Below are 230,686 nucleotides of genomic sequence, written 5' to 3'. Positions count from 1 at the left end.
CGAGCACCCCGGGGCGTTTCTGCCAGGGGAGGGGGCCGCCGGGCGGGCGGTAGCCGACGCCGAGGGCATCGAGGCGGGTGTAGTGGGCAGCCATCCGCCGGGTGAAGTCCTGGTAGTCGCGGTCGGCCGGGGCGAGCAGCCGCGACCAGGCGACCTCGGCGAAGGCGGCCAGCCGGGGAAAGACCTGGTAGTCGAGGCGCTGCTGACTGTCCATGGCCTCGGTCCAGGCGTTGGCCTGGGTGCCCAGGACATGCGCGGCCTGATCGGCCGTGAGCTCCGGTGGTACCGGCTCGAAGCGGTAGACGTCCTCCAGGGTCCGTACGAAGCCGATCGGCACCGGCTCGTCCGGGGAGGGGTGCTGACGGTGATCCAAATACACCTGCTGTTCGGGGCACATGACGACGTCATGGCCGGATTTCGCCGCTGCGATACCGCCCGCGTAGCCGCGCCAGGAGGAGACGGCGGCCCCCGGGGCCAGTCCGCCTTCCAGGATTTCGTCCCAGCCGATCAGCCGCCGGCCGCGGTCGGCGAGCCAGCGGTCGAAGTGCCGGATGAACCAGCTCTGCAGCTCGTCCTCGCCGGCCAGCGACAGTTCGGCGATCCGCGCCTGGGCGGTGGCGGAGGCCCGCCACTGGTCCTTGGGGCACTCGTCGCCGCCGATGTGCACGAACGGCGAGGGGAAGAGGCCGAGGACCTCCTCGAGCACGTGCTCGTAGAACCGCAGGGTGTTGTCGGTGGGGGCCAGTACGTTGGGGTTGACGCCCCAGGTGTCCCAGACCTTCAGGGAGGTGGTGTCGATGACGTCGGTGTTGCCGAGCTCGGGGTACGCGGCGATGGCGGCCTGCGAGTGTCCGGGGACGTCGATCTCGGGCACGACGGTGATATGCCGCTGGGCGGCGTAGGCGACGATCTCGCGGATGTCGTCCTGGGTGTAGTAGCCGCCGTGCGGGCGCTCGTCCCACAACGGGGAGGCCCGGTGCCCGAGTTTGGTGCGCTCCCGCCAGGCGCCGACCTCGGTCAGCTTCGGATAGCGCCTGATCTCGATCCGCCAGCCCTGGTCGTCGGTGAGGTGGAGGTGCAGGACGTTCAGCTTGTGGGCGGCGAGCAGGTCGAGATACCGCAGCACCCCCTCCTTGGGCAGGAAGTGCCGGGCGACGTCGAGCAGCATGCCGCGCCAGGCGAAGCGGGGGCCGTCCTGGATGGTCTGCTGCGGCAGGACGGCCGCGCGCTCCGGTGCGAGCGGCGCCCGGCGGAAGGCGTGCGGGCCGAGCAGCTGCCGCAGCGTCTGCGCTCCCCAGAAGACACCGGCCGGGCCGCCGCCGGTGATCCGTACGCCCCAACGGGCGTCGGCCGCCAGCTGGTAGCCCTCCGGGGGCAGGGCGGGGTCGAGGGCCAGGGCGAGGGCGTCCGTCGCCCTGCCGGAGCCGGGCGGCAGCGGCAGGCCGAAGGCCGCGCCCAGGGTGGCGCGCAGCCAGCGCGCGGTGTCCTCGGTGCCGGGTTCGGCCGCCAACGCGGTGTCCTCGCCCAGGCGGACGGCGCTGCGGTAGGGCCCGTCGATGCTCAGCGGCGCCGGGACCAGGCCGCCACCCGGTGCCGTGGGGGTGGGTTCCGTCTCGGGCATGCCGTCCGTCCTTCACCGCCGGGGACCGCCCAGGACCGGTCCGGCCTGTACGAGTACGCAGATACGCATACGCAGTGACGAGCGCGCAGATACAGGTGCGCAGATTGCAGATACGGGTGCGCGGAAGCGAAGACCAGCACGGGGGTGGTGGTCACGGGCGATGCTGCCATGTTCCCGCGCCGTTCGTCCCGTCCGGCGTGCGGAAGACCGGCCGCGCCGTTGCGGGGCGGAGTGCTCGGTGGCGCCGGTGCGGCAGACCGGGCGCACGGGAGTGCCGTGGTGGCGGGGCGGAGTCGACCGGCGCACGGAGGGGCAGGCGGTTCACAGTGGCGGTAACGGTGGCGGTGGCCGTGACGCGGGCAGCGCAATTCCGGGACGCTCATGGGTGGCTGTGCGCCCGGGGCGCCGGAACCTCGGCCGCGCGTCCGACCCGGGAAGCGGCTGCGGGCCGTGCGGCCCCCGTTCACCCAGGAGCCCGGCCGGGCACGCGGACGGGAACCGGCCCGGACGTCGGCGCGGGCGTCGGCGACCGAGCCCCGGACGGCAACGCAGGCAGGCACGCGGAAGGGCCCGGTCCACGAAGGACCCGGGCCCGTACCCGAGGCGGGGTGCCGTCACCGCAGGACGACGGCTGTGTCCTGCGGCTCTTCGGCTCTGCTGTGCTCATACGGCTGCGCTTGCGCGACTGCGCTCGTGCGGCCGTGCCCGTGCGCTGACGGACGGGCAGGACCGGCCCGGTGGGACGGTCCGCGGCGGTTACTTCTTGCCGCCGTCCTTGCCGCCCTTGTCCTTGTCGCCACCGGCGCCCATGGACTCGAAGATCTCCTTGCACATGGGGCAGACCGGGTACTTCTTCGGGTCACGACCCGGGACCCAGACCTTGCCGCACAGCGCCACGACGGGGGTGCCGTCGAGCGCGCTGGCCATGATCTTGTCTTTCTGGACATAGTGGGCGAAGCGCTCGTGGTCGCCGTCGCCGTGCGACACCTGTGGTGTCGGCTCTACGAGGGTCCCCGTACCTGCCCCGCGCTCGGGCTCAAGAGTGCTCATAACAGCCAAGGGTACTCACGCGCGCCACAACCCGGGAGCCTCGGCCCACCGCCAGGTGGAGCGTCAGACCCGCCGCCGCCACCCCGGCGGCCCCCCAGGGCAGCGCGGACGGTGCCAACCCGGCCCCGAGCGCCAGCCCGCCGAGTGCCGAGCCGACCGCGCTGTCCAGGTAGCGGCACACCCACCCCGGCCTCCGCTACCTCCGCCTGAAGAACGCGCCGGCCGTGCCCGTCCATCTGGCACTGCCCGCCCGCGACGCCCATCCGCCGGCCGAGCGCTTCTCCGCCCTGGGCACCACGGACGCACCCGGCGGCCGGTGACCGGCCCCGCCCCGGGGCCGCCGGGAAGCCACCGTCCTCAGGAAGCGACCGCCATCCCGCCCCGGTCCCCGGCCGTCAGCCCCAGCTCCGTGGCGAAGGCCAGCGCGGCGTCCGGCCGGACCTCGTACCAGGTGTCCTGGCCGCAGACCGTGTCGAGGAGGGTGGCGATGTCCTGTGCGCCGACCGTGCGGGCCTCGGCGGCGGCGAGGAAGGCGCGCACCGCCGTCATCGCGTCGACCTCGGTCTCCGTGCGGGCCGCCAGGTCCTCGGCGATCTCCCGGATCGCGTCGTCACCGGGCGCGACCCAGCTCATGGCCGTCTCCAGGCCGTCGTCCGGCATCTTCTCGGGGTACGGCGCGCGGGCCCAGGCGCCGTCCTGCCACCAGTAGACGAAGCCGAAGAGATTGCCGGCGGCGTCCTCCCGCAGCTCCTCCCAGGGCAGCCACTCGGGGCCGCCGTCCAGGAAGTCGATCTGCCGGCCTCCGCTGTGCGTGTGACTCCCGTCGGAGTCCTGGCCGCACAGCAGGGCCCGGCCGTCCTCGAACATCTTCAGCCGCCACCAGTAGCTTCCACCGACGTTCCAGCACTGCAATCCCTGGTCGCTCCAGGAGAATTCGTCCCCGTCGTCCACGGCGGCCGCCACTACCGCCAGCGTCGCGGCGCGCGCCCACAGGCGCTCCGGGTGGTCCAGATCCTCGGGCACGCTCGGCCGGTGCATGGCCTCTCCCCGTTTGTCCAGCGCGGCCCCGCCGACGCGGCCGCGCACCGTCCCCTGTCATCCCGCACCATAGCGACGGGCACTGACATTTCCCCATGACGAAGCCGTCACAATAATCAAGTCGTCAACAAAATCCGGCCCGTGGCACCCGCCGCAGAATCCGGCCCGCGGCACACCCCGCCGCCTCCACCCCCGGCACCGGCCGCGCAGCGCGGCGCCACCCGGGTTCAGTTCAGCGACGGATCGTCCGGATAGGTGGCCACCATCGCCAGCTCGTTGCGCTGCCGGCGCAGCACCGCGCGCCACAGCTGCTCCGGGTCGGGCGAGGAGACATCGCCGGGCTCGGACTCGACCACGTACCAGGCGCCCTCGACCAGTTCGTCCTCCAGCTGGCCCGGCCCCCAGCCCGCGTACCCGGCGAAGATCCGCAGACTGCCCAGCACCGCCGCGAGCAGCTCCGGAGGGGCCTCCAGATCGACCAGACCGATTGCGCCGTGCACCCTGCGCCAGCCCAGCGGCTCGTCACCCGACTGCACGTCCGCCCGGTCCGCGGCCGGCACACCGGCCATCTCCGCGCCGTCATCCCGGGGGCGGGCGCCGCTGTCCACCGACGGGACCCCGCCCTCACCGGACAGCCCGCCCGGCACCACGGCCACCCCGAGCGCCGAGTCCAGCGACACCGGTCCGCCCTGGAAGACCACTCCTGGCTCACCGGCCAGCGAGGCCCAGGGTGCGAGGATGTCCGCGACGCCGACGGGGGTGGGACGGTTCAGGACCACGCCGAGGGAGCCCTCCTCGTCGTGGTCGAGGAGCAGCACCACCGCGCGGTCGAAGTTCGGATCGGCGAGCGCGGGGGTCGCGACAAGAAGCCGGCCTGTGAGCGAGGACACCTCGGTCATGGCCACATGATCCCGCACTTCTGCCCGGAGCGGGGAGTCAACGCCCGGACCCGTGCGAGAGCAGGGCAGGGCGTACGGCGGCAGCACCGGCGCACACCCTCCGCGCCGGACAGCCCTTTGGGGACATTCCCCTGCAATTCCCCCAAAGGGCGATTACAGAGCAAAGACTGATCGTAGCGGAGCGTGTTGTGACAAAGCCATTACATGCTCAAAGCGTGCACGGGCCTACGGGCACACCCTCCGCCGCCCTTACCATTTTGGCTTGGCCCCTGCCCGTCTCCAGGAACGCGAGATCCATGACCGTCTCTACTGACGACGTACTGCTTGTCCACGGCGGCACCCCGCTCGAGGGCGAGATCCGGGTTCGCGGCGCGAAGAACCTTGTGCCCAAGGCCATGGTCGCCGCCCTCCTCGGGAGCGGCCCCAGCCGACTGCGCAACGTGCCCGACATCCGCGACGTACGCGTGGTGCGCGGGCTGCTGCAGCTGCACGGCGTCACGGTGCGCCCGGGTGACGAGCCGGGCGAGCTGGTCCTCGACCCGTCCCACGTGGAGAGCGCCAACGTCGCGGACATCGATGCCCACGCGGGCTCCTCCCGGATCCCGATCCTGTTCTGCGGTCCGCTGCTGCACCGCCTCGGCCACGCCTTCATCCCCGGTCTGGGCGGCTGCGACATCGGCGGCCGGCCCGTGGACTTCCACTTCGACGTGCTGCGCCAGTTCGGCGCGACGATCGAGAAGCGCGCCGACGGGCAGTACCTGGAGGCCCCGCAGCGGCTGCGCGGCACCAAGATCCGGCTGCCGTACCCGTCGGTCGGCTCGACTGAGCAGGTGCTGCTGACCGCCGTCCTGGCCGAGGGCGTCACCGAGCTGTCGAACGCCGCCGTGGAGCCGGAGATCGAGGACCTCATCTGCGTACTGCAGAAGATGGGCGCGATCATCTCCATGGACACCGACCGGACGATCCGGATCACCGGTGTCGACAAACTCGACGGCTACACCCACCGCGCCCTCCCGGACCGCCTGGAGGCGGCCTCCTGGGCGTCCGCGGCGCTGGCCACCGAGGGCAACATCTACGTCCGCGGCGCGCAGCAGCGGTCGATGATGACCTTCCTCAACACCTTCCGCAAGGTCGGCGGTGCCTTCGAGATCGAGGACGAGGGCATCCGCTTCTGGCACCCGGGCGGTCTGCTCAACGCCATCGCCCTGGAGACCGACGTCCACCCCGGCTTCCAGACCGACTGGCAGCAGCCGCTGGTCGTCGCGCTGACCCAGGCGTCGGGCCTGTCGATCGTGCACGAGACGGTCTACGAGTCCCGGCTGGGCTTCACCTCCGCGCTCAACCAGATGGGCGCGCACATCCAGCTCTACCGCGAGTGCCTGGGCGGTTCCGCCTGCCGCTTCGGCCAGCGCAACTTCCTGCACTCCGCGGTCGTCTCCGGGCCCACCAAGCTGCAGGGCTCCGACCTGGTCATCCCCGACCTGCGCGGCGGCTTCTCGTACCTGATCGCGGCACTGGCGGCGCAGGGCACCTCCCGGGTGCACGGCATCGATCTGATCAACCGCGGCTACGAGAACTTCATGGAGAAGCTCGTGGAACTCGGCGCCGATGTCGAGCTGCCGAACGGCGCACTGCCCAACTGAGCGCGGACGGGGCGGCTTTGCGGCTCCGGGGCGGCGGCCCCGGAGCCGGCCATGACCACGCCGGCTCCCCCGGGCCGCCGGGGCCGCGCGCCGACAACTGGCGTACGGGCACGGGCCGGTGGAGAACCCGACGGCAGAACCGGACGCAGGCCGGATGGTCTCCGCACCTGCCCGCTCCTACCGTTGCCCCATGTCGATCACCACACACCTGAGGGCACGCCGGACAGCGGCCGTCCTTTCCGTCGCGCTCCTCACCACGCTTCTCCCCGCAGGCACCGCGGCGGCGGCCACCGTCCGGCCCTCCCGTCTCCAACAGGACGCCGACGCACTGCGGGACGCCGGCGTCACCGGCTTATCGGCCAGACTGGAAACCCCCCACGGGTTCCGCACCGTCCGCAGCGGAGTCGGCGATATCCACACCGGGCGGCCCGTCCCCGCTGACGGGTACCTGAGGATCGGCAGCACCACGAAGACGTTCGTCGCGACCGTGCTGCTCCAGCTCGCCGGCGAGGGACGGCTGTCGCTCACCGACACGGTGGACACCTGGCTGCCGGGCGTGGTCCGTGGCCACGGCAATGACGGCCGCCGGATCACCCTGCGGCAACTGCTCCGGCACACCAGCGGACTGCCCGACTACATCAAGGACGTCGTCCCGGAACCGGGCGCAGCGGGATACCGCCACCACCGCCGGACCGCCTACACCCCCGAGCAGCGCGTCGCCCTTGCCCTACGACACCCGCCCGCCTCTCCTCCCGGTACACGCTGGGAGTACTCCAACACCAACTACGTGCTCGCCGGCATGGTCATCAAGGCGGTCACGGGCCACTCCTGGGAGCAGGAGGTGCGGGACCGGATTCTGCGTCCCCTGCGGCTGGCACACACCCTCACGCCCGGAAACCGGCCGTTCCTGCCGGGCCCCCATGCCCGCAACTACCAGCAGTTCGAGCCGGACGGGCCGATGACCGACACCACGATCGCCTACCTCCCCTTCGACGGGGACGCCGACGGATCGATGATCAGTACGGCGGCGGACACCGGCAGGTTCTTCAGCGCGCTGGTGCGAGGAAAGCTCCTGGCACCCGCTCAGCTCGCCGAGATGCAACGGACGGTCGACATCCCCGACAGCCACGGCGGTCCCCCGGGTACCCGCGCCGGACTCGGCCTCGTCTGGACACCGCTGTCCTGCGGCGGCGGGTACTGGGGGCACGCCGGCACCGGGTTCGGCTACGTGATGTGGCCCGCCGTGACCCCGGACGGGCGGACCACCCTCACCGTCTCCACGCACAGCCGCCCCGGGGACAACGACACCGCCGTGCGCCAGATCCGGGGCGTCACCGACCTGGCCGACCACGCCCTGTGCGCCGCGCAGGACGGCCGTGACGGCCCCTTTGGCGGACGTGGACCCGGCGGACCTCCCGTTCGGCCGGGCCGTTGATCCGGGGCGGGCACAGGCCACCTCACGGGCACCGGAAGGCCAACGCGGGCCCAGGCCGTGCCCGTACGGCTCCGGCGCTCCCCCGCCGAACGCAGAAAGGCGGCCACCCCTGGAAGGGATGGCCGCCCTGTCATGCCGTGCTGAGGGTGTTACTTACCCTTGGCGGCTTCCTTGAGCTTGGAGCCCGCGGAGACCTTCACGCTGTAGCCGGCCGGGATCTGGATCGGGTCGCCGGTCTGCGGGTTGCGCGCGGTGCGAGCGGCACGGTGGGTGCGCTCGAAGGTCAGAAAGCCGGGGATGGTGACCTTCTCGTCGCCCTTGGCGACGACCTCGCCGGTCACCTCGGCGAGGGCGGCCAGAACGGCGTCGGCGTCCTTGCGGGTCACCTCGGCGCGATCGGCCAGAGCGGCCACCAGCTCACTGCGGTTCATGTTTGTACTCCCGTGTTCTTCTTGCCAATGAGGCGTGAGATCGAAGCCGATGCTGCCAGGGTCCTCGGACAGTCCCCGGACCCGGGTCTGGTGCCAGACCCTCGCGCCCGATTACGCATCCTGCCCCCACCTGCGGCGGTAAAGCCAATCCGGCACCCAGGAGGGTCACACGAAAAGCGCCACTGCCTCGTTAGTGGTGACGCTCCGTGTTATTCCCGCTCCGGGCCGGCCCCACAGGGCGGCGGTCGCTTGCTGCCCGCCACCCTATGGGGGCCCCAACGACGGCGTGTCCAGCGACGCGCCGTACTCAGACCGCCGTGGTGGCCGTCACAGCCGGGTCGCCGCTCTTCGCGGCCTCCCGGACCGCACCGGCCACCGCGCCCGCGACCTTCTCGTTGAAGACGCTGGGGATGATGTAGTTCGGGTTGACCTCGTCCTCCAGGACGACGTCCGCGAGCGCTCCGGCCGCGGCCAGCATCATCTCGGTGTTCACCGTACGGGAGTGGGCGTCCAGGAGGCCGCGGAAGACTCCGGGGAACACCAGGACGTTGTTGATCTGGTTCGGGAAGTCGGAGCGGCCGGTGGCCACGACGGCGGCGGTCTGCCGGGCGAGGGCCGGGTCGACCTCCGGGTCGGGGTTGGCGAGTGCGAACACGATCGCGCCTTCGGCCATCCTCGCGACATCGTCGCCGTCCAGGACGTTGGGGGCGGAGACGCCGATGAAGACGTCCGCGCCGACCACGGCCTCCTTGAGGGTGCCGGTGACGCCCTCGGGGTTGGTGTTGTCGGCGATCCAGCGCAGCGGCGAGTCCGGGTCGGCGTCGACCAGGTCCGTACGTCCGGCGTGCACCACGCCGTGGATGTCGGCGACGACGGCGTGCCGGACACCGGCGGCGATCAGCAGCTTGAGGATGGCGGTGCCGGCCGCACCGGCGCCGGACATCACGACCCGGACGTCGTCGATCTTCTTGCCGACGACGCGCAGCGCGTTGGTGAGCGCGGCGAGCACCACGATGGCGGTGCCGTGCTGGTCGTCGTGGAAGACGGGGATGTCCAGGGCCTCGCGCAGCCGTGCCTCGATCTCGAAGCAGCGGGGGGCGGAGATGTCCTCCAGGTTGATGCCGGCAAAGCCGGGGGCAATGGCCTTGACGATCTCCACGATCGCGTCGGTGTCCTGGGTGTCCAGGCACAGCGGCCAGGCGTCGATGCCGGCGAAGCGCTTGAAGAGGGCCGCCTTGCCCTCCATGACGGGCAGTGCGGCCTTGGGACCGATGTTGCCGAGGCCGAGGACGGCGGAGCCGTCGGTGACGACCGCGACGCTGTTGCGTTTGATGGTCAGCCGGCGGGCGTCCTCGGGGTTGTCGGCGATGGCCTGGCACACGCGGGCGACGCCCGGGGTGTAGATCATCGACAGGTCGTCACGGTTGCGGATGGGGTGCTTCGACGACATCTCGATCTTGCCGCCGAGGTGCATCAGGAACGTACGGTCGGAGACCTTGCCGAGCGAGACGCCCTCGATCGTGCGCAGCTGCTGGACGATCTCGTCGGCGTGGGCCGTGGAGGTCGCCGCGATAGTGACGTCGATGCGGAGCTTTTCGTGTCCGGACGCAGTGACGTCGAGGCCGGTCACCGAGCCTCCGTGGGACTCGACGGCCGTGGTGAGCTGGGAGACCGCGGTTCCGCTCGCGGGCACCTCCAGCCGGACCGTCATCGAGTAGGAGACGCTGGGCGCCGTTGCCATGGCCGACTTCCTCTGCTTTCACCGTGTGGCTGGATTTGCCGTCCGATCGTCGCACCTACCGCGGAGTACGCGGTAGCCGCCCGGCATTGAGAACGTTTTGTTCGCGGGCGGTGGCTACTTCGGAAAACGACTTCCACCATACGAGATATTGCGCCCACAGTAAAAGACCACACAAAGAGGCCCACGTCACGGGGTGACGTGGGCCTCTCCTGCGTTCAGCGGCACCGACCCGCCATGCTCGCCTCGCGGCAAGTGGTCGCTCGTAGCGACGATGGTTGGGCCCGGGGGCTTGGATCGAGCCGGTGCCGTCACCCAGGCTAACAAACCATCCCCGGAAGCGAATCCCGTCCCGGGGGGCCGATTTCAAGACCCCTCGGACGGCGGCGCGCACGCCCGGCGCGGGCCGCCGTACGGGTGTCGGCAGGGGCCTGCGGGACGGTTCAGTCCCGCAGCAGGTCGGGTACTCCGGCCGCGTCCGGCTCGTCCCGTTCGGCCGACAGCACGGTCAGCTGCTGGGTGGCCCGGGTCAGCGCCACGTACAGGACCCGCAGGCCGGCCGGGGACTCGTCGGCGATCTCGGCCGGTGAGACCACCAGCGTCGCGTCGTACTCCAGCCCCTTGGCCTCCAGGGAGCCCAGCGCCACCACCCGGTCGCCGAGGGGGGCCAGCCAACGGCGGGCCTGCCCACGGCGGTTCATGGCCACCACGACGCCGACCGTGCCGTCCACCTCGCCCAGCAGCCGCTCGGCCTCGGCCACCGTGGCCTGCGCCAGCGCCGTGTCGTCGCCGGACCGGGCCCGCCCGTTCCCGTTCCCGTTGCCGTTCCCGTTGCCGTTCCCGTCCGCGACGAGTGCGAAGCGGGGCTCCAGGCCCGTGGAGCGGACCGCCTTCGGGGACGCCATACCGGGCATCGCCAGCGCCAGCACCCGGGCGGCCAGTTCGGCGATCTCCGCGGGGTTGCGGTAGTTCACGGTGAGCGTGAAGCGGCGGCGCGGGCGGGTGCCGAGCGCCTCGTCGCGGGCGACGGCGGCCTCGTCCGGGTCGGACCAGGAGGACTGCGCGGGGTCGCCGACGACCGTCCAGGTCGCGTGCCGGCCGCGGCGGCCGACCATCCGCCACTGCATGGGCGTCAGGTCCTGCGCCTCGTCGACGATGACATGGGCGTAGTCGGTGCGCTCCTCCTCCAGCCGTTCGCGCCGGCTGCGGCCGCCGCCCATACGGTCCGCGTGGGTGGTCAGCTCCTCCAGGCCGGTCAGGTGGTCCAGCGGATCGGCCTCGCGCGGGCGGGCCGGGCGCATCGGGGCGCCGAGGACCATCTGCAGCTCGTCCAGCAGCGCGACATCGTGCACCGACATCGGTCCGTGTCCGGAGCTGTCCAACCGCTGCAGCGAGCGGGCCAGTTGGCGTACCTCGCGCGGGTTGAGGAGACGGCGTGCCCAGCGGCCGAGCAGGCGCTCGTCGGCCATGGCGGCCAGCACCCCGCGCGGGGTCAGCTCGGGCCACCAGGCGTCCAGGAACTCCTGGAAGTCGTGCTCGGTGGTGATGTCCTCGTCGAAGCCCTCGCGGGCCTCGGCGGCGAGTTCGGGGTCGGTGTAGCGGCGCGCGGCGCCCGACTTGGTCCACAGGGCGTCCAGGATCAGCCGGCGGGCCCGCGGGCGCAGCAGGTTGACCGGTGCGGTGCCGCCGAGCGCGGAATGCCGGATGGCGCGCAGCTCGTCGGCGTCCAGCTCGATCCGGCCGCCGAACGCGACGATCCGCAGACGGGCGGGCGGGCCCGCGGCGGGCTCGGCCGGGCGCGGGGCTCTGTGGCGTCTTCTGCGACTGCCGTTGGCGGCCGCGTCCCGGTCGGTGGCTTCCCCGGACGCCCCGAAGAGGTCCTCCAGGGACAGCTGGGCGTCCCCGTCCGGGGCCCCTCCCCCGTTCGACCCGTTCGCCGCGGCCGTGGCGGCTTCCCGGCCGGTGTGCGGTGCGCCCGGCGCGGCCAGCTCCAGCGCGCCGCGGGCCGCCTTGCGCAGCAGCTTCTGCATCCGCGACGAGCCCTTGAGACGGGCCACCGCCGGCGGGTCGTACGCCCCCCCGTCACCCGACCGCCGCCCCTCATCGAGGCCCTCCGGGCCACCCCCGCTCGATGCCTCGGCGCCGTCCACGAGCGAGCCGAGTGCCCGGATGGCGACCTGGCCCTCCTCGCCCAGCGACGGCAGCACACCTTCGGTGTACGCGACCAGCAGCGGGGTCGGGGAGACGATCAGGATGCCGCCCGCGTAGCGGCGGCGGTCCTGGTAGAGGAGGTAGGCGGCGCGGTGCAGGGCGACCGCGGTCTTGCCCGTGCCGGGCCCGCCCTCGACCTCGGTGACGGAGGCGGCGGGCGCCCGGATCACCTTGTCCTGCTCGGCCTGGATGGAGGCGACGATGTCCCGCATGGTGTGGCTGCGGGCCCGGCCCAGCGCGGCCATCAGCGCGCCGTCACCGATCGCCGGCAGTTCCTCGCCGTCCAGCGTCGCGGTGACCTCCGGACGCATCAGATCGTCCTCGACGCCGAGGACCTTACGGCCCTTGGAGCGGATCACCCGCCGGCGGACGACCCGGCCGGGAGCGACCGGGGTGGCCCGGTAGAAGGGGGCGGCGGCCGGCGCCCGCCAGTCGATGACCAGCGGGGAGTAGTCCGCGTCGAGGACCCCGAGCCGCCCGATGTGCAGCGTCTCGGCGATCGTGGCGCGGCCGTCCTCGATCGCGCCGTCGGCGGGTTCGACGGAGGTGAAGGCGCCGTCCGGGCCCTTCTTGCCGTCCTTGCCGAGGAGCAGGTCGATCCGGCCGAAGAGGAAGTCCTCGTACTCGGAATTCAGGCGGTGGAGATGGACGCCGGCCTGGAAGACCTGGGCGTCACGCTCGGCGAGCGCGCCGGGCGTGCCGACCTGGCCGCGCTTGGCGGCGTCGTCCATCAGGAACTCTGCCTCGTGGATCTTCTCCTCAAGGCGCCGGTAGACACGGTCCAGATGCGTCTGCTCGGCCTCGATCTCGCGGTCGCGTACGGAATCCGAAGCGTGATCCGGTGCGTGCGTGGCGTTGTGCGCGGCCACCCAGGCCCCCTTCTGCTGTGCGTAGGGCAGCCGTCAACCGTACGCGAACCAGGCACCGCGCGCACCTGGTGAAAGGGACAAAGACGGGCGAGTTTGGTCGGATGTTGACTCAAGGCGCTACGTCGGGTGTGCCCGGCCGGAGGTTTGGCCGGTCGGAGCCGGGGCGGTCCTTGACCGGCGCCCGCACCGTATCGGGCCGGGCGCCGGTCCGGGCGCCCCGGATTCAGGCCTTCACCGTGGCCAGCCGCTTGCCGTCCAGCGTGTTGATCTCGAAGTGGTCGATGTCTCCGCGGTTGAGGGCCGCACCGCCCGTCGCGTAGAGGGGCTCGCGGTTCCACTTCGCGGCGCTGCCCGGGATGCCGTAGCCACCCTTGGGGACCGCCCAGGTGGTGATGGTCTGCCGCTTGCCGTCCTTGCCGACGGCGACCAGGTCGCAGCTCAGCGGCCCCTTGACGTTGGCGAGTTCGAGGACGACCTGGGTGCCCCAGGTCCGGGCGGCCATGGAGACGCCCGCCGAGACCTTGGTGTCCGGGTCGGTGGAGGTCACCTTCTCCCCCGCGGCGTACTGGGCCCGCACGGCGTTCGCCAGCGGCGGCGTCGGGGCCTCGTCCCCTTCCCCCTTGAGGGAGAAGACGGCGAGCGGCCCGCCGATGATCATCACCACGGCCGCGGCGACCAGGAACAGCCGGCGCCGGCTGCGGCCGCGGCGGGTGGCATGGACCTCGTCGAGCAGCCCGTCCAGCACCCGGGGTCCGGGGACGGCCGTGATCGTCTGCGGGGTGGGGGCGGACTGTTTGAACTCGGCGAGCACCGGCGTCAGCGCCATCAGCTCCTCGAGTTCGGCCGCGCACCGGTCACAGCCGACGAGATGCGCCTCGAACCGTTGCGCGTCGGCGGCGTCCAGGACGCCCAGCGCATAGGCGCCGACGTCGCTGTGCCGGTCCGGCTGCGTGGGCGGGATCACTCCGTCACTCCTCGTTCCTCGAGTGAGAGCTTCAGGGAGCGCAGCGCGTAGAACACCCGGGACCGCACGGTTCCGGCCGGCACGCGCAGCACCTCCGCTGCCTCGCTGACCGTACGTTCCTTGAAGTAGGTCTCGACGAGGGCCTCTCGGTGGGCCTGGCTCAGGTCGCTCAGCGCCTCGGAGATCGTCATCAGGCGCAGCGCCCGGTCGATCACATCGGCGGCGGGCATGGTCTCCAGCGGGGTCGCGTCGACCTCTTGGGGCCGGGCCTTTCGGCTGCGGTGCCCGTCGATCACGATCCGCCGGGCAACCGTAACCAGCCAGGGCCGGATCGAGCCGGTCGCCCGTTGCAACTGGTCGGCGTTGCGCCAGGCGCGCACCAGCGTCTCCTGCACCACGTCCTCCGCGCGATGCCGGTCGCCCGCCACCAATCGCAGGACGAAGGCGAGAAGCGGGCCCGCATGATCGTCGTAGAGGGCTCGCATGAGCTCCTCTTCAGGTGTCGTCCTGTCTGCCACGACGGCATCCTTACGCACTCCAACTCCCGGGTCGATAGCCCAGATCGCCCAAGATCGACGGGGACCCTGCCATGAATCGGACTTGCGGTGAGGAGTACGGACGGGACGGACGGGGCGTTCAGCGTCCGGCGGAAAAGTTTTCCGCCCTGGTGACGGGCTCCGCGACGGCGCCGCCGGACTGCTCCCGGCGCACCGTCGTCCGCCTCCGGTGCCGCGCCACCCGCTCCCGGTTGCCGCACACTTCGCTGGAGCACCAACGACGGCGGCGGCCCCGCGAGGTGTCCAGGTAGACCAGGGTGCAGCTCTCGCCCTCGCACTGCCGCAACTGTGCGCGCGCCGCCGTGTCGGTCAGCAGCCCGATCGCGTCCCGGGCGACCGCGGCCAGCAGTCCGGCGCACTCGGGCGGGCCGGGGAGGGCGCGGGCCAGGCTGCCGTCGGCGGCCCGTACGGCGCGGACGGCGGGCGGCTGCCCGGCGGCGGCCGCGGAGTTGAGCAGCGCCAGATCGGCCTCGGCCGCCCCGCCCCGCAGCTCGTCGTGCACCACCCGGAGCAGCAGCTCCCGCAGCCCGCGGAAGCGGCCGACCCAGCGCCCGTCGACGCCGTCCAGCGGGGTGCCGTGCGGCACCAGGCCCGCGCCGGTCAGCCAGGCCCGCAACGGGTCCGGGCCGGTGAGGCGTTCGGCGGCGGCGCCGTCCGCGGTGGCCGCCAGGTCCAGGCAGATCCGCCCGCAGTCGAACCGCAGCTCACAAGGCGCCGCCATGTGCCTGTCACTCCTTAGGGACCAAACGTGTGTGCTCCCAGAGTGCCCGGCCCACGGTCCGGCCGGAACCCTCCGGAGGCGGCCACTCCGCGCACCCGCGCCACGTGGACACACACCCCCATGCCACGTAAACACCGCGAGTAGACGCTGCACGTATACATCTGATGTATAGTCCGCCGCGCGGCGCTCCGCGGGCCTTCCGCACCGGTCCGCCGCATGCTTGGAGCGTGTCCCGACCCACCGGATAGGCCCCGAGCGCCTCAGCCCCTCCAGGACGAAGGTCTCCATGTCGCGCAAGTCTTTGCTCACGAACCGCGCCAGCCTCACCCACAAGCTCGGCTACGCGCTCCGCCACCCGGACCGGATCACCCCGTACGTCAGGCGCACCGCCCGCGACACCTGGCTGCGCCTCAAGCACCCCGGCCATGTGGCCTACTACCGGGCGGTGATGGCCTCCGACACCGGCCGCAACCCGGAGGCCGCGGTCGGCAGCCGCAGCCATGAGCGCTGGCTGGCACTGGGCGAGATGCAGTTCGACTACCTGGCCGAGCACGGTCTGAAGCCCAGCCACCGGATGCTGGACATCGGCTGCGGCAACCTGCGCGCCGGCTGGCGCTTCATCGCCTACCTGGACACCGGCAACTACTACGGCATCGACATCTCACCGGACATCCTGATCTCCGCGAAGCAGACCCTGACCACCTACGAACTCCAGGACAAACTGCCGCACCTGACGATCACGCAGGACCTGAAGCTGGACTTCCTGCCGTCCGCCCACTTCGACGTCGTCCATGCGCACAGCGTCTTCTCGCACTCACCGCTCGACGTCATCGACGAGTGCCTCGCCCATGTCGGCCGGATCCTGGCCCCCGGCGGCTTCTTCGACTTCACCTTCGACCGCACCGAGGGCGCCGAACACCAGGTGCTGCGCGAGGACTTCTACTACCGGACCGAGACCCTGCTCCAGCTGGCCCGCAAGCACGGCCTGGAGGCGCGCTTCATGGACGACTGGGAGGCGCGCCGGCACGGCCAGTCGAAGATCCGCGTCAACAACCCTCAGTAGGGCGCGCCTTGGGGATTTTCCCCGCCAATACGGCCCAGCCCTTCGCCCTACTCCCCGCCGTACTTGTCCGTGTCCGCATGCGGGTCCAACGACAGCCGGTAGCCGCGCTTGACGACCGTCTGGATCAGCTTGGGCGCGCCCAGCGCCACCCGCAGCCGGGCCATCGCGGTCTCCACCGCATGCTCGTCCCGGCCCGCGCCGGGCAGGGCGCGCAGCAGGTCCGCACGGGAGACCACCCAGCCGGGGCGCCGGGCCAGCGCGCGCAGCAGCGCCATCCCGGCCGGCGGCACCGGCCGCAGCGCCCCGTCCAGCACGACGGCGTGCCCACGGATCTCCAGCCGCCGCCCGGCCACCGGCAGCATCTCCACCCGGCCCGGCAGCTCATGGCACAGCAGCTGCACCAGCGGCCCGAGCCGGAAACGCTCCGGCTGGAGCGTGGGCACGTCCTCCGCCTGCAGCGGCAGCGCGGTCACCGGCCCCACGCACACCGGCAGCACGTCCTGCCGCAGCGCCGCCAGCACCTCTTCGCGGATACCGCGCTCCCCGGCCCGGCGCAGCAGGGACGCCGCGGCCGGCGCGCTGGTGAAGGTCACCGCGTCCAGCCCGCGCCCGGTCACCGCGTCCAGCAGCCGGTCGACCGGACCGATGTCCTCCGGCGGCATCCAGCGGTACACCGGGACGCCCACGACCTCCGCACCGTCGGCCCGCAGCGCCTCGACGAACCCCGGCAGCGGCTCCCCGTGCAGCTGGAGGGCCACCCGCCGCCCGGCGACACCCTCCGCCAGCAGCCGGTCCAGCACCTCGGCCATCGACTCGGAGGCCGGTGACCACTTCTCGGTCAGCCCGGCGGCCCGGATGGCGCCCCGCACCTTGGGCCCGCGCGCCAGCAGCTCCACCCCGGTCAGCCGGTCCAGCAGCGCCTCGCCCAGGCCCCAGCCCTCCGCGGCCTCGATCCAGCCGCGGAAACCGATCGCGGTGGTGGCCACGACGATGTCCGGCGCATGCTCGATCAGGTCCCGGGTCACCGCGAGCAGCTCGGTGTCGTCCGGCAGCGGGACGATACGCAGGGCGGGCGCATGCAGCACCTGCGCGCCGCGCCGTTCCAGCAGCGCGCCCAGCTCCTCCGCCCGCCGGGCCGCGGTCACCCCGACGGTGAACCCGTCCAGCGGCCGGACGGCCGGCTTCGGGTCCGGCTTCGGTTCCGGCCCCGCGTCCGGTCCCGGCCCGGGTGCCGTCCGCTCCTGCTCGCTGTGCTCCTGCTGTTGTTCGTGCATGGTCGTCCCGCTCCGCCCAGAGTGGTGTGGTGCCCTGTGCTTCCGTACCGCCGCGGCTCGGGCGGCACGGAGTGCCAAGTCGCCAGCGTGCCAACGGCACGTGACAACCCCGGTCCTCCCATATTTCCCCGTGGTTACGACGCTCCGCACGCCGCCCCGTCCGACCGGCCGGGTGCGGGCCAGGTGCGGACCGGCGCGGACGGGCGCGGTGGCGGGCGCCGGGCGAGCGCGGGTGAGCGCGCCGGGCGGGCGCCGGCCGCGGTACGGCGGCCCGGAGACGGGCCGCCGCCCATACCGCCCCGCCCGCTCACACCTCCGCGTACACCGGGCGCCGCCCCTCGTCCGCCGGTGCCGCCTCCGCCACATCCGCCGTACGCCGCGCACGGGCCGCGGGACGCAGGTATACGGTCCAGGTCACCGCGCCGCACACCACGTAGCAGCCGAGGAACGACACAAAGGCCGGCGTGCCCGACCCCGCCACCAGGAACGACTGGCGAAAGGCGAGGTTGATGGCCAGCCCGCCGAGCGCGCCCACCGCCCCGATCAGCCCCATCGCCGCCCCCGACAGCCGCCGCCCGTAGGCCGCGGCCTCCTCGCCCGCCAGCCCCCGCCGCAGCGCCTGGGCCTGGAAGATCCCCGGGATCATCTTGTACGTGGAGCCGTTGCCCAGCCCCGTCAGCACGAACAGCGCGATGAACCCGACGAGGAACACCGGCAGCGACCGCTCCGCCGAGGCATAGATGACGACCCCGGTGGCCAGCCCCATCGCCCCGAAGTTGCCCAGCGTGATCCGGGCACCCCCGAACCGGTCCGCCAGCCGCCCCCCGACCGGCCGGATCAGCGACCCCAGCAGCGGGCCGATGAAGGTCAGCGACGCCGCCTGGAGAGGCGTGCGCGCGAACTGGTTCTGCAGCACCAGCCCGAAGGCGAAGCTGTAGCCGATGAACGACCCGAAGGTGCCGACGTACAGCAGCGACATCACCCAGGTGTGCGGCTCCCGAGCGGCGTCGAGGGCCGCCCCGGTGTCGTTCGTCACCGGCGCGAGGTTGTCCATGAACAGCGCCGCACACACCGCCGCGACCACGATCAGCGGCACATAGACGGCCAGCACGATCCGCGGATGCGCGGCCCCCGCGGTCCCGATCACCAGCAGCCCCAGCAGCTGGATCACCGGCACCCCGATGTTCCCGCCACCGGCGTTCATCCCCAGCGCCCACCCCTTCTTCCGCAGCGGATAGAAGGAGTTGATGTTGGTCATCGACGAGGCGAAGTTCCCGCCGCCGACCCCCGCCAGCGCCGCGACCAGCATGAACGTCGTGTACGAGGTGCCCGGCTCCATCACCACCGCCGCCGCAGCGGTCGGCACCAGCAGCATCGCGGCGCTGATCACCGTCCAGTTGCGCCCGCCGAACCGCGCCACCGCGAAGGTGTACGGCACCCGCAGCACCGCGCCCACCACCGTCGGCATCGCCACCAGGAAGAACTTGCTGGCCGGATCGATCCCGTACTCGGGCCCCATGAACAGCACCATCACCGACCACAGGCTCCAGATGGAGAACCCGATGTGCTCGGAGAGCACGGAGAACACCAGGTTCCGCCGCGCGACCCGCTCCCCCGACTCCCGCCAGAAGCCCTCGTCCTCCGGGTCCCAGTGCTCGATCCACCGGCCGCCCCTCCTCGGCCGGCTCTCGCCACGACCGCCGGCAGGGGTCTCGTCAGGGCTCTCGCTACGGGTCTCTTCTGCCGCGGCCGTCATCGCGCCTCCCAGGGTTCAGGTCCTGCCCACTGACGCTAGGGATGGCGGGTTTCCGTACCGTGCCGCCCGGTGACACGGACGAAACCTTGCACTCACGGGGTGTGGCGACGGGTGGTGAGGCGGCCCGGACGCCCGTGCGGGTGCGATCTGCACATTTCCGCGGCGACGGTCGCGCTGCGTAACTATGCTGCCGCGCCAGGCGACCCGTACTCCCGGTGAGTACGGGCGCACACACGGTCACTGGCACCCAACTACGGGGAGTGGAAGGCCATGCAGCCGCGAAAGAAGCCCAGGAACCGGCACTCCGCAGCCATGGAAGTCATCGGCGCCCAACTGGCGATGTTCCGCATCAACGCCGGACTCACCCAGCGCGCCCTCGGGGAACGCACCACCGCCTCCGAGGAGACCATCGCCTCCATCGAACAGGGCAGGCGGGCCCTGATGCCGCATCTGGCGAGCGAGTTCGATCAACTCCTGCGTACGGGCGGGGCGTTGGCGACGGGGGTGGAGAAGCTGCCGCCGAAGGACAAGTATCCGATCTGGGCGGAGGAGTTCATCGGCTATGAGCAGTTGGCCATCGCGCTCTCCTGGTACGAGTACGGGGTACTCCCCGGCCTGCTCCAGACCGAGGACTACGCCCGTGCCACCTTCCGCAGCAAAATCCCGCTCCTCGACGAGGAGACAGTGGAGCGGCGGGTCGCGGGGCGGCTGGAGCGCCAGCAGATCCTGCACAGGGACAAGCCCGTCATCGCCAGCTTCGTCATCTCGGAGGCCATCGTGGCCAGCAATCTCGGGGGCCGGGAGGTCATGCGGGCCCAGATTTCCCACCTGCGGAGCTGCGCGGACCTCAATGGTGTCTCGATTCAGATCCTGCCGCTGAACCGCGAGCATCACGCCGGTCTCAACGGTCCGTTCGTGGTTCTGGAAACCCCCGATCATCAGCACCTGGCCTACACCGAGGCGCAGCGCAGCAGTGAGCTGATTTCGGACCCGGACGAGGTCAGCATCCTCGCTCAGAAGTATGGAATGCTGCGAATGCAGGCCCTCAACGCCGAAGAGACCGTGGGTCTGCTGGACCGGCTGCTAGGAGAGCGATGACCCACCTGACATGGTTCAAGTCGAGCTACAGCGGCAGCGAGGGCGGCGCCTGCCTCGAAGTGGCTTACGACTGGCGCAAGTCCAGTTACAGCGGCGACGAGGGCGGCGCCTGCCTCGAAGTCGCCTACGACTGGCACAAGTCCAGCCACAGCAGCGACGAGGGCGGCAACTGCGTAGAGGTGGCCGCTCACCCCGCCACCGTCCACGTCCGCGACTCCAAGGACCCCCAGGGCCCGCACCTCGACGTCTCGCCGCGTGCCTGGGCCGCATTCACCTCGTTCGCGGCACGTACTACTACCACCACCGCCCCAACCGCCCCGTAAACAGAGCTACTCGGCCGCTTCCCGCGGCGGGCCCATCCAGATCGTGTCCGCGCAGATGTTCATCTGCAGGCGCTTGCCCTTCTCGTCCCGGGCCACGACCGCGTGCCCGTCCGTGGAGTCGCGGGGCGCGGACACCACGGCGATGTCGTTGGTGACGGCTATGGGTTCGCTCAGCAGTGCGTCCTTGGGGCAGTCCCGGTAGCGCAGGCCGGTGGTGACCGTGGCGCCGCGCCGCAGGTCTATCGGCAGGGCCCGGCCATGCCCCTGGGCATCGGACTGGGGCCCCTTGCCGAGATGCACTGCGACGGCCGGGAAGCCGCGGAACACACACGGGTCCGTCCCCTTGTTGACGACGGACAGCCGGGCTTCGCGGTGCTGGGCGTGCGGCTTCTTCTTCAGGACGGTGAGCTTCCACCCCAGGCCCTTGGTCGTGCAGTTGGCGTGCAGCGCCGCCATCCGCGGGGAGCCGCAGCCCGTCAGGGCCAGGCCCGCCGTGACGGTCAAGGTCAGCGCGGCCGCCACCGCCGCGAGAAGTGAACGCCTTCGCACGGCTGCTCCCCTTATTCGTTCCACATACGTTCCCTGCCGTTTAGGAAAGGTTTTCGCGCGTCCGCGGTTGCCTGTGCGTGGCCACTTTCTGCGGTGTGTCGCGCGGCGCCGGTCCGTCACCCGTGCACGCCCGCCACCCGTGCACGCCCATCGCCCGCGCATCCGCCTCCGGGAGCCACCATGCGCTCCCGGGCAGCGCCAGCCAGGCGTGCCGCTCGGCCCGTTCCCGTGCGGCGGCCCGCAAGGCGTCCAGCCCCGGATGCCGCAGTCCGCGCCGCCACACCAGGGACACCGGCGAGAGCGGTACGGGGTCGACGAGCGGCCGCAGCACCATCCCCGGTACGTCCATGAACTCCACGCTCGCCAATACCGACCACCCCCGCTTGCGCACCACCCGTATGAACTCCTGCGAGCCCTCGATCTCCGGGAACGGCTCGGCCGTCGCGATTCCGCGGCCCGCGAAGAGCCGCTCGGCCAGGTCGGTCCACTCCACGGTCTGCGGATTGCCGGCGGCCGCGTAGAGCGTCTCGCCGGCCAGCTCCGCGAGCGGGACGGCGGGCCGTGCCGCCAGCGGATGATCGTCGCGCAGCAGGACCGCCATCGGCTCCAGGCGGACCGGCTGATGGTCGAGACCGGCGCGGACGTCGGCCGGCAGCGCCGCGATCCGGCCGAAGGAGACATCGAGCCGTCCGGCCGCGATCTCGGCCGCCGCACCGGTCAGCCCGCTGTGGAAGCGGGCGACCAGCTCACAGCTCTCCGGCACCCGGTCCCTGGCCGCCTCCAGCACCGCGTGAGCCGTGCCGATCGGGACGCTCACATCGACCAGCAGCGGCCGCTCCGGCGCGGCCCGGAACGCGGCGGCCAGCTCGTCCTGCGCGGCCAACACCCGCTGTGCGTACGGCAGCAGGCGCTCCCCGTCCGCCGTCAGCGCGACCCGGCGGGTGCTCCGTACGAACAGTGTGGCGCCCAACTCCCGCTCCAGCCGCCGGATATCGCGGCTCAGCGCCTGCTGGGCGACGTACAGCCGGGCGGCGGCCCGGGTGAAGTGCAGCTCCTCGGCGACGGCGGTGAACGCGCGCAGCAGTCGCGGATCGATGTCGTACGGCATCGGGCCATCCTGGCAGCACCCGCGGCGACGGCAGCCCTCAGCCCATTGACAACCCAGCTGTGTAAATGGGCGCTGAGCAGGTGTTGGACGGGCGAGGGGCCCGGCGACGACCGTAGAAGGCATGATCCTCTTCCTCGCCGCCCGCCCTGTGACGTCCCCCACTCTCGGCTCCGCTCGACCGGGGGGACCCCCATCTCCCGTACGCCCGGCCCCGCGCCGCCGCCGCGCACGCTTCCGCCCCTTCGCGCCCTACCGGCGGATCTTCGCCGTCCCCGGCACCCGCGCCTTCACGGCCGCCAATCTGCTGGCCCGGCTGCCCATGGGGATGCTCAGCATCAGCGCGGTCCTGATGATCGCCGGCTCGCGCGGCTCCTATGCGCTGGCCGGGGCGGTCACCGCGACCGGGCTGGCGGCAACGGCGCTGGCCGGACCGTGGACCGCCCGGCTGGTCGACCGCTACGGCCAGGCCCGTACCGCGGTCCCCGCCACCGCGCTCGCCACCCTCGGCTCGCTCTCACTCCTGCTCTGTGTCCACTACAGAGCACCCGACTGGACGCTCTTCGCCTCGTACGCCGCCACCGCGACCACCCCGAACACCGGCGGGATGTCCCGCGCCCGCTGGGCGCACCTGTTCCGCGACGACCCGGCCGCCCGGCACACCGCCAACTCCTTCGAACAGGCCGCGGACGAGCTGTGCTTCATGCTCGGCCCGGTGCTCGCCACACTGCTGTGCACCACCCTCTTCCCGGAGGCGGGTACGGCAGTGGGCGCGGCACTCCTGCTGACCGGGGTGCTGCTCTTCGCGGCCCAGCGCCGCACCGAACCCCCGGTCGCCGCCCGCACCGCGGACCGTCCCCCTGCCCGCTCCCCGCTACGCCTCCCCGGCCTCCCGCCCCTCCTCCTCACCTTCCTCTGCACCGGCGCGATCTTCGGCTCACTGGAAGTGGTCACCCTCGCCCACGCCGACGCCCAGGGCATCCGCTCCGCCGGGGGCGCCATGCTGGCCCTCCAGGCGGCGGGCTCCTGCGCCGCGGGACTGCTCTACGGCCTGCTGCGGCCGGCGGGCCGGCCCGGCCTCCGCTTCCTCGGCTGCACCGCGGCGATGGCGGCCCTGATGCTGCTCCCGCTGCTCGCGGCCGGGACGGGGAGCCCGGCGACACTGGCCGTCGCGCTCCTCCTGGCCGGTATGGCGACCGCACCGACCATGGTCACCGGCATGGGCCTCGTCCAGTCGCGGACGCCGCCCGGCCAGCTGAACGAGGGCATGACGCTCGCCGTGACCGCGCTGCTGGGCGGTATCGCAGCCGGTTCGGCGAGCGGCGGCTGGGCCGTCGACCACTTGGCCTTGGGAAGCGCGGCCTACGGCGTGCCCGTGGCGGCGGCCGCCCTCGCGCTGACCGTCACCCTGCTCACCGCCCGCCGGCGACCGGGCGTCCCGGCGGCGGTCAGCTGACCGGGTCCGTGAACGACTCAGGCCCCGCTGTCCTCTCGGACATGCGGGGCCTGGGCCTTACATGGGATGACGGGGTCTGGGGGGCCTTGCCCCCAGCTCTCCGTGTCGTGGAGATGGCGGGAATCGAACCCGCGTCCAACGGTGCGGAATCAGGGCTTCTCCGAGTGCAGTTCGCTGCGATTTTCTCGGCCCCGGAGATCACGCGAACAAGTCTCCGACGGGCCCAGTCACTGTTTGATTTCCTTCTATACCCCGTGACCGGGTCTAGAAGTTTAGTTCCCTAGCTGATGCCAGGATCCGGGTCGGGAACAGCCCCGGGCTGACACTTCGCAAGTCGCTACTTAGGCAGCGAGGGCGAAGGAATCGCGCTTGGTGTTGGCGATTATTGGTTGCGACATATGGTTAACGAGATCATTGCCGCTTCCTCGACTCGCTTCCCCTGCTTCGACATCCGCTGTCGAAACCGATCATCCCCATGTTGATTTATCAAGGTGGTACCTACGCCCCTCGTGGGGTGTGGAGCCATCGTACGGGAACAACGCCCGCGGTTGCCAGCGTATTCCCGGGAGCCCGGCCGGACCGGGCTCCGTCGGGCCTGATCAGGCCCGCTGCCGGCGCCGGGCCGCCGAGATCGCCCGGTCCGTCTCACGGCGGTCCTGCTGCTCGCGGAGCGTCTGCCGCTTGTCGTACTCCTTCTTGCCCTTGGCCAGCGCGATCTCGACCTTGGCCCGGCCACCCTTGAAATAGAGGGCCAGCGGCACGATCGTGTGACCCGACTCCTGGCTCTTGGACTCCAGCTTGTCGATCTCGGCCCGGTGCATCAGCAGCTTCCGCTTGCGCCGCGCACTGTGATTCGTCCAGGTGCCCTGGGCGTATTCCGGAATATGTACGTTGTGCAGCCAGGCCTCGTTGTTGTCGATCTGGACGAAACCGTCCACCAGCGACGCCCGGCCCTGCCGCAGCGACTTCACCTCGGTGCCGGACAGCACCAGACCACACTCATAGGTGTCCAGAATGTGGTAGTCGTGCCGCGCCTTCTTGTGCTGCGCCACGAGCTTGCGCCCGGGATCCTTGTCCTTGCCCTTGTCCTTAGCCATAGTGCGGCCATTTTCGCACTAAGACCCGCCCCCGAGGCCACTCAATACTGTGCGGGCCCGTTTCTCGGCACCGTTGCCCACCACCAGGTCGGGGGTGAGGCCGGTGTCGTCGACGGTCCGGCCGGAGGGGGTGCGGTAGTGGCCGACGGTCAGCTCGGCGACCGAGCCGTCCGGCAGCTCGCTGGGCATCTGCACCGCACCCTTGCCGAAGGTCGGGGAGCCCACCACGACCGCCCGGCCACGGTCCTGGAGCGCACCGGCCAGCAGCTCGGCGGCGCTCATCGTGCCCCCGTCGACAAGGACGACCAGCGGGACATGCGTATTCCCGCCGCGCTCCGCATACAGGGCGCGCTGACTGCCGCGGACGTCGTACGTGGCGACCAGGCCGCCGTCCAGGAAGGCGGAGGCGGTGGCGACGGCCTCGGTGACCAGGCCGCCGGTGTTGCCCCGCAGGTCGAGCAGCATGCCCTCGTCCGGGGAGGCCTGGCGCACCGCGCGGCGGACCGCGTCGCCGGTGCCCTTGGTGAACGCGGCGATCTTGACGCGGGTCGGGCCGCGGTCACCGGACGGCCGGTCGACGACGACGTTGCGGGCCTTCACCCGGGTGCGGTGCAGGGTCTCGGTCCAGCGGCGGTCGCCGCGCTGGAGATCCAGGGTCACGGGGGTCCCGGCCGCGGCGGCGGGGCCACGCGAGCCGCCGGGGGCGTCACCGCGCAGCCGGGCGACGACCTCGGTGACCGGGACGCCCCGGGTGGTGCGGCCGTCGACGGCGCGCAGCCGGTCGCCCGCCGTGATGCCGGCCCGTTCGGCGGGGCCGCCGGGCTGGACCCGGGACACCACGATCCGGCCGCCGGCCGCCTGCCGCACCCAGAGCCCGACGCCGACATAACCGCCGCCCAACTGCTCCTGGAAATCCTCGTACTCGCCCGGTGTGTAGATCGTCGACCAGCGGTCGCCGCTGCGGCTGACGACGTCGGCGGCGGCCTGCGCACCGGACTTGCCGTCCTCGACGGCCTCGGAAGCGGCCCGCTCGACGGCGGCGCGGTCCGCGAGGGACTCGCGGGTGTGCGCTCCGGAGGATCTGTGGTCCGGGGCGGTGCGCCCCACGGCACCCTCCGCCTCATCGCTCCAGGTGCCGGTCACCACGCCGGTGGCGAGCACGCTCGCGAGGAACAACGTCAGGGCCGCCCCGCGGCGAATGCGGCGGGGCCGGTCGTACGAACACGGGCCCGACATGCCGGTGAGTCTAGGGGACAAAAGGGCGCCGTACGGCAAGTTGACCGTACGGCGCCCCTTGGCAAAGCTCACACCTTGAGGTACTTGCGCAACGCGAAGAACGCGGCGAGCGCGGGCATCAGCAGCCCGATCAGGAGGACCAGCGGGAGGACCGCGACCACCGAGTCCCAGCCGATGAAGTTGATCACCTGGATCCTCTCCGCCAGCCAGTTGTTGACGAGGATGTACTTGCCGCCGACGATCAGCACACAGGCGAAGGCGGCGCCGAGCAGGCCCGCGATGGCGGCTTCGAGGATGAACGGCATCTGGATGTAGAAGCTGGACGCTCCCACCAGCCGCATGATCCCGGTCTCCCGCCGCCTGCTGAACGCCGACACCCGCACGGTGTTGACGATCAGCATCAGCGCAACGACCAGCATCAGCCCCATCACGACCAGCGCGGCGATGTTCATGCCGTTGAGGAGGTTGAACAGCGGCTCAACGGTGTCCCGTTGGTCCTGCACCTCCATGACGCCGGGCCGCTCGGAGAACGCCGACTTGATGACCGTGAACTTCGTGGGGTCCTTGAGCTTGACGCGGTAGGACTCCGGAAGCTGGTCGGGAGTCACCAGCCCGGCGACGGGCGTGTCACCGAACTGCTCCTTGTAGTGCTTGTAGGCCTGGTCGCTGGACTCGTACGTCACCTTCTGCACGATCGGCAGCCGGTCCAGCTCCGCCTTGATGTCATTCTTCTGCTGCTGGGTGGCCGCGCCCTTGGCGCAGTTGGCACCGGATTCGGCGTCGTTCTTGTTGCAGAAGAAGATGGAGACGTTGACCTTGTCGTACCAGTAGCCCTTCATGGTGCTGACCTGGTCGCGCATCAGCAGCGAGGCGCCGAACAGGCCGAGCGAAAGGGCTACGGAGACGATGACGGCGAAAGTCATCGTGAGGTTTCGGCGGAGACCGACGCCGATCTCCGACAGGACGAACTGGGCGCGCATGGCGTCCTTTCAGTACTGGGGGCCGTACACGCTTAGTGCTGGTAGCCGTACACGCCGCGCGACTGGTCGCGTACGAGCCGGCCCTTCTCTAGTTCCATGACCCGCTTGCGCATCTGGTCGACGATCTGCTGGTCGTGGGTGGCCATGACCACCGTCGTACCGGTCCGGTTGATCCGGTCCAGCAGCTTCATGATGCCGACCGAGGTCTGCGGGTCGAGGTTGCCGGTGGGCTCGTCCGCGATGAGCAGCATCGGGCGGTTGACGAACGCCCGCGCGATGGCGACGCGCTGCTGCTCACCACCGGAGAGTTCACCCGGCATACGGTCCTCTTTGCCGCCGAGGCCGACGAGTTCGAGGACCTCGGGAACGGTCTTGCGGATCTGGCCCCGCGGCTTGCCGATGACCTCCAGGGCGAAGGCGACGTTCTCCCCCACGGTCTTGTTGGGGAGCAGCCGGAAGTCCTGGAAGACCGTCCCCACCTGGCGCCGCATCTGCGGAACCTTCCAGTTGGAGAGCTTGCCGAGGTCCTTGCCCAGAACGTGCACGTGGCCATGGCTCGCCCGCTCCTCGCGCAGCAGCAGCCGCAGGAAGGTGGACTTGCCGGAGCCCGAGGAGCCCACCAGGAAGACGAACTCGCCACGCTCGATCTCGAGCGAGACGTCCCTGAGTGCAGGGCGGTTCTGCTTCGGGTAGGTCTTGGAGACGTTGTCGAATCGGATCACTGATGCACCACGGTCGACCTGGATAGGGGCACGGGTTGCCGAGTTGCGGCTCCCGTCGGTGTGCGTGACCATACGCGAACCTCGCAGGACGGCGCAGTCGCCGTAGGCGGTTGGTGCGTTTATTCACGGCACCTACGGGACAAAAGGCGCACAATCCCGCGGGGCGCGCCGTTCCGGTGAGGAGCTGGCACAGTGGAGGAGGGAACCAATGCGCCTTCCGGTGCGTTGGTGCAGTGGAGAAGGAGGTCGCATGACGTACGACCGACTGGTGTGCGCCAACTGCGCGGCCCCTGTGAACGAGGGCCGCTGCCCCGTGTGCCGGGCAAGCAGAGAACGGCTTCAGCAACAAGCGGGCGGTATCTTCGCCCAGCTCAGCCCCGCCATGCTGGTGGCGCTGATGGTCCTGCTGATCGCGGTGGGTCTGCTCCTCCACCAGGCCGTCTGACCCCGGTACGAGGCTTCCTCGGCGGTCGCGGGAGCGCGGACGCCGAGGGGCCCGGAACGCAGTCGCGTCCCGGGCCCCTCCAGCTGTGGCACGTCGGCGTCAGGCCGCCGCGGCGCCGCCGCCGTTCTTGTTGATCAGGCGGGGCAGCATACGGAAGCCCACACCGCCCGCGATCATCGTCGCCGCACCGATGAGCAGGAAGGTGGTACCGGAGGAACCGGTCTCCGCCAGCTCGCCGCCCTTGGCCTGCTGCTTGGCCTGGCCGGGGGTGTCAGCGATCTGCTCCTTGCCCTGGCCCGGCTGCTCGATCGGCTTGGAGCCCTCGTTGTCGGGGCCGGTGCCGTCGGTGTCACCGATGGAGCTGCCACCGTCGCTGGTGCCGCCGGAGTTGCCGGTGCTGCCGGAGTTGCCGGTGCCACCGGTGTTCTCGTCGCCGCCGGTGGTGCTGCCGGTGCCGCCGGTGGACTCGTCACCGCCGGTGGTGCTGCCCGTACCGCCGGTGGACTCGTCACCGCCGGTGGTGCTGCCGGTGCCGCCGGTGGACTCGTCACCGCCGGTGGTGCTGCCCGTACCGCCGGTGGACTCGTCGCCACCGATGCCGCCGGTGCTGTCGTCGCCGCCGATGCCGCCGGTGGACTCGTCACCACCGATGCCGCCGGTGCTGTCGTCACCGCCGATCTCGCCGCCGGTGCTGTCGTCGCCGCCGACCTGGCCGGTGGATTCGCCGCCGTCGGTGCTGCCGGTGGACTCGCCACCCGAGTCGCCGCCGCCGATGATCCCGCCGATAATGCCGCCGATGATGCCGCCGTCCTGGCCCGCGGTGTCACCCGGGCTGGCCGCGGAAGCAGCGCCGGCGGCGGTGAGCGACGCACCCGCCGCAATCACTGCACCGGCCGCAATGCGCGCTACGCGCAGCCGCGTCTTCTTCGTCATGTACTGCTACCCCCAGTAGCTGAACTCGTCATGGGAGCACCGCTGTGCGGGGCGACGAGCCGGTGCCGGGGTACGCGAGCCTCAGCTCCGCACAGCGGCCAGGCCGCTCAATTCCCCGTTACTGCACGCGCCCCAGACATACGCATGCCGCGCTCAGCCTTCCCAGTTCCGCCCCTATCGTCAAGGTCGATTAAAGGCCGGATGCCCGAATTACCAAGAGTTGCGCGGTACATGGACATACGACTGTGACCAAACCCCCACAGCAAAAACAACTGCCTCCGCGAGGGAGGCAGTTGTTTCACCTTCGGACGGGACCGGCCCGTTACTTCTCCTGCTGCTTGCGCCAGCGGATTCCGGCCTCCAGGAAGCCGTCGATGTCGCCGTCCAGAACACCGGTCGGGTTGCCTACCTCGAACTCGGTCCGCAGGTCCTTGACCATCTGGTACGGGTGCAGGACGTACGAACGCATCTGGTTGCCCCAGGAATTGCCGCCGTCGCCCTTGAGCGCGTCCATCTTGGCCTGCTCCTCCTGGCGGCGGCGCTCAAGGAGCTTGGCCTGGAGGACGTTCATCGCGGTCGCCTTGTTCTGGATCTGCGAGCGCTCGTTCTGGCAGGAGACCACGATGCCGGTGGGGATGTGCGTCAGCCGGACCGCGGAGTCGGTGGTGTTGACGCCCTGGCCGCCGGGGCCGGACGAACGGTAGACGTCCACCCGCAGCTCGGACTCGTCGATCTCGATGTGGTCGGTCTGCTCGACGACGGGCAGCACCTCGACACCGGCGAACGAGGTCTGGCGGCGGCCCTGGTTGTCGAACGGCGAGATGCGCACCAGGCGGTGCGTGCCCTGCTCGACGGAGAGGGTGCCGTAGGCGTACGGCACCTGCACGGCGAAGGTGGTCGACTTGATGCCGGCCTCTTCCGCGTACGAGGTCTCGTAGAGCTCGGTCTTGTAGCCGTGCCGCTCGGCCCAGCGCAGATACATGCGCTGCAGCTTCTCGGCGAAGTCGGCGGCGTCGACGCCACCGGCCTCGGCGCGGATGTTGACGACCGCCTCACGGGAGTCGTACTCGCCGGACAGGAGGGTGCGGACCTCCAGCTCGTCGACCGCCTTGCGGACGGCGGACAGCTCGTCCTCGGCCTCGGCCCTGGCGTCCTCGTCGTCCTCGGCCTCGGCGAGCTCGAAGAGCACCTCGAGGTCGTCGACCCGGCCACGCAGGTCCTCGGCCTTGCGCAGCTGCCCCTGGAGGTAGGACAGCCGGCTGGTGATCTTCTGTGCGTTCTCCGGGTCGTCCCACAGGGACGGCGCCGCGGCCTGCTCCTCGAGCACGGCGACATCGGCCCTCATCTTGTCGAGGTCCAGGACGGCCTCGATCGACCCCATGGTCGAGGAGAGGGACTTCAGCTCTTCGGATACATCGACGACTGCCACGCACCCAGCCTAACGGCTGCCACCGTCAGCGTGACCCGGCCCCGGCAGGCCGGACCCGCCGGGAGCCGTACGCACCCGGTCCACGGCGGCCCGTACACCGGTCACCGCGCCGGTCATCGCGCCGGTCATCGCCGGGCCCGGCGCGCGGCCACCGCGCGCCCGGGGAGCGTCACGGCGTGTCCGGTTCCGACTGATGGACGCCCGGTGTGGCGTCGCCCGGCTCGTCGTCACCCGAGGCCAGCCAGCCGCCCAGGCCGGCCGCCACGAGCGCCGCGGCGGCGGCCGCCCCCAGCTTGATCCGGCGGCGGCGCACCGCCTCAGGGGACGCACGGTGCCGGGCCGAGCCCGCCCGGCGCTCACCGGCGGCGCGCGGGGCCCGAGCGGTGCCGTGGGCGCCGCCCGCCAGCTCGTCCGGGCCCGGGACGCGCATGCTGGTGTGCGTCTCCCGGTTGGAGTCGGGGACCGCGCCCTGGACCAGCGGGACCGCGCCGCGCGGCGGCGTGGCCTCGGCCGGTGCCGCCGACGGGTAGAACGCCTCGTCGCGGGAGCCGGCGGCGCCCTCCTGCTCGCCCTCCGGGTCCTCGTCGTCCGGCTCGTCGATGTCCAGCGGCGGGATGCCCGCCAGACCGGGCAGCAGCTCCCGCAGCCGGGCGGCGAGCTCCGGGGCGCGCAGCCGGGAGGCCGGCGCCTTGGCCAGGCACTGCAGCAGCAGCTGCCACAGCTCGTCGGGGATACCGGGCAGCGGCGCCACGCTCTCGGTCACATGGCGGCGCAGCACCGCCCCGGGGTGTCCGCCCCCGAAGGGCGTGAATCCGGCGAGCAGCTCGTACAGGACGGTCGCCAGCGCATAGACGTCCACGGAGGCGCGCGGCGGCAGCCCCTCGATGATCTCCGGGGCGAGGTAGTCGGGGGTGCCGATGACCTTGGTCGAGCGAAGCGAGGTGGGGGTCCCCCCGGACGGAGTCTGGGGGAGGGTCCGGCGCGGGGAGTCGACGAGCCGGGCGATGCCGAAGTCGGTGAGCAGCGCGGGGTGCGCGCCACCGGGGCCGAGCGGGCCCTGCATGTCCAGCAGGACGTTCTCGGGCTTGACGTCGCGGTGCACGATCCGGGCGGCGTGCGCGGCGGCGAGCCCGTCGGCCACATCGGCGGCGATCGCGACGGCGGCCTCCGGGGCCAGCCGGCGTTCGCGCTCCAGACGGGTGCGCAGGTCGGTGCCCCGTACGAGCTCCATGACCAGCGCCAGGTCATTGCCGTCGACGACGAGATCGCGGACGCCGACGACATGGGGATGGTCCAGGCCCAGCAGGGCCGCCCGCTCCTGTACGAAGCGGCCGACGAGCTCCTGGTCGGCCGCGAGCTCCTCACGCAACAGCTTGATGGCCACGGCCCCTTCGGGACCCTCGCCCAGCCATACCGTGCCGGCACTGCCGCGCCCCAGGATCTGGTGGGCGGTGTACCGGCTGCCGATCTTCCGTGCCAAGACTGCTCCGACGTGTCGGGCCCCCGAGCGTCCTGCGGGGGCTGAGGTTGGCGTCAAAGCTACGCGGATGCCAGGGGGTTCAATGCCCCGGACGGTGGCAACCTTCACTTCTGTGAGCGAAATTCTCCGCCGGAAGTCGACAAATCCACTGAGTGGGTCTTAGGGCCCGTCCGGCGGATGACGGCCGGACAGGCCCGGGGCCGCCCGCGGCTGCACGGAGCGCGCGGACGGCCGGCGTCACCTGCCGAGTTTCTGCACGAAGTTCTGCACGCTCTGGTAGATCTCCCCGAGCTGTGCGAAGAAGCCCCTCGTCGTGCCGATCCACTCCTGGAGCGGGGTCAGCTCCCAGATCAGCCAGGCCGCCACGAACAGGAGTATCAGCGTGAACAGACAGCCCTTGAGGCAGCCCAGTCCGGGGATCTTCATCGGGTTGGCGCTGCGCTGACGGGGCTCGCGCCGGGGCCGGGGCTCCGGGGCGGGCGGCCGCTGCGGCTCGTAGCGCTGCGGCGGCGGCTCCTGGCGCCGCTGGGGCGCCTGCGGCTGCCGCTGCTGTTGCGGCGGCTGCTGCTGGGCGTACGGCACCGGAGCGGGCTGCTGGCGGTACTGCTGCTGCGGGCGCTGCGGCGGCTGCTGCTGGGGGGCCTGGCGCTGCGGACGGCGGCGCAGCGGATCCTCGCTGGGGTCCAGGTACTGCACCTGGGTCTGCTCGTTGCGGTCGCGGGCGGCCCTCATCTGGGACTCCCACGGGTGGGGACCGTCGGGCCCCTGCGGGCCGCCGGCCGGTGCGCCCATGGGCATCGGGGGCATGGCCCGCGTCGGGTCGCCCTGCCCGGCGGGGCCGTTCGGTCCGCCCGGTCCGCCCGTGGACGGCAGCACGCTGGTCGCCGCGGCCGGGTCGTACGAACCGGCGCCCGACGGAAGCACCTGGGTGGGATCGGCGTCGCCTCCGGGGCCCTGGCCGCCGTCGGCGCCCGTACCGGGGACCGTGGCGGGCGCGGGGTCGGGGGCGAGCAGCGCGGCCACACCGAGCGCGGCCTCGGCCTCGGCGGGACGGGCGTGCACCCCGATGCCGGCCGCGACGGTGCGCAGCGCACGGGCGAGGCTCTCGGCGCTGGGCCGCTCCTCCGGCCGCTTGCGCAGACAGCGCTCTATGACCGTCCACAGCGGCTCGGGCAGCGTGCTGGGGCGCTGCGGCTCCTCGCTGAGGTGCCGGTGCAGCACCTCCAGGGCGGTCGACCCGGCGAACGGCGGACGGCCGGTGACCAGCTCGTACAGCAGGATGCCGGCGCCGTAGATGTCCACGGCGGAGGTCTGCGGGCGGCCCTCGGCGGACTCCGGCGCCACATAGGCGGGGGTGCCGACGAACTCGTGGGTGCGGGTCAGGCCCGGGGAGTCGGCCAGCCGGGCGATGCCGAAGTCGGTCAGCATCGGGTGCATCTCGCTGCTGCCGTCCGACCCGGCGAGCAGGACGTTGGCGGGCTTGAGGTCGCGGTGGACCACACCGTCGGCATGGCTGGCGGCCAGCGCGTCGGCGATCTGGGCCGTGAGCAGCGCGGCGGCCACCGGGCTGAAGGGGCCGCTGTCGCGCAGATAGCGGTGCAGGTCGGGGCCGTCGACCAGGTCCATGACCAGGGCGAGCAGATCGCCCTCGACGACGAGGTCGCGGGTACGGACGATGTTCGGGTGGGTCAGCCGCAACAGGACGGAGCGCTCCCGCAGGAAGCGCATCACCACGTCCGCGTCGTGCGCCAGCTCCTCCTTGAGGACCTTGATCGCGACCGTCTCACCGGGCTCTCCGGCCACGGCGGCCTCGGCGCCCGCCGTCTCCCGCTGGCGGGCACGCCAGACGGTGCCCGTGGCACCGCGTCCCAGCGGCTCCTCGAGCAGGTACTTGCTGCCTACCGGCCGCACGTCATGCGCTCCCTGGTCGTGGTGGATCTCTTGCCCGGCCCGCTGGGTCAGCTGATCAACTCCGCGCGGACCGTCCGACCCACTGTAGTGCCGTCGCACAATCTTTTCGGTCCGGCGGCCCAGCGCGGGCTTGTGGAAAAGACGCGGGTTCGGGGCGGATGGTTGCCTGCCGGCGTCCGGGCGGTGCGGACGGGGCCCGCGGGGTCCGGTCCGGAGACCTTCCGAGCTGACCACGGCGGTCGAAATCCGGCCGGGCACGGCGCGCAAGCAGGCACTTTTTCGCCCTTAGAAGACCAATCAAGATCACTGAACGGCGGTCGGCGGGCGCGTTGTCAGTGGCAGGTGCGAGGATGCACCCAGCACGATGCGGTGGGGGCGCGCGGTCCTTGTCGCAACGTGCACTTGGGACTTGTACGTGCCGACGTGCTCGGGTGTGGTGGGGGGAGCGAGCGGGCCCCCTGCCGGATCCCGGCAGAAGGGACCGTTGACGGCGATGCAGATCCGGCTGACCGTCCTCGGGCCGCGCAGCGGCCACACCACACGGGCCTGCGATGTGCTGGTGACGGCCCCTGCCGGGACCGCGCTGGCGGCGGTGGCCGGCTCGCTCGCCGCCTCCGTGGCGGGCTCGGGTGCGGATGTCGGCGGTGCGGGCGGCGGCAGCGGCCCCGTCGTGCTGTATGCCGGGTCCGAGCGGCTCGATCCCCAGCGCGCGGCGATCGGCGAGCCCCCGCTGATCGACGGCGCGGTGCTCTCCCTGCAGAGCCCGGGACCCGCTCCGGCCCACGGCCTGCCGCACGGCTCCGCGCGGCTCCGCATCATCTCCGGGCCCGATGCCGGCGGGGTGCATCTGCTGCACGGCGGCCAGATCCGTATCGGCCGCTCCGCCGACGCGGACGTCCCCCTCGACGACCCCGATGTCTCGCGGCTGCACTGCGCCGTGACGGTCGAACCGGACGGCTCGGTGTCCGTCGCCGACCTGCACTCCACGAACGGCACCGCCGTGGACGGCACCGACCTCGACGAACGGCCCGCGCCCCTGCGGCCCGGCGCCCTTCTCCGTATCGGCGAGTCCGCCCTGCGTCTGCAGTCCGCGCCCGGCGCCCCGGACCCCGCCCTGCCGACCGCACCGGACGGCGAGGGCCATCTGCGGATCACCCCGGGCACCGCGGACAGCGTCGCGGCGGGACGGGCCGAGGGGTACCGGGCAGACGGGGCGGCGGGTCCGCACGGGGCCACCGTCGCCGCCGCCGGTGCCTATGCCGGAGCCAGTGCGTACGCCCAGACCGGCGCATCCGCTCCCGTGACGGCTCCCCCGCCCGCGCAGGCACCGGCCGCACCGGGACGACGGGACACCCCCTTGCGCGGCACCCCGACCGGGTACGGAGCAACGGCCCCCGGCGCAACGGCCCCCGGCCCCGGCTCGCCGCGCGCCGCCGGTACGCCCTACCCGGACGCCTCCACCGGCCATGTCTACGACCGCACCACCGACGACGGCACCCCGACGGCCGGTTGGGGGCCCGGCGTCCGGGAGCCGGCCGACGGTTTCGCGGACGCCGCACAGCAGCGGACACACGGCGGACAGCAGGCGCTGGCCCCTGCCGACGAGATGCCCCGTAAGGGCGGGCGGCGGGGCGGCATCGGGGCCTGGGCGCGACGGCTGGCCGGCGGGCGGCCCGCCGTGGAGCGGCCGGACGAGGCCTTCACGACGGAGTACGCACCGGCCGCTGACCCCGCGGCGGCCCTCGCGGACGCCCCAGACGGCGCCCGGAGCGCCGAAGGGCCCTCCGGGCCCGCCGCCGAGGAACGATGGCCGGATGCCGCCGCGATCCTGCTCACCGCGCTGGGCCCGGGGCCGCGGCTCTGGGAGCGCGGCCCGGACCACCCCGACGCGCTGACCGTCCGGCTGGGGACCGCCGCCCGCAGCGGCGGCCGAGCCGCGATGCCGGTCACCGTCGAACTGCGCAGGGCGGGCTCGCTCGGCCTCGCCGGGCCGCGGGCGCGACTGACCGGACTGGCCCGCTGCGCCCTCGCCCAGCTCGCCGCCCTGCACTCCCCCGCCACCCTCGACATCGTGCTGATCAGCACGGACCGGGCACGCCCGGCCGAGGAACGGGTGGCGGACTGGTCCTGGCTCGGCTGGCTGCCGCAGGTCCGTCCGGACCGCGGCCAGGACTGCCGGCTGCTGCTCGCGTACGACAAGGATCAGGCCCAGGCGCGGACCACCGAGCTGGTGCGCCGGCTCGACGACGGCCCGCTGGGCCCCGGCTGGGCCGACGCCGAGCGCGCGGAGATCGCCGCCGCCGCGGCCCGCCACCAGGGCCCGTACACCCTCGTGATCGTGGACGGCGACCCCGGCACCTCCGCGCTGCGCGAGACCACCGCCCGGCTGGCCGCGGCCGGTCCGGCGGCCGGTATCCATCTGCTGTGCCTGGCCGAGACCCCGGCCGCCTCCCCCGCCTTCCCACTGGCCGCCACCTACGAGGCGGCCCGGAAGGCCTCGCCCGCTTTCGGGGAGTGCGGAGCGGTCGCGGTGCTCAGCGGCGATGTCGCCACGGCGCTGCGCGTCGTCCAGCCGGGCTCGGGCCCCAACGGCACGGTCGCCACGGTGGACGCGGTCTCCGGCGCCTGGGCCGAGCGGTTCGCCCGGGCACTGGCGCCGCTGCGCGAAACCGACCCGACGGCCACGGCCGGCGGTGGCACGGCGATGCGGACGGCCGTCCCGCTGCCCGATACGGCGCGGCTGCTGGACGAGTTGGGGCTGGCCCGCGCCACCCCGGCGTCCCTGATGGCCCGTTGGGCCGCCGCCCTGGACACCGACAGGCCCGGCGCCGCCGCGGTGCTCGGTGCCGGACCGCACGGCCCGCTGTGCGCCGATCTCGCCGCCGACGGCTCGCATCTCCTCCTGGAGGGCGGCGCGGCCACCGGCAAGACCGAGCTGCTGCGTTCACTGGCCGCCTCGCTCGCCGCCGCCGACCGCCCGGATCTGCTGTCGCTGGTGCTGGTGGACGGCGGGGGCAGCGAGCGCGGCGAGGGGCTGCGGGTGTGCACGGACCTGCCGCATGTGACGACGTATCTCGCCGCGTCGGACCCGGTCCGGATGCGGGAGTTCGCCCAGGCGCTGTCCTCGGAGCTGAAGCGCCGGGCGGAGATACTCGCCGGCACCCCGTTCGCCGAGTGGCGCAGCAAGCATCTGCCGGCACCGCGGATCGCCGCACCGCGACGTTCGACCGAGGGTGGTGACGGAGAGCAGGAACCAATCACTCTCCGTAATCGTTGCCGGAACAAGGAGGAAGGAGGCGCCACACCGGCAGACCCGTCAACGACCGGCACCCTGCGCCTCCGCGCCCGCAGCGGAGCCCCCGCCGAGGACACCGCACAGCAGCCCGCGGTGCCGATGCCGCGACTGTTCGTACTGGTCGACGACTTCGACGCACTGGTGGCCCCGGCACTGGGCAGCACGGGCCGCCCGGCCGCCGGGTCCGTGGTGCGCGCCCTGGAGGCGGTGGCCCGGGACGGGGCGGAGCTCGGGGTGCATCTGATAGCCGCCACCGGCCATCCGGACCGTACGGCGGAGACCGCGACCAGCGAACGGGCCGGTCTGCGCGTCCAGTTGGGCGCCGCCACCGATCCGTCCGAGCCGGTACCCACGGGCCGTGGACGGCTCCACCGCGCGGCGGACGGCTCCTCGACACCGTTCCAGGCCGGCCGCGTCACGGGCCGGATACCCCGGACGTCCACCCTCCGGCCGACGGTCGTCCCGCTGGAGTGGCAGCGGATGGGCGACCCGCCGGCCCGGCGCCCGCTGCGCGAGCTGGGCAACGGCCCGACGGACCTGGCCCTGCTCGCCAGCGCGCTGCAGCGGGCCGCACAGTCCTCAGGGGCGTCGGCCGCCCCGCCCCTGCTGTGAAGCGCGGGCGCCCACCCATCGCCGGCAGCACCGTCACGCCACCCGTAACCAGCTCCGTCGCGCCACCCATAGCCGGCCCCGTCACGTCACCCATAACAGCCCTGTCACGAAAGGCCGGTTGACGCGGAAGGCGGTATTGCGGACCCCGTGGCCAGGGCGTAGGACTGTCGCACACGGCGCTGCAGGGCGCAGCGCAGCGCAGCGCACCGGACACCGCATACCGCATACCGCATACGACAGCCGCACCGCTTCCGCACCGTGCGACGCAGCGCAGCGCGCGACGCGGCTGCAGCGCGACGTAGCACTCGCATCGTGTGACACACCGGCACCACGCGACACACCGGCACCACAAACGACGCACGCGCACCACGCGACGCACCTGCACCACGCGACGCCCGCGCTGCGCGACGCTGCGGCAGCGCGCGGGGCGGCGCCGCTCGGCGCGGAAGCAGGGCGCGGCGCAGTGCACCGCAGCGCCGCATCGGCACGACCGCACCACACGACCGCTCGGCACCACCGCACCGCACCGCCGCTCGGCACCACCGCAGCGCCGCACCGCAGCGCCGCATCGGCACGACCGCACCACACGACCGCTCGGCACCACCGCACCGCACCGCACCGCCGCTCGGCGCGACCGCGCGGCTCAGCACCAACGCACCACAGCTCGGCACCACCGCACCGCACCCCACAAACGGCACGGCAGGGGGACGCCGCGGTAGGGCGTGAGGTGGGTTTCTTTGTACCCGGCATGGCAGGCGCAGCGATAAGGGGCTACGGGGATGCGCAGACGACTCGACCGGATGGCTGGACGCGCCACGACCGTGGTGGCGGCGACCGCGGTACTCGCCCTGGCGTTGGGCGCATGCGGCAGCGGCGGCAGCGGCGGTGGCACGAAGGACGAGGGGAGCGGCGGCGGTAAGGGCGGAAGCACCGCCCCCACGGTGCAGCTCCCCTCGCTCAAGGGCCAGAAGTTGCAGGTCACCGCGGTGTGGACGGGGCCCGAGCGGGAGAACTTCGGCAAGGTGCTGGACGAGTTCGAGAAGCGCACCGGCGCCACGGTCGACTTCGTGCCCAGTGGTGACGACATGGCGGGCTTCATCGGGTCCAAGGTCGCCGGTGGCGGTCCGCCGGACATCGCGATGCTCCAACAGGTCGGTGTGCTCAATGAGTTCGCGCAGAAGGGCTGGCTCAAGCCGCTGGGCGCGAGCGCCAAGGCGCAGCTCGCCAAGAACTATGCGAAGGGCTGGCAGGATCTCGGCGCCCACAAGGGCACCCCGTACGGCGTGTACTTCAAGGCCAGCAACAAGTCGTTGGTCTGGTACAACGCCCAGGCGTTCGACAACGCGGGTGCCCACGAACCGAAGACCTGGCCGGACTTCGTCAAGGCGGCGGAGGTCATCGCCGAGTCGGGTGTGGAGCCCGTCTCGGTGGGGGGTTCGGACGGCTGGACGCTGACGGACTGGTTCGAGAACATCTACCTCTCGCAGGCGGGCCCGGAGAAGTACGACCAGCTGGCGCGGCACCGGATCAAGTGGACCGATCCGACGGTCAAGCAGGCGCTGACCACGCTCGGGCAGCTCTTCGGCCGTAAGGATCTGCTGGCGGGCGGCAACTCCGGTGCGCTGCAGACGGACTTCCCGACGTCGGTGACCCAGACCTTCAGCGGCGGTGACACCCCCAAGGCCGCGATGGTCTCCTCGGCCGACTTCGCCGCCGCCAACATCGCCCAGACCAAGGCCAAGGTCGGTACGGACGCCAAGGTCTTCCCGTTCCCGGCGGTGGGCGCGAAGTCCCCGGTGGTGACCGGCGGCGATGTGGCGGTGGCCCTCAAGGACACCAGGGCCGCGCAGGCGCTGCTGACGTTCCTGGCGTCGACGGACGCCGCCAAGATCTGGGCGCAGGCCGGCGGGTTCATCTCGCCCAACAAGGAGCTCGACCGGGCGGCGTACGCCGACGAGGTGATGCGCGAGATCGCCAAGGCGCTGGTCGCGGCGGGCGACGGCTTCCGCTTCGACATGTCCGACCAGGCGCCCGCCTCGTTCGGCGGCAAGCCGGGCCAGGGCGAGTGGAAGGACCTGCAGGACTTCCTGAAGAACCCCAAGGACATCGCGGGTACGCAGGCGCAGCTGGAGAAGGACGCCGCCGCGTCGTTCGGGCGCTGACGCCGACCGACTCGACCGGGACCGGGGGACCGTCACCATGAGCGACGCAGAGGTCAGCAGGGCGGGCGAGCGGAGCCGCGGGAGGGGCGGAGGCGGCGGGGCGGGCCGCAGGAGGCGCGGAGGCGCGGGCCGCGGGAGGGCCGGAGGTGGCGGGACGGGCCGCGGGCGTGTTCTGGGTGCCCGCCCGTGGCTCGCCGCGGTGTTCCTGCTGCCGGCGCTGCTGCTGCTCGGTGCGCTGGTCGTCTATCCGATCGTGTTCTCCGTCCAGCGCAGTCTGTTCGACGCGTCCGGTGACGGTTTCGTGGGGCTGGACAACTACGGCGCGATGTTCTCGGACGAGGGCATCCGCACGGCGCTGCGGAACAACGTCGTCTGGGTGGTGGTGGCGCCGACGGTTTCGACCGCGCTGGGGCTGATCTTCGCGGTGCTGACCGAGCGGATCCGCTGGGGCACCGCCTTCAAGCTGATCGTGTTCATGCCGATGGCGATCTCGATGCTGGCGGCCGGGATCGTCTTCCGGCTGGTCTACGACCAGGCGCCGGAGCGCGGGGTCGCCAACGCGGTGTGGGTCGGCGTCCATGACACCTTCGCCGATCCGGCGCCGTTCCCCGGCGCCAAGCCGCGGCCGCGTGCCGATCTGAAGCCGTCCGGGGGCGGCGCCTTCACCACCGGGTCGGCGGTCCGGGCGGGCTCCCCCGTGCTGCTGCCGCTGGTCGCCGGCCGGCCGGGCGATCTGCGCGGGGCGCAGCGGGCGGCCGCCGCCCTGCCGCAGCCGGGCAGGATCACCGGCACTGCCTGGCTGGACTTCACCCGGGGCGGTGGCGGCCGGCCCAATGCCGTCGACGGCGGTGAGAAGGCGCTGGCCGGTCTCCGCGTCGAGGCGGTCCGGGGCGGGAGGGTGGTCGCCTCGGCCACGACGGCGGCCGACGGCACCTTTGCGCTGCCCGTCGGCAAGGCCGAGGGTGCCCGGCTGCGGCTGCCCGCGGCGAACTTTGCGGAGGCCTATCGCGGTGTCGACTGGCTCGGCCCGGCGCTGGTCACCCCGGCCATCATCGGCTCGTACGTCTGGATGTGGGCGGGTTTCGCGATGGTGCTGATCGCGGCGGGTCTGGCGGCCGTGCCGCGGGAGCTGCTGGAGGCCGCGCGGGTGGACGGTGCGGGCGAGTGGCAGGTCTTCCGCCGGATCACGGTGCCGCTGCTGGCGCCGGTGCTGGTGGTCGTGCTGGTCACCCTCATGATCAATGTGCTGAAGATCTTCGATCTGGTCTACATCATCGCGCCGGGCTCCAGCGTCCGGTCCGCGAATGTGCTGGCGCTCCAGCTCTTCCAGTCGTCGTTCGGCACGGATGTCGACGAGGGCCTGGGCAGCGCGATCGCCATCTTCCTGCTGCTGCTCGTGCTGCCGGTGATGTACGTCAATCTCCGGCGCCTACGGAAGGAGCGTCGCCGATGACGACCGTGGAGGGTGTCGTACCGGCCGGGCGCCCCGATGCCGCCGGTGGTGTACGGGCCCGGCGGTCGCCGGCCGCGCGGATCGCGGCGCGGACCGGTGGCGGCGCGGTGCGGGTCTTCCTGGTCCTCGTCGCGCTGTTCTGGCTGATGCCGTCGGTGGGGCTGCTGCTGTCCTCGCTGCGCAGTCCGCAGCAGATCGCCGAGTCCGGCTGGTGGCAGGTCTTCAGTGAGCCGGCCCAGATCACCTGGGACAACTACAGCGGGCTGCTGTCCAACGACAAGGTGATGGGGTCGCTGCTGACCACGGCGGCGATCACGGTGCCGGCGACAGTGCTGGTCGTCGTCATCGGCTCGCTGGCCGGCTATGCGTTCGCCTGGATGGACTTCCCCGGCCGGGACGGGTGGTTCCTGGCCGTGGTCGGGCTGCTGGTGGTGCCCGTGCAGGTGGCGCTGATCCCGGTGGCCAAGCTGTTCGGGGCGGTGGGGCTGTTCGAGACGACGGCCGGGGTGGTCCTGTTCCATACGGCCTTCGGGCTGCCGTTCGCGGTGTTCCTGCTGCGGAACTTCTTCGCCGAGATCCCGCGCGAGCTGCTGGAGGCGGCCCGGCTGGACGGGGCGGGTGAGCTGCGGCTGTTCACCCGGGTGGTGCTGCCGCTGGGCGGTCCGGCGATCGCCTCGCTGGGGATCTTCCAGTTCCTGTGGGTGTGGAACGACATGCTGATCGCGCTGATCTTCGCGGACAGCGGCAATCCGCCGGTCACGGTCGCCCTGCAGCAGGAGGTGCGGCAGTTCGGCAACAACATCGATGTGCTGGCGCCCGGCGCCTTTCTGTCGATGGTGGTGCCGTTGATCGTCTTCTTCGCCTTCCAGCGGCAGTTCGTCTCCGGTGTGATGGCCGGTGCGGTGAAGTGATCTCCCCGCGGGGGTCCGGTGCCGCCGGGCTGCGCGCCATCTCCCGTTCACTTTCCTCCGCCTACGATGCCGTCGGTGCCGTGCCGCGCAGGGTGCGACAGGGCTCCGCCATGGAGACCGCCTGAGCGGCGCCCGCATGTCTCGTGGAACGAGGCGTGGCGCCCTGGCCCTGCCGGGCCGCCCCTGCGCGGCGGTCGTGGCACCGGGCACGCCCATAACTGCAGAGATGCACAACAGCAGACAGCAGACAGCAGCAATCTCCACGGAGTCCATGGAGTCCGCGGTGTCCATGGAGTTCATGGACGCCCCGCATTCCCCGCTCCCCGTATATCCACGGCAGACAGCGCCGGCACATACCGCACCTTCCTCCCCCCACGCACGTGTCGTCTTACGCCCTAACGTTCCCGACCGTCTGGAGACGGACCGCACATGACTGCCCCCATCGCAGACCAGAGTGCCGAACAACTCCCGCGCCCCACCCGGCTGTCCGAGGTCAAGGGCTGGTTCTTCACCGCGGACCAGCTGCTCTTCGACTGGTTCCTGAAGCGCCAGCAGGAGCGTTCGGAGCCGGGTGATCTGCTCGAACTGGGCGCGTACATGGGCAAGAGCGCCATCTTCCTCGGTGCGCGGCGGCGGGCCGGCGAGCGCTTCACGGTCTGCGATCTCTTCGACTCCCCCGCCGAGGACACCTCCAACTCCCAGGAGATGAAGAAGTCCTATGCGACCCTGACGCGCCGCGCGTTCGAGGCGAACTACCTTGCCTTCCATGAGGAGTTGCCGACCATCGTGCAGGGTCTCAGCTCGATCGTGGGCGACCATGTCGAGGAGGGCTCGGTGCGCTTCGCCCATATCGACGCCTCGCATCTGTACGAGCATGTGCACGGCGACATCCTCGCGGTGCGCGAGCTGCTCACCGGCAACGGTGTCGTGGTGATGGACGACTACCGTGCCGAGCACTGCCCGGGGGTGGCCGCCGCGACCTGGCAGGCCGTCGCGAACGAGGGGCTGCGCCCCATCTGCATCACCGGCACCAAGTTCTACGGGACCTGGGGCGATCCGGAGCCGTTCCAGCAGGCGCTGGTGGACTGGATCAAGGCCCGCGGCGACATCTGGCACGAGGTGCAGTACATCAACGATGCCCCGCTGGTCCGGCTGAGCGCCAAGGGCGCCGAGGAGCCCGCCCATCCGGTGTCCCGGTACACGTCTGCGGGCGCCCGTACCCTGCCGCGGCCTTCGGCCCGGGCGCCGAAGGCCTCCGCGGCCCGTCCGGGCCCGCGCGCGCCGCTCCCGGCCCGCAGCGCCCTGCGCCGGATCGCCCTGGACGTGCTGCCGCCGGTCGTCACCCGGGCGGTCGTGAACGCCCGTCGGCGCGCCCGCACCCACTGACGGCACCGGGCGGGGCGGGGCGGGGCCGGGCGACCCGGATCCGCCCCGTCCCGGGCACAGGGTCCGGGCACCGGCTCCGGGCACAGAGGCCGGTCACAGGTACCGGGCACCCGCAGGTCTACCGCGGCACCTGCCCCACCAGGACGAACACATTGGAGCGCAGCAGCATCCCGGCCGGGCGCGGCAGCGGATGGGAGTACGTCCGCCGTACCGTCAGCCCGGCGGATTCGGCGAAGGCGCGCAGCAGCGGGAAGTCGGTGAAGCGCACCGGGGCGGGGCCGGCCCGGTGCGCGGCCTCCTGCGCGGTGATCAGCAGGACTCCGCCGCCGGGCCGGACGTACGGCACATACGCCCGCAGCAGGTCTTCGACCTGCTCGTCGTCCAGGTGTTCCAGGACGTGCGCGGTCAGCAGTGCGTCGAAGGCGCCGGGACGGGAGTGCGGGCTCGCGAGGAAGGTGTCGGCCGTGTAGGCGGTCAGTCCGCGCTGCCGGCAGTGCGCCACGGACTGCGGGTCGTGGTCGACCCCGACGCTGCCGGGCGCGCAGTCGGCGAGGGTGTCGCCGGTCCCGCAGCCGATCTCCAGCACCCGCCCGGTGCCGATCCGCCGCAGCTGGCTGCGGAACGGGGACCGGGCGGGCAGCAGCCGCGCCGGTCCGCCGCGCCGCCGCTCGGCCGGCAGCCGCGCGGTGGAGGCGGACGGGGCGGTGCCCGCGGCGGGCGCGGGCCGGGCGGTCCGGATGTCGCCGCCGGGCGGTCCGGCGTCGGGGCTGTCGGTGGCGGCGGAGCTGTCGGTTCGGCCGGGCATCGGGACGCGGTCACCTTCCCTGGGGGAACACGGCGCGCGGGGCGCCGTAAAGCTGTGCAACGGGTCTACGGCATCGGACGCGGCCCGGCGCTACGGCGCGCCGATTTCGCACACTGAGCGTAATCAGGTGACCACGCAGTGTCGATGAGGCGTCTCACCCTTTCAGCGCAGATCCGGTGACCGTGCCGCCGTGGGCGAGTTGAACGGACCGGTCTTGTGCATCGCCAGTCCGGAAAGGCTTGGTCCGCGTATGAAGCCACGGCTCACCGTCGTCGTCCCGGTCCATCGCATCGAGGGGTCCGAGCGGAATGTGGAGGAGTGCCTGGAGTCGGTCGCGGCCCAGACGCTGACCGCGCTGGATGTGGTGCTGGTGGACCGTCCACCCGCGGCGGGGCGCGACGACGCCGGCGCCGCGGAGTCCGCCCCCGCCGCCCTCGCCCGGCGTTTCGCCGCCCGCGACCCGCGGTTCCGGATCGTCCACCACTCGGGGGACGGTCCGGCCCCCGGCTGTGGCGCGGTCCGCAACACCGGGGCCCGGCACGCCTATCCGCACACCGACTACCTCGCGTTCCTCGACGCGGGCGAGGATGTGCTGCTGCCGCGCGCGTACGAGGATCTCGTCGGTCTGCTGGACCGGTCCGGGTCGGACCTCGCGACCGGCAACGTCTACCGGCTCGGCGCGGCCGGCCGCAGCCAGTCCGCCCACCATCCGGCTGGCCGCGAGACCGTGCTGCGCACCCGCGTCGGCGACGACCTCACGCTGCTGTCCGACCATGTGGCCCGCAACAAGGTGTTCCGCCGGACCTTCTGGGACCGGCACGGCTTCGCCTTCCCCGAGGGCGAGTGGTGCCATGACGCGGCGGTGACGCTGCCCGCGTTCTTCCTCGCCGAGGCGGTCGATGTGCTGCACGAGCACGTCTGTTACCGGCGGCTGCCGGAGGGGCCCGACCGGCACCGGCGGCTGGATGCCCGGGGCGTACGGGACCGGTTCGCGGCGGTGGCCGGTATCCGGCGCTTCCTCGCCGACCCGGCCCGCGACGGCCTGAGCGGCCACCGGCGCGACTACGACCACGCGCAGCTCACCGAGGGGCTGCTCGACCTGGTCGAGTCGCTGCCGGGGGCGGCGCCGGAGTGCCGGACCGCGTTCCTGGACTGTGCCCGCGACTTCCTGTCCGGGGTGGATCCGCGGCTGTTCCCCACGCTCCCCGTGGAGCTGCGGATGCGCTGGTATCTGATCCGCGCCGGGCGGCTGGCGGATCTGCTGGCCCTGCTGACCCACGAGGCCCGCAATCCGGCCGGGTTCACCGTTGCCGGGCCGCCGCTGCGCAAGCGGGCGGTGCTGCCGCTGACGCCGCCGCTGGAGCTGCCGCCGGGCGTGACCCGGCTGGACCGTGCGGACTTCCCCGTCGTGGCCCGGGTCAGGGAAGCGGTGTGGCGGGACGGGGTGCTGGTGCTGCGCGGTTACGCCTATCTCCGCAACCTGGACGCCGCGGCCCGGCACCGCTACCTCAGGACGGCGGTGCTGTCGTGCGGGCGGCGGCGCATCCTGCTGCCGCTGCGCTCGGTGGCGATGCCGGAGGCGACCGCCGAGTCCGGTCAGGAGCTGCACTGTTACGACTGGTCGGGCTTCGAGCTGCGGCTCGATCCGGCCCGGCTGCGCAGGGGCGGGCGCTGGGAGGAGGGCGACTGGACCGTCGGGGTGCTGCTGGCGTCGGCGGGCGTGGTGCGGGCCGGGGCGCTGGAGGCACCGGACACCGGCTCGGGGGCCGCGCCGCGCGCTCATGACGTGGCCGGTGGCGGCGCGGACGACGGGGTGCGGATCACGCCCTGGTACGCGGGCGGGCGGCTGCGGCTGTCGGTGCACCGCCGCACCCGGCGGCTGGCCGGCCATGGTGCCGCGCCCGCCGGCGACCTGGATCTGACCGTCACCGTGCCCGGTCCGCCGCCGGCCGCGCTGCGGCTGACCCACCAGGGGACCGGCACGGTGGTGTCGTTCCCGGTGGAGACGGCGCCGGCCGGGGAGGCGGGCCCCGGGGAGGCGGTCTCCGGGGAGGCGGGCGAGGTGTCCGAGGGTGCGTACGGCGCCCCGTCGTCGACGCACACCTTCCGCATCCGGCTCGACGCGCTCGACGCGGCGCGCCCCACCCGGGACGGCGCGCCGCGGGCCATCCCGCCCGCGCACACCGTGAGCTGGGCGGCGGAACTGGTACTGCCCGGCGGCGGCACCGATCCGGTCGCCTGCGCCCCCGGGCTGACGCCGGTCCCGTATCCGCTGCCGCACGGCCGTGAGCTGGTCGTGGCCGCCACTCCGGCGGGGCACCTCGTGCTGCACGACCGCATCCCGCAGCCGTATCTGGACCGGCTGTTGTGGCGCACGGACGGCACGCTGCTCCTGTCGGGCGGGCTGCCGGCCGCCGCGCCGCACGCCACCGAACTGGTCCTCAAGCACGGGGCGCACGCCGCCGAGCTGGCCTTTCCCACCACGCACGACGAGGGCCGGTTCCACGGCACGCTGCCGCTGGGCGCGCTGCCGTCGCTGGCGGGGACGCTGCCGCTGCGCGAGGGCCGCTGGACGCTGCATCTGCGGGAACGGGGCGCGGTGGGCTCCCCGTTGGACGCCCCGGTCCGCTGTGCGCCGTCCGTGCTCGACGGGCTGCCGGCCTCCCGTACGGTCCGCGGCAAGCCGCTCGCCCTCGACCGGCACCGGCAGGACGAGGCGCTGGTGGTGGCGGGGCCCGCGCTGCCCGCCACCGACCGGGGCCCGTACCGCCGCCGGATGCTGCGCGAACAGCACTACTCGCTGCACCGTTCCCGCCCGCTGCGCGACACCGTGCTCTACAGCAGCTTCGGCGGCCGCGCGTACGGGGATTCACCGCGCGCGGTGCACGAGGAGCTGGTCCGCCGGGGCATGGAGGTGGAGCATCTGTGGGCGGTGCGCGATGCGCAGACCGCGGTCCCGGAGACGGCCCGGGCGGTGCTGGTGGGCAGCGCCGAGTGGCACGGCGCGCTGGCGCACAGCCGCTGGGTGGTCACCAACACGCATCTGCCCCGGTGGTTCACCCGCCGCGGCGGCCAGCGGATCATCCAGACCTGGCACGGCACCCCGCTCAAGCGGATCGGCGCCGACCTGGCCGGCACGCTGTGTGCCGGCCTGGCGCATCTGGCGCCGCGGCCGCGGGTCAGCCGGCAGTGGAGCGTGCTGCTGTCGCCCAATGCGCACAGCACACCGGTGCTGCGCTCCGCGCTGGGCTACTCGGGGCGGCTGCTGGAGACGGGACTGCCGCGTACCGACGCCCTGTTCGCCCCCGACCGCGAGCTGACCGCGGCGGCGGTACGGGAGCGCCTGGGGATCGAGCCGGGCAGGAAGGTCGTGCTGTACGCGCCGACACCGCGCGATGATCTGGCCTACGACGCGGGCCACCACCGGCTGCATCTGCCGCTCGATTTGGAGCTGGCGCGGCGGGAGCTGGCCGAGGACCATGTGCTGCTGGTCCGCAGCCATCCGCTGGTGGCCGACCGGCTGCCGGCCCACCATGCGCCGTTCGCGGTCGATGTGTCCGCCCACCCGGACGCGACCGAGCTGCTGCTGGCGGCGGATGTGCTGGTCACCGACTACTCGTCGCTGGCCGCCGACTTCGCCAACACGGGCCGCCCGATGCTCTTTCTGACCCCCGATCTGCCGCACTACCGTGACACCCTGCGGGGCTTCACCCTCGACTTCGAGGCCCGGGTGCCGGGACCCCTGCTCAGCTCGACCGGTGAACTGGTCGACGCGCTGGGGGACTTGACGGCGATCGCCGCGGCGGGGGCGGAGGCGTACGCGGATTTCCGGGAGACGTTCTGCCACCGGGACGACGGCGGTGCGGCGGGCCGGGTCGCGGATCTGATGGAGCGGTGACCGGAGCCGGTCCGCCGCAAGATGATGGTGTGCGGATCGGCATCCTGCGGCGCTCGCGTCGTTACAGCATGTGCAGGCGTCCTTACGGGCCCGGCACACCCCAAGCCCGGCTCCCGCCCGGCACGAAGACGGCAAGAGGGCGGAAAAGCGGAGCGGCGGGTGCAACCGCGCGACGGATTTCACCCTCTGAATCATCGGAAATGGGTTCGGAATTCCCGCTCGCGCCAAGAGATGCTGTCGACACGAAATGTAGATTTCAGTGACTGTGAAAGAAGCCCTTGAGCCACTGCCGGGGCCCACCATCACGCCATCCGCGCAGGTCAGCATCGTCGTGATCGCCTTCAACGATGCCGGCCACGTCGGCGACGCGGTGCGCTCCGCACTCGCGCAGGGGGCTCCCGGCGAAACGGTCACCGAAGTGATCGCGGTGAACGACGCCTCCACCGACGGCACCGGCGCCGCCCTGGACGCCCTCGCCCACAACGAACCGCGGCTGCGGGTCATCCACCGCGACACGAACAGCGGCGGCTGCGGCACCCCGCGCAATGACGGGCTGCGCGCCGCCACCGGGCGGTTCGTGATGTTCCTCGACAGCGACGATGTGCTGCCCCCGGGTGCGGCCCGGGCGCTGCTGGCCGCCGCTCTGGAGCATGACGCCCCGGTCGTGGCCGGCTCCTGTGTCCGCCGCGAGCTGCCCGCGCACCGCGACGTCCCCTGGCAGCCCGGCCTCTACCGCGAGCCGGCGCTGTACAGCTCCCCCGAGGCCGGCCCCCAGCTGGTCCGGGACACCCTGTGCGTCAACAAGCTCTACGAGCGGGCGTTCCTCGACAAGCACGCCATCACCTTCCCCGAGGGCCGCTTCACCTATGAGGACTTCGTCTTCACCGCGCGGGTGCTGGCCGCCGCCCCGCGGATCGCCACGATCCCCGACCACGTCTACATCTGGCATGTGCGGCGCTCGGCCGCCCGGCAGTCGATCTCGCTGGACCGCAAGGACGTCGCCAACTGGCAGGCGCGGATCGCGGCGCACCGGGCCAGCGTGCAGATCTTCCAGGAGGCCGGGCACAAGGCGCTGGCGCATGCCGCGAGCACCAAGTTCCTGGACCACGATCTGCGGATGTACGTCCGTGAGCTGCACACCCGGGGCGCCGACTACCGCGGCGAGTGGTGGCGGCTGACCCGTGACTATCTGGCCGGTTTCGACGAGGCCGATCTGCGGGCGGCCCGGGCCCCGGCCCGCTGGCTGGCCCGGGTGGTGCTGGCGTCGCCGGCGCCGCGGGACCTGGGGCGGCTGACCCAGCTGGCGGCCCGGCCCGGCCGGCTGCTGCCGCCGTACGCGGAGGCCGGGGGCCGCGCGGTGTGGTCCCAGGACCTGCCCGAGGTGGAGCTGGACGCGATCGGCACCAAGCCGATGCACCGGCTGCCGGTGACCATAGACGCGGAACCGGCCCTCAGCAGCCCCGGTGTGCTGCGGCTGCGGGTGCACGATCTGTACGGGCGGCTGGCCGCGGCCGGGCCGGAGAGCATCGACATCGAGCTGCGGCGGCGCCGGGACGACCGGCGCGGCCCGGTGCACACCGCCGCCCTGACCCCGGCCCCGGCCGCCGGCGGTTCGGAGGCCTGCTGGACCGCCGAGGTCGTGCTGGATCTCGGCGCGCTGGTCGAACGGGGCGGCCAGCACCGTGCCGACCCCGAGCCTTGGGATCTGATGGCGCAGGTCAGCTGCGCGGACGGGGCCGGTTTCCGGGCCGCGCTGCGGGCCATCGGGCCGGGGCTGCGCCGCCGGGTGCTGCCCAGCCGCCGCCATCTCCTGCTGCTGGTGCAGCCGTATGCGACGACCGGTGGGGCCCTGTCACTCCGGGTCGCCTCGGGGCTGCGCAGCGTATGGCGGATCGGCGCCCGGCGGCTGCGCCGCTGATCCCCACGGACCACTTCCCCGCACTCTTCGTCCCCGAGCCTAGGATTGACGCCATGTCTTACTTGATCACGGGTGGTGCCGGCTACATCGGCTCCCATGTCGTACGGGCGCTGCGCCAGGCGGGCGAGACGGTCGTCGTGCTCGACGATCTGACGACGGGCGTGGCCGCCCGGGTCCCCGAGGACGTCCCGCTGGTGGTCGGCTCCACGCTGAACCGCGCGCTGCTCGATGCCACCTTCACCGAGCACGGCATCACCGATGTCATCCACCTGGCGGCGAAGAAGCAGGTCGGCGAGTCCGTCGAGATGCCGCTGCTGTACTACCGGGAGAATGTGCACGGTCTCCAGACGCTGCTGGAGGCGATGGCCGCGGGCGGGGTCGGCCGGCTGGTCTTCTCCTCGTCGGCCGCGGTCTACGGCATGCCGGACGTGGAGCTGGTCACCGAGGACACCCCGTGCAGCCCGATCAACCCGTACGGCGAGACCAAGCTCGTCGGCGAGTGGATGGTCCGTGCGGCCGGCCGGGCGCACGGCATCAGCACCGCCTGCCTGCGCTACTTCAACGTCGCCGGGACGGCCACCCCCGAGCTGGCCGACACCGGTGTCTTCAACATCGTCCCGATGGTCTTCGAGCGGCTCACGGCGGGCGCCGCGCCGCGCATCTTCGGTGATGACTACGACACCCCGGACGGCACCTGCATCCGCGACTACATTCATGTCGCCGACCTCGCCGAGGCGCATGTGGCGGCCGCCCGCAAGCTCGCCGGGCCGGGTCCGGTGCGCGATGTGACGCTGAACATCGGGCGCGGTGAGGGGGTGTCGGTGCGCGAGATGATCGATCTGATCGCCGGGGTCACCGGGCATCAGGGCGTCACCGCCGAGGTCACCCCGCGCCGGGCGGGCGACCCGGCCCGGGTGGTCGCGGCCGCCGACCGGATCACCGACGAGCTGGGCTGGAAGGCCCGCCGCGACGTCCGCGACATGATCACCTCGGCTTGGGCGGGCTGGCAGCACCACCACCCGCAGGGCTGACCGCGGGCCGCGTATCGCGCATACGGCCGCCGGGCACCGTGTTTCAGCGGTGCCCGGCGGCCGTACGTGGTACGGGGGCCGTCAGGCGTGACGGTCAGCGGGCCCGGCGGGTTTGCGGGCGATGAGGCAGGCCTGCCGGGTCGACTCCCCCAGCCCCTCGTCCGGCTCGTGCAGCAGCCGGGTGCGCACCTCCAGGCCGGCCCCGGCCAGCAGACCGGCGATCCGGTCCGGCCGGCGCCGCCGGAAGTCGAGCGACACGGGGTGGCCGAACGGCTCCGCCACGTGCAGGGGCTCGTCCCCGACCTGGAAGGCGACCAGCAGGTGGCCGCCCGTGGCCAGCAGCCGGTGGAACTCGGCGAACAGCTCCGGCAGCCGCTCCTGCGGGGTGTGGATGATCGAGTAATAGGCCACGATGCCGCCGAGGGCCCCGTCCGGCAGGTCCAGGTCCGTCATCGCCCCCACCTCGTACCGGACGTCCGGGTGCGTCCGCCGGGCCAGCGCCACCATCTGCGGGGACAGATCGACGCCGAAGACGGGCAGCCCCAAGCCGGCCAGGTGGGCCGTCACTTGACCGGGCCCGCATCCGAGGTCGGCCACCGGTCCGGCGTCCGCGGCCCGTACGAGTTCGGCGAACCCGGCGAGTACCGCCCGGTCCATCGGCCTCGCGGCGAGGGCGTCGCGGAAGTGCTCGGCGTAGTCGTCGGCCACGGCGTCGTAGAACGTCCGGGTGGTCCGCAGGAAGTCCGGTTCGGTCATGGGCGCCGACCCTACTCCGCGGGCGCCGGGGCCGGTTGTGGGGTGCGGGGGCGCCGGTCAGGTCAGCGGATGCGAGGTCCGGCCGGACGCCTCGTCGATCTCGTCGTGTGCCTTGGTCAGCAACTTCATCGCCAGTTCGTTGAGCGCTCTGGCTCCCGCCACTTCTTCGCCGACCCTCGGCTGGTTGGAGTCGACGGGGTGACGGCTGGCGTATCCGTGGGACCGGACCTCGGTCCCGTCGGCGAGCCGTACCAGGGCGGCGGCGCGAGTGCGGTGGTTGTCCTCCTCGAATTCCAGCTCGACATGCCATCCGACAGCGGTCTGCAACATGACGATCACCTCCGGAGCCGCTGCTACCAGGGTGCGCCCGCTTGCCGTCCGCCGCACGATGTGCGGGGGCCGGGCCTCCCGGCAGGAGGCCCGGCCCCGGCGCTGTCGGCGGTGCCGCGCGCCTACCGCTGGAGGGTGATCGAGTTGATCGGCGTCATGTCCTTGTCGATGTAGTTGTTGGCCGGCAGGTAGCCCTGGCAGCCCGTGCCGTTGTAACCGGTGCAGGTCCGCATGGTCGCGCCCCCGGACTGGTTGTTGTAGATGCGGTGCACCCCGACCATGTTGCTGAGGTTGTGGGCCCCGTAGCTGTAGTAGAAGTGCGAAGGGTGGCCGCCGTTCCAGCCGGCGTTCTGCGGGTAGATGCAGACCGCGCCGTAAGGGCATCCCTGGGTGGTGGCGGCCTTCGCCGCGGCGGGTCCGGCGGTTCCGACGACCACGCCGGCCGGGACGACCAGCGCCGCGACGGCCATGGCCGTCATGCCGACTCGCTTCAGTACGGACATCTGTGTTCCCCCTGTCATACGGCCCCGCGGGGTCCTCTCCCGCGGGTGCACCGCTGCCGGTGCCTGACTGTGGGTCAGCCTGATTCAGCGGGGGCGGGCCGGGCAACGGCATTCGGCTATTGCCGAAAGGGGCTCGCCGGGCCGGGCGCCGCGGGCCCCGGGCGGGCCGGGGCCCGGGGGCGTACGGACGGGGTCAGCGGCGCGCCCGGCGCAGCAGGCCCGCCGCCGGGGAGCCGCCCGGCACGGTGAGGGTCAGCGGTGTCCGCCCGTCGGCGCCGCGGCCGGCCGGCCGGACCGGCAGCTCGCGGCGGAGCGGGCCCGCGGTCACCCGCAGGGCCACCCGCCAGGTGCCCGGGGGGCCGCCGCGCAGCAGGGAGCGCACGGTGTAGCGGTCGCCGGCGGCCCGCTCGACGGTGGTGCGCAGCGCCACCGTGCGGGTCGCGTCGTAGAGGATCAGCCGCAGTTCGGCGTCCACGGGGCAGCCGGGCAGGGTGAGCCGCGCGGTGAGGGTGGCCCGCCCGGAGCGGGTGCGGTGCGCCGTGCCGCGCAGATCGCCGCCGAGCGGGCGGCGCAGTCCGTCCCGGTCCAGGTCGAGGTGGAGGTGGCCGTGCGGGCGGGAGCGGAAGAGCGCGGCGACGGCCGGGCCGGCCGGGCCGCGGCCGACGATCCGGGGCGCGAAGCCGGTGTCGTCCTCGTCGTCCATGTCGTCCTCGGGGACCAGCCAGGCCTCGCGGCGGACGGCGGGCCCCTCGGCGCCGCCCGTGCCGTGCGCGGTGACCGCGATCTTGAAGCCCCAGACGCCGTCGGCCAGCGGTGCGCCGTCCGCCGCGGTCGCGGGGTCGACGGCGGCCCGCCAGGCGCCGTCCGCGGTGCGGGCCGGGATCCGGTGGGTGGTGCCGCCGCGGCGCAGCAGGATCTCGACGGTGTCGCCGCCGAGCCAGGGGAGGGCGGCGGTGCCCCGCAGGTGCAGTACGCCGCCCGCCCAGCGCTGCCGGATCAGCCGCTGGCGCAGCACCACGCGGTCGGTGAGGTCGTAGCAGGTGTCGGGGAGGGCGCGCCGCGGGTCGCGGAAGTACGGGTAGCCGGCGTAGACCCGGCCGTCGTCGTCGAGGTGCGGCGGGTCCGGGAGGGTCTCGGTGTCGGCGCGGACGACGGCGGTCAGCTCGTCGTCGAGCCCGGCGCGTATGCAGTGGGCGCGCAGCCGGAGCCGGGGCGGCAGGGCGGCCAGCACCCGGTCGGTGAGGTAGCGCTCCACGAGGGGGCGGGCGGCGGCCGCCATGGCTTTGCGGCCGGCCGGGTCGCGGGCGAGGTAGGGGGCCCCGAAGGGCATGAGTATCTCGCCGTGGAAGTGCCGGACCATCAGTTTGTCGCGGTTCCCGCCGGGCGGGACGGCGGCCGCGACCGGGTCGAGGACGGTGCCGATGTAGCCGAGGTACTCGCACCAGTCGGTGTCCTGGCGGCTGGCGTTGCTGTTGTCGTCGCGTCCGTGCAGGTAGTAGCAGGTGCGTTCGGCGAAGACGGAGACGACCTCGGCGCGCAGCAGGGCGGTGCTGCCGAACGGCAGGTCCTCGCCCAGCAGTCGGCCCTCGACGAAGCGCAGTTGGTGGCGTGCGAGGAAGGAGCGGCGGAAGAGCTTGTAGGCGGCCAGGGACCAGTAGACCGGGGAGTCGAAGACCGAGACGTGTGCGCTGGTGGTGCGCAGGTCGACGGGGGCCGCGCGGCCGTCGGCGCCGGCGATCCGGCCGTAGACGATGTCCGAGCCGTACCGCTGGGCCGTCCGGGTGAGCCAGAACAGCGCCTCGGGGTCGAGGCGGTCGTCGGAGTCGAGGAAGAAGACGTAGTCGCCGGTGGCGTGGGCGAGCCCGGCGTTGCGCGGCTTGCCCGGCCCGCCGGAGGCCTCCTGGCGCAGCACCGTCAGCTGGGGGTGGCGGCGGGCCTGTCCGGCCAGCCACTCGGCGCTGCCGTCGGTCGAGCCGTCGTCGACCGCGATCACCTCGATGCGGCGGCGGTCCAGCGTCTGGGCGAAGACGGAGCCGAGGCTGCGGTCGAGGTAGCGCCGGGTGTTGTGCACCGGCACGATCACGGAGACGGTCGGCGCCGGGGCATCCGGTCCGGTGGGAGCCGCGGCCGCGAGGTCGTCAGGGACGGACACCGTGCCCTCCGTTCTTTCGGCAGTCCCCCGGAATGCCCGGCATCCCAGCAGGGCAAAGGGGACCATCAAGACATATAACGCGGGGTGAACGTTCGCCGATCGTGGAGGACCGCCGGTGACCCCGGCGCCCGCCACCCCACAAGAGGCGGTCCGGCCCCTGAAGGTTGCCCACCCCCTTCCCGGGACCGGCCCCCCACGCCCGCCGTCGCGGCGAACATGGCGCCGCCGGTGGCCTGAAGCAGCCGCCGGCGGGAGGCACCAGGCGGGCACCGAGCTGACATACCCTCAGCATCGACGGGGGCCCGGACCGCCCCGCCGCCCAAGATGTCCCCATTTAGCGAGATTCGTGATGAGCAGCACAGAACTTTCAGGTTAAGGACAACAACCTTTTCGGGTGAACAGCAGTCAGAAGACTGACACCGCAAGAGATCCCTTTGGGCCTTTTTTGTGTTCTGTACTCAGCTCGCCACGAGGAGTAGCACCGCATGTCCGAGATAGGCCTCGACGCCGGACCCCGCTTCAGCATCATCGTGCCCGTGTTCAGAGTGCAGGGCTTCCTGCGCGAGTGCATGGACTCGGTGCTGACGCAGGAGTTCACCGACTTCGAGCTCATCGCCATCGACGACTGCTCGCCCGACCGCAGCGGCGCCATCCTCGACGAGTACGCCGCGCACGACGACCGGGTCCAGGTCCTGCACCTCCCGGAGAACGCCGGTCTGGGCCCCGCCCGCAACGCCGGCCTGGCACAGGCCCGCGGCGACTACCTCCTCTTCCTCGACAGCGACGACACCCTCGTGCCCGGCGCGCTCGGTGCCCTCGCCGAACGGCTGGCCGCCACCGGGACCCCCGAGATCCTGATCTTCGATTACGCGCGGACGTACTGGGACGGGTCCACCCGGCGCAATGCCCTCTCCGCGCTGCTCGACGAGTCCGGCGCGCCCTCCTTCCCGCTCGCCGAGCGGCCCCGGCTCCTCGATCTGCTGCAGATCGTCTGGAACAAGGCCTACCGCCGCGACTTCGTCGAAGAGCACGGTTTCGCCTTCCCCGAGGGCTACTACGAGGACGCCCCCTGGACGTTCTGCACGCTGATCACCGCGCAGCGGATCGCGGTCCTCGACCGGGTCTGCCTGCACTACCGCCAGCGCCGGCAGGGCGGCAACATCCTGCGCACCACCAGCCGCAAGCACTTCGACGTCTTCGACCAGTACGCCCGGGTCTTCGCGCACCTCGACGCGCACCCCGAACTGTCGCACTGGCGCCCGCACATGTTCCGCAAGATGGTCGACCACTATCTGACCGTCCTGGACAAGCCCGGCCGGCTGCCGCGGCACGCCCAGGCCGAGTTCTTCCACCGCGCCGCCCGCGACTACCGCCTACGGCTGCCGGCCGGCTTCGTCCGCCCCTCCGGTGTGGCCGGCGGCAAGTACGCACTGCTCGCCAGGGACGCCTACCCGGCGCTGGCCGGTCTGAAGGTCGCCGGCAAGGTGCAGCGCACGGTGCGCAAGCACGCCGGCAAGCGGGTCAGGCAGGCCAAGCGCAAGGCCATGGACCTGCGCTACCAGGCGCTGCTGCGGCAGCCGCTGGACGAGAATCTCGCGGTCTACTCCGCGTACTGGAACCGGCTGCCGTCCTGCAACCCGCTGGCGGTCTACGAGAAGGCCAAGGAGCTGGCGCCGGACGTGCACGGCGTCTGGGTCGTCAAGAAGCAGCTCGCCGACTCGGTCCCGGCCGGCATCGATCACGTCGTGCTGAACTCCCCGCGCTACTGGGAGGTGGTGGCCCGCGCCAAGTACCTCGTCAACAACGTCAACTTCGCCGACAACGTGATCAAGCGCGAGGGCCAGATCCACCTCCAGACCCACCACGGCACCCCGCTGAAGTCGATGGGCACCGACCAGAAGCGCTACCCGGCCGCCGCCAAGGGCATGAGCTTCCGCAAGCTGCTGGCCCGCGCCGACCGCTGGGACTTCTCCCTCTCCGCCAACCGGCACACCACCGAGCAGTGGGAGCGCGTCTACCCCTGCGACTTCGCGTCGGTGGACGCCGGTTACCCCCGTAACGACGTCTACTACCGGGCCACCGCCCAGGACGTCCTCGACATCCGCGAGCGCCTCGGCATCGCCCCCGGCAAGACGGCCGTTCTGTACGCGCCGACGATGCGCGACTACCAGGTCGGCTATGTCCCGCGGCTCGACCTGGAGAAGCTCTCCCGCGAACTGGGCGAGAACGTCGTCCTGCTGGTGCGCACCCACTACTTCTACGACCGTGACCCCGGCCTCCAGAAGCTCCAGGAGCGCGGTGCGCTGATCGACGTGTCCGGCCACCCGGTCGTCGAGGAGCTGTGTCTGGCCGCCGACGCCCTGGTCACCGACTATTCGTCGATCATGTTCGACTACGCCAACCTCGACCGGCCGGTCATCACCTACGCCGACGACTGGGACACCTACGTCCGCTCCCGCGGTGTCACCTTCGACCTGCTCTCGGGCCTGCCGGGCGACACCCCGGGCGTGATCGCCACCACCGAGGACGAGCTGATCGAGGCGTTCCGCAGCGGCCGCTGGGACGACGAGCGGGCCGCCGGGCTGCGCGCCGCGTTCCGCGCGCGGTTCTGCCAGTGGGACGACGGCCACGCCGCCGAGCGCGTGGTACGCCGGGTCTTCCTCGGCCAGGAGGCGGTCCCGGAGCCGCTGCCGCAGAGCGAGCGCACCGTCGCCCCCTCCCCCCGCGCCGCAGCCGCGGCAGCCGGCCTGCTCAAACTGCCGGCCCCACGAACCGCGGCACACGACGACGCGGCCCCCTCGGGCACCTCGGACGTCGAGATGGCGGGCTGACACACGGTTCCGCCCCTCCCGCGTACGCGACTGCCCCCGGACCGGGTCCCGCCGGGGGCAGTGGTGTGTCGGGGCGGGGATGCCCGCGCCGCCGCGGGCTGTGGGAACCCTCCCGTGGCCGGAATCCCTCTCCCCCCGGAATACCCGCCCCACCCCTCCCCGTTGTGGACCCGCAGGGGGCTCCCGCGCCCCCTACGGGATCCGTTCGCCCCCGCCCTAGGTGACCTCACTCCGGCCCGAGCGCCGCCCCGAGCGCCGCCACCACCGAGCCCGACAGCGCGTCGAGGTACCCCTTGGGCAGCTCGTCGCGGACGACCAGCAGCCGCCAGTACAGCGGCCCGGTCAGCAGATCCAGCGCCAGGCGGGCATCCACGTCCTGCGGCAGCTCGCCGCGCTCCACCGCCCGCGCCACCACCGCGGCCGCGACGCCCTCCTGACTGTCGTGCAGCGCCGCCTTCAGCGCCTGCGCCAGCTCGGGGCTGCGGGCCGCCTCCGCCAGCAGGTCCGGGATGATCTGCGAGGCCATCGGGTGCCGCAGCGCACGGGCCGCGACCTCCAGCAGCATCCGTACGTCTCCGGACAGCGACCCGGTGTCCGGCGTCGGCATACCCGCCACGGCCACCGCGGAGACCACGTCCAGGACGAGGTGCAGCTTGGAGCGCCACCGCCGGTAGACGGCGGTCTTGCCGACGCCCGCCCGCCGGGCGATGCCCTCGATCGACATCCGGGCGAAGCCCGCCGCGGCCAGCTCCTCGAAGACCGCGGCGCGGATCGCCTCGGTCTTGTCCTCGCGCAGTACGGCGGCGCCTGCCGGGGCCCGGCGCGCTGCCACGGGTTCGCTCCCACTGCCGTCTTTTGCCATGGCGTGAGCCTACCGTCACGACGCTACGGTTGCGTTTCGACGCGAGCTCCCTTTAGTGTCAGCGTCGCGACGATACGGACCCGTCCCGTCGCTGCACTCCGTTCCGCTTCCCCCGTACGCAAGCGAAAGCGGCCCCATGCCCCAGACCCTTGCTCCCCCTGCCCCGGCGCCCGCCCGGGCGTCCGCCCCCGGCGCATCCGGCGACCCCGAGCTGCGCGCACTGGCCGAGCGCCATGGCCTCACGGTGAGCGGCGCCCGCCCCTCACTGTCCGAGTACATCCGGCAGCTGTGGCACCGGCGGCACTTCATCTCCGCTTTTGCCGGCGCCAAGATGACGGCGCAGTACAGCCAGGCCAAGCTGGGCCAGGTGTGGCAGGTGGCGACGCCACTGCTGAACGCGCTCGTCTACTACTTGATCTTCGGTCTGCTGATCGGCACGAAGAAGGGCGTCCCCGACTTCGTCCCGTTCCTGGTGACCGGCGTCTTCATCTTCACCTTCACCCAGAGCTCGGTGATGGCCGGTACGCGGGCGATCTCGGGCAACCTGGGCCTGGTGCGCGCGCTGCACTTCCCGCGGGCCTGCCTGCCGATCTCGTTCTGCCTGATGCAGCTGCAGCAGCTGCTCTTCTCGATGGGTGTGCTGCTGGTCATCCTGCTGGGCTTCGGGCAGCTGCCGACCTGGTCGTGGCTGCTGGTCATCCCGGCGCTGGCGCTGCAGTTCGTGTTCAACACGGGCCTGGCGATGGTGATGGCCCGGCTGGGTTCCAAGACCCCGGACCTGGCGCAGCTGATGCCGTTCATCATGCGGACGTGGATGTATGCGTCCGGCGTGATGTTCAGCATCGACCTGATCCTCAAGGACAAGCATGTCCCCGCGTTCGTGGAGTGGCTGCTCAACGCCAACCCGGCCGCCGTCTACATCGACCTGATGCGCTTCGCGCTGATCGACAGCTTCACGCACGAAAAGCTGCCGCACCATGTGTGGGCGCTCGCCGGGGGCTGGGCGCTACTGATGGGCGTCGTGGGCTTTGTGTACTTCTGGAAGGCCGAGGAGCGGTACGGACGTGGCTGAGGTCAGGACGGAAGAGAAGAACGGCAGCCGGCCGGCCGGGGCGCGGATCCCGACCGTGATCGCGGACGATCTGCACATCGTCTACCGGGTGTACGGCACGGGCGCGGGCAAGGGCAGTGCCACCGCGGCGCTCAACCGCATCGTGCGCCGCAAGCCCTCCTCCGGGGTGCGCGAGGTGCATGCGGTCAAGGGGGTCTCCTTCACCGCTTACCGGGGTGAGTCGATCGGGCTGATCGGTTCCAACGGTTCGGGCAAGTCGACGCTGCTCAAGGCGGTCGCCGGGCTGTTGCCCGCGGAGCGCGGCAAGGTCTACACGCACGGTCAGCCCTCGCTGCTGGGCGTCAACGCGGCCCTGATGAACGATCTGACCGGCGAGCGGAACGTGATTCTCGGTGGTCTGGCGATGGGGATGAGCCGCGAGCAGGTCCGTGAGCGTTATGAGGGCATCGTCGACTTCTCCGGTATCAACGAGAAGGGCGACTTCATCTCGCTGCCGATGCGCACCTACTCCTCCGGTATGGCGGCCCGGCTGCGGTTCTCCATCGCCGCGGCCAAGGACCACGATGTGCTGATGATCGACGAGGCGCTGGCCACCGGCGACCGCAGCTTCCAGAAGCGCTCCCAGGCCCGCATCCGCGAGCTGCGCAAGGAAGCCGGCACGGTCTTCCTCGTCAGCCACAACAACAAGTCGATCCGCGACACCTGCGACCGGGTCCTGTGGCTGGAGCGCGGTGAGCTGCTGATGGACGGCCCGACGGACGAAGTCATCAAGGCGTACGAGGCGCACCGCTGACGCTGCGTCCGACACGGACACGGACACGGACAGAGCTGCGGCGCAGACGGACACGGCAGAGGGGCGCACCCGCGACGGGTGCGCCCCTCTGCCGTACCGGAGTCCGGGCCGCGCGGCGGCCCGGCTCCGTCAGCTACGCGTGCGCAGCAGCGTACGCATCGTCCGCATGGCCACGGACAGGTTCGCCAGATCGAAGCCCTCCGACCCGTGGATCTCCTCCAGCGTCGCGCGGGCGCGGCCGAGGATCGCCGCATTGGCCTGCTCCCAGGCCTTGAACCGCTGCTCCGGCGTCGAGGAGCCGTTGCCCACCGACAGCACGTCGGAGGTCAGCGCCGCATGGGCCGCGAAGAGGTCCTCACGGATCGAGGCACGGGCCATCGACTGCCAGCGGTCGTTGCGCGGCAGCTCCAGGATGCGGTCGAGGAGCTGGTTGATCCGCAGCCGGTCGCCCAGGTCGTAGTAGACCTCGGCGACATCCAGCGGTTCCTTGTCCAGCCGGTCCGCGACGGCGACGATGTCCAGCGCCGGGAAGACCGAGGAGAAGCCGGACACCTGGACGGCCAGTTGCTCGGGCACGCCCGCGTCGGTCAGCTCCTCCAGGATCGCCTGGAACCATTCCAGGTCGCTGCCCTGCAGCAGCTTCGGCAGCTCCGACCACACCTGGGAGACCCGGTCCGCGAAGAAGCCGATGGTCTCCGACAGCTCCAGCGGCTGCGGGCGGTTGTTGAGCAGCCAGCGGGTGCCGCGCTCGACCAGCCGGCGCGAGTGCAGCCGGATCCGGGTCTGGACATCGGCCGCGACGACATTGTCGAGCGCCTCGACGTCGTCCCAGACCTGGCCCAGCCGGAAGATGGCGCGGGCCGCGGTGTGCGCCCGGACGACCTCTTCGAGGGAGGCGCCGGTCTCCTCCCGCATGCGGTGCAGGAAGCTCGTACCGCCGGTGTTGACGGTGTCGTTGACCAGCACCGTCGTGACGATCTCGCGGCGCAGCGCATGCCCGTCGACCTGCTCGGGGAACCGGTCGTGCAGCGCCGAGGGGAAGTAGGCGTGCAGCAGCCGCTGGAGGTACGCGTCGTCCGGCAGCCCGGTCTGGATCAGCGCCTCGGCGACCGTGATCTTGGTGTACGCCAGGAGCACCGCGGTCTCGGGCTGGGTCAGTCCGCGTCCGGCGTTCAGCCGCTCACGGATCTGCCGGTCGGTGGGCAGGAACTCCAGCGCCCGGTCGAGATCACCGTCGCGCACCAGACGGCGCATGAAGCGCTGCTGGGCGTTGAGCATGCTGGAGGACTGGGCGAGGGCCAGCGCCAGCGCGGTGTTCTGCGCGTAGTTGTTGCGCAGCACCAGCGCGCCGACCTCGTCGGTCATCTCGGCCAGCAGCTTGTTGCGCTGCTTGACCGTCATATCGCCCTCCCCGACCACGGAGTTGAGCAGGATCTTGATGTTCACCTCGTGGTCGGAGGTGTCCACACCGGCGCTGTTGTCGATCGCGTCGTTGTTGATCTTCCCGCCGGCCACGGCGAACTCGATCCGGCCCAGCTGGGTCAGGCCCAGGTTGCCGCCCTCTCCGACGACCTTGACCCGCAGGTCCTCGCCGTTGACCCGGATGGCGTCGTTGGACTTGTCGCCCACATCGGCGTTGGACTCCGCCGAGGACTTCACATACGTCCCGATGCCGCCGTTCCACAGCAGGTCGACCGGCGCCTTGAGGATGGCCCGCATCAGATCGGCGGGCGTCATCTTCTTCACCCCGGCCTCGATGCCGAGGGCGGCCCGCACCTGCGCGTTGATCTGGATGGACTTGGCCGAGCGCGGGTGGATGCCGCCGCCCTGCGAGAGCAGCTCGGTGTTGTAGTCCCCCCAGGACGAGCGGGGCAGCTCGAAGAGCCGGCGGCGCTCGGCGTACGAGGTTGCCGCGTCCGGGTTCGGGTCGAGGAAGATGTGCCGGTGGTCGAATGCGGCGACCAGCCGGATGTGCTCGCTGAGCAGCATGCCGTTGCCGAAGACGTCACCGGACATGTCGCCGACACCGACGACGGTGAAGTCCTCGGACTGGGTGTCCACGCCCAGTTCACGGAAGTGGCGCTTGACCGACTCCCAGGCGCCGCGGGCGGTGATGCCCATGCCCTTGTGGTCGTAGCCGGCGCTGCCGCCGGAGGCGAAGGCGTCGCCCAGCCAGAAGCCGTAGGACTCGGCCACCTCGTTGGCGATGTCGGAGAAGGTCGCGGTGCCCTTGTCGGCGGCGACGACGAGGTAGGTGTCGTCCTCGTCGTGCCGGACGACGTTCTTGGGGTGCTCGACCTCGCCGCCGACCAGGTTGTCGGTGATGTCCAGCAGACCGGAGATGAAGGTCTTGTAGCAGGCGATGCCCTCGGCCAGCCAGGCGTCCCGGTCCTGCGACGGGTCCGGCAGCTGCTTGCCGACGAAGCCGCCCTTCGCGCCGACGGGCACGATGACGGTGTTCTTGACCATCTGCGCCTTGACCAGGCCGAGGATCTCCGTACGGAAGTCCTCCCGGCGGTCCGACCAGCGCAGACCACCGCGCGCGACCTTGCCGAACCGCAGATGGACGCCCTCGACCCTGGGCGAGTACACCCAGATCTCGTACGCCGGGCGGGGCGCCGGCAGGTCGGGGATGGCCTGCGGGTCCAGCTTCATGGACAGGTAGCTGTGCGGCCTGCCCTCGCTGTTCTTCTGGTAGTGGTTGGTGCGCAGCGTGGCCTTGATGACCGTGAGGAAGGCCCGCAGGATCCGGTCCTCGTCCAGGGAGGCGACCTGGTCGAGCGCGCCGTCCAGCTCCTCCAGCAGCCCGTCCGTCAGCTCCGTGCCGGCCCGCTGCCGGTCGGGGGACATCCGTGCCTCGAAGAGGGAGACCAGCAGCCGGGTGGTGTGGACGTTGTTGGAGAGGGTGTCCTCCATGTACGTCTGGCTGAAGGTCGAACCGGCCTGCCGCAGGTACTTGGCGTAGGCCCGCAGCACCATCGCCTGGCGCCAGTTGAGACCGGCCCGCAGCACCAGCGTGTTGAAGCCGTCGCTCTCGGCCGCGCCGGTCCACACCGCGGTGAACGCGTCCTGGAAGCGCTCACGGGCGTCGTCGCCCTTGATGTGTTCGGGCATCCGCAGCCCGAAGTCGTAGACCCAGGCGACGGTGGAGTCGGCGCAGCGCAGCTCGTGCGGACGCTCGTCGACGACCTCGACGCCCAGGCGGTTCAGGCCGGGCAGCACACGGGACAGCGAGACCGGCTCGCCCCTGCGGTAGATCTTGAAGCGGCGCTCACCGGGGCCGGCGTCGACCGGCTCGTAGAGGCTGACCGAGAAGTCTCGGCCCGGCTCACCGGTGAGCTTCTCCAGGTGCTGGACGTCGGCGACGGCGCTGCGCGGGCTGTTGTCGGCCTTGTACCCCTCGGGGAAGGCGTGGCCGTAGCGGCGCAGCAGCTCGGCGGCGCGCTCCTCGCCGACCTCGGCGTTCAGCGCCTCGGAGAAGCCGTCGGCCCAGGAGCGGGCGGCCTCCACCAGCCGGCTTTCGAGGCGGTCCGCGTCGGCGTCGGTGAGCTCCGCCAGGCTGGCGCCGGGCTCGACCCGGATGACGAAGTGCAGCCGGGAGAGGATCGACTCGGTGTTCCAGGCGGTGAAGTCGACGCTGGTGCCGCCCAGTTCCTCCTTGAGGATGTCGATCAGGCGCAGCCGCACACCGGTGGTGTAGCGGTCGCGCGGGAGGTAGACCAGCGCGGAGTAGTAGCGGCCGTACTCGTCCTGGCGCAGGTAGAGCCGCAGCCGGCGGCGCTCTTGCAGGTAGAGGACGCTGGTGGCGATGGACCGCAGCTCGTCGACCGGCGTCTGGAACAGCTCGTCGCGCGGGTACGTCTCCAGGATCTGCAGCAGGTCGCGGCCGTCATGGCTGTCGGGGCTGAAGCCCGCGCCTTCGAGGACCTCGGCGACCTTGCGGCGGATGACCGGCACCCGGCGTACGGACTCGGTGTACGCGGCCGAGGAGAACAGGCCCAGGAAGCGCCGCTCACCGACGACATTGCCGTCGGCGTCGAACTTCTTGACGCCGACGTAGTCGAGGTAGGAGGGGCGGTGGACGGTGGCGCGGCTGTTGGCCTTGGTCAGGATGAGCAGCTTGTGCTCACGGGCCTTGGCGCGGGCGTCGGCGGGCAGCCGGTTGAAGGACGGCGAGACGGGGTGGCCGTCGGCGGTCTCGCGGTGCGTCGGGTCGGCGCGCAGTATGCCCAGTCCGGTGCCGGGCACGGCGGTCAGCACATCCTCGTCGACGCCGCCCTCACCGGGCGCGGTGGTCAGCTCGTACTCGCGGTAGCCGAGGAAGGTGAAGTGGTCCGCGGACAGCCACCGCAGCAGCTCCTGGGCCTCCTCGATCTCCTGGTCGCCCAGGTCGTCGGCGACCGGCTCGGCGGGCAGCTCGTCGGCGATGCGGCCGGCGGCGGCACGCATCTTCTCCCAGTCCTCGACGGCCTCGCGGACGTCGGAGAGCACCCGCAGCAGATCGGCGGTGATCTGCTGGAGGTCCTCGCGGTCGGTCTCGCGGTCCATCTCGACATGGATCCAGGACTCGGTCACCGCGTCGTGCGGCAGCTTCGTGCCCTTGCCCTTGCCGGTCTTGCCGTGCGCGTCGCAGTTGGAGTCGAAGACCTCGATGAGCTTGCCGGCGACATCACGGCGGACGATCACCTGCGGGTGGATCACGACATGGATGCCGCGCCCCTGCCGGGAGAGCTCATTGGTGACCGAGTCGACCAGGAACGGCATGTCGTCGGTGACGACCTCGACGACGGAGTGGCTGCAGGTCCAGCCGTTCTCCTCGACGGTCGGGGTGTGCACCCGTACGTTCGCGGTGCCCTGAGGACGCATCTCCGCGAGGCGGTAGTGCGAGAGCGCGGCGCCGACGACATCGACCGGGTCACGATCGGCGAGGTCCTCGGGGGCGGTGTGCAGGTAGTAGCGCTGGAGGTATCCCGAAAGGGTGTCCGGGTCGAGGCCGCGTACCGGGTGCTTGCCCCCGGCCGGGCTGCTTTCAACGACCCGGGCGGCCCTGGCGAGCAGCTCGGTTTTGGCTTCGTCCAGCTTGGTCTGCATGTCCTCTGGCTCCTGTCGCGCGCCGTTGCGTGACGTTGTGGAAGAACGTGATGGAAGCCGCACAACGCCGCGACGCGGGGTGTCCTGTCGCTGTCGACGCTATGCCGCGATGAGAGAAGGCCGTGCCGTTATCGACAATCTTTGACAATGTCGACATGGAGTGGTGGCCGCAAAGACCAGCGACCGCCCGGTCACGGTGGTGCCCCGGGCGCACGGCAGGGGCCTCGATGCCCCCGCGGGTTATCGCGCTGATCACGGTGCAAGGCTATCGCTCCCCACCTGGGTGCCGTCATGGGCCGTGGGGGAACAAAACCTCGGCCCGAACTTAGACCTTCTGGACAACGAAACGCCGGGGTGGCGTGTGCCTGCCGCGACAGTGGCCGGATGCCCGGCGGAGCGGCGCAGGAGCGGCGTGTGGGACAGCCGTGCCCAGGAGGCACGGAACGGCCCCGGATCGGATCCGCCCTAGAAGGTGATCTCTCCGGCCAGCCCGACCGCCTCGGCGAGCGTGTCCACCACCGGCACCCCGGCGGTCTCCAGGCTCCCGCGGCTGTGCGATCCGCCCGTGTAGAGCACCGCATACGCACCCGCGTCCTGCGCCGCCACGGCATCGTCCACGGCGTCACCGATCACGACCGTACGGGCCGGATCCACGCTCTCCATCGCCGCCAGATGCCGCACCATGTGTGCGCTCTTGGTGCCCCCGGACGGCCCGGTCCTGCCGTCCACCCGCACGAACCGCGACTCGATCCCGAAGTCGCGCACGATCGGTATCAGCTCGTCGTGGCCGTACATGCTCAGGATCGACTGACTGCGCCCGGCCGACTGCCACCCCTCCAGAAGCGCATGTACACCCTCGGCGAGCTCACAGCCCAGGCGGTGCGTGCTGTAGTGGCGGTGGAACGCCTCGTCCATCACCAGCCACTCCGCGTCCGTCGGCATCCGCCCCATCAGCCGCTCGTAGAAGCGCGGCACGGGCACGCAGTACAGCTCCCGGTACGTCTCGAGGGTGATCGGCTCCAGCCCGATCTCCGCGAAGGCGGAGTTCGTCGCCCCGATGACGGCGTCGATGTCATGGAACAGCGTGCCGTTCCAGTCCCAGACGATGTGTGTCGCGTGCTTCCCCATGCGGTCCCCCAGATCGGTGCCCGTGCGCTTCCCCATGAAGAAAAAGTACCCGCCCCCACCGACAACGCGGCCGGACGGGCTTCCCGTCGCTCAGCCGATTCGCTCAGCCGATCAGCTGCGGGATCTCCTGCACCCCGAACCACATCAGGTCGTGGTCCTCCGCACCGTCCACCGTGAACTGTGCGTCGTCATCGCCCTGGTCCGCCGCGCCGAGCGCCGCCGCGGCCGCCGCGATGTCCGCCTCCGCGTCCGCGGCGTCCACATGTACCGCCGCGGCCTTCGACAGCAGCACGGGTCCGGCGACCCGCACCTCACCCAGCGCCGACTGGTCGAGCCCGCGGTCCGGGTCGGCCACCGCGGCGCCGTCGGGCACGTCCACGGCCACCACCACCCGCCGCCGTGCGGCCTCGGGGTGCCCGGCGAGCATCCGGAGCGACGCCTGGGCGGCGCGGCCGAGTGCCGCGTACTCCAGCTCCTCGATGTCGTCCGAGACGTACCACTCACGCAGCGCCGGTGTGACGGCGTACGCGCCGAGGGGGCCGGGGCCCAGCTCACCGTTCTTGTGCGCCTCTGCGAGACCGGAAAGGGTCAGGGGGACATAGACGCGCATGGCAGCCGCTTCCGCTCGATTCGCTCGACTCGAAGATTGTCCAGCCAGCATACGGGCGGGCGTCCCCCATCGTGCCGCCCCGGCGTCCCCCGCGCCGCCCGCCCGGGCCTGCTCCGCCGCCCCGCTCCCAAGGCCTTGTCCCGGGCCCGCGACACGGACGGGTGAACTCTTCGCACCCCCGGTTCCGGCCCGTCCGCGCCTTGCTGCCGTCCCGATCCCGCCGATAGAAGATCCCCACCACAAAAAGCTACCGCCCAGTAATTCACGGGCCCGGCACCACGGGGGCGATCACCAGCATGACCGGCACCGACCACACCACGGCACCCACCACACCCACCGCCACCGGGCGCACCACACGACCCGACGCACCCACCACACCTGCTGCACCTGCTGCACCCGACGACACCGGGGCGGGCCGCGGCCCGCGCAGCCGCCCCGCCGGCGCCCCGGCCCCGGCAACCCCCTCCGTGCCCCGGCCGCGACGGTCCCCCGCCGACCGCCGCCCGCTCGGCCCGGCCGGCAGCGGCCCCGGGTCGTCCGGCCGGAGCGGCCCGGGCAACCGTGGTCCCGGCTCCGGCAGCCGGGGCCCCGGCTCCCCCGCACGCGGCCCCGTCCGGACCGCTCCACGTCCCGCCCGCCCCGCCGCGGTGGCCGCCGCCGAGAGCCGCAGGACCCGCACCGGCACCCCCGTCAGCCCAGCTGGCGCTCCCTTGCCGACCGTCGGGGCGCAGCGCCGGGCCCACGAGAGCCGGCCGCATCACTGGTTCGCGCAGCAGCTGGTGCTCGCGCTCAGCGGGCAGCGCCCCGTACACGCCCTGCTGGGGCATGCGCTGCCCGCCGCCTACGACCGGCTGGCGGAGCTCGCCCCACAGGCGCCGCTGCGGCCTGCCACGGGCCCCGGACGGCGCGGCCCGGCCCCCACCGTGCGCGACTGCGGGCTGTGCCGGCCGTGCCGCGGTGTCATCGAGGCCTTCGCCAGGATCACGGCGGGTGAACGGCTGCGGGCCCTGGCCTTCCGGCTGGAGCTGGGCGCCGACTCCCGCTGGCGGTGCGCCGCCCTCGACATCGGTCCGGCCCCGGCCCTCCGGTGCCCGGCCTCATGACCGGCACACACAAGGGCGCCCCGGCCGCTGTCCGGCCGGGGCGCCCTCCGCGCCGCGGCTTTGGCACCCCGTGCCAAAGCCGCGTCAGCGCTCGCTCACTTCTTGCGGCGGCGCCCGGCGCTCTTCTGGGCCTTGCGCCGCTCGGCACGGGTCAGACCGTCCGACTCGGAACGGGCCGGCCCGGCCTCCTCGTCGCTGATGAAGTCGCCCTCGATGACACTGCCGTCGCCGTCCACCTTGGGGGCGGTGAAGTGCAGCCGGTCCGGACGCTGCGGCGCCTCCAGGCCCTTGGCGTGGATCTCCGGGCGTACCGCGGCGGCGGGCACGCCCTCGGCCACGCCCTTGTCCAGCGACGCCGGCTCCACCGCTTCCTGCACCGGGACCTCCTCGACCTGCTGCTCGACCTGGACCTCCAGGTTGAACAGGTAGCCGACGGACTCCTCCTTGATGCCCTCCATCATCGCGGTGAACATGTCGAAGCCCTCGCGCTGGTACTCGACCAGCGGGTCCTTCTGGGCCATCGCCCGCAGGCCGATGCCCTCCTGGAGGTAGTCCATCTCGTAGAGGTGCTCACGCCACTTGCGGTCCAGGACGGACAGCACGACCCGGCGCTCCAGCTCACGCATCACATCCGAGCTGAGCTGCTCCTCACGGGCGGCGTACTGCTCGTGGATATCGTCCTTGACGGCCTCGGCGATGAAGTCGGCGGTGATGCCCGCGCGGTCGCCGGCCTCGTCCTCCAGCTCCTCGATGGTCACCTTGACCGGGTAGAGCTGCTTGAACGCACCCCACAGGCGGTCCAGGTCCCACTCCTCGGCGAAGCCCTCGACGGTCTCCGCGTGGATGTAGGCGTCGATGGTGTCGTCCATGAAGTGCTTGATCTGCTCCTGCAGATCCTCGCCCTTCAGGACGCGGCGGCGCTCGCCGTAGATGACCTCGCGCTGGCGGTTGAGCACCTCGTCGTACTTCAGGACGTTCTTACGCGTCTCGAAGTTCTGCTGCTCGACCTGCGACTGGGCGGAGGCGATCGCCCGGGTCACCATCTTGTTCTCGATCGGGACGTCGTCGGGGACATTGGCCATCGCCATGACCCGCTCGACCATCTGCGCCTTGAACAGTCGCATCAGGTCGTCACCGAGGGACAGGTAGAACCGCGACTCGCCGGGGTCACCCTGACGGCCGGAGCGGCCGCGCAGCTGGTTGTCGATCCGCCGCGACTCATGCCGCTCGGTGCCCAGGACGTAGAGCCCGCCGAGGTCCTTGACCTCCTCGAACTCCGTCTTGACCGCGGCCTCGGCGCGCTCCAGGGCGGCGGGCAGCGCGGCCGCCCACTCCTCGACGTGCTCGACCGGGTCCAGCCCGCGCTGGCGCAGCTCCGCCTCGGCGAGGTCGTCGGGGTTGCCGCCGAGCTTGATGTCCGTACCACGGCCGGCCATGTTCGTGGCGACGGTGACCGCGCCCTTGCGGCCGGCCTGGGCGATGATCGGCGCTTCCCGGTCGTGTTGCTTGGCGTTGAGGACCTCGTGCGCCACACCGCGCTTGTTGAGCTGCTGGGAGAGGTACTCGGACTTCTCCACGGAGGTCGTGCCGACCAGGATCGGCTGGCCCTTGCCGTGCTTCTCGACGATGTCCTCGACGACCGCGTCGAACTTCGCGGGCTCGGTGCGGTAGATCAGGTCCGCCTGGTCCACCCGGACCATCGGGCGGTTGGTCGGGATCGGGACGACACCGAGCTTGTAGATCTGGTGGAACTCGGCGGCCTCGGTCATGGCCGTACCGGTCATGCCGGAGAGCTTGTCGTAGAGGCGGAAGAAGTTCTGCAGGGTGATCGTGGCGAGCGTCTGGTTCTCGTCCTTGATCTCCACCCCTTCCTTCGCCTCGATGGCCTGGTGCATGCCCTCGTTGTAGCGGCGGCCGGCGAGGATACGGCCGGTGTGCTCGTCAACGATCATGACTTCGCCGTCGATGACGACGTAGTCCTTGTCGTTCTTGAAGAGCTCCTTGGCCTTGATCGCGTTGTTGAGGTAACCGACGAGCGGGGTGTTCACCGACTCGTACAGATTGTCGATACCCAGCCAGTCCTCGACCTTGCTGACACCGGACTCATGGATGCCGACGGTGCGCTTCTTCTCGTCGACGTCGTAGTCGCCGGTCTCCTCGATGCCGCGCTGCGGATTGGCGGCCTCGCCCCGCTTCAGCCGCTGCACCAACTTGGCGAAGTCGCCGTACCACTTGGTGGCCGAGTCCGCCGGACCGGAGATGATCAGCGGCGTACGGGCCTCGTCGACGAGGATCGAGTCGACCTCGTCGACGACCGCGAAGTTGTGGCCCCGCTGGACGAGTTCGTCCTGCGACCAGGCCATGTTGTCACGCAGGTAGTCGAAGCCGAACTCGTTGTTCGTGCCGTAGGTGATGTCGCAGTTGTACTGCTCGCGGCGCTGGGCCGGCGTCATGTCGGCGAGGATGCAACCGACGCTCAGGCCCAGGAACTTGTGGACCCGGCCCATCATCTCGGAGTCGCGCTCGGCCAGGTAGTCGTTCACCGTGATCAGGTGGACGCCCTTGCCGGACAGCGCGTTCAGATACGTCGGGAGGGTACCGACCAGGGTCTTGCCCTCACCGGTCTTCATCTCGGCGACATAGCCCATGTGAAGGGCCGCGCCACCCATCAGCTGGACGTCGTAGTGCCGCTGGCCGAGCACGCGCTTGGCGGCCTCACGGACGGTGGCGAACGCCTCGGGCAGCAGGTCGTCGAGGCTCTCACCGTCGGCGTAGCGCTGCTTGTACTCGTCGGTGAGCGCCCGCAGCTCAGCGTCGGAGAGGGCCGCGAAATCCTCCTCGATGGAGTTGACCTGGCCCGCGATGCGGTGCAGTCTGCGCAGGATTTTTCCTTCGCCTGCACGCATGATCTTCGTCAAGACGGACACTTGGGCTGGTCTCCTTGCCGGTCGGGCCTGCACGGTCGAGTGCGCGGGCGCGGCATTTTTCCAAGGGGGCAGGCCCCGCCGCAACGGCCATCGTAAAGGAGGACGCCGCCGGGCCGGGAGGTACGCCGCAGCGAACCCCGCCGCCCCCTCCTCACGTGAACGCACGACGCCGCGAGAAGGTGCCGGGCAGGCGCCGGAATCACGGCGAAAACCCTTCGCCGTGGTGTGCACGAGCGTGCAGACTCACACGTCATGAAGCCCGTCACCCTCACCACCGAGCGCCTCGTGCTGCGTCCTTTCGAACCCTCCGACGCGCCCGCGGTGCACGCCGCGTGCCAGGAGCCCGATATCCCGCGCTGGACGAGCGTCCCCTCACCCTACGGGGTAGCGGACGCGGAGCAGTTCGTCGGCACGGCCGTTCCCGAGGGCTGGCGAGACGACACCGCATACCAATTCGCCGTCGTCACCCGGGCGGACGGCACCCTGGCCGGCGCGATGGGGCTGATACGCCTGGCCCGGCTGCACACGCCCGAGCGGCAGGCCGAGCTGGGCTACTGGGCCGCCAGGGAGCAGCGCGGCCGGGGGTACACCGTCGAGGCGGCCCGCGCGGTGCTGCGCTGGGCCTTCCGCGATCTGGGCGTGGAGCGCATGGAGTGGCATGCGGAGGCCGGCAACGAGGGCTCCCGGGCCGTGGCCGGCAAACTCGGCTTCCGGGTGGAGGGCACCCTGCGCGCCAAGCTGGTGCGCGAGGGCACCCGCCGGGACGTCTGGATCGGCTCCCTGCTCCCGTCCGACCTGACCGAGGAGCCCGGCCCGTACGGCTCCGGCGGCCCGGCCGCCCACGACGCGACACCGTATCTGCCGTACCCCGGGTGAGCGCCGTCGCACGTACCCGGGGTGAGCACCGTCGCACGTACCCGGGGTGAGCATCGGCTGCACGGGCCACGCTGCACGGGCGGTGCCGCACTGGCGGTGCCGCGCCCCGCCGCTCCCGGTCCGGCCGGGGCCGGTCACCGTCACCACCAGCGGTCATTCCGGGCCCGGGGGCATTGTCAGTGCCCGCCCCTACGCTTTCCCGCATGACCGCCGTGACGCAGCCAGCAGCTCTGCCACCGCCCGTGACCGCCCTGTCCCGCGACGATGCCCGGCGTATGGCGCTGCGGGCCCAGGGCCTGCTCGGCGCCCCGGACCGCCGGGCGGGGGTGCGCGGCGTGCTGCGTCACCTGGGCGCGGTGCAGCTCGACACGATCTCGGTGCTGGCCCGCTCCCATGAGCTGGTGCCGTACGCCCGGCTCGGCGCCGTCGGCCGCCCCGCCGTCGAGGCCGCCTACTGGGCCACGGCTCCTTCCGATGCGCCCGCGGCCCGGCCCCACAGCTTCGAGTACTGGTCGCACGCCGCCTGCATCCTGCCCATCGAGGAGTGGCCGCACTTCGCCTTCCGCCGCCGCGCCCGGCGGGCCAAGGGCCACCGCTGGCACGTCATGGAGGACTCCGAGCGCTCCTGCGCCGCCGTCCTGGACCGGCTCACGGCCGACGGCCCGCTGACCACCTCCGACCTGGGCGGCGGCCGGAACGGCGGGGAGTGGTGGGACTGGTCCGAAACCAAGATCGCGGTGGAGTGGCTGCTCGACACCGGCCAGGTCGTCTGTACGCAACGCCGCGCCTGGAAGCGCGTCTACGACCTCGCCGAGCGCGCCGTCCCGGATGCCCTGCTCCATGACGACCTGGACGACGCCGAGTGCCTCCGCCGCCTGGTCGCCCAGGCCGGGGCCGCCATGGGCGTCGCCACCCGTGCCGACCTGGCGGACTACCACCGCCTCAAGGCCGACCAGGTCGATGCCGTCGTCGCGGACTCCGGACTGGTCCCGGTCGAGGTCGAGGGCTGGGGAAAGCCCGCCTGGGCCGACCCCGCCGCGCTGGCCGCCCCGCCCCGCGGCCGGCACCGCACGACCCTGCTCTCGCCCTTCGACTCCCTGATCTGGGACCGGCCGCGCACGGAACGGATCTTCGGATTCACCCACCGCCTGGAGGCGTACGTCCCGCGCCCCAAGCGGATACACGGCTATTTCGCGATGCCCCTGCTGGCGGGCGGCCGCCTGGTGGGCCGGGTGGACCCGGCCCGCGAGGGCACCACCCTCATCGCCCGCCAGGTCTCGATGCAGGGCCCCAAGGCCGTCGCCCCCATGGCCCAGGCCCTCCGGGAAGCCGCGACCTGGGTCGGCTGCGACTCCGTACGCGTCGACCGCTGCGACGACCGGAAACTGGCCGACGCCCTGCGCTCAGAGCTCACCCACATGAGTGACTAGAACCCGTTGATGACGGCTCCGGGGGCGCACACCGCCCCCGGCCCTCCGGCACACGGAAGGCAGGCCACCGGCGCTGGATCGCTCACCCTGGCCGGCCCGGTCACCCCGGCCGGCCCGCTCACCGGATCTCGAGGATCTTCTCCCGCATCGCGTACACCACCGCCTCCATCCGGGAGTGCAGCTGCAGCTTCTCCAGGATGTTGCGGACGTGGTTCTTCACCGTGTTCTCGGAGATGAAGAGTTCCTTGGCGATATCGCGGTTGTTCATGCCCGTGGCGACCAGCTTGAGGACCTCCAGCTCACGGTCGGTGAGCCGGGGCGCGGGCACCAGCCTGCGCTCGTCGGTCCGCTGGATCATCGACTTGAACTCCGTCAGGAGCTTGGACGCCATCGACGGGCTGATCTGCGACTGGCCGTCGGCCACGGCGCGGATCGCGGTCGCCACCTCGTCGGTGGAGATCTCCTTGAGGAGGTAACCGGTGGCGCCGGCCTTGATCGCGTCGTAGAGATCGGCCTCTTCGTCGCTGATCGTGAGCATGATGATCTTTGCACTGGGGGCCACCTCCTTGATGGAGGTACACGCCTCGATTCCGCCGCGCTTGGGCATCCGTACGTCCATCAGCACGATGTCGGGCAGCAGATCCGCGGCCTTGTCGACCGCCTCCGCGCCGTCCCCCGCCTCGCCGACGACCTGGATGTCCTCCTCCTGGGCCAGAACGATCTCCAGGCCCCGCCGGAAGAGTGCATGATCATCCACGACCAGGACCCGGATCGGCTCCTTGCGCGGCACGCTTACGGCCGGGCCGGCCCCGTCATCACTCCCGGCACCGCTGTGGTCATCATCCGCGTCGTCGTGCACGGGCCCGAAACTGTCCCCCATGGATCCTCCCCGTCAACTACTCGGCCGAGAGGCCAGAGCTTGGATATAAGGCTGGTTGACAACAGCCCTCTGCTGCCGGCCCGATCAATGTCATACGACCGTCTCCCCGGCTCGTCGCCGATTCGTGTCCACATACTCCCTGGCCGGCACAAACACTATACGGCTTCAACTCCTGCTCTCTCCGGGCACGATGGTGCCCCCGGCGTACGCCGGGGGCACCGAGCGGGTGGGGTTCAGCCGCCCAGCGCGCCGCCTGCGCCGCCGGGCTCCTCCTCCCCGAACAAGTCGGGGTTCAAGTGGATGACTCCGTAGTCGTATGCGTGCCGCCGGTAGACGACACTCGGAAGCTTGGTGTCGGCGTCGACGAAGAGGTAGAAGTCGTGTCCGACCAACTCCATCTCGTTGAGCGCCTGGTCGAGCAGCATCGGCGCGGCCGAGTGGGTCTTCTCGCGGACGATCAGGGGTCCCTCACCCTGGACGTCGATCGACCCCATCCTGGTGGTCGGCACCTTCTGATCGGCCTCGGCGGCGAGTTCGCCGTTGGTGTTCAGGCTTGCGGCGTCGGGCACGGTGACAGCGACTTCACTCGCCGGAATGCGGCCGTTGCCGCGACGCGAGTAGCGCTTGTCGTGCTGCTTCCGCAGACGCGCCTCGAGCTTGGCGGTTGCCAGATCCAGCGCGGCGTACGGGTCGGCTGCGGCCGCCTCGGCCCGGACCACCGGGCCACGGGAGCGGAGGGTGATCTCCACTCGGTCGGAACGGTCGGCCTGCCGCGGGTTGGGCTCCTTGGACACCTCGACGTCCAGGCTGATCACCTTGGCGTCGAGCTTCTGGACTTTGTCCAGCTTCAGCTTCTCGGCCACGTGCTTGCGGAACCGCTCGGGCACCTCGGTCTTGCGGCCCTTGACGACGATGTCCACGCAGAACTCCGTTCCCGGATCGCTCCGCTCATCAAGCGGAGCAATTCCTTCTTGCACCAGGCTCCGGTGGTTGCCGAAGCCTCGGACTTGGCGACTTTCACCTCCTCCTCCCCCGACGACCAGCTCTCCACTCCCCCGTTTTCAGGGTCGCTGCAAACACCCCTGATCGCACGCATCGCGACATTCGAGGCAAAACACCCGCCAAGTCCTCACAACCGAACATAGCTCTCCCGGACGGATGTCGGCACCCCCTCGGAGCCGTCGGCTCCATTTGGGTGACCTTTCCTCCTCAACTACTTGCCACGTGGTAATGCCTCGATTCGTGCGCCGTCGCTCCCGAAAGCACTGCTCGGCGCCGCCACCACCGCGGCTCCGGCCACCCTTCCGCCGGCCGCGGTGACCGCCCGGGCCGCCTCGGCGAGTGTGGCCCCCGTCGTCACCAGATCGTCCACCAGCACCGCTGCCCGGCCCGTCAGCAGCCTCCCGGCCCCGACCCGCACCTCCAGTGCACCGGTGACATTCGCCAGCCGCTGCCGGGCGCTCAGCCCCGCCTGATCGGCCACCGCGCGCCGCTGCCGCAGCACCGCGAGCACCCGGGCACCCGTCCCCGTCCCCGTCCGCCGCAGCTCCCCGGCCGCCGCCAGCGCGATCCTGCGCACCGGATCTTGCCCGCGCCCCGCCACCGATCTTCGTGCCGACGGCACGGGCACCAGCAGCAGCGGCCCGCCGCCGGCACGCAGCCCCCGCACGGCCCCGCACAGCACCGCCCCCAGCGGCCCGGCCAGCCGCAGGGCACCCCGCTCCTTGTGGGCCAGCAGCACCGCCCGCACCTCGTCGGCATACGGGGCCCCCGCCCACACCCGGGGCAGCCCCCCGGGTTCCGGCCACGGCCGCACCCGCCGCGCCCCGCGCCCGTCCCGCGCAAGCACCCGACGGCATTCGGCACACAGCTCCGTACGCGGCCGACCACACCCCGCACAGTCGACCGGCAGCACAAGACCGGCCAGTTCGCGCCACACCCCCTGCATGACTCCACTGTCCCGCCGTTCCCGCCCGGCCACCACCCCTGTGGATAACCGCGGCCGCGGACAGACGGATCAGCCGCACGGGACATCACGGCAGGCAGCCGGGCCCGCCGCCTCCCCGGCCCAGGGCGGGGCGGCGCAGGTGGTCAGCGTTGTGCCGGTGCCCGCGCCGCCACCCGCGTCACCTGCGTCACCCGGGATAGACCGGCGCCGTCCCGTCCTTCGCCACGGTCTTCCAGTTCGAGTCCAGGGGCAGCCGCACGATGCCCTCCGTGGCGTCGGCGATCAGCGGCCTGGCGTCGTCCTCCGAGGCGGCCACCGCCTTGACACCGTTGACGCCGGGCAGCGTCTTCGCATTGGACGCCGAACCGTCGGTCTCCATGAACTGCATCTGCTGCACGCCGCCGGACTCCCGTCCGACCACCACCAGCCGGCTGCCGCCCGCCCAGGAAGCGGCCACCACGTCCTCCAACTGTGGTGCGATCGGCCGCAGTTCCTGCACCGACAGCACCGGATGCGCCGAACTTCCGGTCCGCTCGACCCGTCCGAGCTGGAGCGTCGTACGCCCCTTGTCCTCCACCAGGACCGCGATCCGGATCCCGTCCGCGGCCACCTTGATCGCCTTGATCCGCCGCCCGCCGAGGCCGGGCACCGCCACCTCTTCGGGGTCGCCCTTGCCCTCGCGCATCCGCAGCAGCCGCGAACTGTGCGCATGGCGGTCCGCGATCCACAGGTCGCCCAGGCCGTCCCAGCTCGGCGCGGTCAGCCCGCTGTCGGCATCGTTGGCCGGGCCGGTGCTGGTCAGCAGCGGCTCGCCACGTTTGATGTCGTCCTCCATGGCGGCCACATACAGCGACCGTCCGTTGCTCGACACCCCAGCCGCGGTGTCCTCACCGTGCGAGATGGCGATCGAACGCAACGGGGTGTGGCCCGTTCCGAACGGCCCGCGCACCGGCGTCGGTTCGGTCGCGGAGTCCGACATGGCGACGACCTTGTGGCCGGCGTCGATGAAGTACTCGTTGGCGGCCCGCCCGGTGCCCGGTGACAGGGCGAAGTCGCGCTCGGCCTGCTCCTGGGACAGCGCACACAGCGAGTTGTCGCTGTCGTCCTGGAGCTCCACCTCGCTGACCTTCGAAGCCTGTGTCATGTCCTGGACGGTGAAGAAGAGCTGAGCCGCCATCCGCTTGCACTGGGCGGTGTCCGTGCTCACCGCCTGCTTGCTGAGCTTGACGTGCAGCGCGTTGGAGTCGTCCAGCGCCAGATCACTTGCGGCGAGCCGGGTGCCGGACGGGAACGCCGAAGTCGTCACCTGGTTCAGCCAGTCGGTGGGCCCGGACAGCAGGGCTTCCACACTGGCCGTGATCGGCTTTATCCGCTGCCGCAGATAGACCGGGTCGGCGACGAGCGCGTTCCGGTTCGCCTTCGGCTCCTGCGACTCCGAGTTGTAGGACGCGAAGTAGTACTTGTTGACCGAGCGGTAGATGCGCTGGAAGTCGGAGAGCCCGAGCACCAGCCCGTTGGGCAGCCGGTCGATACGCCACTGTCCCCCCTCCTTGATGAGGTGGATCGTCCGGCGGTAGGGCTTCTCCTCCGGGGTGTAGGCGTGGCTGTCGTCCACCGTTGCCACCTGGCTGCCGGAGAGCGTGACCGTGTAGCCGTTGGCGTCCTCGCGGTTGGGCTGCAGCTTCGGCTCGGCCTTCGGGCGCTCCTGGAGCACATTGGTGGCCTGGAACGGCCGCCAGGTCCGCTTCGCCGACTTGGCCAGATACTGGGTGGCCGTACGGAAATCCGCCTCGTCGCTGGTCGTCGCGTCGAGGAAGCTGCGCACGATGTTGGTGGGCTGCGCACCGTCCTGCGGGGGTACGCCGTAGACCCGCACCTGCGACTCACCTTCGGAGCGCGGCGACTGGTCGACCGAGGTGACTTCCCCGCCGTCCGGCATCGACGCGCAGCCCGCCAGCAGCACCGCCGCACAGCCGAGCAGCAGAAACTTCCGCGCCGGCCCGGCTCCCCTGCGGGCGCGGGGAGGGGACCCGGCCCCCTCCCCGTGCTCGCCTCCGCGCTCAGTGTCCACGCAGCCCGCCTTCCCGCTCCACGCCCTGTCCGGCTTCCTGCTCGGCCCCGCCCTCGCGGGCCGGCTCGTCGATGCGCGCGCCTTCGTCGCGCGCTGCCGCTTCGCTCCGTGCGCCCCCGCTCTGCGGCACCACACGGGCGCCGCTGCCGGGCAGCGCCGTCGGATCGGCCTCCGGGCGGGCCACCTTCGGCTCCGGTACGGGTGAGGTCGAGTCGCCCGCCTGTGCGGCGCGCGTCTGCACCGGGATCGTGGACGCCTTGTGGCCCGATCCGGTACGCGGCTGCCCCGCCTCGTCCAGTCCGCGGTGGCGCCGCGAGTCCTCCGGCTCCAGGGGTATCGGGGACCCGCGCAGGGTCTCGCCGGCCGTACGCGGCAGCGTCAGCCGGAACTGCGAGCCGCCGCCCGGCTCGCCCCAGGCCTGCAGCCAGCCGCCGTGCAGCCGGGCGTCCTCGACGGCGATGGACAGGCCGAGTCCGGTACCGCCGGTCGTACGGGCCCGGGCCGGGTCCGCGCGCCAGAAGCGGTTGAAGACCCGGGTGGCCTCGCCGGGCTTGAGGCCGACGCCGTAGTCACGCACCGCGACGGCCACCGCGCCGCCGCTGCGGCCTCCCGCGGACGCCAGCCGCACCACCACATCGCGGCCCTCACCGTGCTCGACGGCGTTGACGACGAGATTGCGCAGCACCCGCTCCACCCGGCGGGGGTCTGCCTCGGCAATGACGGGCTGCTCGGCGCCGCGCACCACGATCCGGGTGCCCTTGCGGTCGGCGAGCGGCTCGGCCCCCTCGATGACGCGGTGCACCACGTCGCGCAGATCGACCGGCTCGGCCTCCAGGGCGGCCGCGCCGGCGTCGAACCGGCTGATCTCCAGCAGCTCCGCGAGCAGTGATTCGAAGCGGTCGAGCTGGCCGCGCAGAAGCTCGGCGGAGCGCGCGGTGGCGGGATCGAACTCATCCCGCGCGTCATGGATGACATCGGCCGCCATCCGTACGGTCGTCAGCGGCGTACGCAGCTCGTGCGAGACGTCCGAGACGAAGCGGCGCTGCATCCGGGACAGCTCCTCCAGCTGCTGGATCTTGACCTGGAGGTTCTGCGCCATCTTGTTGAAGGACTCACCGAGCCGGGCGATGTCGTCCTCGCCGGTGACCTTCATCCGCTCCTGGAGCAGGCCGGCGGCCAGCCGCTCGGAGATCCCCGCGGCCATCCGTACGGGCGTGACGACCTGCCGGACCACCAGCCAGGCGATCGCGCCGAGCAGGATCACGACGAACACCCCGGCGGTCGCGAGGGTCCCCGTCACCAGCTTGAGCGACTCCTCTTCCTGGGTGAACGGGAAGAGGTAGTAGAGCTGGTACTGATTGCTGTTCACATCGTTGAGCCGCTTGCCGATGATGAGCGCCGACACACCGTCGTCCGACCCGATGCGCTTGATCTGGGTGAACTGGCGGAACGTCCCGGCTTTGGTGTCCAGCTTCCGCCGCAGATCGGCGGGCACACTCCGCTCGGGATCGACATCGCCCGAGGCGCGCGGCCCGCGGGTGCCGGGACTGGAGTCGCCGAACGGTTCGTCCGAGTCGGAGCTGAGCGCCACGACGGAGAAGACGCCCTGGCCACCGCTGGCGAGCTGTTCCACCAGGCCGGTCAGCCAGGTCGCGGAGTCCTGGGAGCCGCGGTTTCCGGTGCGGGCGCCTTCGTCGGGCCGGGTGTCGTCGGCGCCGTCGGCCATCTTCTGGGCGACGCTGAAGCCGCCCACAGCCTGACTCTGCGCGGCCCGGTCCTTGGCCGTGAGCAGGCCGTTACGGACCTGCCCGACGACCACGACACCGAGCAGCAGCACCACGGCGAGCGACATCAGCAGCGTGGTCGCCACCACGCGCAGCTGGATATTGCGCCGCCACAGCCGCAGGGCGGGCAGCAGCGGCCGCCGCACCCAGCGGCTGAAGAGCCGCAGCAGGGGGTGGACCGGCCCGCTCACCGCGCCGTCGGGCAGCAGCTGCCCACCGCGCAGCAACCAAGCGGACAACCTGCCCGAAAAGGACATATCACCCGCCGGGCCGACGGTACGCCCCCGCTTTCCCTCCGGGGTCGAACCGTCCCGGATCATCTCAGCTGGGCCCGGCCTTGTAGCCGACCCCGCGCACGGTCACCACGATCTCCGGCCGCTCCGGGTCCCTCTCGACCTTGGAGCGCAGCCGCTGCACATGGACATTGACCAGCCGGGTGTCGGCGGCGTGCCGATAGCCCCAGACCTGCTCGAGCAGCACCTCACGCGTGAACACCTGCCACGGCTTGCGCGCCAGCGCCACCAGCAGATCGAACTCCAGCGGGGTCAGCGCGATCGACTGCCCGTCCCGCTTCACCGAGTGGCCCGCCACATCGATGACCAGGTCACCGATCGCCAGCTGCTCGGGCGTGGGCTCCTCCGAACGCCGCAGCCGCGCCCGGATCCGGGCCACCAGCTCCTTGGGCTTGAACGGCTTGACGATGTAGTCGTCCGCGCCCGACTCGAGCCCGACCACCACATCCACCGTGTCGCTCTTGGCGGTCAGCATGACGATCGGCACCCCGGACTCGGCACGGATCAGCCGGCAGACCTCGATGCCGTCCCGTCCGGGCAGCATCAGGTCGAGCAGCACAAGATCGGGCTTTGTCTCGCGGAAGGCCGCAAGGGCCTTGTCACCGTCCGACACGAACGACGGTTCAAAACCTTCGCCACGCAGCACGATGCCGAGCATCTCTGCCAGTGCGGTGTCGTCGTCGACGACCAGGACGCGTCCCTTCATTCGGCCATCATCCCATTACCTGATCGTGACTTACTCCATCGTGACGTGGAACACACCTCTGCCAGCCCGTCCCGGGTCACCGGAGACACCACTCCGGCCTCCGTGACGATCGCCGTCACCAGCTCCGGCGGAGTGACGTCGAAGGCCGGGTTGTAGGCCTGTGCGCCCAGCGGCGCCACTGGTATGCCGGTGCCGGCCTCCGCCCCGGGCCCCTGCACAAACGGCAACGAGAACTCCGTCACTTCCTGGCCCGGACGCTGCTCCACTTCGATATCCGCCCCCTCCTCGGTCTCCAGATCCACCGTGCTGGTCGGTGCCACCACCACGAACGGAACGTGGTGGTAGCGCGCCAGCACCGCCAGCGGATAGCTGCCGACCTTGTTGGCCACCGACCCGTCCGCCGCGATCCGGTCCGCTCCGATCAGCACCGCATCCACCTCGCCCCCGGCGAACAGCGACCCCGCCGCCCCGTCCGAGAGCACCGTGTACGCCATACCCGCCCGCGCCGCCTCATAGGCGGTCAGTCGCGCCCCTTGCAACAGCGGCCGTGTCTCGTCCACCCACAGCCTGCGCAGCTCACCGGCCCGGTGCGCCGCCAGCGCCACCGCCAGGGCGGTGCCCTCGCCCCCGGACACCAAGGCACCCGTATTGCAGTGCGTGAGGATCCGGTGACCGCCGCCAGGCAGCAGCTCGCCCAGAAGCGCCAGCCCGTCCTCCGCCATCCGGGCACTGGCCTCGATGTCCTCGGCGTGCACGGCCCGCGCCTCGGCCAGCGCCGCGGCCGCGGCGGCCTGAGCACCGTCCTCACCGAACGCCGCACGGTACGCGGCAGCCGCCCGCCGCACCCCGTACCCGAGATTGACCGCGGTCGGCCGGGCCTGTGCCAGCGCCTCCACCGCCTCCTCCACGTCAAAGCCGCGTGCCGCAGCCAGCGCAACGCCGTACGCGCCCGCGATGCCCAGCAGCGGCGCCCCACGCACGGCCAGCGTCCGGATCGCCTGCACCAGCGCCGGAACGTCCGTGCAGACCAGCTCGACCTCCTCCGCCGGCAGCCGCGTCTGATCAAGGAGGACCACTACGGGCCCCTCGGGCGGCTCCTCCCAGCGCAACGACGGAATCGTGAGCGCCCCGGCGCCCACCTCGGATACCTCGTACTGATCGCCCATTCCTTCAGTCTGCCGCCGACCGGCCCTCGAACAGAAGGTCCCCTCGTCCTCCGGGCACCGGTACACAACGCCGGTGGCCATGACACGATGACTGCCACCGCGGACCCCGGACCCCGGCCGCCCCGGCGGACGGGCAGCAAGAAGGAGCGACGATGAACAACTCTCCGGGCTGGGCCTCGCCCGGATCCACTCCCTCCGACGAGCCGGCCCGCGGCACCCAGGAGCAGCCCACCCAGGCAGACCAGACCGGCCCTGCCGGACAGCCGTCCCCACCGAACTGGTCCAAGGAGCAGCCACCCGCCGGCCAGTGGTCGGCCCCCGCCGGTATCCCCGGCCAGAGCCGCGGCCCGCACGGACGGCCTGACCAGAACACGGCCGGCGACCGCACCCGTGCCACATCGCCCGGCTACGGCGGGCCCGGCTGGGGCGGTGCTCCGGGCCCCGGCAATCAGCCCCCCTGGGGCGGCGCCTGGGCCCCGACGCCACAGGCCGCCAAGCCCGGCGTCATCCCGCTGCGCCCGCTCGCCGTCGGCGAGATACTCGACGGCGCGGTCGCGACCATGCGCGCCCACTGGCGCACCGTCCTCGGCATCTCGCTGATCGTCGCGGTGGTCTCGCAGACCGCCGTCACCGTGGTCACCGGTCTGTGGTTCCAGGGCGCCGACCGCGCCCCCTCGCTGTCGAGCGAAAACATCCCGCCGCTCCGCGAAACCATGCGTGAGATGGGCAATTCGCTCGCCGCCACCGGCATCACCTCCGTGATCGGGCTGCTCGCCACCATCATCGCCACGGGGCTGCTCACCATGGTCGTGAGCCGGGCCGTCCTGGGCCGCTCGGTGACCCCCGGGGAAGCCTGGCGCGATGCGCGTCCCCAGCTCCCGCGCCTGCTCGGCCTGCTCGTACTGCTCCCCCTGCTCATCACGGCCATCGTCACGGTCGGTGTGGCGCCCGGCATCATCCTCGTCGCCACGGGCATGCCCAAGGCGGGACTGCTCCTCGCCCTGTTCGGCGGGATGGCCGCCACCGTCGTGACCATCTGGCTGTGGGTCCGCTACAGCCTCGCCTCCCCCGCGCTGATGCTGGAGAAGCAGGGCGTCATCGCCGCGATGCGCCGCTCCGCGAAGCTCGTACGGGGCGCCTGGTGGCGAGTGCTGGGCACACAGCTCCTCACCTACCTCCTGATCGGCATCGTCGAGTTCATCATCCAGATCCCGGCCACCCTCGTCGCCTTCCTCATCGGTGGCGAGAACCTCATGGACTGGGCGAACGGCACCAGCAGCTCCACCGGCTGGTCGTTCCTGATCGTGCTGGGCGTCGGAGCCGTCATCAGCTCCACCATCACCTTCCCGATCAGCGCCAGCGTCACCGCGCTCCTGTACATGGACCAGCGCATCCGCCGCGAGGCACTCGACCTCGAACTCGCCCGCGCCGCAGGCCTCCCCGGCTACGGCGCCGACGCCCCCACCGCGCACCCGGCGCCCTCCGCTCCCGCAGCCACGGCCCCGGCCGAGGGCCACGCACCAACAGCCGCGCCGGCCGCCGCCGGCACACCCGCAGACGGGATGCCGGCCGACAGTTCCGCCACGGACAGCACCGAGGCAGACGGCTCCAAGACGGGCGGCACCAGCGCGGACGCCACCGAGCCAGGCACCGCGGCCGCCCCGGAAGCCCCGGAAGCCCCGGAAGCCTCGGAAGCCTCGGAAGCCTCGGAAGCCCCAGCCAAGTCCACCCCCGCCGACGGCCCCGGGCAACACCCGGACAACGCCACACCGGGAAGCTGATGCGGTGACCACAGGGGGGAACGGGGCCACGCTCGCACGACTCATGGCGCGCCCCGACGACGACATACCGGTGCGGACTCCACGCGTCCCCGCCCGAGAGGCGGCCGAGCGCGAGCTGTCCGACCCTCGGTACCACCAGCACGACCCCAACCCGATCCAGCGTGCCCTCGATTGGCTCTGGGAACGCGTCAACGACCTCTTCCACGCGGCCTCGGGCGCCACACCGGGTGGCTGGATCGGGCTTCTCGCCATCGCCGCATTCGTCCTGCTGCTCGTGGTCGCCCTCCGGCTGCGACTCGGCGCGGTGCGCCGCACTCCGACCACGAGCGGTGCGCTCTTCTCCGACACCCCCCGCACCGCCGCCGAACACCGCGCCACCGCCGACCGGCACGCCGCAGAGGGCCACTGGAACCAGGCGATCCAGGACCGCATGCGCGCCATCGTCCTCGCCCTCGAAGAGCGGACACTGCTCACCCCCGGACCGGGCCGCACCGCCGACGAGGCGGCCACCGAAGCGGGTTGGACACTGCCCGCGTACGCCGACCGGCTGCGTACCGCGGCACGCACCTTCGACGACGTCACATACGGCGGCCGCCCCGGCACGGAACGGGCGTACGCCCTCCTGACCAGCCTCGACACCGACCTGCAACACGCCAAGCCCGACCTGGCCACGACACCGACCAGGAGCCGCGGATGACCACGGCCGCCCCGGACACCTCCGCGCTCCCTCCCACCGTTCGCAGCCTGTGGACCCGGTCCCGCGGACCGCTGCTCGCGCTCCTCCTGCTCGTCATCAGCGGTGTGGCGATCGCGGCTCTGCAGTCCGGCGAACAGCACGGGCGGCTCGACCCCCGGTCCTCCGACCGGACCGGAAGCCGGGCCATCGCCCAACTCCTGGCCTCTCACGACATCTCCACCCAGGTCGTGACCACCTCCGAGGAAGCCGCCGCCGCGGCCGGTCCCCACACCACACTCCTCGTCACCAACCCCGAGATGCTGACGCAAGATCAGCTGACGGGCCTGCACACCGCGACCGCCCACACCCCCGGCCGCACCGTTCTCCTCGCCCCTGACTCCTCGTCCCTCGAAACCTTCGCCCCCGGCGTCCGGAGGGATTCCCCGGCCGATATCTCGGCCCGCAGGCCCGCCTGTTCCCTGCCGGAGGCCCGACGCGCGGGGAACGCCCTCCTGGGCGGCCTCAGTTACACAACTGCCGCCGGCGGAACCGATCGTTGCTACCTCAGCGGCGGCCGTCCCACCCTGCTGCGCCTGCCGGCCTCCCGCACCGGCCGCGACACCGTGCTCCTCGGCTCCCCCGATTTCCTCTACAACCACCACCTCGCCGAGCACGGCAACGCCTCGCTGGCCCTTCAACTCCTCGGTACGCACAAGCATCTGGTCTGGTACCTCCCCTCCATCAGCGACCCGTCCTCCGCTCAGGACAACCAGCGCGGCTTCCTCGATCTCGTCCCTTCCGGCTGGTACTGGGCCCTGCTCCAACTCACCTTTGCCGCCGCCCTCGCGGCCCTGTGGCGCGCCCGTCGCCTCGGCCCGCTGGTGCCGGAAAAGCTCCCCGTCACCGTCCCGGCCGCCGAAACCACCGAGGGCCACGCCCGCCTCTACGAGCAGACCAACGCCCGCGACCGGGCTTCATCCGTGCTGCGCTCCGCAGCCCGCACTCGACTCGCCCCCCTCATCGGTGTGTCCCCGGCCCACGCCCACACTCCCGACATCCTTCTCCCGGCCCTTCACGCCCACTTGACCACCGCCCCCGGCGTCGACGCAGACCTCCATGCCCTGCTCTTCGGCCCGGCACCCGCGGACGACAAGGCCTTGGTCCACCTGGCCGACCAACTCGACGCACTCGAATCCTCGATCGTTTCCCAAGAGAGGCACGCCCCCCGTGAGCACCCCGACCGCTGACAGCGCCCGAGCCTCCCTGGAGGACCTGCGCACCGAGATAGCCAAGGCCGTTGTAGGCCAGGACCCCGCCGTCACCGGCCTGGTCGTCGCACTGCTCTGCCGCGGTCATGTGCTCCTCGAAGGCGCTCCCGGCGTCGCCAAAACCCTGCTCGTTCGCGCCCTGTCGGCCGCTCTCGAACTCGACACCAAGCGCGTCCAGTTCACCCCTGACCTGATGCCGAGCGATGTCACCGGCTCGCTGGTCTACGACGCCCGCAGCGCCGAGTTCTCCTTCCAGCCGGGCCCCGTCTTCACCAACCTCCTGCTCGCCGACGAGATCAACCGCACGCCTCCCAAAACCCAGGCGTCGCTGCTCGAAGCGATGGAAGAGCGTCAGGTGACCGTCGACGGCACAGCTCGCCCCCTCCCCGAGCCGTTCCTGGTAGCCGCCACACAGAACCCCGTGGAGTACGAGGGCACTTACCCGCTCCCCGAGGCCCAACTCGACCGGTTCCTACTGAAGCTGACGGTGCCACTCCCCGCCCGTCACGACGAGATAGACATCCTCACCCGGCACGCGGACGGCTTCAGCCCCCGCGACCTCAGTGCCGCAGGGCTGCGCCCTGTCGCCTCCACCGCTGACCTCGACGCTGCGCGAGCCGCGGTCGCCAAGACCGCAGTCTCCCCCGAAGTCACCGGCTATATCGTCGATATCTGCCGTGCCACCCGCGAATCCCCCTCGCTCTCTCTCGGCGTCTCTCCCCGAGGCGCCACCGCTCTGCTCTCCACGTCACGAGCCTGGGCCTGGCTCACCGGCCGCGACTATGTCACCCCCGACGACGTCAAGGCCCTTGCTCTTCCAACGCTCCGACATCGCGTCCAGCTCCGCCCCGAAGCGGAGATGGAGGGAGTCACTGCAGACTCCGTGATCAACGCCGTACTCGCTCATCTCCCCGTCCCCCGCTGAGACGACACCGTGGCCCTCACCGGACGCATCGCCCTCATCTGCGCATGCGGAGCCCTCTTCGTCGGCTTCGTGCTGCCCAGCTGGCTCGGCATCCTCACCGTCCAGCTCGCCCTGCTGATAGCAATTTTGTGCGATCTCGCACTCGCCGCGCCAGTGCGAAAGCTCCATTTCACCCGAACCGGTGACACAACCGTTCGACTAACAGGTGAAGCCCACACGCACCTCACCCTCACCAATCCGAGCCGCCGCACCCTGCGCGCCCAGATCCGTGATGCCTGGCCTCCGAGCACCTTCCAGCCCGGTTCGGACATCGCCGCGTCCCGCCACACCCTTCGCATCCCGGCCGCCGAACGCCGCCGCCTCACCACCACGCTCCACCCCACCCGCCGCGGTGACCACCACGCGGTCCGCGTCACCGTCCGCTCCTACGGTCCGCTCGGCCTGGCAGCCCGGCAAGGAAGCCAACACGTCCCATGGACGCTACGCGTGCTTCCGCCCTTCACCAGCCGCAAACACCTGCCCGCCAAGCTCGCCCGGCTCCGCGAACTCGACGGCCGCACCAGCATCCTGACCCGCGGCGAAGGCACGGAGTTCGACAGCCTCCGCGACTACACCCCCGGTGACGACACCCGCTCCATCGACTGGCGCGCCACCGCCCGCCGGCAGAACCTCGCAGTCCGCACCTGGCGCCCTGAACGCGACCGCCGCATCCTGCTCGTCCTGGAAACCGGCCGTACCTCGGCCGGCCGCGTCGGCGACATCCCCCGCCTCGACGCCTCCATGGACGCCGCCCTGCTGCTCGGCGCCCTTGCCGCCCGCGCCGGTGACCGTGTGGATCTGCTCGCCTACGATCGCCGCGTACGCGCCTCGGTCCAAGGCCGCACGGCCCGCGATCTCCTCCCGGCCTTGACCAAAGCCCTGGCCCCCCTCGAATCCGAACTGGTCGAGGCGGACGCCCGCGGCCTGGCTGCCACCATCCACCGCCGCACCCCGCGCCGGTCCCTGATCGTCCTCTTCACCGGCCTGGACGCGGCCCCCGTGGAGGAAGCCCTCCTGCCCGTCCTCCCTGGCCTCACCCGACGCAACGAGCTCATCGTCGCGGCCGTGGCCGACCCCCGCATCGAGGAAATGGCCGTCGGCCGCGACTCACCTCAGGCCGTCTACGCAGCCGCCGCCGCGGAACAGACCCGCGCCGCCCGCCGCCGCACCGCAGACCGCCTCCGCCACCACGGCATCACCGTCATCGACTCCACCCCGACCCGCCTGGCCCCCGACCTGGCCGACGCCTACCTGACCCTGAAGTCCACCGGCCGCCTGTAAGACCGCCCCTTCTCCCTCGCCCCTAGCCCAGGCGGCGCCTGCAAATACCTCCGCCGACACGTGGCATACAGGGGAGCTGCTCACCCAGCCGGGGAGGCGGCGCTACTTGGGCGTCCAACACCTCAAAGCCCCGTGCAGACACTGGCAAGCACACTAGTAAAGGAAAGTCACGCACCGGTAAGGGCTCATGCGAGGCTCACCCGGCACTCCACGTACCAAGCCAGGTCAGCACCGGCCCACAGGGCACCCCCGCCTCGATGCCCGCCCGTCGGCCGGCGGAAATACCTACACCCCTACAACGCAAAAATGCCTTGTTCCCCGAGTCGAAACTCGGAGAACAAGGCATTTTCAAAATTTGTTCGGCGGCGTCCTACTCTCCCACAGGGTCCCCCCTGCAGTACCATCGGCGCTGAAAGGCTTAGCTTCCGGGTTCGGAATGTAACCGGGCGTTTCCCTAACGCAATGACCACCGAAACACTATGAAGTTAACCAACCCGGCACAATCACAGGTCGTTACTTCAGAACCTACACAGTGGACGCGAGCAACTGAGGACAAGCCCTCGGCCTATTAGTACCAGTCAACTCCACCCGTTACCAGGCTTCCATATCTGGCCTATCAACCCAGTCGTCTACTGGGAGCCTTAACCCCTCAAAGGGGGTGGGAGTCCTCATCTCGAAGCAGGCTTCCCGCTTAGATGCTTTCAGCGGTTATCCTTTCCGAACGTAGCCAACCAGCCATGCCCTTGGCAGGACAACTGGCACACCAGAGGTTCGTCCGTCCCGGTCCTCTCGTACTAGGGACAGCCCTTCTCAAGACTCCTACGCGCACAGCGGATAGGGACCGAACTGTCTCACGACGTTCTAAACCCAGCTCGCGTACCGCTTTAATGGGCGAACAGCCCAACCCTTGGGACCGACTCCAGCCCCAGGATGCGACGAGCCGACATCGAGGTGCCAAACCATCCCGTCGATATGGACTCTTGGGGAAGATCAGCCTGTTATCCCCGGGGTACCTTTTATCCGTTGAGCGACGGCGCTTCCACAAGCCACCGCCGGATCACTAGTCCCTACTTTCGTACCTGCTCGACCCGTCAGTCTCACAGTCAAGCTCCCTTGTGCACTTACACTCAACACCTGATTGCCAACCAGGCTGAGGGAACCTTTGGGCGCCTCCGTTACTCTTTAGGAGGCAACCGCCCCAGTTAAACTACCCACCAGACACTGTCCCTGATCCGGATCACGGACCCAGGTTAGACATCCAGCACGACCAGAGTGGTATTTCAACAATGACTCCACAACCACTGGCGTGGCCGCTTCAAAGTCTCCCACCTATCCTACACAAGCCGAACCGAACACCAATATCAAGCTATAGTAAAGGTCCCGGGGTCTTTCCGTCCTGCTGCGCGAAACGAGCATCTTTACTCGTAATGCAATTTCACCGGGCCTATGGTTGAGACAGTCGAGAAGTCGTTACGCCATTCGTGCAGGTCGGAACTTACCCGACAAGGAATTTCGCTACCTTAGGATGGTTATAGTTACCACCGCCGTTTACTGGCGCTTAAGTTCTCAGCTTCGCCAACCCGAAAGTTGACTAACCGGTCCCCTTAACGTTCCAGCACCGGGCAGGCGTCAGTCCGTATACATCGCCTTACGGCTTCGCACGGACCTGTGTTTTTAGTAAACAGTCGCTTCTCGCTGGTCTCTGCGGCCACCACCAGCTCACCGAGTAAATCGGATCACCAGCAATGGCCCCCCTTCTCCCGAAGTTACGGGGGCATTTTGCCGAGTTCCTTAACCATAGTTCACCCGAACGCCTCGGTATTCTCTACCTGACCACCTGAGTCGGTTTAGGGTACGGGCCGCCATGAAACTCGCTAGAGGCTTTTCTCGACAGCATAGGATCATCCACTTCACCACAATCGGCTCGGCATCAGGTCTCAGCCTTAACGTGTGACGGATTTACCTACCACACGGCCTACACCCTTACCCCGGGACAACCACCGCCCGGGCTGGACTACCTTCCTGCGTCACCCCATCGCTTACCTACTACCACCTTGGATCGGCGGCTCCACCACGTCCCTTTGTCCGAAGACTCCAGGCCGGCTTCACGGCCTTAGCATTAATGGATTCGATATTGGGCGTTTCAAAGCGGGTACCGGAATATCAACCGGTTGTCCATCGACTACGCCTGTCGGCCTCGCCTTAGGTCCCGACTTACCCTGGGCAGATCAGCTTGACCCAGGAACCCTTAGTCAATCGGCGCACACGTTTCCCACGTGTGTATCGCTACTCATGCCTGCATTCTCACTCGTGAACCGTCCACAACTCGTTTCCACGGCTGCTTCACCCGGCACACGACGCTCCCCTACCCATCACAGCGGGCGTTAGCCCTCATGCTGCAATGACACGACTTCGGCGGTGTGCTTGAGCCCCGCTACATTGTCGGCGCGGAATCACTTGACCAGTGAGCTATTACGCACTCTTTCAAGGATGGCTGCTTCTAAGCCAACCTCCTGGTTGTCTCTGCGACTCCACATCCTTTCCCACTTAGCACACGCTTAGGGGCCTTAGTCGATGCTCTGGGCTGTTTCCCTCTCGACCATGGAGCTTATCCCCCACAGTCTCACTGCCGCGCTCTCACTTACCGGCATTCGGAGTTTGGCTAAGGTCAGTAACCCGGTAGGGCCCATCGCCTATCCAGTGCTCTACCTCCGGCAAGAAACACACGACGCTGCACCTAAATGCATTTCGGGGAGAACCAGCTATCACGGAGTTTGATTGGCCTTTCACCCCTAACCACAGGTCATCCCCCAGGTTTTCAACCCTGGTGGGTTCGGTCCTCCACGAAGTCTTACCTCCGCTTCAACCTGCCCATGGCTAGATCACTCCGCTTCGGGTCTTGGGCACGCTACTCAACGCCCTATTCGGACTCGCTTTCGCTACGGCTTCCCCACACGGGTTAACCTCGCAACATACCGCAAACTCGCAGGCTCATTCTTCAAAAGGCACGCAGTCACGACTGCATGTGCAAGCACATACAGCGACGCTCCCACGGCTTGTAGGCACACGGTTTCAGGTACTATTTCACTCCGCTCCCGCGGTACTTTTCACCATTCCCTCACGGTACTATCCGCTATCGGTCACCAGGGAATATTTAGGCTTAACGGGTGGTCCCGCCAGATTCACACGGGATTTCTCGGGCCCCGTGCTACTTGGGTGTCTCTTAAACGAGCCGTTGATGTTTCAGCTACGGGGGTCTTACCCTCTACGCCGGACCTTTCGCATGTCCTTCGCCTACACCAACGGTTTCTGACTCGTCCCACAGCCGGCAGACTGCAGAAAAGAGATCCCACAACCCCAACCACGCAACCCCTGCCGGGTATCACACGTGACTGGTTTGGCCTCATCCGGTTTCGCTCGCCACTACTCCCGGAATCACGGTTGTTTTCTCTTCCTGCGGGTACTGAGATGTTTCACTTCCCCGCGTTCCCTCCACACTGCCTATGTGTTCAGCAGCGGGTGACAGCCCATGACGACTGCCGGGTTTCCCCATTCGGACACCCCCGGATCAAAGCTCGGTTGACAGCTCCCCGGGGCCTATCGTGGCCTCCCACGTCCTTCATCGGTTCCTGGTGCCAAGGCATCCACCGTGCGCCCTTAAAAACTTGGCCACAGATGCTCGCGTCCACTGTGCAGTTCTCAAGCAACGACCAGCCACCCGTCACACACCTGCAATCAGATGCTTCACCGGGGCCGGCATCGCGAAGGTCCAGACTCAAGTCCGTACCCTCAGATACTCAACAGCGCGCCCGGCCCGACCAGTTGAAGACTCACGTTCCACGCCGAAGCAGTACTAATGATCCCAACCGACCGTGCCGAATAGTCAACGTTCCACCCATGAGCTAACCACCGTCGAACATTTGCCGACGTAGTGGCTCTGGACAACCTTGCGGCTGCCTAGATGCTCCTTAGAAAGGAGGTGATCCAGCCGCACCTTCCGGTACGGCTACCTTGTTACGACTTCGTCCCAATCGCCAGTCCCACCTTCGACGATTCCCTCCCACAAGGGGTTGGGCCACCGGCTTCGGGTGTTACCGACTTTCGTGACGTGACGGGCGGTGTGTACAAGGCCCGGGAACGTATTCACCGCAGCAATGCTGATCTGCGATTACTAGCAACTCCGACTTCATGGGGTCGAGTTGCAGACCCCAATCCGAACTGAGACCGGCTTTTTGAGATTCGCTCCACCTCGCGGTATCGCAGCTCATTGTACCGGCCATTGTAGCACGTGTGCAGCCCAAGACATAAGGGGCATGATGACTTGACGTCGTCCCCACCTTCCTCCGAGTTGACCCCGGCAGTCTCCTGTGAGTCCCCATCACCCCGAAGGGCATGCTGGCAACACAGAACAAGGGTTGCGCTCGTTGCGGGACTTAACCCAACATCTCACGACACGAGCTGACGACAGCCATGCACCACCTGTACACCGACCACAAGGGGGACCCTGTCTCCAGGGTTTTCCGGTGTATGTCAAGCCTTGGTAAGGTTCTTCGCGTTGCGTCGAATTAAGCCACATGCTCCGCTGCTTGTGCGGGCCCCCGTCAATTCCTTTGAGTTTTAGCCTTGCGGCCGTACTCCCCAGGCGGGGAACTTAATGCGTTAGCTGCGGCACGGACGACGTGGAATGTCGCCCACACCTAGTTCCCAACGTTTACGGCGTGGACTACCAGGGTATCTAATCCTGTTCGCTCCCCACGCTTTCGCTCCTCAGCGTCAGTATCGGCCCAGAGATCCGCCTTCGCCACCGGTGTTCCTCCTGATATCTGCGCATTTCACCGCTACACCAGGAATTCCGATCTCCCCTACCGAACTCTAGCCTGCCCGTATCGAATGCAGACCCGGGGTTAAGCCCCGGGCTTTCACATCCGACGTGACAAGCCGCCTACGAGCTCTTTACGCCCAATAATTCCGGACAACGCTTGCGCCCTACGTATTACCGCGGCTGCTGGCACGTAGTTAGCCGGCGCTTCTTCTGCAGGTACCGTCACTTTCGCTTCTTCCCTGCTGAAAGAGGTTTACAACCCGAAGGCCGTCATCCCTCACGCGGCGTCGCTGCATCAGGCTTTCGCCCATTGTGCAATATTCCCCACTGCTGCCTCCCGTAGGAGTCTGGGCCGTGTCTCAGTCCCAGTGTGGCCGGTCGCCCTCTCAGGCCGGCTACCCGTCGTCGCCTTGGTAGGCCATCACCCCACCAACAAGCTGATAGGCCGCGGGCTCATCCTTCACCGCCGGAGCTTTCCACCACCAGACCATGCGGTCGGTAGTCGTATCCGGTATTAGACCCCGTTTCCAGGGCTTGTCCCAGAGTGAAGGGCAGATTGCCCACGTGTTACTCACCCGTTCGCCACTAATCCCCTCCCGAAGGAGGTTCATCGTTCGACTTGCATGTGTTAAGCACGCCGCCAGCGTTCGTCCTGAGCCAGGATCAAACTCTCCGTGAATGTTTACCCGTAATCGGGTCAACACACACGAGAGCGGAACCACCGGACGGAATAAGTCCAGCAGTTCGCAGCGTCCTCGCTGTGTGTGCCACCCCGACCGCATGGGCCGTGGTGGACTTTCAAAGGAACCTCATCCGCCGGAAGTGTTTCCGGTAGACGGGGTATCAACATATCTGGCGTTGACTTTTGGCACGCTGTTGAGTTCTCAAGGAACGGACGCTTCCTTTGTTCCTGTTTCACCAGGATCTCCGGGCGCTTCCCTTCGGTCTTGCGTTTCCGACTCTATCAGATCCTTGCGGGCCCGATTTTCGCCGACGCGTTTCCGCCTTTCGGCTTCTTCGCGTTTCCAACCTTACCAGATCCGTTTCCGTCTCTGGCCCCTGTTGGAGCGGGGTCGGCCGCTTCGCTTTCGCTTTTCGGCCTTTCCGACTCTAGCAGATCCGTTTCGGTCCGTTGCCGGTCCGAATTCGTTTCCGATTCCCCGTCGGAGGGGGTTTGCCTTTTGGCTTTTCCGACTTTATCAGAAGAGATTCCACCGAATTGATCGGCCGGGGCTTCCGGTAAGTGGTCGGTTGCGCTTCGCCGAATGGAAATTCCGGCCGAAGCGGAGAAGAGACTAACCGTCGCGGATGAACTTGTCCAGTTCGTTGCAACCGTTCAAATCTACCTCCCCCTGCTACCCGTGTCAACGGGTTTCTGGGGCGAAGAGGAGATTAGCAGGTCAGCAGGGCCCGATGCACATCACGCGGCGATCGGCAGCGCGGCGTCACGGTCGGAGAGGTCGACGTCGCCGGTGGCTCCGGCGCGTACGGCACGGCCGCCCAGGACATAGACGTACAGGAGGAAGGCCAGTTCGGCGGCTATGCCGATGCCGATGCGGGCCCAGGTGGGGAGGCCGGAAGGGGTGACGAAGCCTTCGAGGGCGCCGGATATGAAGAGGACGGCGGCGAGTCCGATGGCGACTCCCAGGGCGGAGCGCCCTTCCTCGGCGAGGGCCGTACGGCGGGTGCGCGGGCCGGGGTCGATGAGGGTCCAGCCCAGGCGGAGGCCGATGCCGGCGGCGACAAAGACGGCGGTCAGTTCGAGGAGGCCGTGCGGAAGGATCAGGCCGAGGAAAGTGTCGAGGCGGCCCGCCGAGGACATCAGGCCGATGCCGACGCCCAGGTTGAGCATGTTCTGGAAGAGGATCCACAGGACGGGGAGGCCGGCGAAGGCGCCGAGGACAAGGCACAGAGCGACGGCCTGGGCATTGTTCGTCCATACCTGGGCGGCGAAGGAGGCGGCGGGGTGGCTTGAGTAGTAGGTCTCGTACTGGCCACCGGGGCGGGTCATGTCGCGGAGGTCCTCCGGGGCGCCGATGGCTGCCTGGACCTCGGGGTGGGCGGCTATCCACCAGCCGATGAGGGCGGCGACCGCGGTGGAGAGGATCGCGGTGGGAATCCACCAGTGGCGCAGGCGGTAGACGGCTGCCGGGAAGGCCGTGGTGAAGAAGCGGGCGGTGTCGCGCCAGGAGGCCTTGCGAGCACCGGTGACCGTACTGCGGGCGCGGGCCACCAGGGACGTGAGGCGGCTGGTCAGCGCGGGGTCGGGAGCGCTGGAGAGGAGGAGGGAGAGGTGGGTGGTGGTGCGTTGGTAGAGGGCGACCAGTTCGTCGGCCTCGGCTCCTGTGAGGTGGCGTTTGCGGCGCACCAGTGTTTCGAGGCGGTCCCATTCGGCGCCGTGGGCCGTGACGAAGACATCGAGGTCCATAGGGTGTCGCTCCTCGCAGCGCCGTGGGTGAGTGCCGGGTCAGCTTGGCAGACTGGCCGTGTCCCGCGTGGGGTGGGCGGGACTTCGGGGATCGAGAGGGAGTGGGGCGCGGCGTGAAGGAACTCGTCACGGGTGAAGCGGTGGTGCTCGGGCTGCGGCCGGCCAGGCTGCCGAGCCGGGGGCTGGCGGTGGCGGTCGATGTGGCCGTGGCCTGGGTGACTTACATCGGCATCTCGCTGATGCTGGTGAGCGCGACTTCATCGATGGACAGTGCGGCGATGGCGGCCGTGTCGGTGGCGGCGTTCGTGCTGGTGCAGGTCGGGATTCCGATCATCGTCGAGACGCTGAGCCAGGGCCGGTCGCTGGGAAAGGTGATCTGCGGACTGCGGGTCGTACGGGAGGACGGCGGACCGATCCGGTTCCGGCATGCGTTGGTGCGCGGGGCGATGGGCGCCATCGAGATCGTGATGACGATGGGGGTGGTGGCGGCCATCGCGTCGTTGGTGTCGGCGCGGGGGCGTCGGGTGGGTGATGTGTTCGCCGGAACGCTGGTCATACGGGAGCGGATGCCCGTGGCGGAGACCGGGACGGCGCTGCCGGCACCACCTCCGTGGCTGGTGGCGGAGCTCGGGGCGCTGGATCTTTCGCGGGTACCCGATGGGTGGTGGCTGACCGTGCGGCAGTACCTGGCGCGGATGGGACAGCTGGATCCGCAGGTCGGCGGGGCGATGGCGGGGCGGCTGGCGGAGGACTTGCGCGGGTTCACCGGCGTGCCGGCGCCCGCGGGGGTGCATCCGGCCACGTATCTGGCGGCTGTGGCGGGGGAACGGCAGGCGCGGGAGTCGCAGCGGGCGTTCGGGGCGTCGGGGGCGGCCGGGCCGTCGTCGGCGGTTGTCGGGGCGGCGTCTGTGGGGTGGGGAGAGGGTGCTCCCGGTGGGTGGCCCGGTGCTGGGGGTGGCGGGGGTCGGGGCGGTGAGTCGTGGTCGTCGGTTGAGCCCATGGAGGGGCCGGGGGAAGCCGTGTCATCCGGGAGTGGGGATGTGGCGTCGGTGGCGGGCGGGACTTGGGCTTCGCCTGGGGGTGGAGTGGGGGCTCCTGGGGCTGCGGCCGGTGACGGGGTGATGCGTGGTGAGGGTGCCGCGTCCATCGGGGCGCCGGTGCGGGAGGGCGCGGGTGATCAGGGGGACGGCGGAGGGGGGCGGCCGCCGCGTACGGGGTTTGCGCCGCCGGTGTGAGGAGGCCGGTGACAGGCGGGGCAGGGCGGTGCGGGGTGTGCTGCGCTCGGGGCGGGAGGTCCGTCCGGCTTTCGCCCCGTGTTGGCGGTGGGCGCGCAGGGGGCGGTGTCCTGGCCACGGGGGGGGGTGAGGTCGGCCTGGCCCCGTGGGGTGTGGTGAGGTCGCGGCGCTCAGGGCTCAGTGCAGCCGGATGCGGCGAGGCGGGATGGGAGCGGGCACCCCGCCGGGTGGTGTCGCGGCTGTGGGACGTCCGCGAATGCCCTGTGGCAGTGATTGCAGTGAGAGCGGGCCGCTGCGCTGATCGTGGCCGCATTCGACAGGTGGCAGTTGGGGGCCGGGCATCGGCGCGATGCGTCGGGTGTCGGGCGGTGTGACGCGTCGGGGTTCCAGGAGTGCGGCACGTCCGGACTGGCGCCTGGTGGAGGCCAGTGAGCTGATCGGGTACAGCGCTGGGCAGCGGTGGCGTACGTACGGCCTCGGTGTGGCCGGACCGTGCCCGCCGCCAGGTGTCGTGCTGGAAAGGCTGGGGACGGTGGAGTCCCCGGCACTCGCCGCTGCGGGCCGAGGTGGGGACCAGCCGCCGGCGGGGGCGCGGTCTCGGCGTTGCGGGTGCGGGGTGAGACCGGCGGAGCGGGTGGGTCAGGGGAAGGTCGACGGTGGGGATTCGAGGGATTCGAGTTCGATGCCGGGGGCGGAGAGGACCACGTCGCCCGCGATGTGGACGGTGTGCTGTTCGCCGGTTTCCAAGTCGTTGACCTGGTATTCGTCGGCGATGAGCGGGGCGTTGTCAGTGGCGTGTGGTGTGCTTTTCAGCAGGGCCCAGGACTGGTCGAGCGTGCGGGGGGCGAGGACGGGGGGTGTGAAGGCGACGAGGCGGGTGCGGACGGCGCCGGCGCCGAGGGCGGGGCGCAGCAAGCGCGCGGTGGCGATGAGGAACGCGGGGGACGCGCCGGTGAAGGCGTGGGCCGGGACGTTGCCTTCGGTGGCGTGTTCACCGGTCGGGTCGGTGCGTACCCAGGTGACGCCGTCCAGGGCGGCGCCGCGGACCTGCCAGGCGGAGGCGTGCAGTTCGAGGCGGATGGGGCGGCCGAGTTCGTCGAGGGTGAGGTCGACGGAGCCGATGTGGTCGCCGGAGGGGTTGACGATCTGGGAGACATAGCGCCAGCCGGAGGGGCCGGTGGCGCAGTGGAAGTGCTCTTCACCCAGGGGGGTGTGATCGTGCGGGTCGTGGAGGGAGTAGTGGCCGCGGGGCATGAGGTGCAGTCCTTCGGCCGGCGACGGGCCGGTGAGTCGGGGAGGGCGGGTCTGTATGGGGACCTTATGGGCCAGGCCCCCGCCGTGAAGGGCGGGGGCCTGGTGTCACCGGCTGCTGTGGGTGCGCACCGGCTGGTCAGGGGAGCTGACCGGCCGGTGATCGCCGCTGGATCAGTAGCGGTAGTGGTCGGGCTTGTACGGGCCCTCGACCTGGACGCCGATGTAGGCGGCCTGCTCGGGGCGCAGCTCGGTGAGCTTGACGCCGAGCGCGTCGAGGTGGAGCCGGGCGACCTTCTCGTCGAGGTGCTTGGGCAGCACGTAGACGTCGGTCGGGTACTCCTCGGGCTTGGTGAACAGCTCGATCTGGGCCAGCGTCTGGTCCGCGAACGAGTTGGACATCACGAAGGAGGGGTGACCGGTGGCGTTGCCCAGGTTGAGCAGACGGCCCTCGGACAGCACGATCAGGACCTTGCCGTCCGGGTGGGTCCAGGTGTGCACCTGCGGCTTGACCTCGTCCTTGACGATGCCCTCGAGCTTCGCGAGACCGGCCATGTCGATCTCGTTGTCGAAGTGACCGATGTTGCCGACGATCGCCTGGTGCTTCATCCGCGCCATGTGCGACGCCATGATGATGTCCTTGTTGCCCGTCGTGGTGACGAAGATGTCGGCGGTCTCGACGACCTCCTCCAGGGTGGTGACCTGGTAGCCGTCCATCGCCGCCTGCAGCGCGCAGATCGGGTCGATCTCGGTGATGATGACCCGGGCGCCCTGGCCGCGCAGCGACTCCGCGCAGCCCTTGCCGACGTCGCCGTAGCCGCAGACCACGGCGGTCTTGCCGCCGATGAGGACGTCGGTGGCGCGGTTGATGCCGTCGATCAGGGAGTGGCGGCAGCCGTACTTGTTGTCGAACTTCGACTTGGTGACGGCGTCGTTCACGTTGATCGCCGGGAAGAGCAGGTCACCGTCGCGGTGCATCTCGTAGAGACGGTGCACGCCGGTGGTGGTCTCCTCGGTCACACCGCGGATCTCGGAGGCCAGGTTCGTCCACTTCTGCGGGGACTCCGCCAGCGTGCGGGTCAGCAGCTCCAGGACCGCGAGGTGCTCGTCGCTCTCCGCCGTCTCGATCGCGGGGACCTTGCCGGCCTTCTCGTACTCGACGCCCTTGTGGACGAGGAGGGTGGCGTCGCCACCGTCGTCGAGGATCATGTTCGGGCCGCCGGTGGGCGAGTTGGGCCAGGTCAGTGCCTGCTCCGTGCACCACCAGTACTCCTCCAGGGACTCGCCCTTCCAGGCGAAGACCGGGATGCCCTGCGGCGCGTCGGGCGTGCCGTGCGGGCCCACGGCGATGGCCGCGGCGGCGTGGTCCTGGGTGGAGAAGATGTTGCAGGACGCCCAGCGGACCTCGGCGCCCAGAGCGGCCAGGGTCTCGATCAGGACCGCGGTCTGCACGGTCATGTGCAGAGAACCGGTGATGCGGGCACCGGCCAGCGGCTGGGCGGCGGCGTACTCCTTGCGGATCGCCATCAGACCGGGCATCTCATGCTCGGCGAGGGTGATCTCCTTGCGGCCGAAAGCGGCGAGGGACAGGTCGGCGACCTTGAAGTCCTGGCCGGTGGCTGCTGTCGTCATGCGGGCTGCTCCTCGAGCGTCGAGGTGGATGGGCGGGCAGTCTGCGGCGCGGGCTGGGGTCCCCCCAGCTACCACTGGGGGAGTTCGAGCGTACGCGGAAGCGGACGCACCTCTCCCCCTGGCCACAGCGCAGTCCGTCGGAGGCCCTCTCTCCCTCGGCCGGTCCGCGGTGCGGGCCGCCCGACCGCCATCAGCAGCGACGTCTGGCACTGGTCACGAATCTACACCGATCGGCCCAGTGAACCCCAGCCCGGAGGGGCCGGTCCGGTGTGGTCCCGGCCATTGAGGGGCGCGGGGACGGCCCGTGATTCCCGGGTCCGGGTCGGCCGGCGACCGGCGTCCCGGCTGCCGCGGACCGTGGCGTCGGAGGGGTTTGCGGGCGCTGTGCCGTCATGCAGGATGCCTGGAGCGCGGAACACTTGCACGACCGCGCGCACGTTCATAAGGAGAGCCACGTGACCACCAGTCCAGCTGAGCCCCTCAAGGGCGCGGGGACGAGCGGGCAAGGGCTGAAGCTGCTCGCAGTGACCGCCTGCCCGACCGGTATCGCCCACACGTACATGGCCGCGGAGAAGCTGGCCCAGGCGGCCCGGTCCCTCGGGCACGAGATCAAGGTGGAGACGCAGGGCTCCATCGGGGCTGAGAATCTACTGTCTGACAACGATGTCAGGGACGCGGACGCCGTCATCATCGCCGCGGACAAAGACGTCGACCGCAGCCGGTTCGTCGGCAAGAGGGTCCTGGCGGTCGGGGTCGCCGAGGGCATTCGCCACCCCGAGCAGCTGATCGAGCGGGTGCGGAGCGCGCCGGTGTACGGGGGCGCGGAAGGTGCCGGGGCCGGTCCAGGTGCCGGGGCCGGTACGGGAGCCGGCGCGGCTCCGGCTTCCGGGGGTGCCGGCGCCGGCAAGGAGCGCAGCGTCGGGTACAAGGCGCTGATGAACGGCGTCAGCTACATGATTCCGTTCGTGGTGGTCGGCGGACTGCTGATCGCGATCTCGCTGGCGCTGGGCGGGCATCCGCAGGCCGACGGCGGTCTGGTGATTCCCGACGGTTCGTTCTGGAAGCACGTCAATGACATCGGCGTCATCGGCTTCACGCTGATGGTGCCGATCCTGTCCGGCTATATCGCGTATGCCATCGGCGACCGGCCCGCGCTGGTGCCGGGCATGATCGGCGGCTGGATCGCCAACACGGGCTCGCTGTACGACTCCAAGGCGGGCGCGGGCTTCATCGGTGCGATCGTCACCGGCTTCCTGGCCGGGTATCTGGTGCAGTGGATCAAGAAGGTCGAGGTCCCCAAGTTCGCCCGGCCGATCATGCCGATCATCGTGATCCCGATCGTGGCGACGACGGCGCTCGGGCTGTTCTTCATCTACGTGATCGGCCGGCCCATCTCCTGGGTGTTCACCCATCTCACCGGCTGGCTCGGCGGGATGACCGGGTCCAGCGCGATTCTGCTCGGCGCCCTCCTCGGCCTCATGATCGCGTTCGATATGGGCGGTCCGGTCAACAAGACCGCGTTCCTGTTCGGTGCTGGGCTGATCGCGTCCGGCAACCAGACCGTGATGGGCATGTGTGCCGCGGCGATCCCGGTGATGCCGCTCGGCCAGGGGCTGGCCACGCTCGTCCGTCGCCGCCTGTACTCCGAGCAGGAGCGGGAAACGGGCATGGCGGCGCTGTTCATGGGGCTCTTCGGGATCTCGGAGGGCGCGATTCCGTTCGCCGCGGCACGGCCCGCGCAGGTCATACCGGCGAACATGCTCGGTGGCGCGGTGGCCGGCGCCCTAGCGGGGATGACCGCGGTGACGGACGCGGTGCCGCACGGCGGGCCGATCGTGGCGGTGCTGGGCGCGGTCGGCGGGGTGCCGGCGTTCTTCCTCGCCGTAGTGGCCGGCTCGGTGGTCACGGCGCTGACGACGGTGATGCTGGTGGATGTGGCGGAGCGGCGGAAGAGCGGCGGGGTGCCGGCGGCTGCTGGTGCCGATGTGGGGGCTGATGCGGGTGCTGATGTCGCCGCCACCGGGGGCTCCCCGGCGGCGGGGGCGGAGCCGGCGGGGACCGGGGCGGAGCCGGTCGGGGCCGGGGCGGAGCCGGTCGGGGCCGGGGCGGAGCCGGTCGGGGCCGGGGTCGGCGTGGGCGCGGGAGCCGTTGGTGGTGCCGGCGTGGTGTCCCGTACGGCCGCGGAGGTGGTGTCCGTTCCTCCGGCGGCGGGTTCCGTTCCGTCGGTGGGGGGTTCCGGTCGGGCGGCGGAGGGTTCCGTTCCGCCGGAGGGGGGTTCCGTTCCGTCTACGGAGGGTTCCGTTCCCGCGCAGGCCACCGCTTCGGCGCGGGAGGCGGATGGCGCGGCCGGTGACGCCGCGGTCAGCGGTGGCAACGATGTCAGCCGCGACGGCACCGACCGCGATGAGGTTCCCGACGTCGAGGTGCTCTCCGGCTACCTCACCGAGCGCACCGTCAAGACGCAGCTCGTCGCCGACGAGAAGGAGGCGGCGATCCGCGAGATGGCCGAGCTGTTGGCCGGCACCGGCAAGGTGGCGGACGTCGACGAGCTGGTCCGGGTGGCGCTGGCCCGTGAGGCGCAGGGCACGACCGGGCTCGGCGAGGAGATCGCCATCCCGCACGCCAAGACGGACGCGGTGACCGCTCCGGTCGTCGGCTTCGCACGGTCGGCGGACGGTATTGACTGGGGTTCGCTCGACGGCACACGCGCCAGGCTGGTCTTCCTGATATCGGTGCCGGAGGCGGCGGCCGGTGACGAGCACCTGCGCATCCTGGCGCTGCTGTCGCGCAAGCTGATGGACGCGGACTTCCGGGCGCGGTTGCAAAGCGCGGAGGACGAGGCGCGGGTTCTGCGCGTTCTCGGGGAGATCCAGTAGGGCGGGGGCGAACGCATCCCGTAGGGGAGCCGCGGGCCCCCTGCGGAGCCACAACGTGGTGGGGCCGGGGAGGTATTCCCATGGCCGGGGGTGGGGCGGACTCCCGCGGGCACGGGCGGGCTCCCATGGCCAGGGCAGTACCCGCAGCCGGTGCAGTACTGCCACGGACGGGGCGGTATAGCCACGGACGGGGCGGCAGTCCCGTGGCTGGGGCGGCGCCACGGACCGGGCGGCAGTCCCACGGCTGGGGCGGGATAGCCACGGACCGGGGGCAGCAGCCCCGTGGCCGAGGCGCTGAACCCACGGCCGGGGCGGCAACCCGTGGCCGAGGCAGCATCCCCCCGGCTCGCAATCAGATCGACGGGCTGGGGTCCGCGCCAAGAGGCTCGGCGTCGTACGTCGAAGGCCCCCGCGCTCCTGAGGAGTGCGGGGGCCTTGCCGTGCTCTGGGGCCGGGGGACTGCGGGGCTCAGCCGGTCAGGCGCCCGCGTCAGCCACCCTCCGGTTCACTCCCCGCCCGGGGTCTTCGACGGGTCGGTGCCGGCGGCGGCCGCGGTTTCGTCGTAGATGTCCGGCTCCAGGTAGATGACGCGGGCGATCGGTACGGCCTCGCGGATGCGGGCCTCGGCGGCGTTGATGGCGTCCGCGATCTCGGTGGCGGTGCCGTCGTGCTGGACCGCGATCTTGGCGGCGACCAGCAGCTCGTCGGGGCCGAGGTGGAGCGTCCGCATGTGGATGACGCGGGTGACGACCTGGCCGTCGACGACCGCGGCGCGGATCTTGACGATCTGCTCGGGGCCGGCCGCCTCGCCCAGCAGCAGCGACTTGGTCTCCGCGGCCAGGACCAGGGCGATCAGCACCAGCAGCGCGCCGATGCACATGGTGCCGATGCCGTCCCAGATGCCGTCGCCGGTGGCGATGGTCAGGCCGACGCCGCCCAGCGCGAGGACCAGACCGACCAGTGCGCCGAGGTCCTCCAGCAGCACGACCGGCAGCTCGGGGGCCTTGGCGCGGCGCACGAACTGGGCCCAGGTCTGCTTGCCGCGCAGCTCGTTGGACTCCTTGATGGCCGTACGGAAGGAGAAGCTCTCGGCGATGATCGCGAAGACCAGGACGCCGACCGGCCAGTACCAGTTGTCCAGCTCGTGCGGGTCGTGGATCTTCTCGTAGCCCTCGTAGAGGGCGAAAACGCCGCCGATGGTGAACAGCACGATGGAGACCAGGAAGCCGTAGATGTAGCGCTCGCGGCCGTAGCCGAAGGGGTGCTCGGCGGTCGCCGCGCGCTTGGCCTTCTTGCCGCCGAGGAGCAGCAGGCCCTGGTTGCCGGAGTCCGCGATGGAGTGCACGCCTTCCGCCAGCATCGAGGACGAGCCGCTGAAGGCGAAGGCCACGAACTTCGCTGCGGCAATCGCCAGGTTGGCGCCCAGCGCCGCAACGATCGCCTTTGTCCCGCCTGATGCGCTCATAGGTGCCGCATATCCCTTCCGTCGTCCGGGCTTTACCGCCCCTTTAATGCTGTGCGGCGGTCATTGTTGCAGCCCGGTCCCGGGCCGTCGCCACGAGCCCACCTGGCGGACGGTTTCCGGCCGCCGGCACGGGCCTTTGGGGTTCCGCCTGTGCCGCCGGAACGCGCAGCGCCGGGGGCTACGCCACCACTGTCGCGCGGAACAGCGTGCCGTCTCCAGAGAGGGCGATCCGCTCGCCGGCCGGGACGAACGCGGACTCCCCGGGGGCCAGGGTCAGCCCGGCCGCGGACCCCGCATCGGCGTCCCGCAGCTGGACGGTGCCCGCCGTGCACAGCAGGATCTGCGGCGTACGGGAGGCGAGCGGGTGCGGCGCGGCGCCGGGGGCCAGGACGAAGCGGGAGAGCCGGAACTCGTCGATGGGGGTCTCGTAGACCTCCTCACCGTCGACGTCCTCGGGGCGCAGCACGCCCGCGTCACCGGCCTCGAAGCGGACCACCTTCAGCAGCTCCGGTACGTCCACGTGCTTGGGGGTCAGACCGCAGCGCAGCACATTGTCGGAGTTGGCCATCAGCTCGACACCGAGCCCGCTGAGGTAGGCGTGCGGGATGCCGGCGCCGAGGAACAGCGCCTCGCCGGGCTGGAGCCGGACGTGGTTGAGCAGCATGGCGGCGAGGACGCCGGGGTCGCCCGGGTAGTGGTGGGCGAGGACGGCGTAGGCGGCGTAGGCGTCGGCGTGCGGCCCTGCCTCGGCTGCCAGCCGCTCGGCGGCGACGGCGGCGTGCTCGACGGTCCCGGCGATCGCGTGGTGCTCGGCGCTGAGTACGGCGGTGAGCACCTCGCGCAGCGCGCCCTCCTCGGGGGTGGCGCGCAGGATGTCGACGTAGGGCTTGAGGTCGTCGACGCCCAGGCCCGCCAGGAGGTCGGCGGCCTGCGCCGGGTGCCGGAAGCCGCACAGACCGTCGAAGGGGGTGAGCGCGACGATCAGCTCGGGCTTGTGGTTGGTGTCCTTGTAGTTGCGGTGGCCGGCGTCGATCGGGACGCCGCGCCGCTCCTCGTCGGCGAAGCCTTCCGCGGCCTGCGCCCGGTCGGGGTGGACCTGGAGGGAGAGCGGGGAGCCGGCCGCCAGCAGCTTGAGCAGGAACGGCAGCCGGGGGCCGAAGGCGCGGACGGCGTCGGCGCCCAGTTCGGTCTCGGGGGCGGCGTCGATCACCTCGGCCAGGGAGACGGGGCCGTCGCCGCGGTCGATACGGGAGGGGGCGCCGGGGTGGGCGCCCATCCACATCTCGGCCTGGGGTTCGCCGGTCGGCGTGGTGCCCAGGAGCTTAGGGATGGCGGTGGTCGAGCCCCACGCGTAGGGGCGCACGGTATTGGCGAGGCGGTCCATGGGGCGGCTGCTTCCTGACGGTCGTACGTGCTGCGGGGTGCTGCTACGGGCCTGCGGGTGCGGGCCGGCCGTCAAAGATCACTCGGTCCCGGCGAGCGCCAGGTAAACGGCGGCGAAATCCACGATGGCGAGTAGCTCAGCGGCCTTCTCCAGATCGCTGCCGGTGTCGGCTTCCAGCTCGCTGAGGGCGGTGTCGCGCTCCTCGGCGAGTGCCTGGGCGGCGCGGGTGGCGGACAGCGGGCCCGGCTCCTCCTCGCGCAGCAGCACGACCCTGGCGTGCAGCGCGGCGGGCTGCTCGACGCGGTCGCGGAAGAAGTCGTCCGGGTCGGCGCCGGCGGCCAGGGCGCCGGCGAGCAGGGTGCGGTGGGTGGCGAGCGCCTCGGGCAGCTCGGCGGCGAGCGCGGGGCGGCCGGCCAGCCCGGACAGTTCGGTGGCGAAGTGCCGGCCGACGGCGCCGGCGAGGGGGCCTTCGGTCCAGATCAGCGGGAGCGCGTCGGCGAGGTCGGCGGCCAGTGTCTTGCCGGGGTTGGTGTACGTCGGGATGGCCGGGCCGCAGCGTTCGGCGAGCTGGTCGAGGCGGTCGGCGAGCTTGCCCAGGGCCTCCGGCGGGGCGCTGAGCAGGCCGATCCGGTCGGCGAGCGAGAGCAGCGGAATGAGCACCGACCAGAGGGTGCCGGGGGCGGCCGGCGGGGCGCCCTCGACGTCGAATTCGGCGTCGTAGGGGGTGGTCGCCAGCGGGACGGCGAGGCCGCGGGCCTGGGTGACGGCGTCGGCGAGCGGGCCGCCGGCCGGGGTGACGGCGACGACGGCGCAGCCGCGGCGGGAGGCCTGCTCGACCAGCTCGGCGAGGCCGGGGTCGGCGGCGTCCGGGCCGGGGAGCAGCAGCAGGTCCAGGGGGCCGGCCCAGCCGGGGAGCGCCCAGCGCAGTGCGCCGGGCAGCGGGGCGACGCCGGTGGGCTGGATATGGGTGACGGGGCAGCTCCCGCCGCCGAGCGCCCTGAGGAGGTCGGCCACTCCGGCCGCGGCGGGGCCGGGGCCGGCGACGAGCACGGCGCGCGGCCGCCCGTCGGGGGTCAGCTCGGGGATGCCGGACTCGGCGGCGCTGCGGGCTGCGGTACGCACCCGGGCGCCGGATTCGGCAACGCCGCGCAGCAGACCGAAGCGGTCGGCTCCGGCCAGCGCGTCAGGGGTGTCGAGGAGTGACTCGTCGAGCATGGTGGGCGCGGCCTCCGAATCGCCGGGACGGGCGGGGGTGTGCCGGGCGGTGCCGGGCTGACCCGGCGGTGCCCGGTCAGGCGGGGCGGCGAGCCTCGTCGACGAGGAGTACGGGGATGCCGTCCCGGACGGGGTAGGCGAGGCCGCAGTCGCCGGAGGTGCAGAGCAGCTCGGGGTCGGAAGCGGGACCCGAGGAGTCTCCGGTCCGGTCCTGGAGCGGGGCATGGCACGCCGGGCAGGCAAGGATCTGGATCAAGCTGGCTTCGACCGGCATGGAGGCTGCTCCTTCGGGGCGGTTGCGGCTTGGCCAGCGTACCGCCGGACGGGGTGCGGGGGCTTGCTCGGCGGGGTTTCGGGGTGGTGCACGGGGGTGCGGGCGGCAGGGATGCCGCTGCCGCCCGCCCCCTCGGCGACGTGCTCAATTCCCCGCCCGGTCCTTGTGCGGCGGGGTGCCGGGACTCAGCCGCGGATGATCGCCAGGGCCTCGTCGCGGACCCGGTCGGCGGTGGCGGTGTCGCGGGCCTCGACGTTGAGCCGGAGCAGCGGCTCGGTGTTGGAGGCGCGGACGTTGAACCACCAGTTGTCGGCGGTGACGGTCAGTCCGTCGAGCTCGTCGAGGGTGACGTCGTCGCGGCTCTCGTAGGCGGCCTTGATCGCGGCGAGCCGGCCGGTCTGGTCGTCGACGGTGCTGTTGATCTCGCCGGAGGCCGCGTACCGGTCGTACTGCGCGACCAGCTGCGACAGCGGGCCCTGCTGGCCGCCGAGGGCCGCCAGGACGTGCATCGCGGCGAGCATGCCGGTGTCGGCGTTCCAGAAGTCGCGGAAGTAGTAGTGCGCGGAGTGCTCGCCGCCGAAGATGGCGCCGGTGGTGGCCATCTCCTCCTTGATGAAGGAGTGCCCGACGCGGGTACGGACGGGGTTGCCGCCGTTCTCCTTGACGACCTCCGGCACCGACCAGGAGGTGATCAGGTTGTGGATGACCGTGCCGCCGGGGTGCTTGGCCAGTTCGCGGGCGGCGACCAGGGCGGTGATCGCGGACGGGGAGACCGGGTCGCCGTTCTCGTCGACGACGAAGCAGCGGTCGGCGTCGCCGTCGAAGGCGAGGCCGAGGTCCGCGCCGGTCTCGCGTACCCGCGCCTGGAGGTCGACGATGTTCTTGGGATCGAGCGGGTTGGCCTCGTGGTTCGGGAACGAGCCGTCCAACTCGAAGTACATCGCGTCCAGTTCGAGCGGCAGGCCCTCGAAGACGGTCGGGACGGTGTGGCCGCCCATGCCGTTGCCCGCGTCCACCACGACCTTCAGCGGGCGGATGCCGCTCAGGTCCACCAGGCCGCGCAGATGGGTGGCGTAGTCGCCCAGGACGTCGCGCTGCGAGACGGTGCCGGGCGCGGCGACCGGTTCGGGGGCGCCCTCGTCCGACCACCGCTCGACGAGCGCGCGGATGTCGGCGAGGCCGGTGTCCTGGCCGACCGGGGCGGCGCCGGCCCGGCACATCTTGATGCCGTTGTACTGGGCCGGGTTGTGCGAGGCGGTGAACATGGCGCCGGGCAGGCCCAGGGAGCCGCTGGCGAAGTACAGCTCGTCGGTCGAGCAGAGACCGATCTCCGTGACGTCCGCGCCGCGGGCCGCCGCACCGCGTGCGAAGGCGCCCGACAGGCCGGGCGAGGAGGGCCGCATGTCGTGTCCGATCACGATCGCGTCCGCGGCGGTGACCTCGGCGAAGGCCGCCCCGAACAACTCGGCCAGGGGTTCGTCCCACTGGGTGGGGACGACGCCGCGTACGTCATACGCCTTCACGATCTGCGACAGATCAGTCACAGCCAGCCCTCCTGGAGAGTCTCTATGTAACTCCCAACCTACCGGGCGGCCCTGTGGGGTGGCCGGGTATCCCCGCGCGGGGGCACCGTTGCCCCGATACGGCGGGCGGGTGCGGTGAGGGGCGCCCGGGGAGTCGGCTCGCGCCGTTCAGGAATCGGGTGAGCGCAGCACCCGGAGATGGCCGCGGCGGGCGACCTCCATGGGGTGGGTGTCGCGGTCGCCGGGGGTGTGGGTGCCGCCGGCGGCGCGTTCCTGGGGGCGGGCCGCCTCGCGTACGGCGTTCGCCAGGGCTTCGAGGTCGTCGCCGCTGGGGCGGGGCGGGCCGGAGTCGAGGGCTAGGCGGACGACCTCCCAGCCGCGGGGCGCGGTCAGCCGCTCGGAGTGCTCGGCGCACAGGTCGTAGCAGTGCGGTTCGGCGTAGGTGGCGAGCGGTCCGAGCACGGCGGTCGAATCCGCATAGACGTACGTCAGCGTTGCGACGGCGGGGCGGCCGCACGCAGTGCGCGAACAGCGACGTACAGGGCTCACGACGTTGGACGGTACCGCACTCTTGAGCGGGCCGCGACGACTCTCCCCCGGCTCACCCAACCGTGTCGTCCCGCTTCGTCCGATGCGTCTGACCTGCACCCGCTCGACCTGACCTGGACCAGCCGGGCCGGGGCGGACCGCATGCGGTGCGGAATCCCGTCACGACTCGATGCATTTCCTGCCATTCCGGTGTCGATCTGCGATCTCATGCAGGGATGCAAACGAACACAACGCGGACAGGTACGGTCAGTCGGCGACATGCCACGTCTTGTCGTGCTCCCCGGTGTCCGGGGGTCCTTGACGGCTACGCTCGATGCTGATGGACAGGCCTGTACCTCCCCGACCGCCGGAGCCGCGGCTCCGCCGCCGCGACCGCCACGGCCGCGGCATGCGCGGCCCGATCGCGCCGCCCCAGGTGCCGCTGTCGGTGACCCGCGCCGAGGCTTTCGTGGATCTTGTGTATGACTCCCGGGACCGGCTGGAGCGGCGCTGGCCGCAGCTCTCCCAGGTCGACTTCCTGGTCCTGGAGGTGCCCGGTTTTGGCCCGGACGACGGGCCGGACGCGACCGAGGACGCGGAGACCGTGCCGCTGGGGCGGATGCTGCCGGCCGCGGGGGGATATCGCGACCGGATCGTGATCTACCGGCGGCCGGTGGAGATCCGTACGAAGGGCCGCGACGAGCGGGCGATGCTGGTCCACGAGGTGGTCGTCGAGCAGGTCGCCGAACTCCTGGGGCTGGCCCCGGAGTCGGTGGACCCGCGCTACGGCCAGGAGTGAGGCCGCCGCGCGGGTCCGTCCGCGAATCCGTCCGCGGGTCCGCGGTCAGTTCGTGAGCACCGACAGATCCTGCCCCGCGGTCGGGACGAGGACCGAGCCGCGGTCGTCGGGCAGCGGCTGGACGGTGAACGCGGGCAGCCCTCCCTGGGGGCGGGCGAGCGTGCGGGCCGCGTGGACGGGGCCGCTGCCGGGCTCCGGCTCCACCGTCAGGGCGTAGGTCCCCTTCAGGCCCGACGGGCGGGGCGGCTCGGCGTCGAGGCTGGTGCCGCCCTTGACCGTGTACGTCTTGGTGACCGGGGTGCCGCCGCCGCTGCCGGCCGACGCGGTGACCTTCACCTTGGCGTCCTTGCCCTTCTCGGGCGCGACCAGCGAGAGGGTGCTGCCCCGGTCGCGGTTGTCGGCGGCGGTGGCGCGCTTCTCGACCGGCCGGGTCGCGGGGATGAACGCCATCTCCTGCTTGGCGCCCTTGCCGCGGGTGACCCGCAGCGCGGCCGTGACCGGGGCCTTGGCGTCACCGTCGGAGGGCGTGAGCACCAGCGAGCCGGCCTCGCCCTTGGTGAGGTCCTTGAGATCCACGGCGGTGGTCATCCCGCTCTTGAGGTGCAGGGTCTCCAGCCCGGCGGGCGTGATCAGCCCGGTCGGGGTGGCCAGTTGCACCTTCAGATCGGCGTCGGACTCACCAGGGGCGAGGGCGACCAGCCGCACCGAGGTGGCGTCCTTCGGGATGCCGGGCAGCACCACGCTCGGCGACGGATCGGCGGCGGGCGGCAGCCAGTCGCTGCCGAGCTTGCTGTCGCTCGCCTGGACGGCGGCGCCGACCCGGCCCTCACGCGCGACGACATGCAGCGAGGCGTTGGTGGTCGGGGAGGTGGTCAGGGTCGAGAGCAGCACCGGGACCGTGGCATGCGGCGGTACGGAGATGTCCTCGCCCGCCGAACCCGCCAACGACCCGTCCTTGCCGTGGAGTTCGAGGTCGACGACGGCCGGGGTCGCGTCGGGGTTGGTGAGGTGGACATAGTCCTGGCGGTCCGTGGCGGTGCTGACACCGGGGAACCAGAACGTGGTGTCGGGGGTGGTGCAGCTCAGCCCGAGGAGGCCGCGGCCCGAACCGGCGGCGACGGAGGTGGTCTGCTGCACGGTCCAGCCGGGCGCGAGAGTGCCGTCGGCGGCGCCCACGAGGGCGGGGGCGTCGGGGCTGTCGGTGGTCGCGGTGACCGGCTTGCCGGCCTCCTGGAGGGGCACGACGGGCTTGGTGTCGCGGGGGCCGACGGTCTGCCCGGCGGCGGAGTCCGCAGCGCCCTTGCCCTTGCCCTTCTTGCCCTTGCCGCCGGCACCGCCGCCGGCGTCCCGCACGGTCCCGGCGGGCCGCAGCTCGGCGGTGCCCTTCTTGCCGTCCGCGCCGGCCGCGGCGCCCTTGGGGGCGAAGGCGGTGTAGGCGGTCTCGCCGACCTCGGAGGAGGTCGGGGCGGGGCAGAGCAGCGCGGAGCGCTGGACGGGCAGCCGGCTGCTGCCGCGGGGGGCGTCCCGGTCGCCGGTGTCCGGGGCGGCCACGGCGGCGACGCCGGTGACCGCGGCCAGCGCGACGGCCACGCCGATCAAGGACATCATGGTGCGCTTCACTGCTGGTCGCTCCCGTCACGGCGCGGCTCGGGGTAGGAGCCGGAGTACCCCGGGTACTCGGTGCCGTCGTCGTAGGGCTGCTGGTGCTGCGGCCCGCCGTCGCCGTACTGCTGCTGCCCGTAGCCGTACGGGTCGTAGGCGCCCGCCTGGTAGGGGTCCGCGTACGGGTCGGTGGCCTGGAAGGGATCGGCCGGCGGGTACGGCTGACCGTACTGTCCGGCCTGGTACGGGTCGGCGGGTGCGTAGGGCTGCTGTCCGGCGGGGTTGCCCGGTGGCACGGTCCCGTCCGGGGCGGCCTGCTGGGCGGCCTGCTGGGTGGCCTGCTGGGTGGCCTGCCACTCCTCGTAGGACGGCTGCTGCGGCACCGCGGCATACGGGTCGCCGGGAGCGGTGGGGGCACCGCCCCGGACCGTGTCCTGGGCGGGTGCCGGTGCGGCCATCGGGTCGGCGCCCTGGCCCTGCGGCTGCTCGCCCCCGCGCGCCGCGGGGATGCCGGATCCGGCGCCCTCGGGGGCACCGGCCGCCTCGGCCTGGGCCCGCAGGCGGCGCGCCCGGCGGCCGTCGCCGGACACCGCGGCGGCCTGCGCGGCGGCCGCGTCCTCCGGCAGGTCGTCGTCGATCTCCCGGCGGCGGCCCGGCAGCGCCAGCACCACCAGGGTGACGGCGAGCAGGCCCTGCGCCCACAGCCAGAGGGTGTGGCCGAGGGGGTTCTCATGGGTGAGGTCGAGCGTGCCGCCCTCCGCGGGGAGCACGAAGCCCTGGGCCCAGCCGTCGACGGTCACCGGCTTGAGCGGGGTGCCGTTGAGGGTGGCCTGCCAGCCCTCGTCGGCGGCGTCCGCGAGGCGCAGCACCCGGCCGGCGTCGCCGCCGGTCACCTTGGTGTGCGCCTCGACGGGGCCGGACGGGACGGCGACGGGTGCGGCGGCCTCGCCCGCGCTGGTGCCGTCCTTGGCCTCGCCCGGGACGATCGAGACCCGCGAGACCCGCCGGTCGACGCGCCACAGGGCGCTGCCGTCGTCCTGGCTGAGCCGGGTCAGGCCCGGCGTCGCGTCCAGCACCCGGCCCATTTCGCGCGGTGCCCCGTCCCGGACCAGGACGTAGCGGACCGCATAGCCGCCGAGCTGGTTGGTCTGGTCGGCGCCGGAGCCGGCCACGAGGTGGGCGACGATGCCGGCGAGCCGCTTGTCCTCGCCCGCCGAGGCGGCCAGGTCGGCGTCACCGAGCCGGGCGCCGGAGCCCCGGACGAGGGTGTAGTCGACATGGCCGGGCGAGCCGTCGAGCACCAGGGTGCGGGCCCGGTCGGCGGTGCCGGACTCCTCGGCGACGAACGCCGGGACCTGCTCCGGGGTGCGCCGCTCCAGCGGGCCGGCCGCGCCGGTGATCATCCAGCTGGCCGCGGCGTAGAGCGGGGCGAGCACGGACGCCAGCGCGATCAGCACGGCGACCGGCTGCTTCCAGCCGAAGCCGAGGCTGGCCATCCGGGTGCGGATGCCCTCGGCGCCGATCGCCGCGGCACACAGCAGCGCCAGGCCGTAGACCAGCATCGCGGGCCCGGTCCAGCCGGAGCCGTTGCCCAGCGCGGCGAGCAGCAGCCCGGCCAGTGCCACCACCCAGGCGGTGCGGATCGCGCGCCGGCGCTCGTCGCGCAGCGTCGCGCCGAGCGCGGCCAGCACGATGCCGAAGAGCAGCACCCCGCCGGCGGCCTTGGGCCCGCCGGGGCTGAGCCCGATGAGGTCGAGTACGGACGCGGAACCGGCGCCGTAGTCGAGCCCGGCCTCCTGGAAGAAGGCGGAGGGCCGGCTCAGCAACGTCAGCGACCAGGGCGCGAGCACCACGAACGGCACCACGGCCACGACCAGGAAGCGCAGCCCGTAGGCGAGCAGCTGGTCGCGGTTCCCGTCCAGGAAGCGCAGCACCAGCAGACCGATGCCGAGCAGCACCGCGATCGGCCAGACGACCGGGGTGAAGGCCATGGTGAAGGTGATCAGCAGGGTGTACGCCCAGGTGGCGCGCCAGCTGGGCCGGGTGCCCGCCGGCAGCCGCAGTCCGGCGGCGGCGATCGCGGCCCGTGCCATCAGGGGCAGCAGGACGGCGAGCACCGCGGTGCCCAGCCTGCCGCCCGCCAGCGCACCGGCGGCCGCGGGCAGGAAGGCGTACGCGATGCTCCCCCAGGCGCGCAGCAGCCGGGAGGCGACCAGCGGGCGGGAGGCGAAGTAGGCGGTGAGTCCGGCCAGCGGGACGGAGCAGACCAGCAGCAGGGTGACGGCGAAGCCGGTGCTGCCGAAGAAGATGCTCGACACCAGGGCGACGATCGCCAGGTAGGGCGGCGCGGAGGCGCTGCCGCCGACGCCGACCGCATGCCAGCTGTCGAGGTACGCCGACCACAGGTCGGACACGCTGCCGGGCGCGGGCAGCATCGCGCCGCCGGTCAGCGCGCCGGAGCCGAGCAGTCCGCGGCAGGCGATCAGTGAGACCAGCAACAGCAGGAGGAAGAGCACCGGGGCCGGTTTGCGGGCGATCCGCTTGAGCCGGGCGAACTGCTCGATCTCCAGGAATTCGGCGTCGTCGCCGCCGGGCCCGGACTCGACCGCGCCATGCCGGCCGGCCGAGGCCACATCCGGTGCGGCGCGCCCGGCGAGGTTGCCGGCGACCTGTTCGACGGTGGCCCGGACGGTGGCGCCGGGGGGCGGGAAGAGCGGCCGCAGCTCGCTCGCGTCGACCGCGGGCCGGCCTCTCCGCTTGCGTGCGGCGAGGATCTTGCCGGGCCGCAGCAGGGTGCCGAAGAGTCCGGCGAGTTCGTCAAGCGCCTGGCCCGGGACCTTGCCGACGAGGTAGGCGAGCACCCGCAGGAAGGTGCCGATCAGCAGCCGCAGCAGGACGTACGGGAGGGTCGCGCCGCGGGTGTTGGTGAGCAGGGTGTAGACGGCGCCGGCCTTGTCGACGCGGTGCGGGTTGGCGACCGAGCGGCCGACGCAGTCGATGGGGCGGCGTTCGCGGGCGGAGGCCTCGGCGTGCCGCAGGATGGCCTCCGGCGCGACCAGGACCTGGTGCCCGGCGGCCTGGGCGCGCCAGCACAGGTCGACGTCGTCGCGCATCAGGGGCAGCCGGCGGTCGAAGCCGCCCAACTCCTCGTAGACGTCACGGCGGATGAGCATGCCGGCGGTGGAGACGGACAGCACGGGACGGACCTGGTCGTGCTGGCCCTGGTCCTGTTCGCGGCGGTCCAGGCCGGTCCAACGGCGGCCGCTGCGGGCGATGCTGACCCCGGCTTCGAGCAGCTGCCGGCGGTCGTACCAGCTGCGCAGCTTGGCGCCGACGATGACGGCTCCGGGGCTGGCATCGGCGACCCGCAGCAGCTCGGCGAGCGCGTCCGGCTCGGGTGCGCAGTCGTCGTGCAGCAGCCACAGCCACTGGACCGGTTCGCCGTGCGGCAACTCCGGCATCTCGTAGGCCTCGTCGCGCCAGGTGCGGGTGACCGGGTCCCAGCCGCTGGGCCGGCGCAGATACGGCAGATCGTCGGGGGTGAGCACGGGGGCCGTGCGGACGGCTTCGTCGACGGCGGTGCCGAATCCGGAGCGGCGGGCGAGGTGCAGCACCCGCTGGTCCCCGATGGCCTCGGCGAGCAGCTGGGCGGAGTGGTCCGCGCTGCCGGTGTCGGCGCCGATGACGTTCTGCACCGGGCGCTCCTGGCCGAGCAGGCCGGTGAGCGCGTCGGGCAGCCAGCGGGCACCGTCATGGGAGACGATCACGGCGGTGACGACGTGCCGCGGGAACTCTGGGGTGGCGGCTGCATATGAGGCGGCCTGGGCCGCCGACTGGCTGTGCACGGACATCGAGGTACGGGCCCTCCGGACCCGGGAGTTCGAAGGCCCGCGGCGAAGTCGCGCTGGGCCACCGCCCCCGGAAGACACTGCGACGGACTACGAGGCGACGCGCGCGCCCCGTGGGGCGGCGGCGCATCTCGGACGGTGCCCCACACTAATGGTTCGCGTCGGTGCCCCGACCGGGTCCGTACACAGCAGTCCGCCTCCGGCGAGCAGGTCGCTGGAGGCGGAGAGTTCGCTATAGGGGGATATGGGGAGTTGAGGGGGTGCGGCGGCATGGTCCACGAGGCCGCGCGCCTTCGGTCCGGCCGGCTGCGCTGTCATCGTCAGACGGCGGCCTTCTTGAGCCGGCGGCGCTCGCGCTCGGACAGACCGCCCCAAATGCCGAAGCGCTCGTCGTTGGCGAGCGCGTACTCAAGGCATTCGGACCGGACTTCGCAGGCGAGACAGACCTTCTTGGCCTCGCGGGTGGAGCCACCCTTCTCCGGGAAGAAGGACTCGGGGTCGGTCTGGGCGCACAGTGCGCGCTCCTGCCAGCCGAGCTCCTCGTCCGCCTCCTCGACCAGCAATTCCTGGAACAGCTCGGTCATGTGCGCCCCTCGTCTGTCTTTACGTCCCCGTGATCAAGCCGTGATCGATTTCGGCTGAACGACACGAGTGAAATTACAAGTGTGGTGATCCGGGCCAGTCAAGCCGAGATCTGCTATTGAGCCTCTTATTCACTCGGCGGAACCAAGCGGATGCGGAAAGTGTTCAAATCAGTAAAAACCAGGACACTTTCCCGGGCGTGCCACCCGGCACGTCCTCTTCACTCACCAAGACGCGACCAGGCGGCGTTCACGTTGCACCCCGCGCGCCGAAGCGGGGGAGATCACAGACCGATCACGGGTCCACAACGGCGTTTGAAAGCGCGGTTGCCGGTCGATGTCTCCGTGTCCGTAGCTGCACAAACCTTTCGCCGGGCGGAGTAACCGGATGAGGTGAAAGATTTACGGCAAACCCGACATCAAGTTGACATCGCGTCGCGGACCCGGTCTCCTTTACCCCATGCCAGCGACTCCCGCGCTCCGACTGACCCGTGCCTACGGGTCGCTCTGCGCTGCGCAGTCCCGCTGTCGCTGTTCCAGCTGTTGAAGCCACTGAGCTCCAGCCTTCCGCTCGCACCACCCCGCAGCGCCCCTGCTCCGCGTCGCCGCGCCGCGCCCCCTACCGGGAGAGCCCGCGCCGCGCCGCAGCCAGTTCGCGTCACCCCCGCACTTCGCCGAGGAACCGAAACCCCATGAACAGCGACGTCCAGATCGCCGGCGACCCGCTCGCCATCCCCCACCTGCTGCCGCCCGTTCCCGCACACCCGGCCACCGTCGCCGGCTTCGCGGGGCTGGCCCGCTCGATCGCCGCCGACCGCGCCGCCTGGGCCCCGCTGGTCCGCTACGACGCCACCACCCGCTGGTACCACCGGCTGCGCACCGTCCCCCAAGCTCTCGACGCCGCTCGAGCAGGGGGTGCCCCCATCGGCTACGAGGTGTGGCTGCTGAGCTGGGTGCCGGGGCAGGGCAGCGGCCGGCACGACCACGGGGCGTCCTCCGGTGTGCTGACCGTCCTGGAAGGCGAGTTGACCGAACACGCCGAGGACGGGCCCCGTACCCTCACGGCCGGCGCCCAGCGGGTGTTCGCCCCCGGCTACGTCCACGAAGTCGTCAACGACGCCCTGACGCCGGCCGTCAGCCTGCATGTGTACTTCCCCGGACTGACCAATATGCCGATGCATCCCAGTCAGGCCGCGGACTCCGGGGCCGTCACCACCTCTCCCGGGATACTGGCCCCCTGACACCGCCTCGTTCCGCCCGACATGCCCACCCGTCGCCCGACCACCGCCCCTCATCGAGTCGCCTTCGGCTGACACACTGCCCACCCGTCGCCCGACCACCGCCCCTCATCGACTCAGCCTTCGGCTGACACACTGTCTCCATGCGAATCGTGGTTCTGGCCGGCGGTATCGGCGGCGCCCGCTTTCTGCGGGGACTGAAGGCAGCGGCTCCGGACGCGGACATCACCGTCATCGGGAACACCGGCGACGACATCCATCTGTTCGGGCTCAAGGTGTGCCCCGACCTCGACACCGTGATGTACACGCTCGGCGGCGGCATCAACGAGGAGCAGGGCTGGGGCCGTGCCGACGAAACCTTCCGGGTGAAGGACGAGTTGGCCGCCTACGGCGTCGGCCCCGAGTGGTTCGGGCTCGGTGACCGGGACTTCGCCACCCACATCGTGCGGACCCAGATGCTGAGTGCCGGATATCCGCTCAGCGCCGTCACCGAGGCGCTGTGCGCGCGCTGGAAGCCCGGTGTGCGGCTGCTGCCGATGTCCGACGACCGGGTCGAGACCCATGTGGCCGTCGACGAGGAGGGCGAGCGCAAGGCGGTCCACTTCCAGGAGTACTGGGTGCGGCTGCGCGCCTCGGTGCCCGCACATGCAGTGGTGCCGGTCGGCGCCGACCAGGCCAAGCCCGCGCCGGGCGTACTGGAGGCCATCGCGGCGGCGGATGTGGTGCTGTTCCCGCCGTCCAATCCGGTGGTCAGTATCGGGACGATCCTGGCGGTGCCCGGTATCCGGGAGGCCATCGCGGACGCCGGGGTGCCGGTGATCGGGCTCTCGCCGATCGTCGGCGACGCCCCCGTCCGCGGAATGGCCGACAAGGTGCTGGCGGCGGTGGGCGTGGAGGCGACCGCCGCGGCCGTCGCCCGCCACTACGGGTCCGGGCTGCTGGACGGCTGGCTGGTCGACTCCGTCGACGCCGGCGCGGTCGACGAGGTCGAGGCCGCCGGTATCCGCTGCCGGGCCGTACCGCTGATGATGACGGATCTGGACGCCACGACCGCGATGGTGCGCGAGGCGCTGGAGCTGGCCGCGGAGGTCCGGGCGTGAAGGACGCCTCCGAGGTGCCCGCTTACCGGGTGTGGGCGCTGCCGGGAGTGCCCGAGGTGCAGCCCGGCGACGACCTCGTCAAGCTGATCGCGGCGGCCGCGACCGCTGAGGGGATGCCCCAACTCGCCGACGGTGACGTGCTGTTGGTGACCTCGAAGATCGTCAGCAAGGCCGAGGGCCGGGTGGTCGAGGCCGCCGACCGCGAGGCGGCGATCGACCAGGAAACCGTGCGGGTGGTGGCGCGCCGCGGCACCCTGCGGATCGTGCAGAACCGGCAGGGGCTGGTGATGGCCGCGGCCGGTGTCGACGCCTCCAACACCCCCGCGGGGACGGTGCTGTTGCTGCCGGAGGATCCGGACGCCTCGGCGCGTGCCCTGCGTGCGGGCCTGCGCACCGCGCTCGGCGTCGACGTCGGCGTCGTCATCAGCGACACCTTCGGCCGGCCATGGCGCAACGGGCTCACCGATGTCGCCATCGGCGCGGCCGGGGTGCGGGTGCTGGACGATCTGCGCGGCGGCACGGACGCGTACGGCAATCCGCTCAGCGCGACGGTGGTGGCCACCGCCGACGAACTGGCCGCCGCGGGCGACCTGGTGAAGGGCAAGGCCGACGGGCTGCCGGTCGCGGTGGTGCGGGGTCTCGCCCATGTCGTCGGGGAGACCGGCGAGCCGGACGGGGCGCGCGCCATGGTGCGCAGTCCCGAGGACGACATGTTCCGGCTGGGCACCTCGGAGGCCGTACGGGAAGCGGTCACGGCACGGCGTACGGTCCGCGCCTTCACCGGCGAACCGGTCGATCCCGGGGCGGTCCGGCGCGCGGTGGCGGCGGCGGTCACGGCCCCGGCGCCGCACCACACCACGCCCTGGCGGTTCGTGCTCCTGGAGTCGCCCAAGGCGCGGGGGCGGCTCCTGGACGCGATGCGGGACGCCTGGGTCGCGGATCTGCGCCGGGACGGCAAGTCGGAGGAGTCCATCGCCAAGCGGATCCGGCGCGGCGATGTGCTGCGTGCCGCGCCGTATCTGGCGGTGCCGTGCATGGTGACGGACGGCTCGCACCCCTACCCCGACGCGCGGCGGAGCACGGCGGAGCGCGAGATGTTCCTCGTGGCCCACGGCGCGGGGATCCAGAACTTCCTGGTCGCGCTGGCGGGCGAAGGCCTCGGCTCCGCCTGGGTGTCGTCGACGATGTTCTGCCGGGACGTGGTCCGGGACGTACTGGGGCTGCCGGAGGACTGGGAGCCGATGGGGGCGGTGGCCATCGGGCGTCCGGCGGCGGCACCGGCCGCGCGCCCGGCACGGAACGCCGAGGACTTCGTCGTCGTGCGCTGACCGGCACGACGGAGTCGTCGTGGTGCGCTGACCGCGCCCGCGCCGGTCACAGCCGGGCGATGTCCCCCACGGGGAAGCGTGGCGCGCGGCGCGGCGGGACGCGGCCGGACAGCAGGATCAGCCGGGCGGCGCGGTGCCGCTGGCCCTCGTAGGGCGCGAGGAGTTCGAGCATCTCCTCGTCCGTGGTGCCGCGGCGGCCGGTGAGGGCATAGCCGATGATCTTCGGCAGATGCAGATCGCCGACCGTGATCGCGTCCGGGGCGCCGAGGGTGCGCTGCAGCGTCTCCGCGGCGGTCCAGGGGCCGATGCCGGGCAGCGCCATGAGGCGTCGGGTGGCGTCCGCGAGGTCCATCCGCGCGGCCTCCTCCATCCGGCGGGCGGCCCGCACGGCGCGCAGGATCGCGGACGAGCGCTTGGCGTCGACGCCCGCGCGGTGCCACTCCCAGGAAGGGATCAGCGCCCAGCCGCGCGGCTCCGGCATCACCCGCAGCCGCGCCCAGGGGCCGGGGGCGGGCTCGCCGTGCCGCTGCAGCAGCAGCCGCCATGCGCGGTAGGCCTCGTCGCTGGTGACCTTCTGCTCCAGGATCGAGGGGATCAGCGACTCCAGGACCAGGCCGGTGCGCGCGAGCCGGACGCCGGGGTGGCGGCGGCGGGCCTCATGGACGATGCGGTGCCGGGCGGTCAGCTGCGCCGGGTCGTCGGACTCCCCCAGCAGCTCGGGCAGGCGCTCCAGCAGCCAGTCGGCGCCCGGCCCCCAGGCCTCGGCCTCGACCTGGCCGGCGGCCGGGCGGGCCGCGATACGGAGCGTGCCGGGCCCCTCGGGGGTACGGCAGGCGCGCCACAGTTCGCCGTCGCGCACCGCGAACGCGGGGTCGCCGGGGCCGCGCTGCAGCACACCCAGCGTGCGGTGCAGGTCGAACGGGCCGGGCGGGTCCCAGGTGCGGGCGGGCATGCGGCCAGGTTAGGCGATGGGGGTGACGGCGGGGGCGGGGCGTAGATGGGGTGACGGCGGGGTGGGCCGTGGGTGGGGGTGGCGGCGGGGCGGGCCGTAGGGGGTGGGCGAACAGATCCCGTAGGGGTGGCGAGCGCCCCCTCGGGGGCCACAACGTGGTGGTGCAGGGCGGCATTCCCGTGGTGTGCCGCTCCGGTGGTGCCCGCTCCTGTCGTGCGCCACTCCTGTGGTGCGCCACTCCTGTGGTGCACCGCTCCCCTGGTGCACCGCTCCCCTGGTGCGCCACTCCTGTAGTGCACCGCTCCCCTGGTGCGCCACCGGAGCGGCGGGCCGTGGGTAGCTGCCTGCTACTGGTCGGACGAGAAACGCACCGAGCCGGCGGGGATGTCGGCGTCGCACCAGATGCGGATGCCGCCGCGCAGCTCGTTGTCGGCGCCGATCCGCGCGCCGTCGCCGATGACCGCACCGTCCAGGACCGTACGGGCCCCGATGTGCGCCCCGGCGCCGATCAGTGCGTCACGGAGCCGGGCGCCCGGCTCGATGACCGCGCCTTCGAGAACGGCGCTGCCGTCGATCTCGGCGCCGGCGCCGATGACGGTGCGCGGGCCGACGACGGTGCCGCCGGTGAGCTTGGCGTCGGCGGCGACCTCGGCGGTCTCCAGGACCAGGCGGTCCCCGCAGCGGCCGGGCACCGCCGGGGACGGGGCGCGGCCGAGGACCAGGTCGGCGGAGCCGCGGACGAAGGCCTGCGGGGTGCCGAGGTCGAGCCAGTAGGTGGAGTCGACCATGCCCTGGAGGTGGGCTCCGTCGGCGAGCAGGCCGGGGAAGGTCTCGCGTTCGACGGAGACCGGCCGGCCGGCCGGGATGGTGTCGATGACCGACCGGTTGAAGACATAGGCACCGGCGTTGATCTGGTCGGTGACGATCTCCTCGGGGGTCTGCGGCTTCTCCAGGAAGGCGGTGACCCGGCCGGTGTCGTCGGTGGGCACCAGGCCGAAGGCGCGCGGGTCCTCGACCCGGGTGAGGTGCAGGGAGACGTCGGCGCCGGAGGTGCGGTGGGTGCCGACGAGGGCGGCGATGTCCAGGCCGGTGAGGATGTCACCGTTGAAGATCAGTACCGGGTCGTCGGGCGCGGAGTGCAGCCGCGAGGCGACATTGCGGATGGCGCCGCCGGTGCCCAGCGGCTCCTCCTCGGTGACGTACTCCAGGTGCAGGCCGAGCGCCGATCCGTCGCCGAAATACGGCTCGAAGACCTCGGCGAGGTACGAGGTGGCGAGAACGATGTGCTCGACGCCGGCGGCCCGGGCGCGGGCCAGCTGGTGGGTGAGGAACGGCACACCCGCCGCCGGGACCATGGGCTTGGGCGTATGCACCGTCAGCGGGCGCAGCCGGGTGCCCTTGCCGCCGACCAGGAGGATCGCTTCAGTCACCTTGTCGTCTCTGCTTCCTGCTGGGGTCGGCCGATCGGCGGACCAGTGTAGGCAGACGGGGCCCCGGGCGCCCTCGGTGGTGGGGTGCCCCCCGTGCCGTTCCGGCCATGGAAGGAGCGCGGGCCAAGGGGCGAACGTCGTGGCGGCTAAGACGTGTCGGCGGCAGGAACGGTTGAGTGGTCCCCGCACCCTGCGCCGTGGCAGAACCGCGCCCACCCGGAGGGTGCCGTCGTGCCCGGCCGGCAGCGGATCAGCGGCCCTGCAGGGCGGCCGCGGCGAGACGGGTGCCGGCGAGCTTGTCGTAGAGGTGGACGCCGGGGCAGTCGGTGGTGAAGCCGTCCCGGTGGCCGGAAATGACGTGCAGCGGGACCTTGGTGCCCTTGGGGAAGCGGTTTCCGCCGCCGGACAGCAGCTTGGTGGTGGCGCGCGGATCGACGCTGTAGAGGCCCAGCTTCCACGCCGTCAGACGGGCGATGGCGTGGACGGCTGGTTGCGGCGGCTCGTCGTCGGTGAAGGTGCCGAGGACGGCGATACCGGTGCTGTCGGTGTTGAACCCGAGGGTGTGGGCGCCCATGACGGCCTTGGCGACGCCGCCCGCGCGGCCCTCGTAGACCGTTCCGCACTTGTCGATGAGGAAGTTGTAGCCGATGTCCCGCCAGTGGTTGCTCTTGACGTGGAAGCGGTACATGGCGCGGATCAGCAAAGGGGCCTCGGCGCAGTCGTAGTTGTTGCCCGAGCCGCTGTGGTGGACGAAGGCGGCGCGGACGGTACGGGTATAGGTGAAGGCCTTCTCGCGCAGCTGCTCGTCGGCGCCCCAGCCGGCCCGGGTGACGATCCGCGGACGCGGTCCGACGTAGGAGTGGCCGGGCGGCGCCCCGTCCTCGGCGGGGAGGTCGGCCTTGGAGGCGGCCTGGTCGAGGGCCGGGATCTCGGTGGCGCCGAGCGGGGCGAGCCCGGCGTTGGCGGCGGAGGCCGCGGTGGCCTCGGGGGTGAGCGGGGCCGGGGGGTCGGCATGTGCGCCGCGGACGGCCCGTGGAGCCCTGCCGGGGTCGACGAGTTCCAGCCGGAGTCCGCCCGGGAGGGCGGCCCGTGCGCGGTGGCGGGACTCGGGGGTGATGCGCAGTTGGACGGCGTCGGAGTCGCCGACCCACAGCGGCGCGGTGCTGCCGCGTACCTCGCTGTCGCGCCGCTCGGCGGAACCGAGGTCGGGCGCGTCGTCGTTGTGGACCTGGACGTCCTGCCAGCCGGACCAGTCGCCGCTGCCGGTGGCGCGGGTGCGGACCTGGACCCGGCCGCGCAGCTCGGCGGCGGCGTCGTCCCAGACGACCCCGAGGAGGGAGAACGGCCGTACGGCGCGGGCCGGCAGGCCGAGTGACTGGGGGGCGGGCGCCGGGGTGGTGTCCCGGGCGTCGGGGTGCGGGGCAGCTGCGCCGAGCGCCGCCACCGGCAGGGACTGGGTGCTGCCGGGCAGCTCACCGGAGGGTGCGGACCGCGGCGCGGCGGCGGGGGCGGCGCTCGCACCGGCCGTCGGGGCGAGGGGCAGGGCGAGGGCGGCGGTGCACACGGCGCCGAGACAGATCGCGAGGAAGGGGCGCATGGACAAAATCCTGGACATGGGCGGAGCGAACGCGCCAACGGTGATCTGACGGGGCATCGGCCGATCCGGTGGCGCGGGCCCGCCGGGCCCGACCCGCCGTCAGCCGCCGCCGCGCGTACCCTGGCCGCGATGAACGCCACCGATCGCACCCCCGCCGACCTGCTGAGTTCCGCGCTCGCCGCGGACCCGGCCCGCCCGCTGGTGACCTTCTACGACGACGCCACCGGCGAGCGCGTGGAACTGTCCGTCGCGACCTTCGCCAATTGGGTGGCCAAGACCGCCAACTACCTCCAGGGCGACCTGGCCGCCGAACCCGGCGACCGGCTCGCGCTGCTGCTGCCCGCGCACTGGCAGACCGCCGTCTGGCTGCTGGCCTGTGCGTCCGTGGGCGTGGTGGCGGAGGTGGACGGCGATCCGGCCGCCGCCGATCTCGTCGTCGCCGGGCCCGACCGGCTCGATGCGGGGCTCGCCTGCTCCGGGGAGCGGGTGGCGCTGGCGCTGCGCCCGCTGGGCGGCCGCTTCCCGCAGCCGCCGGCGGGCTTCGCGGACTATGCCGTCGAGGTGCCGGGCCAGGGTGACCGGTTCGCGCCGTTCGCACCGGTGGACCCGGGTGGCGCGGCGCTGGTCGTCGGCGGCGAGGAGCTGACCGGGGCGGGCATCGTGGCCCGTGCGCTGGCCGACGCGGGCGCGGCCGGGCTGCCGGAGGCCCCCCGGGTGCTGTCGGGGCTGGGGTACGACACCTGGCAGGGCCTGTCGTACGGGCTGTACGCGCCGCTGGTGACCGGCGGCTCCGTGGTGCTGTGCCGCCACCTGGACCGGCTGGGCGCCGAGGCCGAGGCCGACCGCGAGCACAGCGAGAAGATCACGTTCCGGGCGCCGCTGCCGCACTGAGAAACGGCGCTCCCCCGTCCGGCGGACCGGACGCCCCCCAGGGCGGGCCGGTACGTCCTTTTCGGTCCATGATCTTGAGTACGTACAACCATGCGCGGGTTTCGTCCGTCTCTTGTTCCGTCCGGGCCCTGCGTGCGGGCGCGACGCCGACTCCGTGAGGGATGGACGCACACGTGACCGAGAGCCCCGAGCCCCGCAGGTTCGCCGGCTGGGCCGCGCGCCCGGCCGGGGGGCCGGGAGCGGGCGGGCCGGGGCGCCCGGACCGGCGGCACTGGCGTCGCTTGGCCGCAGTCGGGATCACCGGTTTCGTGCTGGCCGGGGCCGGTACCGGCTGGGCGGTGTACGCGAAGCTCAACAGCAATATCCGCACCGACAGCGCCACCGAGCGGGAGCTGCGGAAGTGGGAGTCCGAGCGGCCGCCGGCGGGCCCGCCGAACGCCGCGAACGTGCTGCTGATCGGCTCCGACAGCCGTAACGGCGGCAACGGCAGATACGGCCACAGCCGCGGCCAGCGTTCGGACACCACGATGCTGCTGCACCTCGCGGCGGACCGGAAGAGCGCCACCGCGGTGAGTATCCCGCGCGATCTGATGGTCGAGGTGCCGCACTGCAAGCGCCCGGACGGCACGGAGACCGCACCGCGGGCGGGCCAGTTCAACGGGGCGTTCGCGGCGGGCGGCCCGGCCTGCACGATCCGGACGGTCGAGAAGATGACCGGGATCCGCATCGACCACTACTTGATCATCGATTTCGTCGGCTTCACAAAGATGGTGGACGCGGTGGACGGCGTCGAGGTCTGTCTGCCCCGGCCGGTGCACGATCCCGCGGCGCATCTCGCGCTGCCCGCCGGCCGGCAGACCCTGCACGGTGAGGAAGCGCTCGGTTACGTACGGGCACGAAAGAGCCTGGGAAACGGCAGCGATACCCAGCGCATGGAGAGGCAACAGCGATTTCTTGGCGCACTCGTGAAGAAAGTGCAGAGCAATGGTGTCCTACTCAATCCGACCCGGCTGTATCCGGTGCTGGATGCCGCGACGAGTTCACTGACCACGGACACCGCGCTGGCTTCCCTGAAGGGCCTGTACGAATTGGTGCGCAGCGCCCGCCGCATTCCCACCGACCGGATCCAGTTCATGACCGTGCCGCGGCGGGAGTACCGCTTGGACCCCAATCGCGATGAGCTGGTGCAGCCGGACGCCGGACGGCTCTTCGGGCAGTTGCACAGGGATCTTCCGGTGACCGTGACGCCCCCGCGCGACGCCGGGGAGGTACCGGTCCGCACCGGAAACGGATCTTCGGACGACCGGCCGGGCGAACGGCCCGGGCCCTCGCCGAGTTCGGGCCCGACCTTTCCCGGGACGACGGCGGAACACGGGATCTGCGAATAAAGATGCCGCAAAACAAGCCGACGACTCGAATGGATTGGGCGGATTGCCCAGTTGTAGGTAAGTGGAATTTGTCACGAGCGTCGCGGGGCGCTGAACTGGGCGGATAGTGTGAGCGATCCGGTCGCACGACCAAGCTGACCGATGACCTGGCAATGCACGATCGACCGACCGAGCGCCTTGAGGGGATGGCGCCGCGTGGCACCGACGGAGGACTCAAGGCACCGTGGACGCGCAAGGCCGTGGGCGGGCGGGCGACAACAATGTCGATCCCGCCGATCAGTGGGTGTTCGATCCGGACACCGGCAACTACGAACTGCGGCTTGACCCTGCCGGTCAAGCCGCCGCTCGGCCCTCCGACCGCAATGCGGCCGGCAGACGCGCCGCCCGCAAGCGGGACGCCGATGCCGGCGACACCGACACCCGACCGCTGCCGACCCAGCGCGGCCGGCAGGGCGAGGGCACTGCGGACGGGGACGGCGAGCGCCCCGCCGGCGGGCGGGCGGCGCGCCGTGCGGCCGCCACCCGCACGGCGACCGCGACGGCAGCGGAGGCGGGCCCGGCGAGCCGCCGTAAGCGCAAGCCGAAGAAGTCGGGGAAGAAGCGGGCGCTGCACTGGACCGCCGGTGTGGTGGGCTTCGTCCTCGTCGCCGGCTGCGGCGCCGGGTACTTCATCTACCAGCAGCTGGACGGCAACATCTCCAAGGTCGATGTCGGCGTGGAGAACGACGCCGTGTCCGACGGCCCGGTGAACCTGCTCATCATCGGGACCGACTCCCGCTCCGGGAAGGGCAACGGGGGCTACGGCGACGCCGGCAGCGTGGGGCACGCGGACACCACGATCCTGATGCACATCTCCAAGGACCGGACGAACGCGACGGCGATGAGCATCCCGCGCGACATGATCACCGACATCCCCAGCTGCCCGACGAAGCAGAAGGACGGCTCGACGAAGAACATCCCCGGTGAGCAGGGGGTGCGCTTCAACACCAGCCTGGGCCAGGAGGGCCGGGACCCCGGCTGCACCTGGCGCACCGTCGAGAAGATGACCGGACTGAAGATCAACCACTTCATGATGGCCGACTTCAACGCGGTCAAGGAGCTGTCCAACGCGGTGGACGGTGTCGAGGTGTGCGCGGCCAAGGACATCAACGACCCCAAGTCGCACCTGAAGTTGAAGGCCGGCCGGCACGTCGTCAAGGGCGAGCAGGCGCTGGCGTTCGTCCGTACCCGGCACACCGTCGGCTTCGGCAGTGACCTGAGCCGTATCGAGCTGCAGCAGCAGTTCCTCAGCTCGCTGATCCGCAAGCTGAAGTCCAGCGCCTTCAGCAGCCCCGGCAAGCTCTACGACGTCAGCCAGGCGGCGACCAAGGCGCTCACCGTCGACACCGGTATCGGCACCGCGGGCAAGCTGCTGGACTTCGGTACCGACCTCAAGAAGGTCGACATCGACAAGGTCACCTTCGCGACCGTGCCGGTGCTGGACAACCCCGACGACCCGGCGACCGTCATTCTCGACAAGACGAAGGCGGATCCGCTGTTCGCGATGGTGCGGGCGGACCACACCCTGGCCAAGGGCAAGAAGGGCAAGGGCAAGAAGTCCGCCCCGGTCAAGAAGGCGCCGCCCGAGCGCGTACGGGTCGATGTCTCCAACGGCGGCGGGCCGATCGGCTCGGCCCAGGAGACCGTGGACTGGCTGCAGAACAACAAGGGCGCCAAGCTCTCCACCAACGCCGGCAACGCGCCGTCGAAGCTGGCCGCCACCCGCCTCGAATACGGGCCCAACCAGGCCGACCAGGCCGCCACGCTGGCCGACTGGATGGGTCTGCCCAAGAGCGCGCTGAAGAAGTCCTCGCAGAACGCGGGCGACCGCGAGCCGATGAAGCTCGTCCTCGGCAAGGACTTCAAGGCACCGGGTTCACCGGTCGAGGCGCCGACCGAAACCCCGGACGGGGTGCAGAACGTCAATGCAGATGACAAGAACATCTGCGCAAAGTGAATTGAGCGGGATCCGGCCGCCCCGCCGAGGCGCCGAGCGCACCACCGGACTGACAACGGGGAGAGGGCCGAATGGGGCAGAGCAGTGTGCGGGGTGACCGGTCGCGTCGGAGACGGCGGCCGGAAGCTGAGGAACCGGTGCGGGACGACGGCGTCTACGAGGACAAGGGGCTGCCTCCGGACGCGCCCGGCTGGACGCCTCCCGAAGGCGGCGCCGTGTCCTCCGAGGGCGGTGACGGCGATGTGCCCGCCGAGGGCGGCGGGCACCGCAAAGGGGGGCGGCCGTCCCGCAAGGGCCGCAAGGTGCTGCGCTGGACCGCCCTCACCCTCGCCGTCCTGATAGTGGGCGGCGCGGGTGCCGGGTACTGGTACTACGAGCACCTCAATGCCAACCTCCGCAAGGCGCCGAGGTCCCTGGGCGGGGGCGGTCTGCAGAAGCCGGACCCCAACGCCTTCGGGCAGAGCCCGCTGAACATCCTGCTGCTGGGCTCCGACGGCCGGAACAGCGCCAAGAACATCGAGCTCGGCGGCGCCCGGCAGGACGCGGACCGCAAGCCGCTCGCCGATGTGCAGATGCTGCTGCATGTCTCGGCGGACCGCAGCAACATGTCGGTGATCTCCATCCCGCGGGACACCCGGGTGACGATCCCCGAGTGCACCGACCCGAAGACCCGCAAGGTCTATCCGCAGACCTCCGGGGCCATCAACCAGTCGCTCCAGCACGGCGGTCCGGGCTGCACGCTCGCCACCTGGCAGGAGCTGACCGGCATCTACATCGACCACTTCATGATGGTCGACTTCGCCGGCGTGGTGGACATGGCGGACGCCATCGGCGGCGTCCCGGTCTGCGTCGACAACAACGTCTACTCGCACGACCGCAAGGGCCACGGCAGCGGGCTGAAGCTCACCAAGGGCACCCACTCCGTCAAGGGCGTCCAGGCCCTGCAGTGGCTGCGCACCCGCTACGGCTTCGAGGACAACACCGACATCGGCCGGGCCAAGGCCCAGCACATGTACATGAACTCGATGGTCCGTCAGCTGAAGAAGGACGCCAAGCTCACCAACCCCGGGGAGCTGCGCGATCTGGCGGAGGCCGCGACCAACGCGCTGACCGTCGACGACGGCCTGGACACCGTCAAGAAGCTCTACGACCTGGGCGGCGATCTCAGCCGGGTGCCGACCAAACGCATCACGATGGTCACCATGCCCTGGCAGTACAGCGCCGACGAGTCGTATGTCTTGCCCAAGCCGGGCGACGCGGAGGAGACCTTCGGGCTGCTGCGCAACGACACCGCGCTGGACGGCAAGGACAAGAAGAAGAAGGCCACACCGGCCCCCAAGCCGTCAACGCCCAAGGACCAGCTGAAAGTTGTGGTGCAGAACGGCACCAACAGCACGGTCAACGGCCCGGTTTCCGGCCGCGCGTCGGTCATCCAGCAGCAGCTGTCCGGCCTGGGCTACACCGCGGCCGGCACCGACTCCGCGCTCACCACACAGGCCGACACCACGATCACGTACCGGGACAAGGCGCGGCGGGGCGACGCCCTGGCGCTGGCGAAGGCGCTCGGCCTCCCCAAGGAAGCGGTACGGGAGTCGAGTTCGGCCACCGGGATGCGGCTGGTGGTCGGCAACGACTGGCGTAGCGGCTCGGCGTACCCGAAGAAGCCGGGCGACGAGAAGGGCGCGGACAAGGCCCCGGACAGCGCGGACGCGCTCAACGGTGAGGACACCAAGGCCTGCATGAAGGTGAATCCGGGGTACACCTTCTAGGTTTTCGGCCGGCCTGGGTTTCCCTGCCGCCCTAGGTTTTTCCCCGCCGCCCGCCCCACCTTGTTTTTCCCCGCCGCCCACCCCCCTTCGGGGGGTGGGGCGGGTATAGGAGGGTCGGGTACAGGAGCGGCGGGCACAGGAACGGCGGGTGCGCTCGCAGAGCGGTGCACCCGCAGAGCGGTGCACCCGCAGAGGGGTGCACTCGCAGAGGGTCGGGTGCGCTCACAGAGGGCGGGGTGCACCCGGCACTCGCAGAGGGGTGCACTCGCAGAGGGGCAGGCACCCGTAACTCCCCAGCTGCCCCGTCTACTCCGCGTCCGCCGTCGGGGTCATGACCGCCGGGCGGCGGCTGGCGATGACCTTCTTGGCGAGCGCGCGGGGGCTGGTCAGGAAGCCCGTGCCCCAGGCCATGTGCATGGTGGCCAGGGCGACCGGGATCTGGAGGCGGGCCTTCAGCGACAGCCCCTTGCCGGCCGGCACCGAGCCCGCGGTGATGGCGGCGAGGTAGCCGGCCGGGACGACCAGGCCCCAGGGGGTGACGGCCGCACCGACCACCAGGCCCGCCGCGATGGCGCACACCGCGGTCGGCGGCGCGAGATAGCGCAGATTGATCGAACCGGCGTGGTAGCGGGCCACGACATGGCGCCACTTGCCGTAGTCCTTGTACTGCTTGGCCAGCGCCTTGATGCTCGGCCGCGGGCGGTACTGCACCTTCAGCTCGGGCGAGAACCAGACCTGCCCGCCGGCCTCACGGATCCGGAAGTTCAGCTCCCAGTCCTGGGCGCGGATGAACTCCTCGTTGTAGCCGCCCTGCTGCTCCAGCGCCTCGCGCCGGAACACCCCGAGGTAGACGGTCTCGGCGGGACCGGCCTGCCCGCCCGTGTGGAAGGCGGCATTGCCCACACCGATCTTGGAGGTCATGGCCGCGGCGACCGCGTCCTCCCAGGCGTTCTCGCCCTCGGCGTGCATGATGCCGCCGACGTTCGCCGCGCCGGTCTCCTCCAGGAGGCGCACAGCTGTGGCGATGTAATTCTGCGAGAGCATGCCGTGGCCGTCGACGCGCACCACGACCGGGTGCCGGGACGCCTTGATCGCGGCGTTCAGCGCGGCGGGGGTGCGGCCGGTGGGGTTGGGCACGGTGTGCACCCGGGCGTCCTCGGCGACGAGCTCGGCGGCGATCTCGTCCGTACGGTCCGTGGACGGGCCGAGGGCGATCACCACCTCCATCTCACCGGCGTACTCCTGCTCCAGGATGTGCCGGACCGAATTGCGCAGGTGACGTTCCTCATTGAGCACCGGCATGATCACGGAGACGGCCGGGGGCTGCTGCTGCGGCATGTTTCCTCAGGGGTACGGCCCGCGGCGGAGCCGCCAGCGACGGCAGCGCCCGCCGGGAGACTGCAGAATCGCGCCTCACGTTACCGCGAATGGGGGACACCCTCGGACGCAGCCGGGTGGCCGGGCGCCGGATGCCCGGCGTGTGGTGCTTTGCGGCCGATCATATGGACCTACGGTGTCCTCGTCTTATTGATCAGCATGTGTCTGCCTCTTGTGTCTGCTTATTGATCAGCATGTGTCTGCTTCTTGCCGTTCCGCCCGCTCCCCGCCGGGCCCCGCTCCCGCCCGCCCAGCCGCGGAGGTGTCCCCCGTGACCGCGCCGTTCCGCTCCCCCCGTCCGGCCCGGCGCCGGGCCGCCCGGCCCCGTGTGCGCCGGCGCCCGTCGGGCCCGCGCTGGGGGCTGCGGATCGGCGCGGTCGTGTCGGTGCTGGTGCTGGCCGCGAGCGGCGTCGGGCACGCCGTGGTCACCGGCGTGGAGAGCGGCATCGGCCGGGTGGACGCCTTCAAGGGCATGAGCAACCGGCCCGGGGGCGGAGACGGGCTGAACTTCCTGGTCGTCGGCACGGACGGGCGCGACCGGCTCACCGCGGCGGAGAAGCAGAAGTACCACCTCGGCGGTGCGCCCTGTCACTGCACCGACACCCTCATGCTGGTCCACCTCTCCGCCGACCGGGACCGCGCCAGCGTGATCAGCCTGCCCCGCGACTCCTACGCCGAGGTCCCCGCGCACACGGACGCCGTCACGGGCCGGCAGCGCGCCAAGCACGCGATCAAGCTGAACGCGGCCTACGCCGAGGGCGGCCCCAGCCTCACGGTGCGGACCGTCGAGCACATGACGGGGGTGCATATCGACCACTACCTGGAGGTCGACTTCACCAGCTTCATGCGCAGCGTGGACGCGGTCGGCGGGGTGGAGATCTGCACCGTACGGCCGCTGCGCGACCGCTTCACGGGGCTGGATCTGCCGGTCGGCAAATCGCGGCTCAACGGCGGCCAGGCGCTGCAGTACGTGCGCTCGCGGCATCTCGACGGCTCCGCCGATCTCGGCCGGATGCAGCGCCAGCAGCGCTTCCTGGCCGCCCTCATCCACAAGATCACCTCCTCCGGAGTGCTGATGAACCCCATCCGCTTCAGGGACGTCGCCGACACGATGCTCCGGTCCGTACGGGCCGATTCGGGCTTCGGGGCCAACGACCTGGTCGACCTCGGGCAGGCGATGCGCGGGTTCACCCCGTCGTCCTCGGAGTTCACGTCCGTGCCGCTGGGCGATGTGGCCCAGCCGGTGCCGGGCGTGGGCTCGACCGTGCGCTGGGATCCGGTGCAGGCGCCGAAGCTCTTCCGGGCGATCCGCGAGGACCAGCCGATCACGGTGCCCCGGGACCGGAAGGAGCCGCGGGCCAGGGTGGTGGACATCCCGCCGGGTCAGGTCCGGGTGCGGGTCGACAACGGCAGCGACCGGACCGGGCTGGCCGCCACGGTGGCCCGGGAGCTGCACGCCACCGGCTTCGCCACCACCGGCGTCCCCGGCAACTCCGCCCTCGGCAAGGTGCCCCGGACGATGATCGTCTACGACCCGCGCTGGGACCGCTCGGCCCGCTCGCTGGCCGCCGCGCTGCCCGGCGCCGAGCTGCGGCCGGTGGCCGGGCGGGGGCCGGTGCTGCAGGTGACGGTCGGCCAGGGCCATACGGCGGTGCAGCGGGTACGGGCCGAGGAGCCGCCGCAGAAGCCGGGCCGGATCACGGCGATCACCGGGGACGAGGCAGTGTGCCCATGAGTGTCCCCGCGCCCCGTCGCACCCTGCCCGGGCCGCCCGTGCGCCGGCCGGACGCCCGCTGCCGGGCGCGACGGGTCACGGTGGCCCTCGCCGCGCTGGGCCTGGTCGCGGCCACCGCCGCCGCGGCGCCGCCGGCGCCCCCCGCACCGACCGGCTGCGGGGAGCTGGTGCGCGGACAGCTGTGTCTGCAGGGGCCCGTGGGGGCCGACGGGATGTACACCGCGACCTACCGGCGGCACGGGTCGGCGGCCGGCCTCGACGAGATCATCGTGCGGCTCGGTTACCAGCGCAAGAACGACCGGATCACCGCCTTCCCCGGCTGGTTCGGCACCCGGCGGACACAGGGCGGCGCCGTCGGGCTGAGCGGCCGGGTGGAGATGCTCGCTGATGAGTGCATCCGGGGCGTCATGGAGCGCGGGGAGACGTTCTACGTCACCAAATGGAGCTGCAGTTGATGTCCAGGATGTTTGCGATGTACGAGATGTCCTGAAAGGGGCGCACTGTGTGGCAGGTTGTGCTGGGCATCACCCCCACCACGGTGACGCTCTTCCTGTTCTTGGCGCTGGCGGCGGCGGTGGCGCTCGCCCTGTGGACGGCGCTCGTGCCCGACAGCGGCGCACCACGCACCACGGCCCGGCTGCTGCTGGCCGGCTGGCTGCTGCTGCTCCTGCTGGCGACGCTCGCGCCCAGCCAGCCGGTCGGCTCCGGGGACGCGACGGTGTGGTGGCGGCCCGGTGAGGGGCTGTTCGACCTGGGCGCCCAGCTGGAGCCCGGGGAGCTGGAGATGCTGGTGCGGCGGCAGATCGCCAATGCCGCGCTGTTCGTGCCCGCGCCGCTGCTGCTGCGGTTCGCGGTGCCACGCGCGTCGGCCGCCGCGACCTTCCTGCTGGGCGTGGGGCTGTGCCTGGTCATCGAGACGGCGCAGCTGCTGATGCGTGCCGGGCGGATCGCCGATGTCGACGATGTGATCTGCGCGGCGGCCGGCACCGTCATCGGCACGGCGCTGGCACTGGCCGCGCAGCACGGGGTCGCCGTTATGCGTCGTCGAGGCCTTCCGCGGCGCGCCGTTCGCGCAGCTCCATGATCGCGCGCCGCCGGGCGAGGCGGTGCGTCCGGCGGATCTGCGCCTCCTGGTAGCGGCGCTGGTCGCGCTCGGTCTCGGGGAGCACCGGCGGCACCCGGCGCGGCTTGCCCTGCTCGTCGACGGCGGCGAAGACGAGGTAGGCGGAGCCGACCTGCTGGGCGGGGCTGGATTCGTTCCAGCGCTCGGCCAGGACCCGTACGCCGACCTCCATCGACGAGCGCCCGGTCCAGTTGACCTGGGCGCGCACATGCACGAGGTCGCCGATCCGGACCGGTTCGAGGAAGGCCATCTCGTCCATGGAGGCGGTGACGGCCGGTCCGCCGGAGTGGCGCCCGGCCACCGCACCCGCCGCATCGTCGACGAGCTTCATGATCACGCCGCCGTGCACCGTTCCCAGGAGGTTCGTGTCGCCGGCCGTCATGATGTGGCTGAGCGTGATGCGGGACACGGAAGTGGGCTTGCCCACCACCTCGTCCTCGGGGTTGTCGGTGACGAGTTCGGTCATGCAGCCAGCCTATGCGGCGCCCGAAGGGCACCACTCCACACCGATCGTGAGACTGGTCTCGCCGTTTCCGCAGGTCCGTGACCCAGGTCTCACCGTCTCCGCCGGAAACCATCCGGAATGGTTGCTTCCATTCGTGCAGGTCGGAATGGTCATGTCCCTTTGCGGTATGCCACGGAAGGCCGCCGTAGCTTTGCATCAGCTCTGCAACAGCACTGGCCCGATCCCGCACCCGCCCTATGGCGACCCCCTCCGCGGCATGCACACTTCCCCGTATGAATGAGTGGCCCAATGGGTGGTCCGGCGACCAGAGCGGCAACCGGTACGGACACGGCAGCGGCAGTGCCGAGCCGGAGGGTGCGCGCGCCATGCGCCAGGTGCGGCGCGACGCAGGCCCCGGCTATCAGCGGAATGAGCCTCCGCTGCCGCCGTCGATGTCCCCGCGCGGGGGCGCGGCCGTGCCTCCGCAGCAGTCCCAGGGCTACGACGACGCATACGACGGGTACAACACCGGCCAGGTCTACGGCGGTGGCCGCGGCGGCGGTGGCGGATACGACGACGGCTACGGCGACGGCCGTGGCGGCCGGCCGCGCCCCCGCTGGGGCAAGCGCATCAAGTGGACGGTCATCACCCTGGTCGCGGTGCTGGCGGTCACCTCGGTCGCCACGTACTTCTGGGCCGACGGCAAGCTCCGCCGCAAGGTCGACCTGAGCAAGGTCATCGACCGGCCGGAGACCGGCGACGGCACGAACTACCTGATCGTCGGCTCGGACAGCCGCGAGGGCATGACCGCCGAGCAGAAGCGCAAGCTGCACACCGGCTCCGCCGAGGGCAAGCGCACCGACTCGATGATGATCCTGCACGACGGCAGCAGCGGCCCGACGCTGATATCCCTGCCGCGCGACTCGGACGTGGAGATACCCACGTTCGTCGGCTCGGACTCCGGCAAGAAGTACCAGGGGACGGGGCGGCACACCAAGCTCAACGCGGCCTACGCCGAGGACGGCCCCGAGCTGCTGGTGCGCACCGTCGAGTACAACACCCAGCTGCACATCGACCACTACGTCGAGATCGGCTTCGCGGGCTTCGCCAACATCGTGGACGCCATCGGCGGGGTCGAGATGGACCTCCCCAAGGCGATCAAGGACAGGGACTCCGGCGCCGACTTCCCGGCCGGCAAGCAGACCCTCAACGGCCAGCAGGCGCTCGCCTACGTCCGCACCCGGCACGCCTTCGCCCAGCAGGACCTGGACCGTACGAAGAACCAGCAGAAGTTCCTGGCGACGCTGGCGAGCCAGACCGCCACCCCCGCCACGGTCCTCAACCCCTTCAAGCTCTACCCGACGATGAGCGCCGGCCTGGACACGCTCATCGTCGACAAGGACATGAGCCTGTGGAGCCTGGGCGAGATGTTCTTCGCGATGAAGGGCGTCACCGGCGGCGAGGGCAAGTCCATGAACATGCCGGTCTCCGGCAGCAACGGCGGCAACCTGGTCTGGGACAAGGCCAAGCTCAGTCAGCTGGTGCAGCAGCTCAACAACGACGAGAAGGTCACGGTCAGCGGCAACTGACCGCGGACACGAAGGGCCCCGGACCGCCGCTGCGGTCCGGGGCCCTCTGCCGTCCTTACGGGCTTACTGCGGCAGGTTGCGCGCCATCACGATCCGCTGGACCTGGTTGGTGCCCTCGTAGATCTGGGTGATCTTGGCGTCCCGCATCATCCGCTCGACCGGGTAGTCACGGGTGTAGCCGTAGCCGCCGAGCAGCTGGACGGCGTCCGTGGTGATCTCCATGGCCGCGTCGGAGGCGTAGCACTTGGCCGCGGCGCCGAAGAAGGTCAGGTCCTCGCCCTTGCCGCCGGCCGATATCCGCTCGGAGCGGGCGGCCGCGGCGTAGGTGAGCTGACGGGCCGCCTCCACCTTCATGGCCATGTCGGCGAGCATGAACTGGACGCCCTGGAAGTCACCGATCGGCTTGCCGAACTGCTTGCGCTCCTGGACGTAGCCCTTGGCGTAGTCCAGGGCGCCCTGGGCGATGCCGAGCGCCTGGGCCGCGATGGTGATGCGGGTGTGGTCCAGGGTCTTCATGGCGGTGGCGAAGCCGGTGCCCTCCGCGCCGATCATGCGGTCGGCGGGGATCCGGACGTTGTCGAGGTAGACCTCGCGGGTCGGGGAGCCCTTGATGCCGAGCTTCTTCTCCGGGGCGCCGAACGAGACCCCCTCGTCACCCTTCTCGACGACGAACGCCGAGATGCCCTTGGAGCGCTTCTCGGGGTCGGTGACGGCCATCACCGTGTAGTACTCGCTGACGCCGGCGTTGGTGATCCAGCGCTTGACGCCGTTGAGGATGTAGTGGTCGCCGTCGCGGACGGCCTTGGTCTTCATACCGGCCGCGTCCGAACCGGCGTCCGGCTCGCTCAGGCAGTACGAGAACATCGCGTCGCCCTTGGCCAGCGGGCCCAGGTACTTCGCCTTCAGCTCCTCGGAGCCGGAGAGGATCACCGGCAGCGAGCCGAGCTTGTTGACCGCCGGGATGAGGGAGGACGACGCACAGACACGGGCGACCTCCTCGATGACGATGACGGTCGCCAGCGCGTCGGCGCCGGCACCGCCGTAGGCCTCCGGTACGTGGACGGCGTGCAGGTCGTTGGCGACCAGCGCGTCGAGCGCCTCCTGCGGGAAGCGGGCCTCCTCGTCCACCGCGGCGGCGAATGGCGCGATCTTCGCCTCGGCGAGCGAACGCACCGACTCGCGGAGCATGTCGTGCTCCTCGGACGGCCGGTACAGATCGAAATCAGCGGTTCCCGCCAAGGTTTCTCACTCCCCTGTGAGCTGAATGCCAGTGCTAACTACCGTTAAGTAACCCGATACGTCTCCGGATTCTAGGCGCCGATCCCGGCTGCGGATACGTGAGGTTGCCGACAGTTACACAAGCACCGCCTGCGGGGCCGGAGTGGGCCGTTCCCTGCCCGACTATGCTCGGTCAGCGCCGTTTTCCTCAGTATGCGTCTGGAGCGTCCATGCCCCTCAAGATCACCGTGATCGGCACCGGCTACCTCGGCGCCACCCACGCCGCGGCCATGGCCGAGCTGGGCTTCGAGGTGCTGGGGCTCGACGTGGTCCCCGAGAAGATCGAGATGCTGCAGCGGGGCGAGGTCCCGATGTACGAGCCCGGTCTGGAGGAGCTTCTGCGCCGCCATGTCGCCGGGATCGAGGGGGCGAGCGGCCGGCTGCGCTTCACCACCTCCTACGAGGAGGCCGGGGCGTTCGGCGATGTGCACTTCGTCTGTGTGAACACCCCGCAGAAGCACGGTGAGTACGCCTGCGACATGTCGTACGTGGAGAGCGCCTTCGACGCGCTGGCGCCGCATCTGACCCGGCCCACGCTGGTGGTCGGCAAGTCGACGGTGCCGGTGGGCAGCGCGGCACGGCTCGCCCGGCGGCTGGCCGCGGCCGCCCCCGCGGGCGAGGCCGCCGAGCTGGCCTGGAACCCGGAGTTCCTGCGCGAGGGCTTCGCCGTCAAGGACACCCTGCACCCCGACCGGATCGTCGCCGGAGTGGCGGGCGTGGGGGCACCTCCCAGCGGTAGCTGGGGGAGCGCCGAGGAGCTGCTGCGCGAGGTGTATGCCACGCCGATCGCCGAGGGCTCGCCGTTCATCGTCATGGACTACCCGACGTCCGAGCTGGTGAAGACCTCCGCCAACTCCTTCCTGGCGACCAAGATCTCCTTCATCAACGCGATGGCGGAGGTCTGCGAGGCGGCCGACGGCGATGTGGTGAAGCTGGCCGAGGCCATCGGGCACGACGACCGGATCGGCAAGAAGTTCCTCCGGGCCGGTATCGGCTTCGGCGGCGGCTGCCTCCCCAAGGACCTGCGGGCCTTCATGGCACGCGCCGGTGAACTCGGGGCCGACCAGGCCCTGACGTTCCTCCGCGAGATCGACTCGATCAACATGCGCCGCCGCGGCCACATGGTCGAGCTGACCCGGGACGCGGTCGGCGGCGGCTTCCTCGGCAAGCGGGTCGCCGTCCTGGGCGCGACCTTCAAGCCGGACTCGGACGATGTCCGTGACTCCCCCGCGCTCAATGTCGCCGGCCAGATCCACCTCCAGGGCGGCCAGGTGACGGTGTACGACCCGAAGGGCATGGAGAACGCCCGGCGGCTCTTCCCGACGCTGGCGTACGCGGACACCGCGCTGGAGGCGGTGCGCGGCGCGGATGTGGTGCTGCATCTGACGGAGTGGCGCGAGTTCCGTGAGCTGGACCCGGCGGCCCTGGGCGAGGTGGTCGCCGAGCGCCGCATCCTGGACGGCCGCAACGCCCTGGACCCGGCCCTGTGGCGCAAGGCCGGCTGGACGTACCGCGCACTGGGCCGCCCCCAGGCGTAACTGCCTGCCCCCTACTCGGACTCCGCGCGTCGGGCGCGGTAAGTCCGCATCTTCGCCCGGCTGCCGCAGACCGCCATGGTGCACCAGCGGCTGCGGCCGGCCGGGCTCTTGTCGTAGAAGACCCAGCGGCAGTCATGGGCCTCACAGGCCTTGAGCCGGGTCCAGGTGCGGTCGGCGACCGCGGTCGCGATGCCCGCGGCGACCAGGGCGGTGAGGTACGCGGCACCGCCGAGCCCGGCGGCCGGGCGCAGTGCGGCGCCGCCGTCGGGCCGTACGGCCAGGACGAGCGGCGCGGCGGCGAGCAGCCGGTCCAGCGTCCCGGCGGCCGACTCGGGTACGGCGGTACCGGCGGTGTGCGCCAGACAGACCTCCCGGAGCGCCTCCCGCAGCTCCTGCAATTCCCCGAGCGCCGTCTCCTCACCATGTCCGGCGGGCACCCCGTGGTCATGCAGAAAGGCGCCGAGGCCGCCGTCGTCGGTCAGCGCGTCCTCGCCGGTCTCGATATCGAGGGTGTTCACCAGGTCCTGCACCAGCCGCAGGGAATCCGGAGCCGTTCGGGATGCCACCCTTGCGATGTTACCGATACCTGGCATCATGCAGTAACGAGGTTACCGGTTGGAGCAATGAGGAGGTAACGCCATGAGCGCGATCAAGTTCGGCGTCATCGCACTGGACTGTCCCGACCACCGGGCACTCGCCAACTTCTACGCCGAGATGCTCGACTGGCAGGTGACGGGAGGCGACGACGACTGGATCGAGGTCGCCGGCCCGACCGGCCGCATCCTCGCCTTCCAGCAGGTCGCGGACTACCGCCCGCCGCAGTGGCCGGGCCAGGACGTGCCGCAGCAACTGCATCTCGACTTCGACGTGGCGCGCGCGGACATCGACGAGGCGGAACGCAAGGTTCTCGCCCTGGGGGCGAAGCTCGTCCAGAGCGACGAGAAGCTTCGCGAGTGGCGGGTGTATCTGGATCCGGCGGGGCACCCTTTTTGTCTTTGCCTTAAGTAACCCCACGTTTTCGGCTTTCCCGCCGTGCGCTGCGCTTTGCCTTCGGCCCGCGTTGTCGGCCGTCCCGCCGTGGGTGTTGCTCGCCGTTGCGCCTGGCGGCGGGCCGGTCCGCTGCGCTTTGCCTTCGGCCCCACGTTTTCGGCTTTCCCGCCGTGGCGCCTGCGGCGGGCGGGGTCCGCTGCGCGGGGCTGTCGGGGTGCGGTGACGGACCTCCGCGGGTGGGTGTCCGGACTGCTTCGCTTTACGTCCGGACACCCACCCGCTCCGGCCCGTCCCCTCCCGTGAGGGGGATGAATAAACCTTGGTGGGAGTGGTCGCCGGTGGTCCACTGCTCCTCGCGAAGCAGGAGTGAAATACCGCCTACGGACGCCCGCCCCCACCCACCGTCACTACTCCCCCAACGGGAGGGGACGGGCCGGAGGGGCCTGGTGTGTGGACGTAAAGCGAAGCAGTCCACACACCAGGCCCCGGAGGCCCGTCACCGCACCCGACAACCACCCAGCCCGCCGCAGGCGCAACGGCGAGGCACCCGCAAGCATCACCCGAGCCCAAGCCCCGCGCAGCGGACCCGCCCGCCGCCAGGCGCAACGGCGGGACAGCCGAAAACGCGGGAAGGCCAGCCAAGCGCAGCGGACCCGCAACGGCGAGAAACCACCACGGCGGGTCAGCCGAAAACGTGGGGGGTCACCCAAGCGTCACGTGGGACGGCCCCCGCCGCGCCCGCTCGGAACGGGCCACATCCTCCGCCGCGCGCAAAGCGCGCACCGCGTTGCGCCACGTCAGCTTCGCCAGGTCCGCCTCGGACCACTTGCGGTCCAGGAGTTCGGCGATCAGGTTCGGGTAGCCCGCGACGTCGGCCAGGCCGTCAGGCGTGAAGGCGGTGCCGTCGAAGTCACCGCCGATACCGATGTGGTCGACGCCGGCGACCTCGCGCATGTGGTCGAGGTGGTCCGCGACGGTGGCCGCGGTGGCCTTCGGGCGCGGATTGGCCGCCTCGAAGGCCCGCTGGACCGTCATGCCCGCCTCGGTGGTGTCGAGGTGGTGCAGCCCGTGGGCGCGCATGTTCTCGTCGGCGCGCAGGGTCCACTCGACGGCCGCGGGCAGCACGAACTTCGGCACGAAGGTGGCCATCGCGACCCCGCCGTTGGCGGACAGCCGCTCCAGCACGTCGTCGGGGATGTTGCGCGGATGGTCGCAGACGGCACGGGCGGAGGAGTGCGAGAAGATCACCGGCGCGGTGCTGACGCGCAGCGCGTCCCGCATGGTGTCGGCCGAGACATGGGAGAGGTCGACCAGCATCCCGCAGCGGTTCATCTCACGGACGACCTCCTCGCCGAAGGCCGACAGGCCATGGTGGCGCGGCTCGTCGGTCGCGGAGTCCGCCCAGTCGATGGTGTCGTTGTGGGTGAGCGTCATGTAGCGCACGCCCAGCTGGTGCAGCGCGCGCAGGGTGGCCAGCGAGTTGTTGATGGAGTGGCCGCCCTCGGCGCCCATCAGGGACGCGATGCGGCCCTCCGCACGGGCCGTCTCCATGTCGTCGGCGGTGAGTGCCAGACGCAGCTCGCCGGGGTAGCGGGCGACCATCTCCCGGACCACATCGATCTGTTCAAGGGTGGCGCTGACGGCCTTGTCGCCCGCGTAGTCGGCGCGCACGTACACCGACCAGAACTGCGCGCCGACGCCGCCGGCCCGCAGTCGCGGCAGATCGGTGTGGAGGTGCGCGGACTGGTCGGCGGCGATATCGCGCCGGTCGAGGTCGTAGCGGACCTGCTCGCGCAGCGCCCAGGGCAGGTCGTTGTGACCGTCGACGACGGGCCAGCGGGCGAGCAGGTCCTGCGCCGCCCCCTGGGAGGAGCTCACTTGGCGCCGCCGAAGCCGAAGCCGTTCGGGGTGGCGACCTTGTTGCGCAGCCGCTTGCCCTTCTCGGTGGCCTGGTCGTTCAGCTCCTGCTGGAACTCCCGCATCCGGCCCATGAGTTCGGCGTCCTGGGTGGCGAGGATCCGGGCGGCCAGCAGTCCGGCGTTACGGGCCCCACCGACCGAGACGGTGGCGACCGGCACTCCGGCGGGCATCTGCACGATGGAGAGGAGGGAGTCCATCCCGTCGAGGTACTTCAGGGGGACGGGGACGCCGATGACCGGCAGCGGGGTGACCGAGGCGAGCATCCCGGGGAGGTGGGCCGCGCCCCCGGCGCCCGCGATGATCGCCTTCAGGCCGCGCTCCGCCGCGTCCTCGCCGTACGCGATCATCTCGCGCGGCATGCGGTGCGCGGAGACGACATCGACCTCGTAGGGGATCTCGAACTCGGCGAGGGCCTGGGCGGCGGCCTCCATGACGGGCCAGTCGGAGTCGGAGCCCATGACGATGCCGACCACGGGGGACGCGTCGGAGGGGCGGAGTTCGGGCTGGGGGCGCCTCCCAGCGGTAGCTGGGGGAGGGCTGGACGTCATTCGGTGATCGTTCCTCGCAGATAACCGGCGGCATGAGCGGCGCGCTCGCGCACGTCGGCCAGGTCGTCGCCGTAGGTGTTGACGTGTCCGACCTTACGGCCGGGCTTCACGTCCTTGCCGTACATATGGATCTTCAACTGCGGGTCCCGCGCCATGCAATGGAGGTACGCGTAATACATGTCGGGGTAGTCGCCGCCGAGGACATTGGCCATCACCGTCCAGCGGGCGCGCGGGCGCGGATCGCCGAGCGGGAGGTCGAGCACGGCACGGACGTGGTTGGCGAACTGCGAGGTGATCGCGCCGTCCTGGGTCCAGTGACCGGAATTGTGCGGCCGCATGGCGAGCTCGTTGACGAGGATCCGGCCGTCGGAGGTCTCGAAGAGCTCGACGGCCAGATGACCGACGACCCCCAGCTCCTGGGCGATGCGCAGCGCCAGCTCCTGGGCCTGGCCGGCCAGCTCGGAGTCGAGGCCGGGCGCCGGCGCGATCACGGTGTCGCAGACGCCGTCGACCTGGAGGGACTCCACGACCGGGTAGGCGACGGCCTGGCCGTGCGGGGAGCGGACGATGTTGGCCGCCAGCTCGCGGGCGAAATCGACCTTTTCTTCCGCAAGGACGGGCACCCCGGCACGGAACGGCTCGGCGGCCTCCTTGGAGGATCGCACGAACCAGACCCCCTTGCCGTCATAGCCGCCGCGGACCGTCTTGAGGATCACGGGAAAACCGTCCCCCTCTGCCGCGAAGCGCTCCACGTCCTCGGGGTCGGAGACGATGCGGTGCCGTGGGCAGGGCACGCCGATCGCGTCCAGCTTCGCCCGCATCACCCCCTTGTCCTGGGCGTGCACCAGCGCGTCGGGACCGGGCCGTACGGGGATGCCGTCGGCCTCCAGTGCCCGCAAGTGCTCGGTGGGAACGTGCTCATGATCGAAGGTGATCACGTCACAGCCACGGGCGAAGGCGCGCAGCGTGTCCAGGTCGCGGTAGTCGCCGATGACGACATCACCGACCACCTGAGCCGCGGAATCCTGCGGAGTGTCGCTGAGGAGCTTGAATTTGATGCCGAGGGGGATACCCGCCTCGTGGGTCATACGGGCGAGCTGACCGCCGCCGACCATGCCGACTACCGGGAACGTCACGCCCCCCAGGGTATCCGCACGGCTTCACTGCCCCGATACCGGCTTGGATGATCCTCCGAGTTCGCACGTTCGAAGATCGTCGACGGAAGATCGACACCGGCCCGTGCGCACGGGCCGGGGTGCGGGACCGGTGCCCGGAGCGGGCCCGGCAAAAGGGGAGGCCGAATGGAGAACAGCGGCATATCGAGGGGCCTCAGGACGCTGGTGATCGTCGTCGCGATCACCGCGCTGCTGATCGCCCTGCACTCGATTTTCAGCCAGTTGTCCGCGCCGGAGGTCTATGACGCGGACGACACCGAGATCGCGGTCTCCCCCGGTGACCGCTTCAGCGTGCGGGTCCCCGACGGCCCCGCCGGCGGCTATCACTGGATCATCGCCGAGCCCCGCCCCGACCCGGCGGTCCTCAAGGCGGTCGGCGGGCGCGTGGCCACCGGAGGCCCGCCGGCCGGGTCCGACCGCCACCTCTCCTTCGAGGCCGTCCGCCCGGGCCGTACGGACTTACGGCTGCTGCGCTGCCGGCGCTGCGGCCCCGGCGCGGCCGACGAAGCGGGCGCCCGGAGCCTCAACTTCCGCGTCACCGTCCGCTGACCCGTACGGCCGCCAGGGCTTGCGCACGGCCTCGCCACGTGGCAGGCGCCCCTATCGGGGCGTGGTTAGCATGAGGGAGCGGACCAGGGTTGACGGCCCGCGGACACCGCCCACAACGGGGAGCTGAACGATCACCATGAGTGAACGGAGCGCACTGCGGTCCCGGCTGGAGGCGCTCACTCGTGAAGTGGTGAAGTTCGGCGCGGTCGGCGGCGCGGGTGTCGTGGTCAACTTCGCGGTGTTCAACCTCGTACGGCAGCTGACCGAGGTGCCCGTCGTCCGGGCCAGCATCATCGCGACGGTCGTGGCGACCGGCACCAACTACCTCGGCTACCGCTACTTCACCTACCGCGACCGCGACAAGCGGGGCCGCACCAAGGAGCTGACGCTCTTCCTGCTGTTCAGCGCGCTCGGCCTGGTGATCGAGAACGGCCTGCTCTACGTCGCGACCTACGGCTTCCACTGGGACAGCCCGCTGCAGAGCAACATCTTCAAGTTCCTCGGCATCGGCGTCGCCACGCTCTTCCGCTTCTGGTCCTACCGCACCTGGGTCTTCCGCACGCTGCCCGCGCGGGAGGCCATAGAGACGGCCGAGTCCTTCCTCGCGGACGGCTCCCGCCGCCCGCGCAGCGCCTCCCGGAAGTAGCCCGGGGCACTGCGGCCGCACCGCTCACCCCTCGGGGGGCTCCGCCTCCCGGGCCAGGAACAGCGCGAAGACCGGTGGATGCTGCTGGAGCAGCTCCAGCCGCCCGCCGTCCGCCTCCGCCAGATCGCGTGCGACGGCCAGCCCGAGACCGGTGGAATTACGGCCGGACACGGTCCGCTCGAAGACCCGCGAGCCGAGGTCCGCCGACACCCCGGGCCCGGCGTCGGTGACCTCGACGACCGCCTGATTGCCGGTGACCCGGGTGCGCAGCGCGACCGTCCCGTCGCCGTGCATCAGGGAGTTCTCGATCAGGGTGGCCAGCACCTGGGCGACGGCACCGGGGGTACCGACGGCCCGCAGCTTCTTCTTTCCGGAGCGCACGATCGCCCGTCCCGCGCTGCGGTAGGCCGGCCGCCACTCCTCGATCTGCTGCTTGACCACCTCGTCCAGGTCGAAGGCGACCGCGGAGCCGCTGCGCGGGTCCCGTGAGTTGGTCAGCAGCCGCTGGACGACGTCCGTCAGCCGCTCCACCTGCGCCAGGGCGATGGTGGCCTCTTCCTTCACGGTGTCCGGATCGTCGGTGACGGTGATCTCCTCCAGCCGCATGGACAGCGCCGTCAGCGGAGTCCGCAGCTGGTGGGAGGCGTCCGCGGCGAGGCGCCGCTCGGCGGTCAGCATCCGTGCGATCCGCTCCGCGCTGGCGTCCAGCACATCGGCGACCCGGTCCAGCTCCTGGACGCCGTAGCGGCGGTGGCGCGGGCGGGGGTCACCGGAGCCCAGCCGCTCGGCGGTCTCCGCGAGATCGGTGAGCGGCGCGGTCAGCCGGCGGCCCTGGCGGACGGCCAGGATCACCGCCGCGATGATCGCCAGCAACGCCACGGCGAGAATGACCAGCAGCGTCCGGCCGATCTCCGCGCTGACCATGGAGCGGGACTCCTGGACCGTGACGGACTCGCCGCGGTCACCGCGCACCTTGGACTCGATGACATCGCCCGAGGGCCGCTTCCCGATCTCGATCGGCTCCTTGCCGGGCACCGTGATCCGCGCGTACCGCTTGGGGGTGATCTGCTCGGAGAGGATGTCCGGGGTGATCTTCTCGCCGCTGCCCAGCCGGCTCTCCACTATCCCGACGAGCCGGACCGCCTCGGAGACCACGCTCTCCTGCGCACCGGCCTGGATGGTGCGGGTCTCGACGATGACGAGCGAGACGCCGAAGACGGCGATCACGACGAGCACCACGGCGAGCGTGGAGTTGATCAGGCGGCGGCGCACAGGCTCCTGGCTCTTTCAGCTTTTTTCGAATCGGAAGCCGACACCGCGGACGGTGGCGATGTAGCGGGGGTTGGCGGCGTCGTCGCCGAGCTTCTTGCGCAGCCAGGAGATGTGCATGTCGAGCGTCTTGGTGGAGGACCACCAGGTGGTGTCCCAGACCTCGCGCATCAGCTGATCGCGGGTGACGACCCGGCCGGCGTCGCGCACCAGGACCCGCAGCAGGTCGAACTCCTTCGCCGTGAGCTGGAGTTCCTCCTCCCCCATCCAGGCGCGGTGCGACTCGACGTCGATCCGTACGCCGTGGGTGGCCGGCGGCTGCTGGGGCTCGGCGGTGGAGCCGCGGCGCAGCAGGGCCCGTACGCGGGCGAGGAGTTCGGCGAGCCGGAAGGGCTTGGTGACATAGTCGTCGGCGCCGGCGTCCAGGCCCACCACGGTGTCCACCTCGTCGGCGCGGGCGGTCAGCACCAGGATGGGGAAGGAGTGGCCTTCGTTGCGCAGTCGGCGGGCGACCTCCAGGCCGTCCATCCCGGGCAGTCCCAGGTCCAGGACGACGAGGTCGATGTTCCCCTGGAGACCGGCGTCGAGCGCGGTCGGGCCGTCCTCGCGCACCTCGACTTCGTAACCCTCGCGGCGCAGTGCGCGGGCGAGCGGCTCCGAGATGGACGCGTCATCCTCGGCGAGCAGTACACGGGTCATGGCCCGATGGTAGTCCGATGTATCGGCGCCGAGGGGCGGACCAGCGCGGATGGCCGACGACGGACCGTTCCTGCACCGATACCGCCCTGAGCTGCGGAAGCCTCGGGCGCGCGCGAGGGCGCGCGGTCCCCCAAGGGGCGCGCATGGTTCCCCGTTACGGTGTGACCGTTGTCTCACGCAGCTCATCGGCGGCGGAACCAGCCGTATGGTGGTTCGACGTACATCGCACAGCCTTCGGGGCCTTTGACGCTCAACTGACGTCATCGGTCCCTCGTTGTGTGCCGGGCCGGTACCAACAGCCCGGATGCACAGTGATCGACCTGCCGACCGGGACCGGCGCGCTTGCACGACGGGGCGCGGAATCCGGGGTACGACCGTCCTTGCGGGCCCCTCGTGGGTACCGGACCTCCCGGACGTGGGGGTGGGCGGGAATACGCCGGAGCCGGTCACCCCCACCCGGGCGCGTATCGGCCTGTGAACGCGTCCCGTAGCAGCAAGGAAGCATCCATGGCGTCCAGCCTGACGAAGGACGCGGCCCAGCAGGGGAACCCTGCGGACGGCGGCAAAACCTTCTTCGGCCACCCGCGTGGCCTGGCCACTCTCTTCATGACCGAGATGTGGGAGCGCTACAGCTTCTACGGCATGAAGGCGCTACTCCCGCTGTACCTGATCGCGCCCGGCGGCATGAACATGCAGGCCACCACGGCGACGGCGATCTACTCCGTGTACATGGCGATGGTCTATCTGCTCGCCATGCCGGGCGGCTGGATGGCGGACCGCTTCTGGGGACCGCGCAAGACGGTCGCCATCGGCGCCTCCGTCGTCATCGCGGGCCACATCACGCTGGCCCTGCCCACCGCGGCGAGCTTCTTCGCCGGTCTCGTACTGGTCGCGCTCGGCTCCGGCCTGCTGAAGGCGAACATCTCCACGATGGTCGGCCACCTCTACAACGGCCCGGAGGACCCGCGCCGTGACGGTGGCTTCACGCTCTTCTACATCGGCATCAACATCGGTGCCTTCCTGGCCCCGCTGAGCATCGGCACCGTCGGCGAGAGCGTCAACTGGCACCTCGGGTTCACGCTCGCCGCCGTCGGCATGGCCCTCGGCCTCGCCCAGTTCATGCTCGGCACCCGCCATCTGAGCCCGGAGAGCAGCGTCGTTGCCCAGCCGGCGACGCCGCAGGAGAAGTCGTCCGCGCTGCGCAAGGGCCTGATCTGGCTGATCGTCGCGGCCGTGTTCTACACCCTGCTCGGTGTGACGGGTAACTTCGCCGACTGGGCGCTGATGCCGATCACCATCGCCGGTCTGGTCATCCCGATCGCGGTCCTGGTCCGCATGAAGCGCGACAAGGAACTCACGGAGCTGGAGCAGTCCAAGCTCTCGGGCTACATCTGGTTCTTCGTGGTCGCCGCCGTCTTCTGGATGATCTACGACCAGAACGGCTCGACCCTGTCGATCTTCGGCGAGCACTCCACGACGAACAACCTGCTGGGCTTCGACTTCCCGACGTCCTGGTACCAGTCGCTGAACCCGATCTTCATCATGGCGCTCGCCCCGGTGGTCGCCTCGGCCTGGCTGTGGCTGAACAAGCGGGACAAGGAGCCCAGCACCGCCGTCAAGTTCGCCTCCAGCCTCGCGCTGATCGGCATCTCGTTCGCGGTCTTCCTCATCCCGCTGATCGACACCGCCGCCAACGGCGGCAAGGTCAGCCCGATGTGGCTGGTGGCGATCTACTTCATCCAGACGGTCAGTGAGCTGTGCCTCTCCCCGGTCGGCCTGTCGGTCACCACGAAGATGGCGCCCGCCAAGTACAACTCCCAGATGATGGGTGTCTGGTTCCTCGCGGTCACCGCGGGTGACTCCGTGGCAGGCCTGCTGACATCGCCGCAGCTGAACGTCGACCTGAACACCGGGAGCGCGGTCGCCGTCGAGGCCGCCTTCGCGGTCGTCGCCGGCCTCGGCATCTGGATCTCCCGCAAGCGGATCAAGAAGCTGATGGGCGGCGTCAACTGACGCCTGCCGGCCCCGGATCACGGAAGGGGGCGTCGCACCGCCGGTGCGACGCCCCCTTCGTGCGTCCCGCGGACCTGCCGCGTCAGCGGACCCGCGCCCGGCGCCGCGGCGAGAACGTGAACACCGCGCCGCCCAGCAGGATGACGGTGCCGGCGACGAGGCCGAGCGCCGTCAGCGCGCCGTGGTCGCCCGCCCCGGTCTCGGCGAGGCCGCCGCCGCTGCCGCCCGAGACACTGGCCGGTCCCGCCGCGCTGCCGCCGGAGGCCGCCGCGCCGCCGGAGTCACCGCCCGTGCCGGACGTACCGCCCTGCTGCGCCGAGGTGTCCAGGGCGAGCGAGACCCCGGGGTCCTTCTCCGGGGTGCAGGTGGTGGTCGTCCCGAGGGCGTTGACGGTGAGCACGCCCGGGGTCAGCGTGGCCTTGCCGGTGGCCCCCGGCTTGTAGGTGCCCTTCAGGTCGGGGATCTCGATCGGCTGGCCGGACTTGATGGGCTCGGCGTTGGTCGGCCCCTCGACCTTCACCGACCCCTTGTCCGCACCGCCGACCTTGACGTCCATCGACGGCTTGACCGAGTCCTTGGGGATGTCCGCCGGGCTGTCCATGACGGACTTGCCGAATTTCACCGTCAGGTCGTAACTGCCGCCCTTCTTCACGGCGTTGATCTGCACCGGCGAGGTCGCCTTCTTGTCCCCGATCGGCGTCTTGCAGGCGTAGGGGACCTCGACCTCCTTGCCCTTGTACGCGGTGCCGTCGGGGTCACCGCCAGAGCCGCCGGAGGCCGTACCGCCGGAGGAGCCGGAGGTCGTACCGCCGTCGGTGCCGCCACCGGAGGCCGTACCGGCGGAGCCGCCGGTGGTGCCGCTCGTGGTCCCGCCCGCCGTGGTACCGCCGGTGGTCCCGGTCGTGGTCCCGCCCGTAGTACCCGTCGTGGTCCCGCCCGTGGTGCCGCCGGAACCGCCTCCGCCGTCGGTCACCTTGATGGTGACCGCGGGCTGCACCGTCTCCTTGGGCGAGCACTTGGTGTCCGTCGAGATCGGCCGGTTGACGTTGATGTTGTAGAAGCCGGGCGTCAGGGTGACCTCCCCCGGCTTCGTCAGCTTGAGCTTGCCCTTCATGTCGGACAGCTTCATCGCGCCGCCCTTGGGGATCGGCGGATTCTCCCGCGGCCCCTGCATCGCCAGGTCGCCGGTCTGTGCCCCGGCGACCTTGATCGTCCCGGTCGGCTGGACGGTGTTCTCCCCCAGGTCGAGGATGTCGGGGTTCTTGGAGGCCCCCTCAAGGGTCTTCCAGACCACCTCGACCTCCTCGCCGACCTTCGCCGTCCCCGGCGCGCTGACCGCCACCTTGGTGGTGCCCTGGATCGGCGGCAGCCCGGATATCGGCGGCGGCAGACACTCCGTCTTGTACGACACCTCCGCTGCCTGGGCCGTCCCGGCCGCGGTCATGATGCCCGCACCCGCGAGCACCAGCGCGGCCGTCGAGGCCACCGCAGCTCTCCTCCGTTGCCTCATCACGCAGAACCTTTCGACGTCGGTCGTTCGGTTGATGTGGTGGTGGACGGTGCGGTGTCCGGGGTGAACCACGGCAGCGCGGCACCGTCGCCCGGTGTACCGGGGCCGGCCGTGCCGCGCGCACGCGGGGTTCGGTTCCTGATGCGTTGTCCGGTGCCGGCCGCGCCGGACCGCCGGCCCGCGGCGTGGCCGCGTGCGGCCGGGTGCGTCCGTCCCTCGGAGAGCCCCCGGCCCGGCCCGTGCGGGCGGACCCGGTCCACGAGAGCCATCCCGATGCGGAACACCGCCGTCGGGACCACGAGGCAGAGCAGCACCCAGAAGAGCGTCACGCCCCATGGCCTGCCGACCCCCCATGGCTGCTCGACCAGGACCTTGCCGCCGTATTTGAGGGAGACCAGATAGTCCCCGTGTGCGCCGGCCGGCAGCTCGACCGGCAGTCTGACCTCGGCCTTCTTCCCGGCGGGGACGGTCCCCCGCCACTGCTGCTCCGCCCACTCGGGCGCGAAGACCCCGTGGGAGGTGCCGACCTGGAAGACCGGGTCCTTGGCCGGCTCCGAGCCGAGGTTGCCGACCGTGACCCGCAACTCGCGCTGCGCCGGGGCGCCGAACCAGGTCAGCAGGCCGCTGCTGCCCGCCAGCCGCGGCTGGGCGAGGACCGCCAGCCGGCCGCCGGTGCGCTCCTTGGGCAGCGGCGCCACCGGGTGGCCCGCCACCTTGAACGCCGCCTCCGCGTCGGCCGCCGCACCGGTCACGGTCGCCACATGCACCACACAGGGGCAGGGCTTGGGCGGCTCGGCGACCGGGAGCTTCCGGCGGAACGCGCCGTGCTCATCGGTGGTGACGGCCCGCCCGTCCCCGTTGGCGCAGGAGTTGGTGCCACCGATCATGTTCTGTCCGCAGATCAGCAGCGTGAGCAGCGCCTTGGGCCGCCAGCCGCGGCCGGTCACGGTCACGGTGCCGCCCTTGCCCGCCTCCTTGGCGGAGAGCCGGACGGTGGGGGTGCCGTCGGCGGCGGTGGCGTACGGGGCGGAGGCGGCGGTGACGTCCGGGGCGGCGTGCGCGGCCGCGGCGGGCAGCAGGGCGGGCGCGAGGGCCAGGCACAGCACGAGCACGGCCGCGGCCCGCCGTCGCCTCCGTGGTACGGCACGCCCCGCGGTGCGCGCCGCCCGGAGCGCGCGGACCGTGCCGCTGGCCATCGACCTGCCCGTGCCCGTCCCGCCGTTCACGATCGCGCTCCTGATCCGGTACTGGCCAATTCCGCTGCCGGGTCCGCCGCTTGTCTCTCGGACGGCCGCTTGCCGCCGTCCGCGCTCCGCACGGGCCCGCCGCCCCGTACGCCGCCCGGCCCCCGGGAGCGGCGTCGCCGACGGACGATCACCAGGCCGCCCGCGCCCGCCACCAGGAGGAACGCCGGCCCGGCGACGACGCCCCGGGGCAGCGCGGTGTACGAGGTGGTGGCGGACCCGTGTGCACCGCCGTCCGCCGTCACCGTGAGCCGCACCTCCACCGCGTCCAGACCGGGCGGATCGGCCCAGGGCTCCGTCAGCTCGGCGCTCTGTCCGGGGGACAGCCGGCCCGGCAGGGTGCGGATGCCCCGCCGCAGCACCGGGCCGAAGAGCCCGTCGGCGCGCACCCCGAGCCGCGGGGTCAGCACCGTGTTGCCGCGGTTGACCAGCGTGTACCGGATGACCGCCGCATCGCCCCGGCCGCGTACCGACACGTTCTCGACGGTCAGCGCGGCCAACACCGGCCCGGACACCCGCAGATGCACCGGTACGGTGTCCCGCCCGACCGGGCCGCGCCCCGGGCCGGCCGCGGTCGCGGTCGCGACGAGCGTGGCGGGGTGGTCGCCGGGGGCCGCGTCGCGCGGCACGGTCACCGTGAACGGGACCGTCGCCCGGGTGCGCGGCGGGACCGTGACCTCCTTGGCGGCGAACGCGATCCATGCGCCGGAGCCGCGCAGCCGTACGGTGACGGCCCGGCCTGTGGGGTTGCGCAGGGACAGCCGGTCGTTCATGACGGTGCCCGGCGTGCCCTCCAGGTAGAAGTAGGGGCGGTCCTGGGCGCTCGGTGTGGCGCCGTCACCGGGCGCGGGCGCGGCGGACCAGCCCGGCGGCGCCGGTGCGGCGGCCGGCCGGGCCGCGGCCGCGGCGGGGCACAGCAGCACGGCGGCGGTCGCGAGGATCGCACCGCTGACCGCTGTGCGGGGACGGAACGGCATCGGCGGCTCCTGGTGCGAGGGGGCGCCTCCCCGTGCCGGCCGGGGAAGCGGGACGTACGGAGAACGGCGGGGCACCGCGCGGGTCCTGGCCTCCCGCGCGGCGGGTCACACCCGCTGGTGACGGCGGGTCAGCCAGAGCGCACCGGCCGCACCGGCCAGCAGCACCGTGCCGCCGAGGGTGCCCAGCGCGACGGCGGAGTCCGCGGGCCCGGTCTGCGGCAGCTGCCCGCCGGCGGAGGCGCCGCCGGTGGCGGAACCGCCGGTGCTTCCCGAGGCGCCGCCGGACCCCTTCACGTCCAGGGACAGCGAGGGCTTCGGATGGTTGCTGGGTGTGCAGGTGGTGGTGGTGCCAAGCGCCTTGATCGTGAGGGTGGAGGCCGTGAAGGTGACCTTGCCGCTGCCCTTGGGCGTGTAGGTGCCGCTCAAGTCACTGATCTTGATGGGGGTGTTGGCCGGAATCGCCTGGTCGTTGGGCGGCCCGGCGACCGGCACCGTACCGCTCTCCGCGCCGCCCAGCTGGATCAGCGCACTCGGCTTCATGGCGCCCTTGCCCAGCTCGACGGGGCTGGAGGAGACCCCCTTCTGGAAGGACATGACGAGCTTGTACGCGCCGCCGCTGGGGGTGCTCTTGATGTCGATGGGCGAGACCGCGCCCTTGTTGCCGATCGGCGTTTTGCACTGGTAGTTGACGTCGATGACCTCGGCATGGGCGGCCGGTGCGGTGAGCATCACCGCGGACCCCGCCGTCATCGCCACGGCCACGGCGAGGCCGGCCGCCCGGCTCGGGCGCCTGCCGTGCTGTTCGTAGAAGCGGGCCACCTCGGTTCCCCTTCTCCCGGGAGCGCACCGCCTGGATGTTCTGACGGCACATCAGATTGGCCGTCAAGGTACGCCGGGGACCTTGCCGAGGGAAGGCACAGCACAGCCCCGATCGCTCCGGGCCCGGGGCGGCGCGGAATTCCGGCCGGGAGCACGGCGGTCCGGATGCGCCGAACGGCAGATTCCGCAAACGACGAAGCGCGGGCCCACCGGCCCGCGCTCAACTCTTCTCCGACGAAGCCGCCCCCTCAGGACGGCGCGGCGAGCTCCGCCCATACGGTCTTGCCCGCACCGTCGGGGTTGCGCACCACACCCCAGTCCAGGCACAGCCGCTGCACGATGAACATGCCGTGACCGCCGGGGCGCCCCGGACGGTGCGGGCTGCGCGGCGCCGGTGAGCCCGTACCGAGGTCGCTGACCTCCAGGCGCAGCACTTTGCCGGTGCAGCGCAGTCGCAGCTCCTCCGGCCCCTCGGCGTGCAGACAGGCGTTGGTGACCAGCTCCGAGACGACGAGCAGCACATCCTCCGCCGCGGCCCGCTGGTCCGCGCCGGCCGCCGGCAGCCAGCCCCAGTCGTGCAGGGCCTGCCGGGCGAAGTCACGGCCACGCGCCACGGCCCCTCGGGTGCCCGCCAGGCGCAGCCGGCGGATCTGGCCCGCCGGGATGGCGGCAGCCGGGGCGGCGGCGGAAGCACCGGCGCCGCCCGACTCCGGGCCGAGATCGCCCGGCGGGTACGGCCGGGTGGTGCTCATCAGCGCTTCACCTCACCGATTCGCCTGTTCACGGAAAACAGATACTGACTGATTCAACGGATTCAGATGTCTCCTGCCCGACCGGACCGTGAGAACACCCACTTCTTGGGTACGGAAGTTGTGACACGTACTACGTGCCCGGAATGCAACCTTCCGGACACCGCTGCCACGTCAGTCGGCCAGGGCCGCGTCGAGAGAGTCGTGCACCGTGAAGACCGCCTCGGCGCCCGTGATCTCGAAGACCCGGGCAACCACCGGCTGCATCCCCGCCAAGTGCACCCCGCCCCCCTCGGCCTCCGCCTTCAGGCGCGCGCCGAGCAGCACATTGAGACCGGTGGAGTCCATGAACTCAAGGGGTGAGCAGTCCACCACCAGGCGTGCGTAGCCGTCGTCCACACAGCCTTCCAGTGACTCACGCAACAGATCAGCCGTGTGGTGATCCAGCTCACCGGAGACCGTCACCACCGCGCTGGCGCCGTGATGGCGGATCTCGACGTGAAGCCGGCCCCGGCTTGCACTGCCGACCGTCCCGCGGTCCATGCGCGCGCACCCCTCTTGCTGTCTAGACGACTGTTTGCTTACGACTGCGCTGGTCGAACCCTACGCCTTCCTGTCGTCTGTCGGTAGCTGAACAATCCGCGTATTGCCCAATATATGGACAACACGCACTTGCCATCTTCAGGCAAATCCAGGTAGGCGTAGAAGCACACATCCGAAACGGCCGGCTTTGGAGGCGCCGCACACCGCAGCTTCACGTAGAGGCATCGGCAGCCATATGCCGAGAACGATGGAGGAGACCATGTCACCCCGGCTCGACGAACTGCGCACCGACGACACCCGGCAGTCCGCATCGTCGACACCCCCGTCCGACCCGACCGGACAGATCCCTGCCCAGTCACTGCCTGTCGAATCAGATCTGGCAGAGATGACTGAGGTAGACGATCTGCCCGAGATCCCGCCGTTCGACGAGGTGGGCCCGGTGGACGCGAGGGCTCTGTCCAAAACCCTCTTCGAGCGACTCGAATCGCTTGAGGAAGGCACGCACGAATTCGCGTACGTCCGCAACACCCTGGTCGAGCTCAATCTCGCTCTGGTGAAGTTCGCGGCCTCCCGGTTCCGCTCCCGCAGCGAGCCCATGGAGGACATCGTCCAGGTCGGCACGATCGGCCTGATCAAGGCGATCGACCGCTTCGAACTCAGCCGTGGCGTCGAGTTCCCGACGTTCGCCATGCCGACCATCGTCGGTGAGATCAAGCGCTTCTTCCGTGACACCAGCTGGTCGGTGCGGGTCCCGAGGCGTCTGCAGGAACTGCGTCTGGACCTCGCCAAGGCCGGCGATGAACTCGCGCAGAAGCTGGACCGCGCCCCCACGGTGCACGAACTCGCCGCGCGGCTCGACATCAGCCGTGACGAGGTCGTCGAGGGGATGGCCGCGAGCAACGCGTACACCGCGAGCTCGCTGGACGCCCAGCCCGAGGAGGACGACAGCGAAGGCGCGCTGGCGGACCGCATCGGCTACGAGGACCACGGTCTCGAAGGCATCGAGTACGTGGAGTCCCTCAAGCCGCTGATCGCCGAACTCCCGCCGCGCGACCGCAAGATCCTCTCGCTGCGCTTCGTCGCCAATATGACGCAGTCCGAGATCGGCGAGGAGCTGGGTATCTCCCAGATGCATGTCTCCCGTCTGCTCTCCCGCACTCTCGTGCGGCTCCGCAAGGGGCTCATGATCGAGGAGTGAGCAACCCGCGGTCCCTGCCGGCCACGGCCGGCAGCCGCCCGCGCGGAGGAGGGCCTGCCCCGGGATCGCTCGGGACGGGCCCTCCTCCGCTGCGGCCAGGACGCGAACTCGGCAGGCGCCACCTCCCCGCCCCCGAAGATCGCCTCGGCCTGCTCGAACACCTCACGCCCGACGCTGTGCACCCGGGCAGTGGCATCGAGGTGTGCACGCCCCGCCGGCCGGTCGACGGCCGGCCACCGCGCGGGATCGGCCGGCACGGCGCCGGACGGCCCCCGCACCCCATTGCTCATGACCCCATGCTCGCAGCAGGGTCCGACAACCGGGGCGCGCGGACCGCCCGGTGACCGCCGTCAGACGAGAACGCCCTTGTGCCACACCGCGGAGACGAGCGGGACGCCCGGCCGGTAGGCGAGGTGGACGTGCGAGGGCGCGTCCAGGAGGGCGAGGTCGGCGCGGGCGCCGGGGGTGATCCGGCCGACGTCCGTGCGGCGCAGTGCGCGGGCGCCGCCCGCGGTCGCCGCCCACACGGCCTCGTCGGGCGTCATTCCCATGTCGCGGACGGCCAGCGCGATGCAGAAGGGCATCGAACTCGTGAAGGACGAGCCGGGGTTGCAGTCCGTGGACAGGGCGACGGTGGCGCCGGCGTCGAGCAGCGGACGGGCGTCGGGCCACCGGGCGCGGGTGGAGAACTCGGCGCCCGGGAGCAGGGTGGCGACGGTGTCGGACTGCGCGAGGGCGTCGATGTCGGCCGGGCTGAGGTGGGTGCAGTGGTCGGCGGAGGCGGCGCCGAGTTCGACGGCGAGCTGGACGCCGGGGCCGTGGCCGAGCTGGTTGGCGTGCACCCGGGGCACCAGGCCCTTGGCCTTTCCCGCGGTGAGGACGGCGCGGGCCTGGTCGCCGTCGAAGGCGCCCTTCTCGCAGAAGACGTCCACCCAACGGGCGTGCGGGGCGCAGGCGTCCAGCATCGGACCGGTGACGAGGTCGACATAGCCGGCCGGGTCGTCGGCGTAGTCGGGCGAGACGATGTGCGCGCCGAGGAAGGTGACCTCGTCGGTGTGCTCGGCGGCGATGCGCAGCGCGCGGGCCTCGTCCTCGACGGTGAGCCCGTAGCCGGACTTGGTCTCCTGGGTGGTGGTGCCCTGGCGGAGCGCCTCGGCGAGGTAGCGGGCGATGTTGGTGTGCAGGGCCTCGTCGGTGGCGGCGCGGGTGGCGGCGACGGTGGTGCGGATACCGCCGGCGGAGTAGGGGCGGCCGGACATCCGGGCGTTGAACTCCGCGGTACGGTCACCGGCGAAGACCAGGTGGGAGTGGGAGTCGACGAAGCCGGGGATGGCGGCCCGGCCGCCGGCGTCGACGGCGTTGTCAGTGGCGGGTGCTTTGCTGGAGGGACCGACCCAGGCGATGCGGTCGCCGTCGATGACGACCGCCGCGTCCTGGATCAGACCGAGGGGGCCTTCGCCGAGGGAGGGGTCGTTGGTGACGAGCTGGGCGATGTGGGTGATGGCGGTGGTCGGCGCTGAGGTCGTCGTCATCGCGGGGGTGTTCTCCTTCAGCCGCGTACCGCGGCGATGGATGCGGCGAGGGCGGTGGGTACGTCGGGGACAAGAGTGTGCACACCGTCCCGGACGATCTGCCGGCCGCCGACGATGGTGTGTCGTACGTCCGCCGCGGAGGCGGCGAATACTGCCGTTTCGGCGGCCAGCCGGGGCAGTGGTCCGGCGGTGCGTACGGAGTCCAGTGCGATCGTGGTGAGGTCGGCGAGCGCCCCGGCTTCGAGGGTTCCGGCGTCTTCCCAGCCCAGGGCGGCGTGTCCGTCGGCGGACGCGGCGCGCAGCAGGGCGGCGGCCGTCCAGTGTCCGCGGGTGCGGGTGCGCAGCCGTTCGTCGAGCTCCATGGCGCGGGCCTCTTCGAGCAGGTCGATGACGGCGTGGCTGTCGCTGCCGAGGGAGAGCGGGCTGCCGCGGCGCTGGAGCTGAGCGGCCGGGCCGATGCCGTCGGCGAGGTCGCGTTCGGTGGTGGGGCACATGCACACACCGGTGTGGGATGCGCCGAGGAGCGTGATGTCCTCATCGGTGAGGTGGGTGGCGTGCACGGCGGTGGTGCGGGGGCCCAGCGCGCCGTGGTCGGCGAGCAGTTGTGTGGGGGTGACGCCATGGGCGTCGCGGCAGGCGTCGTTCTCGGCGGTCTGCTCCGAGAGGTGGACATGCAGGGGGGCCTGCCGTGCGCGGGTCCAGTCCGCGACGGTGCCGAGCTGGCCGGCGGGGACGGCGCGTACGGAGTGGATGGCGGCGCCGATGCGGGCGTGCGCGCGCTCCTTGAGGGCGTCGGCGCGCTCGGCCCAGCGGTCGGCGGTGCCGTCGGAGAAGCGCAGCTGGTGGTGGTTGGGCGGGGCGCCGAAGCCGGCCGAGAGATAGGCGGTGTCGAGGAGGGTGATGCGGATACCGGCCTCGGCGGCGGCGGAGAGCAGCGCCTCGCCCATCGCGTTGGGGTCGCTGTAGCGGGTGCCGCCGGGCGCGTGGTGCAGGTAGTGGAATTCGCCGACGCAGGTGATGCCAGCCAGCGCCATCTCGGCGTAGACGGCGCTGGCGAGGGCGTAATAGGTGTCGGGGGTCAGCCGGTCGGCGACGCTGTACATGATCTCGCGCCAGGTCCAGAAGGTGCCGGTGCCGACCTGGACGGTGCCGCGCAAGGCCCGGTGGAAGGCGTGCGAGTGGGCGTTGGCGAGGCCGGGGAGGGTCAGGCCGCGCAGCGTGGTGGCGCCGGGCGGCGGGGTGTCCGCTCCGGTACGGACGGCGGTGATCCGCCCGTCCGCGGTGTCCACGGTCACGCCCGGCTCGACATGGGTGCCGAGCCAGGCGTGTTCGAGCCAGTACGTCGTCGGTGTTGCCTGCGGCGTCAGCGGCACGCCAGCCCCTCCAGTACGTCGGCGAGTGCGGTGACCCCGGCGACGCAGTCGTCCTCGTCCGCCGCTTCGGCGGGTGAGTGCGAGACGCCGGTGGGGTTGCGGACGAACAGCATCGCGGTGGGGACGGTTCCGGACAAAATACCGGCGTCGTGTCCGGCTCCGGTGCCCAGGACGGGCACGGCCCGCTCCCCCGTCTTGCCGAGGATCGCGCTCAGCTCGTCCCGCAGGGCGTGCTGGAACTCCACGACGGGCGTGAAGGATTCGCGGACGACGGTCAGGTCCACCCCGTCGCGGGCGGCACGCTCGGCCGCGGCCCGCTCGATCCCGGTGATCACGGTGTCGAGGGTGTCCTGGTCGGCGGCGCGGGAGTCCAGCCAGCCGCGGACCAGCGAGGGAATGGCATTGACGCCGTTCGGCTCCACGCTGATCTTCCCGAAGGTCGCCAGGGCCCCGGACAGCCGGGCCTGCTCGCGGGCGGCGAGCACGGTCGCCGCGTAGCTGAGCATCGGGTCCCGGCGGTCGTCGAGACGGGTGGTGCCGGCGTGGTTGGCCTCGCCGTGGAAGTCGAACCGCCAGCGGCCGTGCGGCCAGATGGCGGAGGCGAGGCCGACCGGGTCGCCGGACAGGTCCAGGGCGCGGCCCTGCTCGACGTGGAGTTCGACGAACGCGCCGATCCGGGCGAGCCGTTCGGGGTCCGGGCCGATGGCCTCGGGGTCGTATCCGGCGTGCTCCATGGCCTGCGGGAGGGTGATGCCGTCGCCGTCGCGCAGCCGGTGCGCGGCCTCGGTGGTCAGCGCCCCGGCGGCGAGCCGGGAGCCGACGCAGGCCAGGCCGAAGCGGGCGCCTTCCTCGTCGCCGAAGTTGACGATCGCCAGCGGCTTGTCGAACTCCGCTCCCCTCCGGCGCAGTTCGTCCAGCGCGGCGAACGAGGAGACGACACCCAGCGGGCCGTCGAAGGCGCCGCCGTCCGGTACGGAGTCCAGGTGGGAGCCGGTGACGACGGCGTCGCCGGGGGCCACGTCCTGATAGCCGGTGGCGCCGAGCCAGGCCCACTGGTTGCCGTTGCGGTCCAGTTCGTAGGTGAGTCCACGGGCCTCGGCCTGGGCCCGGAACCACGCACGGCAGTCGGTGTCGGCACCGGTCCAGGCGTAGCGGCGGTAGCCCCCGGAGGAGGAGTCACGGCCGAGGGGCCGCAACTCCTCCCACATCTCGTGGAACGAGGCGGTCACGCGTCCCCGCCTTCGCGCATCGGGATGCGGACACCGCGTTCGGCGGCCACCTCGTCGGCGCGCTCGTAGCCCGCGTCGACATGCCGGATGACGCCCATGCCGGGGTCGTTGGTGAGCACCCGGCGGATCTTCTCGCCGGCCAGCGGGGTGCCGTCGGCGACGGTGACCTGTCCGGCGTGGATCGAGCGGCCCATGCCGACGCCGCCGCCGTGGTGCAGCGAGACCCAGGAGGCGCCGGAGGCGACATTGACCATGGCGTTGAGCAGCGGCCAGTCGGCGATCGCGTCCGAGCCGTCCTTCATGGCCTCGGTCTCGCGGTAGGGCGAGGCGACGGAGCCGCAGTCGAGGTGGTCCCGGCCGATGGCCAGCGGGGCGCGCAGGGTGCCGTCGGCGACCATCTCGTTGAAGCGCTCACCGGCCTTGTCGCGCTCGCCGTAGCCGAGCCAGCAGATCCGGGCGGGCAGGCCCTGGAAGTGGACCCGCTCACCGGCCATCTTGATCCAGCGGGCCAGCGACTCGTTCTCCGGGAAGAGGTCCAGGATCGCCTTGTCGGTCGCGGCGATGTCACGGGCGTCGCCGGACAGCGCGGCCCAGCGGAACGGGCCCTTGCCCTCGGCGAACAGTGGCCGGATATAGGCGGGGACGAAGCCGGGGAAGGCGAAGGCCCGCTCGTATCCGGCGAGTTGGGCCTCGCCGCGGATCGAGTTGCCGTAGTCGAAGACCTCGGCGCCGGCGTCCATGAAGCCGACCATGGCCTCGACGTGCCGGGCCATCGACTCGCGGGCCCGCTGGGTGAAGTCGGCGGGCTTCTCGGCGGCGTAGGCGGCCATGTCGTCGAAGTCGATGCCGACGGGCAGGTAGGCCAGCGGGTCGTGGGCGCTGGTCTGGTCGGTGACGATGTCGATCGGCGCGCCCTCGGCGAGCATCTGGGGCAGCAGCTCGGCGGCGTTGCCGAGCAGACCGATGGAGAGCGGCTTGCGCTGGTCACGGGCCTCGACGGCGAGCTGGAGCGCATGCTGGAGGCTGTCGGCCTTCACATCGAGGTAGCGGTGCTCGATCCGGCGCTCGATGGCCCGCGGGTCGACGTCGATACAGATGGCGACGCCGTCGTTCATGGTGACGGCGAGCGGCTGGGCGCCGCCCATGCCGCCGAGGCCGGCGGTGAGCGTGATGGTCCCGGCGAGCGTGCCGTGGAACTTCTTCGCCGCGACGGCCGCGAAGGTCTCGTAGGTGCCCTGGAGGATTCCCTGGGTACCGATGTAGATCCACGAACCGGCGGTCATCTGCCCGTACATGGTCAGGCCGAGGGCCTCCAGACGGCGGAACTCCTCCCAGTTGGCCCAGTCGCCGACGAGGTTGGAGTTGGCGAGGAGCACCCGCGGTGCCCATTCGTGCGTCTGCATCACGCCGACCGGCCGGCCGGACTGGACGAGCATCGTCTCGTCCTGCTTGAGCGTGGTGAGCGTGCGCACCATCGCGTCGAAGGAGCGCCAGTCACGTGCGGCCTTGCCCGTACCGCCGTAGACGACGAGCTGGTCCGGATGTTCGGCCACCTCCGGATCGAGGTTGTTCTGCAGCATGCGCAGCGCGGCTTCCTGCTGCCATCCCCGAGCACTCAGCTCCGTTCCGCGCGGTGCCCGCACGGGTCGCGGTCCCGACATGGGCCGTGCCTCCCTGACGTCGAATGGATTGAGCTATTCACATATTGGGGTCGTTGAATAGTGCTAGTCAATAGGGCGCGGTGAGCCACATGCGACGCACCGCACGAACCGGCCAATCCGGCCGGGATTTTTGACTTGCCCACCGGGAAAGTCTGCGCTAACTTTCCAAGTGGGCAAGTCAACGGGGAACAGCTCGACCGCCTTGGGGAGGCGATGACCATGACCACGACAGTGGATGCCGAACAGGCCTGGCAGGATCTGCAGCGCATCCGGGTCCCGCAGGAGCGGGTCTACGACGAGATCGAGAGAACCGCCCATGACGACACCGGGGCGACGTACACCACCGCCGCCCTCATGTGGACGTTCCTCGCCGTCTCCGGCCTGGATCTGCCCAGGTGGGCCTTCTGGCTGGCGCTGACCGCCTACCTCACCGTGCTGGCCACCCTGGGCGTGGTCCACAACCGCCGGACGCGGATGCGGCTGCACCGCTCGCGCCACAGCTGGCGGTCGTTCGCGACCTTCTTCGCGGGCGCTGCGGTGACCCTCGTGGCCATCGTGCTCTCCGGCCGTCTGGTCGACTGGCTGGCGCTGCCGTTCGGCAGCCTGATCCAGGCCACCGTCTCGGCGGGCACCTTCGTGCTCTTCGTCGGCCCGGCGAACCGCTGGGCGGTCAGCACGCTCCGCGACCGGGGCGGAAGAGCCACCGACGGAAGGACGGCCCGATGAGCACCCCGAGCGGCTTCGACGAACTGATCCACCCCTCCACCCGGCTGTCCGTGGTGGCGCTGCTCGCCGCCACGGAATGGGCCGACTTCCCTTTCATCCGCGACAGCCTCTCGCTCAGCGACTCCGCGCTCTCCAAGCAGCTGCACACCTTGGAAGAGGCCGAGTATCTGGAGATCCGCAAGGAGGGCGGCGGCCGCAAACGCCGCACCAAGGTACGGCTGACGGACCGCGGCCGGACCGCCTTCGAGGGGCATGTGGCCGCGCTCCGGGCCATCGTCGAGGGCGCGGGCCCCGCCGCGGCACCCGCATCCGCGCCGGAGGCCGCCGCAGCGACGGCATCAGACACCCGGCAACGGCAACACCACGCGAAGGCGGGCCGATGACGACGACCGACCACCAGCCCGTGGCCCCGGCCACGACGGCCCCGGCCCCCACGGCCTCCTCCGCACCCCGCCAACCCGTCATCCGGGTACGCGACTTGCGGATGTCGTACGGCAGCGCACACGTCCTGCACGGTATCGACCTGGACATCCACCGCGGCGAGATCTTCGCGCTGCTCGGCCCCAACGGCGCCGGGAAGACCACCACCGTCGAGATCCTGGAGGGCTTCCGGCAGCGCTCCGCGGGCGAGGCCGTCGTCCTGGGCACGGACCCGGCGCGCGGCGACGACGCCTGGCGCGCGCGGATCGGCCTGGTCCTGCAGTCCTGGCGCGACCACCGCCGCTGGCGGGTCGCCGAGCTGCTGACGCACTTCGCCACCTACTACCCGCGGCCGCGCGATCCGGCCGAACTCCTCGCCCTGGTGGGCCTCACCGAGCAGGCCGGCCAGCAGGTCGACCGGCTGTCCGGTGGCCAGCGCCGCCGTCTGGACGTCGCACTCGCCATCGTCGGCCGCCCCGAACTCCTCTTCCTGGACGAGCCGACCACCGGCTTCGACCCCGAGGCCCGGCGCGACTTCCACGATCTGGTCGAACGGCTCGCCCGCGACGAGGGCGTCACGATCCTGCTCACCACCCACGACCTGGCCGAGGCCGAGCGGCTGGCCGACCGCATAGCGATGCTGGTCAACGGCCAGATCCGGGCCTACGGCACCCCGTCGGAGCTGGCCCGCAGGGCCGCCGCCCAGGCCGAGGTCCGCTGGACGGCACCCGACGGTACGTCCCGGCGCGAACGCACCGAGGACCCGTCCCAGCTGGTCTGGGAGCTCCACCAGGAGACGGGCGGACCGGTCGCCGACCTGGAGGTCCGGCGGCCGACGCTGGAGGACACCTATCTGCACATGGTCCACCGGGACACCGGGGACGGCGCCGACGCCGGGACCACGGAAGCGAGCGAGGCCGGATCCTCGGACGGGGAGAAGCGAGCCGCATGAGGGGGACCGAAGTGACACGCGTGACCGCAGCGACAGCGGCGACGGACACGACCGAGGGGGACGTCACCACGGACACGACGCACACACCGCACACGACGGGCACGACCGGCACGGACCGCACCACCGGTGCGGCGACACGGGAGGCCACCGCACCGCACCCCCGCCGCCGCTACTGGCGCGCCGGAGTCCTGCGCGGCGGAATCGAGCTGCGTCATCTCCTGCGCAACCCCAAGGAGTTGAGCGGCCATCTGGTCAATGTCGTCGTGGCGCTGCTGCTCGCCGGCTACATCAACGACAAGGTGCCCGGCACCCAGGTCCCGATGGCTCATCTGACGCTCTCGGGCTTCGCCGCCTATCTGCTGTTCCAGATCGGGCTGGTCAATCTCCCGCAGATCCTGGTGACCGAGCGCGAGGAGGGCGCACTGCTGCGGCTGCGCGCCACCCCCGGCGGCATACCGGCCTATCTCGTCGCCAAGTCGCTGCTGGTGGTCGCGATGGCGTTCGGCACGCTGGTCCTGCTCTTGGGAACGGCCGCGCTGCTGGTGGACGGGCCGCTGCCGCACGGGCCGGCAGGCTGGCTGACGCTGCTGTGGGTCAGTGCGCTGGGACTGCTCGCCGTCGTACCGCTGGGAGCGGCCATCGGCGCCGTGCTGCCGAACCCGCGTGAGGCACTGGCGCTGATCATGCTGCCCGTCATGGCGCTGCTGATCACCTCGGGGGCGATGTTCCCGCTCGCCTCGCTGCCCGCGGTGGTCCAGAAGATCGCCTCCTTCTTCCCGCTCAAGTGGATGGCGCAGGGCCTGCGCTCGGCCCTCCTGCCGGACGCCGCCCGCGCCGCGGAACCGGCCGGCTCCTGGGAGCTGCCGACAGTGGCCCTGATACTCACCGCCTGGGCCATCCTCGGCTTCCTCCTCGCCGTCCCCCTCCTCCGCCGCGCCGCCCGCCGCGAGTCCGGCTCCCGCCTCACCGAACGCCACCGCAAGGCAGGCCTGAGCGGGGGCCGGGCGGCCTGAGGCAGAGGCCGGTTGCTTGGGCCGGGGAGCGGCTGGACTGGGCCGGGCGGGCTGGCCCGAGGGGGCGGGGCGGGTCGCCTGCGGCCCGGGGGCTGAGGGCTCGGAGACCAGGTGCCCGGAGCGCGGACGGCCGGAGGCCCGGGGCCAGGACGGGCCCAGGCCGGCGGGTCCGACGCCGTAGCGGCCCCGAAGCCGGCGCCGGCTCAAATCCAGAGCAGGCCGCCACAGGCCTCAAACGCGCTCTGACCAGCGCCTTCCCCTCCGCCCCTCCCCCACCCCCGTATCCGTTGGCGTCACACCCCCGGCCAATGATGGAGTTGTCCCATGACGTTCACGGATCGAGACCGAGCCGTAGAGGCAGCCGTTGCGCAGGGGCTGGTGGGTCCCGACGAGCCCGTGGCCGGGCTGCTGGACATTGCCGGGATCCGGCGTTCGGCAGGTGAACTCCGCGCCGCCTTCGAGGAGTTCACCGCTCCCGGCACCCCGGTCCTGCACGCCTTCGCGGTGAAGGCCGCCTCGCTCATCCCCGTACTGCGGCTGCTCGCGCAGGAAGGGCTCGGCTGCGAGGTGGCCAGTCCGGGCGAGCTGGCGCTGGCCCGTGCCGCCGGGGTGCCGGTCGCGCGGACCGTCCTGGACTCCCCCGCCAAGACCCTCGCCGAGCTGCGTGAGGCACTGGCCCTCGGGATCGCCGTCAATGCCGACAACCCCGAGGAACTGGCCCGGATCGACGCGCTGATGGCTTCCGCGCCGAGCAGCGCCCCCATCGGCCTGCGGGTCAATCCACAGATCGGCGGCGGCACCATCGGGGCGATGAGCACCGCCACCGACACCTCCAAGTTCGGCGTCGCGCTGCGTGACGAGGGCGCCCGCGAGTGGGTCGTGCGCGCCTTCCTCGCCCGCCCGTGGCTGACCCGGCTGCACGCCCATGTCGGTTCCCAGGGCATGCCGCTGGAGCTGATGGCCGCGGGCGTACGGGCCCTGTACCTGCTGGCCGAGGAGATCAACGAGCAGGCCGGGCGGCGTCAGATCGGCACCCTCGACATCGGCGGCGGCCTGCCGGTGAACTTCTCCTCGGACGCCCACACCCCGACCTACCGCGAGTACGCCGCGCTGCTCCACTCGGCCGTCCCCGGTCTGCTGTCCGGACGCTACGGCCTCGTCACCGAGTTCGGCCGCTCACTGCTGGCCAAGCACGGCACGGTCCTGGCCCGCGTCGAGTACGCGAAGTCGGCCGGCGGCCGGCCGATCGCGGTCACCCACGCCGGCGCCCAGGTCGCGACCCGTACGGTCTTCGTCCCCGAGGCCTGGCCGATCCGGGTCGCCGCCTACGACGCCGAAGGCAGCCCCAAGACGGGTGCTCCGGTCGCCCAGGACATCGCGGGGCCGTGCTGCTTCGCGGGTGACCTGGTCGCCGAGAACCGTCCGCTCCCCCTCCTGGACGCCGGCGACCACGCCGCCCTCCTGGACACCGGCGCGTACTACTTCTCCACCCACTTCGCCTACAACTCCCTCCCCCGCCCCGGGGTTTACGGCTATGCGCCGGACTCGGACGGCACCGTCCGCTTCGCGACCATCCGCACCCCGCAGACCCTGGAGGACCTCACCGCGGAGAGCGGCGCGGCACACGCGGCGGCGCTCAACGACCTCGGCCGGCCGTAGCCACGCCGACCACCACCGGGGCCGCCCGGCGCCACACCTGCCGCCACCGGGCCCGCCGGCGCCGCACCGGCCACCAACAAGGCCGCCCGCACCCTCACCGGCCACCACCGAGCCCGCCCGCACCACATCTGGCCGGGCCCCCGACCGCCGCTCCTCACCGGCCACCACCGAGCCCGCCCGCGCCGGGCCGGCCACCACCGAGCGCACCCGCACCACCACGGCCACCACAAGCCCGCCCGCACCGCACCCGGCCGGGCCCGCTGCCGTCGCTCCTCAGCGGCCGGCCCGCGTCCCCCTGGCCCGCGTTCCTGCGCGCGCGCCACCGGACCGGGTGTCTCCGGCCCGTGCGCCACCAGGCCGCGCGTCCCCCGCAGCCGTCCCGGTCAGCACAAAGCCGCGGACCTCCTTGCCCGCCGCGCCGCCCCGCCGGGCGGACTCCGTACGCACCCACAGCAGCGCCTCGTGCTCCCTCTCCCAGCGGCCCAGCCACCACGCCTTGCCCCACAGTCCGAGCGCGGCGCCGGCCATCAGCAGCCCACCGGCCGTGGGCAGTACACCCGACGAGGCGACCGCCACCAGGAAGGCGAGCAGCAGCCACCAGCGGTGCGCCCCCCGCCAGATCCGGAGGGTGACCGACCGGTCCTGCAGGATGACGGCCTTCCCGGCCCGCGACGCGTCGCGCGCCAGCGCCGCATACCGTCCGCGCCGCGCCATGAACACCCCGAGCGCCCCGCCCGCGAACAGCGCCGCCCCGGCCGCCAGTCCGGCCGTCCGCCCGGTCAGCCCCGGCACCAGCGCCCCGATCCCCGCGGCCAGCAGCCCCGGCCACCACAGCCAGCCGGCCGGTGCCCGCACCACCACCGCCACCCGCGCCAGCGCATACGCCCCATGCCCCACGACAGACCTCCTCGCCCCGAGACCGCTACGCCCTTCCTGTCCGGCACACCTGTGCCGGCGGCGGATCGTAACCAGCCCGGATGAGGATTCCCTGAGACGGCGCGGAGGGGCGCGGGGAGGGGAGCGAACGTCGGCCGAGGGGGGCGCGGTGGTCCGGGAGGCGGCCGGGAGAGCGCCGTGACCCGCCGGGCGGTGCCACCGGAACGGGTGAGGCCCGCCCCGCCCGCTCACTCCACGAACAACCCCCGCGCCGCCGCCCGCGCGTCGAATTCCTCCAGCCGGGCCTGGGCGTCCGGGAGGGCGTCGCACATCGCTTCCAGGAGGACGCGGCCCAGGAGCATGGGGGCACAGGCCGTGTCGAAGGCCAGGCCGGTGCCGACGGCGGCCGGGAGGAGCAGGTCGGTGTGGTGGGCGACGGGGGCGAAGGCGCTGTCGGCGACGGTGACGACGGTCAGACCGGCCGTGCGGGCGTACTCCAGCGCGTCGACGACCTCGCGGGGGTGGCGGGGCAGGGCGAAGCACAGGAGGGCGCTCGCCCCGGCGCGTACGGCGGCGTCGATGCGGTCGGTGAGCATGGTGCCGCCCTCGTCCAGCAGCCGGACGTCGGGGTGGACCTTCCGGGCGAAGTAGCTGAAGCCGGCGGCCTGGGCGGTGGCGGCGCGCAGGCCGAGGACGGGCAGCGGGCGGGAGGCGGCGAAGAGGCGGCCGGCCTCGATGACCGGCGACGGGTCGGCGAGGGCGGCGGCGAGATGGCGGAGGTTGTCGATCTCCGCCTGCACGGCCTGCTGGTACTCGTTGTAGGAGCCGGTGTCGCCGGGCTTCTCCGTGGGGGCGACCTCGCGCAGATGGCGGCGGAGCGCCGGGTAGCCGTCGAAGCCGAGGGCGACGGCGAAGCGGGTGACGGACGGCTGGCTGACACCGGCGAGTTCGGCCAGTTCGACGCTGGAGAGGAAGGGCGCGTCGGCGGCCCGGCGCACCATGCAGTGGGCGATCCGGCGCTGGGTGGGCGTCAGCCGGTGGCCCTCGAAGAGCTTCTGCAGCCGGGCGGCGGTGCCGGTGTCCGCACCGGCGTCCACGCCGGAGTCCGTCCCGGCACCCGCTCCGGCGTCAGTACCGGTGCCCACCCCGGCGCCCGGCCCCGCGGCGGCCCGCGCGCCCTGCGTCATACCGGCCCGGTCCCGCGGCCCGTCGCCGGCCGCGCCACCAGTGCCGCCGCCGATGCCACCGCCGTTGTCCCCGTCCCCGCTCATCGCCTCTTCTTCCCGGCCCGGTCGGGGGCCTTGTCCTGTGTCGACCGACTGTACGGAATTCCTGGCCCGCTCCGGTCCCGGGTACGCACGCGATCCGGCCGTACGGCATCGCCCCCGCCACCGGCGGCCACCCCTGTCACCGCCCCACCCGGCTGCCGCACAGGAGCGCACCGGCACCCAGCAGCCGCCCAGTCACCGGTCCTCCCGACTGCCGTACGGGAGCGCACCAGCCACCACCCGCCGCCCCAACTACCGGGCCCACCCGCCCCGCGCCGCCCCCACCCCCCGTACCCGTCATAGCTCCGCCAGCCCGTCCAGCAGGCCCGTGGCCACTGCCACATCGTCGGTCAGCGGGCGGTCCTCCATCCGCGGGTCGAGGGCCTCGGCGGCGAGGGTGAAGGCGGTGGCGAGGGGCAGGCCGGGGTCGGGTTCCAGGGAGCGCATCCGCAGGGCCCGTACGGCGGCGACCAGTTCGCAGGCGAGGATCTGGCGGTAGTAGGTGCAGGCGCGCAGGGTCTGACGGGCGCCGAGGGAGGCGAAGCTGGCCTGTTCCTCGACGCCGCGGGAGAGCACGGCGTGGCCGAGCGAGGCCGGGTGGGAGACCGCGCGCATCTCGCCGAGCGCGGCGCCGGCCGCGTATTCGAGGATCATCACGCCGGAGCTGGCGGGCGCCGCGTCGCCCAGGAACGGCCGAAGCCGGGTGAAGTCGGGCTCGGAGAGCGCGGCGAGCCGGGCGGTGGACAGCCGGGCGGTCTGCAGGACGGCCAGCCGGAAGGCGTCCAGGGCGAGCGCGGCGTGTGCGGCGTAGAAGTTGCCGTGGTGGTAGGCGGCCTGGTCCTCGATGCTGATCAGGGGGTTCTCGGCGGCGGCGTTCACCTCGACGGTCAGCACCCCGTCCAGAGTGTCGGCGGCGTCCAGCGCGGGGCCGTGTATCTGCGGGATGCAGCGGAACCCGTACGGGTCCTGGATGCGGCCGAGCGGCGGGGTGGGTCGGGGCGGGATGCCGGAGAGGGTGCGCAGCCGGGTGGCGGCGGCCGCGGAGCCGGGGTGCGGGCGGGCGAGCAGGACCGGCTCGGCGAAGGGCTCCCAGGAGCCGCCGACCGCGAGGAGGGAGAGCGCGGCGACCGGGAGCGAGGCGGCCAGCAGCCGGCGCAGTTCGTCGAGGGCGAGCGCGGACTGGCCGAGGGTGAGGGCGTTGCTGCTGATCAGGGCGAGGGCGTCGTTGTTGTCGAGGGCGATGGGGGCGGGGGCCCGGCCGCCGGGCGCGCAGTGCCAGGGGTGTTCACCGGCCAGCGCGAGGCCGGTCTGGGCGAGCGCGGCCAGGTCGCCGGTGCCGACGGCGCCGTGTTCGTTGACGACGGGGTGGGCACCGGCGTCCAGGGCGGCGAGGAGGGAGGTGATGACGGCGGGGTTCAGGCCCGCGCCGCCGGCCAGCAGCTGGTTGGCGCGTACGGCGAGCATGGCCCGGACCTCGCGGGCGGGCAGCGGGTTGCCGATCGCGCCGGCGTGGCTGCGCAGCAGCCGCAGTCCGTGGTCGGCGTCGGCGGCCCCGACGTCCTCCGTGCGGTTGGCGCCGACGCCGGTGCTGCGCCCGTAGACCCGGCCGGTGGCGGCGAGGCGGCGGGCGGTCTCCCAGGATTCCTCGGCGCGGGCGAAGGCCTTGGGGTCGGGCGCCGCGGGGTGCGCGGTGCGCTCGGCGAGGGCGGCGATATCGGTGGGGTGCAGAGCGCTGCCGTCGAGTGTGATGCGCCGGCCGGTGCGGGGACCGTTGTCCAGCATGTGAGAAACCAAGGGGCTCAACTCCCTCTTATAACGCGCTTTGTGGACGGAAGTCCGACACCTCTTTCCGTACGGTGAGGCGACGTAACCGGCGGGGTAACAGGCGATTCGCTTCCGCCTATTGACTTCTATTCACGCGCCTATGACTCTGCATGACCATATGCAGGCCGGGCAAGGGGCAGCGGATGATCAAGTTCGACGCAGTCAGCAAGCGATACCCGAATGGCACCACCGCCGTGGACGGGCTGTCCCTGGATCTCCCTGAGGGCGGGGTCACCGTCCTCGTCGGCTCGTCGGGATGCGGGAAGACGACCACCCTGCGGATGGTCAACCGCATGGTCGAGCCGACATCCGGCACGATCAGCGTCGGCGGCCGCGACATTCTGGAGGCGGACGCCGCCGAGCTGCGCCGCGGCATCGGCTACGTCATCCAGCAGTCCGGTCTCTTCCCTCACCGTACGATCCTGGACAACATCGCGACCGTCCCGCTGCTGCTGGGCTGGGGCCGGCGCAAGGCCCGCGCCCGCGCCGCCGAGCTGCTGGAACTGGTCGGTCTGCCCGCCGACGCCGGCAAGCGCTATCCGCACCAGCTCTCCGGCGGCCAGCAGCAGCGCGTCGGTGTCGCCCGTGCGCTCGCCGCCGACCCGCCGGTCCTGCTGATGGACGAGCCGTTCGGCGCGGTCGACCCCGTCGTCCGCACCCAGCTGCAGAACGAGCTGCTGCGGCTCCAGGAGGAGCTGCGCAAGACGGTCGTCTTCGTCACCCACGACATCGACGAGGCGGTACGGCTGGGCGACCGGATCGCGGTCTTCCGCACCGGCGGCCGGCTCGTCCAGTGCGCCCCGCCCGCCGAGCTGCTGGCCCGTCCGGCCGATGACTTCGTCGCCGACTTCCTGGGCGCCGAGCGCGGGCTGAAGCTGCTCTCGCTCACCACCCTCGCGGATGTCCCCTACGCGCCCGGCCGGGAGATACGCGCGGACGAGCCGGTCGGCGCGATATCCCGCGACGGCGACCGCTGGCGCCTGGTGACCTCCCCGCGCGGCGAACCACTGGGCTGGCTGGACACCGACGCGTTGCCCGCCGGCGGCACGGCCGGCGAGGCGCCCCTGGAGGCCGTCCGTCCGCTGCGCGACAGCGACTCGCTCCTCTCCGCGCTCAACGAGGCGGTCTCCTCCCCGGCCGCCGCGGTCGCCCGGGTCACCGCCGACGGTGTGCTGACCGGCCTCACCTCCCGCGACGCCATCCACGAACGGGCGGGCCGCAGCCACGCGGAGGCGGGCCGGGCGGCGGCCGCCACGGAGCCGGCCCCGGAGCCGCCCGTCGCCAAGGACGCCGAGGACGGCAAGGACGCCAAGGACACCGACGACGCCGCGTCCCTCAAGACCGCCTCCGCCCCGGAGCCCTCCGCATGACCATCGAGTGGGGCTGGTTCCCCGACCACGCCGACGAGATGGCCGAGCTCACCGCGGACCATCTCGCCACCGCCGTCCCCGCGGTCCTCCTCGGCCTGCTGATCGCGCTGCCGCTGGCGGTCCTCGCGCACCGTGTACGGCCGCTGCGCGGCTTCGTCCTCGGTGCCTCCAACATCCTCTACACCATCCCCTCCCTGGCGTTCTTCGTCCTGCTGCTGCCGGTCACCGGGCTGACCCGCACCACCGCCATCGTCGGTCTGACCGCGTACACCCTGGTCGTGCTGGTGCGGAACACCGTCGAGGGCCTGGACGCGGTCCCGGTCAAGGCCCGTGAGGCCTCCCAGGCGATGGGGACCAGGCCGCTGCGCACCCTGCTCACCGTCGAGCTGCCGCTCGCCCTCCCGGTGATCATGGCGGGCGTACGGGTCGCCACCGTCATGTCGATCTCCCTGGTCAGCGTGGCCAGTTACATCGGCTACGGCGGCCTCGGCCAGCTCTTCACCGACGGCTTCCAGCGCAACTACCCGACCCCGGTCATCGCCGGGGTGGCCCTGACCCTGCTGCTCGCCCTGGTCGCCGACGCGCTGCTGGTGACCGTCCAGTGGCTGTGCACCCCCTGGCGGCGCGGCACCTCCCGGCAGCGCACCTCTCTGTGGCGGAAGGCAGCGTGACGCGCCGATGCTCGAACTCCTGAAGAACCTCCTCTCCTGGCTGACCAGTCCGGCCCAGTGGTCCGGCCCCGAGGGCATCGCCGCGCGCATCCTGGAGCACCTGGAGTACTCGGTGCTCGCCACTCTCGCCGCGGCCGTGATCGCGCTGCCTATCGGCCTGCTCATCGGGCACACCGGCCGCGGCGCCTTCCTCGCCGTCAACCTCTCCTCCTTCGGCCGGGCACTGCCCACCGTCGGCCTGGTCACCCTGGTGTTCCTGGCGGGCGGGCTGAGCGTCTGGCCGGTGTATGTGTCCCTGGTCGCGCTCGCCGTGCCCGTGATCATCACCAATACGTACGCGGGGATGGCCGCCGTCGACCCCGAGGTCAAGGACGCCGCCAAGGGCGTGGGGCTGCGCGGCCGCCAGGTCCTCTGGCAGGTCGAACTCCCGCTCGCGCTCCCGCTGATCATGACGGGCGTACGGCTGGCGACCGTGCAGGTCGTCGCCACCGCCACCATCGCCGCCTATGTCAGCTTCGGAGGGCTGGGTCGCTATGTCTTCGACGGCCTGGCGCAGCGCGACCTGGTGCAGGTCCTCGGGGGTGCGGCCCTGGTCGCCGTGCTCGCCGTCGTCGCCGACCTGGCGCTGGGCGGTCTGACGCGGCTGCTGTTCCGCGGCCGCCCGGCCACCGCCCGCTGAGCGTCCGCCGCTCCCGTCCCCTCCGTACGTCCCGAGGAGTCCCGCCCATGAACCGTCGTACCGTCCTGACCACGCTCCTCGCCGGCGCCTCCGCCCCGCTGCTGGCCGCCTGCTCCTCCGGCATCACCTCCCTCAAGGGTGACGGCGTCGGGGGCGACAGCGGCAGCAGCAGCGGCGGACTGACCATCGGCACCGCCAACTTCACCGAGAACCAGATCCTCGGCTACCTCTACGCGGGCGTGCTGAACGCCGCCGGCGTCAAGACCACCGTCAAGCCCAACCTCGGCTCCCGCGAGATCGTGGTCCCCGCACTGCGCTCCGGCGATATCGATCTGCTCCCCGAGTACCAGGGCAGCCTGCTGCTCTACCTCGACGAGAAGGCCACCGAGACCGAGGCGGGCGCGATGCAGAACGCGCTGGCCACCGTGTTGCCGAACGGCCTGGAAGTCCTCCCGTACGCCGCCGCCGAGGACCGCGACAGCTTCGCCGTGACCCGGGAGACCGCCGACCGCTACGGGCTCAAGACGCTCGCCGATCTGCGCAAGGTCAACGGCAGGCTGGTGTTCGGCGCCGCCGCCGAGATGAAGAAGCGGGTCGTCGGCGTCGTCGGCCTCAAGGAGCAGTACGGCGTGGAATTCAAGGAGTTCAAGGCGCTGGACTCGTCCGGACCGCTGGTCAAGGGCGCGCTGAAGAAGGGCGACATCGATATCGCCAATGTCTTCACCACCGATGTCGACACCGCGGAGAACGGCTGGGTCCTGCTCGGCGACCCCAAGAACCTGATCCCCGCCCAGCACATCGTCCCGCTGATCGCCTCCCGCAAGGCCGACTCCAAGGTCCGCAAGGCCCTCGCCCGCCTCGGCAACACCCTCACCACCCCCCAGCTCACCGAGCTCAACCGCCTCGTCGACAAGGAGAAGCGCGACCCGGACCGGGTGGCCGAGGCCTGGCTCAAGAGGCAGAAGCTGGGCTGACCCCGGGGCCGTCGTAGCGGAGCGGCAGTCCGAAGAGCGGGAACAGCCGCTCGGTGTCCAGGAAACACTGCAGTGCGGTGACCCGGCCGTCCGCCGCCTCGATGACCTGGATCGCCCAGGGCGTGCCGTCCGCACGGTACTGCCCGAACGCCGCCCGGCCGTTCGCCCTGACCGGCACCAGATGCGACCCCTCGCAGCCGCAGCCCGGCCCCAGCAGCCACTTCAGGATGTCGGCGCGGCCGCGCAGCCACAGCGCGTACGGCGGCATGGACAGCGTGGAGTCCTCGTGCAGCACGGCCGTGAGCGCGTCCATGTCGAACCGCTCGAAGGCGTCGACATAGCGCCGGAGCAGTGCCTGCTGGGCGTCGTCCAGGGGCTGCGGCGAGGCGTCGGCGGTGGTGTCACCGGATGCGGCGAGGGTGGCACGGGCCCGCTGCAGCGCGCTGTTGACCGAGGCGACCGAACTGCCCAGCAGCTCGGCGACCTCGCTCGCCGACCAGCTGAGCACCTCCCGCAGGATCAGCACCGCCCGCTGCCGGGGCGCCAGCCGCTGCAGCGCGGAGATGAAGGCGAGCCGGACCGACTCCCGGGCGACGGCGGTCTCCGCCGGGTCCCCCGCGGACGCCAGCACCCGCTGGTCCGGGACGGGCCCGACCCAGGTCGTCTCGGGCAGCCCCGTGCCGATCGGAGTGTCCACGCTCGACGGGGAGGCGAGATCCATCGGCCGGGCCCGGCGGCGGCTGCCCTTGAGCAGATCCAGGCAGACATTCGTGGCGATCCGGTAGAGCCAGGACCGCAGCGAGGAGCGGCCCTCGAACCGGTCGTAGCTCCGCCAGGCCCGCACCATGGTCTCCTGCACGGCGTCCTCGGCCTCGAATGCCGATCCCAGCATCCGGTAGCAGTAGCCGGTCAGCTCGGTACGGTGCGCCTCCAGCCGGTCCGCCGGCTCCCCCGGCGACGCGTCCGGTCCGGCACCGTACGCCGTCGCGGATCCGCTCCGCGCCGTGGCTTCGCTCATCGAGGACCGTTTCATCGAGGATCCGCCCATCCGCCCGTCGGCCGACCGGTACACACGCCCCGACCGTACCGGAGCGCCCGGCACCAGTCTGCTCCCCGGCCCTGCGCCGTGCGGCCGGAGAGCGGGCCCGGCGGCCTTCCGGGACTCGCCCCCCGCGGTGTCACTCCCGCCGGAGCTCCACCGCCGACCCGCGCTCCGAAAGGCGCGGGGCGCACAGGATGCGCTTGCGGCGGACCCGGCGGCCCTCGATGGCGGCGACCGCGAGGCGGGCGGCCTCCTTGGCGATCTCGGTCAGGCCCCAGTCGACGGTGGTCAGGGGCGGGGTGAGGACCCGGGAGACGGGGTGGTCGTCGAAGCCGACGACGGAGAGGTCGCGGCCGACGGTGAGGGAGGCCTCGGCGGCGGCCGCGTAGACGCCGTAGGCGATGGAGTCGGAGAAGCAGAAGACGGCGGTGGGCGGGGCGAGCGCACCGGCCGGCCGGCGGCCGTCCGGGCTGTTGGCCAGGACCCGGCGGGCCATCGCGGTCGCCGCGTCCAACTCCTGGGGGCAGGGCAGGACTTCGACCTCGATCCCGAGGCGGTCGGCGGCCTCGCGGACATAGACGTCGGCGGGGCGGTCGGGGGTGGAGGGGCCGGTGGGGGTCAGCACGGTGACCCGGCGGTGGCCCAGCCCGCGGAGGTAGTCGAGGACGGCGTCGATGCCCGCCCGGTTGTCGAAGAGCACCTCGCCCGCCGTACGGGCCCGGCTCAGCGCATCGCCGATGGAGACCACCGGCACGGCGTCGGCGATCTTCGACCAGCCCTCGGCGGACGGATCGACGGGTGACACCAGCAGACCGTCCACCCGCTGGTCACGGAGCTGTTTGGCGAGGGTCAGTTCACGATCCGGGTCGCCGCCCGCGTCGAGGATCAGCGCATAGCGGTCACCGGCCAGCAGCTCACGCCCTATGGCCGCCATCAGCTGCTGCTGCCACAGGTCCTGCAAGTCACCGGCGAGCACCCCGACCGTGCTCGTACGGCCGCTGGCGAGCGCCCGGGCGATCGGGTCGGCCTCGTAGCCGAGCTCGGCGGCCGCCTTGCGCACCCGCTCCTCGGTCTCCTTGGAGACATGCTTGCCGCGCAGCGCGTAGGAGACGGCGGCGGTGGAGAGTCCGGTGGCCTCGGCCACCTCGCGGAGGGTGGTGCGCTTATTGGGCCTGGCCATGTCCGGAAGCCTACCGTTCCTAAGGGGTGTCTCCCTTAGCAATGCTGGCCGGTATTGGCCGCATCACCGTGAGCCGGACTGGGTCCGGTTCCGCTCCGAACGGTCTTGAGCGCGGGGAGCAGCACGGGCTGGTCGCCTTGGCCCCGGCAGGTCTTGTCACCACGGTGTGGCGTGCCTGTGGTCCTGGGCGGGCCCGTGGTCCCGCGCGCCCTGTGGCGGGGCACGGTCTGGCCGGTAGCTCTCCGCCCGGCCATCCTCCGGTGGCGGGCGGTCACACCTGGCCGACGCCGTGCCCCGTATCCCAGGGCGCGCCTGCCGATGGCCACCGACGCGGCATGATGCCTGGTGACCGTGGACTGGTGGGCTTGTTGCTGGAGGGGGCGCTGCCAGTGCTGTGCTCCCCAGCGAGAGGTGTATGCCGGGTCGACCGCGACCACGACCAGGTCCCGGTGGTAGGCCATGCCGCGCAGGCGTTCCCGGAAGCGGGCAGTGGGGATTCCCGCCACAGTGCGGCGGAAACTCTTGCCCCGCTGGCCGCGCCCCATGGTTTCGCGGCCGGTCTGCCGGGCTTCGGTGAAGCCGAGATTCTCGATCGCGATACCGACGCAGCCGTATCGCTTGACCAGGGCGATCAGTTGGCTGAGCGCGGCGCGCAAGCGCCCGTCTCGCTGAGATGCAGGGCCACTGAGGTCGGTGGTGATGGTGCAGGGTTCACCGATGGGGTTGCCGTGGGCGTCGATGACGCAGGCGGCGAGGTGGTCGGCGTTGAAGTCCACCCCCAGCAGCCGCGCACCGGCCTTGGTTAGCTCCTCCGGGGTGAGCGGTGCCGAGGCCGGGGTGGACCAGGACGCGTCCAGGTACCAGCGCCCGCGCGTCGGATCACAGACGATGTCGTAGCGCACTGCGCGGTGGGCACTCACCCGGCCCAGCCACTCCTGCCGCCTGTGGTGGAAACCGACGGTGCATGAGAGGCGGTAGCGCCCGCGAGGGGCATTGGCAAGGTGCCGCAGCGAGCCGGGCAGCACGATCGTCACGCTGCCGTCGGCCGGGTCCACGGTGATCGTGTAATTGCCGTACGGGGCACCGGATTCCCCGTCGGCGGTCAAGAACATGCGGGCGGCGTCCCACCTGCGACGCCACTCGTGCTCCGTGAGCTGTGCTTCCGGCAGGTTGTGCCGGACCTTCGCCAGCCGCCTGCCACCCACCACAACCGCCGGGCGACCGTCCTCGATACGCCGCTCGACCTCGGCCAGCCGTGCAGTCAGTACACGAAGATGGCGCTGCTTCTGGAAGCGTTCGACCTGATCAGCGTAGCCGCGCACACCGTGCTCGCGGCGCCCACAGGGTGCCTTCAGGCGGGCGGTCACCTTGCGGACCGCCCGGCGCAGTCTCCGCGCCCGCCCCGAGCCTCCTCCTCTTCCAGTCCCAGCCCCTTCCCCTCCGCCCCACCCCTTGACAGGAGCCGTGTTAATCGGTTCACTTAAACGCATCAGTTAATCGATTAAGTGAACCGATTAAGAACGGTTAACCAGAGACCGGAGACTGGAGGAGCGGCACCGTGCCCACCGACGTCCACCAGCACCTCTGGCCACCCGAGTTCCTCGCCCTGCTGCGGTCCCGCACCGCGCCGCCCCGGCTCGACGGCTGGACGCTGCACCTGCCCGGTGAGCCGCCGTACGCCGTCGACCCCGCCGACCACGACATCGCGGCCCGCGCCCGGCTCGCCCGCGCCGACGGCCTGGACCTCGCCCTGGTGTCGCTCTCCAGCCCGCTCGGCATCGAATATCTGCCGCCCGCGGAGGCCGGCCCCCTGCTCACCGCGTTCCACGACGGCGCGCTGGACCTGCCCGCCCCCTTCGGCGTCTGGGCCTCGTCCTGTCTCTCCGCTCCCGAGCCGGACACCGCGGCGCTGCGGCGCGAGCTGGCGCGCGGCTGCGTGGGCCTCCAGCTCCCCGCCACCGCACTGCTCGACGCCGCGGGCTGGGACCGCTGCGCACCGCTGCTGGAGGTCGCCGCCGAGCAGGACAAACCGCTGTTCGTCCACCCCGGCGCGGCCCCGGCCGCCGAACCCGCCGCGCCCGCCTGGTGGCCCGCCCTGGTCCCGTACGTCCAGCAGCTGCACGCCTCCTGGTTCGCCTTCCGCGCCTTCGGCCGGCCGCGCCACCCGGACCTGCGGGTCTGCTTCGCCGCGCTGGCCGGTCTGGCGCCGCTGCACGGTGAACGTCTGGTCGCCCGCGGCGGCGGCCGGGACCGCGGCCGGGTGGACTGCCGCGCCTTCTACGAGACGTCCTCCTACGGAACCCGTGCGGTGGACGCCCTCGTACGGGCCGTCGGCATCGATGTGGTCGTCAGCGGCAGCGACCGCCCGTATGCCGCCCCCGTCCTCCCCGACCTCGGCGCGGACGCCGCCGTCCACGCCCTGCGCCATGCCAACCCGGCCCGCCTGCTGGGCCCGACGAAAGGAGCCCGCCCATGACGGACACCGCCTCCCAGGCCGACACCGCCCGTGAGGTCCCCGACGGCGAGCAGCCGTTCACCGCACTGCCCGAGCGCAACCTCGGCAAGCGCGAGCTGCAGGCCCTGGTCGACCGGCTCGCCGCGCGCCCCGACCTGTGGCGCGAGCAGGTCGCGTTCTCCGACACCGAGCGGCACTACGCCTCGCTGTACCGCGACGAGTTCGTCGACGTCTGGCTGCTGTGCTGGACCCGGCAGAACGACACCGGCTGGCACGACCACGACCTCTCCTCGGGGGCGGTGCGCGTCGTCCAGGGCGTCCTGACCGAGTCCAACCCCCGCATCGGCGGCGAGCATCTGGCCACCGCGGTCGGCGCGGGCGCCTCGTTCTGCTTCGGGCCGGACCACATCCACCGGCTCACCGGGGCGACCGACGACGCGGTGTCGGTGCACGCCTACTCGCCGCCGCTGTGGCGTCTGGGCCAGTACGACATCACCGAGGACGGGCTGATGCGGCGGGTCTCGGTCTCGTACGCGGACGAGCTGCGGCCGATGGACGCGACGACGGCCGCCTGAGCCGGCCGTTACCAGTAATTAACCGCGGTAATCGATCCCACCTATTGACCTTCCATTCACCGCCATCGATCCTGCATGAATCCATACAGGCGCGACCCGAGGCGGACTCATGGCAGGTGTGGTCGAACAGCGCTCGATCGACGTCGTCCCCGACGACGAACGGCACGGCAGCGCGGTCAGCCAGTTCACCCTCTGGCTGGGCGCCAACCTCCAGATCACCGCCGTCATCACCGGCGCCCTGGCCGTCGTCTTCGGGGCGAACGCCTTCTGGTCGCTGATCGGGCTGCTGCTCGGCAACCTCCTGGGCGGGGCGGTGATGGCGCTGCACTCCGCGCAGGGGCCGCGGCTCGGACTGCCGCAGATGATCACCTCCCGGGCCCAGTTCGGGGTGCGCGGTGCGGTGGTCCCGCTGGCGCTGGTCATCGTGATGTACATCGGGTTCTTCGCCAGCGGCAGCGTGCTGGCCGGGCAGGCGGTCGGCGAGCTGACCCACCTCGGCGAGACGCCGGGGATCGTGCTCTTCGCCGCGGTCACCGCCGTCGCCGCGGCCGTCGGCTACCGCCTCATCCACACCCTCGGCAAGATCGCCGGCCTGGTCTGCGCGCTGGCCTTCGTCTACCTCGGCATCCGGCTGGTGCAGCGCGCCGACCTGGGCGCCCTCCTCGCCGACCACCGCTTCGGGCTGCCGGTCTTCCTGCTCGCCGTCTCGCTCTCGGCCTCCTGGCAGCTGGCGTTCGGCCCGTACGTCGCCGACTACTCGCGCTACCTCCCGCGGCACACCTCGGCGCGCGCCACGTTCTGGTGGACGCTGTCCGGATCGGTGCTCGGCTCGCAGTGGTCGATGACGTTCGGCGCGCTGGCGGCCGCCGCGGCGCCGGCCGCGTTCGTGGGCCACGAGGTCAGCTACATCGTCGGTCTGGGGGGCGCCGGACTGATCGCCTCGTTCCTCTACTTCGTCATCGCCCTCGGCAAGCTCACCATCAACATCCTCAACACCTACGGCGGCTTCATGTCGCTGGTCACCAGCGTCAGCGGCTTCCGCGGCCAGCGCACCCTGTCGCCCCGCGGCCGCTCGGCCTACATCGCCGGGATCATGGTGGCCGGCACCGCCGTCGCGCTCCTGGGCAAGGACTCGTTCCTGACGTCCTTCAAGGACTTCCTGCTCTTCCTGCTGACGTTCTTCACGCCCTGGTCGGCGATCAACCTGGTCGACTACTACCTGATCTCCAAGGAGCGCTACGACATCCCGGCGCTCAGCGACCCGGCCGGCCGCTACGGCGCCTGGAACGTCCGGGCGCTGACGGTCTATGTCCTCGGCGTGCTCGCCCAGCTCCCGTTCCTGGTCACGCACTTCTACACCGGCCCGCTGGTGGCACCCCTCGGCGGCGCCGACATCTCCTGGCTCGTCGGACTCGCCGTACCGGCCGTCCTGTACTGGTTCGCCGCCCGTCACGACACCGCCCGCACGGCCGAGCCCGGCACGCGCGAGGGGGAGCGCTCCCCCGCCGGATTGGGGGGTTAGCCCCAGCGCGCCGCCCGCCCGCCGTCCGTAGTCTCGGCAGCATGGCGACACACGACCCCGATCTGCGCAAGGAACTCGACGCGACCCTCCAGACGCGCAAGGAGCTGGGGCCGGAGTACGAGTCGGAGCTCCTGGAGTCCTTCCTGGAGAAGCTGGACGCGAACGTCGACCGGCGGGTGCGGCGGCAACTCGCCGAGCAGCAGATCCAGGTGGCGCGCGGCACCCTGCCGCCCCGCCGCGCGGGCCACGGCAGGGAGTTCTGGGAGCGGTTCGGGGTCGCCGCCCTCTCGCTGGTGCTGGCCATCCCGCTGTCCACGGTCGCGGCGGTCCATACCGGGGTGCCGGGCCTGCTGGTGACCTGGGCCGGGATCGTCGGCGTCAACGCCGCGCACGGCACGGTCCGGTGGAATTCGCTGCGCCCGCGTACGGGCCGCCGCGAGGGCGCGGCGGACTGAGACTCCGTCGGGAGCGGTGCGGGGAGATGTTGCGGGGACCGCCACACCCCGGCCGGAGCCGGGGGCGGGACGACGGCGGTCCCCGCAAGGGACGCGCGCCCGGGTCAGGGCCGGTCGTCGCATCCGGGCGGCGACGGTGGAGGTCCGGGAGCCGCTCCGGAGGTCCTTGTCGCCGTGCATCCCAATGTGCCTGACGCGTGTTAAGCCCGTGCTGCGAGCACATGACGCATACGTGCACCGTGCGGCGACGGCCCGTTTCCTGACGGCCACTTGACGCCGTGACGGATACGGGAACGGGCCGGGGCCGCGGCCGGGGCGCCCGGCGGCCGCCACGGGGGACGGCCGCCGGACACCACTGCTACTTGCCGGCCTCGCGCGCCAGATAGGCCAGCAGGTCCTGCCGGCTCACCACGCCCTTCGGCTTGCCCTCGACGAGGACGATCGCGGCGTCCGCCGTCTCCAGAACCGCCATCAGATCGGCGACCGGCTCGCCCGAGCCGACCTGCGGCAACGGCGGGCACATGTGCTTCTCCAGCGGGTCGGTCAGCGAGGCGCGCTGGGTGAACAGCGCGTCCAGCAGCTCACGCTCGACGACCGAGCCGACGACCTCGGCGGCCATCACATCGGGGTGCCCGGCGCCCGGCTTGACGATCGGCATCTGCGAGACGCCGTACTCGCGCAGCACCTCGATCGCCTCGCCGACGGTCTCCTCCGGGTGCATGTGCACCAGCGAGGGCAGCGCGCCCTCCTTGTGCTGCAGCACCTCGCCGACCCGGGCGGCGGCGCCGCCCTCCTCCAGGAAGCCGTAGTCGGCCATCCACTCGTCGTTGAAGATCTTGGAGAGATAGCCGCGGCCGCTGTCCGGCAGCAGCACGACCACCACATCGTCCGGTCCGAGCTTCGCGGCGACCTCCAGCGCGCCCACCACGGCCATCCCGCAGGAGCCGCCGACCAGCAGGCCCTCCTCCTTGGCCAGGCGGCGGGTCATCTGGAAGGCGTCCTTGTCCGAGACCGCCACGATCTCGTCGGCGACCGTACGGTCGTACGCCGTCGGCCAGAAGTCCTCACCGACACCCTCGATCAGGTACGGGCGCCCGGAGCCGCCGCTGTAGACGGAGCCCTCCGGGTCGGCGCCGATGACCTTGACCTTGCCGTCGCTGGCGTCCTTCAAATAGCGGCCGGTGCCGCTGATCGTGCCGCCCGTGCCGACACCCGCCACGAAGTGGGTGATCCGCCCGTCCGTCTGCGCCCACAGCTCGGGACCGGTCGTCTCGTAGTGGGAGCGCGGATTGTTCGGGTTGCTGTACTGGTCGGGCTTCCAGGCACCGGGCGTCTCGCGCACCAGCCGGTCCGAGACGTTGTAGTACGAGTCCGGGTGCTCGGGGTCAACGGCGGTCGGGCAGACCACCACCTCGGCACCGTAGGCCCGCAACACATTGATCTTGTCCGTGGACACCTTGTCCGGGCAGACGAAGATGCACTTGTAACCCTTTTTCTGGGCGACGATCGCCAGGCCCACACCGGTGTTGCCGGAGGTGGGCTCGACAATCGTGCCGCCCGGCTGAAGCTCACCCGACTGCTCGGCGGCCTCGATCATCCGCACGGCGATCCGGTCCTTGACCGACCCGCCCGGGTTGAAGTACTCGATCTTCGCCAGGACGGTGGCCTGGATACCTCGAGTGACGTTGTTGAGCCGCACGAGCGGGGTGTTGCCGACTAGCTCAATCATCGAATCGTAAAACTGCACGGTGGTCTCCGCGGTCGGGGGCACGCTCTCCTGCGCCCGTGCGGCCAGCCTATTGCCCGGGTCCGTTAGAGGAGGGGTGCGTTGCGTTCCGTGCAGGAACGGGCAACACCCTGTTGTAGGAGTTCTTGCCGATTTCAAGCGCGTCCGGCCCCCGGGGCCGTGGCGCGCCCGCGCTGCACGGGGAGGTGCCCGGCCCATGCCGATGACGATGTCCAGGGCGAGAGTGGCCCGGCGGATCGCCACCGCCGCGGCGTTCGGCGGCGGCGGGGTCGGGCTGCTCGGCGTCGCCACCGTCGGGGTGCTGCTGACCGAGGTCCGGCTGGCCCGCCGTACGGTCGGCGGCTCCAGCGACATTCCACCGTGCGCCGACGGCCGCTACGGCGCCGCCTTCGGCCACCGCACCGACCGCCCGCCCCTGCGCCTGGGCTTCCTCGGCGACTCCACCGCCGCGGGCCAGGGGGTGCACCGCGCCTCCCAGACACCGGGCGCCCTGCTCGCCTCCGGCCTGGCCGCGCTCTCCGAGCTGCCCGTCGACTTCCGCAATGTGGCGCTGCCCGGTGCGCAGTCCGACGACCTGGAGCGCCAGGTGGAGCTGATGCTGGCGGCGGGCACCGAGGTCCCGGACGTCTGCGTCATCATGATCGGCGCCAACGACGTCACCCACCGGATGCCGCCCGCGCAGTCCGTACGCCATCTCTCCGAGGCGGTGCGCGCACTGCGCGCGGCGGGCTGCGAGGTGATCGTCGGCACCTGCCCTGATCTGGGCAGCGTCGAGCCGGTCTACCAGCCGCTGCGCTGGGTGGCCCGGCGGCTCTCCCGGCAGCTGGCCGCCGCCCAGACCATCGGCGTGATCGAGAGCGGCGGCCGTACGGTCTCCCTCGGCGATCTGCTCGGCCCCGAGTTCGAGGCGCGTCCGCGGGAACTGTTCGGGCCGGACAACTACCACCCGTCGGCCGAGGGCTACGCCACCGCCGCGATGGCCGTGCTGCCGACGCTGTGCGCCTCGCTCGGCCTGTGGCCGGAGGAGGAGCGTCCGGAGCCCGCCCGGGGCGAGGGCATCCTGCCGGTCGAGCAGGCGGCCGCCGAGGCGGCTTCCGAGGGCGGCACGGAGGTCACCGCCTCCCGGGCCCCCTGGGCGCTGCTCAAGCACCGCAGGCGCCGTCAGCTGCCGGCGGCGGAGACGACGGATCCCTCGGCCGTCACCCCGTGAGGGACCGGGCGGCGGCCCGGCGGTGAGCGACGCGCGGGGGAACGGGGCGGGGCCGTACGGGAATACCCGGCGGCCCCGCGCCGTTCCCATAAGCGCCCGCTTAGAAAAGAGGCCCGCATCACAGCACGCACCCCGTGACCTCAGCAGTACGTGCAGGTAACTTCCCTCACAGTCCGCCCTTTTCCCGCGCACCTGGAGCCGTGTGATGCCCGAAGCCGTGATCGTCTCAGCCGCCCGCTCCCCGATCGGCCGCGCCTTCAAGGGCTCGCTGAAGGATCTGCGGCCGGACGACCTGACCGCGAAGATCATCGAGACCGCGCTCGCCAAGGTCCCCGAGCTGGACCCCACCGACATCGACGACCTGATGCTCGGCTGCGGCCTCCCCGGTGGCGAGCAGGGCCACAACCTCGGCCGCATCGTGGCCGTCCAGATGGGGATGGACCACCTCCCGGGGTGCACCATCACCCGTTACTGTTCCTCCTCGCTCCAGACGACCCGCATGGCGCTGCACGCCATCAAGGCCGGTGAGGGCGATGTCTTCATCTCGGCCGGGGTCGAGACGGTCTCGCGCAGCGTCAAGGGTTCCTCCGACGGCCTGCCGGACACCCACAACCCGCTCTTCGCCGACGCCGAGGCCCGTACGGAGGCGCGTGCCGGGCAGGAGGGCGCCGACTGGCACGACCCGCGCGAGGACGGCCTGATCCCGGACGCCTACATCGCCATGGGCCAGACCGCGGAGAACCTCGCCCGCCTCAAGGGCGTCACCCGCCAGGACATGGACGAGTTCGGCGTACGGTCCCAGAACCTCGCCGAGAAGGCGATCAACGACGGGTTCTGGGAGCGGGAGATCACCCCGGTCACGCTGCCCGACGGCACGGTCGTCTCCAAGGACGACGGTCCGCGCGCCGGGGTCACCGTCGAGGGCGTCTCCGGCCTGAAGCCGGTCTTCCGCCCCGACGGCCTGGTGACCGCCGGCAACTGCTGCCCGCTGAACGACGGCGCCGCGGCGCTGGTCATCATGTCCGACACCAAGGCGCGCGAGCTGGGCCTGACCCCGCTGGCCCGGATCGTCTCCACCGGCGTCTCCGGCCTCTCCCCCGAGATCATGGGCTACGGCCCGGTCGAGGCCAGCAAGCAGGCCCTGCGCCGCGCCGGCCTCTCGGTCTCCGACATCGACCTGGTCGAGATCAACGAGGCGTTCGCCGCCCAGGTGATCCCGTCCTACCGGGACTTGGGCATCGACCTGGACCGGCTGAACGTCAACGGCGGCGCGATCGCCGTCGGCCACCCCTTCGGCATGACCGGTGCCCGTATCACCACCACCCTGATCAACTCCCTTCAGTGGCACGACAAGCAGTTCGGCCTGGAGACGATGTGCGTGGGCGGTGGCCAGGGCATGGCGATGGTCATCGAGCGGCTGAGCTGACCCGCGGCGAAGACGAAGCCGCAGGGGTGTGCGCGACAAAACGGACCAACTTCCGCCCCGCGCACACCCTTCGCGCTCGAATGAACACGGGCGGCGACACGGCGTGACCTGCGCCACTCGGTAACGAGATCGCGACCCAATCTCCCCCAGGATTGTGACCAACGCCCTGGGGGAGCAGTGTTCTTGCAGGTCAGCACGGGGGCACCCACACATACGAGCCCTCATTCCCCCTCCATTTCGGGACATACGGCACGAGGTGCGGTCGCCGACCACCGGCAGCCTGATGTAGGAAGTCGGAGAACATTCTGCTAACGGGAGTACGCCGGTGACCGAGCGGCTACCAGGTGTGATCCCGAGCGAGCGCATCAAGGGGGTCTCCCGTCCGACCGGCCGGGGGCAGTCCGTGTACCGATGCGCGGCCCGCGCGACCAGGGCCGCCGAGCGACGTGGGGAGGACGCATGAGCGAGTGCCCCGATCGAATCGAGAGGTGCGCGTCTCGCGCATGCGGCACCGAACGGAGAGAGGTTCCGGCGTGAGCGAGCGCAGCGAGCGAACCATTCAAGGGGGCGCGCCTCGCGCATGCGGGGCCGAGCGAAGCGAGGATTCGGCATGAGCGTCACCACCCTCTTCCTGCTGACGGGCGCGGCCACCGCCGTGGCGCTGGGCGCCGCCGCCCTGCGCACCGCCCGCGGCCTGCGCCACCAGATCGCCGAGCTGCACGCCGAGCTCCTCGCCACCCGTCAGGACACCCCGGCCGACGCCGCGGCGGCGCACCCGGCCACCGCGGCCATCCCGGCCGCCCGCACCGTCCCGGCCGCCGAGACCCCGCTGGCGGACATACGCGCCGCCGTCGCGGACGCCCTGGCCGAGGAGCGCGAGCGCGAGCTGGCCGAGGCCCGCGCCTTCTGGGCCGCGCAGGAGGCCCGGGACGCCGCCGACGCCCCGTCCCTGCTCGGCGGGCTCGTCGGCCTCGGTGACGAGGGCCTGCTGGACCAGCGCGAGCTGTCCGAGCGCCCGGAGTCCGACCGGCTCGACACCCAGCCGTTCCTGCCCCGGCAGGCGGATCTGGCCGGCCTGGAGCCGCTGCTGGGCCCGGACGCCCTGGAGGCGATGGAGTCCCTGGAGTCCATGGAGGCGCTGGAAGCCCTGGACGCGCCGGAGTTGGAGCCGGTCGAGGAGACCGAGTCCGCCGAGCTGGCCGCCGCGCGCCGGCGCCACCCCTCGCACCCGGACTTCTCCCCGTCCCCGGTGATCAGTGATCATGAGCGCACCGTGGCGCGCCTGGAGGAACTGGCACAGGACGCCACCCCGCTCGCGGACGTCCGCCCCGGCCCGCTGGGCACCCTGGACGTCTATGTCTTCGCCGACGGCACCACGCTCTGCCTGACCCCCGGGCAGCGCGAGACCGCGGAGCGCGTGGCCGGCGCACTGCACGCCGGGCGCACCCCCGTCCTGCTGGGCGGCTCCGGTATCTCCGGGGCGTACGCGCTGACCTTCTCCTGGGGCGAGACCCGCGAGGAGAGCGTCTACATCCTCGCGGACCGCGTCATCGCCTCACTCTGACCGCGGCGCGGCGGGCCCGGCACCCTTCAGCAGCGGTCCGCCACCGCCCGAACGCCTCGCACGGCCTCCGCCAGTTCGTCGGCGGGGGCCACTTTCGCGTCAGAGTCCGCCGTCCCGTCGGCCATCCGCGCCGCCGCGGCCCGCAGCGCCTCGACAAGGTCATGGCCGGCCACCGCCAGCTGGTCGCCGGCCGCGAACATCCCGGCGTCCGGCAGCTCGTACGGGGGCTCTCCCGGCCGCTCGATCAGCTGCGCCCGGGTCGCCAACTGCCGCGCCAGTGCGAGTCCTTCGGCCGCCGCGCCGCGGTCGAGCCTGCTCTGGGGCAGCGCGCGGAGGCGGTCGGCGAGGGCGTCCACGGCGGTCTGCAAGGGGGTCACGTCAAGCACGTCGTGAGCCTATGCGCCACTCCCGGGTGGTTGCCAACGCCCGAACGCTCAGGCACGGTGGGCTGAAGAACCAGCATCGACCGCGTCCGGAGGCGCCGATGTCTCAGCTCTTCTCCGAAGAGACCCACCGGAACATGCTCTCCCGTATCCCGCAGTGCACCGGCCGGGAAATCTCCGACTGGCTGCGCGCCGTTGACGAGGGCCCCGCCCTCTTCCGTTTCGATGAAAAAGTCAGCTGGCTCCGCGGCGAGCACAACCTCGCCTACGGCCACGCCAAGGCCATCGTCCACGAATACGACCTCAGGCGCGCCGCGCGCAAGTTCTGATCCACGGGCCGGGCCCAGTAGCCGGTCCGGCCCCGGACACTCACCTCATCCGACACCACTCACGCCGAAGGGCCCGCGGGCAGTTCGCCCGCGGGCCCTTCGACGGTGGTGCCCGACGCGCGAGGCGCCCGGCACCGGGGGTCAGTCGCCCCGGAGGATCGAGATCAGCCGCAGCATCTCCATGTAGATCCACACCAGGGTCAGCGTCAGACCGAACGCCGCCAGCCAGGACTCCTCACGCGGAGCGCCGTAGGCGATGCCGTCCTCGACCTGCTTGAAGTCCAGCGCCAGGAAGAGCGCGCCGAGGACCACGCCGACGATGCCGAAGACGATGCCCAGACCGCCGCTGCGGAAGCCGAGGCCCTCACCGCCGCCGAACACCATGAACAGCACATTGACCAGCGACAGCAGGACGAAGCCCATTGCCGCGATCATCACGAAGCGGGTGAAGCGGGCGGTGACCCGCACGATCCGCGTCTTATAGGCGACCAGCATGGCGACGAACACCGCCATCGTGCCCAGCACCGCCTGCATCGGGGCGCCGTTCATCTTCGGCAGGTCGTTGATGAAGCCGCTCAGCGCACCGAGGAAGAGGCCCTCGAGCACCGCGTACGCCAGGATCAGCGCCGGCGACGGCTTCCGCTTGAAGGACTGGACCAGCGCCAGCACCATCGCGACCAGACCGGCCCCGATGGCGAAGCCGAGGTTCTGGGTCAGGAACAGCCAGCCGACGGTGGCACCCGCGATGACCGTGCCCAGCGTCATGCCCGTACGCGCGACGACATCGTCCATCGTCATCGGGCGGGTCTGCGGCGTGTACTGCGGCGGTGCCTGGGTGACGTCCTGCTGGCCCTGGGCGTACGGGTTGGTCGCGTCCTGTGCGTAGGGGTTGCCGCCCTGCGCGTAGGGGTTCGCTCCGGCGTACGGGTTCGCGGCGGGGCCCCCGGCCTGCGGCGGCGCGTTGAAGCCCGCGTAGCCGGTGTCGCGGCTGAACCCCCGTCGCGAGAAGACCGGGTTGCTGCTCCTCATCTCACTCCTCCATGGCCGCCCTGCGCGGCCTTGACGGCAAGCGTAATGGCTTGGCAAAGGCGCGTCGCTAGTTCTTGAGCAGGATCTTTCCCTGAACCCGGGACGGCACATCCGCCATGAGGAGGACGTACGGGACGCCGGAGACGTGCCCGGGGCGGGGCCTGGACCGCGTTGCGCCACCGCCCCGCCGTTCCGCTGCCACACCGTCCCGCCGTCCGGTCCCGGGCATTTTGGGTATTCGATCTCCTGCCACCGTCTTGACGCCTTCTTGCCGCCCTCTTGTCATCGTCCGTTGTCGTCGTCCGTGGTCGACGGGCGGCGCCGTCGCACGTGAACTGGGATTTTCCTTCCGCTCCGCCCGGGGCTCCTTCCCGCTGCCGCCCGGACGGAATCCGATAAATGTCTGATCGCAACGGACGTCACCGGACGCGGCAGGCAACCGATTCGCGGGAGGGGCCGTCTTCCCTGCCGGCCGGAGCGTGTCCTGGTGGGTGGATCTGCAGGGCTGACGCAGGGTCAAGATCCGAACCCCGGAGTGCCCCATCTCGATGCTCCCGTGGCTCACCGTCCGTAGCGCTATGGGCGCGATCGGTTGTAATCCGAGGGTACAGATAGGGCTATTCTGGCGGGAAACAGCAGCGAAAGAGGGTTGAGGTGCCTGTGCCTGACGTCTCAGTAGTCGTCATCGTCTACAACGACGCCGACCGGTTGCCGACCGCGGTCCAGTCCGTGCTGGATCAAACGCTCCGGGACGTCGAGGTGGTGATCGTCGACGACTGCAGCACCGACCGTTCTTTCGAAGTGGCGCAGCGGCTCGCGGCCGACCACCCCGGGCGGGTCAGAGCCTTCCAGCTGCCGGAGAACAGCGGTGCGGGAGGCGAACCGCGGAACGTGGGCATCCAGCACACCGAGGGCCGCTACGTCATGTTCCTGGACAGCGATGACGTCCTGGAAATCAATGCGTGCCGCAATATGCTGGAAGCCGCCGAGGAATCCGGATCGGATATCGTTTCCGGTCTGTGCGTCCGGCTGCACAAGGACACCCGCAATCAGAAGCGCGACGAGTGGTACGCCTGGCTGTATTCCACGACCCGCACTCTGGAATCCGTCACGGAATTGCCGGACCTGTTCGTCTGGGACACCCTGTCCACCAACAAGTGCTATCGCCGTGATTTCCTCATCGAGAACGATCTCCGATTCCCCAAGGGGATGTTCTACGAGGACCTGATGTTTATCGCCGATGCCTATCTCGCGGCGGAGCGCATCACCCTGATCCCCAATCAGGTGTATTTCTGGCACGTATACGAACGGGCCGCCGTGAAGTCGGTGACGAACCGGCGCCACGAAATGACGAACTATACGCACCGGCTGGAGATCCACCGCCGCATCGACGCATTGCTGGCGGAGCGCGGGCTGGACGAGCTGAAGCTCGCCAAGGACGTGAAATTCCTCAAGCACGATCTGGTGCTGCATCTGCGGGACCTGCCGTTCCGCGACGATTCCTATCGCCAGGAGTTCTCCGAACTCTCCCGGGAATACCTCGAAAGCATCGCCCCCGAGGCGTACGAGCGGGTCCAGCCGATACAGGCCATCTGCGCCTACCTGCTCCAGCAGGGTGACTGGGACCACCTGATCCCGGCGGTCGACACCCTCATCAACCGTGACAAGGTCTCCTCACCGCTCGCCGAGCACGACGGCCGGATCTACTGGTGCGACGGCCATTTCGACGATCCGTTCGGGCGCGAGCTGCTGGACGTGACCGACATCGGCTACCACGAGAAGCCGGTCAACCAGCTGTTCCTGCGCAATCAGCTCACCAGCTTCCGCTCGTCCGGCAGGACGGTCTCGCTGGCCGGCCGGATCACCAACCCGCTCGGCGTCGTCCCGCCCGGCGCCCGCCTCAAGGGCGAGCTGGAGTTCAGTGCCCGGCGGCGCAGTCTGCAGTCCTTCCGCTTCCCGGTGCACGAGCTGCGCCACGACGGCGACACCCTCCACTGGGAGGCCGCCGCGGACCTCACCGCGAAGCTGCGCCCGCTGGGCATCGTCGACACCATCTGGGACGTACGGCTGCGCCTGGACGTGGACGGGGTGCGCACCACGACCCGGCTCACCGTCGCCGCCACCGGGCTGTCCGAGCCGCTGCCGGTGCGGCCGCGGCTGACACGGATGGTCGCCGACCACCTCGAACCGCATGTCTCGGCCAAGGGTCATCTGGCGTTCCGCCTGGTCAGCGAGGGCCACAGCGCCGAGCGCGTACAGGAGCTGATCACCCGCGGAGTGCGCGGCAAGCCGGGGACGCTGGCCAAGACCGGCTACCGCAAGGCGAAGGCGCTGCGCAAGAAGGTCACCTCCGGCGACAACAAACTCCGCGCCTACCACGAGGTGTTCTGCCGGCTGCCGGTCAAGAAGCGCACGGTGGTCTTCGAAAGCCACCTGGGCAAGCAGTACAGCGACAGCCCCCGCGCCCTCTACGAGGAGATGCGCCGGCAGGGCCTGGACTTCGAGGCGATCTGGTCGTACTCCGGGTCCCCGAAGGACTTCCCGAAGGACGTCACTCTCGTACGGCGCTGGTCGCTGCCCTACCTCAAGGCGCTGGCGCAGGCGGAGTTCTGGGTGGACAACCAGAGCTACCCGCTCAAGCTCACCAAGCGCCCGGAGACCACCTACCTCCAGACCTGGCACGGCTCGGCGCTGAAGAACATGGGCTTCGACCAGCCGGCGCTGAAGGCGCAGACCCGCCGGCAGCAGGCGGAGCAGCAGCGTTCGCTGGACCGCTTCGACCGTTTCCTGGTCCGCTCCGAGCACGATGTGCGCACGCTGGCCAAGGCTTTCCGGCTCCAGGAGAGGACGCTGCTGCGGGTGGGTTACCCGCGCAATGACGCTCTGGTGCACGCCCGGCAGCGGGAGGCCGAGCGGGGAGTACGTGAACGCGGGCCGCTCGCCGCGGAGTTGGGCATTCCCGAGGACCGGACCGTACTGCTTTACGCACCGACGTTCCGCAAGGCGGGCGGCCGGCACGGGCGCTTCGAATTGCCCTTCGACGTGGAGCGTTTCGCCGATCAGTTCGGCGACCGCTATGTCCTCCTGGTGCGTTCGCACTACCTCAATCATGTGGTGCTGCCACCGACCGTGCAGGGCCGGGTCATCGACGTATCGGCGCGCCACGATGTGACGCCCCTGCTGGAGCTGGCCGACGGGCTGATCACCGACTATTCGTCGGTGATGTTCGACTATGCGCTGCTCGACCGTCCGCTGGTGTTCTTCACCTACGACTACGACGCGTATGTGCACGAGGGCCGCGGCACCTACTTCGATCTGCTGGAGCATGCACCGGGCCCGGTGGTCCGTAACGAGGACGATTTCCACGAGACGATCAAGTCGTTCGAGTCGCAGACGCTGGAATACGCACAGCGCCGCAAGGAATTCGTCGCCAAGTTCGGCGAATACGACCGGGGCGACGCCGCCCGGAGCATCGTCGATCAGTTTTTTGCGCAGTGGAGCCGTTGATGACCAAGTCGAACGCAGCCGAGCCGCGGGACATCTTCTTCGTGTCCAACAGCGTCAACGAGCTGGGTGGCATCACCAGTTGGTCGCACCAGATGGCGCGGCTGTTCAGCGAGCGGGGCCACCGGGTGCACCTCGTCGGCGTGGTGCCGCCTCCCGAGGGGCGGGTCCACGAGATGGCCCCCGACGTGCCGTTCGGGACCACCACGCTGTACACCGAGCACCCGCCGACCGTCGCCCCCGTGCGCGGCCTCAAGGACAAGCTCAACCTGGTCGAGCAGCGCCGCCGGGCGGCCCGGGAGGCCGGGATGCGCGAGCAGGCGGCCAAGTTGAGCGCACTGTTCCGGACGGCGAAGCCGGGCGGTGTGGTGATCGTCACTCAGGTGTGGGCCATGGAGTGGGTCGCACTGGCCGATACCGCGGGTCTGACGGTGATCGGTATGAGCCATGAATCCTTCGACACCTGCCGCAAGTCCTCCCGGTTCGCCCGGGTCAAGCGGTTTTACCGGGACGTCGACCGGATGCTGACGCTCACCCGGGAGGACGCGGACCGCTGGATCCGGCAGCGGATGGACAACGTCGGCTTCATGCCGAACCCGCTGCCCTTCTTCCCCGAGGTGCCCTCGGACCGCTCCCACAAGTGCGTCGTCAGCATCGGCCGGCTGCACGAAGAGAAGGGCGTGGACCTGCTGTTGGAGGCCTGGGCCAAGGTCGCCCCGCAGCACCCCGACTGGACGCTGCGGGTCTACGGCTCCGGCGAGGAAGAGGGGGCGCTGCGCAAGCAGGCCGCTGAGCTGGGCATCGCCGCCACGGTCGCATGGATGGGCCGGACCGGTGATGTGCCGGGCGCGCTGCGGGAGAGCGCGGTCTTCGCGCTCAGTTCGCGTGGCGAGGGCTTCCCGCTGGCGCCCATGGAGGCGATGGCGACCGCTGTGCCGTGTGTGGCGTTCGATGTGGCGCCGGGCGTCCACGAGATCATCACGGACGGCGTGGACGGATTCCTCGCCCCGCCGGGCAATATCACCGAATTCGCCCGGCATCTCGACGCCCTGATGTCCGACAAGGAGCTTCGGGACACGATGGGCGAAGCGGCCCGGGAGAACATCCAGCGGTTCTCCACGGAGGAGATTGTCGGCCGCTGGGAGAGCTTGTTCGCGCTCGTGGAGCGCTGAGCCGACAACTCACAATGCGGGAAGGGGCCGTCGGCTTTCCCCGGCTGCCCCTTCTCGTTGAAAATTCAGTTAAGCTCCGCTGCGTGCGGAGTGCCCGGAGCCGGACTTGAACCGGCACGGCCCGTAGGCCAGCGAGGTTTAAGCTCGCCGTGTCTGCATTCCACCATCCGGGCCTGGGATCCCCCATGCCACCTCAAAGAGGGCAGCACGAGCGTAGCCCGCAGCGCACGACGCAGATCGGCCGCTCTTCCCGAGGTTGTCTTATTTTATTGGCAACTGAGTGAGCATCAGCGACCGGTACAGGCCTTCGGCACATGCCTGAAGCCCTCCTTCGCCGGGAAGCCCCCCGGCGCATTTTCATGCCCGAATTGACGGAAACTCGACGCCTCGTCAGCGTGACCCTCACCCCCGCCGGACCGCCCCTCCGGCTGCTGCCGACGCGGTATCAGCATCCGGAGTCGTCTCCTCCGCAGGGATGACAGGCACGTCCCCGCTACGCCCCAGGGGTGGTCCAGGACGGCCACAGGGGTTGACGTCCTGGCCCTGTGCCCTGACTCACGATGGAAAGGTCCGCCTTCCGTTCGCCGCCCGAATCCTCGTGGTCGCGGCGGAACTGATGGCCCCCCTCGTACGACAGGAGCACCTCCCCGTGACCACCCACGACTCCAGCGTCGCCACCGCCACCCGCACCACCGCGGCGGCCGCCCGCGCCACGGACCTCACCAAGGTCTACGGACAGGGCGAGACCCAGGTGGTCGCCCTGGACGCGGTCTCCGTCGAGTTCCGGCAGGCCCAGTTCACCGCGATCATGGGCCCCTCAGGATCCGGCAAGTCGACGCTGATGCACTGCATGGCAGGGCTGGACTCGATCTCCGGCGGCTCCGCCCGGATCGGCGACACCGAACTGACCGGGCTGAAGGACAAGAAGCTCACCCAGCTCCGGCGCGACAAGATCGGCTTCATCTTCCAGGCGTTCAACCTGCTGCCGACCCTGAGCGCACTGGAGAACATCACCCTGCCCATGGACATCGCGGGCCGTAAGCCCGACCGCGCCTGGCTGGACCGCGTGGTGCAGACCGTGGGCCTGGCCGACCGTCTCAAGCACCGCCCCAGCCAGCTCTCCGGCGGTCAGCAGCAGCGCGTCGCGGTCGCCCGCGCGCTCGCCTCCCGGCCCGAGATCATCTTCGCCGACGAGCCCACCGGCAACCTCGACTCGCGCTCCGGCGCCGAGGTCCTCGGTTTCCTGCGCAACTCCGTGCGCGAACTGGGCCAGACCGTGGTGATGGTGACCCACGACCCGGTCGCCGCCTCCTACGCGGACCGCGTGGTCTTCCTCGCCGACGGCCGGATCGTCGACGACATGCCCGGCCCGACCGCCGACACGGTGCTGGAGCGCATGAAGGGCTTCGACTCCCTGCACCGTACGAGCTGATCAGCAGCCGCCCCCTCACCCGGACCTCTCCTCCAGGACCCCTCATGTTCCGTACCGCCTTGCGCAATGTGCTTGCGCACAAGGCCCGGCTGCTGATGACCGTCCTCGCCGTGATGCTCGGCGTGGCCTTCGTCTCCGGCACCCTGGTCTTCACCTCGACCATCTCCGACGCCTTCCGCACCAGCTCCGAGAAGAGCTTCGACAACGTCGATGTCTCCTTGACACCACCGTCGTCCGACGGGCCTCCCGGCACCCGGGCCAAGGAGCCCCGGCTCGACGGCAAGGCGCTCGACACCGTGTCCCGTCTCCCCGGCGCCGCCTCCGTCACCGGCACCGTCAACGGCTTCACCGGGATCGGTGACAAGGACGGCAAGCTGATCGGCTCGGGCGAGAGCCGCGGCAGCAACTACTTCCCCGGCAAGGACGGCAAGGACGCCCGCTACCCGATGAAGCAGGGCACGGCCCCCACCCGCGCGGACCAGTTCGCGCTGGACGCGGGCACCGCCGCGAAGGGCGGCTACCACGTCGGCGACACCGTCCGGATATCCGCCGACGGACCGGTCCGGCAGCAGAAGCTGACCGGCATCTTCACCACCGACGACGGCCGGGTCGCCGCCGGCGGCTCGCTGGCCCTGTTCGACACCCGGACCGCGCAGCAGCTGCTCGGACTGTCCGGCGGATACAGCCAGATCGACGTCAAGGCCGCGGCCGGGACGTCCCAGGCCGCACTCCAGCAGGCGATCGGCAAGGCGCTGCCCAAGGACAGCGCCACCACCTTCACCGGCAAGGAACTCGCCGACGTCGAAGCCAAGATGATCGACCACGACATGCAGGGCATGAAGACCGCGCTGCTGGCCTTCGCCGCCGTCGCGCTCTTCGTCGGCATCTTCCTCATCGCCAACACCTTCACCATGCTGGTCGCCCAGCGCACCAAGGAGCTGGCGCTGATGCGGGCGGTCGGCGCGAGCCGCCGCCAGGTCACCCGCTCGGTGCTGATCGAGGCGTTCCTCGTCGGTGCGATCGCCGGTGTCTCGGGCCTGGCGGCCGGAATCGGCATCGCCGCAGTGCTGCGGGAGGTGCTGAACGGCTTTGTCGCGAAGTTCCCCGAGGGGCCGCTGGTGGTCTCGCCCTCCACGGCCGTCGCCGCCCTGGGCATCGGCACCGTCATCACGGTGCTGGCCGCCTGGCTGCCCGCGCGGCGCGGCGCTAAGGTTCCGCCGGTTGCCGCGATGAACAGCGTGCACGCCGTCGCCACCACCAAATCGCTGCTGGTCCGCAACACCCTCGGTGCGCTCGTCGCGGGCATCGGCACGGCCTCGGTCATCCTCGCCACCTCCGTGTACGACGGCGACAACACCAGCAAGATCATGCTCGGCGGCGGCGGGATGCTGCTGCTGGTCGGCGTGTTCATCCTGACGCCGCTGCTGTCCCGTCCGCTGATCGCGCTGGCCACCCCCGTCCTGCGTGCCTTCGGCGTCTCCGGCCGCCTCGCCCGGCAGAACGCGCTGCGCAATCCGCGCCGTACGGCCACCACCGCCTCCGCGCTGATGATCGGGCTGACCCTGATCACCGGCATGACGGTGATCGCGGGCAGCACGCAGAAGGGCATCGACAAGCTGGCCGTCGATGCGCTCAAGGCCGACTACACGGTCTCGATGCAGGGCAACACGCAGCTGCCCACCACCGCGGAGCAGAAGGTTCGCGACGTGCCCGGCGTCACCGCCCTCACCCCGCTGCGGGAGGGCATGGCGACGATCGGCACCAGCAGCGCCGCCCGGCAGCCGACCCAGCTGACCGGTGTGGACGGCGCTCAGTTCGGCTCGCTCGTCCGGCTCGACATCAGCGAGGGGTCGCTCGGCACCCTGCGCGGCGACCGGGTCCTGGTGGACGAGAACACGGCCACCAACAAGGGCTGGCGGGCCGGCACGCGGCTCCCCGTGACGTTCGAGGACGGCAAGAAGGCCACTCTGACCGTCTCGGGCGTCTACAAGGGCAACGAGATGCTCAACGGCGTCCTCCTGGACAACCGCGCCCTGGCTCCGCACCAGAAGGACATCAGCGACAAGCAGCTGCTGGTCAAGATGGCCGACGGCGCGACCGACGCGAACAAGGACGACCTGGTCGAGGCGCTCGGCAAGAACCCGGCGGTCACCGTCGCGGACAAGAAGGACGTCTCGAACGCCATCGCCTCGATGTTCACCCTGCTGCTGAACATGCTCTACGGCCTCCTTGCCATGGCCGTGATCGTCGCGGTGCTCGGAGTCATCAACACCCTGGCGATGTCGGTCTTCGAACGCTCGCAGGAGATCGGCATGCTGCGGGCGATCGGCCTGGACCGGCGCGGCATCAAGCGGATGGTGCGGCTGGAGTCACTGGTCATCTCGTTGTTCGGCGGGGTGCTCGGCATCGGGCTCGGCGTGTTCATGGGCTGGGCCGTCGGTCAGCTGATCAGCACCCACCTGGCCACCTACGAACTGGTGCTGCCGTGGGCCCGGATGGGCCTCTTCCTCGGCCTGGCCGCGCTCGTCGGTGTACTGGCCGCCCTGTGGCCGGCGTTCCGGGCGGCGAGGCTGAACATGCTCGCCGCCATCAAGGCCGAATAGCGCCCCGGCGCCGGTCCCGTTGCCCGCCCACCCGCTCCCTCATGGCAGCGGGTGGGCGGGCGGCGTTCAGCCGCGGTGGGTGCCGGAGCGCCACTCACGCGCCCTCAACGTCATGTCCGAGGCCCCGCCCTCCGGTGTCCGGACCGCCAGCACCTGGTTGACTCCTATCCGGTTGCGCTCGAAGGACAGCGCCGACGCGGCCATGTAGAGCCGCCACACCCGGGCCCTGCCCGCGGAGGTGAGGCGCGCCGCCTCGGCCCAGTGGCGCTCCAGATTGGTGACCCAGCTCCGCAGCGTCAGCGCATAGTGCTCCCGGATCGCCTCCACGTCCCGCACCTCGAACCCGGCGTCCTCCAGCTGGCCGACGGTCCGGCCGATCGGCGCCAGCTCACCGTCCGGGAACACATACCGGTCGATGAACTCATCGACGTGGTACGCCTCCTCGTCCGCGAGCGGCCGCCGGGCGATCTGGTGGTTGAGCAGCCGCCCGCCGGGCTTCAGGAGGGAGTACAGGGCGCCGGCGTACTCCGCGTACTGTGTCCGGCCGACGTGCTCGGCCATCCCGATCGAGGAGATCGCGTCGAACGGCTCGTCCTTGATCTCGCGGTAGTCCTGCACCCGGATCTCGATCCGGTCGGCGAGCCCGGCCTCGGCGATGCGCTTACGGGCGAAGGTGGCCTGCTCCTCGGAGAGGGTGATGCCGACCGCCCGTACGCCGTACTCGCGGGCCGCGTGCAGCACCATCGAGCCCCAGCCGCAGCCCACGTCGAGCAGCCGCCGGCCCTCCTGGAGGCCGAGCTTGCGGCAGATCAGGTCGAGCTTGTCGCGCTGGGCGTCCTCCAGGGTGGCCTCGGGGCTCTCCCAGTAGGCGCAGGAATAGACCATGGACGGGCCGAGCACCAGGGCGTAGAAGTCGTTGCCGACGTCGTAGTGGTGGCTGATGGCTTCCTTGTCGCGGCGCAGGGTGTGCAGCGGTCCGCGGCGGCGTCTGACCTCTTCCGCGGGCGGCGTCGGCGGGACCGGGGCGCCGGCCAGGCTCAGCAGTTCCCGGGCCGCGGCGCGGATCTCCGGGCGGGCCAGGGCGCGGAGCACGGCGGCGCGCTGCGGCTTGGGGGCGTCGTCGCGCTCCCAGATCAGTCCGGCGAGCCGGTCGAGCGCTTCGTAGAGATCGCCCTCGATGTCGAGGTCGCCGGCCACCCAGGCGCGGGCCAGGCCGAGTTCGCCCGGCCTGAACAGCAGCCGGCGCAGCGCCCGGCGATGGCGGATGACGAGTGTGGGTGCCCCCGGCGGGCCGGACTCGCTGCGGTCCCAGGCGCGGATGCGCACCGGAAGCGGTGCTCCCAGCACCTCCTCGGCGAGCTTGGTGAGCCGTCCAGCGGCGTCGGCCATGTCGCACACCTCCGTGTTGACGAGTCGGGCAAAGAAGATTCACCCACCACGTAAACGCCAATGGGGCGCCCAGTTAGTCCCGTTCACACGTAAGAGAACCGCACACCGCCCGGTTTTCGCCAGAGTGGACACGCCAAAGGGCGCCCGCCCCACGGATGGCGGACGCCCTTCGGGCTGGTCGGCGTAGCCGACCGGGAATTCAGGAAGCCTTGGCCTTGGTCTTGTCCCCGGCCTCGGCGGCGGTCGGCGGGGCCGGCGCCGGCTTGGCGGCCTCGTAGAACTCCTCGCGGGGGTTCTCCATGGCGCCGAGCGAGACGACCTCGCGCTTGAGGAACATCGCCAGGGTCCAGTCGGCGAAGACCCGGATCTTGCGGTTGAACGTCGGCATCGCCATGCCGTGGTACGCGCGGTGCATGTACCAGGCGAGACGGCCCTTGAGCTTGATCTTCATCTTGCCCATGACGATCATCGCGACGCCCTTGTGCAGGCCCAGACCGGCGACCGCACCCTTGTTGGCGTGGCTGTACTCCTTCTGCGGGAAGCCCCGCATACCGGAGAGCACGTTGTCGCCGAGGACCTTGGCCTGCCGCAGCGCGTGCTGCGCGTTCGGCGGGCACCAGGCGTTCTCGTTGCCGTTCTTGCGGCCGACCATGTCCGGAACCTGGGCGTTGTCGCCGGCGGCCCAGATGTAGTCGGTGCCCTGCACCTGGAGGGTGGTGCCGGTGTCGACATGGCCGCGCGGGCCGAGCGGCAGACCGAAGCGGGCCAGCGCCGGGTTCGGCTTGACGCCCGCGGTCCACACGATGGTGTTGGAGTCGACCTCAAGGCCGTTGTTGAGCTTCACATGGCCGTCGACGCAGGAGTCCATGCCGGTCTTGAGGTAGACCTCGACACCGCGGCCCTCGAGGTGCTCCTTGCCGTAGGCACCGAGCTTCGGGCCGACCTCGGGGAGGATCTTGTCGGCGACGTCGACCAGCAGGAAGCGCATGTCCTCGCGCTTCACGTTGTTGTAGTACTTCGCCGCGTCACGGGCCATGTCCTCGACCTCGCCGATGGTCTCCGCACCCGCGAAGCCACCGCCGACGAAGACGAAGGTCAGCGCCTTGCGGCGGACGTCCTCGTCGGTCGTGGAGTCGGCCTTGTCCAGCTGCTCCAGCACGTGGTTGCGCAGGCCGATGGCCTCTTCCACGCCCTTCATGCCGATGCCGCTCTCGGCCAGGCCGGGGATCGGGAAGGTACGGGAGACCGCGCCCATCGCGATGACCAGGTAGTCGAAGGGCAGCTCGTACGCCTCGCCGACCAGCGGGGCGATCGTGGCGACCTTGCGGTCCTGGTCGATGGTGGTGACCCGGCCGGTGAGAACCTCCGCCTTGGGGAGCACGCGTCGTAGCGGAACCACGACGTGGCGGGGGGAGATGCTGCCGGCTGCAGCTTCGGGGAGGAAGGGCTGGTACGTCATGTACGAGCGCGGGTCGACGACCGTGACGGTCGCCTCGCCGTACCGCATCTGCTTGAGGATGCGGCGTGCCGCGTACAGGCCTACGTACCCACCGCCTACAACGAGGATCCTGGGACGCTCCGTGGTGCTCATGCAATCGAGTATCCACCCCCACATGGGGGGTCGCTCGTGAGCCCCTTCACAAGCACTCGGGGGGCATCTGCTACACTCCGCCGGCTTCGTGACCGACGCCATAGTCCAAAGCGGAACCACTGTATGCCGTAAGGCGTTGGAGACCCGCGTTGATCAGGCGTTGTTCCGGCGTCACGGCCGGTCGGGCGGCTGAACCACCGCCTCCGCGGGTGTGCCGACGCGATCTACGGAACCGCGCATTCTCCGGGTCGAGGAGACCTGGGACCTTCGAATGAGGGCCGGAAGCTGAGATTGTTCGTCCAACGACAGGCTTTTTCATGTGAAGGATTTCACGAACCTTTTTCCCGGAGCCGTCCGCGGAGCCCTCCGAAGCCCCCTGAAAACCGCTCGGACGGGCCTTCCGCCCACTCAAACGGCCGGTCTGCAGAGGCCGTTGCCGACCTCGTGCAGAGTCAGGGCGAGGCCGCGGCCCTGACCATGGCCCTGGGCATCATGGCGCGTGGATCGCCTCGCGCATCGAGTCGGCGTACTCCGGCGCGAACACCTCGAGGAGATGTGGATCGATGTCCGGAGAGTAGATGACCAGAAGCTTGTGCGAGCCGGCCCCTCCGACCGCCATCGCCTGGTCCTCCACCACCCAGACGTCGGTGGCGTCCATGTCGCTGTCCACCAGGTATGCGAGGTCCCGGGTCCCGGGCTGTGCTCCCTTGCTCGCCATCTCCTCGTGGACGGCTTTCTTGCACGTCACGTTTCCGAACAGCCCGCTCAGCCGTGCGTCCGACTGCGGCCCGACGGCGACGCGCAGCACGGGGGGCTCCACGGAGACCATCATGTGGATGGCCGTGTTCTCCCGCATCGCCGCGTGGCCTCCGACCGAGATACTGTTGCAGACGCCCTTCGCCGACCACCGGACACGGCCGTCCTCATCCACATGGCCTGCGCTGTAGTCGAGGGTCGCCTCATGTACCTCGGCCTCGGCGTTCTCCTCCGCCGTCTGGCAGTCCGGGCACAGATGCCCGATCGCGTATCCCTTGTCCAGGACGACGTTCCAGCCGTCTTCCTCACCGCGCAGGGGCCGCTTGCAACGGTCACACACGATGTCCGTTGCTTGTTCCACTTCTTCCGGTTCCGGTACCGGATGGCGCGTGCGCCGTTTGCGCTTGATCGCATCCCACATGGTGTCCTCACCGCCTGTGGAGTGTCCCCCCGGATACGGTCCAGGGTAATTCCGCGCCCCGCTTCCCGGTGCCCCGGCGCTTCGAGTTCGGCCCCGGCGCCGCTGGGTGCCGGCGCACCGGGCCGCAGGTCGTGCAGAGGTCGGCCGAAGGCACCTCGTCACCGCATCAGAGCAGGTCAGCCCTGCCTTTCGTCTTCTCGGCCGCCTCAGCCGGCGAGGCTCCAGGCAATCCCGTCCAGGATGTCGTGCTCGCTGACGACGACCTCCCCGGCGCCCACCCGCTCCATGATCGACAGCAGTACGAGCGCGCCCGCGGCGATCACATCGACCCGGCCCGGGTGCATGACGGGGATGGCCGCGCGCTCGGCGTGGGTGGAGGACACCAGACGGTCGGTGATCTCGCGGACCTTCGCCAGGGGGATCCGGGAGTGGTGAATGGCCTCGGAGTCGTACTGGTTCAGGCCCAGCGCGATCGCGGCGACCGTGGTCACCGAGCCGGCCAGGCCCACGAGGGTGGCCGCCTCGCGCAGCGGGACGGTCTCCTCGGCCCGGTCCAGCGCCGCGGCCACATCGGCCTTTATGGCGGCGATCTGGCCCGGGGACGGCGGGTCGCTGATCTCGCCCCCGTGCACCAGATGCCGCTCGGTCATCCGTACGCAGCCGACATCGACCGAGCGGGCGGCGCGGACGGACGCGTCACCGAGCACGAACTCGGTGGAGCCGCCGCCGATGTCGACCACCAGGAACGGGCGCTCCAAGTCGGCGCGGCCGGTGAGCTCCTTGGTGGCGCCGTTGAAGGAGAACTCGGCCTCCTGGTCGCCGGTGATCACCTCGGGCTCCACCCCGAGGATGTCCACCACGCCGCGGACGAAGTCGTCGCGGTTCTCCGCGTCCCGGGAGGCGGAGGTGGCCACGAAGCGGACCTGCTCGGCGCCCAGGCCCTTGATCACCGCGGCGTACTCACGGCAGGCCGCGAAGGTGCGCTCCAGCGCCTCGGGCGCCAGCCGCCCGGTGCGGTCCACGCCCTGGCCCAGCCGGACGATCTGCATCCGGCGGTCGAGGTCCTTCAGCTCACCCGTCGCCCCCGCGCCGCAGGCGCTATCGGGCGCAGTGGCCTCCGCGACCAGCAGCCGGATGGAGTTCGTACCGCAGTCGATGGCGGCGACCCGCTTCACTTGGCGTCTCCTTCGGGAGCGTCCTGGGCACCGGGAGCGTCCGGGCCCCCGGCGGCGTCCTGGCACGGGGTCACGCACGGCCCCTTCTTCCACCACTCCGGCAGCATCGCGAGGGCCTCGTCACCGAGCGGGTTGACGCCCGGCCCGGCCGCCAGCGAATGCCCGACGAGGACATGCAGGCACTTGACCCGGTCGGGCATACCGCCCGCGCTCGGGAAGCCCTGCAGCACCTCGATGGCGTCCCGCCGCCGGATGTAGTCCTCGTGGGCCGCCCGGTAGGCGGCGGCCAGCTCCGGGTCGGCCGCCAGCCGCTCGGACATCTCCTTCATCACGCCATTGGCCTCCAGCGTGCCGATCGCGGAGGCCGCGCGCGGGCAGGTGAGGTAGTAGAGCGTGGGGAAGGGCGTGCCGTCCTCCAGGCGCGGCGCCGTCTCGACGACATCCGGCTGGCCGCAGGGGCAGCGGTGCGCGATGGCGCGCAGTCCGCGGGGCGGGCGGCCGAGCTGCTCCTTGAAGGCGGCGATGTCCGCGGCGGTGGGCTCGGTGGGCTCGGTCTGGGGCGGGGGGGTGTCCATGTGCGCTTTCGGTGAGGTGAGTGGTGTGGAGGGGCGGTGCGGCGCGGCGGGCCGCACGCTGTCGACAGTACGGGCTGCCGTCCGCCGGCGGTACGGGCCGGCGCTACCGCTTGTCGGCCGCGTCGACGGCGTCCCACAGATTCTCGTACCAGGGGCGCTGCGCCGCTTGCGCCCCCTTGGGCGCGGAGCCGGTGCCGGAGCCGTCCGGGACGATGTATCCGGCCTCGCCCGGCATGACGTAGTGCAGATGCCGGCGGGCCTTCTGGCGTACGAACGCCGGGTCCTGCCAGCGGGCCTTCTGCTCACGCAGCCGGTCCAGGGCGGCGCCGGCCTCCTGGGCCTTGCGGCGCTGGTCGGCGATGTCCGAGCGCTGGGAGACGTACTGCCTTATGGGATACGCGAGGGCGACGACCAGGGAGCACATCACCAGGGCCAGCAGTGCGGCACGGCCGGTGAGGCGGTTGCGGCGGGGCGGGCGGGCGCGGTAGACGCGGGCGGCGGCCTGCTCGCCGAGCGCCTTGAGTCGGGTCGCGGTCGAGAACCGGTCCGCGGGCACGTCGTCTCCCCTTCACTGACGGACGCCTGACTGCTTCAAGCAGGTACGTCCCCGGCAACGGTACGGGACCGTCGCCGGGGACGTACGGGGTGCCGGGCGATTGCCTCGCCCGTTCAGCCCCTGCTGCCTTGTCCGGCCCGGCAGCGGGCCGCCTTCGTCAGCTGCTGTGGCGGAAGCGCGGGAAAGCGGAGCGGCCGGCGTAGACCGCGGCGTCGTCGAGGATCTCCTCGATGCGCAGCAGCTGGTTGTACTTGGCGACGCGCTCGGAGCGGGCCGGGGCGCCGGTCTTGATCTGGCCGCAGTTGGTGGCGACGGCGAGGTCGGCGATGGTGACGTCCTCGGTCTCACCGGAGCGGTGCGACATCATGCACTTGAAGCCGTTGCGCTGGGCCAGCTCGACGGCGTCCAGGGTCTCGGTCAGCGAGCCGATCTGGTTGACCTTCACCAGCAGCGCGTTGGCGGAGCCCTCCTCGATGCCGCGGGCGAGGCGCTCGGGGTTGGTGACGAACAGGTCGTCGCCGACGAGCTGGACCTTGGCGCCGAGCTTGTCGGTGATGACCTTCCAGCCGGCCCAGTCGTCCTCGAACAGCGGGTCCTCGATGGAGACCAGCGGATAGGCCGCCACCAGCTCCTCGTAGTACTCGGTCATCTCGGCGGCCGAGCGGTCCTTGCCCTCGAACTGGTACGTGCCGTCCTTGTAGAACTCGGAGGCGGCGACGTCCAGCGCGAGCGCGATGTCCTGGCCGGGGGCGTACCCGGCTTCCTTGATGGCCTCGAGGATGAGGTCGAGGGCCTCGCGGTTGGAGCCGAGGTTCGGGGCGAAGCCGCCCTCGTCGCCCAGGCCGGTGGCCAGGCCCTTGGCCTTCAGGACCTTCTTGAGGGTGTGGTAGACCTCGGCGCCCCAGCGCAGCGCCTCGGAGAAGGACTCCGCGCCGATCGGGGCGATCATGAACTCCTGGATGTCCACGTTGGAGTCGGCGTGCGAGCCGCCGTTCAGGATGTTCATCATCGGGACGGGCAGCACGTGCGCGTTCGGGCCGCCGAGGTAGCGGAACAGCGGGAGGTCGCTGGCCTCGGAGGCGGCGTGCGCCACGGCGAGGGAGACGCCGAGGATGGCGTTGGCGCCGAGCGAGCCCTTGTTGTCGGTGGCGTCCAGGTCGAACATGGCCTGGTCGATCAGCCGCTGCTCGGTCGCGTCGTAGCCGACGAGCTCCGGGCCGATCTGCTCGATGACGGCCAGGACGGCCTTCTCCACGCCCTTGCCCAGGTAGCGGTTCGGGTCGCCGTCACGGAGCTCGATGGCCTCGAAGGCGCCGGTGGAGGCGCCGGACGGGACGGCGGCACGGCCGGTGCTGCCGTCGTCGAGGCCGACCTCGACCTCGACCGTGGGATTACCTCGCGAGTCGAGAATTTCGCGGGCTACGACGACGTCGATCGACGGCACGTTGTCTCCTTCGTGGGTGTCTGGCGTTCTGCGCATGAGCCTAACGGCCCCGGGCGCGTCCGCCTGCCCTTGGCCCGCTCCGTGGGACGAAAACAGGCCCAAAGGCCCAGTTCACGGGACGTTTGGGCACATTGTTCACTAAACGGGAAAAGTTGCTGAACAGCGCCGGTCAGCGGCCTGCCGCCCGCCGGGGCGCTCCGGGCCCGTGACCCGGGACATGAGAAACCCCGCCACGGCGCGCCGGGGGAAGGGCGTGCCGTGGCGGGGCGGTCTCACGGAGGAAGGGGGCCCGCCGCTCGGGCCCGGAGCCCCGGTGAGAAAGCGGCTCAGACGGTGAGCTGCTGACCGGGGATGATCAGGTTCGGGTTGCCGCCGATGACCGACTTGTTCGCCTTGTAGACGGACTTCCAGTCGGTGCCGTGGGCCTTGGCGATCTTTGCGAGGGTGTCGCCCGCCTTGACGGTGTAGTTGCCGTCACCCGTGGACTTGCGCTCGGCGGACCGCGAGGCACGGTCCTCGGAGGCGGACGGGGCCTTCTTGGCCTCCGGCTTGGCGGACTCCTGCTTCGGCGCGGACTTGGTCTGCGCGGAGGTGTCGACGTCGGCGGCGGGGCCACCGGCGGTCAGGTTGCCCGCACCGGCGCAGGTCCAGGCACCCGGGCCCTGGATGGCGAGGAGCTTCTCGGCGGCGGCGATCTGCTGGGCCTTGGTGGCCAGGTCGGCGCGCGGCGCGTACTGGGTGCCACCGGCGGCGGCCCAGCTGGAGTTGGAGAACTGCAGGCCACCGTAGTAGCCGTTACCGGTGTTGATCGACCAGTTGCCGCCGGACTCGCACTGGGCGACCTTGTCCCAGGTGGCGACGGAGGCGGCGGAGGCGGAGGTGGCGCCCATCAGCGGCACGGCCACGGCGGCACCGGCCACACCGGCGAGGGTGGCGACGCGGACGGCCTTGGAGGGACGACGGTGCTTGCCCTTGAAGATCAGCATGGTTCGTTCGTTTCCTCACCGACGCCTACGAGGTGAGCTGTCGGGTTCGGACTGATGAGTCGCCCGGCCGTGTGCGCAGAACGCACGTGGCTTCACCCCAAGCCGGTTGACCCGTTTTCACGGGCGGGGCCGGCACAAATCCTGGGTCCCCCGCTCCTGCCTTCGGCGCTTGCGCGTCAAGTGCCTTCGACCACCGGCAGGATTCGGCGTGTGATCGAAGGGCCCGCTTTGGCGAGCGGTCCTGACGTTAAGCAGTAATCCCCTTGGGGTTCAAACCCCACCATCTGAACCAAGTTGACCGTTTTTGATCACGGGTTGGTTACATATCCGCAGGTGAGGCCCGGTATGCCGGGGTTGAGTAACCCGGGCCCCACCACAGTCAACGAGACCCTTGTCTCACTTTCCCAAAAGAGGGCGAAGGGTGCCGAACTACCCTGCGTTCCGGCCGAGATCGAGCTGCTGGCCGGGCTGGATCAGGTCCGCGTCGGAGCCGATGACGCCCTCGTTGCGGTCGTAGAGCTCGGCCCATCCGCCGGGCAGCCGGTGGGCCGTGGCGATGGCTGACAGGCTGTCACCCGGGCGCACCGTGTAGTCGCCGTCGGCCGCCGGGCCCGTGCGGTGCGCGTCATCGCCGCGCGAGGCGTGCCGACCGCCGGAGGACCGGCCGCCGTCACCGTCACCGCCCTCCCCGTCGCCCGCCTCGCCGCGGTGCTTGCCCTTGGGCACCTCGTGCGGGGTGCCGCTGCTGTCCGTACGGCTGCCGCCGTCGGACGGGTCCGCGGAGGGGTCGTCGGACGGGTCGGCGGACTGCGACGGGTCGTCGTCCCGGTTGCCACCCCGGTCGTCGCCCTGGTCGCCGTCCCGGTCTCCGGGCGTCGCCGGGTCGGACGGCTCCGGGCTCGTGGACGAGTCGCCGGGCTCGGCGGTGTCCGAAGCGTCGGGCGAGGGCGTCTCGTCGGACGGCAGCCCGCTCGACTCATCACTGGGCTCGTCGCTGGGCTTATCACTGGGCCCGTCGCTGGGCTTGTCGCTGGACCCGTCGTTCCGTCCGGAGGAGTCCGCGCCGTCGTGGGCGTCGGAGGAACCGGGGGTGTCCCAGGGGTCGAGGGAGCCCTCGGAGTCCGAGGGGTCGGGCGCCGGGGTGCTGGTGCTGCCCGGGTCGACCTCCGGTGCCCGGCCGTCGTCGGTCAGCCCGGCGTTCACCGCACAGCTCGGCCAGGCGTCCGGCCCGCGGTCGTCGAGGATCGACTCGGCGACCGCGATCTGCTGGGAGCGGCTGGCGAGGTCGGGGCGCGACGCATAGGACGAGCCGCCGTAGTTGTCCCACATCTCCTGGGTGAGCTGCAGGCCGCCGTAGTAGCCGTTGCCCGACGCCGCGCTCCACACCCCGCCGCTCTCACACTGGGCGACCTTGTCCCAGGTCGCGGTGTCGGCGGCCTGTGCACCGCTCGCGGCGAACAGCGGCAGGGCGAGGCCTGCGCCGGTCACTCCCGCCGTGACAAAGATGGCCGGTGCCTGACGGGGTCGACGATGTCGGCCGTTCCCGGAACGCATGCGGATGCCTTTCGCGCGGCGGTTGAGTTGTTCGACGAGCTCTTCGAGCTGCTCGACGGGGCTTCCGGCCGGCCGACGCACGCGAGCGGCACCGTTACACCGGTCCCCCACATCACCGCTTCGACCGATCGAGTGAAGCCTGTCGATCGTCGGGTCGAAAGGTAGCCGGGGTCAGAGGTAGTCACAAGTCGGTGTAGTGCGGATCACGTAAAGGTCACGCAGTTGACTCTGTGTCACATCGGGCTTCGTCGCTGGTCAGGGACGCTCCGGAGTGAACTCCACCGGAAGTGAACGCAGTCCGCGCATGATGAGCCCGCCACGCCAGCGCAAATCGTCAGGTTCCGCGGCAAGCCGGATGTCCGGGAGCCGGGTCAGCAGGGTCGCCAGCGCACTCTGCCCTTCGAGGCGGGCGAGCGGCGCACCCAGGCAGTAGTGGATGCCGTGCCCGTATCCCAGATGCTGATTGTCACGCCGGGTCAGATCGAGCACATCCGGCTCGTCGAAGCGCGCCGGGTCGCGGTCGGCGGCGGCCAGCACCACCAGGACCGGGTCCCCCTCGGCGATCCGCTGCCCGCCGAGCGTCAGCTCCTGGGTCGCGAACCGCCAGGTCGCCAGCTCCACGGGACCGTCGTAACGGAGCAGTTCCTCGATGCCGGTGGTGAGCAGGTCGCTGTCGCCCGCCGCGATCGACTTCTGCAGCAGCTCACGCTGGGCGGGGTGGCGCAGCAGCGCATAGGTGCCGTTGCCGATGAGGTTGACGGTGGTCTCGAAGCCCGCGAAGAGCAGGATGAAGGCCATCGCGGCGGCCTCGTTCTCGGTCAGATGCTCACCGTGGTCCGACGCCCTGATCAGGGCGGAGATCAGATCCTCGTCCGCCTCGGCGGTCTCCCCCAGGGACTCGCGCTTGCGGTGGATCAGCTCGGCGAGATAGCCGCGCATCTTCTTCACGGAGCGGGCGACGCCGCCGCGCGGCCCTCCGCCGTGCCGGATCATCATGCCCGCCCAGTCCCGGAAGTCGTCCTGGTCCTCGCGCGGTACGCCCAGCAGATCGCAGATCGCGTAGATCGGGAGCGGAAAGGCGAACTCGTGGATGAGGTCGGCCTCGCCCTTCGCCGCGAACTGGTCGATGAGGTGGTCGGTCAGCTCCTGGACCCGCGGGGCGAAGGCGGCGACCCGGCGCGGGGTGAACGCCTTCGAGACCAGGCGGCGCAGCCTGGTGTGGTCCGGGGGGTCGATGTTGAGCAGATGCGTCATGAGGTTGGCGCTGCGCTCGCCCGGGATGCCGACCTTGCCCTTGCCGTGCGCGGCCTCGCTGTGGTGGACCGGGTTCTTGGACAGCCGGGCGTCGGCGAGCGCCTGCCGCGCCTCCGAGTACCGCGTCACCAGCCAGGCCTCGACACCGCTGGGCAGCTCGGTCCGGTGCACCGGCGCATGCTCGCGCAGCCAGGCGTACGCGGGGTACGGGTCGGAGGCGAACTCCCAGGTGAACAGCGCGGGGGCGGGCCCGGCGGCGGGGCAGCCCGCGGGGGCGTCGGCGGCGGTGGTGTGGGGCTTGTCGTGCACCTTCCGACCGTAACCGCTGGGCGCACAACGGCGCGCCCGCCCACCGGCCGGGCCCGCGCCGCCCTACGCCGGATCCACCCCCAGGCCGGTCAGGAACGCCACGGCCGCCGGCGACGGGCCGAGAGCGCTCCACACCACCCGCTCGGTCCGCTCGGGCGCCGGCCGCACCCGCACGATGTGCAGCCCGGCCAGCTCGGAGGCGATGGCCTCCGGCACCATGCCGACGCCCAGGCCCGCCCGGACCAGCTTCGCCAGGAACTCGACCGTGGTCACCTCGTACGCCACCTCCGAGGTCAGCCCCGCCGCACGGAACGCGTCCTCGCGCTGCCGGCGGGCCGCGGACCCGGCCGTGAAGTCGACAAAGGTCTCCCGCGCCATCCGCGACAGCGTGGTCCACTCCCGCTCCGCCAGCGGATGCCCCGGCGGCACGACGGCGACCAGCTCACCGCGCGCCAGCTCCTTCTCCCGTACGCCGACGGTGCGCGCGGCGGGCACCAGCCCGACGAACGCGACGTCCAGCACGCCCTGCCGCACCTGTTCGAGGAGCTGGTCGCTCATCGCGGTCTGCAGACTGATCCGCACCTGCGGGCACCGCGTACGGAAGGCCCCCAGCTCCCGGGCGAGATCCACGGCCGCGACGGTGGAGATCGCACCGACCGCGAGCCGGCCACGCACCTCCCCGGTCGCCGCCGCCACCTCGGCGCGGGCCCGCTCGGCAGCCTCCAACGCCTGCTGGGCGACCGGGACGAAGGCCTCGCCGGCGGCGGTCAGCCGGACACTGCGGCTGGTCCGGTCGAAGAGCCGGGCACCGAGTTCCTTCTCCAGCCGGGCGATCTGATGGCTGAGCGCGGACTGCACCACATGGCAGCGCTCGGCGGCCCGGGTGAACCCACCGGTCTCGGCCACCGCGACCACATACCGCATCTGCTGAAGCTCCATGTCCCGCACCCTAGCCAGCAACGATCGCGATTCACGATGGATGCGATGAAAACGATGTGTTGGACTCATTGATCTGCGCGCCCCAGGCTGGGACGTGCCCGCCGCCGCGGTGGCCGTGGGCGTACAGGGGAGGTCAGGTCATGGAGACCGAGCACATACCGGAGCCGCCCGCCGGGGACGCGCCGGGGGCACGGCCGGGACTGGGCCGCGGCACCCTGCTGCTGATGTCGGTCGCCGCCGGACTCTCCGTCGCCGGCAACTACTTCGCCCAGCCGCTGCTGGACCTCATAGGCCGCGATCTGCACCTTTCCGCGTCCACCGCCGCGTTGGTCGTCACCGTGGCCCAGGTCGGCTACGGACTCGGCCTGCTGCTGCTCGTCCCGCTCGGCGATCTGCTGGAGCGACGCAGGCTGGCCGTCACCCTGACCGCGGCGACCGCGGTCTTCCTCACCGTCACGGCAAGCGCCCCCCACGCCGCCCTCCTGCTCACCGGCACCGCCCTGACCGGCCTCACCTCGGTCGCCGCCCAGGTCGTGGTGCCGTACGCGGCGACCCTCGCGGCGCCCGCCGAGCGCGGCCGGACCGTGGGCACCGTCATGACCGGGCTGCTGCTCGGCATCCTGCTGGCCCGTACGGCCGCCGGGCTGCTCGCCGAGCTGGGCGGCTGGCGCACCGTGTACTGGATCAACGCGGCGCTGATGCTGCTGATGGCGGTGCTGCTGCGGCTCCGGCTGCCGGCCCTGCGCACCACGGCCGGGCTGCGCTATCCGGCGCTGCTGCGCTCCACGCTGGCGCTGTTCGGCCAGGAGCCGGTGCTGCGGTGGCGGGGTGCGCTGGGCGCGCTGACCTTCGCGGGCTTCAGCGTGCTGTGGACGGCGCTGGCGTTCCTGATGTCCGGACCGTCCTACGGCTGGCAGGAGTCGGCCATCGGGCTGCTGGGGCTGGTAGGCGCGGCCGGTTCACTGGCCGCCTCGGTGGGCGGACGGCTGGCGGACCGCGGCCTGGCACACCGGGTCACCGGCGCGGCCGCGTTCCTGCTGCTGGGTTCCTGGGGCCTGCTGGCCCTCGGCGGAGCGGGCGGCACCTGGTCCCTGGCCGCGCTGCTCGCCGGAGTGATCGTCCTGGACCTGGCCGCGCAGGCGGTCCACGTCAGCAACCAGAACCTGGTCTACGCGGTCCGCCCCGAGGCCCGTAACCGCCTCAACTCCGCCTACATGACCAGCTACTTCGTGGGCGGCGCGGTGGGCTCGGCACTGACCTCGGCGGTCTGGGGCGCGACGGGCTGGGGCGGGGTGTGCGTGCTGGGAGCGGGACTGGCGGCGGTTGTCGTGGTCCTGTGGGCGGTGGAGCGGATGCGGCGGCGTGCCTCCGGCGGGGGACGGGCGGGGCGGGGGCAGACGGCCACAGCCGAGGCTCCGGCGCCGTCGCTCACGTCCTGACGAGCGGCGCTCCTGCCCACACCGATGCTCACGCCGACCGCGGCGGCGCCCTCGCGCCCCGGTGCCGACCCGCACAGGGTCGGTGCCTCCGGCCATCGCGAGGCGCCGGGAGGGCTTCAGGGCCGCTCGAACACTGCCGTCACCGCGGCGGTGGAGCCGCCCGGCCCGGGGGGCTCCACCGCCGCGGTGAGGCGGGCGTTCAGCTGTCGCCGCGGTGAGGCGGGCGTTCGGCTGTCGCCGCGGCGAGGCGGGCGTTCAGCTGTGGGCGCTGATCACACCGCCGGCGCTGAGCACGACGTTCACGCCGTTGGCGACGAACCCGATGTCGTGCTGGTTCGCTTCCACCGTGTCGTCCGCGTCGCCGCTCGGGCTGAGGAACTGCGCGCGGTAGTGGAGTTCGCCGACCTTCGTGACCTTGACCGTCCAGCCGCCCGCGATCTTGAAGGTGCCCGGCCCCTGGTGTCCGCCGCCCATCCAGGAACGGACCTGGCCGTCCGACGTGAGCACGAGGAACATGTCATTGGCGTCGAGCCCGGCGTCCTGCCCCTTCGCCTCCAGCGTGGCCAGGACCGAACCGCGGGCGACGATCTTGGCGCGGTAGTGCTGGTCGCCGACCTTGGAGATCTCGGCCGTGCTGACGCCGTCCGCCAGGCGCTGGGTGCGGACCGGGGATGCCGCCTTGCCACCATTGGTGGCGTGCGCGCCGCCCGACTGCTTGCCCGCCGCGCCGGACTTGGTGTCGGCCTTGGCACCGGGGCTCGCCGGGGCACCGGAGCCCTGCGCGCCGGCGGAGGAACCCGCGCCGCCGGACTCGACGGCAGCAGCCTTGTCCGACTGGCCCGCGGGCTTCGTGCCGGCGGCGTCCGACCCGGAGCAGGCGGTCAGCGTGAGGCCGGCGGCTGCGGTCAGGGCCAGGGCGGCCATGCGCAGGGTGCGGCGACGAGCGGTGCGGACGGTGTTGGAGCTCATTTCGGGTCCCCCCAGGACAGTCGGTGACGTTGTCTCCTCGGTACGTCACCACTCTGACCGGGCCCACTGTCGCAAGGCTGCCGCTCCGCTAACGTCCGGCTAACACGGGCGTGAGCAGCGGAAGGACGCCAAGGAGAACCCGAAGGCCCGGGCGCGGCCGCCTAGTTGGAAATGGGGAATCCCATAGCCGGCACATAGCCGCCTGCCGGAACCAGGGGCATCCGCCCGCTCAAGGTCATGGCCACCGGCGTCCCCGCCCCACGGCGACCGGAACGGTCAGGACCCTCAGGACTCTCAGACGTCACGCAGACCCATCGGACGTGTCCTGCCCGGCGCCGCCCTCCACCGCCAGCACCGCGTCCCGGTAGGCCCGCGCCGCCGCCCGCAGCGCGGCCTCCGGGTCGACGCCGTCCGCCTCGGCCCGTATGGCCATCGCCAGCAGCTCATAGCCGATCCCGTCACCCGTGGGCGGGGCCACGTCCAGTCCGGCCGACCGCACCCGCGACGCCAGCTTCGCCGCGAGCGCCAGCCCCGGCTGCGCCAGCGGCACGCCCTCGGTCACCGACTCCCGCTGCTTCTCCTCCGCCTTCGTCCGCAGCCACTGGGCCCTGACCTCTTCCGGAGTGGCCGCGTCCGCCTCCCCGAAGACATGGGGGTGGCGGTGGAGCAGCTTCTCCACGATCGTGCCCGCCACGTCGTCGATGGAGAACGGCTCGTCCGGATCGTCCTGAGCGATCCGGGCGTGGAAGACGACCTGGAGGAGCACATCGCCGAGCTCCTCCCTCAGCTCCGCGCGGTCCCCCTCCTCAATGGCCTCCACCAGCTCATACGCCTCCTCGATGCCGTACTTGGCGAGGTCGCGGTGCGTACGGACACTGCTCCAGGGGCACTCGGCGCGGATCTGGTCCATGACCTGGACGAGGTCGAGCAGCCGGGCGCCGGGCAGATCGTAGGAGCCGGGCAGCAGCTCCAGGTCCGGCATGGTCTCCCGGCCGGAGCCGGCCAGCCGGGCCAGCCCGTCGGTCAGCGCGCTCTCACCGTCCGCCGAGGTCAGCACGACGGCCGTACGGTCCTCCGGCACGCAGTAGTCGACCAGCTCGCGGGCGGTGGGGGCGGCCGTCTCCACCTCGATGCCGGCCTCCCGCAGGTAGGGCAGCTGGGGATGGTCCGGATCGGCGCTCAGCACGCGGTCGGCCGCGCGCAGGATCTGCCATGCGGGCCAGGACAGGAGCCCGGGGGCGACCCGGTGGCTGGTGGTGAGCAGGACCAGGCGTCCGGTGCCGGTGCCCTCGGGGCGGGCTTCGGCGCCGGTCTCGGCGGCGGAGGCGTCAGCGTTCACGCCTCGAACGTAACGCACCCCACTGACACCGCCGGGCGCCGGTCGGGGCTCGTCCGGTCCGGCGCCGGGCGGCCCGATGGCGCACCCGGCACGGACCGCGCGTACCGGCTACAGCTCTCAGGCCTGCTGCTTCGCGGGCTCCCCCGTGATCCACGGATCCTTGGTCTCGCCCAGGATGACCTGCTGGTCGTCCCACTTGCCGAACCGCGGATTGACGTCGATCCCCATGGACCGGGAGGTCTTGGCCAGCGCACGGGCGAGCTTCTGCTGGCCCTCCGGCGCCCGGCGGTCCGCGTGCAGATGCTCGGCGACACCGTCGAGCAGCAGCTGATTGCGGACCATGGCGTCGATCTCGTCGGGGGCGACACCCTGCTGGAGCCACATCGCCTTCAGCCGCTCGCCGCCACCGGCCTGCTTCTCGGCCTTGGCCCGCCACTTCTGGATGTCGCCGCGGCTGACCGTCACCCCGGCGTCCTGCGCACCGCGCTCCAGCACCTCGTCGAAGATCATGCCGTTGAGGGTGGCCAGGCTCAGCCGCCCGGTGTTCATGATGAGCTGACCGCCCTGCGGGGACTTGGCCTGGGCGGCGCGTACGTCCTTCACCTTCGCCTGCAGCTGCGAAACGGTGATCCGCTTCCCGTCCACGATGGCCGCGGCACCGGGGTGGGCGTCACTGCCGCACGCGGCGAGCAACGGGGTCGCGGCCAGCAGGGCGGCGGTGGCGGATACGGAGAGCGCTGTCCTTCGGCGGAACACTTGGCCTCCCGGCAGATCGTGCGACGGAGTCTCGACCTTGATTGATCGATGCTATGGAGTCGGCGTGGCCCAGGCCACTGCTTCGGCCAACGATCTGTGGCGGGGTGGGTTCTGCTCCGGTGTCCCTTCTCGTTGCCGTCACCGTCGGCGGACTTCTCCGTTTTTGGCGGCCGTAGGGTGGGCGGCATGATCGAAGCGGTGGTATTCGATGTCGGTGAGACTCTGACCAGCGACGATCGATACTGGGCAGCGTGGGCGGACTGGCTCGATGTCCCGCGTCACACCCTGTCCGCCCTGGTCGGCGCCGTGGTTGCCCAGGGGCGGGACAACGCCGACGCCGTCCGCCTGCTCAAGCCCGGCATCGACCTGGCCGCGGAGTACGCCGCGAGGGAAGAAGCAGGGCGCGGGGAAACGCTCGACGAGAGCGACCTGTACCCCGATGTGCGACCGGCGCTCGCTTCCTTGCGCGCGGCCGGCTTTCGGGTCCTTGTCGCCGGGAATCAAACCGTTCGCGCGGGCGAGTTGCTGCGGGGCCTGAATCTGCCGGTCGATGCCCTCGCCACGTCGGGCGACTGGGGCGTCGCCAAACCGACGCCGGAGTTCTTCGAGCGGGTGGTCCGGCTCGCCGCTACCGCCCCCGACCGCATCGTGTACGTCGGGGACCACCCGGCCAACGACATCGCACCGGCCGCCGCCGCCGGCCTCCGGACCGCGCATCTGCGACGCGGCCCCTGGGGGCACCTCTGGTCCGACACCCCTGAAGCGGCGGTCGCGGACTGGCGCATCGAGGGGCTTGATGACCTGCTGCCGTTGGTGTCCGGGTGACGGATGGCCGACGCGGGACCGGCCTCAACTTCCGTGCGGACGGGGAGTGTTCGGGTGCCTGTGTGTCACGACGCGAGTACGGTTCGGAGTCGCTGCACCGAACGGAGCCCATATGACCGCCGAAGCTCACGCCGGGGTAGGCAAGCGCATCGCCTACCGACGCCGGCTCGCCCGCCTCACTCAACAGCAACTCGCCGACGCTGCGCGGGTTCACGTCGGGACGCTCCGGAAGATCGAGCGGGGAGCCCGCGGAGCCGGAGACGCAGTTCTTGAATCGATCGCAGCGGCTCTGGGCGTCGACCCCTCGGTCCTGCTCCCCCGCTACGACCGCGCTGAAGACCGGGTGAACCAGGCGATGCCCGTCCTGTCCGCCGTGCTCGCCACGTACGACATGCCGGACGACGGTCCCGTGCGCCCCCTTGCCGACTTGCACACCGCGGCCTCCGAGGCAGAAACATGGCGGCTGGGTGCCGAGTACGTGCGCATCAGCCGCAAACTGCCCGCGCTCCTGGCCGAGTTGTCCCGGGCGCTGCACCGCAGGCCGGATGGCGAGCGTGGCACTGTGGCCGGTCTACTCGTCAGCGCGTACCGGACGGCGGACGCCGTTGCCTATAAGTACGGTGCCCTGGACCTGTCCGCCCGCCTCATCGATGTGATGCGCTGGGCGGCTCCGCAGGCTGAAGACCCGCTGGTGAACGCATCTGTGGCCTACGTCCGCACGGAAACCTTCTTCGCCGCCCGCGCCCATCACGCCGGGCTCCGTGCCCTGGAGCAGGCCGTGGACGCCGTACCGGCTACTGGCGAGACCGCCGCTTGGGCTGCTCGCGGGGCCTTACACATGCGGGCAGCCGTCATCGCCGGCCGAGCGGGGCAAGCAGACGCAGCACACACCCACCTGGACCTTGCTCGTGCTCTCGGCGACCGCGTACCCGAATCGGTCTACCGCGGCACCGCGTTCGGCCCGGACAGCGTGCGCATCCACGAAGTGTCCGTGGCGGTCAGTCTCGGCGACAGCCATGCGCAACGCGCCCTGGAGGTCGCGGCTGCCTGGCAGCCTCCGCTCACACTTCCCGCCGAACGGCGCTCCGGTTTCTACATCGAGCTCGCCCGCGCCCAGTTGTGGGCAGGACGTCCGGATCACGCCTTCGCATCCCTGAAACGCGCGCGGAGCATCGCGCCACAACACGCACGCGAACACCAGTGGGTCCGTCAGGATGCCGCGACTCTGCGGCGGTTGAAGCGCACCGACGCCGAGTCACTCACACATTTCGCCGATTGGTGCCACGCCACAGGCTGATCCTGACCGACCCTCACTGGGTCACTTTCCCCTCTTGGGCCGGGCCACGATCCTCATACGCCCATATCGAGAGGAATCAAGGTGACACAACCCGCTATGCCGACGGCGCCGACCGGCGCCACCATCCTCCGCCTGGCTGGAGTCACGCGATGAGGCCCCAGCAGGCTCCGGCCGACATGAAGAGTGACCGTCGGCCGCGTCGGCCCACACGTCCGATCGACATTGCCACCATCCAGTCCACGATCGACGAAGTCCAAGCCCTGCGCGGGTCGTCCGCGAAGCCAGGTCAGCTTGTCGACCTGGAACTGTTGCTGCGGGGACACATCGCCGAGCTGCTGGCGGAAGCCAAGGCCGCGGCGGACCTGATGTGGCGCGGCAGTATGGAATGGTCCCTGTTGATGGGCCGGTTGAGCGGCATCCGGTTCCAGGCCGACCGGGGCCTCGGTGAGGGCGTGCTCTCCGCCCACGTACAGATCGCCCAGCTTGCCTTGGACTGCCAATGGCTCCTGGACGAGTACGGAGGTGCCGGCTATGAACACGCCACCGCATCTGAAGCCCACGCCCCGCTGCAGCATCCCGAGGTATAAGCGGACGTCCGGCCATCGCGCCCCGGGGCGGCTGGAGGCGCCCCCGTCTCACCCCTGCACCTGACTCAACCAATACAACGTCCGCCGCAGCTCCTCCGGGAAGGGGTGGTGGGGGCCGTGCAGGCGTTCGGCGTCGTAGAGGAGGCGGGTGAGGGATTCCTGGGCGGCGGTGCGTTCGCCCTGGGCGAGGAGCAAGTGGCCTATGGAGCGGCGGATTTCGAGGGGGCGTACGGGGTCGTCGGCGTAGTGCTCGAAGTAGGGGAGGAGGGCGCGGTACTCCTCCAGGGCCTGGGCGACCTCGCCGAGTTGTTCGAGGCACTGGGCGGCCTCGTAGTGGAACTGGAGGGCCTGGCGGGTGGCGCCGGCGCCGGATTCCTTGGCGAACTCCTCGGCCAGCAGGCGGAGTTCGGGCAGGGCGCGGCGGTACTGGCCGTCGTCCATGAGGGTCGCGGCGTACTGCTTGCGCAGGGTGCGGACGACCGGGGAGTGGGCGCCGTGCCGTTCGGCGGCGGCGGGCAGGATGCCGCCGAGGATGTCCACGGCGCGGGTGATCCGGCCCTGGTCGAGCAGGCTCTTGACCTCGTCGACGGCGGCTGCGACGTCCGGTCCGGAGGTGGAAGGGGAGGCAGCAGAGGAAGCGGAGACGGAGGAGGTGCGGGGGTCGGAGGCGGAGGTCCAGGCGCCGGGGCGGGAGGTGCGGGCCGCGGGGGCGGCGGAGGTGCGGGGGTCGGCGGCCGGGCGGGCGGCGGAGGCCCCGGCCGGGACGGACGCCGCGGCGGAGCCCGGCCCCAGGTAAGCAGCCCCCGCGGAAGCAGCTCCTACTGAGCCGGACCCGGCGGACGCAGCTCCGGCCGAAGCAGCCCTCGCCGCGCCGGCCCCGGCCGGAACCAGAGGCTCCGGTACCTGGGGTGTGGACAGTGCGGTCGGTGTGGGGGCGGGGGCCGGTCCCCCGGAGGAGCGGACCGGCCAGGGGGCGTGTGGCCGGCGGAAGGGGCGGGTGGGGTCCATGGGGGCGAGGGGGGTGGGTGGGGACTGGGCGGCCTGGGGGCCGATGGTGGCTGTGGGGAGCAGGGGGGCCAGGGCCTGGTAGACCTCCTGGGCGTCGGCGGGGCGGGCCTGGGGGTCCTTGCGGAGGAGGTGGAGGACGAGGGATTCGAGGGCCTCGGGGACGTCGGGGCGCAGGGTGCGTACCGGGACGGGCTCCTCGTGGAGGTGGCGGTGGAGCACGCCCAGGGCCGTCGAGCCGGCGAACGGGACCTCGCCGCTGAGGAGTTCGTGGAGGAGGACCCCGAGGGCGTAGAGGTCGGTGTGCGGGCCGACGGCGCCGCCCATCGCCTGTTCGGGCGCCATGTAGGCGGGGCTGCCGATGGGGGAGCCGGTGTGGGTGAGGCGGGTGGTGTCGGTGTCCAGGGCGGAGGCGATGCCCAGGTCGAGGATGACCACGGAGCCGTCCGGCCGGATCATGACATTGCGGGGCTTGAGGTCGCGGTGGACGATCGGGACGGCGTGGACGGAGGCCAGTACGGCGCAGAGCTGGGCGGCGACGGAGACCGCCCAGGGCCACGGGTAGGGGTCGTGCTCGGCGAGGTGGTCGGAGAGGTCGGCGCCCTCGACGTACTGCATGACCAGGTAGAGGTCCTCGTCGTCGCTTCCGGCGTCATGGACGGTGACCAGCCCGGGGTGGTCGACCTGTGCGGTGACCCGGCATTCGCGGACGAAGCGGCGGCGCATCTCCTCGCCGTCCGGGGTGCCCGCCACCCGGTCGGGGCGCAGCAGTTTGACGCCGACCCGGCGGTCCAGGCGGCGGTCGTAGCCGATCCAGACCTGGCCCATCCCGCCCTGCCCGAGCAGCGCGGAGAGTTCGTAACGCCCCCCGATGACCCGGCCGTTCACCGGCCCTCCTCCTTGCGGAGGTAGTCGCTGAGTTCATCGAGCTCGGCCCGTACCCGGTCGATGCGCTGCGGGGGCTGGGGCCGGTCCGGGGGCGGGGCGTACGGGCCGGCGGGCGGCGGTGAGGGGCGGGGCGGGGCACCCGGTCCCCCGGGCGGCGGCAGCCGGGTCTCGGTCATGGCGTACGGGTTCACGGGGGCGGCGCCGCCCGGTGCCCCGTACGGCTGGGTCTCCTGGGCGTGGTGCGGGACCGGGGGCCGGGCCGGACCGTAGGGGTGCGGCGGCGTCCCGGCGGCCGGCCCCCCGGCCGGGTATCCCGCCGGGCCGGCAGCGTAGGCGGAGCCGTAGCCCGGCAACTGCCCGGCGGGCGGGCCGTACAGCTGCCCGGCCGTCCGCGCCGCCCGCAGGTCGGCCGCGAGGTAGTAGGCCACGGCGCCGGCCATCTGCAGCAGGATCACGGCGACCGCGACGTCCGTGTGCCAGTCCGTCGCGGGGTAGCCCCCCGACCACACGATGGTGCCGGTGAGCAGGACCAGATCGGCGCCGAAGAGCCACCATCCCAGCGGCTTGCGCTGGACGATCGCGGCCCGCAGCAGCGCGGCCCAGGCCAGAAAGCCCAGGCTGAGCACCGCGACGGCCACGAAGACCACCCGCAGCAGGATGACCGTCGACCGCGCCGGGGGACGGTGCGGAGGGAGGGCCGGGACGGGGCCGTGCATTACTGCTCCTGACGGATCGGTTCATGGCCGGTGGGGCCGTGCTGCCACGGCGGCCTCGCGCGCGGGCGCGCGGGAATATTGAGCACCTGCCTGCGAGCGTATATACGACGCCGACCGCGCGTGCGGGGTTGTACGGATTGGACGATCCGATCTGCCGGTCCCGGGACGGCACCGCCCGGCCGCCCCGCCGCCCCTCCGACAGGGGGCCGTCGGGGTCCGTCGGGGGTCCGCCGGGTCAGTCCGGCGCCACTGAGCCGTCCGTCAGCCCGTCGTGCAGGCCCTGGACCAGTTGCTCGCCGAGCCGGGACGCCAGCCGCAACGCCTCTTCGAAGGCGGCCAGATCGCGGAACCGCTGCCCGAAGCGGCGCTGCTCGGCGAGCGCCAGGCGGGGCAGTTGCAGGCGGCGGACATCGAGCCGGGTGGCGGTGGAGGCATAGCTGCTGGCCTGCCGGGTGTTGGCGGTGCCCCGCAGGAAGCCGGCGAGGAACCACGGGTCGAGGGCGGCCGGGTCGGGCCGCAGCAGGGTGAGGTTGCGGCCGAGGGCGGCCCCGGCGGTGGCCTCGTCGACGACCCGGGCGATGGCGCCGCCGCCGAGGACCGGGACGACGACATCGCCCGTGCGGACCAGGACCGGCTCCTCGGCGGGGCCGGAGGCGGGCGCTTCGGGGAGGGTGCCGGACGGGGCGCCGCCGCCGATCACGTCATGGTCGGTGAGCACCGCGGGCACGCCCCCGAGCTCGGGGGATGCGGTGCCGGCGCCGCCCGCGCGCAGCACCAGGGCGCCGGAGCGGGCGAGTTCGCCGACGGTGGTCAGCGGCCAGCGGGCGGTGCCGGGGTCGGGGACGGTGTCGCCGGCCGCGGGCCGCGGGGTGAGCTCCGTCGTCCGGGCGAGGGTGGCGGTCAGCCGGTCGCGGACCCGGGCGAGTTCGGCGGGGCCGCCGGCCGCCGCGGGCGGCGGGAGGTGCCGGGCCGGGGCGAGGTCGACATCGTCGTCGAGAAGGTCGATGGCGGCCAGCGACCGGCGCACACCGGGCCGTTCCTCGATGCCGCCCTCGCGGTCGAAGGTCTGCCAGGCCTCGACGGCGGTGTCGTGGACGCTCTGCCAGTCGGGCCTGTCACGGCCGGCGGGGGTGCCGGTCGCGAGGTCGGCGGTGTCGACGACGAGGAGCTGGGGGACGGGCGGCCGGCCGCCGCCGGGCTTGCGCAGCACCCACAGATGCAGCGGGACGCCGTTGGGCGGGGCGGCACCGGCGGGCAGCGCGATGACGGCGCGCAGTGCGCCGCGGCGCAGCAGGTCGGCGCGGATCCGGCGGCCGGAGCGGCGGGAGGCGGCGGCGGGCGGCATGAGGAGGACGGCGGTGCCGCCCGGCCGCAGCCGGGCCAGTGCATGCTGGACCCAGGCCAGTTCGGATTCGGTGCGGGCCGGGAAGCCGTACTCCCAGCGGGGGTCGTAGGCGAGTTCGTCATGGCCCCAGTTGCGTTCGTTGAACGGCGGGTGCACCAGGACGGCATCGGCGGCGAGGTCCGGGAAGGCATCGGCGCGCAGGGTGTCAGCGGCGCGGACCCGGACGCCGGGGGTGCGCAGGGCGAGGCGGAGCGCGGTCAGCGCGGCGAGGTCGGGGTCGGCCTCCTGGCCGTGCAGGGTGACGGGTCCTTCGGGGGCGTCGGCCTGCGGTGCGGCGTCCTCCGCACCGTCCGTCCTGTCGCCCTCCGCACCGTCCGTCCCGTCACCGTCCGTCCCGTCACCGGTCTCCTGCCCGGCGCGCTCCTGGGCGGCGGTCAGCAGACCGCCAGCGCCGCAGGCCGGGTCGAGGACGGTGCGCAACGGGCCCGCCGAAGCGGCCAGTTCGGCCATCAGCGCGGCCGGTCCCGGCGGGGTGAGGGTGTACTGCCGGGGGTTGGCGTCCAGGTGACGGCCGAGCAGGAAGGCGTACGCCTGCGCGGCGCCGTCCGCGGCCGCGAGATCACCGGCGGCCCGCACCAGCGCGGCGGACGGGGCGAGCGCCTCGCGGGTCAGTCCGCGGACGGGGTGCTCCGGGCCGAGTCGGGCGGCGAGGACGGCGTCGAGCATCGCGGGGAGTACGCCGGTGAGTTCGGCGTCGTCGGCGGCGGTGCGCAGCTGCTGCCAGACCGCGGGCCGCTCATGGACCAGCAGCAGGACGGCGCCGGCCTGGCGCAGCGCGGCCGCGGTGCCGGACGGGTGGCCGACGAGCTGCTGCCAGACCCGTTCACGGAGCGGGACCTCGGCGAGTTTGCCCTGGTCGCGCAGCCATTGCTCGATGTCATGGAGGGCGAAGGCGGGACTGGTCTCGGTGCCGCCGACCGGTTTGGGGAAGTCCGCGTGCCGGCGCCGCCAGTTGCTGACCGCGGCCCGGCCGACACCGGCGAGCCGGGCGATCCCGGCGGCGGTCACCTCGGCCGTGCCGACCGTCGCGTTGTCCGGTGATGCGTTGTCCGGCACCTGGCTGACTCCCATCCGTGGCCCCCGACGCTGTGTCGGCAAGCATACCCAGCAGCCACACACCCGCCCCTTCACAGCGTGAACTACTCAACTTCATTCATTCATGTTGACTCGGTTCACACGCTCTGCTGTTATTGACCCATCGCTTCGGCAGCACTTGATTCGAGCGCCCGGAAGGGGCCCCTTCGCATGTCTCAGCAGATGCACTACCAGCCCGCACCACAGGGACCCGCCGGCGCTCCGGCCCCCCAGGCGGCCCGCAACGGGCTCGGCATCGCCGCCCTGATCCTCGGCATCATCGGCGCGCTCAGCGGCATCCCGATGATCCTGTTCTGGCTCGCCGGACCGCTCGGCGTCCTCGCCCTGATCTTCGGGCTGGTGGGCCTCAGCCGCGCCAAGAAGGGCCAGGCCACGAACAAGGGCGTGGCGGTGACCGGCACGATCCTGGGCGCCCTCGCGATCGTCCTGGCGATCGTCGGCATCATCGTCACCGTGCTGGCGGTCAACAAGGCCGTCGACGAGGTGAACAAGCAGGTGGAGCAGAGCTCCGGCCAGCCGAAGGACGGCTCGGGCCAGAGCGCCAAGGACCTCGGCCCGGGTGACACGGCGAAGTACAACAACGGCGTCCAGGTCACCGTCTCGAAGACGGCCCCGTACACCGTCGACCCGAGCACCGTCGTCAGCGGCCACACCAACGGCAACAAGGCCTACAAGCTCACCGTCACGATCAAGAACACCGGCAGCAAGCCGTTCGACAAGCCCCTCGTCCAGACCAAGGCCCGGGTCAACGGCAAGGAGGCCGAGGAGGTCGACGACGACAAGCACGGCATCCTGCACCACGACTACGGCAACGAGATCGGCCCCGGCGAGACCGCCAGCGTCGAGATGGTCTTCGACGCGCCGCCGAGCGCCAAGCAGCTCGACGTCGAGGTCACTCCGGACCTGCTGCTCGACTCCTCCAGCTGGAAGCTGACCCTCTGAGCCACCGGCTCCCCTCCCCGCTCCGGCCCCGGCCCGGCACCGCGACCCCGCGGTGCCGGGCCGGCCGCCGTCCGCTCCCGGGAACGGACCGGCCCACGCCCGCGTCTGACCCACTGCCAACCCGGCACATCGCGGCTCAGCGCCCGCCGGGCGGTCCGGTCAGCCGCTTCGAGTATCTTTTCGGGCAGGGGAGAGTGAGGATCCGCATGGACACGGCCGCAGCAACGGCTGGGGGCGCCCCCGGACGGATTCTGGGAGCGGACAGCGGCAGCGTGCCGCCGCCCCGGGCCGCCGAACCGGCCGCCCCCGCAACCGCGACCACCGACGCACCACCGGCCAGGACCGGCCGGCTGCGGCGCACCGTCCACCGTCTGCGCACCCGGACCGCGCCCCTCCGCGCCCCGCACCTCGACCCGTACTGGACCGCCGGGTTCTTCTTCGTCGCGTTCACGCTGCTGTCCGTCTGCCGGTTCCGCACCATGTCCATCTCCTCGTGGGACCTGGGCATCTTCGAACAGGCCGTACGGGGCTACGCCCACTTCCAGGCCCCGATAGTCGACCTCAAGGGCCCCGGCACCAACATCCTCGGCGACCACTTCAGCCCCGTGCTGATCCTGCTCGCCCCCTTCTACCGGGTGTTCCCCTCCCCCCTGACCCTGCTGACCGCGCAGGCCGCGCTGTTCGCCGTGTCCGTGCTGCCGGTCGCCCGCGCCGCCGCCCGCTACCTGGGCCGCATCCCGGGCCTGGCCCTCGGCTTCGCCTACGGCCTGTCCTGGGGCGTGCAGAAGGCCGTCGACTTCGACTTCCACGAGATCGCCTTCGCACTGCCGCTGATCGCCTTCGCGCTGGAAGCGGTGCTGCGCGGACGGTGGACCGCGGCGGTGTGCTGGGCCGCGCCCCTGGTGCTGGTCAAGGAAGACCTCGGGGTGACCGCGGCCACCATCGGCGCGCTCGCCCTGATACGCACCCGGCGGGCCAGCCCCCTGGCCATCGGCCTGGTCGCCTTCGGCATCACCGCCACCGCCGTCACCCTCGGCGTGCTCATACCCGGCTTCAACGGCTCCGGCTCCTACGACTACTGGACCAAGTTCGGCGCCGACGGCGGCGGGGCCGCCATCCCCCTCGACACCGCCCTCCGCACCACCCTGTGGGTCCTGCTCCCCACCACCGGCCTGCTCGCCCTGCGCTCCCCTCTTCTGCTGGTCGCGCTGCCCACCCTGGGATGGCGCTTCCTCTCCCACGAGCCCCACTACTGGGGCATCGACTGGCACTACAACGCCGTCCTGATGCCGGTCGTCTTCCTCGCGCTGATCGACGCCCTGCCACGCATACGCGTATCGGCCCGCCCCTGGCTGCGCTCCTACGCCCACCATCTGCCGGCCGCCGTCCTGGCCGCGGCCCTCGCGCTGACGACCACACTCCCGCTGGCCCGCCTCACCGAGGCCGGCACCTACCGCACCCCGCCGAACGTCACCGCCGACGAGAAGCTGCTCGACCGCATACCCGACGGCGCGACCGTCGAGTCCGACATCCGGCCGCTGAGCCGCCTCACCCACCGCACCCAGGTCTTCTGGACCGGCGACACGGGGGGGCTGTCGCCCGACTACATCGCCCTGCAGCTACGTGATGACCGCACCCCGCGACAAGTCCTGGCGGACGCGAGTGCGCGGCATCCGCGCTCGACGTATGTGCTGCTCGGCGGCACGGCGGATCTTCTGGTGTTCCACAGGACCTCTGGGCGTTGACCTTCCCCCCACGTTGTCGGGTGGCCCGCCGTGCCGGTCCCGCCTGTCGGCGGGGGTGGCGATTGGGGTGGGGCCCCGGTTTGTGGTGGTGCCGGGTTCGGGGCCTCCGGGGTGGGTGTTCGGACTGCTTCGCTTTACGTCCGAACACCCACCCCTCCGGCCCCGCCCCCTCCCGTACGCGATGGGACCCCACCCCGGTGGGGGTGAAGAAAGCAAAAGACCAGTAGCTCGCCCGCGCCACGATGCGGCCGAGCCACTGGTCTTTGGAAACCCTCACCCCCACCGGACGGGGGCCGCCATCCGGACGGGAGGGGGCGGGCCGGAGGGGCCTGTGTTGTGGACGTAAAGCGAAGCAGTCCACAACACAGGCCCCGGAGGCCCGCACCCGGCACCCACCACCAACAACAAGCGGCACCCGCCCAAACACCCCCACCCCCGCCGACAGGCGAAAACAGAAGAGGCACGGCGGGCCACCCGACAACGTGGGAAGCGGGGCTACGAGCCCAAAGAGGCACGGCGGGCCACCCGACAACGTGGGAAGCGGGGCTACGAGCCCAAAACGGCTACGAGCCCAAAACGGTCGAGAGGAACTCTCCTGTCCACGCGAGCAGCTCGCGTCCAACGACGGGCTTGCCGCCGATCTTCCCCGTCGTAGGCCGCGGAACAAGAATTTGTTGCGCGGCCGGCTTGAGGACCGTACGGGGGTAGAGCCGCTTGAGGCGCAGCTCCTGGGACTCGCGCAACTCCACGGGGCCGAAGCGGATGTTGGCGCCCTGGAGCGTGATGTCGGCGACGCCGCACGCGCGGGCCAGCATCCGCAGGCCGGCGACCAGGAGCAGGTTCTCGACGGGCTCGGGCAGCTTGCCGTAGCGGTCGGTGAGCTCCTCGCGGACGGCGGCGATGTCCTCCTCCGAGGAGGCGGAGGCGATGGCGCGGTAGGCCTGGAGGCGCAGCCGCTCGCCGGGCGCGTAGTCGTGCGGGACGTGCGCGTCCACCGGGAGTTCGATCTTGACTTCGAGCGGGGGCTCCTCCTCCACGCCGCCTTCGAGGGAGGCGCGGTAGTCGGCGACCGCCTCGCCGACCATACGGACGTAGAGGTCGAAGCCGACGCCGGCGATATGGCCGGACTGCTCGCCGCCGAGGAGGTTGCCGGCGCCGCGGATCTCCAGGTCCTTCATGGCGACGTACATGCCCGCGCCCATCTCGGTGTGCTGGGCGATGGTCGCGAGCCGCTCGTGGGCGGTCTCGGTGAGCGGCTTCTCCGGCGGATAGAGGAAGTAGGCGTAGCCGCGTTCCCTGCCGCGGCCCACCCGGCCGCGCAGCTGGTGGAGCTGGGAGAGACCGAAGTTGTCACCGCGCTCGACGATCAGGGTGTTGGCGTTGGAGATGTCGATGCCGGACTCGACGATCGTGGTGGAGACCAGGACGTCGAACTTCTTCTCCCAGAAGTCGACGACGACCTGCTCCAGCTGCGACTCACCCATCTGGCCGTGGGCGGTCTGGATCCGGGCCTCGGGGACGATCTCGCGGAGCCGGGCGGCGGCCTTGTCGATGGACTCGACCCGGTTGTGGATGTAGAAGACCTGGCCCTCGCGCAGCAGTTCACGGCGGATGGCGGCGCCGATCTGCTTCTGTTCGTAGGGGCCGACGAAGGTGAGGACCGGGTGGCGCTCCTCGGGGGGCGTGGTGATCGTGGACATCTCGCGGATGCCCGTGACCGCCATCTCCAGGGTGCGGGGAATGGGGGTGGCGGACATGGTGAGGACATCGACGTTGGCGCGGAGCTTCTTCAGCTGCTCCTTGTGCTCGACGCCGAACCGCTGCTCCTCGTCGACGATGACCAGGCCCAGGTCCTTGAACTTGGTATCGGAGGAGAAGAGGCGGTGGGTGCCGATGACGAGGTCGACGGAGCCCTCCCGCAGCCCTTCGAGGACGCCCTTGGCCTCGCTGTCGGTCTGGAAGCGGGACAGCGCCTTGACGTTGACCGGGAACTGGCCGTAGCGCTCGGTGAAGGTGCCGTGGTGCTGCTGGACGAGCAGGGTGGTCGGGACCAGGACGGCGACCTGCTTGCCGTCCTGGACGGCCTTGAAGGCGGCGCGGACCGCGATCTCGGTCTTGCCGTAGCCGACATCGCCGCAGATGAGGCGGTCCATGGGGACCGACTTCTCCATGTCCTCCTTGACCTCGGCGATGGTGGTGAGCTGGTCGGGCGTCTCCGCGTACGGGAAGGCGTCCTCCAGCTCACGCTGCCAGGGGGTGTCCGGGCCGAAGGTGTGGCCGGGCGCCGCCATCCGCGCGGAGTAGAGCTTGATCAGGTCGGCGGCGATCTCCTTGACGGCCTTCTTGGCGCGCGCCTTGGTCTTGGTCCAGTCGGCGCCGCCCAGGCGGTGCAGCGTCGGGGCCTCGCCGCCGACGTACTTGGTGACCTGCTCCAGCTGGTCGGTGGGGATGTAGAGGCGGTCGCCGGGCTGGCCGCGCTTGGCCGGCGCGTACTCGACGAGGAGGTATTCGCGGGTGGCGCCCTGGACCGTGCGCTGCACCATCTCGATGTAGCGGCCCACACCGTGCTGCTCGTGGACGATGAAGTCGCCGGTTTCCAGGGTGAGCGGGTCGATGGTCTTGCGGCGGCGGGCCGGCATCCGGGCGCCGTCCTTGCCGGCCGCCTTCTGGCCGGAGAGGTCGGTCTCGGTGAGGACGGCGAGCCGCAGCGACGGGTCGAGGAAGCCGTTGTCGAGGGAGCCGCAGGAGACATGGACGACGGACGGGGAGATTTCGGCGAGTTCGGCGTCCAGGCGGGCGGGGATGCCCTCGCCGCCGAGGACCTCGACCGTGCGGGCGGCCGGGCCGTGCGCCTCGGTGAGGAACACCGTGCGCCAGCCGTCCGCGAGCCACTGCTTGGTGTCGGCCAGCGCCCGCTGGGTGTCCCCGCGGTAGGTGTCGGGGGCGTGCATGCCCAGCTTGAGGGTGTCGCCGTCGGTCTCCAGGTCCTCGTCGGCCGCGAAGGGACTGACCGACCACCACATCATCCCCAGCTCGCGCGCCCGGTCCCGGACGTCCGCGATGCCCCACAGGGAGGCCGCACCCACATCGATCGGAGCCGCTCCCCCGCCGGCGCTGGCCGCCCAGGACGCCTGGAGGAACTCCTGGCTGGTCGCCACCAGATCGGCGGCCCTGGTGCGCACCCGCTCCGGGTCGCACACCACGGCCATCGAGCCCTTCGGCAGCACGTCCAGCAGCAGCTCCATGTCGTCCACCAGGACCGGAGCCAGCGACTCCATGCCCTCGACCGCGATCCCCTCGGCGATCTTGCCGAGGAGTTCGCCCAGCTCGGGGTGCTGCTCGGCGAGCGCCGCGGCCCGCTCCCGCACCTGGTCGGTCAGCAGCAGCTCCCGGCACGGCGGCGCCCACAGACCGTGCTCGGCGACCTCCAGGGACCGCTGGTCGGCGACCTTGAAGTAGCGGATCTCCTCGACGTCGTCGCCCCAGAACTCGACGCGGAGGGGGTGCTCCTCGGTCGGCGGGAAGACGTCCAGGATCCCGCCGCGGACCGCGAACTCGCCGCGCTTCTCGACCAGCTCCACCCGCGCGTACGCGGCCGCCGCCAGACCGTCGACGATCTCTTCGAGGTCGGCGGTCTCGCCCGTGCGCAGACTGACCGGCTCCAGGTCGCCCAGGCCCTTGACCTGCGGCTGGAGCACCGAACGGATGGGGGCGACGACGACGGAGACGGGGCCGGCGGTGGGGTCGTCCTGGCGCGGGTGGGCGAGCCGGCGCAGCACCGCGAGCCGGCGGCCGACGGTGTCCGAGCGCGGCGAGAGCCGCTCGTGCGGCAGCGTCTCCCAGGAGGGGAACTCCACGACGGAGTTGTCCTCGCCGGCCGGCATCAGGCTGCGCAGCGCGGCGGCGAGATCCTCGGCCTCCCGGCCGGTGGCGGTCACCGCGAGCACCGGGCGGCCGGCCTGCCGGGCGAGCGCGGCGATCGCGAAGGGGCGGGCGGCCGGCGGCCCCACCAGATCCACCTGCGGGCGGTGGCCGTCGGCCGCGGCCTGCACCGCTTCGGCGAGCGCCGGGTCCCTTACGACGACGTCGAGCAGACCAGTCAGGCTCATGAGAAGGTTCCGTCCCAGCGAGGCGAACAACGCAGCAGCCCGACACGTCTCACGGGCCGGGGTTGCCAAGCGTACGCCCGCCCACTGACAGGCCGGGCCCGGAGCCCGGAACGCCCGCGCCCCCGTACGGCGCATCGGGACACCGCGGGAGCCGTGGTTCCGCACCCCGCGGCCCCCATGGAAGGGTGCACCCTACAAGGACATCCGGAGGGGGAACGGTGAGCGGAAGCACGCGGCGTACCGGAGACAGCGGCACTCTGCGGGCGCCGGGCCCGCCGCCCGCGGGCCCGCCACGCCGTCCCGTCGTCGCCGCCCTGATGCTCGGGATGGCGCTGGCCGCGCTCGACTCGACGATCCTGGCCACCGCCATCCCCCAGATCGTCGGCGATCTCGGCGGCTTCGCGGTCTTCTCCTGGCTGTTCTCCGGCTATCTGCTGGCCGTCACCGTCACCCTGCCGGTCTACGGCAAGCTCTCCGACACCTTCGGCCGCAAGCCGATCCTGATCACCGGCATCGTGCTCTTCCTCGTCGGATCGCTGGCCTGCGCCGGGGCCTGGAACATGGCCTCGCTGATCGCCTTCCGCGTGGTGCAGGGCCTGGGCGGCGGCGCCCTCCAGGGCACCGTCCAGACCATCGCCGCCGACCTCTACCCGATGAAGGAACGCCCCAAGATCCAGGCCAGGCTCTCCAGCGTCTGGGCCACCTCGGCGGTCGCCGGGCCCGCGCTGGGCGGACTGCTCGCGGCCTATGCCGACTGGCGATGGATCTTCCTGGTCAATGTGCCGGTGGGCGCGGTCGCCCTCTGGCTGATCGTGCGGCACTTCTCCGAGGAGGAGCGGAGCCGGCCGGCCCCCGGCGCCCGCCCCCGGGTGGACTGGCCCGGCGCACTGGC

General features: G+C 71.4%; 174 protein-coding genes, 1 tRNA gene, 3 rRNA genes, 1 other RNA gene and 1 riboswitch (2 of these 180 cut by a window edge). Of the genes, 74 read left to right on the top strand and 105 right to left on the bottom strand.

The window, feature by feature from the left end; genetic code table 11:
• The 4 genes from SLV14N_RS25225 to SLV14N_RS25210 all read right to left on the bottom strand — a co-directional run.
• On the bottom strand, nt 1-1,621 hold the 5' portion of the coding sequence (locus SLV14N_RS25225) for a beta-N-acetylhexosaminidase (RefSeq protein ID WP_263271172.1). Its footprint begins 35 nt before the window's first position; only the first 1,621 of its 1,656 coding nucleotides appear in the window; its start codon is at nt 1,619-1,621; its stop codon lies beyond the left edge, outside the window.
• A 756-nt stretch (nt 1,622-2,377) separates the two neighbouring features.
• Nucleotides 2,378-2,671 carry a DUF3039 domain-containing protein gene (locus SLV14N_RS25220; RefSeq protein ID WP_026169910.1) on the bottom strand — a complete coding sequence of 98 codons (294 nt, stop codon included), beginning with the start codon at nt 2,669-2,671 and terminating at the stop codon, nt 2,378-2,380.
• Nucleotides 2,672-3,028: 357 nt separating this feature from the next.
• A complete protein-coding gene (locus SLV14N_RS25215) occupies nt 3,029-3,709 on the bottom strand; it encodes a hypothetical protein (RefSeq protein WP_026169909.1) in 681 nt (226 codons plus the stop codon).
• Between the two features lie 227 nt (nt 3,710-3,936).
• Nucleotides 3,937-4,608, bottom strand: a complete 672-nt coding sequence (locus SLV14N_RS25210; protein ID WP_018091262.1) for a YqgE/AlgH family protein — start codon at nt 4,606-4,608, stop codon at nt 3,937-3,939.
• Between the two features lie 296 nt (nt 4,609-4,904).
• Between SLV14N_RS25210 and murA the strand changes: the two genes are divergently transcribed.
• Both murA and SLV14N_RS25200 read left to right on the top strand, forming a co-directional pair.
• On the top strand, nt 4,905-6,251 hold the full coding sequence (gene murA, locus SLV14N_RS25205) for a UDP-N-acetylglucosamine 1-carboxyvinyltransferase (protein WP_018091261.1): 1,347 nt from the start codon (nt 4,905-4,907) through the stop codon (nt 6,249-6,251).
• A gap of 190 nt (nt 6,252-6,441) precedes the next feature.
• Nucleotides 6,442-7,686 carry a serine hydrolase gene (locus SLV14N_RS25200; protein WP_263271170.1) on the top strand — a complete coding sequence of 415 codons (1,245 nt, stop codon included), beginning with the start codon at nt 6,442-6,444 and terminating at the stop codon, nt 7,684-7,686.
• A gap of 149 nt (nt 7,687-7,835) precedes the next feature.
• On the opposite strand, the gene SLV14N_RS25195 is transcribed toward SLV14N_RS25200, so the two are convergent.
• From SLV14N_RS25195 to SLV14N_RS25170, 6 genes are all read right to left on the bottom strand, one after another.
• Nucleotides 7,836-8,117 carry an HU family DNA-binding protein gene (locus SLV14N_RS25195; protein ID WP_006605312.1) on the bottom strand — a complete coding sequence of 94 codons (282 nt, stop codon included), beginning with the start codon at nt 8,115-8,117 and terminating at the stop codon, nt 7,836-7,838.
• Between the two features lie 307 nt (nt 8,118-8,424).
• Complete coding sequence (locus SLV14N_RS25190; RefSeq protein WP_018091259.1) at nt 8,425-9,858, bottom strand: NAD-dependent malic enzyme; 1,434 nt, start codon at nt 9,856-9,858, stop codon at nt 8,425-8,427.
• A 440-nt stretch (nt 9,859-10,298) separates the two neighbouring features.
• Nucleotides 10,299-12,935 (bottom strand): UvrD-helicase domain-containing protein, encoded by a 2,637-nt coding sequence (locus SLV14N_RS25185; protein ID WP_263271169.1) that lies wholly within the window; start codon nt 12,933-12,935, stop codon nt 10,299-10,301.
• A 223-nt stretch (nt 12,936-13,158) separates the two neighbouring features.
• Nucleotides 13,159-13,899 carry an anti-sigma factor gene (locus SLV14N_RS25180; RefSeq protein WP_208683811.1) on the bottom strand — a complete coding sequence of 247 codons (741 nt, stop codon included), beginning with the start codon at nt 13,897-13,899 and terminating at the stop codon, nt 13,159-13,161.
• Nucleotides 13,896-14,417 (bottom strand): sigma-70 family RNA polymerase sigma factor, encoded by a 522-nt coding sequence (locus tag SLV14N_RS25175; RefSeq protein WP_026169908.1) that lies wholly within the window; start codon nt 14,415-14,417, stop codon nt 13,896-13,898. The genes SLV14N_RS25180 and SLV14N_RS25175 overlap by 4 nt, the downstream gene beginning before the upstream one ends.
• Before the next feature lie 118 nt (nt 14,418-14,535).
• The gene (locus tag SLV14N_RS25170) at nt 14,536-15,177 is read right to left on the bottom strand and encodes an ABATE domain-containing protein (RefSeq protein WP_263271168.1); all 642 of its coding nucleotides are present in this window, start codon (nt 15,175-15,177) and stop codon (nt 14,536-14,538) included.
• A gap of 286 nt (nt 15,178-15,463) precedes the next feature.
• Here SLV14N_RS25170 and SLV14N_RS25165 point away from each other — a divergent pair, with 286 nt between their 5' ends.
• Entirely contained in the window at nt 15,464-16,240 is a 777-nt protein-coding gene (locus SLV14N_RS25165; protein ID WP_263271167.1) for a class I SAM-dependent methyltransferase, read from the top strand.
• A gap of 47 nt (nt 16,241-16,287) precedes the next feature.
• On the opposite strand, the gene SLV14N_RS25160 is transcribed toward SLV14N_RS25165, so the two are convergent.
• Together SLV14N_RS25160 and SLV14N_RS25155 are read right to left on the bottom strand one after the other, a co-directional pair.
• A complete protein-coding gene (locus SLV14N_RS25160) occupies nt 16,288-17,514 on the bottom strand; it encodes a uroporphyrinogen-III synthase (protein WP_263271166.1) in 1,227 nt (408 codons plus the stop codon).
• 307 nt (nt 17,515-17,821) lie between these two features.
• On the bottom strand, nt 17,822-19,270 hold the full coding sequence (locus SLV14N_RS25155; protein WP_208683802.1) for a NarK/NasA family nitrate transporter: 1,449 nt from the start codon (nt 19,268-19,270) through the stop codon (nt 17,822-17,824).
• A gap of 270 nt (nt 19,271-19,540) precedes the next feature.
• Between SLV14N_RS25155 and SLV14N_RS25150 the strand changes: the two genes are divergently transcribed.
• On the top strand, nt 19,541-20,368 hold the full coding sequence (locus SLV14N_RS25150; RefSeq protein WP_263271165.1) for a helix-turn-helix transcriptional regulator: 828 nt from the start codon (nt 19,541-19,543) through the stop codon (nt 20,366-20,368).
• A complete protein-coding gene (locus SLV14N_RS25145; protein ID WP_208683800.1) occupies nt 20,365-20,691 on the top strand; it encodes a DUF397 domain-containing protein in 327 nt (108 codons plus the stop codon). The genes SLV14N_RS25150 and SLV14N_RS25145 overlap by 4 nt, the downstream gene beginning before the upstream one ends.
• A gap of 6 nt (nt 20,692-20,697) precedes the next feature.
• Here the strand turns inward: SLV14N_RS25145 and SLV14N_RS25140 are convergent, their stop codons facing one another.
• Complete coding sequence (locus tag SLV14N_RS25140; protein WP_263271164.1) at nt 20,698-21,240, bottom strand: DUF4232 domain-containing protein; 543 nt, start codon at nt 21,238-21,240, stop codon at nt 20,698-20,700.
• Between the two features lie 40 nt (nt 21,241-21,280).
• Nucleotides 21,281-22,348: a LysR family transcriptional regulator gene (locus SLV14N_RS25135; RefSeq protein WP_263271163.1), complete on the bottom strand. Its 1,068-nt coding sequence runs from the start codon at nt 22,346-22,348 to the stop codon at nt 21,281-21,283.
• Between the two features lie 121 nt (nt 22,349-22,469).
• Here SLV14N_RS25135 and SLV14N_RS25130 point away from each other — a divergent pair, with 121 nt between their 5' ends.
• Nucleotides 22,470-23,801 (top strand): MFS transporter, encoded by a 1,332-nt coding sequence (locus SLV14N_RS25130; protein ID WP_263271162.1) that lies wholly within the window; start codon nt 22,470-22,472, stop codon nt 23,799-23,801.
• Between the two features lie 105 nt (nt 23,802-23,906).
• Here SLV14N_RS25130 and ssrA read toward each other — a convergent pair.
• From ssrA to ftsE, 5 genes are all read right to left on the bottom strand, one after another.
• Nucleotides 23,907-24,276, bottom strand: a transfer-messenger RNA (tmRNA) gene (gene ssrA / locus SLV14N_RS25125).
• Between the two features lie 124 nt (nt 24,277-24,400).
• The gene (gene smpB / locus SLV14N_RS25120; protein WP_208683792.1) at nt 24,401-24,898 is read right to left on the bottom strand and encodes an SsrA-binding protein SmpB; all 498 of its coding nucleotides are present in this window, start codon (nt 24,896-24,898) and stop codon (nt 24,401-24,403) included.
• Between the two features lie 18 nt (nt 24,899-24,916).
• Nucleotides 24,917-26,134 (bottom strand): S41 family peptidase, encoded by a 1,218-nt coding sequence (locus tag SLV14N_RS25115; protein WP_208683789.1) that lies wholly within the window; start codon nt 26,132-26,134, stop codon nt 24,917-24,919.
• 68 nt (nt 26,135-26,202) lie between these two features.
• On the bottom strand, nt 26,203-27,114 hold the full coding sequence (gene ftsX / locus SLV14N_RS25110; protein ID WP_018091243.1) for a permease-like cell division protein FtsX: 912 nt from the start codon (nt 27,112-27,114) through the stop codon (nt 26,203-26,205).
• A 32-nt stretch (nt 27,115-27,146) separates the two neighbouring features.
• A complete protein-coding gene (gene ftsE / locus SLV14N_RS25105; RefSeq protein ID WP_018091242.1) occupies nt 27,147-27,836 on the bottom strand; it encodes a cell division ATP-binding protein FtsE in 690 nt (229 codons plus the stop codon).
• Nucleotides 27,837-28,086: 250 nt separating this feature from the next.
• Between ftsE and SLV14N_RS25100 the strand changes: the two genes are divergently transcribed.
• Nucleotides 28,087-28,281, top strand: a complete 195-nt coding sequence (locus SLV14N_RS25100) for a hypothetical protein (RefSeq protein ID WP_127151170.1) — start codon at nt 28,087-28,089, stop codon at nt 28,279-28,281.
• A gap of 99 nt (nt 28,282-28,380) precedes the next feature.
• Here the strand turns inward: SLV14N_RS25100 and SLV14N_RS25095 are convergent, their stop codons facing one another.
• The 4 genes from SLV14N_RS25095 to SLV14N_RS25080 all read right to left on the bottom strand — a co-directional run bounded on the left by SLV14N_RS25095 (nt 28,381) and on the right by SLV14N_RS25080 (nt 34,034).
• Complete coding sequence (locus SLV14N_RS25095) at nt 28,381-29,214, bottom strand: LPXTG cell wall anchor domain-containing protein (protein WP_208683787.1); 834 nt, start codon at nt 29,212-29,214, stop codon at nt 28,381-28,383.
• A gap of 322 nt (nt 29,215-29,536) precedes the next feature.
• Nucleotides 29,537-30,643 carry a peptide chain release factor 2 gene (gene prfB / locus SLV14N_RS25090; RefSeq protein WP_018091239.1) on the bottom strand — a complete coding sequence of 369 codons (1,107 nt, stop codon included), beginning with the start codon at nt 30,641-30,643 and terminating at the stop codon, nt 29,537-29,539.
• Between the two features lie 169 nt (nt 30,644-30,812).
• Nucleotides 30,813-32,123 carry a serine/threonine-protein kinase gene (locus tag SLV14N_RS25085; RefSeq protein WP_208683785.1) on the bottom strand — a complete coding sequence of 437 codons (1,311 nt, stop codon included), beginning with the start codon at nt 32,121-32,123 and terminating at the stop codon, nt 30,813-30,815.
• A 237-nt stretch (nt 32,124-32,360) separates the two neighbouring features.
• A complete protein-coding gene (locus tag SLV14N_RS25080; RefSeq protein WP_263271161.1) occupies nt 32,361-34,034 on the bottom strand; it encodes a serine/threonine-protein kinase in 1,674 nt (557 codons plus the stop codon).
• A gap of 493 nt (nt 34,035-34,527) precedes the next feature.
• Here SLV14N_RS25080 and SLV14N_RS25075 point away from each other — a divergent pair, with 493 nt between their 5' ends.
• The 5 genes from SLV14N_RS25075 (at nt 34,528) to SLV14N_RS25055 (ending at nt 43,853) form a co-directional block, all read left to right on the top strand.
• On the top strand, nt 34,528-37,941 hold the full coding sequence (locus SLV14N_RS25075; protein ID WP_263273264.1) for an FHA domain-containing protein: 3,414 nt from the start codon (nt 34,528-34,530) through the stop codon (nt 37,939-37,941).
• A gap of 779 nt (nt 37,942-38,720) precedes the next feature.
• Complete coding sequence (locus SLV14N_RS25070) at nt 38,721-40,103, top strand: ABC transporter substrate-binding protein (protein ID WP_263271160.1); 1,383 nt, start codon at nt 38,721-38,723, stop codon at nt 40,101-40,103.
• 37 nt (nt 40,104-40,140) lie between these two features.
• Complete coding sequence (locus SLV14N_RS25065; protein WP_263271159.1) at nt 40,141-41,556, top strand: carbohydrate ABC transporter permease; 1,416 nt, start codon at nt 40,141-40,143, stop codon at nt 41,554-41,556.
• Nucleotides 41,553-42,467, top strand: a complete 915-nt coding sequence (locus SLV14N_RS25060; RefSeq protein ID WP_208683777.1) for a carbohydrate ABC transporter permease — start codon at nt 41,553-41,555, stop codon at nt 42,465-42,467. The genes SLV14N_RS25065 and SLV14N_RS25060 overlap by 4 nt, the downstream gene beginning before the upstream one ends.
• Before the next feature lie 429 nt (nt 42,468-42,896).
• Nucleotides 42,897-43,853, top strand: coding sequence for a class I SAM-dependent methyltransferase (locus SLV14N_RS25055; protein ID WP_208683775.1), 957 nt, complete (start codon nt 42,897-42,899; stop codon nt 43,851-43,853).
• A 118-nt stretch (nt 43,854-43,971) separates the two neighbouring features.
• Here the strand turns inward: SLV14N_RS25055 and SLV14N_RS25050 are convergent, their stop codons facing one another.
• On the bottom strand, nt 43,972-44,658 hold the full coding sequence (locus SLV14N_RS25050; protein WP_263271158.1) for a bifunctional 2-polyprenyl-6-hydroxyphenol methylase/3-demethylubiquinol 3-O-methyltransferase UbiG: 687 nt from the start codon (nt 44,656-44,658) through the stop codon (nt 43,972-43,974).
• A gap of 250 nt (nt 44,659-44,908) precedes the next feature.
• Between SLV14N_RS25050 and SLV14N_RS25045 the strand changes: the two genes are divergently transcribed.
• The 3 genes from SLV14N_RS25045 to galE all read left to right on the top strand — a co-directional run bounded on the left by SLV14N_RS25045 (nt 44,909) and on the right by galE (nt 51,505).
• Nucleotides 44,909-48,556: a CDP-glycerol:glycerophosphate glycerophosphotransferase gene (locus SLV14N_RS25045; RefSeq protein WP_263271157.1), complete on the top strand. Its 3,648-nt coding sequence runs from the start codon at nt 44,909-44,911 to the stop codon at nt 48,554-48,556.
• Between the two features lie 265 nt (nt 48,557-48,821).
• Complete coding sequence (locus SLV14N_RS25040) at nt 48,822-50,474, top strand: glycosyltransferase family 2 protein (protein WP_208688082.1); 1,653 nt, start codon at nt 48,822-48,824, stop codon at nt 50,472-50,474.
• Between the two features lie 53 nt (nt 50,475-50,527).
• Entirely contained in the window at nt 50,528-51,505 is a 978-nt protein-coding gene (gene galE / locus SLV14N_RS25035) for a UDP-glucose 4-epimerase GalE (protein WP_263271156.1), read from the top strand.
• An 81-nt stretch (nt 51,506-51,586) separates the two neighbouring features.
• Here the strand turns inward: galE and SLV14N_RS25030 are convergent, their stop codons facing one another.
• The 4 genes from SLV14N_RS25030 to SLV14N_RS25015 all read right to left on the bottom strand — a co-directional run bounded on the left by SLV14N_RS25030 (nt 51,587) and on the right by SLV14N_RS25015 (nt 55,246).
• Complete coding sequence (locus tag SLV14N_RS25030) at nt 51,587-52,261, bottom strand: class I SAM-dependent methyltransferase (protein WP_263271155.1); 675 nt, start codon at nt 52,259-52,261, stop codon at nt 51,587-51,589.
• Nucleotides 52,262-52,318: 57 nt separating this feature from the next.
• Complete coding sequence (locus SLV14N_RS25025; RefSeq protein ID WP_208683765.1) at nt 52,319-52,591, bottom strand: DUF1876 domain-containing protein; 273 nt, start codon at nt 52,589-52,591, stop codon at nt 52,319-52,321.
• Nucleotides 52,592-52,713: 122 nt separating this feature from the next.
• Nucleotides 52,714-53,094: a hypothetical protein gene (locus tag SLV14N_RS25020; RefSeq protein WP_018091224.1), complete on the bottom strand. Its 381-nt coding sequence runs from the start codon at nt 53,092-53,094 to the stop codon at nt 52,714-52,716.
• Between the two features lie 193 nt (nt 53,095-53,287).
• Nucleotides 53,288-55,246 (bottom strand): glycosyltransferase, encoded by a 1,959-nt coding sequence (locus tag SLV14N_RS25015; RefSeq protein WP_208683763.1) that lies wholly within the window; start codon nt 55,244-55,246, stop codon nt 53,288-53,290.
• A gap of 485 nt (nt 55,247-55,731) precedes the next feature.
• Here SLV14N_RS25015 and SLV14N_RS25010 point away from each other — a divergent pair, with 485 nt between their 5' ends.
• Complete coding sequence (locus SLV14N_RS25010) at nt 55,732-58,077, top strand: bifunctional glycosyltransferase/CDP-glycerol:glycerophosphate glycerophosphotransferase (RefSeq protein WP_208683761.1); 2,346 nt, start codon at nt 55,732-55,734, stop codon at nt 58,075-58,077.
• Nucleotides 58,078-58,303: 226 nt separating this feature from the next.
• On the opposite strand, the gene SLV14N_RS25005 is transcribed toward SLV14N_RS25010, so the two are convergent.
• Entirely contained in the window at nt 58,304-58,939 is a 636-nt protein-coding gene (locus SLV14N_RS25005; protein WP_262042500.1) for a TetR/AcrR family transcriptional regulator, read from the bottom strand.
• 136 nt (nt 58,940-59,075) lie between these two features.
• On the opposite strand from SLV14N_RS25005, the gene SLV14N_RS25000 reads away from it, so the two are divergent.
• Entirely contained in the window at nt 59,076-60,011 is a 936-nt protein-coding gene (locus SLV14N_RS25000) for an ABC transporter permease (protein ID WP_263271154.1), read from the top strand.
• Complete coding sequence (locus SLV14N_RS24995; RefSeq protein ID WP_263271153.1) at nt 60,004-60,804, top strand: ABC transporter ATP-binding protein; 801 nt, start codon at nt 60,004-60,006, stop codon at nt 60,802-60,804. The genes SLV14N_RS25000 and SLV14N_RS24995 overlap by 8 nt, the downstream gene beginning before the upstream one ends.
• Nucleotides 60,805-60,933: 129 nt before the next feature.
• On the opposite strand, the gene SLV14N_RS24990 is transcribed toward SLV14N_RS24995, so the two are convergent.
• From SLV14N_RS24990 to SLV14N_RS24980, 3 genes are all read right to left on the bottom strand, one after another.
• Nucleotides 60,934-65,895, bottom strand: coding sequence for an NAD-glutamate dehydrogenase (locus SLV14N_RS24990; RefSeq protein ID WP_263271152.1), 4,962 nt, complete (start codon nt 65,893-65,895; stop codon nt 60,934-60,936).
• A gap of 465 nt (nt 65,896-66,360) precedes the next feature.
• Nucleotides 66,361-67,023, bottom strand: a complete 663-nt coding sequence (locus tag SLV14N_RS24985; RefSeq protein ID WP_263273263.1) for an HAD family hydrolase — start codon at nt 67,021-67,023, stop codon at nt 66,361-66,363.
• Between the two features lie 103 nt (nt 67,024-67,126).
• A complete protein-coding gene (locus SLV14N_RS24980; protein WP_263271151.1) occupies nt 67,127-67,633 on the bottom strand; it encodes a hypothetical protein in 507 nt (168 codons plus the stop codon).
• Nucleotides 67,634-67,929: 296 nt separating this feature from the next.
• On the opposite strand from SLV14N_RS24980, the gene SLV14N_RS24975 reads away from it, so the two are divergent.
• Complete coding sequence (locus SLV14N_RS24975; RefSeq protein ID WP_263271150.1) at nt 67,930-68,736, top strand: Rv3235 family protein; 807 nt, start codon at nt 67,930-67,932, stop codon at nt 68,734-68,736.
• Between the two features lie 95 nt (nt 68,737-68,831).
• Here SLV14N_RS24975 and secA read toward each other — a convergent pair whose 3' ends face one another.
• Nucleotides 68,832-71,663, bottom strand: a complete 2,832-nt coding sequence (secA, locus tag SLV14N_RS24970) for a preprotein translocase subunit SecA (protein ID WP_208683748.1) — start codon at nt 71,661-71,663, stop codon at nt 68,832-68,834.
• 252 nt (nt 71,664-71,915) lie between these two features.
• Between secA and SLV14N_RS24965 the strand changes: the two genes are divergently transcribed.
• Together SLV14N_RS24965 and SLV14N_RS24960 are read left to right on the top strand one after the other, a co-directional pair.
• Nucleotides 71,916-72,539, top strand: coding sequence for a GNAT family N-acetyltransferase (locus SLV14N_RS24965; protein WP_263271149.1), 624 nt, complete (start codon nt 71,916-71,918; stop codon nt 72,537-72,539).
• 203 nt (nt 72,540-72,742) lie between these two features.
• The gene (locus tag SLV14N_RS24960; RefSeq protein WP_208683744.1) at nt 72,743-73,969 is read left to right on the top strand and encodes a winged helix-turn-helix domain-containing protein; all 1,227 of its coding nucleotides are present in this window, start codon (nt 72,743-72,745) and stop codon (nt 73,967-73,969) included.
• 118 nt (nt 73,970-74,087) lie between these two features.
• On the opposite strand, the gene SLV14N_RS24955 is transcribed toward SLV14N_RS24960, so the two are convergent.
• From SLV14N_RS24955 to mtnA, 7 genes are all read right to left on the bottom strand, one after another.
• Nucleotides 74,088-74,849, bottom strand: coding sequence for a response regulator transcription factor (locus SLV14N_RS24955; RefSeq protein ID WP_208683743.1), 762 nt, complete (start codon nt 74,847-74,849; stop codon nt 74,088-74,090).
• A gap of 233 nt (nt 74,850-75,082) precedes the next feature.
• On the bottom strand, nt 75,083-75,769 hold the full coding sequence (gene raiA, locus SLV14N_RS24950) for a ribosome-associated translation inhibitor RaiA (protein ID WP_109890130.1): 687 nt from the start codon (nt 75,767-75,769) through the stop codon (nt 75,083-75,085).
• Between the two features lie 293 nt (nt 75,770-76,062).
• Nucleotides 76,063-76,797 carry a ComF family protein gene (locus SLV14N_RS24945; protein WP_263271148.1) on the bottom strand — a complete coding sequence of 245 codons (735 nt, stop codon included), beginning with the start codon at nt 76,795-76,797 and terminating at the stop codon, nt 76,063-76,065.
• A 187-nt stretch (nt 76,798-76,984) separates the two neighbouring features.
• The gene (locus SLV14N_RS24940) at nt 76,985-78,868 is read right to left on the bottom strand and encodes an LpqB family beta-propeller domain-containing protein (RefSeq protein ID WP_263271147.1); all 1,884 of its coding nucleotides are present in this window, start codon (nt 78,866-78,868) and stop codon (nt 76,985-76,987) included.
• Nucleotides 78,858-80,879, bottom strand: coding sequence for an MtrAB system histidine kinase MtrB (gene mtrB, locus SLV14N_RS24935; RefSeq protein WP_263271146.1), 2,022 nt, complete (start codon nt 80,877-80,879; stop codon nt 78,858-78,860). Before mtrB ends, SLV14N_RS24940 begins: the two co-directional genes overlap by 11 nt.
• A gap of 94 nt (nt 80,880-80,973) precedes the next feature.
• Nucleotides 80,974-81,651, bottom strand: a complete 678-nt coding sequence (gene mtrA / locus SLV14N_RS24930) for a two-component system response regulator MtrA (RefSeq protein WP_006605255.1) — start codon at nt 81,649-81,651, stop codon at nt 80,974-80,976.
• On the bottom strand, nt 81,648-82,817 hold the full coding sequence (mtnA, locus tag SLV14N_RS24925; protein WP_208683737.1) for an S-methyl-5-thioribose-1-phosphate isomerase: 1,170 nt from the start codon (nt 82,815-82,817) through the stop codon (nt 81,648-81,650). The genes mtrA and mtnA overlap by 4 nt, the downstream gene beginning before the upstream one ends.
• Before the next feature lie 152 nt (nt 82,818-82,969).
• Between mtnA and SLV14N_RS24920 the strand changes: the two genes are divergently transcribed.
• From SLV14N_RS24920 to SLV14N_RS24900, 5 genes are read left to right on the top strand one after another with little or no spacing between them, the layout of a single operon-like run.
• Nucleotides 82,970-84,598 carry a hypothetical protein gene (locus tag SLV14N_RS24920; RefSeq protein ID WP_263271145.1) on the top strand — a complete coding sequence of 543 codons (1,629 nt, stop codon included), beginning with the start codon at nt 82,970-82,972 and terminating at the stop codon, nt 84,596-84,598.
• Nucleotides 84,599-84,641: 43 nt separating this feature from the next.
• Nucleotides 84,642-85,295 (top strand): DUF4129 domain-containing protein, encoded by a 654-nt coding sequence (locus tag SLV14N_RS24915; protein WP_272578018.1) that lies wholly within the window; start codon nt 84,642-84,644, stop codon nt 85,293-85,295.
• A complete protein-coding gene (locus SLV14N_RS24910; RefSeq protein WP_263271143.1) occupies nt 85,292-86,521 on the top strand; it encodes a DUF4350 domain-containing protein in 1,230 nt (409 codons plus the stop codon). Before SLV14N_RS24915 ends, SLV14N_RS24910 begins: the two co-directional genes overlap by 4 nt.
• On the top strand, nt 86,502-87,467 hold the full coding sequence (locus tag SLV14N_RS24905) for a MoxR family ATPase (RefSeq protein ID WP_208683730.1): 966 nt from the start codon (nt 86,502-86,504) through the stop codon (nt 87,465-87,467). Before SLV14N_RS24910 ends, SLV14N_RS24905 begins: the two co-directional genes overlap by 20 nt.
• A 9-nt stretch (nt 87,468-87,476) precedes the next feature.
• The gene (locus SLV14N_RS24900) at nt 87,477-88,787 is read left to right on the top strand and encodes a DUF58 domain-containing protein (protein WP_263271142.1); all 1,311 of its coding nucleotides are present in this window, start codon (nt 87,477-87,479) and stop codon (nt 88,785-88,787) included.
• A 357-nt stretch (nt 88,788-89,144) separates the two neighbouring features.
• Here the strand turns inward: SLV14N_RS24900 and rrf are convergent.
• The 4 genes from rrf to SLV14N_RS24880 form a co-directional block, all read right to left on the bottom strand.
• A 5S ribosomal RNA gene (rrf, locus tag SLV14N_RS24895) occupies nt 89,145-89,261 on the bottom strand.
• A 74-nt stretch (nt 89,262-89,335) separates the two neighbouring features.
• Nucleotides 89,336-92,458: ribosomal RNA gene (locus SLV14N_RS24890) — 23S ribosomal RNA — on the bottom strand.
• Between the two features lie 301 nt (nt 92,459-92,759).
• Nucleotides 92,760-94,288, bottom strand: a 16S ribosomal RNA gene (locus tag SLV14N_RS24885).
• Together the 16S, 23S and 5S rRNA genes form the textbook arrangement of a ribosomal RNA operon.
• Nucleotides 94,289-95,029: 741 nt before the next feature.
• Nucleotides 95,030-96,037: a stage II sporulation protein M gene (locus SLV14N_RS24880; protein ID WP_263271141.1), complete on the bottom strand. Its 1,008-nt coding sequence runs from the start codon at nt 96,035-96,037 to the stop codon at nt 95,030-95,032.
• A 113-nt stretch (nt 96,038-96,150) separates the two neighbouring features.
• On the opposite strand from SLV14N_RS24880, the gene SLV14N_RS24875 reads away from it, so the two are divergent.
• Complete coding sequence (locus SLV14N_RS24875) at nt 96,151-97,272, top strand: RDD family protein (RefSeq protein WP_263271140.1); 1,122 nt, start codon at nt 96,151-96,153, stop codon at nt 97,270-97,272.
• 639 nt (nt 97,273-97,911) lie between these two features.
• On the opposite strand, the gene SLV14N_RS24870 is transcribed toward SLV14N_RS24875, so the two are convergent.
• A complete protein-coding gene (locus SLV14N_RS24870; RefSeq protein WP_208683723.1) occupies nt 97,912-98,526 on the bottom strand; it encodes a hypothetical protein in 615 nt (204 codons plus the stop codon).
• A 171-nt stretch (nt 98,527-98,697) separates the two neighbouring features.
• On the bottom strand, nt 98,698-100,155 hold the full coding sequence (gene ahcY / locus SLV14N_RS24865) for an adenosylhomocysteinase (RefSeq protein ID WP_263271139.1): 1,458 nt from the start codon (nt 100,153-100,155) through the stop codon (nt 98,698-98,700).
• 455 nt (nt 100,156-100,610) lie between these two features.
• Between ahcY and SLV14N_RS24860 the strand changes: the two genes are divergently transcribed.
• Nucleotides 100,611-103,031, top strand: a complete 2,421-nt coding sequence (locus SLV14N_RS24860; protein ID WP_263271138.1) for a fructose-specific PTS transporter subunit EIIC — start codon at nt 100,611-100,613, stop codon at nt 103,029-103,031.
• Between the two features lie 505 nt (nt 103,032-103,536).
• Here SLV14N_RS24860 and SLV14N_RS24855 read toward each other — a convergent pair.
• From SLV14N_RS24855 to SLV14N_RS24830, 6 genes are all read right to left on the bottom strand, one after another.
• On the bottom strand, nt 103,537-104,496 hold the full coding sequence (locus SLV14N_RS24855) for a cation diffusion facilitator family transporter (RefSeq protein ID WP_208683721.1): 960 nt from the start codon (nt 104,494-104,496) through the stop codon (nt 103,537-103,539).
• A gap of 178 nt (nt 104,497-104,674) precedes the next feature.
• Nucleotides 104,675-105,880 (bottom strand): mannose-6-phosphate isomerase, class I, encoded by a 1,206-nt coding sequence (gene manA, locus SLV14N_RS24850; RefSeq protein WP_263271137.1) that lies wholly within the window; start codon nt 105,878-105,880, stop codon nt 104,675-104,677.
• A 78-nt stretch (nt 105,881-105,958) separates the two neighbouring features.
• Nucleotides 105,959-107,095: an SIS domain-containing protein gene (locus SLV14N_RS24845; protein ID WP_263271136.1), complete on the bottom strand. Its 1,137-nt coding sequence runs from the start codon at nt 107,093-107,095 to the stop codon at nt 105,959-105,961.
• 76 nt (nt 107,096-107,171) lie between these two features.
• On the bottom strand, nt 107,172-107,369 hold the full coding sequence (locus tag SLV14N_RS24840) for a Trm112 family protein (protein ID WP_018087067.1): 198 nt from the start codon (nt 107,367-107,369) through the stop codon (nt 107,172-107,174).
• Nucleotides 107,370-107,554: 185 nt separating this feature from the next.
• The gene (locus SLV14N_RS24835) at nt 107,555-108,913 is read right to left on the bottom strand and encodes a phosphomannomutase/phosphoglucomutase (protein ID WP_263271135.1); all 1,359 of its coding nucleotides are present in this window, start codon (nt 108,911-108,913) and stop codon (nt 107,555-107,557) included.
• A 147-nt stretch (nt 108,914-109,060) separates the two neighbouring features.
• On the bottom strand, nt 109,061-109,501 hold the full coding sequence (locus SLV14N_RS24830; RefSeq protein WP_159488086.1) for a DUF3499 domain-containing protein: 441 nt from the start codon (nt 109,499-109,501) through the stop codon (nt 109,061-109,063).
• Between the two features lie 328 nt (nt 109,502-109,829).
• On the opposite strand from SLV14N_RS24830, the gene SLV14N_RS24825 reads away from it, so the two are divergent.
• Nucleotides 109,830-110,219 carry a metallopeptidase family protein gene (locus SLV14N_RS24825; protein WP_018087070.1) on the top strand — a complete coding sequence of 130 codons (390 nt, stop codon included), beginning with the start codon at nt 109,830-109,832 and terminating at the stop codon, nt 110,217-110,219.
• Nucleotides 110,220-110,264: 45 nt separating this feature from the next.
• Here SLV14N_RS24825 and SLV14N_RS24820 read toward each other — a convergent pair whose 3' ends face one another.
• The 3 genes from SLV14N_RS24820 to SLV14N_RS24810 all read right to left on the bottom strand — a co-directional run bounded on the left by SLV14N_RS24820 (nt 110,265) and on the right by SLV14N_RS24810 (nt 116,253).
• On the bottom strand, nt 110,265-111,839 hold the full coding sequence (locus SLV14N_RS24820) for a DUF5719 family protein (protein ID WP_263271134.1): 1,575 nt from the start codon (nt 111,837-111,839) through the stop codon (nt 110,265-110,267).
• Entirely contained in the window at nt 111,836-115,672 is a 3,837-nt protein-coding gene (locus SLV14N_RS24815; protein ID WP_263271133.1) for a glycosyltransferase family 2 protein, read from the bottom strand. The genes SLV14N_RS24820 and SLV14N_RS24815 overlap by 4 nt, the downstream gene beginning before the upstream one ends.
• A gap of 317 nt (nt 115,673-115,989) precedes the next feature.
• The gene (locus SLV14N_RS24810) at nt 115,990-116,253 is read right to left on the bottom strand and encodes a WhiB family transcriptional regulator (RefSeq protein ID WP_003983763.1); all 264 of its coding nucleotides are present in this window, start codon (nt 116,251-116,253) and stop codon (nt 115,990-115,992) included.
• A gap of 689 nt (nt 116,254-116,942) precedes the next feature.
• On the opposite strand from SLV14N_RS24810, the gene SLV14N_RS24805 reads away from it, so the two are divergent.
• From SLV14N_RS24805 to SLV14N_RS24795, 3 genes are all read left to right on the top strand, one after another.
• Nucleotides 116,943-117,491: a cysteine dioxygenase family protein gene (locus tag SLV14N_RS24805; RefSeq protein WP_263271132.1), complete on the top strand. Its 549-nt coding sequence runs from the start codon at nt 116,943-116,945 to the stop codon at nt 117,489-117,491.
• A 140-nt stretch (nt 117,492-117,631) separates the two neighbouring features.
• Nucleotides 117,632-118,588: a 2-phospho-L-lactate transferase gene (gene cofD, locus SLV14N_RS24800; RefSeq protein ID WP_109890160.1), complete on the top strand. Its 957-nt coding sequence runs from the start codon at nt 117,632-117,634 to the stop codon at nt 118,586-118,588.
• Nucleotides 118,585-119,916 (top strand): coenzyme F420-0:L-glutamate ligase, encoded by a 1,332-nt coding sequence (locus tag SLV14N_RS24795; RefSeq protein WP_263271129.1) that lies wholly within the window; start codon nt 118,585-118,587, stop codon nt 119,914-119,916. Before cofD ends, SLV14N_RS24795 begins: the two co-directional genes overlap by 4 nt.
• Before the next feature lie 46 nt (nt 119,917-119,962).
• Here the strand turns inward: SLV14N_RS24795 and SLV14N_RS24790 are convergent, their stop codons facing one another.
• From SLV14N_RS24790 to SLV14N_RS24780, 3 genes are all read right to left on the bottom strand, one after another.
• On the bottom strand, nt 119,963-120,868 hold the full coding sequence (locus SLV14N_RS24790; RefSeq protein ID WP_208683705.1) for a DNA-3-methyladenine glycosylase: 906 nt from the start codon (nt 120,866-120,868) through the stop codon (nt 119,963-119,965).
• Between the two features lie 347 nt (nt 120,869-121,215).
• Complete coding sequence (locus SLV14N_RS24785; protein ID WP_263271128.1) at nt 121,216-122,298, bottom strand: NDP-sugar synthase; 1,083 nt, start codon at nt 122,296-122,298, stop codon at nt 121,216-121,218.
• A 250-nt stretch (nt 122,299-122,548) separates the two neighbouring features.
• A complete protein-coding gene (locus tag SLV14N_RS24780) occupies nt 122,549-123,913 on the bottom strand; it encodes a peptidoglycan recognition protein (RefSeq protein ID WP_259670499.1) in 1,365 nt (454 codons plus the stop codon).
• Between the two features lie 111 nt (nt 123,914-124,024).
• Here SLV14N_RS24780 and SLV14N_RS24775 point away from each other — a divergent pair, with 111 nt between their 5' ends.
• The 4 genes from SLV14N_RS24775 to SLV14N_RS24760 all read left to right on the top strand — a co-directional run bounded on the left by SLV14N_RS24775 (nt 124,025) and on the right by SLV14N_RS24760 (nt 129,939).
• Nucleotides 124,025-124,786 carry a TIGR03089 family protein gene (locus tag SLV14N_RS24775; protein WP_263271125.1) on the top strand — a complete coding sequence of 254 codons (762 nt, stop codon included), beginning with the start codon at nt 124,025-124,027 and terminating at the stop codon, nt 124,784-124,786.
• Between the two features lie 161 nt (nt 124,787-124,947).
• Nucleotides 124,948-126,174: an LCP family protein gene (locus SLV14N_RS24770; protein ID WP_208683700.1), complete on the top strand. Its 1,227-nt coding sequence runs from the start codon at nt 124,948-124,950 to the stop codon at nt 126,172-126,174.
• 223 nt (nt 126,175-126,397) lie between these two features.
• Nucleotides 126,398-128,170: an LCP family protein gene (locus SLV14N_RS24765; RefSeq protein ID WP_263271123.1), complete on the top strand. Its 1,773-nt coding sequence runs from the start codon at nt 126,398-126,400 to the stop codon at nt 128,168-128,170.
• 71 nt (nt 128,171-128,241) lie between these two features.
• Nucleotides 128,242-129,939: an LCP family protein gene (locus SLV14N_RS24760; protein ID WP_263271122.1), complete on the top strand. Its 1,698-nt coding sequence runs from the start codon at nt 128,242-128,244 to the stop codon at nt 129,937-129,939.
• A gap of 306 nt (nt 129,940-130,245) precedes the next feature.
• Here SLV14N_RS24760 and SLV14N_RS24755 read toward each other — a convergent pair whose 3' ends face one another.
• Nucleotides 130,246-131,277: a glycosyltransferase family 2 protein gene (locus SLV14N_RS24755; RefSeq protein ID WP_263271121.1), complete on the bottom strand. Its 1,032-nt coding sequence runs from the start codon at nt 131,275-131,277 to the stop codon at nt 130,246-130,248.
• Nucleotides 131,278-131,587: 310 nt separating this feature from the next.
• Here SLV14N_RS24755 and SLV14N_RS24750 point away from each other — a divergent pair, with 310 nt between their 5' ends.
• From SLV14N_RS24750 to SLV14N_RS24740, 3 genes are read left to right on the top strand one after another with little or no spacing between them, the layout of a single operon-like run.
• Complete coding sequence (locus tag SLV14N_RS24750; RefSeq protein WP_263271119.1) at nt 131,588-133,051, top strand: LCP family protein; 1,464 nt, start codon at nt 131,588-131,590, stop codon at nt 133,049-133,051.
• Nucleotides 133,048-133,506 (top strand): hypothetical protein, encoded by a 459-nt coding sequence (locus SLV14N_RS24745; protein ID WP_208683690.1) that lies wholly within the window; start codon nt 133,048-133,050, stop codon nt 133,504-133,506. The genes SLV14N_RS24750 and SLV14N_RS24745 overlap by 4 nt, the downstream gene beginning before the upstream one ends.
• 47 nt (nt 133,507-133,553) lie before the next feature.
• Complete coding sequence (locus SLV14N_RS24740) at nt 133,554-134,135, top strand: VanZ family protein (RefSeq protein ID WP_263271118.1); 582 nt, start codon at nt 133,554-133,556, stop codon at nt 134,133-134,135.
• On the opposite strand, the gene SLV14N_RS24735 is transcribed toward SLV14N_RS24740, so the two are convergent.
• A complete protein-coding gene (locus tag SLV14N_RS24735) occupies nt 134,086-134,640 on the bottom strand; it encodes an acyl-CoA thioesterase (RefSeq protein WP_018087087.1) in 555 nt (184 codons plus the stop codon). The genes SLV14N_RS24740 and SLV14N_RS24735 overlap by 50 nt on opposite strands.
• Before the next feature lie 272 nt (nt 134,641-134,912).
• On the opposite strand from SLV14N_RS24735, the gene SLV14N_RS24730 reads away from it, so the two are divergent.
• Nucleotides 134,913-136,208, top strand: a complete 1,296-nt coding sequence (locus SLV14N_RS24730; protein ID WP_263271117.1) for an LCP family protein — start codon at nt 134,913-134,915, stop codon at nt 136,206-136,208.
• A gap of 63 nt (nt 136,209-136,271) precedes the next feature.
• On the opposite strand, the gene SLV14N_RS24725 is transcribed toward SLV14N_RS24730, so the two are convergent.
• Nucleotides 136,272-137,447 carry an acyl-CoA dehydrogenase family protein gene (locus tag SLV14N_RS24725; protein WP_018087089.1) on the bottom strand — a complete coding sequence of 392 codons (1,176 nt, stop codon included), beginning with the start codon at nt 137,445-137,447 and terminating at the stop codon, nt 136,272-136,274.
• A 209-nt stretch (nt 137,448-137,656) separates the two neighbouring features.
• Here SLV14N_RS24725 and SLV14N_RS24720 point away from each other — a divergent pair, with 209 nt between their 5' ends.
• Nucleotides 137,657-139,024 carry a UDP-glucose/GDP-mannose dehydrogenase family protein gene (locus SLV14N_RS24720; protein ID WP_208683684.1) on the top strand — a complete coding sequence of 456 codons (1,368 nt, stop codon included), beginning with the start codon at nt 137,657-137,659 and terminating at the stop codon, nt 139,022-139,024.
• Between the two features lie 11 nt (nt 139,025-139,035).
• Here the strand turns inward: SLV14N_RS24720 and SLV14N_RS24715 are convergent, their stop codons facing one another.
• Nucleotides 139,036-139,590, bottom strand: a complete 555-nt coding sequence (locus tag SLV14N_RS24715; RefSeq protein ID WP_263271115.1) for a CGNR zinc finger domain-containing protein — start codon at nt 139,588-139,590, stop codon at nt 139,036-139,038.
• A gap of 73 nt (nt 139,591-139,663) precedes the next feature.
• Here SLV14N_RS24715 and SLV14N_RS24710 point away from each other — a divergent pair, with 73 nt between their 5' ends.
• On the top strand, nt 139,664-140,032 hold the full coding sequence (locus SLV14N_RS24710; protein WP_263271104.1) for a VOC family protein: 369 nt from the start codon (nt 139,664-139,666) through the stop codon (nt 140,030-140,032).
• A gap of 684 nt (nt 140,033-140,716) precedes the next feature.
• On the opposite strand, the gene SLV14N_RS24705 is transcribed toward SLV14N_RS24710, so the two are convergent.
• The 3 genes from SLV14N_RS24705 to SLV14N_RS24695 all read right to left on the bottom strand — a co-directional run bounded on the left by SLV14N_RS24705 (nt 140,717) and on the right by SLV14N_RS24695 (nt 143,618).
• Nucleotides 140,717-141,892 carry a dipeptidase gene (locus SLV14N_RS24705; protein ID WP_208683677.1) on the bottom strand — a complete coding sequence of 392 codons (1,176 nt, stop codon included), beginning with the start codon at nt 141,890-141,892 and terminating at the stop codon, nt 140,717-140,719.
• The gene (gene purE, locus SLV14N_RS24700) at nt 141,889-142,392 is read right to left on the bottom strand and encodes a 5-(carboxyamino)imidazole ribonucleotide mutase (RefSeq protein WP_263273262.1); all 504 of its coding nucleotides are present in this window, start codon (nt 142,390-142,392) and stop codon (nt 141,889-141,891) included. Before purE ends, SLV14N_RS24705 begins: the two co-directional genes overlap by 4 nt.
• Before the next feature lie 86 nt (nt 142,393-142,478).
• On the bottom strand, nt 142,479-143,618 hold the full coding sequence (locus tag SLV14N_RS24695) for a 5-(carboxyamino)imidazole ribonucleotide synthase (RefSeq protein WP_263271103.1): 1,140 nt from the start codon (nt 143,616-143,618) through the stop codon (nt 142,479-142,481).
• A gap of 165 nt (nt 143,619-143,783) precedes the next feature.
• Between SLV14N_RS24695 and SLV14N_RS24690 the strand changes: the two genes are divergently transcribed.
• Together SLV14N_RS24690 and SLV14N_RS24685 are read left to right on the top strand one after the other, a co-directional pair.
• Nucleotides 143,784-144,206 carry a protease inhibitor I42 family protein gene (locus tag SLV14N_RS24690; RefSeq protein ID WP_263271102.1) on the top strand — a complete coding sequence of 141 codons (423 nt, stop codon included), beginning with the start codon at nt 143,784-143,786 and terminating at the stop codon, nt 144,204-144,206.
• Nucleotides 144,207-144,342: 136 nt separating this feature from the next.
• Nucleotides 144,343-144,852: a GtrA family protein gene (locus SLV14N_RS24685; RefSeq protein WP_208683675.1), complete on the top strand. Its 510-nt coding sequence runs from the start codon at nt 144,343-144,345 to the stop codon at nt 144,850-144,852.
• 24 nt (nt 144,853-144,876) lie between these two features.
• Here the strand turns inward: SLV14N_RS24685 and SLV14N_RS24680 are convergent, their stop codons facing one another.
• The gene (locus SLV14N_RS24680) at nt 144,877-146,124 is read right to left on the bottom strand and encodes an ATP-binding protein (protein ID WP_208683673.1); all 1,248 of its coding nucleotides are present in this window, start codon (nt 146,122-146,124) and stop codon (nt 144,877-144,879) included.
• 15 nt (nt 146,125-146,139) lie between these two features.
• Entirely contained in the window at nt 146,140-146,820 is a 681-nt protein-coding gene (locus tag SLV14N_RS24675) for a response regulator transcription factor (RefSeq protein WP_033266590.1), read from the bottom strand.
• Nucleotides 146,821-147,327: 507 nt separating this feature from the next.
• Here SLV14N_RS24675 and SLV14N_RS24670 point away from each other — a divergent pair.
• On the top strand, nt 147,328-148,833 hold the full coding sequence (locus SLV14N_RS24670) for a peptide MFS transporter (RefSeq protein WP_208683671.1): 1,506 nt from the start codon (nt 147,328-147,330) through the stop codon (nt 148,831-148,833).
• Between the two features lie 82 nt (nt 148,834-148,915).
• On the opposite strand, the gene SLV14N_RS24665 is transcribed toward SLV14N_RS24670, so the two are convergent.
• The 6 genes from SLV14N_RS24665 to SLV14N_RS24640 form a co-directional block, all read right to left on the bottom strand.
• Nucleotides 148,916-150,343 (bottom strand): hypothetical protein, encoded by a 1,428-nt coding sequence (locus SLV14N_RS24665; protein WP_263271101.1) that lies wholly within the window; start codon nt 150,341-150,343, stop codon nt 148,916-148,918.
• Nucleotides 150,343-151,569: a hypothetical protein gene (locus tag SLV14N_RS24660; RefSeq protein ID WP_263271100.1), complete on the bottom strand. Its 1,227-nt coding sequence runs from the start codon at nt 151,567-151,569 to the stop codon at nt 150,343-150,345. Before SLV14N_RS24660 ends, SLV14N_RS24665 begins: the two co-directional genes overlap by 1 nt.
• Nucleotides 151,566-152,564, bottom strand: coding sequence for a hypothetical protein (locus SLV14N_RS24655; protein ID WP_263271099.1), 999 nt, complete (start codon nt 152,562-152,564; stop codon nt 151,566-151,568). Before SLV14N_RS24655 ends, SLV14N_RS24660 begins: the two co-directional genes overlap by 4 nt.
• A gap of 105 nt (nt 152,565-152,669) precedes the next feature.
• Entirely contained in the window at nt 152,670-153,383 is a 714-nt protein-coding gene (locus tag SLV14N_RS24650) for an LPXTG cell wall anchor domain-containing protein (protein WP_208683665.1), read from the bottom strand.
• Nucleotides 153,384-153,631: 248 nt separating this feature from the next.
• Nucleotides 153,632-154,135 carry an ATP-binding protein gene (locus tag SLV14N_RS24645; RefSeq protein WP_263271098.1) on the bottom strand — a complete coding sequence of 168 codons (504 nt, stop codon included), beginning with the start codon at nt 154,133-154,135 and terminating at the stop codon, nt 153,632-153,634.
• 171 nt (nt 154,136-154,306) lie between these two features.
• The gene (locus SLV14N_RS24640; RefSeq protein ID WP_018093152.1) at nt 154,307-154,675 is read right to left on the bottom strand and encodes an STAS domain-containing protein; all 369 of its coding nucleotides are present in this window, start codon (nt 154,673-154,675) and stop codon (nt 154,307-154,309) included.
• 259 nt (nt 154,676-154,934) lie between these two features.
• Here SLV14N_RS24640 and SLV14N_RS24635 point away from each other — a divergent pair, with 259 nt between their 5' ends.
• Nucleotides 154,935-155,873, top strand: coding sequence for an RNA polymerase sigma factor SigF (locus tag SLV14N_RS24635; protein WP_208688073.1), 939 nt, complete (start codon nt 154,935-154,937; stop codon nt 155,871-155,873).
• 350 nt (nt 155,874-156,223) lie between these two features.
• On the opposite strand, the gene hutI is transcribed toward SLV14N_RS24635, so the two are convergent.
• The 4 genes from hutI to hutU are packed head-to-tail and all read right to left on the bottom strand — an operon-like array spanning nt 156,224 to nt 161,668.
• Complete coding sequence (gene hutI / locus SLV14N_RS24630; RefSeq protein ID WP_093643788.1) at nt 156,224-157,405, bottom strand: imidazolonepropionase; 1,182 nt, start codon at nt 157,403-157,405, stop codon at nt 156,224-156,226.
• Between the two features lie 17 nt (nt 157,406-157,422).
• Nucleotides 157,423-158,778 (bottom strand): formimidoylglutamate deiminase, encoded by a 1,356-nt coding sequence (locus SLV14N_RS24625; protein ID WP_263271097.1) that lies wholly within the window; start codon nt 158,776-158,778, stop codon nt 157,423-157,425.
• Nucleotides 158,769-160,007 carry an allantoate amidohydrolase gene (locus tag SLV14N_RS24620; RefSeq protein ID WP_263271096.1) on the bottom strand — a complete coding sequence of 413 codons (1,239 nt, stop codon included), beginning with the start codon at nt 160,005-160,007 and terminating at the stop codon, nt 158,769-158,771. Before SLV14N_RS24620 ends, SLV14N_RS24625 begins: the two co-directional genes overlap by 10 nt.
• The gene (gene hutU, locus SLV14N_RS24615; protein WP_263271095.1) at nt 160,004-161,668 is read right to left on the bottom strand and encodes a urocanate hydratase; all 1,665 of its coding nucleotides are present in this window, start codon (nt 161,666-161,668) and stop codon (nt 160,004-160,006) included. The genes SLV14N_RS24620 and hutU overlap by 4 nt, the downstream gene beginning before the upstream one ends.
• Nucleotides 161,669-161,881: 213 nt before the next feature.
• Here hutU and SLV14N_RS24610 point away from each other — a divergent pair, with 213 nt between their 5' ends.
• From SLV14N_RS24610 to SLV14N_RS24590, 5 genes are all read left to right on the top strand, one after another.
• Nucleotides 161,882-162,394 (top strand): hypothetical protein, encoded by a 513-nt coding sequence (locus SLV14N_RS24610; RefSeq protein WP_263271094.1) that lies wholly within the window; start codon nt 161,882-161,884, stop codon nt 162,392-162,394.
• Nucleotides 162,391-162,777: a transcriptional regulator gene (locus SLV14N_RS24605; RefSeq protein WP_208683653.1), complete on the top strand. Its 387-nt coding sequence runs from the start codon at nt 162,391-162,393 to the stop codon at nt 162,775-162,777. The genes SLV14N_RS24610 and SLV14N_RS24605 overlap by 4 nt, the downstream gene beginning before the upstream one ends.
• Entirely contained in the window at nt 162,774-163,766 is a 993-nt protein-coding gene (locus SLV14N_RS24600) for an ABC transporter ATP-binding protein (RefSeq protein ID WP_263271093.1), read from the top strand. Before SLV14N_RS24605 ends, SLV14N_RS24600 begins: the two co-directional genes overlap by 4 nt.
• Before the next feature lie 11 nt (nt 163,767-163,777).
• Nucleotides 163,778-164,779 (top strand): ABC transporter permease, encoded by a 1,002-nt coding sequence (locus SLV14N_RS24595; RefSeq protein ID WP_263271092.1) that lies wholly within the window; start codon nt 163,778-163,780, stop codon nt 164,777-164,779.
• A 324-nt stretch (nt 164,780-165,103) separates the two neighbouring features.
• Nucleotides 165,104-166,438, top strand: a complete 1,335-nt coding sequence (locus SLV14N_RS24590; protein WP_263271091.1) for a diaminopimelate decarboxylase — start codon at nt 165,104-165,106, stop codon at nt 166,436-166,438.
• Between the two features lie 273 nt (nt 166,439-166,711).
• On the opposite strand, the gene SLV14N_RS24585 is transcribed toward SLV14N_RS24590, so the two are convergent.
• The 3 genes from SLV14N_RS24585 to SLV14N_RS24575 all read right to left on the bottom strand — a co-directional run bounded on the left by SLV14N_RS24585 (nt 166,712) and on the right by SLV14N_RS24575 (nt 170,364).
• Nucleotides 166,712-167,335, bottom strand: a complete 624-nt coding sequence (locus SLV14N_RS24585) for a hypothetical protein (protein WP_263271090.1) — start codon at nt 167,333-167,335, stop codon at nt 166,712-166,714.
• Between the two features lie 227 nt (nt 167,336-167,562).
• The gene (locus SLV14N_RS24580; protein ID WP_263271089.1) at nt 167,563-168,585 is read right to left on the bottom strand and encodes a MurR/RpiR family transcriptional regulator; all 1,023 of its coding nucleotides are present in this window, start codon (nt 168,583-168,585) and stop codon (nt 167,563-167,565) included.
• A gap of 294 nt (nt 168,586-168,879) precedes the next feature.
• The gene (locus SLV14N_RS24575) at nt 168,880-170,364 is read right to left on the bottom strand and encodes an aromatic amino acid ammonia-lyase (RefSeq protein WP_263273251.1); all 1,485 of its coding nucleotides are present in this window, start codon (nt 170,362-170,364) and stop codon (nt 168,880-168,882) included.
• A gap of 185 nt (nt 170,365-170,549) precedes the next feature.
• Between SLV14N_RS24575 and SLV14N_RS24570 the strand changes: the two genes are divergently transcribed.
• Genes SLV14N_RS24570 through SLV14N_RS24555 form a run of 4 tightly spaced genes read left to right on the top strand, consistent with a single transcriptional unit; the run spans nt 170,550 to nt 174,100 of the window.
• Entirely contained in the window at nt 170,550-171,776 is a 1,227-nt protein-coding gene (locus SLV14N_RS24570) for an ABC transporter ATP-binding protein (protein ID WP_263271088.1), read from the top strand.
• Entirely contained in the window at nt 171,773-172,447 is a 675-nt protein-coding gene (locus SLV14N_RS24565; protein ID WP_208683643.1) for an ABC transporter permease, read from the top strand. Before SLV14N_RS24570 ends, SLV14N_RS24565 begins: the two co-directional genes overlap by 4 nt.
• 7 nt (nt 172,448-172,454) lie before the next feature.
• Nucleotides 172,455-173,126, top strand: a complete 672-nt coding sequence (locus tag SLV14N_RS24560) for an ABC transporter permease (RefSeq protein WP_208683642.1) — start codon at nt 172,455-172,457, stop codon at nt 173,124-173,126.
• 47 nt (nt 173,127-173,173) lie between these two features.
• The gene (locus tag SLV14N_RS24555; protein WP_208683641.1) at nt 173,174-174,100 is read left to right on the top strand and encodes an ABC transporter substrate-binding protein; all 927 of its coding nucleotides are present in this window, start codon (nt 173,174-173,176) and stop codon (nt 174,098-174,100) included.
• Here the strand turns inward: SLV14N_RS24555 and SLV14N_RS24550 are convergent.
• From SLV14N_RS24550 to SLV14N_RS24540, 3 genes are all read right to left on the bottom strand, one after another.
• Nucleotides 174,078-175,118, bottom strand: a complete 1,041-nt coding sequence (locus SLV14N_RS24550) for a sigma-70 family RNA polymerase sigma factor (RefSeq protein ID WP_208683635.1) — start codon at nt 175,116-175,118, stop codon at nt 174,078-174,080. The two genes, SLV14N_RS24555 and SLV14N_RS24550, sit on opposite strands and share 23 nt — an antisense overlap.
• Nucleotides 175,119-175,278: 160 nt before the next feature.
• Complete coding sequence (locus SLV14N_RS24545; RefSeq protein WP_263271087.1) at nt 175,279-176,322, bottom strand: LacI family DNA-binding transcriptional regulator; 1,044 nt, start codon at nt 176,320-176,322, stop codon at nt 175,279-175,281.
• A 35-nt stretch (nt 176,323-176,357) separates the two neighbouring features.
• Nucleotides 176,358-177,689 (bottom strand): hypothetical protein, encoded by a 1,332-nt coding sequence (locus SLV14N_RS24540; RefSeq protein ID WP_263271086.1) that lies wholly within the window; start codon nt 177,687-177,689, stop codon nt 176,358-176,360.
• Nucleotides 177,690-177,880: 191 nt separating this feature from the next.
• Here SLV14N_RS24540 and SLV14N_RS24535 point away from each other — a divergent pair, with 191 nt between their 5' ends.
• The 4 genes from SLV14N_RS24535 (at nt 177,881) to SLV14N_RS24520 (ending at nt 181,329) form a co-directional block, all read left to right on the top strand.
• Nucleotides 177,881-178,798 carry an amidohydrolase gene (locus SLV14N_RS24535; protein ID WP_263271085.1) on the top strand — a complete coding sequence of 306 codons (918 nt, stop codon included), beginning with the start codon at nt 177,881-177,883 and terminating at the stop codon, nt 178,796-178,798.
• The gene (locus SLV14N_RS24530; RefSeq protein WP_208683631.1) at nt 178,795-179,352 is read left to right on the top strand and encodes a cysteine dioxygenase family protein; all 558 of its coding nucleotides are present in this window, start codon (nt 178,795-178,797) and stop codon (nt 179,350-179,352) included. The genes SLV14N_RS24535 and SLV14N_RS24530 overlap by 4 nt, the downstream gene beginning before the upstream one ends.
• Nucleotides 179,353-179,461: 109 nt before the next feature.
• On the top strand, nt 179,462-180,874 hold the full coding sequence (locus tag SLV14N_RS24525) for a cytosine permease (RefSeq protein WP_208683629.1): 1,413 nt from the start codon (nt 179,462-179,464) through the stop codon (nt 180,872-180,874).
• Between the two features lie 41 nt (nt 180,875-180,915).
• Nucleotides 180,916-181,329 carry a hypothetical protein gene (locus SLV14N_RS24520; RefSeq protein WP_208683627.1) on the top strand — a complete coding sequence of 138 codons (414 nt, stop codon included), beginning with the start codon at nt 180,916-180,918 and terminating at the stop codon, nt 181,327-181,329.
• Between the two features lie 358 nt (nt 181,330-181,687).
• Here the strand turns inward: SLV14N_RS24520 and SLV14N_RS24515 are convergent, their stop codons facing one another.
• Nucleotides 181,688-183,076: a cystathionine beta-synthase gene (locus SLV14N_RS24515; protein WP_026170264.1), complete on the bottom strand. Its 1,389-nt coding sequence runs from the start codon at nt 183,074-183,076 to the stop codon at nt 181,688-181,690.
• 196 nt (nt 183,077-183,272) lie between these two features.
• On the opposite strand from SLV14N_RS24515, the gene SLV14N_RS24510 reads away from it, so the two are divergent.
• The 3 genes from SLV14N_RS24510 to SLV14N_RS24500 all read left to right on the top strand — a co-directional run bounded on the left by SLV14N_RS24510 (nt 183,273) and on the right by SLV14N_RS24500 (nt 187,276).
• Nucleotides 183,273-184,286, top strand: coding sequence for an SGNH/GDSL hydrolase family protein (locus SLV14N_RS24510; protein ID WP_208683626.1), 1,014 nt, complete (start codon nt 183,273-183,275; stop codon nt 184,284-184,286).
• Between the two features lie 205 nt (nt 184,287-184,491).
• Nucleotides 184,492-185,712, top strand: a complete 1,221-nt coding sequence (locus SLV14N_RS24505) for an acetyl-CoA C-acetyltransferase (RefSeq protein WP_263271084.1) — start codon at nt 184,492-184,494, stop codon at nt 185,710-185,712.
• Nucleotides 185,713-186,322: 610 nt separating this feature from the next.
• Nucleotides 186,323-187,276: a hypothetical protein gene (locus tag SLV14N_RS24500; protein WP_263271083.1), complete on the top strand. Its 954-nt coding sequence runs from the start codon at nt 186,323-186,325 to the stop codon at nt 187,274-187,276.
• 26 nt (nt 187,277-187,302) lie between these two features.
• On the opposite strand, the gene SLV14N_RS24495 is transcribed toward SLV14N_RS24500, so the two are convergent.
• Nucleotides 187,303-187,662 (bottom strand): hypothetical protein, encoded by a 360-nt coding sequence (locus tag SLV14N_RS24495; protein WP_127151335.1) that lies wholly within the window; start codon nt 187,660-187,662, stop codon nt 187,303-187,305.
• Nucleotides 187,663-187,760: 98 nt separating this feature from the next.
• On the opposite strand from SLV14N_RS24495, the gene SLV14N_RS24490 reads away from it, so the two are divergent.
• Nucleotides 187,761-187,988, top strand: a complete 228-nt coding sequence (locus SLV14N_RS24490) for a DUF4287 domain-containing protein (RefSeq protein WP_018093122.1) — start codon at nt 187,761-187,763, stop codon at nt 187,986-187,988.
• A gap of 141 nt (nt 187,989-188,129) precedes the next feature.
• Here the strand turns inward: SLV14N_RS24490 and SLV14N_RS24485 are convergent, their stop codons facing one another.
• Complete coding sequence (locus tag SLV14N_RS24485) at nt 188,130-189,017, bottom strand: Bax inhibitor-1/YccA family protein (protein WP_263271082.1); 888 nt, start codon at nt 189,015-189,017, stop codon at nt 188,130-188,132.
• A gap of 660 nt (nt 189,018-189,677) precedes the next feature.
• On the opposite strand from SLV14N_RS24485, the gene SLV14N_RS24480 reads away from it, so the two are divergent.
• Together SLV14N_RS24480 and SLV14N_RS24475 are read left to right on the top strand one after the other, a co-directional pair.
• Nucleotides 189,678-192,524, top strand: a complete 2,847-nt coding sequence (locus SLV14N_RS24480; RefSeq protein ID WP_263271081.1) for a bifunctional glycosyltransferase family 2 protein/CDP-glycerol:glycerophosphate glycerophosphotransferase — start codon at nt 189,678-189,680, stop codon at nt 192,522-192,524.
• Complete coding sequence (locus tag SLV14N_RS24475; RefSeq protein ID WP_208683616.1) at nt 192,524-193,693, top strand: glycosyltransferase; 1,170 nt, start codon at nt 192,524-192,526, stop codon at nt 193,691-193,693. The genes SLV14N_RS24480 and SLV14N_RS24475 overlap by 1 nt, the downstream gene beginning before the upstream one ends.
• Before the next feature lie 91 nt (nt 193,694-193,784).
• Here the strand turns inward: SLV14N_RS24475 and SLV14N_RS24470 are convergent.
• A tRNA-Leu gene (locus SLV14N_RS24470) sits at nt 193,785-193,866 on the bottom strand.
• Between the two features lie 443 nt (nt 193,867-194,309).
• Between SLV14N_RS24470 and SLV14N_RS24465 the strand changes: the two genes are divergently transcribed.
• Both SLV14N_RS24465 and SLV14N_RS24460 read left to right on the top strand, forming a co-directional pair.
• Nucleotides 194,310-195,125 carry an ABC transporter ATP-binding protein gene (locus tag SLV14N_RS24465; RefSeq protein ID WP_263271080.1) on the top strand — a complete coding sequence of 272 codons (816 nt, stop codon included), beginning with the start codon at nt 194,310-194,312 and terminating at the stop codon, nt 195,123-195,125.
• A gap of 44 nt (nt 195,126-195,169) precedes the next feature.
• Nucleotides 195,170-197,728 (top strand): ABC transporter permease, encoded by a 2,559-nt coding sequence (locus SLV14N_RS24460; protein WP_263271079.1) that lies wholly within the window; start codon nt 195,170-195,172, stop codon nt 197,726-197,728.
• A gap of 66 nt (nt 197,729-197,794) precedes the next feature.
• Here SLV14N_RS24460 and SLV14N_RS24455 read toward each other — a convergent pair whose 3' ends face one another.
• The 11 genes from SLV14N_RS24455 to SLV14N_RS24405 all read right to left on the bottom strand — a co-directional run bounded on the left by SLV14N_RS24455 (nt 197,795) and on the right by SLV14N_RS24405 (nt 210,677).
• Nucleotides 197,795-199,117 carry a cyclopropane-fatty-acyl-phospholipid synthase family protein gene (locus SLV14N_RS24455; protein ID WP_263271078.1) on the bottom strand — a complete coding sequence of 441 codons (1,323 nt, stop codon included), beginning with the start codon at nt 199,115-199,117 and terminating at the stop codon, nt 197,795-197,797.
• Nucleotides 199,118-199,316: 199 nt separating this feature from the next.
• Nucleotides 199,317-200,708, bottom strand: coding sequence for an NAD(P)/FAD-dependent oxidoreductase (locus SLV14N_RS24450; protein ID WP_208683608.1), 1,392 nt, complete (start codon nt 200,706-200,708; stop codon nt 199,317-199,319).
• Nucleotides 200,709-201,198: 490 nt separating this feature from the next.
• A complete protein-coding gene (locus SLV14N_RS24445; RefSeq protein ID WP_263271077.1) occupies nt 201,199-201,804 on the bottom strand; it encodes a hypothetical protein in 606 nt (201 codons plus the stop codon).
• A 287-nt stretch (nt 201,805-202,091) separates the two neighbouring features.
• On the bottom strand, nt 202,092-203,060 hold the full coding sequence (locus SLV14N_RS24440; protein WP_263271076.1) for a Ppx/GppA phosphatase family protein: 969 nt from the start codon (nt 203,058-203,060) through the stop codon (nt 202,092-202,094).
• Nucleotides 203,057-203,635, bottom strand: a complete 579-nt coding sequence (locus SLV14N_RS24435) for a DUF501 domain-containing protein (protein WP_127151350.1) — start codon at nt 203,633-203,635, stop codon at nt 203,057-203,059. Before SLV14N_RS24435 ends, SLV14N_RS24440 begins: the two co-directional genes overlap by 4 nt.
• Nucleotides 203,636-203,738: 103 nt before the next feature.
• Entirely contained in the window at nt 203,739-204,191 is a 453-nt protein-coding gene (locus tag SLV14N_RS24430; RefSeq protein WP_208683602.1) for a septum formation initiator family protein, read from the bottom strand.
• Nucleotides 204,192-204,348: 157 nt separating this feature from the next.
• Nucleotides 204,349-205,671 (bottom strand): phosphopyruvate hydratase, encoded by a 1,323-nt coding sequence (eno, locus tag SLV14N_RS24425; RefSeq protein ID WP_208683600.1) that lies wholly within the window; start codon nt 205,669-205,671, stop codon nt 204,349-204,351.
• 290 nt (nt 205,672-205,961) lie between these two features.
• Complete coding sequence (locus SLV14N_RS24420) at nt 205,962-206,621, bottom strand: transglycosylase family protein (RefSeq protein ID WP_208683598.1); 660 nt, start codon at nt 206,619-206,621, stop codon at nt 205,962-205,964.
• A gap of 7 nt (nt 206,622-206,628) precedes the next feature.
• Nucleotides 206,629-206,840, bottom strand: a riboswitch (cyclic di-AMP (ydaO/yuaA leader).
• Between the two features lie 210 nt (nt 206,841-207,050).
• Nucleotides 207,051-208,109: a transglycosylase family protein gene (locus tag SLV14N_RS24415; RefSeq protein ID WP_263271074.1), complete on the bottom strand. Its 1,059-nt coding sequence runs from the start codon at nt 208,107-208,109 to the stop codon at nt 207,051-207,053.
• 321 nt (nt 208,110-208,430) lie between these two features.
• On the bottom strand, nt 208,431-209,738 hold the full coding sequence (locus SLV14N_RS24410) for a cytochrome P450 (RefSeq protein ID WP_208683594.1): 1,308 nt from the start codon (nt 209,736-209,738) through the stop codon (nt 208,431-208,433).
• Nucleotides 209,739-209,801: 63 nt separating this feature from the next.
• Nucleotides 209,802-210,677 (bottom strand): LysR family transcriptional regulator, encoded by an 876-nt coding sequence (locus tag SLV14N_RS24405; protein WP_263271073.1) that lies wholly within the window; start codon nt 210,675-210,677, stop codon nt 209,802-209,804.
• A 140-nt stretch (nt 210,678-210,817) separates the two neighbouring features.
• On the opposite strand from SLV14N_RS24405, the gene SLV14N_RS24400 reads away from it, so the two are divergent.
• Complete coding sequence (locus SLV14N_RS24400; RefSeq protein WP_263271071.1) at nt 210,818-212,116, top strand: MFS transporter; 1,299 nt, start codon at nt 210,818-210,820, stop codon at nt 212,114-212,116.
• Between the two features lie 255 nt (nt 212,117-212,371).
• On the opposite strand, the gene SLV14N_RS24395 is transcribed toward SLV14N_RS24400, so the two are convergent.
• The 3 genes from SLV14N_RS24395 to SLV14N_RS24385 form a co-directional block, all read right to left on the bottom strand.
• The gene (locus tag SLV14N_RS24395) at nt 212,372-213,085 is read right to left on the bottom strand and encodes a hypothetical protein (RefSeq protein WP_263271069.1); all 714 of its coding nucleotides are present in this window, start codon (nt 213,083-213,085) and stop codon (nt 212,372-212,374) included.
• Between the two features lie 301 nt (nt 213,086-213,386).
• Nucleotides 213,387-214,424, bottom strand: a complete 1,038-nt coding sequence (locus tag SLV14N_RS24390) for a nucleoside triphosphate pyrophosphohydrolase (RefSeq protein WP_263271068.1) — start codon at nt 214,422-214,424, stop codon at nt 213,387-213,389.
• A 117-nt stretch (nt 214,425-214,541) separates the two neighbouring features.
• A complete protein-coding gene (locus tag SLV14N_RS24385; protein ID WP_208683589.1) occupies nt 214,542-215,180 on the bottom strand; it encodes a SurA N-terminal domain-containing protein in 639 nt (212 codons plus the stop codon).
• A gap of 186 nt (nt 215,181-215,366) precedes the next feature.
• Between SLV14N_RS24385 and SLV14N_RS24380 the strand changes: the two genes are divergently transcribed.
• The 3 genes from SLV14N_RS24380 to SLV14N_RS24370 all read left to right on the top strand — a co-directional run bounded on the left by SLV14N_RS24380 (nt 215,367) and on the right by SLV14N_RS24370 (nt 217,889).
• Entirely contained in the window at nt 215,367-216,005 is a 639-nt protein-coding gene (locus SLV14N_RS24380; protein WP_263271066.1) for an HAD family hydrolase, read from the top strand.
• Between the two features lie 112 nt (nt 216,006-216,117).
• A complete protein-coding gene (locus tag SLV14N_RS24375; protein ID WP_263271065.1) occupies nt 216,118-217,302 on the top strand; it encodes a helix-turn-helix transcriptional regulator in 1,185 nt (394 codons plus the stop codon).
• A 149-nt stretch (nt 217,303-217,451) separates the two neighbouring features.
• Entirely contained in the window at nt 217,452-217,889 is a 438-nt protein-coding gene (locus SLV14N_RS24370) for a DUF6415 family natural product biosynthesis protein (RefSeq protein ID WP_263271064.1), read from the top strand.
• Nucleotides 217,890-217,937: 48 nt separating this feature from the next.
• Here SLV14N_RS24370 and SLV14N_RS24365 read toward each other — a convergent pair whose 3' ends face one another.
• The 3 genes from SLV14N_RS24365 to SLV14N_RS24355 form a co-directional block, all read right to left on the bottom strand.
• Nucleotides 217,938-219,782, bottom strand: coding sequence for a serine/threonine-protein kinase (locus SLV14N_RS24365; RefSeq protein WP_263271062.1), 1,845 nt, complete (start codon nt 219,780-219,782; stop codon nt 217,938-217,940).
• Nucleotides 219,779-220,498 (bottom strand): hypothetical protein, encoded by a 720-nt coding sequence (locus tag SLV14N_RS24360; RefSeq protein ID WP_208683581.1) that lies wholly within the window; start codon nt 220,496-220,498, stop codon nt 219,779-219,781. The genes SLV14N_RS24365 and SLV14N_RS24360 overlap by 4 nt, the downstream gene beginning before the upstream one ends.
• Before the next feature lie 235 nt (nt 220,499-220,733).
• Nucleotides 220,734-222,974, bottom strand: a complete 2,241-nt coding sequence (locus SLV14N_RS24355) for an N-6 DNA methylase (RefSeq protein WP_263271060.1) — start codon at nt 222,972-222,974, stop codon at nt 220,734-220,736.
• A 174-nt stretch (nt 222,975-223,148) separates the two neighbouring features.
• On the opposite strand from SLV14N_RS24355, the gene SLV14N_RS24350 reads away from it, so the two are divergent.
• Together SLV14N_RS24350 and SLV14N_RS24345 are read left to right on the top strand one after the other, a co-directional pair.
• The gene (locus SLV14N_RS24350; RefSeq protein ID WP_263271059.1) at nt 223,149-223,940 is read left to right on the top strand and encodes a DUF4190 domain-containing protein; all 792 of its coding nucleotides are present in this window, start codon (nt 223,149-223,151) and stop codon (nt 223,938-223,940) included.
• A 206-nt stretch (nt 223,941-224,146) separates the two neighbouring features.
• Complete coding sequence (locus SLV14N_RS24345) at nt 224,147-225,685, top strand: DUF2079 domain-containing protein (protein WP_263271058.1); 1,539 nt, start codon at nt 224,147-224,149, stop codon at nt 225,683-225,685.
• Nucleotides 225,686-226,248: 563 nt separating this feature from the next.
• Here the strand turns inward: SLV14N_RS24345 and mfd are convergent.
• Entirely contained in the window at nt 226,249-229,794 is a 3,546-nt protein-coding gene (gene mfd, locus SLV14N_RS24340; protein WP_263271057.1) for a transcription-repair coupling factor, read from the bottom strand.
• A 317-nt stretch (nt 229,795-230,111) separates the two neighbouring features.
• On the opposite strand from mfd, the gene SLV14N_RS24335 reads away from it, so the two are divergent.
• Nucleotides 230,112-230,686 carry the start of an MFS transporter gene (locus tag SLV14N_RS24335; protein ID WP_208688067.1) on the top strand. The gene runs 928 nt beyond the window's last position, so only the first 575 of its 1,503 coding nucleotides appear in the window; the start codon lies at nt 230,112-230,114; the stop codon falls past the right edge of the window.

The organism is Streptomyces sp. Je 1-4 4N24, from assembly GCF_026239515.1.
GTDB lineage: Bacteria > Actinomycetota > Actinomycetes > Streptomycetales > Streptomycetaceae > Streptomyces > Streptomyces nigrescens.
This window is presented reverse-complemented; position numbering and strand designations above follow the sequence as displayed.

Coding starts and splice junctions, on each gene's coding strand:
- SLV14N_RS25220 (WP_026169910.1), bottom strand. CDS start 2,671: ATGAGCACTCTTGAGCCCGAGCGCGGGGCAGGTACGGGGACCCTCGTA.
- SLV14N_RS25215 (WP_026169909.1), bottom strand. CDS start 3,709: ATGCACCGGCCGAGCGTGCCCGAGGATCTGGACCACCCGGAGCGCCTG.
- SLV14N_RS25210 (WP_018091262.1), bottom strand. CDS start 4,608: ATGACCGAGGTGTCCTCGCTCACAGGCCGGCTTCTTGTCGCGACCCCC.
- murA (WP_018091261.1), top strand. CDS start 4,905: ATGACCGTCTCTACTGACGACGTACTGCTTGTCCACGGCGGCACCCCG.
- SLV14N_RS25200 (WP_263271170.1), top strand. CDS start 6,442: ATGTCGATCACCACACACCTGAGGGCACGCCGGACAGCGGCCGTCCTT.
- SLV14N_RS25195 (WP_006605312.1), bottom strand. CDS start 8,117: ATGAACCGCAGTGAGCTGGTGGCCGCTCTGGCCGATCGCGCCGAGGTG.
- SLV14N_RS25190 (WP_018091259.1), bottom strand. CDS start 9,858: ATGGCAACGGCGCCCAGCGTCTCCTACTCGATGACGGTCCGGCTGGAG.
- SLV14N_RS25170 (WP_263271168.1), bottom strand. CDS start 15,177: ATGGCGGCGCCTTGTGAGCTGCGGTTCGACTGCGGGCGGATCTGCCTG.
- SLV14N_RS25165 (WP_263271167.1), top strand. CDS start 15,464: ATGTCGCGCAAGTCTTTGCTCACGAACCGCGCCAGCCTCACCCACAAG.
- SLV14N_RS25160 (WP_263271166.1), bottom strand. CDS start 17,514: ATGCACGAACAACAGCAGGAGCACAGCGAGCAGGAGCGGACGGCACCC.
- SLV14N_RS25155 (WP_208683802.1), bottom strand. CDS start 19,270: ATGACGGCCGCGGCAGAAGAGACCCGTAGCGAGAGCCCTGACGAGACC.
- SLV14N_RS25150 (WP_263271165.1), top strand. CDS start 19,541: ATGCAGCCGCGAAAGAAGCCCAGGAACCGGCACTCCGCAGCCATGGAA.
- SLV14N_RS25145 (WP_208683800.1), top strand. CDS start 20,365: ATGACCCACCTGACATGGTTCAAGTCGAGCTACAGCGGCAGCGAGGGC.
- SLV14N_RS25135 (WP_263271163.1), bottom strand. CDS start 22,348: ATGCCGTACGACATCGATCCGCGACTGCTGCGCGCGTTCACCGCCGTC.
- SLV14N_RS25130 (WP_263271162.1), top strand. CDS start 22,470: ATGATCCTCTTCCTCGCCGCCCGCCCTGTGACGTCCCCCACTCTCGGC.
- smpB (WP_208683792.1), bottom strand. CDS start 24,898: ATGGCTAAGGACAAGGGCAAGGACAAGGATCCCGGGCGCAAGCTCGTG.
- SLV14N_RS25115 (WP_208683789.1), bottom strand. CDS start 26,134: ATGTCGGGCCCGTGTTCGTACGACCGGCCCCGCCGCATTCGCCGCGGG.
- ftsX (WP_018091243.1), bottom strand. CDS start 27,114: ATGCGCGCCCAGTTCGTCCTGTCGGAGATCGGCGTCGGTCTCCGCCGA.
- SLV14N_RS25100 (WP_127151170.1), top strand. CDS start 28,087: ATGACGTACGACCGACTGGTGTGCGCCAACTGCGCGGCCCCTGTGAAC.
- SLV14N_RS25095 (WP_208683787.1), bottom strand. CDS start 29,214: ATGACGAAGAAGACGCGGCTGCGCGTAGCGCGCATTGCGGCCGGTGCA.
- SLV14N_RS25075 (WP_263273264.1), top strand. CDS start 34,528: ATGCAGATCCGGCTGACCGTCCTCGGGCCGCGCAGCGGCCACACCACA.
- SLV14N_RS25070 (WP_263271160.1), top strand. CDS start 38,721: ATGCGCAGACGACTCGACCGGATGGCTGGACGCGCCACGACCGTGGTG.
- SLV14N_RS25065 (WP_263271159.1), top strand. CDS start 40,141: ATGAGCGACGCAGAGGTCAGCAGGGCGGGCGAGCGGAGCCGCGGGAGG.
- SLV14N_RS25060 (WP_208683777.1), top strand. CDS start 41,553: ATGACGACCGTGGAGGGTGTCGTACCGGCCGGGCGCCCCGATGCCGCC.
- SLV14N_RS25055 (WP_208683775.1), top strand. CDS start 42,897: ATGACTGCCCCCATCGCAGACCAGAGTGCCGAACAACTCCCGCGCCCC.
- SLV14N_RS25050 (WP_263271158.1), bottom strand. CDS start 44,658: ATGCCCGGCCGAACCGACAGCTCCGCCGCCACCGACAGCCCCGACGCC.
- SLV14N_RS25045 (WP_263271157.1), top strand. CDS start 44,909: ATGAAGCCACGGCTCACCGTCGTCGTCCCGGTCCATCGCATCGAGGGG.
- galE (WP_263271156.1), top strand. CDS start 50,528: ATGTCTTACTTGATCACGGGTGGTGCCGGCTACATCGGCTCCCATGTC.
- SLV14N_RS25030 (WP_263271155.1), bottom strand. CDS start 52,261: ATGACCGAACCGGACTTCCTGCGGACCACCCGGACGTTCTACGACGCC.
- SLV14N_RS25025 (WP_208683765.1), bottom strand. CDS start 52,591: ATGTTGCAGACCGCTGTCGGATGGCATGTCGAGCTGGAATTCGAGGAG.
- SLV14N_RS25020 (WP_018091224.1), bottom strand. CDS start 53,094: ATGTCCGTACTGAAGCGAGTCGGCATGACGGCCATGGCCGTCGCGGCG.
- SLV14N_RS25010 (WP_208683761.1), top strand. CDS start 55,732: ATGTCCGAGATAGGCCTCGACGCCGGACCCCGCTTCAGCATCATCGTG.
- SLV14N_RS25005 (WP_262042500.1), bottom strand. CDS start 58,939: ATGGCAAAAGACGGCAGTGGGAGCGAACCCGTGGCAGCGCGCCGGGCC.
- SLV14N_RS25000 (WP_263271154.1), top strand. CDS start 59,076: ATGCCCCAGACCCTTGCTCCCCCTGCCCCGGCGCCCGCCCGGGCGTCC.
- SLV14N_RS24990 (WP_263271152.1), bottom strand. CDS start 65,895: ATGCAGACCAAGCTGGACGAAGCCAAAACCGAGCTGCTCGCCAGGGCC.
- SLV14N_RS24985 (WP_263273263.1), bottom strand. CDS start 67,023: ATGGGGAAGCACGCGACACACATCGTCTGGGACTGGAACGGCACGCTG.
- SLV14N_RS24980 (WP_263271151.1), bottom strand. CDS start 67,633: ATGCGCGTCTATGTCCCCCTGACCCTTTCCGGTCTCGCAGAGGCGCAC.
- SLV14N_RS24975 (WP_263271150.1), top strand. CDS start 67,930: ATGACCGGCACCGACCACACCACGGCACCCACCACACCCACCGCCACC.
- SLV14N_RS24965 (WP_263271149.1), top strand. CDS start 71,916: ATGAAGCCCGTCACCCTCACCACCGAGCGCCTCGTGCTGCGTCCTTTC.
- SLV14N_RS24960 (WP_208683744.1), top strand. CDS start 72,743: ATGACCGCCGTGACGCAGCCAGCAGCTCTGCCACCGCCCGTGACCGCC.
- SLV14N_RS24955 (WP_208683743.1), bottom strand. CDS start 74,849: ATGGGGGACAGTTTCGGGCCCGTGCACGACGACGCGGATGATGACCAC.
- SLV14N_RS24945 (WP_263271148.1), bottom strand. CDS start 76,797: ATGCAGGGGGTGTGGCGCGAACTGGCCGGTCTTGTGCTGCCGGTCGAC.
- mtrA (WP_006605255.1), bottom strand. CDS start 81,651: ATGAAGGGACGCGTCCTGGTCGTCGACGACGACACCGCACTGGCAGAG.
- mtnA (WP_208683737.1), bottom strand. CDS start 82,817: ATGGGCGATCAGTACGAGGTATCCGAGGTGGGCGCCGGGGCGCTCACG.
- SLV14N_RS24920 (WP_263271145.1), top strand. CDS start 82,970: ATGAACAACTCTCCGGGCTGGGCCTCGCCCGGATCCACTCCCTCCGAC.
- SLV14N_RS24915 (WP_272578018.1), top strand. CDS start 84,642: ATGGCGCGCCCCGACGACGACATACCGGTGCGGACTCCACGCGTCCCC.
- SLV14N_RS24910 (WP_263271143.1), top strand. CDS start 85,292: ATGACCACGGCCGCCCCGGACACCTCCGCGCTCCCTCCCACCGTTCGC.
- SLV14N_RS24880 (WP_263271141.1), bottom strand. CDS start 96,037: ATGGACCTCGATGTCTTCGTCACGGCCCACGGCGCCGAATGGGACCGC.
- SLV14N_RS24870 (WP_208683723.1), bottom strand. CDS start 98,526: ATGCCCCGCGGCCACTACTCCCTCCACGACCCGCACGATCACACCCCC.
- ahcY (WP_263271139.1), bottom strand. CDS start 100,155: ATGACGACAGCAGCCACCGGCCAGGACTTCAAGGTCGCCGACCTGTCC.
- SLV14N_RS24855 (WP_208683721.1), bottom strand. CDS start 104,496: ATGAGCGCATCAGGCGGGACAAAGGCGATCGTTGCGGCGCTGGGCGCC.
- manA (WP_263271137.1), bottom strand. CDS start 105,880: ATGGACCGCCTCGCCAATACCGTGCGCCCCTACGCGTGGGGCTCGACC.
- SLV14N_RS24845 (WP_263271136.1), bottom strand. CDS start 107,095: ATGCTCGACGAGTCACTCCTCGACACCCCTGACGCGCTGGCCGGAGCC.
- SLV14N_RS24840 (WP_018087067.1), bottom strand. CDS start 107,369: ATGCCGGTCGAAGCCAGCTTGATCCAGATCCTTGCCTGCCCGGCGTGC.
- SLV14N_RS24825 (WP_018087070.1), top strand. CDS start 109,830: ATGCGCGGCCCGATCGCGCCGCCCCAGGTGCCGCTGTCGGTGACCCGC.
- SLV14N_RS24815 (WP_263271133.1), bottom strand. CDS start 115,672: ATGTCCGTGCACAGCCAGTCGGCGGCCCAGGCCGCCTCATATGCAGCC.
- SLV14N_RS24810 (WP_003983763.1), bottom strand. CDS start 116,253: ATGACCGAGCTGTTCCAGGAATTGCTGGTCGAGGAGGCGGACGAGGAG.
- SLV14N_RS24805 (WP_263271132.1), top strand. CDS start 116,943: ATGAACAGCGACGTCCAGATCGCCGGCGACCCGCTCGCCATCCCCCAC.
- cofD (WP_109890160.1), top strand. CDS start 117,632: ATGCGAATCGTGGTTCTGGCCGGCGGTATCGGCGGCGCCCGCTTTCTG.
- SLV14N_RS24790 (WP_208683705.1), bottom strand. CDS start 120,868: ATGCCCGCCCGCACCTGGGACCCGCCCGGCCCGTTCGACCTGCACCGC.
- SLV14N_RS24780 (WP_259670499.1), bottom strand. CDS start 123,913: ATGTCCAGGATTTTGTCCATGCGCCCCTTCCTCGCGATCTGTCTCGGC.
- SLV14N_RS24775 (WP_263271125.1), top strand. CDS start 124,025: ATGAACGCCACCGATCGCACCCCCGCCGACCTGCTGAGTTCCGCGCTC.
- SLV14N_RS24770 (WP_208683700.1), top strand. CDS start 124,948: ATGGACGCACACGTGACCGAGAGCCCCGAGCCCCGCAGGTTCGCCGGC.
- SLV14N_RS24760 (WP_263271122.1), top strand. CDS start 128,242: ATGGGGCAGAGCAGTGTGCGGGGTGACCGGTCGCGTCGGAGACGGCGG.
- SLV14N_RS24755 (WP_263271121.1), bottom strand. CDS start 131,277: ATGCCGCAGCAGCAGCCCCCGGCCGTCTCCGTGATCATGCCGGTGCTC.
- SLV14N_RS24745 (WP_208683690.1), top strand. CDS start 133,048: ATGAGTGTCCCCGCGCCCCGTCGCACCCTGCCCGGGCCGCCCGTGCGC.
- SLV14N_RS24735 (WP_018087087.1), bottom strand. CDS start 134,640: ATGACCGAACTCGTCACCGACAACCCCGAGGACGAGGTGGTGGGCAAG.
- SLV14N_RS24730 (WP_263271117.1), top strand. CDS start 134,913: ATGAATGAGTGGCCCAATGGGTGGTCCGGCGACCAGAGCGGCAACCGG.
- SLV14N_RS24720 (WP_208683684.1), top strand. CDS start 137,657: ATGCCCCTCAAGATCACCGTGATCGGCACCGGCTACCTCGGCGCCACC.
- SLV14N_RS24710 (WP_263271104.1), top strand. CDS start 139,664: ATGAGCGCGATCAAGTTCGGCGTCATCGCACTGGACTGTCCCGACCAC.
- purE (WP_263273262.1), bottom strand. CDS start 142,392: ATGGGCTCCGACTCCGACTGGCCCGTCATGGAGGCCGCCGCCCAGGCC.
- SLV14N_RS24690 (WP_263271102.1), top strand. CDS start 143,784: ATGGAGAACAGCGGCATATCGAGGGGCCTCAGGACGCTGGTGATCGTC.
- SLV14N_RS24685 (WP_208683675.1), top strand. CDS start 144,343: ATGAGTGAACGGAGCGCACTGCGGTCCCGGCTGGAGGCGCTCACTCGT.
- SLV14N_RS24675 (WP_033266590.1), bottom strand. CDS start 146,820: ATGACCCGTGTACTGCTCGCCGAGGATGACGCGTCCATCTCGGAGCCG.
- SLV14N_RS24670 (WP_208683671.1), top strand. CDS start 147,328: ATGGCGTCCAGCCTGACGAAGGACGCGGCCCAGCAGGGGAACCCTGCG.
- SLV14N_RS24665 (WP_263271101.1), bottom strand. CDS start 150,343: ATGAGGCAACGGAGGAGAGCTGCGGTGGCCTCGACGGCCGCGCTGGTG.
- SLV14N_RS24655 (WP_263271099.1), bottom strand. CDS start 152,564: ATGCCGTTCCGTCCCCGCACAGCGGTCAGCGGTGCGATCCTCGCGACC.
- SLV14N_RS24645 (WP_263271098.1), bottom strand. CDS start 154,135: ATGAGCACCACCCGGCCGTACCCGCCGGGCGATCTCGGCCCGGAGTCG.
- SLV14N_RS24640 (WP_018093152.1), bottom strand. CDS start 154,675: ATGGACCGCGGGACGGTCGGCAGTGCAAGCCGGGGCCGGCTTCACGTC.
- SLV14N_RS24635 (WP_208688073.1), top strand. CDS start 154,935: ATGTCACCCCGGCTCGACGAACTGCGCACCGACGACACCCGGCAGTCC.
- hutI (WP_093643788.1), bottom strand. CDS start 157,405: ATGACGACGACCTCAGCGCCGACCACCGCCATCACCCACATCGCCCAG.
- hutU (WP_263271095.1), bottom strand. CDS start 161,668: ATGTCGGGACCGCGACCCGTGCGGGCACCGCGCGGAACGGAGCTGAGT.
- SLV14N_RS24610 (WP_263271094.1), top strand. CDS start 161,882: ATGACCATGACCACGACAGTGGATGCCGAACAGGCCTGGCAGGATCTG.
- SLV14N_RS24605 (WP_208683653.1), top strand. CDS start 162,391: ATGAGCACCCCGAGCGGCTTCGACGAACTGATCCACCCCTCCACCCGG.
- SLV14N_RS24600 (WP_263271093.1), top strand. CDS start 162,774: ATGACGACGACCGACCACCAGCCCGTGGCCCCGGCCACGACGGCCCCG.
- SLV14N_RS24590 (WP_263271091.1), top strand. CDS start 165,104: ATGACGTTCACGGATCGAGACCGAGCCGTAGAGGCAGCCGTTGCGCAG.
- SLV14N_RS24580 (WP_263271089.1), bottom strand. CDS start 168,585: ATGAGCGGGGACGGGGACAACGGCGGTGGCATCGGCGGCGGCACTGGT.
- SLV14N_RS24575 (WP_263273251.1), bottom strand. CDS start 170,364: ATGCTGGACAACGGTCCCCGCACCGGCCGGCGCATCACACTCGACGGC.
- SLV14N_RS24570 (WP_263271088.1), top strand. CDS start 170,550: ATGATCAAGTTCGACGCAGTCAGCAAGCGATACCCGAATGGCACCACC.
- SLV14N_RS24565 (WP_208683643.1), top strand. CDS start 171,773: ATGACCATCGAGTGGGGCTGGTTCCCCGACCACGCCGACGAGATGGCC.
- SLV14N_RS24560 (WP_208683642.1), top strand. CDS start 172,455: ATGCTCGAACTCCTGAAGAACCTCCTCTCCTGGCTGACCAGTCCGGCC.
- SLV14N_RS24555 (WP_208683641.1), top strand. CDS start 173,174: ATGAACCGTCGTACCGTCCTGACCACGCTCCTCGCCGGCGCCTCCGCC.
- SLV14N_RS24550 (WP_208683635.1), bottom strand. CDS start 175,118: ATGAGCGAAGCCACGGCGCGGAGCGGATCCGCGACGGCGTACGGTGCC.
- SLV14N_RS24545 (WP_263271087.1), bottom strand. CDS start 176,322: ATGGCCAGGCCCAATAAGCGCACCACCCTCCGCGAGGTGGCCGAGGCC.
- SLV14N_RS24530 (WP_208683631.1), top strand. CDS start 178,795: ATGACGGACACCGCCTCCCAGGCCGACACCGCCCGTGAGGTCCCCGAC.
- SLV14N_RS24525 (WP_208683629.1), top strand. CDS start 179,462: ATGGCAGGTGTGGTCGAACAGCGCTCGATCGACGTCGTCCCCGACGAC.
- SLV14N_RS24520 (WP_208683627.1), top strand. CDS start 180,916: ATGGCGACACACGACCCCGATCTGCGCAAGGAACTCGACGCGACCCTC.
- SLV14N_RS24510 (WP_208683626.1), top strand. CDS start 183,273: ATGCCGATGACGATGTCCAGGGCGAGAGTGGCCCGGCGGATCGCCACC.
- SLV14N_RS24505 (WP_263271084.1), top strand. CDS start 184,492: ATGCCCGAAGCCGTGATCGTCTCAGCCGCCCGCTCCCCGATCGGCCGC.
- SLV14N_RS24500 (WP_263271083.1), top strand. CDS start 186,323: ATGAGCGTCACCACCCTCTTCCTGCTGACGGGCGCGGCCACCGCCGTG.
- SLV14N_RS24490 (WP_018093122.1), top strand. CDS start 187,761: ATGTCTCAGCTCTTCTCCGAAGAGACCCACCGGAACATGCTCTCCCGT.
- SLV14N_RS24485 (WP_263271082.1), bottom strand. CDS start 189,017: ATGAGGAGCAGCAACCCGGTCTTCTCGCGACGGGGGTTCAGCCGCGAC.
- SLV14N_RS24475 (WP_208683616.1), top strand. CDS start 192,524: ATGACCAAGTCGAACGCAGCCGAGCCGCGGGACATCTTCTTCGTGTCC.
- SLV14N_RS24465 (WP_263271080.1), top strand. CDS start 194,310: ATGGCCCCCCTCGTACGACAGGAGCACCTCCCCGTGACCACCCACGAC.
- SLV14N_RS24460 (WP_263271079.1), top strand. CDS start 195,170: ATGTTCCGTACCGCCTTGCGCAATGTGCTTGCGCACAAGGCCCGGCTG.
- SLV14N_RS24455 (WP_263271078.1), bottom strand. CDS start 199,117: ATGGCCGACGCCGCTGGACGGCTCACCAAGCTCGCCGAGGAGGTGCTG.
- SLV14N_RS24450 (WP_208683608.1), bottom strand. CDS start 200,708: ATGAGCACCACGGAGCGTCCCAGGATCCTCGTTGTAGGCGGTGGGTAC.
- SLV14N_RS24435 (WP_127151350.1), bottom strand. CDS start 203,635: ATGGACACCCCCCCGCCCCAGACCGAGCCCACCGAGCCCACCGCCGCG.
- eno (WP_208683600.1), bottom strand. CDS start 205,671: ATGCGCAGAACGCCAGACACCCACGAAGGAGACAACGTGCCGTCGATC.
- SLV14N_RS24420 (WP_208683598.1), bottom strand. CDS start 206,621: ATGCTGATCTTCAAGGGCAAGCACCGTCGTCCCTCCAAGGCCGTCCGC.
- SLV14N_RS24405 (WP_263271073.1), bottom strand. CDS start 210,677: ATGGAGCTTCAGCAGATGCGGTATGTGGTCGCGGTGGCCGAGACCGGT.
- SLV14N_RS24400 (WP_263271071.1), top strand. CDS start 210,818: ATGGAGACCGAGCACATACCGGAGCCGCCCGCCGGGGACGCGCCGGGG.
- SLV14N_RS24395 (WP_263271069.1), bottom strand. CDS start 213,085: ATGAGCTCCAACACCGTCCGCACCGCTCGTCGCCGCACCCTGCGCATG.
- SLV14N_RS24380 (WP_263271066.1), top strand. CDS start 215,367: ATGATCGAAGCGGTGGTATTCGATGTCGGTGAGACTCTGACCAGCGAC.
- SLV14N_RS24375 (WP_263271065.1), top strand. CDS start 216,118: ATGACCGCCGAAGCTCACGCCGGGGTAGGCAAGCGCATCGCCTACCGA.
- SLV14N_RS24370 (WP_263271064.1), top strand. CDS start 217,452: ATGAGGCCCCAGCAGGCTCCGGCCGACATGAAGAGTGACCGTCGGCCG.
- SLV14N_RS24360 (WP_208683581.1), bottom strand. CDS start 220,498: ATGCACGGCCCCGTCCCGGCCCTCCCTCCGCACCGTCCCCCGGCGCGG.
- SLV14N_RS24355 (WP_263271060.1), bottom strand. CDS start 222,974: ATGGGAGTCAGCCAGGTGCCGGACAACGCATCACCGGACAACGCGACG.
- SLV14N_RS24350 (WP_263271059.1), top strand. CDS start 223,149: ATGTCTCAGCAGATGCACTACCAGCCCGCACCACAGGGACCCGCCGGC.
- SLV14N_RS24345 (WP_263271058.1), top strand. CDS start 224,147: ATGGACACGGCCGCAGCAACGGCTGGGGGCGCCCCCGGACGGATTCTG.
- mfd (WP_263271057.1), bottom strand. CDS start 229,794: ATGAGCCTGACTGGTCTGCTCGACGTCGTCGTAAGGGACCCGGCGCTC.